155 protein-coding genes and 5 pseudogenes are annotated in these 162,308 nt (G+C 62.8%); 77 read left to right on the forward strand and 83 right to left on the reverse strand.

What is annotated here, in order from left to right; genetic code table 11:
- The 4 genes from XI04_RS18915 to XI04_RS38705 all read left to right on the forward strand — a co-directional run.
- Positions 1–196, forward strand: a 196-nt coding sequence (locus tag XI04_RS18915) for a hypothetical protein (RefSeq protein ID WP_271623738.1), incomplete at its 5' end; no start/stop codon positions are given.
- A gap of 120 nt (positions 197–316) precedes the next feature.
- On the forward strand, positions 317–1,213 hold the full coding sequence (locus tag XI04_RS18920; RefSeq protein ID WP_271623739.1) for an SMODS domain-containing nucleotidyltransferase: 897 nt from the start codon (positions 317–319) through the stop codon (positions 1,211–1,213).
- Complete coding sequence (locus tag XI04_RS18925; RefSeq protein ID WP_271596123.1) at positions 1,210–1,716, forward strand: hypothetical protein; 507 nt, start codon at positions 1,210–1,212, stop codon at positions 1,714–1,716. Before XI04_RS18920 ends, XI04_RS18925 begins: the two co-directional genes overlap by 4 nt.
- Before the next feature lie 329 nt (positions 1,717–2,045).
- Positions 2,046–2,471 carry a toll/interleukin-1 receptor domain-containing protein gene (locus tag XI04_RS38705; RefSeq protein WP_333913279.1) on the forward strand — a complete coding sequence of 142 codons (426 nt, stop codon included), beginning with the start codon at positions 2,046–2,048 and terminating at the stop codon, positions 2,469–2,471.
- A 637-nt stretch (positions 2,472–3,108) separates the two neighbouring features.
- Here XI04_RS38705 and XI04_RS18935 read toward each other — a convergent pair.
- The 3 genes from XI04_RS18935 to XI04_RS18945 form a co-directional block, all read right to left on the reverse strand.
- Positions 3,109–4,164: a DUF3883 domain-containing protein gene (locus XI04_RS18935; protein WP_271596125.1), complete on the reverse strand. Its 1,056-nt coding sequence runs from the start codon at positions 4,162–4,164 to the stop codon at positions 3,109–3,111.
- Positions 4,165–4,334: 170 nt separating this feature from the next.
- Positions 4,335–4,661 (reverse strand): hypothetical protein, encoded by a 327-nt coding sequence (locus XI04_RS18940; protein WP_271596126.1) that lies wholly within the window; start codon positions 4,659–4,661, stop codon positions 4,335–4,337.
- 34 nt (positions 4,662–4,695) lie between these two features.
- Entirely contained in the window at positions 4,696–4,962 is a 267-nt protein-coding gene (locus XI04_RS18945) for a hypothetical protein (RefSeq protein ID WP_271596127.1), read from the reverse strand.
- A gap of 343 nt (positions 4,963–5,305) precedes the next feature.
- Between XI04_RS18945 and XI04_RS18950 the strand changes: the two genes are divergently transcribed.
- From XI04_RS18950 to XI04_RS18975, 6 genes are all read left to right on the forward strand, one after another.
- On the forward strand, positions 5,306–6,862 hold the full coding sequence (locus tag XI04_RS18950) for a hypothetical protein (RefSeq protein ID WP_271608708.1): 1,557 nt from the start codon (positions 5,306–5,308) through the stop codon (positions 6,860–6,862).
- 74 nt (positions 6,863–6,936) lie between these two features.
- Entirely contained in the window at positions 6,937–7,635 is a 699-nt protein-coding gene (locus XI04_RS18955; protein WP_271623740.1) for a hypothetical protein, read from the forward strand.
- Positions 7,636–8,952: 1,317 nt separating this feature from the next.
- On the forward strand, positions 8,953–9,882 hold the full coding sequence (locus XI04_RS18960) for a hypothetical protein (protein ID WP_333913282.1): 930 nt from the start codon (positions 8,953–8,955) through the stop codon (positions 9,880–9,882).
- A 661-nt stretch (positions 9,883–10,543) separates the two neighbouring features.
- Positions 10,544–10,753 (forward strand): hypothetical protein, encoded by a 210-nt coding sequence (locus tag XI04_RS18965; RefSeq protein ID WP_271608710.1) that lies wholly within the window; start codon positions 10,544–10,546, stop codon positions 10,751–10,753.
- A gap of 19 nt (positions 10,754–10,772) precedes the next feature.
- The gene (locus XI04_RS18970; protein WP_271596131.1) at positions 10,773–11,123 is read left to right on the forward strand and encodes a response regulator; all 351 of its coding nucleotides are present in this window, start codon (positions 10,773–10,775) and stop codon (positions 11,121–11,123) included.
- Between the two features lie 61 nt (positions 11,124–11,184).
- Positions 11,185–11,358: a DUF6894 family protein gene (locus XI04_RS18975; RefSeq protein WP_442869410.1), complete on the forward strand. Its 174-nt coding sequence runs from the start codon at positions 11,185–11,187 to the stop codon at positions 11,356–11,358.
- Between the two features lie 106 nt (positions 11,359–11,464).
- Here XI04_RS18975 and XI04_RS18980 read toward each other — a convergent pair whose 3' ends face one another.
- Both XI04_RS18980 and XI04_RS18985 read right to left on the reverse strand, forming a co-directional pair.
- A complete protein-coding gene (locus XI04_RS18980) occupies positions 11,465–11,830 on the reverse strand; it encodes a response regulator (protein ID WP_271596132.1) in 366 nt (121 codons plus the stop codon).
- Complete coding sequence (locus tag XI04_RS18985) at positions 11,823–14,006, reverse strand: PAS domain-containing sensor histidine kinase (protein ID WP_271608711.1); 2,184 nt, start codon at positions 14,004–14,006, stop codon at positions 11,823–11,825. The genes XI04_RS18980 and XI04_RS18985 overlap by 8 nt, the downstream gene beginning before the upstream one ends.
- 319 nt (positions 14,007–14,325) lie before the next feature.
- Here XI04_RS18985 and XI04_RS18990 point away from each other — a divergent pair, with 319 nt between their 5' ends.
- Complete coding sequence (locus XI04_RS18990; RefSeq protein WP_271596134.1) at positions 14,326–14,484, forward strand: hypothetical protein; 159 nt, start codon at positions 14,326–14,328, stop codon at positions 14,482–14,484.
- Between the two features lie 75 nt (positions 14,485–14,559).
- Complete coding sequence (locus XI04_RS18995; RefSeq protein WP_271596135.1) at positions 14,560–14,742, forward strand: hypothetical protein; 183 nt, start codon at positions 14,560–14,562, stop codon at positions 14,740–14,742.
- A gap of 395 nt (positions 14,743–15,137) precedes the next feature.
- On the opposite strand, the gene XI04_RS19000 is transcribed toward XI04_RS18995, so the two are convergent.
- The 3 genes from XI04_RS19000 to XI04_RS19010 all read right to left on the reverse strand — a co-directional run bounded on the left by XI04_RS19000 (position 15,138) and on the right by XI04_RS19010 (position 19,605).
- Complete coding sequence (locus tag XI04_RS19000; RefSeq protein WP_271596136.1) at positions 15,138–17,108, reverse strand: hybrid sensor histidine kinase/response regulator; 1,971 nt, start codon at positions 17,106–17,108, stop codon at positions 15,138–15,140.
- Between the two features lie 382 nt (positions 17,109–17,490).
- Positions 17,491–17,742: a hypothetical protein gene (locus tag XI04_RS19005; RefSeq protein WP_271596137.1), complete on the reverse strand. Its 252-nt coding sequence runs from the start codon at positions 17,740–17,742 to the stop codon at positions 17,491–17,493.
- 1,089 nt (positions 17,743–18,831) lie between these two features.
- A complete protein-coding gene (locus XI04_RS19010; RefSeq protein WP_442868200.1) occupies positions 18,832–19,605 on the reverse strand; it encodes an MBL fold metallo-hydrolase in 774 nt (257 codons plus the stop codon).
- Between the two features lie 75 nt (positions 19,606–19,680).
- On the opposite strand from XI04_RS19010, the pseudogene XI04_RS19015 reads away from it, so the two are divergent.
- Positions 19,681–20,181, forward strand: a pseudogene (locus XI04_RS19015) (LysR family transcriptional regulator); the annotation flags it as partial.
- Positions 20,182–20,315: 134 nt separating this feature from the next.
- A complete protein-coding gene (locus XI04_RS19020; RefSeq protein WP_271623742.1) occupies positions 20,316–20,573 on the forward strand; it encodes a LysR substrate-binding domain-containing protein in 258 nt (85 codons plus the stop codon).
- 51 nt (positions 20,574–20,624) lie between these two features.
- Here XI04_RS19020 and XI04_RS19025 read toward each other — a convergent pair whose 3' ends face one another.
- A complete protein-coding gene (locus tag XI04_RS19025; protein WP_271596140.1) occupies positions 20,625–21,365 on the reverse strand; it encodes an SDR family oxidoreductase in 741 nt (246 codons plus the stop codon).
- Positions 21,366–21,744: 379 nt separating this feature from the next.
- Positions 21,745–22,200: a carboxymuconolactone decarboxylase family protein gene (locus XI04_RS19030; RefSeq protein ID WP_271596141.1), complete on the reverse strand. Its 456-nt coding sequence runs from the start codon at positions 22,198–22,200 to the stop codon at positions 21,745–21,747.
- A 209-nt stretch (positions 22,201–22,409) separates the two neighbouring features.
- Between XI04_RS19030 and sigJ the strand changes: the two genes are divergently transcribed.
- Positions 22,410–23,312 (forward strand): RNA polymerase sigma factor SigJ, encoded by a 903-nt coding sequence (gene sigJ, locus XI04_RS19035; protein WP_271596178.1) that lies wholly within the window; start codon positions 22,410–22,412, stop codon positions 23,310–23,312.
- 153 nt (positions 23,313–23,465) lie between these two features.
- Here sigJ and XI04_RS19040 read toward each other — a convergent pair.
- A pseudogene (locus XI04_RS19040) lies at positions 23,466–24,819 on the reverse strand (transposase).
- Positions 24,820–24,971: 152 nt separating this feature from the next.
- Here XI04_RS19040 and XI04_RS19045 point away from each other — a divergent pair.
- Complete coding sequence (locus XI04_RS19045) at positions 24,972–25,604, forward strand: tyrosine-type recombinase/integrase (RefSeq protein ID WP_271596142.1); 633 nt, start codon at positions 24,972–24,974, stop codon at positions 25,602–25,604.
- Between the two features lie 495 nt (positions 25,605–26,099).
- On the opposite strand, the gene XI04_RS19050 is transcribed toward XI04_RS19045, so the two are convergent.
- Both XI04_RS19050 and XI04_RS19055 read right to left on the reverse strand, forming a co-directional pair.
- Positions 26,100–27,305 (reverse strand): OpgC domain-containing protein, encoded by a 1,206-nt coding sequence (locus XI04_RS19050; protein ID WP_271596301.1) that lies wholly within the window; start codon positions 27,303–27,305, stop codon positions 26,100–26,102.
- A 74-nt stretch (positions 27,306–27,379) separates the two neighbouring features.
- Positions 27,380–27,697: a hypothetical protein gene (locus tag XI04_RS19055; protein WP_271596302.1), complete on the reverse strand. Its 318-nt coding sequence runs from the start codon at positions 27,695–27,697 to the stop codon at positions 27,380–27,382.
- Between the two features lie 373 nt (positions 27,698–28,070).
- Between XI04_RS19055 and XI04_RS19060 the strand changes: the two genes are divergently transcribed.
- The gene (locus XI04_RS19060; protein ID WP_271596303.1) at positions 28,071–28,727 is read left to right on the forward strand and encodes a response regulator; all 657 of its coding nucleotides are present in this window, start codon (positions 28,071–28,073) and stop codon (positions 28,725–28,727) included.
- 17 nt (positions 28,728–28,744) lie between these two features.
- On the opposite strand, the gene XI04_RS19065 is transcribed toward XI04_RS19060, so the two are convergent.
- From XI04_RS19065 to XI04_RS19075, 3 genes are all read right to left on the reverse strand, one after another.
- The gene (locus tag XI04_RS19065; protein ID WP_271623743.1) at positions 28,745–30,841 is read right to left on the reverse strand and encodes an MASE1 domain-containing protein; all 2,097 of its coding nucleotides are present in this window, start codon (positions 30,839–30,841) and stop codon (positions 28,745–28,747) included.
- A gap of 980 nt (positions 30,842–31,821) precedes the next feature.
- Positions 31,822–32,049 (reverse strand): hypothetical protein, encoded by a 228-nt coding sequence (locus XI04_RS19070; protein WP_271596144.1) that lies wholly within the window; start codon positions 32,047–32,049, stop codon positions 31,822–31,824.
- A gap of 535 nt (positions 32,050–32,584) precedes the next feature.
- The gene (locus XI04_RS19075) at positions 32,585–33,751 is read right to left on the reverse strand and encodes a hypothetical protein (RefSeq protein ID WP_271596145.1); all 1,167 of its coding nucleotides are present in this window, start codon (positions 33,749–33,751) and stop codon (positions 32,585–32,587) included.
- A gap of 564 nt (positions 33,752–34,315) precedes the next feature.
- On the opposite strand from XI04_RS19075, the gene XI04_RS19080 reads away from it, so the two are divergent.
- Positions 34,316–34,546, forward strand: a complete 231-nt coding sequence (locus XI04_RS19080; RefSeq protein WP_271596146.1) for a hypothetical protein — start codon at positions 34,316–34,318, stop codon at positions 34,544–34,546.
- 17 nt (positions 34,547–34,563) lie between these two features.
- Here the strand turns inward: XI04_RS19080 and XI04_RS19085 are convergent, their stop codons facing one another.
- The 4 genes and pseudogenes from XI04_RS19085 to XI04_RS19100 form a co-directional block, all read right to left on the reverse strand.
- Entirely contained in the window at positions 34,564–34,836 is a 273-nt protein-coding gene (locus XI04_RS19085) for a hypothetical protein (RefSeq protein WP_271596147.1), read from the reverse strand.
- Between the two features lie 121 nt (positions 34,837–34,957).
- The gene (locus XI04_RS19090; protein WP_271596148.1) at positions 34,958–35,686 is read right to left on the reverse strand and encodes an SOS response-associated peptidase; all 729 of its coding nucleotides are present in this window, start codon (positions 35,684–35,686) and stop codon (positions 34,958–34,960) included.
- A 2-nt stretch (positions 35,687–35,688) separates the two neighbouring features.
- A pseudogene (locus XI04_RS19095) lies at positions 35,689–36,137 on the reverse strand (hypothetical protein).
- An 8-nt stretch (positions 36,138–36,145) separates the two neighbouring features.
- A complete protein-coding gene (locus tag XI04_RS19100; protein ID WP_271596150.1) occupies positions 36,146–36,511 on the reverse strand; it encodes a hypothetical protein in 366 nt (121 codons plus the stop codon).
- Positions 36,512–36,677: 166 nt separating this feature from the next.
- Here XI04_RS19100 and ku point away from each other — a divergent pair, with 166 nt between their 5' ends.
- Together ku and XI04_RS19110 are read left to right on the forward strand one after the other, a co-directional pair.
- Positions 36,678–37,604, forward strand: coding sequence for a non-homologous end joining protein Ku (gene ku, locus XI04_RS19105; RefSeq protein WP_271608714.1), 927 nt, complete (start codon positions 36,678–36,680; stop codon positions 37,602–37,604).
- 191 nt (positions 37,605–37,795) lie between these two features.
- Positions 37,796–38,380 carry a tyrosine-type recombinase/integrase gene (locus tag XI04_RS19110; protein ID WP_271623744.1) on the forward strand — a complete coding sequence of 195 codons (585 nt, stop codon included), beginning with the start codon at positions 37,796–37,798 and terminating at the stop codon, positions 38,378–38,380.
- A gap of 52 nt (positions 38,381–38,432) precedes the next feature.
- On the opposite strand, the gene XI04_RS19115 is transcribed toward XI04_RS19110, so the two are convergent.
- Positions 38,433–40,115, reverse strand: coding sequence for a hypothetical protein (locus tag XI04_RS19115; protein WP_271596153.1), 1,683 nt, complete (start codon positions 40,113–40,115; stop codon positions 38,433–38,435).
- Positions 40,116–40,546: 431 nt separating this feature from the next.
- Between XI04_RS19115 and XI04_RS19120 the strand changes: the two genes are divergently transcribed.
- Complete coding sequence (locus XI04_RS19120) at positions 40,547–41,245, forward strand: hypothetical protein (RefSeq protein WP_271596154.1); 699 nt, start codon at positions 40,547–40,549, stop codon at positions 41,243–41,245.
- 96 nt (positions 41,246–41,341) lie between these two features.
- Here XI04_RS19120 and XI04_RS19125 read toward each other — a convergent pair whose 3' ends face one another.
- From XI04_RS19125 to XI04_RS19170, 10 genes are all read right to left on the reverse strand, one after another.
- Positions 41,342–41,743, reverse strand: coding sequence for a hypothetical protein (locus XI04_RS19125; protein WP_271596155.1), 402 nt, complete (start codon positions 41,741–41,743; stop codon positions 41,342–41,344).
- A gap of 248 nt (positions 41,744–41,991) precedes the next feature.
- Entirely contained in the window at positions 41,992–42,684 is a 693-nt protein-coding gene (locus XI04_RS19130) for a methyltransferase domain-containing protein (protein ID WP_271596156.1), read from the reverse strand.
- Positions 42,681–44,756, reverse strand: a complete 2,076-nt coding sequence (dcm, locus tag XI04_RS19135; protein WP_271596157.1) for a DNA (cytosine-5-)-methyltransferase — start codon at positions 44,754–44,756, stop codon at positions 42,681–42,683. Before dcm ends, XI04_RS19130 begins: the two co-directional genes overlap by 4 nt.
- Positions 44,753–45,778, reverse strand: coding sequence for a hypothetical protein (locus XI04_RS19140; protein WP_271623745.1), 1,026 nt, complete (start codon positions 45,776–45,778; stop codon positions 44,753–44,755). Before XI04_RS19140 ends, dcm begins: the two co-directional genes overlap by 4 nt.
- Positions 45,775–46,011: a helix-turn-helix transcriptional regulator gene (locus XI04_RS19145; RefSeq protein WP_271596159.1), complete on the reverse strand. Its 237-nt coding sequence runs from the start codon at positions 46,009–46,011 to the stop codon at positions 45,775–45,777. The genes XI04_RS19140 and XI04_RS19145 overlap by 4 nt, the downstream gene beginning before the upstream one ends.
- A gap of 141 nt (positions 46,012–46,152) precedes the next feature.
- Positions 46,153–46,917, reverse strand: a complete 765-nt coding sequence (locus XI04_RS19150; protein WP_271623746.1) for a hypothetical protein — start codon at positions 46,915–46,917, stop codon at positions 46,153–46,155.
- Positions 46,914–48,104, reverse strand: coding sequence for a tyrosine-type recombinase/integrase (locus XI04_RS19155; RefSeq protein ID WP_271596161.1), 1,191 nt, complete (start codon positions 48,102–48,104; stop codon positions 46,914–46,916). Before XI04_RS19155 ends, XI04_RS19150 begins: the two co-directional genes overlap by 4 nt.
- 351 nt (positions 48,105–48,455) lie before the next feature.
- Positions 48,456–49,571, reverse strand: a complete 1,116-nt coding sequence (locus XI04_RS19160; RefSeq protein WP_271608715.1) for a L,D-transpeptidase family protein — start codon at positions 49,569–49,571, stop codon at positions 48,456–48,458.
- A gap of 33 nt (positions 49,572–49,604) precedes the next feature.
- Positions 49,605–50,282 carry a nitroreductase gene (locus XI04_RS19165; RefSeq protein ID WP_038950243.1) on the reverse strand — a complete coding sequence of 226 codons (678 nt, stop codon included), beginning with the start codon at positions 50,280–50,282 and terminating at the stop codon, positions 49,605–49,607.
- 155 nt (positions 50,283–50,437) lie between these two features.
- The gene (locus XI04_RS19170; RefSeq protein WP_271608716.1) at positions 50,438–51,391 is read right to left on the reverse strand and encodes a LysR family transcriptional regulator; all 954 of its coding nucleotides are present in this window, start codon (positions 51,389–51,391) and stop codon (positions 50,438–50,440) included.
- Between the two features lie 97 nt (positions 51,392–51,488).
- Here XI04_RS19170 and XI04_RS19175 point away from each other — a divergent pair, with 97 nt between their 5' ends.
- From XI04_RS19175 to recQ, 6 genes are all read left to right on the forward strand, one after another.
- Positions 51,489–52,670, forward strand: coding sequence for an MFS transporter (locus XI04_RS19175; RefSeq protein WP_038950244.1), 1,182 nt, complete (start codon positions 51,489–51,491; stop codon positions 52,668–52,670).
- A 120-nt stretch (positions 52,671–52,790) separates the two neighbouring features.
- A complete protein-coding gene (locus XI04_RS19180) occupies positions 52,791–54,362 on the forward strand; it encodes an amidase family protein (RefSeq protein WP_038950245.1) in 1,572 nt (523 codons plus the stop codon).
- A 263-nt stretch (positions 54,363–54,625) separates the two neighbouring features.
- Positions 54,626–55,927 (forward strand): O-acetylhomoserine aminocarboxypropyltransferase/cysteine synthase family protein, encoded by a 1,302-nt coding sequence (locus XI04_RS19185; protein WP_038950247.1) that lies wholly within the window; start codon positions 54,626–54,628, stop codon positions 55,925–55,927.
- A 12-nt stretch (positions 55,928–55,939) separates the two neighbouring features.
- A complete protein-coding gene (metA, locus tag XI04_RS19190) occupies positions 55,940–56,938 on the forward strand; it encodes a homoserine O-succinyltransferase MetA (RefSeq protein ID WP_152102072.1) in 999 nt (332 codons plus the stop codon).
- Between the two features lie 104 nt (positions 56,939–57,042).
- On the forward strand, positions 57,043–57,786 hold the full coding sequence (locus XI04_RS19195; RefSeq protein WP_038950250.1) for a polysaccharide deacetylase family protein: 744 nt from the start codon (positions 57,043–57,045) through the stop codon (positions 57,784–57,786).
- A 138-nt stretch (positions 57,787–57,924) separates the two neighbouring features.
- The gene (gene recQ / locus XI04_RS19200; RefSeq protein WP_152102071.1) at positions 57,925–59,790 is read left to right on the forward strand and encodes a DNA helicase RecQ; all 1,866 of its coding nucleotides are present in this window, start codon (positions 57,925–57,927) and stop codon (positions 59,788–59,790) included.
- A gap of 179 nt (positions 59,791–59,969) precedes the next feature.
- Here recQ and XI04_RS19205 read toward each other — a convergent pair whose 3' ends face one another.
- Positions 59,970–60,986: a 1-aminocyclopropane-1-carboxylate deaminase gene (locus XI04_RS19205; RefSeq protein WP_038950252.1), complete on the reverse strand. Its 1,017-nt coding sequence runs from the start codon at positions 60,984–60,986 to the stop codon at positions 59,970–59,972.
- Positions 60,987–61,144: 158 nt separating this feature from the next.
- Here XI04_RS19205 and XI04_RS19210 point away from each other — a divergent pair, with 158 nt between their 5' ends.
- The 3 genes from XI04_RS19210 to XI04_RS19220 all read left to right on the forward strand — a co-directional run bounded on the left by XI04_RS19210 (position 61,145) and on the right by XI04_RS19220 (position 63,483).
- Complete coding sequence (locus XI04_RS19210) at positions 61,145–61,609, forward strand: Lrp/AsnC family transcriptional regulator (RefSeq protein WP_152102070.1); 465 nt, start codon at positions 61,145–61,147, stop codon at positions 61,607–61,609.
- 43 nt (positions 61,610–61,652) lie between these two features.
- Positions 61,653–62,816 carry a PLP-dependent cysteine synthase family protein gene (locus XI04_RS19215; RefSeq protein WP_271623747.1) on the forward strand — a complete coding sequence of 388 codons (1,164 nt, stop codon included), beginning with the start codon at positions 61,653–61,655 and terminating at the stop codon, positions 62,814–62,816.
- A 106-nt stretch (positions 62,817–62,922) separates the two neighbouring features.
- Positions 62,923–63,483 (forward strand): carboxymuconolactone decarboxylase family protein, encoded by a 561-nt coding sequence (locus tag XI04_RS19220; RefSeq protein WP_038950256.1) that lies wholly within the window; start codon positions 62,923–62,925, stop codon positions 63,481–63,483.
- 16 nt (positions 63,484–63,499) lie between these two features.
- On the opposite strand, the gene XI04_RS19225 is transcribed toward XI04_RS19220, so the two are convergent.
- Both XI04_RS19225 and XI04_RS19230 read right to left on the reverse strand, forming a co-directional pair.
- The gene (locus XI04_RS19225; RefSeq protein ID WP_271608745.1) at positions 63,500–63,745 is read right to left on the reverse strand and encodes a diguanylate cyclase; all 246 of its coding nucleotides are present in this window, start codon (positions 63,743–63,745) and stop codon (positions 63,500–63,502) included.
- A 47-nt stretch (positions 63,746–63,792) separates the two neighbouring features.
- Positions 63,793–64,665 carry a hypothetical protein gene (locus XI04_RS19230; protein ID WP_271623751.1) on the reverse strand — a complete coding sequence of 291 codons (873 nt, stop codon included), beginning with the start codon at positions 64,663–64,665 and terminating at the stop codon, positions 63,793–63,795.
- 218 nt (positions 64,666–64,883) lie between these two features.
- Here XI04_RS19230 and XI04_RS19235 point away from each other — a divergent pair, with 218 nt between their 5' ends.
- Complete coding sequence (locus XI04_RS19235) at positions 64,884–65,129, forward strand: hypothetical protein (protein ID WP_038974719.1); 246 nt, start codon at positions 64,884–64,886, stop codon at positions 65,127–65,129.
- Positions 65,130–65,138: 9 nt separating this feature from the next.
- On the opposite strand, the gene XI04_RS19240 is transcribed toward XI04_RS19235, so the two are convergent.
- Positions 65,139–66,074 carry an alpha/beta hydrolase gene (locus XI04_RS19240; RefSeq protein ID WP_152102069.1) on the reverse strand — a complete coding sequence of 312 codons (936 nt, stop codon included), beginning with the start codon at positions 66,072–66,074 and terminating at the stop codon, positions 65,139–65,141.
- Positions 66,075–66,193: 119 nt separating this feature from the next.
- Here XI04_RS19240 and XI04_RS19245 point away from each other — a divergent pair, with 119 nt between their 5' ends.
- Entirely contained in the window at positions 66,194–67,081 is an 888-nt protein-coding gene (locus tag XI04_RS19245) for a branched-chain amino acid aminotransferase (RefSeq protein WP_028141917.1), read from the forward strand.
- A gap of 106 nt (positions 67,082–67,187) precedes the next feature.
- Here XI04_RS19245 and XI04_RS19250 read toward each other — a convergent pair whose 3' ends face one another.
- Complete coding sequence (locus XI04_RS19250; RefSeq protein WP_028141916.1) at positions 67,188–67,805, reverse strand: class I SAM-dependent methyltransferase; 618 nt, start codon at positions 67,803–67,805, stop codon at positions 67,188–67,190.
- Between the two features lie 184 nt (positions 67,806–67,989).
- Positions 67,990–68,586: a polyhydroxyalkanoate synthesis repressor PhaR gene (gene phaR, locus XI04_RS19255; RefSeq protein WP_038950262.1), complete on the reverse strand. Its 597-nt coding sequence runs from the start codon at positions 68,584–68,586 to the stop codon at positions 67,990–67,992.
- A 316-nt stretch (positions 68,587–68,902) separates the two neighbouring features.
- Here phaR and XI04_RS19260 point away from each other — a divergent pair, with 316 nt between their 5' ends.
- From XI04_RS19260 to yddG, 3 genes are all read left to right on the forward strand, one after another.
- Entirely contained in the window at positions 68,903–70,081 is a 1,179-nt protein-coding gene (locus tag XI04_RS19260) for an acetyl-CoA C-acetyltransferase (protein ID WP_028141914.1), read from the forward strand.
- A 253-nt stretch (positions 70,082–70,334) separates the two neighbouring features.
- Positions 70,335–71,060 carry an acetoacetyl-CoA reductase gene (gene phbB, locus XI04_RS19265; protein ID WP_028141913.1) on the forward strand — a complete coding sequence of 242 codons (726 nt, stop codon included), beginning with the start codon at positions 70,335–70,337 and terminating at the stop codon, positions 71,058–71,060.
- 114 nt (positions 71,061–71,174) lie between these two features.
- The gene (gene yddG, locus XI04_RS19270; protein WP_271608719.1) at positions 71,175–72,044 is read left to right on the forward strand and encodes an aromatic amino acid exporter YddG; all 870 of its coding nucleotides are present in this window, start codon (positions 71,175–71,177) and stop codon (positions 72,042–72,044) included.
- 37 nt (positions 72,045–72,081) lie between these two features.
- Here yddG and XI04_RS19275 read toward each other — a convergent pair whose 3' ends face one another.
- The gene (locus XI04_RS19275; protein WP_018320528.1) at positions 72,082–72,504 is read right to left on the reverse strand and encodes a cupin domain-containing protein; all 423 of its coding nucleotides are present in this window, start codon (positions 72,502–72,504) and stop codon (positions 72,082–72,084) included.
- A 37-nt stretch (positions 72,505–72,541) separates the two neighbouring features.
- The gene (gloB, locus tag XI04_RS19280; RefSeq protein WP_028141911.1) at positions 72,542–73,309 is read right to left on the reverse strand and encodes a hydroxyacylglutathione hydrolase; all 768 of its coding nucleotides are present in this window, start codon (positions 73,307–73,309) and stop codon (positions 72,542–72,544) included.
- Between the two features lie 108 nt (positions 73,310–73,417).
- Between gloB and XI04_RS19285 the strand changes: the two genes are divergently transcribed.
- Entirely contained in the window at positions 73,418–74,164 is a 747-nt protein-coding gene (locus XI04_RS19285; protein ID WP_271608721.1) for a class I SAM-dependent methyltransferase, read from the forward strand.
- 94 nt (positions 74,165–74,258) lie between these two features.
- Here the strand turns inward: XI04_RS19285 and XI04_RS19290 are convergent, their stop codons facing one another.
- Both XI04_RS19290 and prmC read right to left on the reverse strand, forming a co-directional pair.
- The gene (locus tag XI04_RS19290; RefSeq protein WP_038972811.1) at positions 74,259–75,047 is read right to left on the reverse strand and encodes a DUF4167 domain-containing protein; all 789 of its coding nucleotides are present in this window, start codon (positions 75,045–75,047) and stop codon (positions 74,259–74,261) included.
- Positions 75,048–75,508: 461 nt separating this feature from the next.
- On the reverse strand, positions 75,509–76,405 hold the full coding sequence (gene prmC, locus XI04_RS19295; RefSeq protein ID WP_271623748.1) for a peptide chain release factor N(5)-glutamine methyltransferase: 897 nt from the start codon (positions 76,403–76,405) through the stop codon (positions 75,509–75,511).
- A gap of 90 nt (positions 76,406–76,495) precedes the next feature.
- Here prmC and XI04_RS19300 point away from each other — a divergent pair, with 90 nt between their 5' ends.
- Positions 76,496–76,921: an HIT family protein gene (locus tag XI04_RS19300; RefSeq protein ID WP_038950266.1), complete on the forward strand. Its 426-nt coding sequence runs from the start codon at positions 76,496–76,498 to the stop codon at positions 76,919–76,921.
- Positions 76,922–76,947: 26 nt separating this feature from the next.
- Here XI04_RS19300 and XI04_RS19305 read toward each other — a convergent pair whose 3' ends face one another.
- The 4 genes from XI04_RS19305 to XI04_RS19320 all read right to left on the reverse strand — a co-directional run bounded on the left by XI04_RS19305 (position 76,948) and on the right by XI04_RS19320 (position 81,803).
- Positions 76,948–77,646: an ABC transporter ATP-binding protein gene (locus tag XI04_RS19305; protein WP_038972809.1), complete on the reverse strand. Its 699-nt coding sequence runs from the start codon at positions 77,644–77,646 to the stop codon at positions 76,948–76,950.
- The gene (locus XI04_RS19310; protein ID WP_271623749.1) at positions 77,643–79,481 is read right to left on the reverse strand and encodes a branched-chain amino acid ABC transporter ATP-binding protein/permease; all 1,839 of its coding nucleotides are present in this window, start codon (positions 79,479–79,481) and stop codon (positions 77,643–77,645) included. The genes XI04_RS19305 and XI04_RS19310 overlap by 4 nt, the downstream gene beginning before the upstream one ends.
- Positions 79,482–79,492: 11 nt before the next feature.
- Positions 79,493–80,368: a branched-chain amino acid ABC transporter permease gene (locus tag XI04_RS19315; protein WP_026202378.1), complete on the reverse strand. Its 876-nt coding sequence runs from the start codon at positions 80,366–80,368 to the stop codon at positions 79,493–79,495.
- A gap of 100 nt (positions 80,369–80,468) precedes the next feature.
- Entirely contained in the window at positions 80,469–81,803 is a 1,335-nt protein-coding gene (locus XI04_RS19320; RefSeq protein WP_038950268.1) for a substrate-binding protein, read from the reverse strand.
- Between the two features lie 390 nt (positions 81,804–82,193).
- Here XI04_RS19320 and XI04_RS19325 point away from each other — a divergent pair, with 390 nt between their 5' ends.
- Together XI04_RS19325 and XI04_RS19330 are read left to right on the forward strand one after the other, a co-directional pair.
- The gene (locus tag XI04_RS19325; protein ID WP_049801891.1) at positions 82,194–82,673 is read left to right on the forward strand and encodes a hypothetical protein; all 480 of its coding nucleotides are present in this window, start codon (positions 82,194–82,196) and stop codon (positions 82,671–82,673) included.
- A gap of 121 nt (positions 82,674–82,794) precedes the next feature.
- A complete protein-coding gene (locus XI04_RS19330) occupies positions 82,795–83,265 on the forward strand; it encodes a MarR family winged helix-turn-helix transcriptional regulator (RefSeq protein WP_028141902.1) in 471 nt (156 codons plus the stop codon).
- Positions 83,266–83,272: 7 nt separating this feature from the next.
- Here XI04_RS19330 and prfA read toward each other — a convergent pair whose 3' ends face one another.
- The 3 genes from prfA to XI04_RS19345 form a co-directional block, all read right to left on the reverse strand.
- Positions 83,273–84,358 (reverse strand): peptide chain release factor 1, encoded by a 1,086-nt coding sequence (gene prfA / locus XI04_RS19335; protein ID WP_028141901.1) that lies wholly within the window; start codon positions 84,356–84,358, stop codon positions 83,273–83,275.
- A gap of 57 nt (positions 84,359–84,415) precedes the next feature.
- On the reverse strand, positions 84,416–86,683 hold the full coding sequence (gene ptsP, locus XI04_RS19340) for a phosphoenolpyruvate--protein phosphotransferase (RefSeq protein ID WP_028141900.1): 2,268 nt from the start codon (positions 86,681–86,683) through the stop codon (positions 84,416–84,418).
- Between the two features lie 372 nt (positions 86,684–87,055).
- Positions 87,056–88,312, reverse strand: a complete 1,257-nt coding sequence (locus XI04_RS19345; protein ID WP_028141899.1) for an aspartate kinase — start codon at positions 88,310–88,312, stop codon at positions 87,056–87,058.
- A 147-nt stretch (positions 88,313–88,459) separates the two neighbouring features.
- Between XI04_RS19345 and XI04_RS19350 the strand changes: the two genes are divergently transcribed.
- From XI04_RS19350 to XI04_RS19365, 4 genes and pseudogenes are all read left to right on the forward strand, one after another.
- Entirely contained in the window at positions 88,460–88,927 is a 468-nt protein-coding gene (locus XI04_RS19350) for a PH domain-containing protein (protein ID WP_028141898.1), read from the forward strand.
- 14 nt (positions 88,928–88,941) lie between these two features.
- The gene (gene ubiG, locus XI04_RS19355) at positions 88,942–89,715 is read left to right on the forward strand and encodes a bifunctional 2-polyprenyl-6-hydroxyphenol methylase/3-demethylubiquinol 3-O-methyltransferase UbiG (protein ID WP_161966326.1); all 774 of its coding nucleotides are present in this window, start codon (positions 88,942–88,944) and stop codon (positions 89,713–89,715) included.
- 100 nt (positions 89,716–89,815) lie between these two features.
- Positions 89,816–90,090: pseudogene (locus XI04_RS19360) on the forward strand (GIY-YIG nuclease family protein).
- A gap of 264 nt (positions 90,091–90,354) precedes the next feature.
- Complete coding sequence (locus XI04_RS19365; protein WP_028141896.1) at positions 90,355–91,254, forward strand: EamA family transporter; 900 nt, start codon at positions 90,355–90,357, stop codon at positions 91,252–91,254.
- On the opposite strand, the gene XI04_RS19370 is transcribed toward XI04_RS19365, so the two are convergent.
- From XI04_RS19370 to XI04_RS19385, 4 genes are read right to left on the reverse strand one after another with little or no spacing between them, the layout of a single operon-like run.
- Positions 91,251–91,733 (reverse strand): DUF1178 family protein, encoded by a 483-nt coding sequence (locus XI04_RS19370; RefSeq protein WP_038972803.1) that lies wholly within the window; start codon positions 91,731–91,733, stop codon positions 91,251–91,253. The genes XI04_RS19365 and XI04_RS19370 overlap by 4 nt on opposite strands.
- Positions 91,730–92,608: a carbon-nitrogen hydrolase family protein gene (locus tag XI04_RS19375; RefSeq protein ID WP_038972802.1), complete on the reverse strand. Its 879-nt coding sequence runs from the start codon at positions 92,606–92,608 to the stop codon at positions 91,730–91,732. Before XI04_RS19375 ends, XI04_RS19370 begins: the two co-directional genes overlap by 4 nt.
- On the reverse strand, positions 92,605–92,880 hold the full coding sequence (gene grxC, locus XI04_RS19380; RefSeq protein WP_028141893.1) for a glutaredoxin 3: 276 nt from the start codon (positions 92,878–92,880) through the stop codon (positions 92,605–92,607). Before grxC ends, XI04_RS19375 begins: the two co-directional genes overlap by 4 nt.
- A gap of 35 nt (positions 92,881–92,915) precedes the next feature.
- Positions 92,916–93,725 carry a ComF family protein gene (locus tag XI04_RS19385; protein WP_028141892.1) on the reverse strand — a complete coding sequence of 270 codons (810 nt, stop codon included), beginning with the start codon at positions 93,723–93,725 and terminating at the stop codon, positions 92,916–92,918.
- A 224-nt stretch (positions 93,726–93,949) separates the two neighbouring features.
- On the opposite strand from XI04_RS19385, the gene XI04_RS19390 reads away from it, so the two are divergent.
- On the forward strand, positions 93,950–94,819 hold the full coding sequence (locus XI04_RS19390) for a methyltransferase domain-containing protein (protein ID WP_028141891.1): 870 nt from the start codon (positions 93,950–93,952) through the stop codon (positions 94,817–94,819).
- A 133-nt stretch (positions 94,820–94,952) separates the two neighbouring features.
- Here the strand turns inward: XI04_RS19390 and mutT are convergent, their stop codons facing one another.
- Complete coding sequence (gene mutT / locus XI04_RS19395) at positions 94,953–95,363, reverse strand: 8-oxo-dGTP diphosphatase MutT (protein ID WP_028141890.1); 411 nt, start codon at positions 95,361–95,363, stop codon at positions 94,953–94,955.
- 136 nt (positions 95,364–95,499) lie between these two features.
- On the opposite strand from mutT, the gene XI04_RS19400 reads away from it, so the two are divergent.
- Positions 95,500–96,825, forward strand: coding sequence for a TadE/TadG family type IV pilus assembly protein (locus XI04_RS19400; RefSeq protein WP_028141889.1), 1,326 nt, complete (start codon positions 95,500–95,502; stop codon positions 96,823–96,825).
- A gap of 216 nt (positions 96,826–97,041) precedes the next feature.
- Here the strand turns inward: XI04_RS19400 and argJ are convergent, their stop codons facing one another.
- A complete protein-coding gene (gene argJ / locus XI04_RS19405) occupies positions 97,042–98,283 on the reverse strand; it encodes a bifunctional glutamate N-acetyltransferase/amino-acid acetyltransferase ArgJ (RefSeq protein WP_028141888.1) in 1,242 nt (413 codons plus the stop codon).
- Between the two features lie 104 nt (positions 98,284–98,387).
- The gene (locus XI04_RS19410; protein WP_028141887.1) at positions 98,388–99,296 is read right to left on the reverse strand and encodes a peptidylprolyl isomerase; all 909 of its coding nucleotides are present in this window, start codon (positions 99,294–99,296) and stop codon (positions 98,388–98,390) included.
- 354 nt (positions 99,297–99,650) lie between these two features.
- On the opposite strand from XI04_RS19410, the gene secA reads away from it, so the two are divergent.
- The gene (secA, locus tag XI04_RS19415; protein WP_028141886.1) at positions 99,651–102,491 is read left to right on the forward strand and encodes a preprotein translocase subunit SecA; all 2,841 of its coding nucleotides are present in this window, start codon (positions 99,651–99,653) and stop codon (positions 102,489–102,491) included.
- Between the two features lie 539 nt (positions 102,492–103,030).
- Complete coding sequence (locus XI04_RS38860) at positions 103,031–103,435, forward strand: DUF6006 family protein (protein ID WP_369426469.1); 405 nt, start codon at positions 103,031–103,033, stop codon at positions 103,433–103,435.
- A 202-nt stretch (positions 103,436–103,637) separates the two neighbouring features.
- Here XI04_RS38860 and XI04_RS19420 read toward each other — a convergent pair whose 3' ends face one another.
- Complete coding sequence (locus XI04_RS19420) at positions 103,638–104,081, reverse strand: MarR family winged helix-turn-helix transcriptional regulator (RefSeq protein WP_018320557.1); 444 nt, start codon at positions 104,079–104,081, stop codon at positions 103,638–103,640.
- 37 nt (positions 104,082–104,118) lie between these two features.
- Here XI04_RS19420 and XI04_RS19425 point away from each other — a divergent pair, with 37 nt between their 5' ends.
- The 8 genes from XI04_RS19425 (at position 104,119) to XI04_RS19460 (ending at position 111,768) form a co-directional block, all read left to right on the forward strand.
- The gene (locus tag XI04_RS19425) at positions 104,119–104,370 is read left to right on the forward strand and encodes a hypothetical protein (RefSeq protein WP_162130963.1); all 252 of its coding nucleotides are present in this window, start codon (positions 104,119–104,121) and stop codon (positions 104,368–104,370) included.
- Positions 104,261–105,445, forward strand: coding sequence for a substrate-binding domain-containing protein (locus tag XI04_RS19430; protein WP_271623750.1), 1,185 nt, complete (start codon positions 104,261–104,263; stop codon positions 105,443–105,445). The genes XI04_RS19425 and XI04_RS19430 overlap by 110 nt, the downstream gene beginning before the upstream one ends.
- Before the next feature lie 165 nt (positions 105,446–105,610).
- Positions 105,611–107,125: an amidase gene (locus tag XI04_RS19435; RefSeq protein WP_028141884.1), complete on the forward strand. Its 1,515-nt coding sequence runs from the start codon at positions 105,611–105,613 to the stop codon at positions 107,123–107,125.
- Positions 107,126–107,161: 36 nt separating this feature from the next.
- On the forward strand, positions 107,162–108,019 hold the full coding sequence (locus tag XI04_RS19440; protein ID WP_271608723.1) for a branched-chain amino acid ABC transporter permease: 858 nt from the start codon (positions 107,162–107,164) through the stop codon (positions 108,017–108,019).
- 2 nt (positions 108,020–108,021) lie between these two features.
- The gene (locus tag XI04_RS19445; RefSeq protein ID WP_028141882.1) at positions 108,022–109,239 is read left to right on the forward strand and encodes a substrate-binding protein; all 1,218 of its coding nucleotides are present in this window, start codon (positions 108,022–108,024) and stop codon (positions 109,237–109,239) included.
- Between the two features lie 19 nt (positions 109,240–109,258).
- Positions 109,259–110,359: a branched-chain amino acid ABC transporter permease gene (locus XI04_RS19450; RefSeq protein WP_038972795.1), complete on the forward strand. Its 1,101-nt coding sequence runs from the start codon at positions 109,259–109,261 to the stop codon at positions 110,357–110,359.
- On the forward strand, positions 110,349–111,080 hold the full coding sequence (locus tag XI04_RS19455) for an ABC transporter ATP-binding protein (RefSeq protein ID WP_028141880.1): 732 nt from the start codon (positions 110,349–110,351) through the stop codon (positions 111,078–111,080). Before XI04_RS19450 ends, XI04_RS19455 begins: the two co-directional genes overlap by 11 nt.
- The gene (locus XI04_RS19460) at positions 111,073–111,768 is read left to right on the forward strand and encodes a branched-chain amino acid ABC transporter ATP-binding protein (protein WP_152102064.1); all 696 of its coding nucleotides are present in this window, start codon (positions 111,073–111,075) and stop codon (positions 111,766–111,768) included. Before XI04_RS19455 ends, XI04_RS19460 begins: the two co-directional genes overlap by 8 nt.
- Before the next feature lie 154 nt (positions 111,769–111,922).
- On the opposite strand, the gene XI04_RS19465 is transcribed toward XI04_RS19460, so the two are convergent.
- The 10 genes from XI04_RS19465 to XI04_RS19510 form a co-directional block, all read right to left on the reverse strand.
- Positions 111,923–112,411 (reverse strand): hypothetical protein, encoded by a 489-nt coding sequence (locus XI04_RS19465; RefSeq protein ID WP_271608724.1) that lies wholly within the window; start codon positions 112,409–112,411, stop codon positions 111,923–111,925.
- 30 nt (positions 112,412–112,441) lie between these two features.
- The gene (locus tag XI04_RS19470) at positions 112,442–112,942 is read right to left on the reverse strand and encodes a hypothetical protein (RefSeq protein ID WP_271608725.1); all 501 of its coding nucleotides are present in this window, start codon (positions 112,940–112,942) and stop codon (positions 112,442–112,444) included.
- Between the two features lie 2 nt (positions 112,943–112,944).
- Complete coding sequence (locus XI04_RS19475; protein WP_097669145.1) at positions 112,945–113,673, reverse strand: hypothetical protein; 729 nt, start codon at positions 113,671–113,673, stop codon at positions 112,945–112,947.
- A gap of 11 nt (positions 113,674–113,684) precedes the next feature.
- Positions 113,685–114,797 (reverse strand): tetratricopeptide repeat protein, encoded by a 1,113-nt coding sequence (locus XI04_RS19480; protein ID WP_271608726.1) that lies wholly within the window; start codon positions 114,795–114,797, stop codon positions 113,685–113,687.
- Between the two features lie 26 nt (positions 114,798–114,823).
- A complete protein-coding gene (locus XI04_RS19485; RefSeq protein WP_271608727.1) occupies positions 114,824–115,270 on the reverse strand; it encodes a hypothetical protein in 447 nt (148 codons plus the stop codon).
- A gap of 1,036 nt (positions 115,271–116,306) precedes the next feature.
- The gene (locus tag XI04_RS19490) at positions 116,307–117,833 is read right to left on the reverse strand and encodes a L,D-transpeptidase family protein (protein WP_271608728.1); all 1,527 of its coding nucleotides are present in this window, start codon (positions 117,831–117,833) and stop codon (positions 116,307–116,309) included.
- Positions 117,834–118,337: 504 nt separating this feature from the next.
- Positions 118,338–119,300: an acetyl-CoA carboxylase carboxyltransferase subunit alpha gene (locus XI04_RS19495; RefSeq protein ID WP_018320570.1), complete on the reverse strand. Its 963-nt coding sequence runs from the start codon at positions 119,298–119,300 to the stop codon at positions 118,338–118,340.
- A gap of 330 nt (positions 119,301–119,630) precedes the next feature.
- Complete coding sequence (gene xerD, locus XI04_RS19500) at positions 119,631–120,590, reverse strand: site-specific tyrosine recombinase XerD (RefSeq protein ID WP_028141871.1); 960 nt, start codon at positions 120,588–120,590, stop codon at positions 119,631–119,633.
- A gap of 76 nt (positions 120,591–120,666) precedes the next feature.
- A complete protein-coding gene (locus XI04_RS19505) occupies positions 120,667–121,074 on the reverse strand; it encodes a nuclear transport factor 2 family protein (RefSeq protein ID WP_028141870.1) in 408 nt (135 codons plus the stop codon).
- Between the two features lie 46 nt (positions 121,075–121,120).
- Positions 121,121–122,158, reverse strand: a complete 1,038-nt coding sequence (locus tag XI04_RS19510; protein ID WP_271608729.1) for an SDR family oxidoreductase — start codon at positions 122,156–122,158, stop codon at positions 121,121–121,123.
- Between the two features lie 106 nt (positions 122,159–122,264).
- Here XI04_RS19510 and XI04_RS19515 point away from each other — a divergent pair, with 106 nt between their 5' ends.
- Positions 122,265–122,861 carry a TetR/AcrR family transcriptional regulator gene (locus XI04_RS19515; protein ID WP_038951268.1) on the forward strand — a complete coding sequence of 199 codons (597 nt, stop codon included), beginning with the start codon at positions 122,265–122,267 and terminating at the stop codon, positions 122,859–122,861.
- A gap of 16 nt (positions 122,862–122,877) precedes the next feature.
- Here XI04_RS19515 and XI04_RS19520 read toward each other — a convergent pair whose 3' ends face one another.
- Positions 122,878–123,024 (reverse strand): hypothetical protein, encoded by a 147-nt coding sequence (locus XI04_RS19520; RefSeq protein WP_014439243.1) that lies wholly within the window; start codon positions 123,022–123,024, stop codon positions 122,878–122,880.
- 182 nt (positions 123,025–123,206) lie between these two features.
- On the opposite strand from XI04_RS19520, the gene XI04_RS19525 reads away from it, so the two are divergent.
- From XI04_RS19525 to XI04_RS19535, 3 genes are read left to right on the forward strand one after another with little or no spacing between them, the layout of a single operon-like run.
- Positions 123,207–123,830, forward strand: coding sequence for a shikimate kinase (locus XI04_RS19525; RefSeq protein ID WP_028141867.1), 624 nt, complete (start codon positions 123,207–123,209; stop codon positions 123,828–123,830).
- On the forward strand, positions 123,827–124,975 hold the full coding sequence (gene aroB / locus XI04_RS19530; RefSeq protein ID WP_028141866.1) for a 3-dehydroquinate synthase: 1,149 nt from the start codon (positions 123,827–123,829) through the stop codon (positions 124,973–124,975). Before XI04_RS19525 ends, aroB begins: the two co-directional genes overlap by 4 nt.
- A gap of 20 nt (positions 124,976–124,995) precedes the next feature.
- Entirely contained in the window at positions 124,996–126,300 is a 1,305-nt protein-coding gene (locus XI04_RS19535) for an HlyC/CorC family transporter (RefSeq protein ID WP_028141865.1), read from the forward strand.
- A gap of 114 nt (positions 126,301–126,414) precedes the next feature.
- On the opposite strand, the gene XI04_RS19540 is transcribed toward XI04_RS19535, so the two are convergent.
- On the reverse strand, positions 126,415–126,684 hold the full coding sequence (locus XI04_RS19540) for a BolA family protein (RefSeq protein WP_028141864.1): 270 nt from the start codon (positions 126,682–126,684) through the stop codon (positions 126,415–126,417).
- Positions 126,685–126,790: 106 nt separating this feature from the next.
- Between XI04_RS19540 and XI04_RS19545 the strand changes: the two genes are divergently transcribed.
- Positions 126,791–127,423 (forward strand): J domain-containing protein, encoded by a 633-nt coding sequence (locus XI04_RS19545; RefSeq protein ID WP_028141863.1) that lies wholly within the window; start codon positions 126,791–126,793, stop codon positions 127,421–127,423.
- 265 nt (positions 127,424–127,688) lie between these two features.
- Here the strand turns inward: XI04_RS19545 and XI04_RS19550 are convergent, their stop codons facing one another.
- A complete protein-coding gene (locus XI04_RS19550; RefSeq protein WP_028141862.1) occupies positions 127,689–128,783 on the reverse strand; it encodes a citrate synthase/methylcitrate synthase in 1,095 nt (364 codons plus the stop codon).
- Between the two features lie 81 nt (positions 128,784–128,864).
- On the opposite strand from XI04_RS19550, the gene XI04_RS19555 reads away from it, so the two are divergent.
- Complete coding sequence (locus tag XI04_RS19555; protein WP_271608730.1) at positions 128,865–130,085, forward strand: citrate synthase family protein; 1,221 nt, start codon at positions 128,865–128,867, stop codon at positions 130,083–130,085.
- Positions 130,086–130,286: 201 nt separating this feature from the next.
- Here the strand turns inward: XI04_RS19555 and XI04_RS19560 are convergent, their stop codons facing one another.
- On the reverse strand, positions 130,287–130,946 hold the full coding sequence (locus XI04_RS19560) for a DedA family protein (protein ID WP_271608731.1): 660 nt from the start codon (positions 130,944–130,946) through the stop codon (positions 130,287–130,289).
- Positions 130,947–131,314: 368 nt separating this feature from the next.
- Between XI04_RS19560 and cobS the strand changes: the two genes are divergently transcribed.
- From cobS to XI04_RS19585, 5 genes are all read left to right on the forward strand, one after another.
- Positions 131,315–132,313 carry a cobaltochelatase subunit CobS gene (cobS, locus tag XI04_RS19565; RefSeq protein WP_028141859.1) on the forward strand — a complete coding sequence of 333 codons (999 nt, stop codon included), beginning with the start codon at positions 131,315–131,317 and terminating at the stop codon, positions 132,311–132,313.
- A 141-nt stretch (positions 132,314–132,454) separates the two neighbouring features.
- Complete coding sequence (gene cobT, locus XI04_RS19570) at positions 132,455–134,356, forward strand: cobaltochelatase subunit CobT (protein WP_028141858.1); 1,902 nt, start codon at positions 132,455–132,457, stop codon at positions 134,354–134,356.
- Positions 134,353–135,447, forward strand: coding sequence for an esterase-like activity of phytase family protein (locus tag XI04_RS19575; RefSeq protein ID WP_271608732.1), 1,095 nt, complete (start codon positions 134,353–134,355; stop codon positions 135,445–135,447). The genes cobT and XI04_RS19575 overlap by 4 nt, the downstream gene beginning before the upstream one ends.
- A gap of 298 nt (positions 135,448–135,745) precedes the next feature.
- Positions 135,746–136,858, forward strand: coding sequence for an NADH:flavin oxidoreductase/NADH oxidase (locus tag XI04_RS19580; RefSeq protein ID WP_271608733.1), 1,113 nt, complete (start codon positions 135,746–135,748; stop codon positions 136,856–136,858).
- A gap of 303 nt (positions 136,859–137,161) precedes the next feature.
- Positions 137,162–137,569, forward strand: coding sequence for a hypothetical protein (locus XI04_RS19585; protein WP_028141855.1), 408 nt, complete (start codon positions 137,162–137,164; stop codon positions 137,567–137,569).
- 47 nt (positions 137,570–137,616) lie between these two features.
- On the opposite strand, the gene XI04_RS19590 is transcribed toward XI04_RS19585, so the two are convergent.
- The 3 genes from XI04_RS19590 to XI04_RS19600 form a co-directional block, all read right to left on the reverse strand.
- Positions 137,617–137,862, reverse strand: a complete 246-nt coding sequence (locus tag XI04_RS19590) for a PilZ domain-containing protein (RefSeq protein ID WP_026201681.1) — start codon at positions 137,860–137,862, stop codon at positions 137,617–137,619.
- 344 nt (positions 137,863–138,206) lie between these two features.
- Entirely contained in the window at positions 138,207–139,520 is a 1,314-nt protein-coding gene (locus XI04_RS19595) for a DUF2235 domain-containing protein (RefSeq protein ID WP_038973644.1), read from the reverse strand.
- Between the two features lie 129 nt (positions 139,521–139,649).
- Entirely contained in the window at positions 139,650–140,006 is a 357-nt protein-coding gene (locus tag XI04_RS19600) for a hypothetical protein (protein WP_271596168.1), read from the reverse strand.
- 322 nt (positions 140,007–140,328) lie between these two features.
- Between XI04_RS19600 and XI04_RS19605 the strand changes: the two genes are divergently transcribed.
- From XI04_RS19605 to XI04_RS19620, 4 genes are all read left to right on the forward strand, one after another.
- Complete coding sequence (locus XI04_RS19605; protein ID WP_038951165.1) at positions 140,329–140,595, forward strand: hypothetical protein; 267 nt, start codon at positions 140,329–140,331, stop codon at positions 140,593–140,595.
- Entirely contained in the window at positions 140,588–140,884 is a 297-nt protein-coding gene (locus XI04_RS19610) for a hypothetical protein (RefSeq protein ID WP_038951164.1), read from the forward strand. The genes XI04_RS19605 and XI04_RS19610 overlap by 8 nt, the downstream gene beginning before the upstream one ends.
- 190 nt (positions 140,885–141,074) lie before the next feature.
- Positions 141,075–141,353, forward strand: a complete 279-nt coding sequence (locus XI04_RS19615) for a DUF1488 family protein (protein ID WP_028141851.1) — start codon at positions 141,075–141,077, stop codon at positions 141,351–141,353.
- 91 nt (positions 141,354–141,444) lie between these two features.
- Positions 141,445–142,125: a hypothetical protein gene (locus XI04_RS19620; protein WP_038951163.1), complete on the forward strand. Its 681-nt coding sequence runs from the start codon at positions 141,445–141,447 to the stop codon at positions 142,123–142,125.
- Positions 142,126–142,426: 301 nt separating this feature from the next.
- On the opposite strand, the gene ftsZ is transcribed toward XI04_RS19620, so the two are convergent.
- Complete coding sequence (gene ftsZ / locus XI04_RS19625) at positions 142,427–143,683, reverse strand: cell division protein FtsZ (protein ID WP_271608735.1); 1,257 nt, start codon at positions 143,681–143,683, stop codon at positions 142,427–142,429.
- Positions 143,684–143,736: 53 nt separating this feature from the next.
- Positions 143,737–144,231 (reverse strand): hypothetical protein, encoded by a 495-nt coding sequence (locus XI04_RS19630; RefSeq protein ID WP_271608736.1) that lies wholly within the window; start codon positions 144,229–144,231, stop codon positions 143,737–143,739.
- Between the two features lie 533 nt (positions 144,232–144,764).
- Here XI04_RS19630 and XI04_RS19635 point away from each other — a divergent pair.
- On the forward strand, positions 144,765–145,010 hold the full coding sequence (locus XI04_RS19635; protein WP_271608737.1) for a hypothetical protein: 246 nt from the start codon (positions 144,765–144,767) through the stop codon (positions 145,008–145,010).
- Between the two features lie 857 nt (positions 145,011–145,867).
- Here XI04_RS19635 and rpmB read toward each other — a convergent pair.
- Complete coding sequence (gene rpmB, locus XI04_RS19640; protein WP_028141842.1) at positions 145,868–146,179, reverse strand: 50S ribosomal protein L28; 312 nt, start codon at positions 146,177–146,179, stop codon at positions 145,868–145,870.
- Positions 146,180–146,737: 558 nt separating this feature from the next.
- Between rpmB and XI04_RS19645 the strand changes: the two genes are divergently transcribed.
- From XI04_RS19645 to XI04_RS19665, 5 genes and pseudogenes are all read left to right on the forward strand, one after another.
- Entirely contained in the window at positions 146,738–147,547 is an 810-nt protein-coding gene (locus XI04_RS19645; RefSeq protein ID WP_271608746.1) for a DUF3108 domain-containing protein, read from the forward strand.
- A gap of 728 nt (positions 147,548–148,275) precedes the next feature.
- A complete protein-coding gene (locus tag XI04_RS19650; RefSeq protein WP_271608738.1) occupies positions 148,276–151,683 on the forward strand; it encodes a helicase-related protein in 3,408 nt (1,135 codons plus the stop codon).
- 10 nt (positions 151,684–151,693) lie between these two features.
- Positions 151,694–151,963 (forward strand): annotated as a pseudogene (locus tag XI04_RS19655) (RNA-binding S4 domain-containing protein); the annotation flags it as partial.
- A gap of 132 nt (positions 151,964–152,095) precedes the next feature.
- On the forward strand, positions 152,096–152,434 hold the full coding sequence (gene fdxA, locus XI04_RS19660; RefSeq protein WP_011082989.1) for a ferredoxin FdxA: 339 nt from the start codon (positions 152,096–152,098) through the stop codon (positions 152,432–152,434).
- Positions 152,435–152,777: 343 nt separating this feature from the next.
- Positions 152,778–153,581 (forward strand): CarD family transcriptional regulator, encoded by an 804-nt coding sequence (locus XI04_RS19665; RefSeq protein ID WP_080670149.1) that lies wholly within the window; start codon positions 152,778–152,780, stop codon positions 153,579–153,581.
- Positions 153,582–153,774: 193 nt separating this feature from the next.
- On the opposite strand, the gene XI04_RS19670 is transcribed toward XI04_RS19665, so the two are convergent.
- From XI04_RS19670 to cyoA, 7 genes are read right to left on the reverse strand one after another with little or no spacing between them, the layout of a single operon-like run.
- Positions 153,775–154,308, reverse strand: coding sequence for a response regulator transcription factor (locus XI04_RS19670; RefSeq protein ID WP_271608739.1), 534 nt, complete (start codon positions 154,306–154,308; stop codon positions 153,775–153,777).
- Entirely contained in the window at positions 154,298–155,701 is a 1,404-nt protein-coding gene (locus XI04_RS19675; RefSeq protein WP_271611339.1) for an ATP-binding protein, read from the reverse strand. The genes XI04_RS19670 and XI04_RS19675 overlap by 11 nt, the downstream gene beginning before the upstream one ends.
- Positions 155,673–156,524 carry an SURF1 family protein gene (locus XI04_RS19680; RefSeq protein ID WP_271608741.1) on the reverse strand — a complete coding sequence of 284 codons (852 nt, stop codon included), beginning with the start codon at positions 156,522–156,524 and terminating at the stop codon, positions 155,673–155,675. Before XI04_RS19680 ends, XI04_RS19675 begins: the two co-directional genes overlap by 29 nt.
- Complete coding sequence (gene cyoD, locus XI04_RS19685; RefSeq protein ID WP_028141837.1) at positions 156,521–156,901, reverse strand: cytochrome o ubiquinol oxidase subunit IV; 381 nt, start codon at positions 156,899–156,901, stop codon at positions 156,521–156,523. The genes XI04_RS19680 and cyoD overlap by 4 nt, the downstream gene beginning before the upstream one ends.
- Complete coding sequence (cyoC, locus tag XI04_RS19690; RefSeq protein WP_271608742.1) at positions 156,898–157,527, reverse strand: cytochrome o ubiquinol oxidase subunit III; 630 nt, start codon at positions 157,525–157,527, stop codon at positions 156,898–156,900. The genes cyoD and cyoC overlap by 4 nt, the downstream gene beginning before the upstream one ends.
- Positions 157,528–159,525 (reverse strand): cytochrome o ubiquinol oxidase subunit I, encoded by a 1,998-nt coding sequence (gene cyoB / locus XI04_RS19695; protein WP_271608743.1) that lies wholly within the window; start codon positions 159,523–159,525, stop codon positions 157,528–157,530.
- Positions 159,526–159,537: 12 nt separating this feature from the next.
- Complete coding sequence (cyoA, locus tag XI04_RS19700) at positions 159,538–160,698, reverse strand: ubiquinol oxidase subunit II (protein WP_212429563.1); 1,161 nt, start codon at positions 160,696–160,698, stop codon at positions 159,538–159,540.
- Between the two features lie 180 nt (positions 160,699–160,878).
- Between cyoA and XI04_RS19705 the strand changes: the two genes are divergently transcribed.
- On the forward strand, positions 160,879–162,207 hold the full coding sequence (locus tag XI04_RS19705) for an MFS transporter (RefSeq protein ID WP_271608744.1): 1,329 nt from the start codon (positions 160,879–160,881) through the stop codon (positions 162,205–162,207).
- The last annotated feature ends 101 nt before the right edge of the window (positions 162,208–162,308 follow it).

The raw sequence follows: 162,308 nt of genomic DNA on the forward strand, positions 1-162,308 counted from the left end.
TCGGAACGCCGCGCGCCATCAACTCGGTACGGTGCGCGCGATGACCTCGGAATCGGCAGCCAGCACGATGCCATTGGCGTCCTTCGCGATGAACGAATCCTCGTGCGGCCGATCGACGGTCCACGGGGAGAAAACGTCGGTCTTGGGTCAGTCTGCATTGAGAACATATAAAGAACATAAATCAACCGGTGAATAACGGGTGTAAGTTAACGGCAGGAGAATCAGGGGTTGCGGCGACTCAAATGGAACCCCACATGATGGTGTCAGAGGGTGGGGGGGCACTGCATGTAGCCCACATCATGACTAGGAGGTCATAATGACTGTGGGAGTGTCTTCCTTGAGTGTTTCAGAACGGTTCAAGCAGTTCCTTGACAACATCACGCGGAGCACGGCGCAGATCGACGACGGCAAGACCAAGCGCGCCAGCGTCTGCAAGGTGCTCAACATCAAGTACTGGTCGTCCTCCTCCGAAACGGACAACAGTTTTTACGTCGGCTCTTGGGGAAAATACACCCGCATCCGACCGCCACGCGATGTCGATGTCTTATTCAAGCTCCCGAAGTCGGTCTATGACCGTTTCCAGTTGCGCACCGGCAACAAGCAGTCCCAGCTTCTCCAGGAAGTGAAGGACGCGCTGAAAGCCAGTTTTCCCAAAACCGACGTTCGCGGCGACGGTCCGGTGATCAAGGTGCCATTCGCATCATACGCCGTCGAGCTGGTGCCGGCGTTCCCTTTGACGACCGGCAAGTACTACATCCCGCTCACGACGAATGGCGGCAGCTACAAGGAATTCGATCCGGACGCTGAATACAAAGCTGTTGCGGACTCGAACAAGACGACGAACGAAAACACCCGCGAACTCATCCGCATGATGAAGTGCTGGCAGGGTTACTGCTCGGTGCCACTCAAGTCCTTCTGGATCGAAATAATGGCGGTCGATTTTCTCTCGTCGTGGGAGAATGCGGGCAAAAGCCGTACCTACTATGACTGGATGGTCCGAGATTTTCTGAAATACCTGGTCGGCAAAGTGAACAGCTATATCTGGGTGCCCGGTACATATGAACTGATCTGGATCGGCGATGCCTGGAAGTCACGTACTGACAGCGCGTATGCCCGCGCCGTGAAAGCTTGCGAATACGAGTCCAATAATGACTCGGTAATGGCAGGCATTGAGTGGCAGAAAATCTTCGGCAACGACATGCCCCTGATATGAGCGATGCAGCGGCGGCGGCTCTGAAAGCGCAGTGCAGGGAACAGTGGGAACGCTGCCTCTACACATCGAATACGCTTATGGTCTGGCTTCGCGCGTTGCGCGTGACGCGCATCGTGTTCGTGGTGTTGCCCATCATCTTCGGTGCGCTGGCGAGCTGGGAAATTCTGAAGGGCGACAATCGGTACGAATACCTCACGGCTACCATGGCGCTCGTCGCCGGGCTTATCCCGGCGGTTTACGCGGCGTTGAAGCTTGATGAGCACTTACCGACGGCAACTCGGCTAGCAGGCGAATACAAAAATCTGGAGATCGTTTTCGGCGACCTTGCCGCGATCGGTCCCCACAAGCCGTTCGATGCATTCGAGGCTGAATACAAAGAAGCCCGAACTCGTTTGGAAAACGCGAACAGCGACGCCTATACGCCGCCGGAATGGTGCTTTAAGCGAGCACGGAAGAAAATCCGTGCCGGGCACTACACCTTCGGCGAGGATCCGCCGAGATAATGCAACTCCCTTGAAGAGAGACCGACATGTCTAGATGCACGGCACCAGTAAGAGGGCATATACGGGGCGGCGGAGAGGACTGCCCAGTGTGCGGGCCGCGCTATCGCGGCTTTAGGTCGTCTTACACTCCGTCTTATACCCCGTCCTACCCTTCCCCGTCCCCATCCGCGTCGTGGAGCAGCGGTGGCAGCCGCAGCAGCAGTGGGGGCGGCAGGTCAAGTCGCAACACAAAGCCACGCTGGTCGGGAGCCGGCTCGTCTCAGCTTTACACGCCCGAAGAAGTGCGTGCGCTTACGCCAATCCGTGAGACCGTCGAAAAGCGGGCGGCAATGCCGGACCTTCGGCAGATTTTCTTGTGCCACGCGTGGGACGACCGGCTGGGGGCAGCGAAGGAGCTGTACGATCTGCTCGTAGCACGGGGCGTCTCGGTCTGGTTCAGCGAAAACGACATTGGCCTCGGTGAGCCGTTTCTCCGGGCTATCGACAAGGGCTTGGCGAAGTCGCGGATCGGGATCGTGCTGGTGACTCCTTCGATGCTGAAGCGCCTTCCAGCAGGGGGCGTCGCAGACAAAGAGCTTTCGGTACTTCTCCAGCGTGACCAAATCGTACCAATAATACACAACACGTCGTACGATGCTCTTCGCGACGTCAGCCCTATGCTCGCCTCGCGAAACGGCCTGGACACGGCAGAAATGCCGATGGCCGACGTCGCGGCTAAGCTCGCCGAGCTGGTCGCCGTCCCTATCGCTGCATGAAGCCGTTCGAGTTACTTGGATAATTGGGCTGAGCTCAAGCCTTGGCTTGAAGTACCTTGTCGTCGGCAAATTGACGAGAGAGAAATGGCGAACGCTGCTTGGCGCCTTTATATAGGCAACGGTGCTCGCTAATTGCAATCGCACCTGATCGAGGTGCAGAACGTCATCCCACTTTTGGGAAACGACTTCCCTAGTCTAGTCGCGAAGTCGTAAGATCATCTGTTCTTTAGCCCGCATATAACTGATGACACATTTATTCTTCTACCATCAGTCCTCCTAAGTGTCCCTGACCCCGGGTATTTCTGTACTCGGTAGGACGCGACCTCCTCTCCGACCCAATACGATTCGGCATCGTCCTCGCGTTTTATAGCGGGTCGAAGAACCGATAGTCGCCACGCCCCACCCTGTGATCAGCTGTGGCCTCTGGCTAGGGCCGGGGGGTTATCCGAAACAGGTCCCCGGGGGGTAGCTGAAATTGGGTCCTCGGAAAGGGTAGCACAGCAAGCAAGGATCGTTAGTTGCGGGACTCTTAAAGCCATTGATCTCGGCGCTTCTCGAAGTCCGCATGGGATCGATTTTCTGCCCCATGCACAGCGAGCGTACGGAAAAGCCTCGCTGGGACGTGTGGGCTAAAGCTTTATTTTCGCTGTGCGCGATAGGACGTCGGATTCAGCACAAGGCATTTCTCAAGCGCTCCTCGATAGACGGTAATCTCAGGAGAAGCCGGGAAATTGTACACCCGATAGAGCCGATACGACTCGTCCAGCCGAGACGATGTGCTAAGTTCATTGCTAGACACGAAAAACGGCGTGGCCTCGCCATGTGCTGTCGTCTTAACTTCGATGTGGATGGGCTTTCCATCGAGATCGAACGAGGATATGTCGTAGCCGTGGCCGTCCGCCTCGCTTGCCTCCCATTTCACCTTCGCGGCCAGATCGGCCCTGTTGGCCTCCTTCAGCGTTTGCCGCTCTCGCTCGAAGACGTAGCGTTCGCCGCCCTTGCCGAGTTCTCGATTTTCGGCATCTCTTAGCGCCCAGTCGATTCTGACGAGACGGGGCTTGCTCGCAGACTCAGTACGAATCGCCTCTGCTTCCGAGCTATCGAATTCTCGACCAATGCGATCCTCCAAGACGTACCGCAGAAGAGTTTGGAAGCCCGGCGCTGGTGCGTATCCTGGAAGCCATTCCCTCCCCATCTCTTGAAGCACCGCGCTTACGTTTTGTAACTTCCATTCGTAAGCCTTGGCAGTGCGAGAGGGTCCTTGCGAGTGTAATTTGCTATGGTAATCCTTCTTCTTGAAAGGCAAGCCAGCTTGATGAAGCGCGAGCATCTCAAGATAGGCGTCAACTGCGGCCTCTGCTTCTTCGATCCACCACCCCACGTGCCTGACGCCGGTGACGTGAAAGCCCAATCGATCTAAAGCCCAAGCAGCATTTCCCTTGACCTTTCCGCCACTACATTCATCCCAAGCAAGCGGCTCAGTTCCAAACTGATATCCAAACGCGACCGCCGCTATGGCTTTTGAATCATAAACGCCACCTGAGTAACGAAGGGCATACGCACGCGCGGGCTTAAAGTGATACAGGCGACGAAAAGCCTCCCGCCCTAATCGATCGCATTCGGCGATGGCAGCTTTCACCGCCGTTGGGCTTGTCAGCTTGTTTAAGGTGCGCGCTGGGCTGTCGTGAGCCATGAATTTCTCTAACGAAATCTTCCGAAAGGTTCGATCATCTCGTGCGCGCGCGGCTCTGTGTAGTTGCTGCCGCCATAGTGGAGGGCATGTCGGCAACGCCCTCGCGGTTCGGCGACGAAGCCCCCTGCGTTCGAACGCAGGGGGCTTCTTCAAAGTCCCGACTGGAAAATTCAGGTGGTGTGCCAACCATACATGGCACCTGTCTTCCAGCAATGGTCTCGCGCTACGCGAGCTCCGCTACCAATTTGACGCATGCCCAACGACAACAGCTCTTGTTTCAGCCAGCGTCCAATGATGCGGAGCGCTTGATGGTCGAGCATGCGATCCAATCCTTTACGGACAGCTTCGCGACCGACGGCTTGCAAGGCCGGGACGCCGTCACGAGAAAGCTGCTGGCATTCTTCAAGGACTTCGGGGCTCTCCAAGATCGGCTGCAACAACTTTCCAATCTTGGTTTCGCGAAAATCGGCTACAGTTTTTGAGTACTTTTTGGACATATCAATCTCGTCAATATCAGTATTGCTTTGACGTTCAGACTTTCTTTTTCTTCCAGTCGGCATGTCTAAGTGCCGTCGCTCGATACGAAATTTTCATTTCCTTGGCTGCGGCATAGATCGAAACGCCACGCTCAAAGAGAGAGAAAAGATGAGCAATGCCTGCGTCGGTCAGATGACCCGTATCCCGAAACCAGTTCGGGTTGCGCTCATCTTGATTATCTTTATCTGGTTGAAGGATGGCGAGAGCGGCTTGCAGATGCTCGACGACCTTCTCTAGCTCGGCAGGGCCTAAGCCTTTCATAGGTGACATCTCCTGTGTGATTGAGTAGGATACTAGTATCATTGAATTCATTGATACTCGATAAAAAAGGAGCCGCTTTGCTCACTATTTCGTGAATTGGGGTGAACTGCTAGAAGAACGCGGGTCCTCTCTGAAGTTCGATCACGCCGCTTACGCGAGAGAAAGCGCCTCCCTGAATCCCACTTGCGACATTTTCGGTGTGACAGGTGCTTTTTGGGTGATGATAAACATAACAATAAGGCATTGATATTGTTCAGGGATTTTTGATGCTCGTTCAATCCGAAAAAGACGGCCTCAGCATAGACAAGCTGTTATAAATAGAGCAGTATGACATACTGGGCCCATGCCCAGTCTTGAAGACGTTCTCCGGCGAATTGGCCCTGCGCTCACCACCGAGCTCATCGCCGAAATGGCGAAGGACGGCCTGTCGGCGGCTGCCGCGCGCCAACGCATCGCGCGTGCAGACGACTTCACAATCAAGCGGCTGGCTGGCCTTCGCTTCCCGCACAACGCGCGCTTCCTCTATCTCGATGATCAGTTCGGCGACAAGAAATATTGGAAAGCGTTGGAGCGCGTTTTCCGGAATCACGGCAAGTCATATTGGGGTGCAATCTCAGGCCTGAAGGCGCGCGGCGGCATCTTCCCGCGCCGGTTCTTCGAAGGAGTATGCGGCACCCCTGCTGCGCGGTCCCGGCAGCTTTCTCCGCAACGTGTTTTCGACCGCCTATCGGCGATCAACTTGCTTGAAGAGATTTATGACGACGCGACCAACGAAACTTACGTGAAGTTTCGGCCCTTGGAATATAGCGGCGACACCATAACGCGGATCAGAGCCCGGCTTGTTGCCGAGAATGTCGTGTTGCATGGCATGAAAGAATGGTTCCGACGCACAGGTTTCGGAAGTTTCGATAAGGTCAGGGTTCGCGGTGAAGGCGATGCCCCTATGGTATCGAGCATCACGTGGGATCTCAGCGCGCCGTCTTACGCTCGGCCGCTGGTGAGTTCCGCAGGCAATGGGCTTAAGCCAGGCTTCATCGTTTGCGATGTCAATTTGCGCGATGTGCTCAGCGAAGATGCGGTTGCGGCCTTCGTTCGCAAGCATGATCTTGCATCAGCACCGGCAAACGTTGCCCCGATCATGCCGTTCCTTGTTGCTGACGGCTTCGCCGGTAAGGCGTTCGGGCTCGCTCGTTCAAGAGGAATTCTTGCGACGACGACATCGCATTTGTTCGGCGAGGAAGTCGCGAAGGCGCTCCGTGACTTGATCGCGCTTCTCACCGATACAGGGGCAACAGCTTCGGTCAATCCGGATCACATCGAGCGTGTCCTGAAAAGCCTAACCCGTATCGAAGGGGCGGCGAACAATCTTCGTGGTGCGCTCTTCGAGATCATCGTGGGCTCCCTCGCCAAGGACGTCGAAGGCGGATATCTGAGGTCGGGCGAAAAGTGGAAAGACTACGAGACGGGCCGGACAGCAGAGACCGACGTGCTCCTCGACCGGCCGCACGACAAAGGTCCGCTTGTGATCGAATGCAAGGCGAAAATCCCCGGCGGGCGCGTAAACTTAGAGGAAGTGCAGAAGTGGCGCGAAGACCGGGTGCCGCTGCTGCACAAGATATTCAGGACGGACGGGCGCTTGTCCGGCAGGCACGTGACTTTCGAGCTGTGGACGAACGGCCCGATCGGAGCCGATGCCCTGGCGTGGCTCGAAGCTTATCCAGCAACAAAGGATTACAGCGTCGGATGGAAGGATGGCGACGCTTTGAAGCCATATGTTGAGCAGGCGTCTTCGGCTGCCATCCGCCGCGCCATGAGCGAGCACTATTTTCATCATCCGCTCGCCAAGATCGCGGCGCAGGTAGCGCGCGAAACAGGTGCCGTTCGACCAAGTCAGGTGTGATGGATGCACATCCACGGCCTGACCTTGTCAATATCTATGAGCAAATGGGGGCAAGCCTGGGCTTGCGACAAAACATGGCGAGAAAGAAATGTCGTTCCGGCTCGCCGCGCTTCTGGCAGCACGATTCACGTCGGTCTAGAAAAGGCGCGGCCCTCCCCGTTCGAGATGGTCAGCAGTTGGGATTTGCGAAGCTCGATAGTCAGGAGTACGAGTGGCTAGGGTACCATTTAGCGGTACTTGTGGGGGCTGCCGTGGCTCGAGTCGAATATGGTCTTATTCGCGTTGGTGCTAAGCGGGAGCGAGCAGCGATCTCCTATCGCATTAGTCCCGCGAGTTACGCTGTGCGCGAAAAAGAGCTTGTCGTTCATCGCGATCTTTCTGTCGAGGAGCAGGCCGCCCTTGAACGAGCAAGCAGCTTGCTGGCGTACTTGGCTTGGATTGGCGCAACGGATCATGCGGACGACACCAATTTGATCGTCAATCCTGCTCGGGATGGATTGAAGGTTGTCGCGATTGATTTTGAGAACGCCTTTGGCGGGGATCTGAGCAGCATTGGCATCGAAATCCCACCGTCGCCACTACTTCGATTGCACTCCAATCGCCGGCGCCTTGAAGGTGTTGTTCGCAGGATTGAGGGACTCAAAAGAAGCCAAATAGCTCGGCGCTGTAGAGCGTCCGGGATGAGTGCCGACGCAGCCCGAAGACTTGTCCGTTCGCTTTGTGATCGACGCAAAGGCCTAAGAAGCGCGTTGGAGACTGAGGGCCTCCTTTGAAGGAAGTGCTATCCCATCTGATTATACAATAACCCTTCTATCATCAGTCTCTACAAGTCCCTGACCGGCCGGCGTTTTGAAGACTGCGGGGAGGCGGCCCCTTCTCGGACCGGTTACAATCCAGCATTGACCGGGCGCTTCATAACAGGTCGCCGAGCTGGCGAGGTGCAAGGCTCGGTTCGTCACTTGAGCTATGGACCTAACGGGGGCCCGGGGGTAGCCGAAAATGGGTCCCCGGAAAGGGTAGCACAGCAACAAAGATCCTTCGTTGCGAGACCCTTCAAGCCATTTCCCGGCTGTCCAGCTTCTGCACTTGTAAGACGAACGTCTGCTTTCGACCAGGTAGCGGACGACGATGCCGTAGTCCGCCATGTCGCCTAAGGGCCCATTAGCGGAAGTGCAGTCTGACAGCTACAGCACCGGAAACTGTATCTGTGTGGATCAACTCAGTGGTTGCGTTCTGGTCCCTCTGAGAGCATCAAAACCGGCCGTACTTAAGCGCATTCTGATGGTTGTGACTGCATCCCTGGCGACGCTCGTTTGGGGCTCGTCCTCTATCAGATTGTTTGCGAGCAACCACCATAGTGTGCGTGGTGACACGCCGTCGCGCTCGCATATCCAGACTCTACCGTTCGGCCCATAAACGCGAAAGACTTTCTGGTCGTTGATCGCGATCATTGCGCGACGCATCGGTGGCGTGACAAAGGCTGTCTTCGCAGAGCGCATTACAAACCGAACGAATGGCGGATGTGGTACAGCATACGTAAGGTGGCGTCGGTATAGACTCCATACGCATAGTGCCGGTCAGCGGCTACAAGCCCGCAGATTCCAATCAGGATTGCAAAGAGAACCTTGGCCATAATGCCGAAAAGCATCTCGCCCGGTGGTTACGGAACCTTTAATGGCACGCCCCGGATTTTTTACGATCCGCCTTGGGTCAAAGGCGGCGGTCCGCGCCGGAGGCGATGACTTCCGCTATGCCCCCGACTACAGACCTACCGCTGCACTGCGCCAACGGATGCGATGGGCCAAGAGGCGACATCGCGAATAGGAAGTGACGATCCAGGTATTGCGTTTCGCAAACAAATCCCAAGAGCCGGGGCTACCCGCACCAGCTTCCGCAACTGAGATGACCCACCCCGCAAGTCCGGATGGGGCGGCGTCGTTCGTTCGTCAGCATCGAAGTCGTTCAGTCGCAACGACACTCAGCCTCTCATCTGTTCCGGGCGCTCGAAAAAGTCGGCTTCCTAATTGGGCGGCCTCGCCCTTCGACCTTGAAGGCATCCATATCTTATCATGCTTCCCCGCGGAACCTTGATGGAACTTTCGGGCGAGCTGCCCATTATCGCGCCACTGAAGGGGCATGCTGAGGAGACTTTAATGATCGATACTGTCGTGGTTGCTCCCACTCCGGGAGGAACGTCTACGTCAACGCTTGCGGGATTATCGTGGCCATCCATCGTGGCAGGCGCGGTAGTGGCTTGCGCGCTCACCCTCGTCTTGCTGGTCTTTGGGACCGGCCTCGGCCTTACCATGGTCTCTCCCTGGTCCGGCTCTGGCGTTTCAGCAACAACTTTCAAGATTACAACCGGGCTCTATCTCATTGTCATCGCTATGCTTGCGTCGTCGATCGGCGGCTATATTGCAGGTCGGCTACGTTCAAGCTGGACCGATGTACATCGCGATGAGGTTTATTTTCGGGACACCGCTCACGGCTTCATCGCCTGGGCTTTGGCCACCGTTCTCGGGGCCACCGCTCTCGCCATTCCGGCGACCAGTCTGATTGGAGGCAGCGCCGTCGGTGCATCCCAGGGCGCCGCTAACGCTGCGCAGACCAATGGCCCAATGGATGGTTATGTAGATACGCTTCTACGGTCGGACCCGGCAGCGACAGGCCCCACCGGGGCGGCCCCGGGCGGGACGACCAACGCAACCGACTCGCGCGGCGAGATGGTGCGCCTCTTCACGCGGAGCTTTCGCAATGGCGGTGACCTAAAGGGTTCTGATCGCGAATACGCAGCGAAAGTCGTCGCATCCCGCACAGGAATGAGCCAGGCCGATGCGGACAAGCGCGTCAATGACGTCGTAACGCAAGTGAAAGCCGATGCCGATGCCGCCCGCAAGGCAACTGCGTCCCTCGCCTTTTGGCTGACTGCAGCAATGCTCCTTGGAGCTTTCTGCGCCAGCCTCGCGGCCACTGAAGGCGGAGGCCTCCGCGATGGTACCTGGAATTCGCGGCGTCGATAGAAAAAGGAAGATACAAAGGAAGATACCATGCCCATTCTGCTTTGGCTGATAGGAATCCCCATCCCCCTAATCATCCTGATCATGTTGCTGCGCTAGGAGTTACATCGAGTTTCTCGATGAACGCACTTGAAAAGTAAAACTCCATCAGGGCGGATGTACCCCTGATGGCGTGCGAGGCTCCCGGTCCGCCGGGGGCCTCTTTAGTTCCTGAACCAAACCCAAGGTCCCGGCCTTGCCCTGAGCACGCTAAATGGCGAACGGTCAGCATGTCCGCTGCGAGTTAGGAGCACGTCACGGGACCATCGTAAAACATCCGGTTTCCCGCAAACTGCCAGCGTAGCCGCGGCCCCTTCGTTGTCAGCGAGGGCCACAAGCGGATAAGCGGCTGTGCAACGGGGTACTCACGGCGGTGAACTGTTAGGAAACCAAAATAAACAGCACAAGCTCGTGCCCAAGAGGAGCGGAAGCCGTGCAGTCCGCACGATAGCAGGCTCCCGCTCCATCCCGGTGGCGGCGATCCGGACAGTGGGCCGTTACCTTCCGAGGCGAGCATCCTAGGGCCAATTGGGAGGCCTAGCTAGAACCAATCGCCTCCGTTGACGGTGCCGGCTCGTCAGTTCCATATTTGGCGAAATCGCCCGCCGAGCCTTGAGAGAGATGAATGACCCTGTCCGATCGCGTGAAGTCGAATATGGAAATCGTACTGGAAGAGACGTGCCAGGAGCTTCCGAACGGCGGTGACCATCAGAGCCGAAAGCTCATTGCCGAACAGCTTCTTGCAGCTGCCGAAGCCGGGAACACCACCTTGGATGAGCTGCGGGCTGCTGCTCTGCGTGCATTCCCGAACGCAGCAAAGATGAAGCGGCAATAGAAGGCATCGGGGACGGCTTGTGGCTTCGGTGCTGCTTATAGAGGATGAAGCACTCATCCAGATGATGATAGCCGACATGCTGGCGGAGCTGGGCCACACCGTTGTGGCCGAAGCTAGTGATCTGGCCTCTGCCCTGCAGCACGCCAACCAAGCCGAATTTGATTTCGCGGTGGTGGACGTTTTGCTTGGCCACACCAGTAGTGAGCCGGTCGCGGTGGTCCTCGCAGAGCGCAACATCCCGTTCGCCTTTGCGAGTGGCTACGAGGCAGACGGAATACCGGACGGATTTCAGGATCGCCCGCTTCTCACCAAACCTTTTCAGATAGACCAGCTCGAACGCTGTATAGCCAAGCTGATGGATCGAAGGTGAATGCGGAACGGCTACCAAACCAGGACGTTACGAAGTACCTTTGAAGTTGAGGTCTTTCGTGATGCCGCGCTATTACTTCAATGTTACTCACGAACACACCGAGATTGATCGCGTCGGCGAGGAGTTGCCGGATAAGCACGCCGCCTGGAAAGAAGCGACTGTGATGGCGGGGCAGACGCTGCAGGGTATTGATGGAAAGCTGGTGCCCGGCCGGGAATGGCGGATGGAAAGTTAAAGACGAGTTTCAAAACACTCTCTTCATCCTGCACATTAATGCCGAGCGACCTGAATGACCGATTGATTGCCCACTGGAAGAACGGAGGTCCTGATCCGTGGCGAGCTTAGGAACGCGAAAGAAGCGTTCGCAATTTTTCTCTCAATTGGTCTACCGAAAAGGGCTTGCCGATCGCGGGCACTTCTCTGAACTCCTCCTCCAAGGGCTGTGCGCCGTAGCCTGTGCTGAACAGGAAGGGAATTCTTCGGTCACGTAAAACGCGTGCGACCGGGAAAACAAATTCTCCAGCCAAGTTGACATCCAGCAACGCCAGATCGAAGGAGCCGGTGGTCGCCAATTCGCATGCCGTTTTCAGATGGGCCGCAGAGGCGACAACCTTGAGGCCCAATTCCTCCAGCATGTCTTCGATCATAAGGGCGACCAGCCCTTCATCCTCAACGAGGAGGACCCTGGCGCCGGCTACCTCAAGCATCGGTGGGCGTGACCCTAATGGGAAACTCTATCCGGCAGCGAGTACCCTCCGGCTCGAACACCAGGTCGAATTCGCCGGCGAGATCATGCTCGACGCAACGCTCCATCAGCCGCGTGCCGAATCCTCGCCGCTTCGGTGGCGCCACGGGGGGACCACCTCGTTCGATCCATTCGCATATTAACGTGCTTTGAGTCCGTTCACCTTCGACGACCCTCCAGACGAACGACACGGATCCGCCCGGTACGAACAGTGAGCCGTATTTTGCCGCATTGGTCAGAAGCTCGTTGAGCACCATGGTGACACTCAGTGCAGTACGCGCGTCTAGGTTGACGTTCGGCCCGCCCGTGACAACCCGTCCGCCAGAGATCGGAGCGACGATATCGTGAACCAGCTGCTCGAAAGGGGCATCTTGCCAATTGCGCGTCGTGAGAAGGTCATGCGCACGGGCAAGGGCCAACAGCCGTCCTGTGAACGTGGGCAGAAACTCTTTCAGATCGGCAGCATGACGAGCGGTCTGACTCGCGAGTGACTGCACCGTGGCAAGCGTATTTTTCACACGATGATTCAGTTCGTCGATAAGCACCTTCTGAGCATTCTCTGCCTGCTTGCGCTCAGTGATGTCGACGAGCATGTTGATGGCGCCGACCAGGTTCCCCTCGGAATCGCGCAGCGGCGTCGGATAAGGAATGAACGGCACGCGTCTGCCATCTGGACGCTCGGCAACTGCCTCGGCACCGCGAACCGCGCGGTTTTCACGTAGCGCAACTGCCATCGGACATTCATTGTGGGGCAGAGGCGAACCGTCCGGCCAATAAAGTTTCCAGGTTACGCACCATTCATCGCCGGGCTGGGGGGTTCTGCCCGCCATCTCGACCGCGGCCCGATTGAAGAAATTGATACGGCCCTCGGCATCAGTGGTGTAGATCGCTGCGGGCAGAGCCTCAAGGAGATCGCGCATGCGTTGCTCGCCTTCCCGCAGACGATCCTCCAGCTGTTTGGTGGCGGTGACGTCCTGGGCCACACGCACGCCGTAGAGAAAGCGTCCATTCGAATCGCGCACCGACGAACTGGAGATGTCGAGATGGCGCACAGAGCCGTCGGGCCGAAGCGCACGCTTGCGGATCGTGTAGTTCTCGACCTCGCCGCGCACCTGAGCTGCATAGAGTTCGGCGTCCTTTGCCCGGTCATCCGGATCGGTGTAGTCGTAGAATGTCATTGCGAGCAGTTCGTCGCGCGAACGCCCAGTGATCCGACAAAGAGAATCATTCACTCGCAAGAAGCGGCCGCTCTCGTCCGCCTCGGATATCCCGACGATGGCAGCCTCGTACGTTGCCGCGAGTCGTGCGTCACTGGCCTGACGCGCCTCATTGGCGGCTCGCAAGTCCGTGACGTCGACGGTGAAACAGCGCGTGTTGACGAACTTGCCGTCCACAAATCGGCTGTTTGACGTAATCAGCACATGCTTCACCGAGCCGTCGCGCGCCCGCAACCGCGCGGGATAGCGTTCGAGCGGCTGGCCGCAGGACAGGCGCTGGAGGATGTCGCCGATTACCGGAGCGTCGGCATGAAACTCCGCGATGTGGCGGCCAATGTACTCCTCCGGGCTATACCCAAGCAGAGCCAACTCGGCTCTGTTGGCGCGAAGGATAATGCCTTCACCGCTGACGATATGAAGGCCGACCGCGCTGTTCTCGAAGAAGTCCTCCAGGTCCTGCGTCTTCTGTCGGACTTCCTCTTCGATCTGCTTGCGTTCAGTGATGTCTTGAAAGCAGTTGATGGCGCCTTGGATGGCCCCGGAGTGGTCGCGCAACGCTCGGATATTGACCAGGGCCGTAAAGCGAGTGCCGTCCGGCCGCGCCATGATGACTTCGGCATTGCGCGTGGGCGTTCCAGCCCTAACCGCCGTGGCCATGGGGCAGTCGTTATGGGCGAGCGGACTTCCGTCGAGGAGGTACAACTGGTGCGAACCGCAGAAACGTTCCTTCTGGGCGGGGTCGGGGGTCCGGCCCCATAATTTGACCGCCTCGGTATTATAAGCGACCAGCCAGCCCTCAGCATCGCAAAGGTAAACCGCCCCAGGAATGGCATCCAGCGCGGCTTGGCCGGCTGCCACCAGCGCCTCGAACTCCGTCGGCTGGCGACGGGCGGAGAGCGGAAATTCCTCGACGTTGGACATAAAAGGGTCTCTCGGGGCGAGAGGAGGCCCACGCCCGGGGCCATTCTGTTCGGGAAGAGATTGGCGGACTCCCCCCGTTGGGCCGCCCAACAAGCCAGAACGCCTCAGAAAGTCGATGGTTCCCTACACCGCACCGGCTCAGCCATTGATAGGCGCACAGACGCAAGTTTGGTCGTCAAACTATCTCTCAACGGGCTAGCCCAGTGCTGTTTTGGATGAAGTTCCCAACCCCGCTGCGACAACTGACATGTTCCTCGTACGGAACCTAAGTTGAACCTCCCGCGTGATGAGAGTGGGGCGCGTTCGGGGAGGTTCTGGTATGCGGCGCCGGATCAAGCAGTCCATCTCCTTCAGTCAGCGGCTCGCGGATGAAGCCGCAAAATTCCGCAAAGCCGCTGAAGAGTTGCCGCCCGGCACCGCGCGAGAGCTGCTGATGAAGCGGGTGAGGCAGGCTGAAGCCGCATGGCAAAATCAATGACTGGCTGGCCACGCCCGGCGCAGCGCCACCCTCTGCACTTGAGCAACTCACGGCGAAAACGACGCGCGAAATCCCATGAAGCTGCTGACAGAGTATCTCGAGCGTGCGGTGCAGCTTGAAGGGCTTGCGGCCAGTGAATTCGATTCCGCCTTTAAATCGCAATTGCTCGAGCAGGCGGCCTCATATCGAAAGCTTGCTGCAAAGCGGGCCAGGGAATACGGCCTGCCTCCTCCAAGTCCGCCTGAAATAGTTCGGTGATCAGTCTTTCCAGGCGAGCCGAGCACAATAGAGCACTGATAGACAGCAATCTGGCGGCCATCCCGGGGGTCGAGAATCATCGATCTTAGGTCAGTGGCAATCTGGCAGTCGTCGCACTTCGGACGCAAGTCAACAAACGTCGTCTGAAAGACAAGCTGCTGCTCTCGCATGTGATTCGCCCTCCCGTTAGATGGGATCAGAGCGAGTCGGACGGCAATATCGTGCGTATGTCGAGTGGCTGGACGGGAGCGACCGCCGCCTGCCTAAGCGCGTCCTAACCCAGATTTTCTGGCTGATCGGGAGGCCGGCATGGGCTACTCGCCGGGCTCCAAAAGAGGGGGCCGGCAAGTCGCCGTGAGCCATAAACAGAAGTTGCAATTCAGAGAAAGCGTCCGCTATTCAGCACCCTTACGATCTAGCATCTCTCGCACGCGAAGGGCTAGTTTTGCCAGGGAGATGGGCTTCTCCAGTAAGTCCACTCCCTCTTCCAAGCGGCCCTGGTGGACCACTGCGTTACGCGAGTAACCGGTCATATACAGGATTTTCAGCCCGGGACGGATCTGCTGAGCGCGTCTTCCAAGCTCGCGTCCATTGATCCCCGGCATCACTACATCGGTGAGAAGAAGATCGACCCTGGGAACGTCCTGCAACAAGGTAGTCAGCGCGGCCTGTGCACTAGGCGCAGAAATGACGCGGTAATTGAGATCCTTTAATGCGTCCGCCACATAGGCGCGGAGGTCTGCGTCATCCTCTACGACGAGAATAGTTTCAAGCTTCTCGGCTTCGGGCACTATCTCCTCGCCTTCGGCCTCGACCGGAACGCTGCTCCCGTAGTGCCGGGGAAAGTACATCCTGATGCTGGTGCCCTGACCGACTTCGCTATAGATCTTGACGTGCCCACCTGACTGCTTGACGAAGCCATAGACCTGGCTGAGGCCGAGGCCAGTCCCTTGTCCGGGCTCCTTGGTGGTAAAAAAGGGCTCAAACGCGTGCTCTAAGACGTCACTCGACATGCCGCTGCCAGTGTCCGTCACGCACAACACGACGTATTGGCCAGGCGAAAGCTCTGGATTCACTCGACAGTAGTCCTCATCAGCCGAGACGTTCACGGCTTCCACGGTCAGCTTGCCGCCGCTAGGCATCGCATCCCGAGCGTTGATGCAGAGGTTGATGATTGCCGACTCCAAGTGGTTTGTGTCGGCTTCGATCTGCCAGAGTCCCGCGCTTCCGACAGTCTGAACCTCGATGCCTTCTCCAAGTGTGCGTTGGAGGAAATCCTGCAAGCTACTCAGGAAAGTGTTGAGATTGATGGGCTTGGGATCGAGCGCCTGTCGTCTAGAGAAGGCCAGCAGGCGACTGGTCAGTGCCGCCGCTCTTTGTGCGCCTCGCTTGGCGTTTGTGAGTGCGCGTTGGATATTCACGCTGCCGGGAAGATGGCGAGTATGGCGCTCAGCTGTTTCGATGTTGCCAAGCACAATCATGAGAAGGTTGTTGAAGTCGTGCGCGATGCCGCCGCTCAACTGGCCAACGGCTTCGAGCTTCTGCGACGCAGCTAACTGGTCTTGGACGCTTCGCAGCTCGTCTTGAGCTTTCTTTCGTTCGGTCAGATCGCGGGTTACTTTCGCAAAACCCGCCAGCGCGCCGGCATCGTCTACGATGCGGTCGATGACCACCGATGCCCAAAAACGGGTGCCGTCCTTTCGCATTCGCCAGCCCTCGGCCTCGAAGCGGCCCGTCTCGGCGGCTTGTGCGAGAGCTCGTTTTGGAATTTCAAGCTCAAGATCCTCCGGCGTGTAGAACTGACTGAAGTGATGCCCGATGATCTCGGATGGGGCATAGCCTTTGATCCGCTCCGCACCGGGATTCCAGGTGCTTACATTGCCTGCCGGGTCGAGCTGGAAAATCGCATAGTCGACCACCGCCTCCACCAGCCGGCGATAGCGGCGCTCACTCTCCAAGAAATCGAGCTGAGCCTGATGACGTTCGGTGATGTCGCGGGTGACCTTCGCGAAGCCGATCAGTTCGCCCGATTCATCACGGATGGTGTCGATCACGACAAGCGCCCAGAATCTGGTGCCGTTCTTGCGTACTCGCCATCCTTCGGAATGGAAACGGCCAGTCTCGCGTGCAGCAGCTAATGCTGCTTGCGGCGCTTCTTTGTCCCGTTCCTCAGGCGTATAGAAGGTCGAGAAAGGCTTTCCGATAATCTCATCAGCGGAATAACCCTTGAGCCTCTCTGCGCCCGCGTTCCACGTTCGAACGAGGCCCTCCGTGTCCAGCATAAAGATGGCGTAATCGACAATAGCATTTACAAGCAGCTCGAACCGGCGCGCATCCCCCATGCGTTCGAATGATGATTTGCTCATTTTTCCTGAGGCGGCGGAACAGCGGGAATATAGAACGACGATTTAGCCAAATAGTTCCGTACCTTAATACCTTAAGGTCCGCCCCTGCCTTGCTGATACGAGCTGCCTCAAGGCTATGTGGTTGCTATAGAAGGCTCAATGCCGGCGGATCGGCTCGAACCGGGCGAGCTTGGTTGCACCATCCCAGAGCTCTACGGCATGCCCATCAACGAGCTGCCTCGCCCTAGCCCTTGCTGCGGATTCGTTCGAGACCTCAAGGTCCACTCGACGCTGGATATGCCCCTCAGCGTCGATGATGTAAACCCGAAAGTTCGGCATTGATCCCACCCAAACTGCTACGTTCCGAGGCTGGAACGAGTTTAGAGGCGATCTAAAATCCGAGTCAATTCGACGGACGGTTTCGCGCGGCCAAAAAACCGCGACCCTTCGCAGCCTTGTCGGCGAGCTTTTCCCAGTCCTCGGCAAGCCGAAGCCAAGCCTCGCGGTCAATGGGACTAACCGCTTGCGCAGCCAGAACTCTGCACTGCTCCGCTTCTTCGCGGAACCTATGGGCTTCCATCTCCATCATATGCACGCTCGCAACATACTCCAATATGCCGCCGCGAGCTGATCGTTCCGCCGCCTCGTCGAGCAACTTCCCCTTTCAGTGTTGCGAGTGTGGCAAATATTGTGTGGGCCCATACTTGGGCCAGCAGTTTGCATCGAGCTTAAGCCCACTGTCGACCAATTGCAGTGGGTGGACGCAGAAGAAAACGTTCAAGGCGCGCCGGCAAGCGTCATTGGCGACAACGACGAAGCTGCCATCGTCGAGGCGACGCGCCCGCGTTGACGGCCTTGACATCGAGATTTTCGACCGCGCACCCGGCAGCCGTGCTGCCCTCTGATGCAAGTCTCTCATCGAAATGATCAACGAAATGAGGCCACTGCAGGGACTGCCGCGGCCTCGTATTCTCACAAATAGTCCGGGTGAAAGAGATCTAAGTGAACTATGAGCCAGTCCCGGTATGGCTAACAAAGCATTGCTTTGTTTCAACTATATTTCGTCGCGGAGAGAAAATGCTGTTCCATTTTGAGGAACTTACGCACCCTGACTTGCAGCGACTTTGGTGAGGCCCGGCGGGGTTGGCGAGCTGGCGGGCCTTCAATCTCTCGGCGCACAAGCTGCGCTTTTTCGCCACTTGCCCGTAGCAGCACTCAAGCAGATAGCCGCCAGGACTGGAACTTGGACTATCATGTGCTAAGATTTTAGCAGGTCAACGGTCGGCGCATGCCATGCTCATTCTCGTCGACAGTGCAGAACATCGTGCGCGACTAATCGAGAGCATCCAGCGTCGCATGGATGAAGAGGTTGAAGAAATCGCTTTGACAATCTGCCAAGGTAGGACTGCCGAGCGCCCATTGCGCCGACTGCGTTTGCTTACGCAGCTGCTGGCCTCACTTGAGAGCAAGAACGAGGACACCCGGCGGGTGCGTGCGAGCTGGACAGATCCCATAGGAGGGGCCCTCAGTAAGGACGCCTGAAGCGATGGCAGCCTTAGTTTTGAGGTTGTCTTCACCGTCTACGCACCCACAAGAGACTAAGCGAGCCGAAGTCGGCTTTGAGTCAAAATCAGAGCTCCAGACCGCCCCAATCAGTTTCCGCTCCCCACCCGATAGCCGACGCCCCCACGATCATTCCACTCGGGCAGCCGTGGGCCAACAGCAGACCCGGGAAGGTGAAAACTTACCACGAAATCGTCAAGGGTTTGCCTTTCTCAAACCGGCTTAGCCGGTTGGACAGATTGAACGCAGCGAAAACGTCGGCGAGTTGATCCTGGCTTTCTCGCAAGTGGCCCCAACCCTCGTTGTGCACAGAAACCAGAGTTGCATCTGGAAAAGCGTGTGCAGCCTCCAACGCATCTTCGCTCCCCATAGTCATGTGAAACCGGCCCCGGGGTTCGGCCGCACCAGTATGCAGGATGACAACCCTCGGGGAAAACTTCCGCGCCACCTCAGCCGTGCCATCGAACCAGAGAGTATCACCCGTGATATAGACCAAGTCGCCGGATGTCTCTGTTCCGAGAGCGAAGCCCACGACATCTCCAACGTCGATGCCGATAGGGCCATGGCGTGCGGGGGTGGCAGTCACGATCAGCCGTTCGCGCCCCTCTCGTTCGAGATATCGAGTTTCGAAGGGATTGAGCCCAATTGCATTTTGACCAAGTCGCTGCGCTCCCGCCCTGGTCGTATAAACCGCCTCGACCGTCGGCAGCAGTGACCGACCCGAGTTGTCGAGATTGTCGAAATGATGATCGTGACTCAGCAAGACCGAATCCAGCTTGCCAATCTCGGCTATCGAGATGCTCGGCCCATCAGTTTTGATGTGCCTTACAGGGCTGTGCGAGCCTTGATATTGGCCCGGGGGATCGAAGGTGGGATCAGTGAGCAGGCGATAGCCGCCGTACTCGATGAGCACGGTTGGGCCACCTATCAAGGTGAGGGTGATCGAACGGGGCATAGCGTATTCTTTGTTGTTGATGCCGATCGTAAATAAGCTGCTGACGCTCTGAGAGAAATCCATTATCCTCTCTCAATGACTGATAAAAAACGCACAGCGCTGGATTGGGAGGATGTGCGGGTTTTTCTCGCGCTTGCTCGCCACGGCAGTTTGTCAGCCGCCGCGCGCGTGCTGTCGGTCAACCATGCGACCGTCGCCCGCCGCGTGCAATCACTGGAACGATCTTTAGGCGAGCGATTGGTCGAACGACGAGCGGATGGTTACGTGCTCACTCCAGCAGGCACGCGCTTGGTCGGTCCAGGAAACGAGATGGAGACGGCGGCGGCCAATCTGAGTCGTGGGGGCCGCGGCGATCAGCCTGTCGGGCTTGTGCGGGTGAATGCGCCACCGAGTATCTCGCAGCTTTTTCTCACTTCCCGTCTCGCGGGCCTTTGTGGAAAGTATCCGGGGATCGACATCAATCTGGCCACCGACTTTCGGGCGGTGAGCCTAGAGCGCCATGAAGCAGACATCGCCCTCCGCTTTGGGCGACCCCAGGATGGGGACGTTCTTGCCAAGCGGCTGCGATCGATCCCATTCGGGTTCTACGCTACTGCGGAATACAGGCGCCGCGTTAAGGCAGAGCCGATCCAACTTTCGTCGGATTTGACGAGGCGAACGCCCATTTGCCCGAAGCCCTTTGGCTGTCCAGACACTTCGCCGGTAACCGCATGTCATTTCGGACAAACAGTCAGTCCAATCAATCTGTCGCAGCCAGAGCGGGCGCAGGCATCGCGCTTCTCCCGCATTTCGTCGGCAAAATGGATGATAAACTCGTGGTCTGCGAGCTGGAGCCCGAACCGCCACCACGCGAGCTATGGCTGATCATCAGGCGACAGAACCGGGACAGTCTCCACATCAGAGCCGTTGCAGAGCATATTGCTTTCGTCTTCGCCAATGAACCTGTTTTCTTTGAGAAGAAGCGATAGGCAGCGTCGGCCAGCTGCAACTCTCGCTTCAGCTTCACTTGGCGCTGACGTTCAGATTGCTTGAGCTGTCGGACGGATGACTATCTCATTCACGTCGACATTGGGGGGCTGCTCCATTGCAAACGTGATGGCACGAGCCACGGCTTCAGCGGGTATCGCATTCTTGTAGATCGCGAGCATGCGGGCGCTGTCGGGGCCAGTCGTCTTGTATTGCATGCCGGTATCGACGGCACCTGGCGTGATCAGGCTGGACCGTATTGGCGTGTTCGCGAGTTCGGCTCTCACCCCTTCGCACAGCGCTCGAAGAGCAAACTTCGAGGCCGAATGCACAGCCCCGCCAGGCGAAAACACCTTCAGCCCGTGAACCGAACTCAAGTTGATGATATGCCCTCGCTGCTGTTCGAGGAATAGGGGAAGACTCGCGGCGATGGCCCATAGTGCTCCCTTGACATTCAGATCAATCGTCGTCTCCCATTCCTCCGTGTTGATCTCGCTCAAGGGACGGACGAACATTATTCCGGCGCAATTGATCAGCGCGTCCAGCGCGCCGTAATCGCGCACGACGTGCTCAACAAGAGCCTTCACTTGGTCTTTGTTCGTAATGTCGACTGGATAGGCGCGAGCAACCCCGCCCCGGTCTTGGATTCTTTTGGCGACAATGTCAGCCTGCGGCCGATTGATATCGGCGATCGCAACCTTTGCTCCTTTAGCCGCCAGGTCCTGAGCCGCTGCTGACCCGATGCCACCGGCTCCTCCAAGGATTAGGGCTACCTTGTCTTTAATCCCGCTCATTCGCTGTTCCTCTCACAACAAGCGAAACGTAGTCTGCGACGGAATGAACTTGAATGCGCATTTTTCAACTGCCGCTGCGAACAAATGCATCGATCAAAAAGCTGCGATCGTCGCAATGGGTCAAAAGCGATCGCTTGAATGACGCCGTATCACTTCCGGTGTGCTCCGATCAGCAGACCATATCTGAGCCAAAACCGAACTTCGCATCGGGCCAATGCGGCCTCGCAGCGGAAACTGGTGACGTCTGCGTAGCCGGAGCGCGTGTGGACTGAGGGATTGGACAATGTCTTGCAGCCCGACGCTCGCACCTAGGGGTTGGATTCTGATGGTGGAAGCGGAACGGCCCTGTGGCCATTCCGTGACGATGCGAAGAAGCGGATCAGGCCTTGGCCTTGACCGGGAGCCGAAAGGGCGCCCCCAGCCGGTTGAACGCGTTCATGGCCGCAATCGTGATCGTGAGGTCCACGAGATCCTTTGGCCCGAAAGCCGCGCTTGCAGCCGCATAGGCCTCGTCGGAGGCGTGCGTCTCGCTGACGAGCGTGACTTCCTCCGCCCACGCGAGGGCAGCGCGGTATTTATCGGGAAACAGTTGTGGCACCTCGGCCCAGACCGGAACGAGCGCGACCTTCTCAAACGGCATCGTGCCCAGAAGGTCCCGGGTGTGCAGGTCGATGCAATGTGCGCAGCCGTTGATCTGCGAAACCCGCAAAAAGACAAGATGGATCAATTCGTGGGGCAGATTGGTGGCCGTGGTGATGTAGTGGTGGATGCCAAAGAGGGCCTTTGCACCCTGCGGCGCCACCTCGCTCCAGACCAGCCGTTTGTTCTCGCTCATGACCTGCCTCTATGTTCGAAACGCCGGAAATTCGACGCTCGAAGCCATGACGGGCCAAGCGGACAGGGTGTGACATGCCCCTCAGCAGTTCCATTCGATGCGGCCGATGTCACATCCAGGCACGTTCGATCGTCTTATTCTTGGGAACGGGATGCGGGAGCGACGGTGACAGTGGAATGATCTGCGAGGAGACGGTGCGGATGGAGACGATGAACGAACAGCGGACCACCGAGTTCGAAGCGGAGCGCAGGCGGCTGACACGCCTGGCCTATCGGATGATGGGCTCGCTCACCGAGGCGGAGGACGTCGTCCAGGACGCATGGCTGCGGTGGGTCGGGGTGAAGGATGACGTCGATTCGCCTGCCGCCTATCTAACTCGCATCGTTACACGCCTGTGCCTCGACCGACGCCGCTCCGCGCGAGCGCGTCGGGAAACCTACGTTGGACCCTGGCTGCCAGAGCCTCTCGTGAGTTCCGTGGAGCCGGACGAGGCGGTCGCCGACGACGTCACGGTCACGTTGATGCTTGCTCTTGAGCGTCTGTCGCCTCTGGAGCGGGCCGCTTTCCTTCTCCACGACGTCTTTGACGTGCCGCTGACCGAAGTGGCCATCACCCTCAATCGCGAGCCGGCCGCGGTTCGTCAGCTTGCAGCGCGCGCCCGCAAGCACGTGCAGGCCGCCCGTCCCCGCTTTGAAGTCAAACCCGCCGATGCAGATCGGATCACCCGTGCCTTCTTCGTCGCGGCACGCGACGGGGACGTGGCGGCGCTTTCGGCGCTGCTGGCAAGGAATGTCGAGATCCATACCGATGGCGGCGGCAAGGTCCTTGCCTTCCGCAATGTCGTTCGCGGCGTCGAGCGGGCCCTGCGCCTTTTTGGGAGACAGCGGCGCAAGTATGGCGTGCCGCCGACGCTGCTACGTGTCGTCACCATTGACGGCCTGCCAGGCTACGTCAGCCTTGATGGAGGCGGCATGCTTCAGACAACCGCGCTCGACATTCGCGAGGACGGGATCACCGCGATCTACATTGTCAAAAACCCGGACAAGCTGTCTCACTTAGCGACAGAAATGGGCTTTCCATCACGCATCTCGCCGATGCCGCCAGCTTCGTGAACTGCCCGAGTGACTGCGGCAACGTGGAGAATCGTTCGACGGGCTGAATATGAGGCTCGCCCACGGTCGATGTCCGCTTCGGGTCGATTCTGTTGAAAAACGCCGGCAGTATTCCGTTTGTAATCGTTGAGCTGGGGATGAGATCGAGTGGTCCTATGCTGGCCTTGCGATAGGCATCGGGATCAGCTTGGCCATCTTGCGAAGGTTCTGCGCGGTGGCTGCGCGAGTGAACTCGTCACGTGCGCCATTTGGGCCTCGCAGTCGTAAACGGTCGAGCTTGAGAATGCGCTTGAGGTGCGCGAACAGCATCTCGATCTTCTTTCGCAAGCGACGTGAAGTACGCCCCTCCGATGATCGTGCTATCTCGCGCGCCATGTCGCGAGCGCCCTTCGTAGATCGAGCGAGACACTTTGCGGACCGAGTCCTTGGGGCAGCAGCGAGCCTTCAAACCGCAGTCGGTGCAATCGTGCTTGCTCGCCCGGTAGAGCATCGTTGCGCCATCGTTCACCAGTGTTCCGGTTGTGGTCAGCATCTTGCCACCGGGGCAGGTATAGACGTCGCTGGTTTGGTCGTAGGTGAAGTCCTCGCGCGAAAAGGTCCCGTCCGCGCGGGCTGACTTGTCGAACACGGTCACGTGCGGCTCGATCCCGCGCTCGTAAACCAGCCAGCCGAGCATCTCGGCCGAGCCATAGCCGCTGTCGCCGAGAAGCCGGGCGGGATAAAGGTCGAACTGTTCGAGCGAGCGCTCAATCATGCGCTTGGCAGCCAACACCTCCGCCTGCCGGATTGCCGTGGTTGCCTCGACGTCGACAATGACCGCGTTCTCGACGTCTACTAGGTAGTTTGTCGAGTAGGCGAAGAAGGCTTGGCCGCCATGCGCGCCCGTCCAGCGGGCCGCTGGATCGGCAGGCGACACGAACTTCGGGGTGACCTCGGTCGCTGCTCCGAAAGCGGCATCATCGAGGACGGCCAGGTACTCGTTTATCGCTCGGCTTGCGGCCTCCGGTGGGAGTCCCTTGTCGCCTTCAATCCCCTTTTGCCGATTGGCGTCGGCCTTGATTAGGCTCGCATCGACGGCAAATCCTTCACCGCCGACCAGCCGCTCCTCGATACAACGGTGCAAGACGTTCTCGAACACGCGACGGAAGAGATCGCTTTCTCGGAAGCGACCATGTCTATTCTTAGAGAACGTCGAGTGATCTGGCACCGCACCGTCCAAGCCGAGCCGGCAGAACCAACGGTAAGCCAAATTGAGGTGAACCTCATCGCACAGACGTCGCTCCGATCGGATACCGAAGCAATAGCCGATCAGGAGCATCCGTATCATCAGCTCGGGATCGATCGAAGGCCGGCCGATCGTACTGTAGAAGGGCGCCAGGTCCTGCCTAATCTGTTCAAGATCGACAAATCTATCGATCGAGCGAAGCAAGTGGTCCGAAGGCACGTGCCTCTCGAGCGAAAACTCGTAGAACAAAGCAGCCTGTTCGACTTGCCGATGTCCCATCATGATCTTCAGTCCTGCCGATTAGACAGACTGAATCACCGCTATCTCTGAGTCGCAACTGCTGCCCTTTTTCAACAGAATCGTCCATAAGCGGACGCCGGATTGGAAGGGCTCCGGGTGGAAAATGACCAGCCTCACTAGATGAGGAGGTCAACATGACCGCTACCCCAAGCACCACCGCCGCCGCCTCGAAGCAGGTTCCTTGGAACAAGGGCAAGATCGTCGGTGCAAAGCCGCCGCTCCGTCCCAAGCATGTCTGGTCAATCCGGACCAAGCTCCAGGTCGAAGGCCGAACGCGCGATCTGGCAATGTTCAACGTCGCCATCGATAGCAAGCTCCGCGGCTGCGACGTCGTAGCCTTGAAAGTTGATGACGTTGCGCCAGGAGGATATTCGGCCGACCGCGCGACCGTCCGACAAAAGAAGACCGGCCGGCCAGTCAAATTTGAACTGACAGAATCGACCCGGCAGGCAATCGACGAGTACCTACGGCTTACCGGCAAGAAGTCAGGAGAATATCTGTTCACCGGCCGACGCCTGAGTGGACCCATGACGACGCGCCAGTATGCTCGCCTCCTATCCCGCTGGCTCGCCGACATCGGACTGGACCCGCACCTGTTCGGGACGCATTCCCTTCGCCGGACCAAGGCGACCTTGATCTATCGCCGAACCGGCAACCTGCGAGCTGTGCAGCTCCTTCTGGGACATACTAAGATCGAGAGCACCGTTCGATATCTCGGCATCGAGGTCGACGACGCGCTCGCGATAGCAGAACAAGTTGACGTCTGACTTCGGGGGCAGAGCAGACGTACTCTGCGCTGCCCTCACAGACGGCTCCGGGCCACAACCGGAATTGCGATGATCGGCAGGTACTGGCGCAAAGCGGCCGCTAGGTTCAGCCTCTGCCACGCACAGACCTTAAAACGACGGGGATCAATGCAATGTACTGTATGCCATCGGCCGCGCCCCACCGCCCAAACAATCCGGCGCAGTTTGACACTGGTTATCATCGGCGCGCCCGGCTCGGACCGGCCGAATTGGAAAGCGGCATGTGTCGGACCTGTGGAATGACCTCACTGTGCAGTTCGACGTCTTTGCCGAAAAGTTCCGGGCCGACTCGTAAGAGACGCCAAGATATTCACGCCACGCGAAAAGGCTTCTTATGAGCCTCCTTCCGGACAGAGTCTCAGCTGGCTCGGCTGCTTGCCCCGCCGCAAACCGGAAAGGTGACGAGGTTCTCGCCGCCGGTCCATCCGAATTCGCGTAGCCATCGGCGAAACGACTTCAGGCGCGCCAGCCGACGGCGCCCCAGCCTTTCTCGGCGCGCGCACTCATAGGCGCTGCGACGGTCAGCTGCTGACTCGGCTTGTTTTTAATCAAGTTCAGCAGCGTCGCCGCCACGATCATCATCAGAACGCCAGCAACGCTGAGCGCGATCTGCATCGCGAGCCCTTCCGAGACATCGAGCAGCGCCAGGACGCTTGCGAGCGTAAGCAGAACGCCGAGGCAGTAGATCGGCAACGAGTTCTTACCACAGAGAATCGCACTGCACATCACCGGCGTCGTCAGCCATCGCGGATTGGGAGGCACGAACCGTACCGCCAAAACCGCAAGGGCTATAAAATGCAGCAGCCTGAGTGGGTCGAGATTTGATTTATCCACGGGATAAAACAGTTTCAGCAGCGCCTGCGGGACTATTCCGTCCAATAGTTGGATCCTCCAGCTCAATGCGATGATCAGGCTGAACACCAGATAGAGAGCGGCAGGTACAACTGCCGTGCGTGACGTCACCCATGGCCGCGCTCTCTCGCCTTCGACTATCCACCACGCGCCAAGGACAACAAGCAGCTGCCAGGCCAGGGGATTGAAGGCCCAGTGGCCGCTCGGCCACGCTGGTATCGTCCAACCGAGTACATGCACCAAGGCATAGAGCGCCAGCGCGGCGCCGAGCATCACGTTCGGCACTCGCAGCAGCAGCCAGAGCAGCGGCGCGAATAAGAGATGAAGAAGCACGAAGATGGGCAACACATCGGTATTTACCGGACAGTATTGCAGGATTGCCGCGTGCGCGAGCGCCGCGCCTGGCTGGTCCAAGAGAACGCGCGTATTGCTCTCGTCAGCAAGACGGTCCCCGCCTGCGAGGTAAACCAAGATCGCACAGGAGAGTGTGAGCATCAGAAATGCGGCATAAATGTCCCAGCTTCGCCGCAGCGTCCGCCTGATCAGGCCGGTCCAGCCCTCGCAGCGCCATACCTTGCCGTAGGCCAGTGCGCAGGTCACACCCGAGACGAACATGAACACTTCCGCGGCATCGCTGAAGCCGTAATTCCGCAGCGTCAGCCAACTGCCGATGTTGTTGGGAACGTGGTCGAGAAAGATGCACCAGAGCGCAATGCCGCGACAGGCATCAATTCGCAGATCGCGGCCGGAACCTTTCAGCTCCGGCAGCGCGCCTACCAATGGCTTCGGCGTAGCGGTTCGATCATGCATCTGGTTGCCTGTCCGGCGTGCGAGTAGTCTTCGAGAGGAACCATCAAGAGGGAAAGACGCCGAGCTCTCTACGGCTATGAAAAGCACGCAATAACCGCAAGAGCAAAATCGGCGCTGAAATCCGGTGCAAGCGTGACAAGAAACCCGCCAGCGGTAGCAGCGCCGACAATAGCAGCAGCAATTTGGGGCATCATCATCTGCAATCCCTCTGAACCTGTTGGGAATGCCAATGCCGAGAAAAACGTCCGACCACACGGCGCATCATAACAACGCCGCAGTCTAGATTGATTCGCGCCCAACCCAGCCACGACCGCAATTGCGATAACCATCGTAAGGTGGCGCTTGGCAGAAACTCTTGGCGGTAAGGCGGTTGGTAGTGGAGCATCGTTCATCCGGCACAGCCTTGTAAATCAGCCTGAGGTCTACATTGAGAGATCCCTTGGTCCTATGATCAAGGTATCGCACAGCTCGGCTTCCATCTGACGTCGCTCAGGTCACATCATAACATCATAGGCGTGTGACCATTGTGCACAGGCCAAGGGAGGCTGACTCGCGCGGACAACGATAAGTCCGCGCTCGCTTTTCTCGCTGTTGTATTGGGTGACAGAACGCCCTTCAGCTTCCTTGGGGTGCCTGACGGGACCGCTGGTCGGATCAGGAAGGGCGGTTCGGGAGCCATCCTCGGCCACCTTCGTGTCGCCAAAGATCGAAGGGGGGTGTATGATTTCTAAATTGGATCTCCGTGCAGGATGACGGAGAGCTTTTATGAAGGTCCTGATTGTCGACGATCACGCATTGATTCGCGAGGCCTTGCACTCAGTTCTGAAGCAGCTGAACCGAGAAGTAATCATTTTTGAAGCTTCGAACAGCCAGCAGGCAATGCGCCTCGTCGAGGAACATCCGGACATCAGCTTCATTCTGCTTGACATCAACTTGCCCGATCGAGATGGCTTTTCTGTTCTCCGCGAACTGCGTGAGCGCTATGCGACCATTGCTATCGTAATCCTCTCGTCATCGGATGATCAAGACACAGTCAAGCGCGCTTTCAAACTTGGCGCTCTGGGTTTCATTCCGAAAACTACCGAACGTGAGGTTATACTCAGCGCTATCAAGTTGGTGTTCTCCGGCGGAGTTTACATTCCCTCACAAATGCTGGAGGAAACGAGGAGTCCTCGGCTTACAGATAAGCCAGCGGCACGCGACTCTCTTAAGCGCATCGGGTTGACCGATCGGCAGATCGAGGTGCTTGCGCTCCTGATGAAAGGACGAAGCAACAAGGTCATTGCCAAGACACTCAATATGGCAGTACCGACAGTGAAGAACCACATCACGGTCGTCCTCAAGGCGCTCGGTGTAGCGAGTCGTACCGAGGCGATAATAAAGGTAGGAAAAATGGGCTGGGAGCCAAAATCTGAAACATAAGACTGCCCCGGCCTCTCCTATCCTCCATGATCCCTAAAGAGTTCGTGCAAAACAGCGCGGAGCCGCATTGGATCAACAGGCCTGTGCAGCAAGATGTATCCTGTCTCGTTAGCGTCCCGTAATGGTTCAGCTGCCGTATCGCCGCTGATCAGAATAGCTGGAATTGAGGAACCAAACGCCGCATTGATTTGTTCGATCGCGCAGATTCCAGTCTTTCCGCTCGCAAGATGATAGTTCGAGATTATAAGATCGGGGCGTTGTTTGCGCTGAGCAACTCGCACAAGTGCAGCATCTTCGGATTCGGCGCTAAGGACGGAGTATCCCCAATTGCTGAGCAATCCGCCCGTTCCCTCCGTCACCATTGGGGCGTCAGCAATAACAAGAATGAGCTTCCCTTCGGCCGAAAAAGCTCCGGTGTACGGGGAGTCAATGGGCGCGCTGGATGCGACACGTTCATCGACCATCGGAAGCTCGATCGCAAAGCGCGAACCTCGGCCCACACGCGAAGCTAAGTCGATTTGATGGTTGAGGAGACGGCTAAGCCTGTCAACAATGGCGAGGCCAAGCCCCAGGCCGCCGGACCGGCTCCGCTCTTGGGCGGGAACTTGAAAAAACTCGCCAAAGATGTTCTGCTTCTGATCCTCAGGGATACCGGGGCCGGTATCCCATACTTCGATACGCAAGGTTTCGCCGCGCCGACGGCATCCGACGATGATCCGGCCCCGCAACGTATAGCGGACGGCGTTGGACACCAGATTGAGCAGTATGCGCTCGAGCAGCATGGCGTCACTCCGCACCCAGGCGTTACTTCGCCTAATGCGTAGCTGGAGGCCTTTTTCCCGCGCTGCCTGATTAAAGGTCATCTCAAGTTTTTGCAGCAGGTGCGCGATTGGGAATTCGGTAATTTTCGGGGTAAGCATTCCAGCATCGAGCCTGGAGATATCCAGGAGCGAATTGAACATTTCATCCATTTCTTTGCGCGCTGCATCGACCCGTTCGATCGTCTTTGTCCTTTCCACCGAACTGAGCGGCGTGCGCAGTTGGGCAATGAACAAGCCCAGTGCATGTAATGGCTGCCGCAAATCATGGCTTGCCATGGCAAGAAAGCGTGATTTTGCGGCGTTGGCGAGTTCCAGTTCTTGCGTACGTTCTGCGACCCTGCGCTCGAGTTCAATCTGTGCGCGGCGCAGACCTTCCTCCGCTTTCTTGCGTACCTCCACGTCGGCGCTGAGCAACAAGCTAGGAACGGTAATACTGATCAAGAACATCAACACGAGGAGGAATGAAGAGTTGACATTTCCGTTCGTGAAGGGGCCGCCGCCCATGAGCGTCCCCCAAATCGTGGTGCCCGCAAGCACCAGCGCAACCGTTGCGGTGTCGCGCGGACCGCGCCGCAGTGCCGCCCATAACATTGGCAAGATCGCAAGGAAACCCAGTGGATCTCGGCCTGGCGTTTGCTCGATCAGGGGGCTGAAAGCAATGAGGCCAACTACGGCCGCAGTCGCGAGCACGCCGACTGTCTCCAAAAATTCATTGCGGCTGATAGCATAGTGGGGGCCTGCCGCCCAAAGCACAATAACGGGGACAATCACTAGCGCGCCGGTCGCATCTCCGAGCCACCATGTGATCCAGGCGTCAGCGAGATTCTTCGGTTCGATGTACCCGACGGTTGCCAGGCTGGTTAGTCCGATGCTTGCGCTGAGCGGTGTCGCGATCACCACGCAAATCAGAGCAAACCTTGCGACAGAATTTGGCGTTGAGAATGTGTTACAGCCGCCCGACCATCGATTGATGAGGTAAGCGCCGACAACCGCTTCGAGAGAATTGCCGGTTGCAATAGCAATTGAGGTGGCAACCGAGCCGGCCGTCGTGGCATTGGCGACCATCGCCGCTGCAAAAATTGCGGGCCAAATCCGATAACCCCGCAGCAGCGCCGCCGCCAGCGCGACACCCGTCGGCGGCCAAATTGGCGTTGCGCTGGGATGAATGGAGGCGAGGGCAAGGCCACCTTTTGCGAGGGCGAAATAGATCGCTCCAATTGCGACAAGATCCCCGGCATAGCTAATGTTTCGGCAGGAACTTGCCTTCGGAATAAATCGTGGGTCGGACATCATCAACACTTGGACTGGGCAATACGGTCGTCCCCCGTGACGGACTTTTTGATCTCTTGATAAAGGTCAATGATCGCTACTCCGCCGCAGAAGCTTACGTGATTGGATGTGCCTCGCGAACAAGCGAGCCTTTGCGATCGGACGCGTGCCGGAACTTCGATGATTGATGGTGGACGGCACCAGCAGCACGGCGATACCGCAGAGCGCGCTTTAAGATGTCAGTCTGGGGCTGACTAATATGTTGAGGACCGCGCCAGCTCGGTTCTAAAAATTTCTGAAGTCCAACAAGAGATGGCCCACTCGAAAACAAAGCATGAGCCGGTGAATAGCAAATGCAATTCACGACTTTGTAAGCGGAACTACGGTTAGCACAACCAGCATTCCCTGCTTCTCAACGATACAAGCTCCGCGCTTCGGCACTACCGATCTTCGATCTTATCTAGCTACCGTTCATTCCCGCGCCGCTGTCTTTTGACGTAGCAATCGTGTCACTCCGCATGAAGCGTGGGCAAGAAAACCGGCTTGTGACTCCGGTTGCGACAGCGACGCGGCAACTATTGCGTCCGCTGCGACGACGAGAGCCGGGGAGACATTTGGCTGCAATTGTGCGTCTTATCGGAGTGGCAGCGCTTGCTGCAACCGAACAGCCGGAGTAGGGGCGACTTCGTGTGGCCTGTGCGATAGCCCCACTACCACGCGTGATGTGCCGGACGAACTGCAGCAGTCCTGGGGGCAGTCCTTGCCCCATCGACGGGGGGCAACCTGATTTGCTGAGCTTCAGGACAATCATTTCAAGATAGGTCATCAAACGGCGACCTGATCAATTCGGCAGCTTTCGGCGCAAAAGCGGACCAACTCAGCACAGGCAACTTCAGCAACGGGTCACAAGCAGCACTTGAGCGATCGTCGCTTTATGTCCGCTCTGCCTGTCAAAGCAGACATCAGACCGTGCTCGGCTGAACGGCGGATCCGCAATTCCACGTTCAATATTGCGGCCGCTTCAGAAGCTCCGGCAGCCGAGAGATTGCGTTTGCAATCCGCCTCGCCTCCTCGCGCGAGAGAAAGTCGTTTGCGTATTGGTAGCTCCGCTGGTGCAGATCCTCGCGGTGCGGGACGGAGCAGATGAAGAAGCCGCTGGCGTCGAACACGCGGAAGCCGTCACCGTCCTCCTTCATCACCCAGGGAGCGGGAAAGCGCCGGAGGTTGTCCATCAAACGCGACGATGCGCTGGAGTGCCCTTCGTCGGTTTACCCGAGGCGTAGGTTGGCCGACTAGCCTTTTCCGTGCTGGCGAGCCGATCCCGCTCAGCGCAAAGACCTTCCACCTTTGACTGCATTCGGGAGAGGAGCGCTTCGGCCGAGGCAGTCGAGATACCGGCGCGCTGGAGCTGGAGGATCTCTTTGCGCTGCCTGCTGATCTGCGAGCGCATATGCTCGATCTCCGAGCGGAGGAATTCGAGAGTGGGCATGGTCCAACCTGGGATTTTTTCCACTAGAACGAAACAAGAACTCAGAGTCAAGCGCGACGGTGCAGTCTGGGAGGAGACTTGGACTGACGATCCGCGCAAACAAATCACAGGTGGCCGACTGGGTGGTAGCCCCCCTGGGGGTAGCTGAAATTGGGTCCCCGGAAGGGGTAGCACAGCAAGCAAGGATCCTTTGCTGCCAGGCCCTTGAACCTCTGCCCTTGTTCAAGGCTGTGAGGGAATGGGACCGCTCGATCTTCTTTTGATTACGCCCCAGCCAACTACTCATACGGCATCCAAACCGCATTAACGACTTTCACGGCTCCCATCACCGAACGAGCCGTTAGAATGAGTACATCCTTCGGGAGATGAGCAAAGCGCACCGGCACCGAATAACTTTCTTCATCTGATGCATACACGGGTCCGAAATTGCGTCCGTGACTGGATGCAACGGGGTGCCCGAAAACATAAGACGGCAGCCCCGCCGCCTGAACTGCAGGCAACATCTCGCTTAGGCTGGGGCCGTTTCGATTGCGCCTCAAATTACGAATAGCGCTTGAAGCGGCATCACACGAAATCTCTTCCAAGCCTGCCAAGGAGGCCTGATGGGCCGCAATACAAATTTCAATTGGTTGCGGAGGGAGCTTTCCTTGCATCACGTCCTGGCTGAGCATCAACTCACCCAACGCATCTAGTACTTGCGGACAACCGTTTCTAACTCGAGTCAATTTCGCTAACGCTACACGCGAGAGGGCATGATCCACCAGATCATTCTTTACGCTTGTAGACTGAGCTGCCAAGGCGGCGGCGAGTTCACGGAACGCCCGCGTATATGCTATGGGGATTGCCAACTGTCGTTTAATGCTAAGTTTCCACCCCGGGGGCTCCCGCTGAACGAGGTCATCTGAAGGCCTAAAGCTCGCGCGGACGGTGTCCGCCCACTTTTGTATCAATCGTTGAAAAGGGTAAGGACCAGGACACGAGGTGGTATCCGGACGGCAATCGGGCAAACTTATCTCTTGAAGGAAGTCCAGCTCACTCTCGTTGAAGCCTTGCTTGAGAAACCACGCGTGCTTTTCCCACTTGCTGCGGCCGTCCATGAAGTCGTGTAGCTGGGTGAGAATCTCATCCCAAGTTCGCGGCTTTCCCTTGGCCTGGGCTAAAAAGATCTCATAGGTCGCTTTTGCAGTTTCTCGAGCATCAGTATCGCGCCACATGTAGGTGAGATCAGCCAGATGGCACGGCCAACCACCACGCGAGAAAGAATGTCCCCACCCTAGTTTGCGATCGCATGGGGGATCTGGGAAGTCCGGAACGCCCTGATGGGACCAGCTGTCCTGCAAAGCATGAAGGTATTTTCCAAGATCGCGAAAGCTTGATTCGTCATCGGCAAGCGACGGCGCTGGGTGAAGGTTGCCGCCTCTTTGTACTTGGCCCGGCACAACCATTCGGATTTGCGGATCGCCAGGGACCCCCCTCAGAGATGGGAAATGATGATCGTGTACCTCGCTTGAGCCGGTGGGATCCGAGCCTGAGCACGCTGACAAGAAGGTGCTTTTAACGGGCTCCGTGGCTGAACTGTCGTCGACCCCTTGGTTTCCCTGGGCAATCCACAATGCTTGCGCACGCGAAAACCCAGCCTGTTTTGCGAGCCAAAGAGTGAGTCCGTAATGAACATCGCTTTCCCAAGCGGCAACCGGCCGAGCAAAAAGGAAGCTCCCAATCAGAATCACTAGAAGTCGTAGTTTTAGCTTGCAATTGGAGTGGGTCATTACGTTGAGTTGGGTCCGCACGGTTGTAGAACTGGCAGACTACTCGGCATCAACGCGAAATCGCAAGGTGGTTCTGACGTCCGGAGCGACGCTTAAAGGTCGACTTGGTGGTTAGGCTGGTTCGCTCGTCAGAACGCAGCCGACCATTTTTTGATGTTATGATAAACCGAAGTATCGCTTGCTCCGTCGGGCAAAACAGTGGTTGATAGGGTGCTGGTAGTCGACATGGGAGCCAGCATCGTGGCCGATGAACAGGAAACGTCTTCAGAGCTATCGAAGATAGCCAAGCTCAATGGAGACTTCAGGAGGAATTACGGAACACTGCTTGGAGCCTTCCTGTATCTGCGCTCGATCAGCGCCGCACGCGGACGTTCTTGGTTTTGGGCCGGTCTGGTTTCAATCGTTTTCTCGGCCGCGATGACCTGGCTGGGGAAAAATGGCTTGTCATGGCTATTCGGCGGAGTCCCGTGAATGGGCGACGCTCGGCTTCAGCCACCACCCTCGGGAGGACACTCGGGGCAAGTGTCGCCAATCGACTCCAGCACGTCCCGAACCGCGACCACGGCTTCATCCGGAGACAGTCCCGCCGGCGGATACTGCTCCGCGATTTCTAAGGCTTTGTCGCGAGCGTGCGGGTCGGCACGTTCCCGCATCCAGCCGTGCTCCTCGCACTCACGAATTGCCCCGGCGTCTTGCAGCACCGAGATTGCCCATCCACGCAGGCTCCGGATCGTTGGCCGTTTTTCTCGTGTCATCAGCATAAGAGATGGCTCCTGCGGACGAATCCCTTCATCCCTCGGTCGTTCCGCGCGCTTAGCACGGGTCAGGGATTCCGAATCGCTGAGACTCCGGCTTGTCCACCTGTTCCGCGGGCCTGCGGAACTACGCAGGGGCCGCTGGATCTTCTTTCTCGCCAGTGGCGACGATCTTGAGCGCGCCGCGCGGAAGAGGTCGCTGCAACGCCTTGGCCTCCTCCCAGGGGGCACATAGCCAGACGTCGTATTCTTCGGCTGTCGTCAGGATCACCGGCATCGCTTTTGGGTGGACGCGTTTCACCTCCGCATTCGGTTCGCAAGTGAGAAAACCGAATACATCGGCGGTCACTTCGCCTTCCTTTGCCTTTCGAACGGACGTCCAGTTCGTCCAGATGCCCGCGAAGGCGACGAGGGGCCGAGACTCCTCGAGGGCGAACCAGACCGGCACCTTCTTACCTTCGATCGTGTCGTATTCGGAAAACGACGTCAGCGGAACGAGGCAGCGATTGTCCGGACCGAGCCATCGCTTCCAGTGTGCGCTACTCACATTCCGAATGTTGGTTGTGCCGCTATCCGGCTCCATCCGGAGCAGCTCCTTGAAGTCGACCGTTTTGCCCTTGGCTTCCAGCTTTTCAGCTCGCTTCTTGGTCGCGTCCATGAGCGCCTTCTGCGACGATGGCATGCCCCAACGAGCCATGACGATCTCTCGTCCATCCGGTGCATTGCGCACTATCGGCGCTGGGTAGTCCGGAAAGATGCCCGGCATGCTGGGCAAGTTTCCGACGTTGTTGTTGAGCGCGCCGAACAGCTGACGGATCGCGTCCACGTTCTTTGTCATCGAATAGAGATTGCACACGTTCAGGTCTCCGGAGCTGCCCGGCGAGGACTGGGTCTCAGTTGCAGGAGTGTGGCAGCCGGACGTCGCCCGGCCATAGCACAGTTACTGCAGCGAAGCCGGCTCGCACGTCGTGGATTGATGTGGTTGGCGGATGCCGCAGAGCGGCAAGGTCGACATCCCGCTTGGTCTTGCAGCGCGAGCATTGAATCTCAAGCGATGAGTAGCCGCCGTTGATCGCTTGGTCGATCGTGGGGGACGGATCGATCGGCCCGCCATCAGCCCACATCTTCTCGTTCCAAGATTCGCACAGCAGCTTGTCAGCCTGGCGGATGAGCGCTTCGCCCTTAGCGCGGGCTTCAGCCGACTGCGACCCGAGGATCGTGGTCATCGCGCGGGCCTTGCTCAGCTCTTTGCCGAGTGCCTTTCGATCGCCGCCGGAGAGGGGTGTCGGATGATGCTTGGGCGCCATCGGCCGGCCTAGTCGAACGTTGGCCAGCAGCCATCCTCTTCGTAACGGCCCGTCCGCTGGGTGCAGGTGTTGTCCAATAGTCGTTGGCCGACCTCCTTCCAGAGCGCGTCCGCGCCGTAAAGGCGGGTGGCGTCGACCTTCTGGATCTCGACCAGCCTGCCGCATCGGCTGCAGCCAACCCGCAATACGTGGTGCGAGATCTGGCACAGCCGCAACGCCCCTGCGGAGTGTCCGGGCTTCGTCTCCACACGACCGTCATCCAGAAGAGCTTGCCAATATTCTGGCGGCAAATCGGCCTCTGGAGCCAATCCATGCTCCGCCGGCACGTTTCGGCGGACGGCGGCCATCTTTTCCATTTGCTTCATGGTCGGCATGCGCCAGCTCGCGGGTCGGTCAGTCATGTCCAATTAGAACATAACAAGAACATAAGAGTCGATCCCTCATCAGAAAAAATGATCCTACTGGGGGGCCCGGGCGCGTCGGAACTCGGTGCCTTGGTTCGTCTTGAATCTGAAGTCCCGCAACTGGAGTTCCGCGTACATGGCACCGCGCGCCAACTGGAAAGGCTTCCTGCGATTGTCTCTGGTGACCTGCCCGGTGGCGCTCTACCCGGCCACGTCCGAAAGCGAAAAAATCTCGTTCAATCAGCTCAACCGGCAGACCGGCCACCGCATCAAGTACCTGAAGGTGGATGCGGACACAGGCGACGAAGTGCCTAACGAGGACATCGTCAAGGGCTACCAGATCGAGAAGGACCAGTTCATCGAGGTCACCAAAGAAGAACTGGAGGAGGTCGCGCTGGAATCCACGCGCACGATTGAGATCGATGAGTTCGTGGACAAGTCCGACATCGATCCGCGTTACCTTATCCGGCCCTATTACCTTCGCCCCGACGGCAAGGTCGGTCACGACGCCTTTGCCGTGATTCGCGAGACCATCCGAGAGATGAATAAGGTCGCGATCGGGCGGGTCGTGCTGACCAGTCGCGAACACATCATCGCGCTTGAGCCGATGGACAAGGGTCTCGTCGGCACGCTGCTTCGGTATCCATACGAGGTGCGCAGCGAGCAGGAGTACTTTGACGAGATCCAGGACGTCAAAGTCACCAAAGACATGCTCGATCTCGCGCGGCATATCGTCAATCAAAAGGCCGGCCGCTTCGAACCGGAAAAGTTCGAAGATCAGTACGAAAGCGCGCTGATCGAACTCATCAATCAAAAGCGGGCCGGCAAGACGATCACACCAAAGGAGCGTCCCCGCGGTGAGAACGTCGTTGATCTGATGGACGCGCTGCGCAAGAGCGTTGGTGGCGCTGCGGCGGAAACCAGGGCTGAGAAGCCGGCCAAGAAAGCGAAGAAGAGGGCGGCCGGCCAGAAGGAAATGCTGATGCCGATCGAAGGCAAAAAGCCGGTGAAAGAAGCCACAGCGAAGAAGCCGACAGGAAGGTCACAACGTAAGTCCGCTTGAAGACTGCCCTCGGGGCCCGGGGGGTAGCCGAAATTGGGTCCCCTGAAAGGGTAGCACAGCTCGCGAAACAACGTTTCGAGACTGGACTTCTGCGTGGCAGTGGACCCGAAGCCATCAGCATGTACGAATGATCTGGACCGATTACAGTCCAGCGTCCTGTTAGCCGTCGATCCGGCGTCTGGAGGACGAAAATGGGTTTGGGGAAGCAAGCGAAGACGCTGAGTAAGGGGCAAGCCGAAGCCACGCTCGCTTATCTTTCGACCACCAGATACCCAGAGCGAAACAGGCTGATCTTCCTGCTCTCGGCAAAGGCCGGACTCAGGGCCAAGGAGATAGCTCGGCTGACTTGGCGGATGGTCTATGATGCTGCAGGCCAGGTCGGCCATGCCGTCCACCTGACCAATGATGCGAGCAAAGGTACGTCCGGCCGCGTGATTCCCATGCATCCGGAAGTTAGGGCGGCGCTCATTGCTTACCGACAGACCATGACCAGGACACCCGGTGACTACGTGATCGGCACCGAGCGAATGTCTTCGACGTCGCCGCAGACCATCGTGAACATGTTCCAACGATGGTATCAGCATCTGGGCTTCGTCGGCTGCTCCAGCCACAGCGGCCGAAGGACCTTCATCACCGGAGCGGCGCGAAAGATTTCCACTGTGGGCGGATCTCTCAGGGACGTCCAGGCTCTAGCTGGACACTCCAATCTGCGAACCACCCAGCAATATATTGAGCAGGATGTCGATGCCCAGCGGAAGGTAATCCAGCAGTTGTGAAGCCGCAGTCATGGACAGGCGATACAGTTTGAAGGCAAGCTCGATCGGCGGATCAACGCTCCGAGCATTCAAGCTGAACCTTTCCGATAGCTTCGTAGTCGAGAAGCAGACCGGGAAATGATACGTCTGTCCCGAAAACCGAGATGGTCTGCCGAGTCCAACCGCGAGACGTGCGAGCCACGATCTCGTCCAAACTCTTGGCCGCGAGCGAAGGCACATCCAACAAGTTCGCGTTGCTCTCTTGGATCATTCGCCTCGACACATGAGTCAGCAGTGGAGGGTTGAGTGCTGCGATACCTTGAAGAGCTGACCATGCCGAGGACGTTCCAAATGAAGAGCTGGCTAAAACGGCGGACGCCCACTTCGCGTTCGCGATGTCCAAACCAAATGTGTTGCAAAGTATGGCATCTTTTTCTGAAATTGTTTGACTGTCGAAAGCTGCTAGCTGCCTTATCGCGTGAAGCGAATTCGTCTCAACCTGTCGTGTCATCCGTGCGCCCTGAGGTGGTATAGGCGCTTTGGCCTGAACGTGAAGGGCGGTATTGGTCTTAGGACTATAAGCGAGCAAATCAATCTCGCCGTGTTTCCACACCACATTTTTCCGGACTACTAATCCTCCTATGCACGAGAGTGCCTTCCCAGCGCGATCAAGCAGCGCTACTTCAAGCGACGATGATACATACTCGTCGAAGTGTCGCTTGTTCGTCTTGTTCGCTACATAGACGATGTTGCGCTCGCCTAACATTATAAGCAGTCCGCGGGGGCTAAAAAGAAATGCATCTCCTATTTGGACGATAGGAGCGAGATATCCGTCGCCGGAGATGCATTGGCCGGTTCCAAAGGGGGTGTCTGTGAAGACACTTAGAATGCGATCTACCCTGCTATCGCTCACCCCAGCCAATTCGCCGATCAAGGACCGTACAAAACTCACTTTCAACAATGGCGACGCCCACTCCATACATTCCTTTTGCCAATGCTCGGCGTCATTCGCTGCCCCAATCGCCTTCGACTCCGCCGCTGCAGCCATACCAATGCACCAAGAAGCGAGCGACATAAGTGCTGCCCGGACTCTTAGGTAATCATCACGTTCAAAGTCAAAGGCTTTGAGGTAATCGGCCGAAGAAAGCAGCTCCCGTTCGTAAATGCTTGCGAAGTGATGGCGATAGCTATCCATGAGTAGTGGGAGAAAGTCCTCCGCGACGAGCCGCGGCCAATCGCTCGACATCTTTAGAAGTGTGGAAACGCGAAATGGAAATGGTCTCTCGAGAAACGGAAGAGCCATTTCAGACGCGATCACGTCGCATTGCTCGTGGTGAGAGAATTGGGGGCTCGGATGAACAAGTTCAAACCCTCGTTCCGCGTGTTCGACTCTTAGATATCCGTTGCGCACCATAGGCATAATCTCACAGAAATGAGCATAGCCGAGCGCGGATTGAATTTCGCTGATGCTCTGCTCGTCTAGCGCGCCCAAAGCGTCTGCCAGACTCTCGCCAATTTCCGAGCTGCTCGACCGCATGAACGGCATCAAGTACGACAGGCGGCTGAGAATCGTAGCCCCACGCTCTATGTTTGGCTGACCGTGTCCGCTAAATCGGCCCCCGCTGAAGTCTCGATCTGCTGCGAGAAATATCGCGGAGAGTATCGAACGCAAAGGCTGCTTCCATAGCCGCAGTTGACTGGCTTGCACGTCAGCCGTCGTTTCGAACTTAAACAGCAGGTCATCCGGAGTAGACATATCAGTGAGCCACGGGTGCTAGAAAGTGATTCGAAGCGTACCATCGCGATCAACGGATCCTCAATTAGTGCAGAGGCCTACGTTAGACCACGGCAAAGTATCTCCGCTAAGCATTGTTGCCGGCGTATACCTCAAACGCTCGTTGAGCTTCTATCGCATTTGCGCGCGATCCGAGGCTGTCCATCTTGAATGGGGCAACAAGATTTTAGCGTCCACCGAGACGCCTCCTGGACAATCCTTTCACAACCATTCTCCTAAGCGACGAGTTTGAAGCGTTGATCCGCGTAGATGAGTAGCTCTGTTGCTAATTGAGTTAGCAAAAAAGATAGCGCGGGCCTACGTTTTCGGGGCCTCGGGAAGATAAATACCTCGCAGGCATTTGCGTCTTGTTGGATGGCCACCTGAGCATACCTGCGACCCGGAGTGTACAGATGCCACCGATCACGGAGGGCATATGGTCTTCTATTACCAAATTACAGACCGAGCTCGAATATCCAATTCATCAAACGGAGCCTGAACGAGACATTGATCTCATCCAATCCCTTCATCCTTCTCCCGTCCCCTTCAAGCAACGTTTCCCCGCCCACCGATCCCTGCAATTGATGATCGGCGGGTACTCGTGGCTGGTATCCGACCGGATGAAAGACGGGTGGTCGGCATATCTCGTGACCTTCGTATTTGATCATCTCCGCGGTCCACGTGCATCCGTCCTTGGTCAAATGCTAGATGAAGTCCTACGAGTTTACTCGACATTTCTGACTAGGACACACCGCAAGCCGAAGACCGTCCCCACCCACCAGCTTCCCCTTATGATCGCGGTCGCGGACCTACCCGTTGCTAAGTCCGTCCGCTCAAATGAGCCGACCTCCTGCAATGGCGGCCTGCATTTCCATGCGGTCCTGTTGGTGCCACCGATCACCCGGTTGAAGGAGCCCGTAGCTCAGCACTTCAACGACCAGGCGGACTTGTATGCCGGGCTTAAGAAGCTGGTAGCTCGCATCCACGTCCGCCCGATAACCAGCACGCCGGAATACGTGGTCGACTACGTGTTCAAGACGGTTCTCCGCGGGCGAATTTCCTATGACAATGCCGTGCTGGTCCTGCCGCGTGCGAGCGGCGAGGTCCAATGAGCCAGCTGGCTCGCATGACCTCTCGCTCGTCTTGAACGGGCCGCATGTAAACGACCTTAAACTGCGCAGTATTCAGCGTTCTCCGGTGGTGCCCGTCTAGGCGGCCGATTTCAGGGCTTCAGAATCGACCTGCTCGAGCCGAAAGGTGCACCTTTTGGTGTCCAAGGCAACGACGCGCATGATGACATTCCGCGCCGGGTAGCAGTCGATCGTCCGGGAGGGGTTGGACGGATCGCGGACGACCATGACCACCCTGACGAGGCCCTCGCAGTGATCGACGGCATGCTGGAGATGAAGAAAGAAGAGCCGCTTGGCCCCGCCGTCGGCCCAATCGCTCGTGTCCGATTTCTCATAGACCATGCGTCCACCAGGTCCACGAAACCCGTCCCTCCACAGGCTGACGGCGACCATCTTGCGGTCGACCGACACGCCGGACCACTGAGTCATCGGGTTACTGAGCGGGGTGCCGTAGTAGCTGAATGCTGATTTCCGTTTCATCCGAGTCTCTCCTTCCTATCAAGACAGTCGTGTGAGCAAAAAATCCTAGGGCCGAGCGGAGTGGCTCGGAACGTTCGGAACTTTACGCACACCTTCAGGCGGAGCAACACCTCAGTGTGGGAATTAAGCAAGCAGAATCCCTCGATTAAAGCCCACGACTGCTTCGCTAACGGCTAATCATTCTTGCGGTGGTGACTGGCCCTCGACGAAGCGGTTTTACTCGGTAAAAACATTGACCCTGCGTGTTGCTATATGAGGGCCACGAGAGCCACGAACATATGCCCTCGCCAATACGGCTCCACGTCACGGAAGCCCGCCAACTCAAGAGACCTCCGCAGCTCGCGCTCGGTCATCCTAGTCATCTGGCCGCGGAGTCTGCTCTGCTTTGCCAGGATCTCGTCCGCGGTGAAGCCCTGCCTGCGCTTGAAGTCCATGTAAGCGGCCTCCGCGTCGCTTTCCTGACGCGACGTCTCGGCCAACGTCTTCTCCGCGATGAGGAGCGCGCCCCCTTCCACCATCGAACCCCGGATGCGCTTCAGCAGGGGCAGCTTGCAAGCGGGACGCAGGAACATCAGCGTCATGATGCAGCACGCGAGCGAGACGTTGTCGAACGGGTGCGTCAGCGCGTTGCCGACCTCGCAGCGGAAGTTCATGAACGAATGCTTCTCCCAGCAGGGACGGAACCGCGGCTCAACGTCGATGCCGAGGTAGTCCACGTCCGGACGCGCCGCGTGGTTCACCCGCCGGATCGCCGCCAGAGTCCGCCCTGTCGAGCAGCCGACGTCGACTACGGTAGTCCCCCGCTGGACGTACGTGACGGATCGGTCGACGGTGTAATCGACCAGCTGCTGGAAGCCGGGTATCGACGCGCGGATATGCGCATCGAAGGTTTCGGCGTAGTCTCCGAAGGAGAAGTCTTTCTTGGGCCGGCGCTTAGTCATTTCATGGTCTCTTTGTAGGGCTTCAAGATCTTTCGGTAGATGCTCTCGGCAATTGCTTCGGCCACGAAGGGAGTGACCATGCGGCATATTCTTTCCGCCGCTTGCCCAAGCGTGCCGGTGAGCGCGTAATCATCGGGAAGGCCGGTTAGGCGCTTCAGTTCGGGGATAGTGAACTTGCGGTCGTGCTCCGGATGGATCGCGCCGGCCAATCCGCTCGGTTGCTGCCCCGTGACCGTCAGCGTCGGCGCGGGCAAGTCGTAAGAGCACCGCGTGAGCGTGTAGTTGCCGGTGACCTCAAGGCCCACGTGGTTGGGCCGCAACAGCCGGGGCGGGTTCTTCGGCAGCCTGGCGGCGGCCGTCGCGATCGTGGTCGTCCGCGCAGAAACGATCCACGGGCGCACGTCTTCGCGTGACTGGTTCAGATCAGTGAACGCATCTCGAACGGTGGTGCCGGTATGTGTCGGGTTGGGAAACAGCAACGACGCCGCGAACTCGCTCGTGATCCCGACGGCTTCGGCGACGTCCTTGCGAATTGCCAGGACGAAAAGCCGGCGTCGGGTCTGCGGAACGCCGAAGTCGTTCGCGGACAAGACGCGCCATGTCACGACGTATTCTGCGGTCAGCATCTTGAGCAAGGCATTGAATATCGCTTCTCCGCGGGAGGCGAGCGCAGGCACGTTCTCCATCACGACGACCTTCGGGCGCGCGATCAGCGCGAACCTCGCGAACTCGAAGGGCAGCATCGAGATATCCTTTTGGGTCCGGTCCGAGTACGCTTTCAGCACGCCCGGCTCCGTTGGTCCGTTTCCGGCCGTGCTGAACTCGGAGCACGGCGGAGATCCGTCGAGCAGGTCCAGCTCACCCACCATTAGGCCGACCGTCATCAGGAAGGCGATGATGTTCGCCGGATCGCGAACGATGTCGCGGATGTCCCTCTTATCGATGAATGTCCCCGGAAAATTACGGAAGTAGGTGCGAGCAGCTTCCGCAACGAATTCGTTGATGGCCCGAACGTCTCCCCCGGCGAGCCTGTACCCCATCGAGGATCCGCCACCTCCCGCGAATAGCGACACGACCGTGAAGCGCTTGCGCAAGGACGCTTCGTGCACCTCGGCCATCGTCGGACGACGGACGCTTACACCCTGAGCTTCGATAACTATCGCTTTGCGAAGCGGTGAAGCCGCAGCGAGTTCTTCGAGGTATTGATCAGGGTTTGCCAGCACTTCCGCTGCCCATCGCTTGCAGAGCGCGCTCACGCTCGTGTACTTCGTCTCAAACCGATTGATGATGGGATCGTCCACCAATGTCTTAAACAACTCGTGGACACCTCCGCCCTTTTGCAACTTGACGCCTTTCGCGACCAGACCTGAGGGGAGGCGACGAAACACGTCGGCAAAGATCTTCCTGATGACGGGCTTGTCCATCGGTGACAGCTCGTCATGGGAGAACTGGCGAAGGAAGCGGCGTACCGATTCGGCGGCCGAAGGGTCGATCAGCCGTTTTCCGAGTGCCTCAGCGATCCGGGTAGCGAACCAAAATGTGTCGGGCGAGTCGGCCGCGTCCGACCTCGCATACTTTGCGTCACGCAAGCCGTCGAAGTGCACTTGCAGTTCGGCGCGCGAGAGCCCGGCCCGCTTGAGCCGGGCCATCTCCAGATTGTCTTCCCGCGTATTGCCTAAGTGATCGTCGAAGTTCCAGCCTGTCAAAACTTCGGCTTCTGCAATTTCGGGGATCACGTGAGCGATCGGGTATGTGACTTCGAACTGGGTCTTCTTCGAGCAACCGTGTTGGATCGCTAGCCGCAGGAAGGCCGCTCTCAATCCCGCGGTCGGCACTCGAACGATCCGAAGCGGCCAGCCCATGTGGCGGGCTATCGCTTCTGCCGCTGGCCGCTCAACCGAAGGAATACCGTCTAGTTCATAGGTGTAGGCGACTACTTCTTTGCCAACCTCCTCACAGCTATAGCCGACGATCAAGCTGTCAGCGCCGCCAGACAGCAGGAGGGCGACGCGACTGCAGGAACTCCGCGCAAGAATTTCGTGGCGGAAGATAAAGCGAAGATCTTCACTCATCGGACGGTCGGCCTTTCTGTCCAGTTCTCGTCTCCGATGAGGGTCGACCAGCCGTCCGCCCGCGTTTGCGCGAACAACTGAACCTTGACGGCACAGTTCGGAAAGAAGGATTCGGCGAGCACCAAGACGCTATTGCAGGGCGTAAAGCCTAACAGGGGGCGGGGCCGGAAACTCCCCCGCTTAGCGACCACAATAACTTCGCGGTTCGTGATTTCGGGCTGTTGCACCGGGCTCTCGAAGAAGAGCCCCTGAGGTGCGCCGAATCCCATCAAAGGCATCAGTGTCCGCTCGATGGTCCCCATCATGAGGATAGGGATGATCGCGACGAAGCCGGCATCGTCAGCCGGAGGCGGACGGCGCAGGCACTCGTCCAATGCGTCCGAGCGCGCATATTCGTTCGCGAAGAAACGCGCGTCCTGTGTCGTCAAACGAAGCGCGAACAGCTCAGCCGAGCCGTCGATCTGCGGGGCCGGCTGCGACTCATGTGCAGTACCCTGCGGCGGCTTTGCGGCAGCTCGCACCTTGATCACGTCATCTCGGGTCACTTCCGTCCGCTTCGCCAACTCGTCGACTGCTCGGTCGGAACCCACCTCTTCGATCAACAGGCAGATCTGATAGATGATAGAGTAGTGAGCTGGCAGGAGAGGCAGGAGCGACTGCTGCAGAAGTGTTTCGGCATGGCGGCCGATCTTAGCCAACATGGCCAACTTACCGTTGGTCTTGAGCCGCGCAAGGACGTCGTTGTCCGAGAGTACCCGCCTGGCAACGAGGCGTGTCAGAAACGCATTGAGCATTTCGGGCTGTTCGGCAAAAGAGTTCAGCCCGGCGTTCAAATGAAAGCAAGCGATTACGAGCGATTGGGCAGCGTCGGCCCAGTACTGGGCGACCGTGTCAGCGGCAACTTCTGCATCCATTCCGGCGAGAGCTGGCCCGTGAGGCGAAGCATTGTCGCTGGAGCTGGCGAGGACCCTTCCGGCAAGACGCCGCGCCCGGTCCTCTGAACCGCTTTCCGCGAGGCTCATGGCTTGTCCGAAGTCCGTGAGCCAGCGTTAGCTCGGGGAATGCCTTCCTCGATGAGCCTGCAAATATCTTGCTCCTTCCAGAGAACAAGCCTTCCGCCCAGCCGAACGGGAGGCGGAAAGCGGCCGGATTTTACACCGGCCCACCATGTCGAGCGGCTAATTTGGAGGGGGCCTAGAGGCTTGATGATCGATTTGAGCCGGCAAAGACCGCGCCCGGAGAATGAAGATTCCATTGCCGTTCCTTAAGGGGCTGAGCGCAGTGGCTCGGAACGGTTCGGAAATTTACGCACACCTTCGAGCGGAGCAACACCTCAGTGTGGGAATTAAGTTCGCATAATCCCTCGATTAAAGCCCACAACTCTTTCGGTAACGGGCTAGATCATCCTCTTAGGAAATGGACGATCGTGCTTGTCGCGATCCATGATGTAATCCCTTAAAACGGTATCTACCGTTGCTTCAGCAATCTGCCGATCCGCAATCTGCATCATCATCCAGACGTAATGCTTCGATGTGACCGTTGCAGGGTCGTCACGTATCATTCGCTTCTCTGACCGCGTAATCCTTTGGCCGTGCTGAGCGTAAAAGATATAATCGAGATGGTGGATCAGATCATATACGGGACCGTATGATGGTTGACCCCTTCCGCGAGTGTGGCGCTTCTCCAACGAAGCCAAAATGATGTCGGCTCCTGAAATGCGTTCACAGAAAGCTTCAAGCTCCTTTCGTTGTTCAAGGGGACTTATCTGGCAATGCGCGACTCGGCCTTTGAAGACGTCCTCTTGAATGATGAGCTTCAACAGTGACTGCCTTGCAGCTTCCAACTTGCTTCGGGATTCAGTGATCTCTTTCTTCGCGTTAGGCGCAGCCGATTTATCTAGCCTTTCGGTCCAATATCTCCTCAGCGCGATATTGAGTTCGAATCGAGCGCTTGTTCGAAACTTTGTCTTTGACTGAATCTCATTCCACTGGTGCTCGGTGAGGTATGCGTAGGGAATGCCTAGCGCTTGCTCGAGCCTAGCGTTCAGCTTCCGGCCAGAGGCGACGCCGCTCGTTATTTGAGCCTTGACTAAGTCGTCCTCCGACATCGCTTCAGGCTCACGGGGGGGAGCTTTTGGTTGCTTCGATCTCTTGATGTTCATCGACAATTGATCGCCTGAGCCTGAATGTATTCTTCCCAAGCGATCATCAGTTCAAGTCGCTTAGAGAATAGGTCACCTCGGCGATAGGCGGCTTCGGTCTTGTCTTTGATCGAGTGGGCCAGCGCCATCTCGCATACCTCTCTAGGGAAATTCGTGCATTCAGCTGCCCAGTCTCTAAAGGCTGAGCGAAAGCCGTGAGCGGTGAAGTTAGCCTCCATTCTTCGGAGCATCATCAAAAACACCATATTCGACATGGGTTTGCCAGGGGCGCGGCCCGGAAAGATCAATAATGAACCGTCGCTTATCTCGCGAGCGGATCGAAGTAGTGACGCAGCTCGCGGCCCCAGTGGCACACGATGTTCCCGGCCCGCTTTCATCCTCTCTGCCGGAATGGTCCATACTGTTGTCTCGGAGTCGACCTCGGACCATCCGGCACGCAAAACTTCATTCGTGCGAGCCGCCGTCAAGATCAAGAACTCGAAAGCGAGCCGAGCAATTTCGTTTGTGGGGACTTCCGGCAGTCCCCGCACGAATTGCGGTACTTCGGCGTAAGGGATTGCGCTGAAATGACCGCGCTTTTCATTCTGGCGAGGTAGGCCCTTGCCAACGCCTTCGACCGGGTTGTCACCACTTCGATGACCTGCAGCCTTGGCCCAATCCAAAACGACTGATATCCGCTGGCGGACGCGGCGGGCAGTCTCAGGTTTGGAGAGCCATATCGGCGAAAGGGCGCGAAGCACGTCTGAGGTCTCGATCCGGTCGACCCGCTTGTCACCCATGTCGGGGAAAGCATAGGTGGACAAGCTCTTCAGCCACTGCGAAGCGCTCTTCCCATCCTTCCAACCCGCTCGTCGCTGCTCCAGCGTGGTCCGAGCGGCTTCCGCAAACGTGGGTACGGTCGCTTGCGCTGAACGCTTGGCGGCGATCGGGTCACCGCCTTCACGCGCCAGCTTCCGATAATCGATCGCTTTGTTTCGAGCTTCTGCTAGCGTGACGAGCCGCAGGCTGCCGAGACCCATGTCCCTCCTCTTGCCATGGACGACCGTCCGCAGCACCCATCGTTTTGCGCCGGACTCATCGACGACGAGGTAAAGGCCGTTCCCGTCAGCATATCGGCCGGGTTGGGAAAGGCTATTGATCCGAACGGGGGTAAGGGCCTTTTGAGGATGCTTGCGCCGGGTTTCCATACCACAATCCATACCACAAAAAATTTCGGATTGGGACGGCTTTTCTTGGACCTTGCTGGACGTCAGGTTGACTTAAGAGATTGAGTCGATTGGCCTAGTTGAACTTCAATGGACGCTCATGGACACTAACAATAAGGACACTCTCTCCGCCAGCCTTCGCAAACAAAGTTTGCGCAAGGCTGTCGCGCCGAAGCCCGCGGGGCGGAGGCGGACTCGTTGCCGTTTGCTTTGGTTCAGCAAGCCGGGACGAACTTTTTTTCGAGGTCTCCGCTCCGACGCCGCCAGCATTCCCTGGACGGAATGCCGATGCCATCCTCTTCTGATGATCCACCGCGGACGCCGCACGAGCGTTCAGCACCGACCTGACGGGAAGCCGACACGCGTCGGATTACACTCCGGCAGCTTGTCCAACGAGCTGCCAAACCATCTACTCGCCAACGAGCCATCATTGTCGATCCAGGGGATCGGTGGCAATTGCGGCAGGTAGGATGCATACGGCATGACTTTCGCAAGCGTCACTCTGCCCGGAAATTGTGTGAGGAATGCCTTGTTCATTCCGCCGTCCAGTCCGCTGTATATCGGGGCAGCCGGAACGTTGTCTTCAAGCAATCGCGCGTATTCGAGCTCGTCGGAGCGCCTCTTCTCCAGCGCCCGCCGCGCGATTTCCGGATTGACGACGAAGGGGGGACATTTTTCGGTAGGGTTGAACACTGGAGGCGACGGCGAATTCAGGGGAGGTCGCGCATCGAACACATAGCGGCGGTCGCACACATCCACCCTTGGTTCGAGTCGCGTCGTCTCGAAATGATCGTTGCCGATCTTGAGCATTTTCCAGAAGGCCAGGTTGGGGCTATTTCGATGCCGCGCCAGGTTTGCCGGCGTCAGGCGGAACGGATAGGCCTGGACCTGGAACGACGGCCGGCCGCCGAGGAATGAGTCGCGTGCCAGCGAATAGATTTCGCTGATCTGTTCGTCGGTCATGGCATAGCAACCGCTCGACCAGCAGTCGCCGTGGATCATGAGGAAGCTGCCGTTGCGCTTGTTCGCCTTGTCGAACGTGTTGGGAAAGCCGAGGTTGATCGAAAGATGGAAGTTGGAGTTGGGATTCATCAGCTCGGGTGTAATCGTATAGAACCCTTCCGGAGCCTGTCGGTCGCCCTCGTACAATTTCGGCCCGAGATCGCCCGACCACCGACAGATCGGATAGGTTTTGAGGATCTGGAAATGGCCGGTCGCGTCCTGCTTCCAGACCTCGAGCTCGGCCTCCTCCTTGAACAGGCGCACGACGATAGGTGAATATTTCGGCATCTTCTTCTGTTCGAGCAGCGAGAGCAGCTCAGCGGGTAGTTCCCTCGTTGCCTTGGCTGGCAACGGCTTGCTGCTTTCGCCAAGACAAATGACCGGCGTCAAGGCAGTGGCAAAAGCCGCCGCCAGCACAAGTACACGTCGGACCATGGCGCGGATCAATGCTGTGCCTCCAGCCCTTCCGACCGCACGCCGCTACGTCTCGAAACCGACGAACACCGTCGCTTCCTCGACGGACTTCCGCTCCGACACCACGGCATTCGCCGGAAAAGTTTCATCCGGCCAGCCCAGCGCGATGCTTTTCATGATGACTTGATCGTCGGCTATGCCCGCGTGCTCGCGCACCACGGGGGACTGCATGATGCCCTGGCTGTTGATCACGGCGCCGAGCCCGCGCGACCACGCGGCATTGACCAGGGCGGTCGCCACGGCGCCGCAGTCGAAGGGCGTATCGTCGCTACCGTCAAGCACGCGATCATAGGTGATGATCACGCAGACGGGCGCGTCGAACTGGCGGAAGCCGCGCAGCACCCAGTCCTGGCGCTTTTCCGTGTTGTCGCGCTCGATTCCCATTGCGGAGAATAATTGCTTGGCGACGCCGACCTGCCTGTCACGGTGCTTGCCTGCAAAGGCCTGGCCCGTGCGGAACTCGCGCGACTGCGGGATGCCCGCCACCATCCGTTCGGTGTTGCCGGCGCGGATCCGATCCAGCGGTTCGCCGGTGATGACATAGAAATTCCAGGGCTGGGTGTTCATCGACGAGGGAGCGCGCATCGCCAAACCAATGATTTCCGCAATCAGCTCCTTGGGTACCGGATCGGGTTTGTAGCCGCGGATACTCCGGCGACCGAGGATGACGTCATCGAACTGCATTTGTGTGGAATTCCCCTGACAAGCTCTGAAACAGTTAGGACTTTCGCGGTTTCGGCACCCTCGCGCAAGCGTCGGCGGTGCGTCCTCAACGGTCCAGCCACGCGGAACACGATCGCATCAGTCTGGATTGACTGACGCTCTCTCCGCCATCAGCCTCATCCCGCCAGTTTCCACCTCCCATCCCCCGCCCGCTTCAGCGCGGGATCGCTCACTCGTACATGCTCGGCAAGGAAATCGATGAACGCACGGACGCGTGCGGGCAGGGAGGCGGTGTGGCCGACATAGACGGCGTGGATGTCTTCGCGGTCGCCGGGATTGTAGTTCTGCAGCACCGGCACGAGGCGGCCGGATTCGATGTCGGGGCCGATATGGAAGAGCGCGAGGCGGGCGAGGCCGACGCCGCCCAGCGCCAGCCGGCGGGCGACTTCGCCGTCGCTGGCGCGTGCGACCGGCGGCGGCACGGCTTCCTCGGTGCGATCGCCGCGCCGGAATGGCCACCCGCCGCGGATGCGCGGAAAGGTCCAGCCGATGCCGCGGTGCTCAGTGAGATCCGCCGGCGTCCTGGGCGTGCCAAAGCGCGCCAGATAGTTGGGGGTGCCGACGACCACCATGCGGCTGCTGCCGAGCTTGCGCGCGATCAGGCGGGACGCTTTCAGAGGCCCTACGCGGATCGCAACGTCGGCACGCTCCTGCATCAGGTCGACCAGCGTGTCGGTCAGCACGAGATCGAGCGTGACCTCGGGATGCTGTTCCAGGAAACGGGGGATCAACGGCATCATATGCAGCATGCCGAACGGGATGTTGCAGTTGACCGTGAGGCGGCCGCGCGGCGCCGCGCCTGACGCCGCCTCGCGCTCGGCTTCCTCCATCTCCGCGAGGATCCGCACGGCCCGCTGATAGAACGCCTGGCCTTCCTCGGTCAGGGTCAGCTTGCGCGTGGTGCGGTTGACGAGGCGCGAGCCGAGGCGGGCTTCCAGTCGCGACATCAGCTTGCTCACGCCCGACGGCGTCAGCCGCAGCTTTCGCGCGGCCTGGGTGAACCCGCCGAGATCGACGACGCGGACGAAGACCTCCATCTCGGCGGAGCGGTTGGTGTCGAAGCGGGCCATGTTGAATTCACGTCATAAATGATTGGATTGAGGACATTCTAATGGTTTTGCACGGGCACGGCTATCTGTGGCTCGTCTCATCCATCGGAGCCCACGCATGCCTCCCGCCGTCCTCGCGCTCACCGCCGGTGCCTTCGGCATCGGCACCACTGAATTCATCATCATGGGCCTCTTGCTCCAGGTCGCCGCCGACATGCATGTCTCGGTACCGGTCGCGGGCCTGCTCATCTCCGGTTATGCCCTCGGCGTGTTCGTCGGTGCGCCCGTCCTGACGCTGGCGACGCGGCGGATGCCGCGCAAAACCGTGCTGCTCGCGCTGATGGCGATCTTCACGCTCGGCAATGCGGCCTGTGCGCTGGCGCCGAACTACGAATTGCTGATGGCCGCGCGGGTGCTGACCTCGCTTGCCCACGGTACTTTCTTCGGTGTCGGGTCGGTGGTGGCGACGAGCCTCGTCGCCGAGGACAAGCGGGCCTCCGCGATTTCCACCATGTTCATCGGTCTCACCGTCGCGACGTTGCTGGGCGTGCCCTTCGGCGCCTGGTTCGGTCTGATGCTCGGCTGGCGCGCGGCGTTCTGGGCCGTGACGGTCATCGGCGTGATCGCCTTTGCCGTGGTTGCGGCCCTCGTGCCCGGCCATGTCGGCAACGGCGACAAGCCGGTCTCGCTTGCCGAGGAAGTATCGGTGCTCGGCCGCCCGCAAGTGTTGCTCGGCCTTGCCATGACCGTGTTCGGCTTTGCCGGCCTGTTCGTCGTCTTCACTTACATCCAGCCGATCCTGACGCGCTTCACCGGCTTTTCGGAAGGCGCGGTGTCGCCGATCCTGCTGGTGTTCGGCGTCGGCCTCGCGATCGGCAACGTTGCCGGCGGCAAGCTCGCCGACCGGGGCCTCGCCGGCGCGCTGATCGGAACGCTTGCCGCGCTCGCCATCGTGCTGCTTGGCCTTGCCGCCGTGCTGTCGGTCAAGATCCCGGCGATCGCGCTGATCCTGCTGCTGGGTATCGCCGCCTTTGCGACCGTCGCCCCGCTCCAGCTTCGCGTGCTGGAAGCGGCCGGCCCCAGCGGCCGGACGCTCGCCTCCAGCCTCAACATCGCCGCGTTCAATCTCGGCAACGCGCTTGGCGCCTGGGCCGGCGGCGTCACCATCGACCGCGGGCTCGGCCTCTCGGCGCTGCCTCTGGTCGCAGCCGGCATCACCGCTGTCGGTCTGGTGCTGGCGCTGTGGAGCCTGCGGCTCGACCGCGCGCCGGCGGCCGTCGCGGCCTGCCCCGCGGAATAGCGCAAGCGGCGCGATCGCGGACAATTCGCCGCGTCGCGCCGTTGGCCCATGCAGAAAACGCACCTGTACACATCCTTTCGCCATCCGTAACTTCCTCGGCGCAATTTCAGGAGGTGCGACGTGGCGAAGAAGACGGCCAAGAAGACTGCCGAGAAGAAGACAGCTTCGAAGAAACCGGCGAAAACCTCCAGCAAGACCAGCGCAAGCCGCAAGGCCGTCGTTGCAAAGAAGGCGAAGAAGGCCGCGCAGCTCAAGCCGGCTTCATCGCGCCGTCCCAAGGGACCGGCCTGGCAGTGGTCGGCGGTGGAGACCGCGGCTGCAATCCGCTCCGGCGCAATCTCCGCAGTCGAAACCGTCGAAGCGCATCTCGAACGGATGCGCGCCGTCAATCCGAAGCTGAACGCGATCGTCGTCGATCTCTCGGAAGAGGCGTTGAAGGCGGCGCATGCCGCGGACAAGCAGCGCGCCAAGGGCGGCGAGCTCGGCCTCCTGCACGGCGTGCCCATCACCATCAAGGAAAACGTCGATTACGAGGGGCGGCCGAATTTCAACGGCGTGCCCGCCAACAAGGACCTGGTCGCGCCGTCGGATGCGCCGGTCGTGCGCAACCTGAAGAAATCAGGCGCGATCGTCATTGGGCTCACCAACACACCGGAATTCTCCTTTCGCGGTTTTACCGACAATCCGCTGCACGGGCTGACGCTCAATCCCTGGGATCCCAATATCACCTGCGGCGGCTCCTCGGGCGGTGCGGGTTCGGCGGTCGCCGCCGGCATCGGCACCATCGCCCATGGCAATGACATCGGCGGCTCGCTGCGCTGGCCCGCGCATTGCAACGGTGTCGCCACCATCAAGCCGACGCAGGGGCGCATCCCCGCGTTCAACGCGAGCGCAACGGCCGAGCGGCCGATGCTGGCGCATCTGATGTCGGCGCAGGGGCCGCTCGCGCGCCATGTCGCGGACGTTCGCCTTGCACTCGAGGTGATGAGCCGGCGCGATCCGCGCGATCCCTGGTGGGTGCCGGCGCCGCTGGTCGGCGAGAGGCCGAAGGGGCCGATCAAGGTGGCGCTGGCCAAGATCCCCGAGGACATGGAGGTCGACCCCTCCGTACGCGCCGCACTGCGCCAGGCCGCCGATCATCTCGAACGTTCCGGCTATCGCGTCAGCGAGGTCGAGGTGCCCGACATCAACGGCGTCTGGCAGACCTGGTGCGACATCATCACCAACGAGACCGTGGTGATGCAGGAGGCCGGCATGCTGAAGGTCACCTCCGAGGACTTCCACAAGGCCTGGGGCGGCATGAAGGCCAAGGCCAATGTGCTCGATCTCAAGGCCTGGATGCAGGCGACCGCCGCGCGCAACGGCCACATCCGCGCCTGGCAATTGTTCTTCGAGGAGTACCCGGTCGTGCTGGCGCCGACCACGGTGAAGCCGACGCCGGGCCCGCGCGAGGATACCGTCAGCGCCGAGCGCGTGCGCGAGATCTTCTGGGGCGAGATCCGCTTCATCTCGGCGATCAACGTGCTGGGCCTGCCCGGCGCCGTGGTGCCGGTGGCCGTGCACGACGGCAAGCCGATCGGCGTGCAGCTCATTGCCGGGCGTTATCGCGAGGACCTCGCGCTCGACGCGGCGGCCGCGATCGAGAAGCGCGCCGGCGTGCTCGCGCATCGGCTGTGGGAGAGCATGGTTTAGTCCATGATTGTCGCCGCATTGGCGGCGCCATCTTTCTCCGCAAGGAGAAGGCATGGCGCCGCCACGGCCGTGCAGGTCGCACTTCGTTAATCCGCTTTAACCCGAATTCCGGCCAATTCGCCGACAAGCATTAGGGTTACTTCCTCGATCTCTAAGCGAATTATTGTCCGCTTTACCACCCGCCTCTAACACGGGGGCGGCGGACAACGCACATGCCTCATACAGGCCAATAAGTGCGGCCCGCCCCACGCGGAGGTGGCACGATGCGCAACGAGACGATCGCTATTCACGCCGGCTACGAGCCCGAAGCGACCACGCACGCGGTCGCCGTGCCGATCTACCAGACCGCGGCCTACGCTTTCGATAGCGCCGATCACGGCGCGGCGCTCTTCAATCTCGAGGCCGAAGGCTTTCGCTACAGCCGCATCGCCAATCCGACCAGCGCCGTGCTGGAGAAGCGCATCGCCCAGCTCGAAGGCGGCGTCGGTGCGCTTGCGGTTGCGACCGGACAGGCGGCGCTGCATTTCGCCTTCGTCAACGTCGCCGATCACGGCGGCAACATCGTTTCCGTGCCGCAGCTTTACGGCACCACGCACACGCTGCTCTCACACATCCTGCCGCGGCAGGGCATCACTGGCCGCTTCGCCGAGAGCGACAAGCCGGAGGCGGTCGCGAAGCTGATCGACGAGAACACCCGCGCGGTGTTCGCCGAGACCATCGGCAATCCCGCCGGCAATGTCTGCGATATCGAGGCGCTGGCCAAAATCGCGCATGCACATGGCGTGCCCCTGATCGTCGACAACACCGTCGCAACCCCGATTCTGCTCAAGCCGTTCGACTACGGCGCCGACATCGCCGTGCACTCACTGACAAAGTTTCTGGGAGGCCACGGCACCACGCTCGGCGGTGCCATCGTCGATTCCGGGAACTTCCCGTGGGCGAAATACGCCGATCGCTTCCCGGCCTACAACAAGCCCGACGCCTCCTATCACGGCCTCGTCTATGCCGAGCGCTTCGGCAAGACCGCCTATATCGAGCGCGCGCGCAGCGTCTATCAGCGCACCATGGGCTCGGTGCTGTCGCCGTTCAACGCTTTCCTGCTGCTGCAGGGCATCGAGACCGTGGCGCTGCGCATGGAGCGCCATGTCGAGAACGCGCGCAAGGTCGCCGAATTCCTCCGCAAGGATCCGCGCGTTGCCTGGGTCAATTACACCGGCTTTCCCGACAGCCCCTATTATCCGCTGGTGCAGAAATATCTCGATGGCAACGCCTCGTCACTGTTCACCTTCGGCATCAAGGGCGGGATGGAGGCCGGCAAGTCCTTCTATGACGCGCTGAAGCTGATCACGCGCCTCGTCAATATCGGCGATGCCAAGTCGCTGGCCTGCCATCCGGCCTCGACCACCCATCGGCAGATGTCGGCAGAGCAGCAGCGCGTCGCCGGCGTGCTGCCGGAAACGATCCGGCTCTCGATCGGCATCGAGCATGTCTCTGACATCATCGAGGACATCGACCAGGCGCTGGACAAGGCCTGCCTCTCGGCGCGCCTCGAGGCCGCGGAGTAGGCGGCGGCGTCAATGACGATCTTGATCGACAGGGATCAAGTCATATCGAGCCCGGCGCTGGTGCCGGCCGAGCGCGATCTCGCGCGCGATCACGGCGCTGAGCTCACGATCGGGCTCGTCAACAACATGCCGGATCCGGCGCTGAAGGCGACCGAGCGTCAGTTCTTGAAGCTGCTTCAGGCGGCGGCCGGTCCGCGCCGCATCCGCTTCCATTGCTTCTCGCTGCCCAGCGTGAAGCGCTCGCCGGAGGCGAAGTGGCATGTCGAGAGCGAATATTCCGACCTCTCCGATCTGAAGCGCCAGAAATTCGACGGGCTGATCGTGACAGGCGCCGAACCGGTTGCGCCCGAGCTCGACCGGGAGCCTTATTGGCGTGACCTCGCCGACCTCATTGACTGGGCCAAGGCCAACACGCGCTCGACGATCTGGTCGTGCCTTGCCGCGCATGCGGCGGTGCTGCATCTCGACGGCATCGAACGGCGGCGGCTGCCTGCCAAATGTCACGGCATCTTCGATTGCGACGCCGTGACGAGCGATGCCCTGACGCGTGCCGCGCCGGCGCCGCTGAAGGTGTCGCATTCGCGCCTCAACGAGCTCGCGGAGAGCGACCTGGTGCAGGCCGGTTATCAGGTGCTGACACGCTCGGCGGAGGCCGGCGTCGACGTTTTCGTTCGCCAATATGCCAGCCGGTTCGTGTTCTTCCAGGGGCATCCGGAATATGACGCGCTGTCGCTCCAGCGCGAATATCTGCGCGACATCGGCCGCTACCTTGCGCGGGAGCGCGAGAACTATCCGCGCCTGCCCGTGAGCTATTTTGACGCAGCGACGGAAGAGAAATTGGTCCGCTTCGAGAAGAAGGCGGCGCACCAACGCCATCCGGCGCTCACCAACGAACTGCCCGGTCTGAATTTGCGCGCCGATATCGGCGCCGGCAGTGCGGCCGCGGTGCTTTTCCGCAATTGGTTGCAATATCTCAGTGTGGAAACCGAAGCGCCGGCCCTTGCGCGTTAGCGAAGGATATTGGTTCCGCGTTAGGATTACCCAGGCGTTAGGCTTGCCTCGACCAGCGCGCGAATGTTTCAGTACAGATATACGGAATCACGGGAAACGCAGTCGTGTGGTCGGCACTCCAGGGACGCGTGAGCAATCGGCTGGCCCGGCATTTCCGCGCCGCGCCGCACCGGCTGCCCGCGCATGCGCCGATCGTGAGCTTCACCTTCGACGATGCCCCGGATAGCGCCGCAGGCGAGGGCGCCGCGCTACTGGAAGAGCATGGCGGCCGCGGTACGTTTTATCTCGCCGGCAGCCTGATCGGGCAGCCGTCGGACCATTGGCATGGCCTGTCGGACGATGCGATCGTGCGGCTTCACCGCGCCGGTCACGAGATTGCCTGCCACACCTTCTCGCACCAGAGCTCGGCCAATCTCGACGAGGCCGCGATGGCTCGGGAGATCGAGCGGAACCGCACCTATTTTCGCAGCATCGATTCCTCGATCAATCTGGAGAACTTCGCCTATCCCTATGGGATTGCCTCGGTCTGGCGCAAGCCGCAGCTCGCCAAGGCCTTCCGTTCTGCGCGCGGCATCCTTCCCGGCGTCAACAGCGACGTCATCGATCTCCAGTTCCTGCGTGCGTCGCCCTTGGTCAATTGTGAGATCGACAAGGCAGGCGTCGATCGCTATTTCGACGAGGCGGTGGCGAGCGGTGGATGGCTGATCTTCTACGGCCATGACGTCGCGGACGCGCCGAGCCCCTATGGCTGCACGCCGGACCTGATGCGTCATGCGCTGGAAGCCGCCGGACAGCGCAACATGCCGATCGTGACGGTCGCAGAAGCGCTGCGCAGGATCGGGGCGTAGGGCTTATTCACCTCTCCCCGTAGGAATGGGGAGAGGGAGGAAGCAGCCGCGCCTCGACCCTCAAACGCTCTTGCCACGCCGACGCCAGCATGCGACTGGCCTTGTGACGAATCTCTTGGCCTTGTTCCCCGAACGCCCATGAATGCCCCTTCCACCGCCCCGCGACCTGCGCCGGCCAACGGCCGCGATGCGCTGTCGGTGCTGCATTCGGTGTTCGGCCTGCCGGGCTTTCGCGGTTCGCAGGGCGAGATCATCCGGCACGTCACGGACGGCGGCAATTGCCTGGTGCTGATGCCCACCGGCGGCGGCAAGTCGTTGTGCTATCAGCTGCCGTCCCTGCTGCGCGAAGGCTGCGGCATCGTGGTGTCGCCGTTGATCGCCCTGATGCGCGACCAGGTTGCCGGCCTGCTCGAGGCCGGCGTCAACGCCGCCGCGCTGAATTCGTCGCTGACGCTGCAGGAGGCCTCCGACATCGAGCGGCGCCTGCTCGCGGGCGATCTCGATCTGCTCTATGTCGCGCCGGAACGCCTGGTGACGCCGCGGTGCCTGTCGCTGCTGGCGCAGGCCAAGGTGGCGCTGTTCGCGATCGACGAGGCGCATTGCGTCTCGCAATGGGGCCACGACTTCCGCCCCGAATATGTCGGCCTCTCCATCATCGCCGAACGGTTCCCCGACGTGCCGCGCATCGCGCTGACCGCGACCGCCGACGAGTTGACGCGCAAGGAGATCGTTGCGCGGCTTCAGCTCACGGACTCGCCGCAGTTCGTCTCCAGCTTCGACCGGCCCAACATCCGCTACGAGATCGTCGACAAGCGCAGTGCGGTGTCGCAGCTGAAGGAGTTCATCCGGGAGCGCCATGCCGGGGACGCCGGCGTGGTCTATTGCCTGTCCCGCAACCGTGTCGAGGAGGTCGCCGCCGCGCTCGACGAGGCCGGCATAGCCGCGCTGCCATATCACGCCGGGCTCGACAGCCAGGTGCGTTCGCGCAACCAGGACCGCTTCCTCAACGAGGACGGCATCGTCATCGTCGCGACCGTCGCGTTCGGCATGGGCATCGACAAGCCCGACGTGCGCTTCGTCGCCCATCTCGACCTGCCCAAGAGCATCGAGGCCTATTACCAGGAGACCGGGCGCGCCGGTCGCGACGGCAAGCCGTCGGCGGCCTGGATGGCCTACGGCCTCTCCGACATCGTGCAGCAGCGTCGCATGATCGACGAATCCAGCGCCTCCGACGAATTCAAGCGAGTCTCGATCGGCAAGCTCGATGCGCTGGTCGGCCTTGCCGAGACGCCGCACTGCCGGCGTCGGCGGCTGCTCGCCTATTTCGGCGAGATCGTGATGGGCGAGAGCTGCGGCAATTGCGACAACTGCCTGACGCCGCCGAAAATGCGCGACGGCAAGGTGCTGGCGCAGAAGCTGCTGTCGTGCGTCTATCGCACCGGGCAACGTTTCGGCGCGATGCATCTGATCGACGTGCTGGTCGGGCGCCTGACCGAGAAGGTGACGCAGTTCGGCCACGACAAATTGTCCGTGTTCGGCATCGGACGCGAGCTCAACGAAAAGCAGTGGCGCACCGTGCTGCGGCAACTCGTGGCGATGGGGCATTTGCAGAGCGACAGCGAAGCCTATGGCGCGCTGAAGTTGACCGAGACCGCGCGCGGCGTGTTGCGCGGTGAGACCGAGGTGTGGCTGCGCGAGGAAGCGCCCGGCACGCGCCTTCGCGCAAGCCGCGGCAAATCCCGCCGCGGCGACCTTGCGCCCGACGCCAACGCCCCGCAAGGCGATGTCGATCCCGAACTGCGCGCGCGGCTGCGCTCGTGGCGTTCGGACATTGCGCGCGAGCGCGGTGTGCCGGCCTATGTGGTGCTGCACGATGCCACCATCGACGGCATCGTCCGGGCCTGGCCGACGACACTCGACGAGCTGCGCAACGTGCCCGGCATCGGCGACAAGAAGCTCGAGCATTATGGCGACGAGCTGCTGCAGATCGTCAGGACGCGGTAGGGCTTCTCGTCATCCCGGACAAGCGGAAGCGCAGATCCGGGATCCATACCGCGTGATTTATCTTGGGGCACGCGGGGAGACGTTCTTCGCCAAACGTCTCCCTGGGGTTATGGGTCCCGGGTCTGCGCTTCCGCTTGCCCGGGACGACAGCGAGTGGAGGCGCGAGGTACGGCGCAGCCTCACCCATTCCTAAACGCGTAGGCATACCCGTTCAGCGCGGGCGCGCCGCCGAGATGCGCGTACAGAATCTTCGCGCCCTTCTCGAAATAGCCCTTCTGCGCGAGGTCGATCAGGCCCTGCATCGACTTGCCCTCGTAGACGGGGTCGGTGATCATGCCTTCGAGACGCGCGGTGAGGCGGATCGCTTCCTTGGTCTCTTCCGACGGCACGCCGTAGGCGGGATAGGCGTAGTCCTCGATCAGCACGACGTCCTCAGTGACGAGGTCCTTGCCGAGCTCGACCAGCTTTGCGGTGTTCTGCGCGATCTCGAGCACCTGCGATTTCGTCTGCGCCGGCGTGAAGGACGCATCGATGCCGATCACCTTGCGGGCGCGGCCGTCGGCGGCGAAGCCGACCAGCATGCCGGCATGGGTCGAGCCGGTGACGGTGCAGACGACGATGTAGTCGAACTTGAAGCCAAGCTCGGCTTCCTGCTTGCGCACCTCTTCGGCGAAGCCGACATAGCCGAGGCCGCCGAACTTGTGCACGGAGGCGCCGGCGGGAATCGCGTAGGGCTTGCCGCCCGCCGCCTTCACCTCGTCGATCGCCTGCTCCCAGCTCTTGCGGATGCCGATGTCGAAGCCGTCGTCGACGAGGCGCACGTCGGCGCCCATGATGCGCGAGAGCATGATGTTGCCGACACGGTCATAGACCGCGTCCTCGTGCGGCACCCAGGCTTCCTGCACCAGGCGGCACTTCATTCCGATCTTGGCGGCGACGGCGGCGATCATGCGGGTGTGGTTCGACTGCACGCCGCCGATCGAGACCAGCGTGTCGGCGTTGGACGCGATCGCGTCGGGGATGATGTATTCGAGCTTGCGCAGCTTGTTGCCGCCATAGGCGAGGCCGGAATTGCAGTCCTCGCGCTTGGCGTAGACCTCGACATTGCCGCCGAGATGTTTTGACAGCCGCTCCAGCTTCTCGATGGGCGTGGGGCCGAAGGTCAGCGGGTAGCGCGGAAATTTGTCCAGCTTCATGGGTCATCCCGATTGGCGTTGGCGTTGGCAGCTGCCTAGCATCGCGTCGGAAAAATGTGCTCTCGAATATTGCGCCAATGTTGCGCCATTTCTTGCGGAAATAGTGGCAAACGCTAATAATCCTTCCAGAAGATCACCTGTTTATGAGAGCTTCTTTCATGGCTGCGCGGCTCGATCGGACCGACCTTAAGATATTGAGATTGCTCCAAAACAACGGTCGGCTGAGCAATGCCGAGCTGGCCGAAACCGTCGCAATCAGCCCCGCCACCTGCCATCGCCGCACCCAGCGCCTGTTCGAGGACGGGTTCATCGCCACTGTGCGCGCCATGGTCGCGCCGAAGAAGGTGGCGAAGGGCACGTTGGTGATGGTCGGTGTCGTGCTCGACCGCTCGACGCCGGAGAGCTTTGCGATCTTCGAGCAGGCGATCGCCAAGCTGAAATTCGTGCTCGACTGCCACCTCGTCGCCGGCGACTTCGACTATTTCCTCAAGATCCGCGTCGGCGACATGGAGGATTTCAACCGCATCCATGGCGAGCAGCTCATCGCACTGCCCGGCGTGCGCCAGACCCGCACCTTCTTCGTGATGAAGGAAGTCGTCGACAACGCGCCGCTGGAATTTTGAGCGCGCCCTTGATGCGCAATGCGTGTCGTGAGAGATTCGCTCGATGCAGACATTTCCCTTCCGCCCGCACAATCCGGCCGGACCGGCCTATCGGCGCGGCTGGGTCGACGAGGCCGTGGCCGCGATCGAGGCCGACCAGTGCCGCACAGCGGACACGCATCTGATCCGGCTGATCGTGCCGGCGCTATCAGGCATCGACATCTATCTGAAGGATGAGTCGACCCATCCGACCGGCAGCCTGAAGCATCGCCTCGCGCGCTCGCTGTTCCTCTACGCGCTCTGCAACGGCCACATCCGTGAAGGCACGCCCGTCGTCGAGGCCTCGTCCGGGTCGACCGCGGTGTCGGAGGCCTATTTCGCGCAGATGATCGGCGTGCCCTTCTACGCCGTGATGCCGCGCACGACCTCGGCGGAGAAGATCGCCGCGATCGAGCATTATGGCGGCAATTGCCATCTGATCGACGACGGCCGCGCGCTGTATGCGGAGGCCGCCGCGCTCGCCGCGCGCCTGAACGGCCATTACATGGACCAGTTCACCTTCGCCGAGCGCGCGACGGACTGGCGCGGCAACAACAACATCGCTGAATCGATCTTCACGCAATTGCAGGGCGAGCCGCGGCCGTTGCCGGACTGGATCGTGATGGGCGCGGGCACCGGCGGCACCTCGGCCACCATCGGACGCTATCTGCGCTATCGCCAATATCCGACGCGGCTCTGCGTTGCCGATGTCGAGCATTCCGCCTTCTTCGATTGCTTCCGCTCGCAGGACCGGTCTCGTGTGTGCGACCGCCCGTCGCTGATCGAGGGCGTCGGCCGTCCGCGCTGCGAGCCGTCCTTCGTGCCTGGTGTGGTCGACCGCATGATGAAGATCCCGGATGCGGCCACGATCGCGGCGATGAACGTGTTGTCGCGCCGGCTGCGCCGCCCGGTGGGCGGCTCCACCGGCACAAATTTCCTGGCGCTGTGCCGGCTTGCCTCGGAGATGCGCCAGTCGAACGCGACGGGATCGCTGGTGACGCTGATCTGCGATTCCGGCGAGCGCTATCGGCAGACCTATTACGAGCCCGCTTGGCTGAAGGCGCGCGGGCTCGATCCGACGCCGTTCGAGGCCAATTTGTCGTCGTTTCTCGCGACAGGTGAGCCGCTGACGCTCGCCGTCGACGATTTCGCAAATCCCCAGAGCGCACGAGGCCCCGAGGCGATATAATCGAATTTGTCGGAACGCCCGCCTGGCGTGCGATGTCACGGCAACTTCACTTGCGTTGCGCGCACCTGCGGGCAAGCCTCGTATTCTCAACGAGGAGATCTCCACCGTGCGCCTTCCCATTCTCGATCCGAAGGATCTGACCGACGAACAGAAGCCGCTCTATGACGACATGCGAGCCGGCATCAAGGACCACTTCAAGGGCTTCGTGAACATGCGCGACGACGGGGCGCTGCTCGGGCCCTGGAATCCCTGGGTCCGCGAGCCGCGCTTCGGCAAGCCGGTGTGGGAGCTGGTCAAGGCGATCGCGTCGAACCCGCTGCTGCCGGCCCCGGTGCGCGAGGTCGCCATCCTCGTCACCGGCTCGCACTTCCGCTCCGGTTACGAGCTCTATGCCCATGTGCTGGTCGCCGAGCAGCGCGGCCTGTCTGACGAAAAGCTCGCGACCATCGTCGCCGGTCAGCGGCCGGTGGATCTCACCAGGCAGGAGGCCATCGCGTATGACGTGGCGTCCGCGCTGGTCAGTGGCGGCGTGCTGCCGGAATTGACCTGGCGCGCCGCCGTGAAGGAGTTCGGCGAGCACGGCGCGGCCGAACTGTCCTATCTCGTCGGCGTCTATTGCATGGTGTCGGTCACGCTCAACACGTTCGACGTGCCGGTGCCGGACTAAAAGCCGCGTCCTTCGATCACTCCGCCGCCTTGCTTGCAGGCGGCGGGGGCGCGAAGGCGATGCAGCGGTTGCGGCCCTCGGCCTTGGCCTGGTAGAGCGCATGATCGGCCGCGCCCATCAGCGCGTCGATGCCGGACATGCTGACTGCGGCCTCGGCGATCCCGACGCTCACGGTGAGGCCGAACTGAATTTCGCAGGCGACGATTTGCGCGCTCATCACACGTTTGCGGATGCGATCGGCCACGGTCCTTGCACGAGACAGGCTGGTCTCGGGAGATCCGGTTTACCACCTATCCACCATGATCCCAGTCAGTTGCGGATCGCATAGAGCGGCGTTCGCAAGGTCACCTGGTAGGACGGCTTCGGCATCCACGTGATCTGCGCGGTGATGCCGAACAGGCGGTTGTCGTTGTCGTCCATGCGATCGAGGTCGAGCCGCAGGATCGGCTGCGTGAAGGACTCCGCCAGCGTCCGGCCCGCGAGCTGCGCCCCGCCGAACGACTGCATGCCGAGGCGCCCGGTGAACTTCCAGTTGCTCGGCCATTGGTAATAGCCGCCGGCATAGAGGATCGTGTTGGGCCGGATGCTGGCGAACGGACTGGCGATGGTGGTGGTGGTGTACTGCACGCCGGCCAGCCCGCCGCGCGTCTCGTCCTCGTCGAGGGCGTAGTCGAATTCCAGGATGTTGTTGAACGAATTGGTCATGCCCTGATCGTTCGGCACCGATTGCGTCAGGGTCGATTGCAAAGTGATGGTCGGGATCGAGCCGCCATTCTGCCGATAGAGGTCGGCCTGCACGCCAATGTTCCAGCTTGTGACGTCGAACGTCGACCAGCCGCCGCCGATGTCGGTCGTCGAGCCCGACACGCCGCCATAGAGCGAGACGCGGTCGTTGACGTCGACGGTCAGCGGCAGGTCGACGGCAATCGATTTCGCGGCCGGCAAGCCGTTCGACGGCGCTGCGCCTCTGCGCACCGCCAAAGCCTCGAGCGCGGCCGACAGTGACGTGTTGCCGAAGCCGAGCCCGAGCGTGCCCGCCGGAATCGTCGCGTAGGTCGTGCGCAGATCGAGATAGATGTTCGGGACCGCCGGCTTTGCCGGTGCGTCCTCCTCGGCTTCGGCGGAGCAGGCGGCGCTGGTCGAAATCGCCAGACAGGCCAGTCCCATTGCGACAGTGCGCAGAGCCGGACGATGCGATAGGCAGTGACTGGGCACGTGACAATCCGACGCGCGGGGACTGTGTGGCGAAATCGTGTGCTAGATGGAACGTGATCGCTCCCGTGGTCAAGCGCTATCCGCAAACGATGGACGGCATCGACGGGCGCGGCTACCCTGTCGTGATTGCACCGATACGCTTTTCGCCGGCCAGAGTGCAGGCCGGGCAATGGAGGACGACAGTCATGACCACGTCACGCCGCATCCTGCTCGCCGGAATGGCGGGGCTCGCCGTCGCTCCGACCGCTGTCGCGGCCGCACCCGCGCCAGTGCGCGATGACGCGACGGTTGCCGAAGAACGCTTTGCGCGCCTGATCGCCGCGGCGCATGCGCCCGACGTCACCTGCGCCCGGCAGGCCGAACGTTATGCGGACGCGCATTGGCCTGACTATGTTGTGGCAGCGAGGGCCGTTATCGATGCGCGCGCCTGATACGCGCTCTTACCTCGCAACCGCTCGTCGCACCTGCTCGCCGATCTGCGACAGCACCAGCTGCGCCTGCGGCAGGATCGCGCCCATGGCGTGGAAATTGTGAACCATGCCGTCGTGGCAGACATGCTCGACGGCGACGCCCGCGGCGAGCAGCTTGCGGGCATAGGCATTGCCTTCATCGCGCATCGGATCGTACTCGGCCGTGTGGATGATCGCGGTCGGCAGACCCGTGAGCCGTGTTGCCCGCAAGGGAGAAACGCGGGGATCGGCGGTGTCGATACCGTCAGGCAGATAGTCGGAGAGATCGGCCTCGATCGTGACGCGGTCGATCAGATGGCCCTCGGCAAAGGCCTCTCGTGAGGGCGAGGTTTCCTCGAAATCCAGCACCGGGCAAATCAGGCATTGAGCGGCGATGGCGAGGCCGGCGGTCTGCGCTGCCTCCTGGCACACGATCGCAGCGAGCGTTGCACCCGCGGAATCGCCGCCGACCACCAGACGGTCCGCATCGATGCCGAGCGATTCGGCCTCGCGCGCGACCCATTCGGTGGCGGCAATCGCGTCATCGACGGCGGCAGGGAATTTGTGCTCCGGTGCGAGCCGGTAGTCGACCGAGACGAGGCGGCAGCCGGTGGCATGCGCCAGCGCCGCCGCGATGCGATCATGCGTGGCAATGCCGCCCGCGACCATGCCGCCGCCATGGAAGAACACGAAGCCCGGCGCACGCTGATCGGCATTTGCAGGCGTGTAGAGCCGATAGGGCAGTTCGCTGGCGCGGCCGGGCATCATACCGTCGCGCACCGTCACGTCCGGCGCATCGGTGCGCGCGAACTGCATCAGCTTCGCCAGCGATTGCCGCCGCGCCTCCACGCTCGGCCGGCCCCTCGCCCGCGGCCCAGCCGCAGCCATCATGGTCAACAGGCGCTTTGCGAGCGGATCGAGCGACATGCTGCTTCCTTTTTCCCCTGGCAGGAGAGGGTAAACCACCAATTCCGCGCAGGGAATCATTTAGATGTTGCGTCCAATAGTGGCGCTATATTGCGGCAGCATGCCAAGGGAGGCCTGATATGGCCGAGATCAGGAAGCCGATCGAATATTCGCCGAGCTGGACCTTCTTCGAGGGTAAATGGCACGACGGCAATGTGCCGATCATGGGCCCGCGCACGCATGCGGCCTGGCTCGGCTCGATCGTGTTCGACGGTGCACGCGCGTTCGAGGGTGTTGCGCCCGATCTCGATCGTCACGTCGCCCGCGCCAATCAATCCGCGATCAATTTTGGCCTGAAGCCGGTAGTCGATACCGGCACCTGGCTCACGCTCGCGACCGAAGGCATTGCCCGCTTTGCGGCCAATGCAGAGCTCTACGTCCGTCCGATGTATTGGGCGCAGAACGGCTCGGGCGGCGGCGTGCTGTTCGACCCCGAGACCACCAATTGGTGCCTGTGCATCTACGAGGCGCCGATGCCCAAACCCGTCGGCAACGCCATCACCCTGTCGCCATTCCGCAGGCCGACCGCCGAATGCGCCCCGGTCGAGGCCAAGGCGGCCTGCCTCTACCCGAACAATTCGCGTGCGCTCGCGGAAGCCGCCTCGCGCGGCTTCCAGAACGCGTTGATGCTCGACATGCTCGGCAACGTCGCCGAGTTCGGCAATTCCAACGTGTTCATGGCCAAGGACGGCGTGGTCTATACGCCGGTACCGAACGGCACCTTCCTCAACGGCATCACGCGCCAGCGCGTCATCACCCTGCTTCGCGGCGACGGCGTCACCGTGGTCGAGAAGACGCTGCGCTATGCCGACTTCCTGGCTGCCGACGAGATCTTCTCCACCGGCAATTTCGCCAAGGTCGCCCCGGTGATCCGCATCGACGAGCGTGAGCTGAAGCCGGGCCCGTTCTACACCCGTGCGCGCAAGCTCTATTGGGACTTCGCGCATGCGGTGAAGCTGGCGGCGTAGCTGCCATTTACTCCGCTGTCATCCAGTATTCCAGAGACGGCAGTGATTGAACCGATGGGCCTCGGCGTACTGGATGCCTCGCCTTCGCGGGGCATGACAGCTGATCTTAGTTGCGCTTTCGAAACCGGCTGAACTGAAACGCCTGCGTCGAGCCCCAAGGCGTATGATGCGTCTCGCGGCGCGTCTCGACCAGCTCGAAATCCGGCCCGAGCTCCGCAGCAAGGCTGGCGCTGTCATGGCGTTGCACCGGCAAGCCGCTGCATTTCTCCGGACCGTCGGGCGCAAAGGTCGCGATGATGATCTGGCCGCCAGGCGCAATCGCGGATCGCAGGCGCTGGACATAGGCGTCCCTGTCGTGCGGGTCGGTCAGGAAGTGAAACGCCGCGCGGTCGTGCCACACATCGTAAGTCCTGGCCGGCCGCCAAGCCGTGGCGTCGGCGACGATCCAGTCGACCGCGGAAGAGGCCCGACCGATTCGCGTCTTCGCCGCGTCGAGCGCGTTGGCGGAGAGGTCCAGCACGGTGAGATCGCGATATCCGTCTTGAAGAAGAGCATCGACCAGCCGCGAAGCGCCCCCGCCGATATCGATGATCGCCGCGTCGCGATCCGGATTGGCAGCGCGGATCATGTCGCGCGAGATCGTCGGGCTATCCTGAAACCAGCTGACCTCGGCCTCGCCCTTGGTGGCGTAGACGTTGTCCCAATGCATGGTGCGGTCGGGCATCGCGCGCTCCGTGCGTGTCAACCCGTCATCCTGAGGCGCCGGAGCGGAGGCCTCCAGCGACAACGGCTTCGCCGTTGCGCGAGGATGACTGGGTTAAAGCCGGTGAGGAAGAAATGGTAGGCGCGCGCGAAATTGCCAATCGCGCGCCCGCCGCGGGCGGACGCGCTGGTCGACGCGAAAGGTCCTACTCGTCCTTCTTCGACATGCGCTCGAGGCGCTCCTGCATGTCCTTCATCTGCTGGCGCAAATCGTCGATGTTGCTGTCCTTCGGCGTCTCGGCGTTCGCGTCGGACTCCGGCTCGGCGGCGGCCGCCGGACGGCCCGCATTGGGAGCAAACGGCTTGAACATCGAGAAGGTCTGCTGGAACAGCTCCATGTTCCGGCGGACTTGTTCTTCCAGAGGAGCAAAAGGAGTGCCGGACAGGGTGTTGGCGATCTGCTTGCGGAACTTCTCTTGCTCCTGGGTCAGGGTCGCAATCGACTGCTCCAGATATTTCGGCACCACCATCTGCATGCTGTCGCCGTAGAAGCGGATGAGCTGGCGCAGGAAGGTGGTCGGGAGCAGGTTCTGGCCGGCCTTGTTCTCCTGCTCGAAGATGATCTGGGCGAGCACGGAGCGGGTGATGTCGTCGCCGGTCTTGGCGTCATAGACCAGGAAATCTTCGCCATCCTTGACCATCGCGGCGAGGTCTTCCAGCGTCACATAGGTACTCGTTCCGGTGTTATAGAGCCGGCGGTTCGCGTATTTCTTGATGGTCGTGGGTTGGTCTGATTTCGCCATGGGCTCTCACTTGCAAGCGCGGAGAACGGGAACCGAGCGGGCTATGCCGCAGGGCGGGAAGAGTACGCAACGCAACAAAATAAGCATTTTCAAAGGGCTCACGCTACCGTTTTGTGCGGCACGGTTAATCGCAGAGCAAAATCTTGCTTGCGAAAGCGCCAAGAACGCTATTTTGAATGCGCTGCGGTATGAATTCGGTCGCCGGCCGATTGACATGCCTCAACGACGTTAACAGGATGGCTGACGAGACTGGCGAGCCGTTTTCTCAAAGCCCCGCCTGCCCCTTTCAAGAAACCTCAAGCCTCAGGAGATGCCCATGTCAGACGATGTCGTCATCGTCAGCGCCGCCCGCACCCCGGTCGGAAGCTTCAACGGAGCGTTCGCGACACTTCCCGCCCACGATCTCGGCGCCATTGCCATTAAGGCCGCGCTGGAGCGCGGTGGCATCGAGCCCGGTCGGGTCTCGGAAGTCATCATGGGTCAGATCCTGACCGCCGCCCAGGGCCAGAACCCGGCCCGTCAGGCCTCGATCGCCGCCGGTATTCCGGTGGAGAGCCCGGCCTGGGGCGTCAACCAGCTTTGCGGTTCGGGCCTGCGCACGGTCGCACTCGGTTACCAGGCGCTGCTTAACGGCGATTCCGAGATCGTGGTCGCCGGCGGCCAGGAATCCATGAGCATGGCCCCGCACGCCCAGTATCTGCGTGGCGGCGTCAAGATGGGTCCTGTCGAGTTCGTCGACACCATGATCAAGGACGGCCTGTGGGATGCCTTCAACGGCTACCACATGGGCAACACCGCCGAGAACGTCGCACGGCAGTGGCAGATCACCCGCGCCCAGCAGGACGAGTTCGCGGTCGCCTCGCAGCAGAAGGCCGAAGCGGCGCAGAAGGCCGGCAAGTTCACCGACGAGATCGTTCCCGTCACCATCAAGACCCGCAAGGGCGACATCGTCGTCAGCGCCGACGAATATCCGCGTCATGGCGCCACGCTCGACGGCATGGCCAAGCTCAAGCCCGCCTTCGAGAAGGACGGCACGGTCACCGCGGGCTCGGCATCCGGCATCAATGACGGCGCCGCCGCCGTGGTGCTGATGACCGCCAAGCAGGCCGCCAAGGAAGGCAAGAAGCCGCTCGCCCGGATCGTGTCCTGGGCGCAGGCCGGCGTCGATCCGAAGATCATGGGCTCCGGCCCCATCCCGGCCTCGCGCGCCGCGCTGAAGAAGGCCGGCTGGAATGTCGGCGATCTCGACCTGATCGAGGCCAACGAGGCCTTCGCGGCGCAAGCCTGCGCCGTCAACAAGGATCTCGGCTGGGATACCTCCAAGGTCAATGTCAACGGCGGCGCGATCGCGATCGGTCATCCGGTCGGAGCGTCCGGCGCACGCGTCCTGGTGACGCTGCTGCACGAGATGCAGAAGCGCGATTCGAAGAAGGGCCTCGCCACGCTGTGCATCGGCGGCGGCATGGGCATCGCGATGTGCATCGCGCGCGACTGAAGATGGCTGACACGTAGCTTACGCGCAGTTTGCGCGTGCGCTGCACACGTCAATGCGTGCGTTGCACGCGACTAAAAAGGCAGCGGTTGCAAATCAAATATTCTTCGCAATCTTGCAGGCCTCGACTAAATACAAACGCCCGGCTCAACGCCGGGCGTTTTGTTCTTGATGTCCGTCAAACCAACCGCATAATCCAACGTTAAAAAACAATCGCTTCAGAAACGTCCGAAGAGTCCAAGGGAAGGAATACGACATGGCACGTGTTGCATTGGTCACGGGTGGTACGCGGGGCATCGGTGCTGCGATCAGCAAGGCACTGAAGGCGGCGGGATACAAGGTTGCGGCGAGCTATGCCGGCAACGATACGGCGGCGGAGAAGTTCAAGGCCGAGACCGGCATCGCCGTCTACAAATGGGACGTCAGCAGTTTCGATGCCTGCGCCGAGGGCGTGAAGAAGGTCGAGGCCGAACTCGGACCGATCGAGGTGCTCGTCAACAATGCCGGCATCACTCGCGACACCGCCTTCCACAAGATGACGCTGGAGCAGTGGAACGCGGTCATCAACACCAATCTCGGCTCGCTCTTCAACATGACGCGCCAGGTCATCGAGGGCATGCGTTCGCGCAAGTTCGGCCGCATCATCTCGATCTCGTCGATCAACGGCCAGAAGGGGCAGTTCGGTCAGGTCAATTATTCCGCGGCGAAGGCCGGCGACATCGGCTTCACCAAGGCGCTCGCGCTGGAGAATGCCAAGGGCGGCATCACCGTCAATGCGATCTGCCCCGGCTACATCAACACCGAAATGGTGCAGGCGGTGCCGAAGGACGTCCTGGAGAAGAACGTGATCCCGCAGATCCCGGTCAGCCGGCTCGGCGAGCCCGAGGAGATCGCGCGGGCGGTCGTGTTCCTGGCGGCCGACGAAGCCGGTTTCATCACGGGCTCGACGATGACCATCAATGGCGGCCAGTATCAGGCCTGATATGGCGCCAAGCCTTCAGGTCAAAAGCCTGTAGCTTCAGGCGCGACAAGGCGTTAGTGAAGACGACAATGCCCGGCCTCGTGCCGGGCATCGTTGTCCTCAGAGCCTTCGTCAATGACCCCGCGCACAGCCACGCTGATCGGATTGACCGCGATCCTGATGTGGTCGCTGCTGTCGGTGATGACGGTGGCGACCGGAACGATCCCGGCGTTCCAGCTCGCCGCGATGACCTTCGCGATCGGCGGCCTGGTCGGCCTGCTCACCTGGATCGGCCGCGGCGAGGCGGCGAAGAGCCTGCGTCAGCCGCTGGTCGTCTGGGCTGTCGGCGTCGGCGGCCTGTTCGGCTATCACGCGCTGTATTTTCTCGCGCTGCGCTTTGCGCCGCCGGCCGAAGCCGGCCTGCTGAATTATCTGTGGCCGCTGCTGATCGTGCTGTTCTCGTCCTTCCTGCCGGGCGAGCGGCTCGCCCTCCATCACATCGTCGGCGCGATGCTCGGCCTTGTCGGCACCGTGCTGCTGTTCGCCGGCAACACCTCCGGCTTCGTGGCGGGGCAGGTGCCGGGATTGGCTGCGGCCTTCATCGCCGCGTTCGTCTGGGCGGCCTATTCGGTGCTGTCGCGCCGGCTCAAGGCCGTTCCGACCGATGCGGTCGCCGGATTCTGTCTGGCCACCGCCGTGCTTGCCACGCTGATGCATGGCCTGCTCGAGACCACCGTCTGGCCGGAGACCACGCTGCAATGGCTCTCGGTGATCGCGCTCGGCATCGGTCCCGTCGGTGCCGCGTTCTACGCCTGGGACATCGGCATGAAGCGCGGTGACATCCGCGTGCTCGGCGCTGCCTCCTACGCGACGCCGCTGCTCTCGACCGGCTTCCTCATCGCCGCCGGTTTCGCCAAGGCCAGCGCCAACATCGCGATTGCTGCGATCCTGATTGCCGGCGGCGGTTTGATTGCCGCGAAGGATATGGTGCTACGGAAGCGGTGATCGTCATTCCGGGCGAATCCGGAATGACGGTGCGGGACTACGGCTCCCAGCCCTGTGGTGCGAGCTCGAAGCCTGCGAATTCGAATGCCGGGGCCACGGTGCAGCCGACCAGCGTCCACTCGCCCGTCGTCTCCGCCGATTGCCAGGCCTGTGCCGGCACGATCGCCTGCGGCCGGTCTCCATTCGCAAGGTCAGTGCCGAGCCGCACCTGGTGCTGCGAGCAGCCGTCGTGGGCGATGCGCAGCATCAAGGGACTGCCGGCGTAATAGTGCCATGTCTCGACCGCGTCGACGCGATGCCAGTGCGAACGCTCGCCGCGTGCCAGCAGGAAGTAGATCAGGGTCGAGCGCGAACGCCCGTTGGCGTCCGTGGTCTGGTCGCGAAACGTCTCGCGATAGTGGCCGCCCTCGGGATGCGGACGGAGTTCGAGGCGCGCGATGATCTCGGCTGCAGTCGGCATCGATCCAGTCAGGACTTTCTTCTGCAGGACTTGTACTTCAGGACTTGTTTTTGCGCTCGCGCAGCTCGCCGAAGACTGCGGCGGCATCCGCGCCCTTCATGTGCAGCCTTGCCGCGACCTGCGGCTCATCGGCGCGCAGGAACACGTTGGCCCGCTTCTCGTCGCCAAGCAGCGTGGGAATGGTCGGCTTGTTCTCGGCCCGGAGCCTCGTCACCTCCGCTGCACGCGCCTGGAGCGCCGCATTGTCGGGATCGACGGTGAGCGCGAACTTGACGTTGGAGGCCGTGTATTCGTGGCCGCAATAGAGCTTGAAGTCGTCGGGCAGGGCACGCAGCTTCAGAAGCGAATCCCACATCATCGGATAGGTGCCCTCGAACACCCGGCCGCAGCCGATCGAGAACAGCGTGTCGGCGGCGAACACCGTCTTCTCGGTGTCGAACACGTAGGAGATGTGGTCGAGCGTGTGGCCGGGCGTCTCCAGGACGCGCGCCAGCAAATTGCCGATCTTGATCACGTCGGCATTGGCAACACGCAGATCGACGTCCGCAATTTTCGTGGTCTTGTCGTGCGGCGCGACGACGCGGCAGTTGTATTTCTGCTTGAGTTCGGCGACCCCGCCGACATGATCGCCGTGATGATGGGTGATCAGGATGTCTGTGAGCTGCCAGCCCTCGCGCTCCAGCGCTGCCAGGATGGGGCCGGCCTCGGGCGCGTCGATCGACGCCGTCGCCTTGGTTTCCACATCGTGGATCAGATAGCCGAAATTGTCGTTTAAACAGCTGAAAGTACGAATTTCGGCGGCCATGTCATCTCCATCGGGCTCAGCCCCGCCAGACAAATATGGCGTTAACGTTGCGCAGGCAATGCAATATTCCGCGCGCGGCGGCGGTCTCGCGCATGTTACATTGCCGTCATGACCATCGACGTCGTCGACCTCCGCGAGTTCTATTCCCGCCGCCTCGGGATCGTGGCGCGGCAAATGATCAATCGCGGCATCAGGGAACGCTGGCCGAGGGCGGAGGGCCACCGCGTGCTCGGCCTCGGCTATCCCACCCCCTATCTGGGGTTGTTCCGCGAAGACGCCGAGCGCTGCCTCGCCTTCATGCCGGCGGCCCAGGGCGTCCTGAAATGGCCGACGGGACGGCCGGCGCTGGCCTCTCTGGTCGACGAATTCTCGCTGCCGCTTTCCGACGCCGCGGTCGACCGCATCCTGCTGGTCCACGCGCTGGAGATGTCGGACGATCCGGCCGCGCTGCTGCGCGAGGTCTGGCGCGTACTGTCGCCGTCCGGGCGCGTGATCGCGGTGATCCCGAACCGGCGCGGGGTGTGGACCCGCACCGACAGCACGCCGTTCGGTCACGGCCGGCCCTATTCACGCTCGCAGATCACCGACCTGCTGCGCCAGACCTGGTTCACGCCGACCGCCTGGGGCGAGGCGCTGTTCATGCCGCCCTATGCCGGCGGCTGGGTGCTGAAATCGGCGCAGATGTGGGAGCGCGCCGGTGCGGCACTGTCGCTGCCCTTTGCCGGCGTCCATATCGTGGAGGCGACCAAGCAGGTCTACCGCGCGATCCCCGCCAAGCGCGAGCGGGCGCGGCTCATTCCCTCACTCGCGAAGCCCGTGCTGGTGCCATCCTCGACGACGGTGACGCGCAGCTAGGTCACAAGCGTTGCCGCGACCGGTGGTCGTCAAAAACAAAATCGTCCCGGCGAGGCCGGGACGATTCCAGATCAGTCGATCAGAAGAAGCTCACTTACTCGCTGGGCGCGAGATCATCGCCCGACGCGGCCGGAGCTGCTTCGCGCTCGGGGCGCGGGCCATGCGGCCGGCGCCGCCGGCGCGGGAAGCGTTCGCCACCGCCGGCACCGCCCTCGAAACCGGCCTGGCCGCCATTCGCGCCGCCGTTCACCTGCGGCTGCGCGCCGGTGATGAAGGAGGGCAGGCGATCGACGCTGCCGGTGTCGGTGACGACGGGCTGCGGCTGATTCTGCGGTTGCGGCTGGGGCTGATATTGCGGCTGCGGGCGATGGTCGCGCTCGCGGTGCTCGCGCGGTTGCTGCTGATCGCGCTGATAGGGCTGGTTTTCGCGCTGCTGATGGTCACGCTGGTGATGATCGCGCTGGCCGTCGCGGTCGCGCGCGAAGGGCTGCTGCTGTTGCGGCTGCGGGACGAAGCCCGGCTCCTGGCCGAAATTCGAGAAATTCTCGCCGTCGTCGTCGCCGTCGTCGCTGTTGCTGCTGATCGGCTCGTCGCCGCGCGGCTGCTGATTCTGGCGGAACTGTTCCTGGGCCGCGGCGATCAGACGGAAATAATGCTCGGCGTGCTGGTAGTAGTTCTCGGCTGCAACGGGGTCGCCGGAAGAGCGCGCGTCGCGCGCGAGCTGGAGATACTTTTCAGCGATGTGCGAGGCGGTGCCGCGGATCTTGATGTCGGGTCCGTTGGACTCGTAGACCCGGGTCATCGGGTTCTGGCTGCGCCGGTTGTTGTTGTTATTGTTATTGTTGCGGTTGCGCATCCGCTGCTTGTTCTGACCGTTTCTCATGTCCTGCCTTTAATTCCAGCCCTAAACGTTGCACGCATTACTTGATTGCTAGGAGTGACCTGGACAGCGGTTCACATCGCTCGCGCGCACCGCGCCCAAGAGCGGATCGAACCCTGCCGATGTTCGTCGACCGTCGCGTTCAAACAAGGACGCGTTCCCCACCCGCCAGCACTGATCGCCAGCGAACCCATTCATTTTGCCTGCCGAAACAAGCCCAGCTGTGTTGCGTAAGTCTTCAAGCGCAATATCAGGCTTTCGTTCACTTTGCGGTCGGAGAGCAGCGCAGCTCCAATGGCTATCGCGCTTCACAGGACCTGCGGCTTGGAACCTTTATCAGTAAAGCTCTCGCCCGAGAGCCCGGCTTTCGCCCGTAGGTCTACGGGGCCGGCACCGATGTGTTGATCGGAACGTAGTCGTTCCCAAGGGATATTCCAAGAGCTTTTTGCAAGCCAATCCGGCTTTTATGGGGGCATTTTTCGGGCCGAAACGGCCCGCAGAATGCCCCCCAGGTCGGCCTTGGGTGGCCTGTCCACCGTTAACGCGCCTGCTATCATCAAGGTTTCAATATTTCTGGCCTGCCCCTGTCCGGCCTCGACGATCAGCGCTCCGCCGGGGGCGAGACGCTCGGCGGCCTGCGGGATCAGGGCGCGATAGGCGTCATATCCGTCATTGCCGCCGTCGAGCGCTAGATGCGGATCGTGCTCGCGCACCTCGATGCTCAGTTTCGGAATTTCGGCGGAGGGAATATAGGGCGGGTTCGAGACGATGAGGTCAAACGGGCCGCGCAGCGCCGTCAGATAGGAGCAGGCGACGAAGCCGGCGCGATCGACGAGGCCGAGGGCGGCCGCATTGTCGCGCGCCGTATCGAGCGCCGTCGGGCTGACATCGGTGCCGACGCCAAACGCGTCGGGAATCTCCCGCAGCAATGCGAGCAGGATGGCGCCCGATCCGACGCCGATATCAGCGATTCGCGGGCGCCGCCCCGATATCGACAGGCCCCAGAAGATCTCGAGCGCCAGTTCGACGACGGTCTCGGTGTCCGGCCGCGGTACCAGCGTCGCCTCCGACAACCGCAACGGCATGCCCCAGAAGTCTCGCACGCCGAGAATGCGGGCGACCGGCTCATGCGCGAGCCGGCGTTGCGCGTATCGTTCGAGCCGCGTGGTCTCCTCAGGCGTGAGTTGTCGCGATGCCTGCGTCACCATACCGGTCAGATCGAGCTCCAACGCGGCCCCGACGAGCAGGCGCGCATCGAGGGCCGCCTGCTCGATGCCGGCCGCTTGCAGCCGTGCCCCGAGCGCGCGCCGCGCACTCTCGACATTATGTCCGGGATCGATATTTGTCGCCAATGGAGCCATCCTGCCTGCCATCGTGGATAGATCGGCCGGCTCGCTTGCGTCAACGGAAAGGAGCGCGTTTGATCGCGCCTCGCAAGCGTGGAGGGGTCCATGACGGCCTATGACGATCAGAACGTCTTCGCAAAGATCCTGCGCGGCGAGATTCCCTGCTTCGAGGTTTTCAGGGACGACCGCAGTCTGGCCTTCCTCGACATCATGCCGCGCGCGCCCGGACACACGCTGGTGATTCCGCGGGCGCCGGCGCGCGGCATCCTGGATATCGCGGAGGACGATCTGGCCGCCGTCGCCCGGACGGCCAAGCGAATCGCGATTGCGGCGATGAAGGCGTTTGACGCGGAGGGTATCATCCTCCAGCAGTTCAGCGAGCCGGCCAGCGGGCAGGTGGTGCTTCACCTGCACATGCACGTCATGCCTGTCAGGGCCGGCGTCGATCTCTTGCCGGCGCAGACGCGCAAGGAAGATATGGCCGTGCTCGCCGATCACGCCAAGCGGATGATCGCGGCGCTTGGCGGCTGAGCCTGACAGCCGAGATCGGCGGGTGGCTAGACGCCGAGATAGCGCTGCAGCAGCTCCGGCTGGGCCTTGAGCTCCTGCGCCGGACCCTCGTGCACGATGTGGCCGTTGTTGACGATGTAGATCCGGCTTGCCAGCGCCAGCGTCGCCGCCAAATTCTGCTCGACCAGCACGATGGTCTGGCCGGCCGCCGCCAGCTCGCGGCAGGCCTTGACGAGATCGTGGACGATGACGGGCGCGAGCCCCTCGAACGGCTCGTCCAGCAGCACGATCTTGGGATCGCGCACCAGCGCCCGCGCGATCGCGAGCATCTGCTGCTCGCCGCCGGAGAGCTCGGTGCCGCGGTTGCTCCGTCGCTCCTTCAGCCGCGGAAACATCTCGTAGACGCGGTCGAGCGGCCAGCGTTTCGGCGCGGTGATCCCGGCAAGGGTGATGTTCTCCTCCACCGACAGGCTGCCGAAGATACGGCGCTCCTCGTGCACGAGCTGCATGCCCGCCTGCGCGATCCTGTGGCTCCTGCGTCCGGCGATATTGATGCCGTCGAACTTCACGCTGCCGCTGCGCGGCGTCACGACGCCCATCAGGCTCTTCAGCGTCGTGCTCTTGCCGGCGCCGTTGCGGCCGAGCAGCGCCACCACCTCGTGACGTTCGACGTGCATGGCGACGTCGAACAGGATGTGGGAATCCCCGTAATAGCTGTTCAGGCCGTTGACCTCGATCAGGCTCATGCGGCGATCTCCCCGTGCACGCCGCCGAGATAGGCCTCCTGCACCGCGGCGTTGGTCCTGATTTCCTCCGGCGTGCCGTCGAGCAGCACCTTGCCCTCCTGAAGCACCGTCACGCGCTCGACCAGCTCGAACAGCGAATCCATGTCGTGGTCGATGATGATCGTGGTGCGGCCGCGCGCGATCGATTTGAGCAGCTTGACGGTCTCGACCCGCTCGCGCGGGCTCATGCCCGCGAGCGGCTCGTCGAGCAGCAGCAGGCGTGGCGAGGTCGCCAGCGCGAGCCCGATCTCGAGCCGGCGCTTCTCGCCATAAGCGAGTTCGGCGACCGGCGTGTCGGCGCGGCGGGTCAGATTGACCAAAGCGAGCGTATGCTCCACCTGCTCCGCCAGGCCCTTGACGCTGGAGAGCTTGCGGAAGAGATCGAGGCGGAACTTGCCGCGCAGCTCGGCGAGCGCGGCAATCGTCAGGTTCTGCCGTACCGTCAGCCCGGTGAAGAGCTGGTTGACCTGGTAGCTCTTGGTGAGCCCGAGCTGGCACACCTCGGTGACCTTCAATCCCGTGATGTCGCGTCCCTCGAACACGATCTGGCCCGATGTCGGCGCGATCTCGCAGGTCAGCATCTTGAAGAAGGTCGACTTGCCGGCGCCGTTGGGGCCGATGATGCCGCGCAGCTCGCCTTGATTGACGCTGAAATCGATGTCGCTGTTGGCGACGAGGCCGCCATAGCGCTTGGTGAGACCGGTGGCTTTCAGGATCGGCCCGGAATAGGCGGGGTGCGCGACCTCCTTGGCCTGCATCGGCGCGGGCGCAAGGTGCAGTGTCGTCTCAGTGTCCGGCTCGGCCTCCATATCGCTCCGCTTACGCCTGCCGGAGAGAAGGCGATAAAGGTCCGCAAGACCGCCGATGATACCGCCGCGCAGGAAGCAGACCAGCAGCACGAACACGACGCCGAGCACCAGCTTCCAGGCGGCACCCAGGCCCAGCGCGGACTGGAGGAAATCCTGGAGGAAGAGCCAGACGGTCGCGCCGACCAGCGGCCCGAACAGCGTGCCTCGGCCGCCAATGGCGGTCTGCATCACCAGCTGGCCGGACGTGTCGAAAGTGAAGGCGTCCGGCGGCATGAAGGCCTGGAGCACGCCGAGCAGGCCGCCGGCGAAACCGGCGTAGGCGGCTGCGATCACGAAAGCAGTCAATTTGTAGCCGTGGATGTTGTGGCCGACCGCGGTGGCGCGCAGCGGATTGTCGCGGATTGCGCTGAGGACGGCGCCGACCGGCGAGCGCACGATCCTCAGCGCGATGATGACGCCGATGAAATAGCACAGCGCGATGAACTGGTAGAGCGACCAGCCATTGGTGAAGTGGACGGTGGTGAAGCCGAGATTGAAGCTCGGCGTTGGCACGCCCGGCAGGCCGTTCTCGCCGCCGGTGAAGTCGGAGAGCGGATTGAACTCGACAAAGAAGAACACCTCTGCGATCGCCACGGTGATCATGGCGAAGTAGATGCCGGTGCGGCGGAGCGCGATCAGGCCGATCAGATAGCCGGTCGCAGCCGCCGCGATCATGCCGATGATCAGCGCGCCCAGCACGTTGCCGAAGCCGGCGCGGGTCAGGAGGTAGGCGGCGACGAAGCCGCCGGTGCCGTAGAAGGCGGCCTGGCCGAACGACAACAGGCCCGTGAAGCCGAACAGGATGTCGAAGCCGAGGCCGAACAGGCCCCAGACCAGGATCCGGTTCACGGTGTTGGGCGCGAAGCCGAGATGGGGCAGCACGAAGGGAGCCACGATCAGGCCGATGGCCGTCAGCGTCTCGATCAGGAAGGGGCGTTGCTTGAGCATCAGGAGATCACTCACTCGCGGCCCTGGACGCCGAGCAGGCCATGCGGTCGCACCACGAGCACGAGCGTCATCGCCGCAAACAGCATCACATAGGCGTAGCCGGGGTTGAACATGGAGGTGACGCTGATGATCTCGCCGGCGATCAGGCCGCCCAGGATCGCGCCTGGGAACGAGCCGACGCCGCCGATCACCACCACCACGAAGGTCTGGACCAGGATGTCGTCACCGATGCCCGGCGTCAGCGACACCACCGGCGCGTTGACGATGCCGGCAAAGCCGGCGGCCATCGCGCCGATGCCGAACACCACCATGAAGACCCGGTAGACATTGATGCCGAGCGAATCCACCATCACGGAATCCTCGATGCCGGCCCGCACGATCATGCCGAGACGGGTCCGGTAGAGGATGATGAACAGCGCGCCGAGTGCGATCGCGACGATGCCGACCACCGCGAGGCGGTAGGTCGGATAGAACATGAAGCCGAGATTGGTGATGCCCTGGAATATCGCCGGCGGCGGCACCAGCTGCGACTGGCTGGAGAAGATCAGCCGGATGATCTCGACGAAGCAGATGCCGAGCCCGAAGGTCACGAGCAACTGGTCCTCGTGCGGCCGATGATAGAAATGGCGAATGATGACGCGTTCCATCGCAACGCCCAGTAGCATCACGAACAGCGAGCCGGCGATCACCGCGAGGATGAACGATTCGGTGTACTGGTAGGCGACGAAGCCGGCATAGCCGCCGATCATGAACATCGCGCCATGCGCGAGGTTGAGCACGCCGAGCGTGCCGTAGATAATGGTCAGGCCGGAGCTGATCAGCGCGAGCAGCGCGCCGAGCGCGAGCCCGTTGAAGAGCTGCGAGACGAGGTTGGGCCAACTAATCATGCAATGGTCACGGTTGTGGCGCGTTCCGGCGGTGCGCAAAAATGGGTGACGCCGCAGGAGCCGGAAGCGACCTACGGCGTCACAGGGGGTTAGCGCGAGCTCAGCTGTAGTCGCCGGGATGGCAGCCAAAGGCGTCCGGCTTCTGCATCAAGCCTTCGCCGGGCACGATCTCGACCACATCGTACCAGTCTTCCTTGGTCTTCATGTCCTTCTGCTGCTTGCCCTTGACGATGATCACCGGGCGGACGCACTGATGGTCCTCGGGGCGGTAATGCACGTCGCCGACCAGGGACGGCAGCGTCTCGCCCTTCTCATAGGCCTTGATCACGTCGGGCGGGTTGAAGCTGCCGGCCTGCTCGCACATGCGGGCCCAGTGCGCGAAGCTGACATAGGCGTTCTCCGCGCCCCATTCCGGCTTGTAGCCGTACTTCTTCTCGAAGGCCTCGTTGAACATCTTGGCGAGCGGAAACTTGTCCTCGAGCGTCCACCAATAGTCGGTCGCGGCGTAGACGCCCTGCATCAGCCCGCCGGTCTCGCGCGCGATGAAGGGCACCTGGTAGGGGACGACCAGCTTCATCTTGTCGAGCACGCCGAACTGCTTGGCCTGCTGGGTCGACAGCACCGCGTCGTGGCCCCAGTTGACGTTGATCAGCACGTCGGCGCCGGAATTCGCGACGTTCAGCAGATAGGAGGAATAGTCGGGCGCGCCGAGCGGCGCGACCTGGTTGGTGACGGTGGTCCAGCCGGCAGTCGCAAGGAAGTCCTGCATCGACTTGGTGACGGTGTGACCGTAGGTGTAATCAGGCGTGAGATACGCAGCCTTTTTGCCCTTGCCGAACTCCTTGACCATGACGGGGCCGATCGCCGCCGCGGCGGTCTGGCCGAAGAAGTTCTGGCGGAAGCCGTAGCGGACGCAGTCCTTGCCGGTGGTGTCGTTCGAGCCGGAGATGCCGCAGACGAAGATCACCTTCTCGCGCTGGGCGAGCTTGTTCAGCGCGACCGCAACGGCGCTCGAGGTGCCGCCGGTGATCATGATCGCCTTGTTCTCGCTGATGAAGCGCTGCTGCGCCTGCACCGCCTCGTTCGGCTTGGCCGCGGAATCCGCGACGCCGAATTTAAGCTCCTTGCCGAGCACGCCCTTGCTGGTCTTCGGCGAGATCTTCTTGATCAGGTCGTGACCGCTGTTGATGTGCTCGATCGCGAGCTGATAGCCCTTGAGCTCGTCCTCGCCCTGCACGGCATAGGTGCCGGTGCGCGGCACCGAGATGCCGATGAAGGCGGTGGAGCCCGAAACGCCCGCGGGATAGGAGCCGACGGCCGGCTTGTCCTCGGCGAAGGCCGGCATCGCAGGCAGCACCGAGCCGCCGATGAGGCCTGCCGTGGTCTGGAGCAGGCCGCGGCGCGAGAGGCCACGGCGAATGAGATGGTCGGTCATGATCGTTTCCTCCGGATATCGTTCTTGTTTGCAGGCAAAACACGACCTGTCCGGCGGCAACCGGCCTCGAAAGGCCTGCCTGCACCGGGCGCGTCACATCCGCGTGTAGCTCCTGGACCTAAACATTGCTCGTGAGCACCATCTGTCAATTTCGCCTTTGGTCGAACGACGAAAATTATCGCGTGAAAACATATCGGATCACGATATATATTAGCCTTTGTGAGTACGAGATTGGCAGGTTCGGCGAGAGAGATGCCGCGGCAGACGACAGTAGCGGGTACCCGGAAGCGACGGTCCTGGCCGCAAGAGGCGGAGCGGCAGGAGGCGGCGTGGCCTGCCGGGGAGGGAAGCGACCAGCGCGCATCGCCGCAGTCCGGCGATGCCTCGCGCATGCCGGAGTCGCGCGGCCGGTCCGCCGGGCAGCGGGGGCCGGCCATCGGCTCCGTTCAGGCCAAACGCACGCCGGTGCCGATGCAGAGACTGAGCGTGCGGGCCCAGAATGTCCTGAAGGAGCTCGCGGTCGAGCTCACCGGCGAGCAGCCGCCGAAGGGGACCTGGTCGCCCTCGCGCGAGCTGCTGCTCGCACTGACGGCGGAGCGGCTTGCGACGACGCGCAATTGCGGTCCTCACACCATGCGGGAGATCGTGGACTGGGCGCAGGGCTGCGGCGTGACCATCAAGCCGGTGATCCCGCCCGGCGGCTCGCTGTCGCAGATGTGGGGCGAGTTGATCACGAATGCATCCGAAGGCGCCTTGACCAGCGCCGAGATCGCCAGTGCGCTCCAGCGCTCGATCAGGCGGAAGAGCGTTCGTATTCCGATCGCGTTTCAGGTCATCCTGGTGAAGATCCTGCTCTCCAACTTCGAATAGGAGGGCTGCAAAGCCCGCTATATTTGTGCATCTGCGAGGCCCATCGGTGGTTCCGCCCCGCCTTCCTTGCTAGTCTCGGCAGCGCCCGCTCCGCCGGCGGGCGGAGGTCGAAAGGCACGGAATGGCTGACTCGAAGCGGAAGACGGGACGCACGGCGCGTGCTGCGCCCTCGAGGGGCGGCGCGATGCGCGAGGCTGACTACGCCGCGCTCGCCCAATTCCGCTACCAGCTGCGCACCTTCCTCGCCTTCAGCGAAGCGGCGGCCCAGAACGCCGGATTGACGCCGCAGCAGCACCAGGCGCTGCTGGCGATCAAGGGATTGGCCGACCCCAACGGCGCCAGCGTCGGCGACATCGCCGGCTTCCTCCTGATCCGGCACCATACGGCGGTGGAGCTGGTGGACCGCATGGCGAAGTTGAAGCTGATCGGCCGGGAGGCCGATCCCGAGGATGCAAGGCGCGTCCTGGTCAAGCTGACGGCCAAGGGCGAGCAGAAGCTTCGCTCGCTCTCGCGCATTCACCTGGACGAGCTGAGCGCCGCTGCACCCGCATTGGGCAAGATCCTGCGATCGTTCCTGGCAAAGGTGCGCTGAGCAGGGATCAGGCTGCCGCGCCTTGTGCGGCGAGCTGCGCGGCCTGGTGTTCGGTGGTCAGCGCGTCGGTCAACTCGCCGAGCGCTTCGCCCGCGATCACCTGCGGCAGCTTGTAGAGCGTCAGGTTGATGCGGTGGTCGGTGACGCGGCCTTGCGGAAAATTGTAGGTGCGGATGCGCTCGGAGCGGTCGCCTGAGCCGACCTTCTCCTTGCGCTCGGCCGACCGTGCCGCATCGACGCGCTGGCGTTCGGCGTCGTAGATGCGCGAGCGCAGAATGTTCATGGCCGAGGCGCGATTCTTGTGCTGCGACCGGCTGTCCTGCATCATCACCACGATGCCGGTCGGGATGTGGGTGATGCGGATCGCCGATTCGGTCTTGTTGACGTGCTGGCCGCCGGCGCCTTGCGCGCGCATGGTCTCGATGCGCAAATCGTCGTTCTTGATGTCGACGTCGACGTCCTCGACCTCCGGCAGCACGGCCACCGTCGCGGCCGAAGTGTGGATGCGCCCCTGCGTCTCGGTGTCCGGCACGCGCTGCACGCGATGCACGCCGGACTCGAACTTCAGCTTGGAGAACGCGCCGCGGCCCTGCACCTCCGCGATGATTTCCTTGTAGCCGCCGACGGTGCCTTCGCTGGCCGAGATCACCTCGACCTTCCAGCCCTGCAAGGCAGCGAAGCGCTCGTACATCCGGAACAGGTCGCCGGCAAACAGCGAAGCCTCGTCGCCGCCGGTGCCGGCGCGGATTTCCAGCACCACGTTGCGGTCGTCCATGGCGTCCTTGGGCAGCAGCGCAACGCGAATCTTCTGGACCAGCTCCTCGATTTTCGGCGCGAGCTCGTCGCGCTCGGCTTCCGCCATGCCGCGCATCTCGGCATCGGTCGCGGGATCGGCGATCAGCGCCTCGGTGTCGGCGAGTTCTTTGACGGCAGACCGATATGCCTTCACCGCTTCGATCAGCGGGGTGATCTCGGCGAGCTCGCGCGTGATCTGCACGTAGCGCTCGGAGGCGAGCTGTCCCAACGATTCGGCCTCGAGAGAGGCATGATGTGCAAGGAGCACGTCCAGTTTGGCTTCGGGGAGTGACGACATCGGTTCAGTCTCAAATGGCGGAAGGAGGCGAGGCGGCAGGGAGCGGCGACAGGCCCGCTACAACGCCAGGCCTTCGGCCTCGGCGAATTCCGTCAGTTTCTGCCGGATCGAGACGCTGCCCGCCGGCGCGTCGAGGAGCGGACCGAGCACGGCTTCGGCCTTCTTTGCATCGAGATCGATGACCATGGCCTTCACCGGACCGAGCGCGGTTGCCGAAAGCGACAACGAGCGGTAGCCCAGCGCAATCAGCGCCAGCGCGCCAAGTGGCTTGGACGCCATCTCGCCGCAGAGCGAGAGCGACTTCTTCGCCGCCTGTGACTTGCGTGCGATCTCGCGCAGCGCGCGCAGGATCGGCGCCGACATGGTGTCGAAGCGCTCGGAGACCTTGGCATTGCCGCGGTCGACCGCGAACAGGAACTGGAACAGATCGTTGGAACCGACCGAGATGAAGTCGACCTTCTTCAAGAGCTCGTCGAGCTGATAGAGCAAAGCGGGGACCTCGACCATGGTGCCGATGTCGATACGCTCCGGCAGCGTGTGGCCGTGCTGGCGCAGATAAGTGAGCTCGCGTTCGACCAGCGCCTTCGCCGAATCGAATTCGGCGACTTCCGAGATCATCGGGAACATGATGCGCAGCGCGCGGCCGCCACCGGCGCGCAGCAGCGCGCGGATCTGGCCGCGCAGCAGGCCGGGACGATCGAGCCCGAGCCGGATCGCGCGCCAGCCGAGCGCGGGATTTTCCTCGATCACGGCTTCCATATAGGGCAGCGCCTTGTCGCCGCCGATGTCGAGGGTGCGGAAGGTGACGGGCTTGGTGCCGGCCGCATCCAGCACGGTGCGATACAGCGCCAGCTGGTCGCTGGTGCGCGGCAGGCTCTGGCCGACCATGAATTGCAGCTCGGTGCGAAACAGGCCGATGCCGGCGCTGCCGGTGTCCTCGATATGCGGCAGGTCGATGGCAAGACCCGCGTTGATCATCAGCTCGACCTTCTGGCCGTCCCTGGTGACGCAGGGCAGGTCGCGCAGCGCCAGATATTGCGCCTGGCGGCGGGCGCGGAAGCGCACGCGCTCGGCGAAGGCCGCCTCGACTTCCTGCGAGGGGCGCACATAGATCGAACCGGAGGTGCCGTCGACGATGATGGCATCGCCGGGATCGGCAATGCCGGGCGCGTTCGGCACCTCACCGACCGCGGGGATGCCGAGCGCGCGCGCCACGATCGAGACGTGGGAGTTGGCAGTGCCTTCCTCCAGCACGATGCCGCGCAGGCGCTTGCGGTCGTAGTCGAGCAGCGCCGCCGGGCCCATCGCGCGGGCGATGACGATGGCGTTGTCGGGCAGCTGCTCGCGCGAGGGCGCGTGGTCCTGGCCGACCAGCTGCCGCATCAGGCGGTAGCCGAGATCCTCGAGATCGTGCAGCCGGTCGCGCAAATAGGGGTCGGTCGAGCGCAGCATGCGCGCGCGGGTGTCGGATTGCACGCGCTCGACGGCGGCTTCCGCTGTGAGGCCGGTGGCGACCGCCTCGTGCAGCTTGTGCGACCAGCCCTGGTCGTTGGCGAACATGCGATAGGCTTCCAGCACCTCGCGATGCTCGCCGCCCTCGGCGACGTCGCCGCGCTCCAGCATGCGGTCGAGATCGGCGCGGAGCTTGGCCAGCGCGGTGTCGAGCCGCTTGACTTCCTTGGGCAGGTCCTCGGCGATGTAGTCCTTGATGACGACGCGCGGCTCGTGCAGCACGACATGGCCGAGCGCGATGCCCTCCGAGAGGATCGCGCCGACCTTCTGCGCGGAATGGCGCGCGGCAGGCTCCAGCCCCGGCTGGGCCAGCGCGGACAGCTCGCCCGAGGCGATCAGCTCGGCCAGCACCATCGCGGTGGTCTGCAGCGCCTCGAGCTCCTCCTCGACATAGTTGCGCTTGGCGCGGTTCTGCACCACCAGCACGCCAAGCGTGTTGCCGGCCCGCAGGATCGGCACGCCGAGGAAGGAGTGGTAGATTTCTTCGCCGGTCTCCGGGCGGAACGAGAAGGCCGGGTGGGTTTGCGCATCGCTCAGGTTGAGCGGCGTCGCCTCGCTGGCGACGAGGCCGACCAGGCCCTCATGGGCGCTCAGCACGGTGTGATGCACGGCCTCGCGGTTGAGGCCTTCGGTGGCGTAGAGCTCCAGCGTGTTGTCGATGCGCAGCACATAGACCGAGCACACCTCGGCCACCATGTTGGCGGCGATCAGCACCACGATCTTGTCCAGCCGCTCCTGGGCCGAGACCTGTTCCGCCATGGTTTCGCGGAGCCGTCTCAACAAGACGCGGGGACCTCCCGACGCGCTCCGCATGTCCCGTCAATCTCCTCCGTGTGCCCGGCCCGGCCGTATCGGCCGGCGGCTGGCCTAAAATTCCAGAAAAACAACCAATTTGTTTGTCCGGCGCCGGCACAAGCCCAAAATCCACTGGAGATTTAGCGCTTGCACCGAATCAGCGCCGCCTAACTGGGACACAGTCTGCGGCAGCCCACCCTGTTCGCCGTATAGCGAATTGAGGCTTGTTTTGCCAAGCAAAACGCCTGCCAAACGCGAAGGTGTGTACACCTTCGCGTTTGCTGCGACCGCTAAGAGAAAATTAGTCCAGGCATGGTCCGGAAAGTGCGAAACGGTTTTCCGGAAAGACCATGCTCAAACAACAACCTGAAGCGCGACGATGGTCGCGTTTCAGGCCTGATCGAGACCGTAGAGCGTGTGCAGGGTGCGCACCGCGAGCTCGGTATAGGCGGTATCGATCAAAACCGAGAATTTGATCTCGGAGGTTGTAATGGCCCGGATGTTGATATTCCGTCCGGCGAGGGCCGAGAACGCCTGGGCGGCGACGCCGGCATGGCTGCGCATGCCGCTGCCGATCACCGAGATCTTGGCGACGTCGGTGGCGGTATCGAGCCGCGCGTAGCCGATCTTGCCCTTGGCGGCGGTAATCGTGTCCTTGGCGCGGGTATAGTCGGCCGCCGGCACCGTGAAGGTGAGGTCGGTCGTCTTGCCGTCCTCGGAGACGTTCTGCACGATCATGTCGACGTTGATGTTTGCATCCGCCAGCGGGCCGAAGATCGAGGCCGCAACGCCCGGCTTGTCCTCGATCTGGCGCACCGAGATCTGGGCCTCGTCCTTGGAGAAGGCGATACCAGTGACGACGTGGCTTTCCATGATCTCCTCCTCGCTGCAGATCAGCGTGCCGGGCGGCTGGTTGGCATGCGGGTCGATATCCTCGGGCTTGTCGAAGCTCGAGCGGACGAAGATCGGCATGTTGTGGACCATGCCGAGTTCCACCGAGCGGACCTGGAGCACTTTTGCGCCCTGGGAGGCCAGTTCCAGCATGTCTTCGAATGCGATCTTGTCGAGCCTCTTGGCCTTCGGCACGATTCGCGGGTCGGTTGTGTAGACGCCGTCGACGTCGGTGTAGATGTCGCAGCGGTCGGCCTTGACGGCGGCGGCGATCGCCACGGCCGAGGTGTCGGAGCCGCCGCGGCCGAGCGTGGTGATGCGGTTGGTCTTCGGGTCGATGCCCTGGAAGCCGGCGATGACCGCGACTTCCTTGCGATCCTTGAAACGGCTGATGATCTCGCTGCCGTCGATGTCCTCGATCCGGGCCGAGGCGTGGGCGTCGCTGGTCTTGATCGGGATCTGCCAGCCCTGCCAGGAGCGGGCCTGGATGCCCATGCCCTGAAGCACGATGGCAAGCAGGCCGGATGTCACCTGTTCGCCGGAGGCGACGACGGCGTCGTATTCGCGCGCGTCGTGCATCGGCGAGGCCTCGGTGCACCAGGCCACCAGCTCGTTGGTTTTGCCGGACATCGCCGAGACGACCACGGCCACTTCGTGGCCGGCGTCGACCTCACGCTTCACATGGCGTGCGACGTTGCGGATACGTTCGATGTTGGCGACGGATGTGCCGCCGAATTTCATCACGAGGCGGCTCATGACGACGCGTGCATTCCCTCATAAGGATAAGTATGGTGACCCGCGCGAGGCGATGCCGCAGGCCCGACCGCGCGTATACAGAGGGGCGGGGCCGGGGGCAAGCGGGTTCCTGCTGCGGCCAATCCGGGCAATGGGTTATCAGAGGTTATGGCGCGCTATATTGACGAAATCCTGCAGCCCGGGGAGCGGGTGCTGTATTCGACCAATGCGCATTGGATCTTCTATTTTCCGGCGATTTTGGCCTGGATCGCGGCTTTGGGCCTGCTGATCCTGTCGCGGCAGGCGGCCGTCGACTGGCTCGTTTTGCTTTGCCTGGGAGCCGCAAGTGTCGCGGCGCTGGCGGCCGTGTATTGGACCCTCAAGGGCTGGTTCCACCGCTTCACCACCGAGACCGACGTCACCAATCTCAGGGTCGTGCACAAGACCGGCTTCATCAAGCGCCGCACCTTCGAGATGGCGCTCGACAAGGTCGAGAGCGTCGATGTCGATCAGACCATCCTTGGACGTATTCTCAACTACGGCGACGTGACGATTCGCGGCGTCGGCGAGGGGATCGAGACGATCAAGACCATCGCCTCGCCGCTCGCCTTCCGTAGTTCGATCACCACGCGGTAGGACCGCGCGTAACCATGAGCATGCAGCAAAATACTTCTCTCTCCGCCAGCCCGCAGCCGGGCTCGACCGTCGACGCCGCCGAGATCGCAAAATTCTCGAAGCTCTCGGCGGAGTGGTGGGACCCCAACGGCAAGATGGCGCCGCTGCACCGGATCAACCCGCTGCGGCTCGGCTACATCCGCGACGCCGCCTGCCGCAAGTTCGAGCGCAACGTGCGCAGCCTCAACTGCCTCGGCGGCCTGCGCGTGCTCGACATCGGCTGCGGCGCCGGCCTGTTGTGCGAGCCGCTGTCGCGGCTGGGAGCGCAGGTCATCGGCGTCGACCCTTCCCAGAGCAACATCGCCGCGGCCAAGCTGCACGCCGACAAGGGCCATCTTGCGATCGACTACCGCTGTACCACGGTGGAGGAGATCGACCCGCGCGAGCGCTTCGATATCGTGCTGGCGATGGAAGTGGTCGAGCACGTCGTCGATGTCGGCGTCTTCCTGAAGCGCTGCGCCGCGATGCTGAAGCCGAACGGCCTCATGGTGGTCTCGACGCTGAACCGCAACTGGAAGAGCTTCGCGCTCGCCATCGTCGGCGCCGAATACGTCCTGCGCTGGCTGCCGCGCGGCACCCACGAATGGAACAAGTTCGTCACCCCCGACGAGCTGACAAAATACCTGCTCGACAATCGCCTCGTCATCACCGAGCAGACCGGCGTGGTCTACAGCCCCTTCGCTGACAAATGGACGCTCTCGTCGGACATGGACGTGAACTACATGGTGGTGGCGGAAGGGATGGTGTGAGTGTGATGCGAGTTGCGACTCCTCTGCCGATGTCGTCCCTGCGAACGCAGGGACCCATAACCACAGGCCCGTCTAGTTAGCCCAATCAGGCGCCCCGAGCATGTACTACGTCTACATCCTCGCCAGCCGCCATCATGGGACGCTCTACATCGGCGTAACCAACTCTCTCCAGAAACGCCTGGAGCAGCACCGCGCCGGCAAGGGCTCGGAGTTCGTCAAGCGCTATGGCGTGCACCGCCTCGTCTACACCGAATCCTTCGAGCGAGCGGAATTGCCCGCGAAAAACAGCTCAAGCGCTGGAAGCGCGACTGGAAGATCGAGCTGATCGAGCGCGATAATCCCGAGTGGCGGGATCCAAGTGATCTGTTGGTTTGACGGTGTGACGCGGCCCAGAAAATGCTGTCGTCCCTGCGAACGCAGGGACCCATACCGCGTGATCTGTCGGTGGGGCGCGGTGTTGGATGCGCGGGCTGGCAGTCGTCGCAAAACTGCTCCCTGGGGTTATGGGTCCCTGCGTGCGCAGGGACGACACCGAGTTTGTGGCGAGAGCATCGCTCCCATGACGTCCGTGTGGTTGACCGCGCTGGCCTCAACTTGCAGGTTGGCCGCAGTTATTTCCCGCTAATGCCCGCCCACCCCATGCTCACCATCGCCAGCCTCTGGATTCCCTTCACCCTCGTTGCTGCGCTCGGCCAAGTCGCGCGCAATGCGATGCAGCGGTCGTTGACGAAGCCGCTGGGGACCTGGGGCGCGACCAATATCCGCTTCCTGTTCGGCTTCCCGTTTTCGGTGCTGTTCCTCGGCGTGGTGCTGGTCGCCACCGGCGATCGTCTGGGCATGCCGCCGACCGTGTTCTGGCCGTGGCTCTTGCTCGGCGCGCTCAGCCAGATCGTCGCCACCGGCCTGATGCTGCTCGCCATGAACGATCGCTCCTTCGTGGTGACGACGGCGTACCTGAAGACCGAGGCGATCCAGACCGCGATCTTCGGTTTCGTCTTCCTCGGCGATCACCTGACCTGGCTGAAGGTGCTGGCGATCGTGATCGCGACCGTCGGCGTCGTCATCACCGCGCTCAGGCCCGGCGGCGAGAAGAGTTTTGCCGAATTGAAGCCGACCATCACCGGCCTCGTTGCGGCTGCCGCGTTCGCGCTGTCTGCGGTTGGCTTTCGCGGTGCGATCATCAACGTTCCCGGCGTCTCATTCGTGACCTCGGCCTCGTTCACGCTGGTGCTCGGCCTGTTCGTGCAGACGCTGGTGCTGACGATCTATCTGCTCTGGCGCGCGCCAAAGGTGCTGCAGGCGATCCTCGGCCTGTGGAAGCCGTCGATGCTGGCCGGCTTCATGGGCGCCTTCGCGTCACAATTCTGGTTCCTGGCGTTCGCGCTGACGGCCGCCGCCAATGTCCGCACGCTCGCTCTGATCGAGGTGCTGTTCGCGCAAGCGGTGGCGTATTATTCGTTCAAGCAGCCGATCGCGCCGCGCGAGCTTGCAGGTATCGCGCTGATCATCATCGGTGTGGCGGTGCTGGTGGGGGCCTAATTCCGGTCTTCCGGCAATGTCGGCAGCGGCGACACCTCGATGCCCTCATCGATCAGCGACTTCGCCTCCTCCGGCGAGGCCTCGCCGTAGATCGGACGGTGCTCCTTGTCGCCGTAGTGCATCGCGCGGGCTTCATTGGCGAAGCGCTCGCCGACATTGTCGGCGTTCTTCACGATGTGATCGCGCAGCTCCTTCAGCTTGGTGCGCAGCTCTTTCTCCTGCGCCAGCATCAGCGAGGTCGGTCCTGATGGTGTTGCCTCGGGCGTGGGGGCAGCCGCCGGTTCCGGCGGTGGCGCCGCGCGCCCACGGCCCTTCTTGCCGACGATGCGCGGGGCCATGATCGCCTTGTCGACCTTGGCGGAGCCGCAGATCGGGCAGGTCACGAGCTTGCGCTTGACCTGCGAATCATAGGCCGACGAGCTCTGGAACCAGCTCTCGAAGCCGTGGTCGCGGTCGCAGCGAAGCGCGTAGCGGATCATGCCGATCCCCGCACGAGGTGCAAATGATCCGGCCCAGCCTTGGGATCGGACACGCCGAAGCGGCGGCCGTGCTGGAGCGAGGGAATCGCGCGGCGGGCAGTCTCGACCTTGGCCGGGTCGATCCTGGCCATGATGATGCCGGGCTCGACATCGCCCTCGGCGAGAATCTCGCCCCAGGGATCGACGATCAGCGAATGGCCATAGGTCTCGCGCTTGTTCTCGTGGGTGCCTGCCTGGGCAGCTGCGAAGATGAAGCAGCCGGTCTCGATCGCGCGCGCGCGCAGCAGCACGTGCCAGTGCGCTTCGCCAGTCTTGCGGGTGAAGGCCGAGGGCACGGTGATGAAGTATGCACCGCTCTCGGCGAGGGCGCGGTAAAGCGCGGGAAAGCGCAAATCGTAGCAGATCGTCAAGCCCACCCGGCCCCACGGCAGGTCGGAGATCACCGCGGTCTCGCCCGGCTGGTAATTGGCGGATTCGCGATAGCTCTCGCCGTCCGGCAGCTCGATATCGAACATGTGGATCTTGTCGTAGCTCGCGAGCACATTCCCCTCGGGCCCGATCAGGAAGGAGCGGTTGACCGCCTTTTCGGCCGAGAAGCGCAGCGCCAGCGAGCCGACATGGAGATGGATCTTCAGTTCCGCCGCGAGCGCCCGGTAGGCCTTCAGCGAAGTGTCGTCCTCCTCGCTCTGCAGATGCTCGAACAGCGCCTTGCGGTTCAGCTGCATCATGTTGCTGACTTCGGGCGTCTGCACGTAGTCGGCGCCGCCCGCCGCAGCCTGCCGGATCAGCTTCGTGGCCTGTTCGAGGCTGGGCCCGGGCATCAGGCCGGTGCGCATCTGCACCATGGCGGCCGTGAAGGTGCGGTTCTCGCTCATGACACCGCCTTCACGCTGTCCAGCATGCCGTCGAGCTTGCCTTCGCGATCGAGGGCGTAGAGATCGTCGCAGCCGCCGACATGGGTTCCGCCGATCCAGATCTGCGGGAAGGTCGAGCCTTCGCCGGCGCGGTCGTACATCTCGTCCCGCCAGGAGGGGTTCTTGGCGACGTCGAATTCAGTAAAGGTCGCCTTCTTGCGGGTCAGCAGGGACCTCGCCGCGGAACAATAGCCGCAGCCCGGCCTGGTGTAGATCTCGACAGCAGCAGTCATGGCGTCCGGCGCTCTCATCTCATGAAGTCATTGAATTATATGGGACGGGGGCCGCTCTCGACAACCCGGGCGAAGACCAGCACGTCGACCTGGGCGGCCTTGGCCCGGAGCAGGACCCGCGCGCAGGCATCCAGCGTCGCCCCCGACGTCAGGACGTCGTCGATCAGGACAATGCGGCGGCCCTGGATTTCGGCCTGACGGTCGGGAGATACCTGGAACGCGCCCTGCACATTGGTGGCGCGCTGGGCCCGCGACAGGCCGATCTGCTGCTCGGTGGCGCGCACCCGGCGCAGCACCTCAGCCCTCGCCCTGACACCGCTCTGCCGCCCGATGATCTGCGCCAGGGCTCCGGACTGGTTGTAGCGGCGGCGCCAGGCTCGCCGCCAATGCAGGGGCACCGGCACCAGCATGTCGGCCCCGGCCAGCAGCTCGCCGCCCGCGCGCGCCATCCAGCGGCCCATGGCGGGCGCCAAATCGGTGCGGTCCTGGTATTTCAACGCATGCACCAGCGTGCGCGCGACGTCGTCATAGCGCACGGCCGCGCGGGCGCGCTGGTAGGCCGGCGGGCTCGCGATCGCCTCCATCGACAGCATGTCGGGGCCGGGATCATAGACGAAGGGAATGCCGAGCCGCGGGCAGTAGGGACGTTCGATGAATGACAGCCGCGCCCAGCACGAAGCGCAAACGCCCTCGCCATCGACCGGTTCGCGGCAGGACACGCACTGCGTCGGCAGCGCGATGTCGAGCGCGAGCCGTGCCGCGCGCGACAGCGCGTGGCGGCCGGCCGTCCACGCCGCCCGGAAGGGGGCGGCGATGGAACGGGTGGGGGCGGCGTCGGCGTCCATGCGGGAAGGCTAGCGTTCTGAGGCTCCGGGCTCAAGCCACGCTCTCGTGCCCCGGACGCAGTGCAGCGCCCCGGCGATGCGAAGCATCGTCCGGTGCGGTGCGCTGCAGAGCCGGGGCCCATCTCACGGCATCGTCCGGTGTTGGTGTCTGGGTCCCGGCTCTGCGCAGCAGCGCAAGAGCGCTGCGGCGCGTCCGGGACACGGGAGCGATTGCCAGAACCAGCATGATCGGCGTAACCAGCGGCATGGTTCAGTCCCCGCAAACCCCGCCCGCTCTGTTCGATCGCGCTTTGCTGCAATCGCGGCAGCGGCGTGCGCAGACACAGGGCGAGGTGACCTTCCTGCTTGATCGCGTCGCCGAGGACATGTCCGACCGGTTGGCTGCGGTGATGCGGGAGTTTCACGCGGCGGTCGATCTCTGGACGCCTGGTGAGGGGCTGGCGGCGTTGCGCACGCGCCTGCCTTCCCTCCAACGGATCGCGCTCGATGCTGCGGGTTCAGAGACGCTGCCCTTCGCGCCCGAAAGCCTCGATCTCGTCGTCTCCGCGCTGGCGCTGCAATTCGTCAACGATCTGCCGGGCGTGCTCGCGCAAATCCGCCGCGCGCTCAAGCCCGACGGCCTGCTGCTCGCGGCGATGATCGGCGGCGACAGCCTGACCGAGCTGCGCCAGGCCTTTGCCGCCGCGGAAGCCGAATGCGAGGGCGGCGTTTCGCCGCGCGTCGCGCCATTTGCTGACCTGCGCGACATCGGCGCGCTGTTGCAGCGCGCGGGCTTTGCGCTGCCGGTGACCGACGTCGACCGCGTCGTGGTGCGCTATTCCAACGCATTCGCGCTGATGCAGGATCTCCGGCGCATGGGCGCTGCCAATGTGCTGATCGAGCGGCGGCGAACACCGAGCCGGCGCGCGACGCTGCTGCGGATGGCCGAGATCTACACTGAGCGCTTTGCCGATGCCGACGGCCGCATCCGTGCCACCTTCGACATCATCTGGCTCTCCGGCTGGGCCCCGCATGCGAGCCAGCAGCAGCCGCTGAAGCCGGGATCGGCGAAAGCGAGCCTGGCGGAGGCGGTGAAGAAGGCGGGGAAAGAGTGATGCGTGTCCCGGACGCGCTGCAGCGTGAAACGCTGCTGCGCAGAGCCGGGACCAGCTCCGCGGCAAGCGTGGGCCCCGGCTCTGCAGCGCATCGCTGAAGGAGCGCTGCGCTGCGTCCGGGGCACAGTGCATCTCACATCAATAGATCAATCAAATGCGGGATCAGCGGAATGTCCGCGGGCGGCATCGGGTAGTCGCGCAGCTTGTTGGCACGGACCCAGGCCAGGGTCTGGCCTTCGCGCGGCGTCACCTGTCCCTCCCAGCGCCGGCAGATATAGAGCGGCATCAGGAGGTGGAAGGTCTCGTAGCCGTAGCTCGCGAAGGTCAGTGGGGCCAGGCACGGCTCGGCGACGGTGATGCCGAGCTCCTCGTGCAGCTCGCGGATCAGGCTCTGCTCCGGCCGCTCGCCTGGCTCGAGCTTGCCGCCGGGAAACTCCCAGAGGCCGGCCAGCGTCTTGCCCGCGGGGCGCTGCGCGATCAGGACGCGCTTGTCGGGGTCGATCAGCGCGCAAGCCACAACCAGTGTCAGTTTCAGATCGGCCATACGCGATGTCGCTCGCTGAAGATCATCCGCAACGGTTTATTAACCCTATTGCGGCCCATGTTTTCGAGGTTCCCATAAGTCATATTTAATCGACGGTTCCTAGAGTGGAAACGCTTAAACCACTCGGGCCCAAGCCATGCGCGCAGCGAATTCCACCATCATCCGCCGGTTCGTCCAAGACCGGCGCGGCAATATCGCGGTGATCTTCGCGCTCGCCTGCGTCCCGTTGATCACGGCGGTCGGCTGCGCGGTCGACTACTCGCGCGCGACGCAGACCCGGGCCAAGCTTCAGGCCGCAGCCGATGCTGCCAGCGTCGGCTCGATCGCCAAGGCATCGCCGGCCTTCAAGGCCGCCGGCTCCATGACGTCGGATGGCTCGATCTCCGTGGGCGTCACCGACGCCCAGAACATCTTCGACGCCAATCGCGCCAATCAGACCGGCTACACTCTCAACAGCGTCACGCCGACCGTGGTCAAAACCGGATCGACCGTCACCTCGACCGTCGCGTTCAACGCCACCGTGAACACCATGTTTCTCGGCCTGATCGGCAAGACCGCGCTGACGCTGACCGGTACGTCGAAAGCGACGGCCAGCATGCCGCTCTATATCGATTTCTACCTGCTGCTGGACAATTCGCCGTCGATGGGTGTCGGCGCCACGCCGACCGACGTGCAGACGATGGTCAACAACACATCGGACAAGTGCGCTTTCGCCTGCCACGACCTCAAGGACAAGAACAATTACTACGACCTTGCCAAAAAGCTTGGCGTGACCACCCGGATCGACGTGCTGCGGACCGCAACGCAGTCGTTGATGGATACTGCGAGTGCGACTGAAACCTATTCAAACCAGTTCAGAATGGCGATCTACGATTTCGGCGGCTCCGCAAGCACGCTCGGCCTGCGCAATCTGTTTTCGTTGTCGGGCTCTCTCTCCAGCGCCAAATCGGCGGCGGGTAATATCGACCTGATGTCGGTGAACGGTCAGAACGAAAATAACGACCAGGACACGGCATTCACCGCGATATTCCCTGCGATCAACGGCGAGATCAGCTCCCCCGGAACCGGCACGTCGTCCAGCCCGCTCAAATATCTGTTCTTCGTCTCCGACGGGGTCGCTGACGAGAGCAACACCGGATGCCTGAAACCGCTCTCCGGCACCACGCGGTGCCAATCGCCGCTCAATGCTGCGCTCTGCAAGACGATGAAGGACCGGGGCGTCAAGATTGCCGTGCTGTACACAACGTACCTCGCGCTGCCCACCAACAGCTGGTACATGAAATGGGTCGCTCCGTTCAATACCGGCCCCTACGGGCCGTCGCCGAACAGCGAGATCGCGCAGAACATGCAGAGCTGCGCGTCGTCCGGGCTCTATTTCGAGGTGAGCCCGACGCAAGGCATCTCGGACGCCATGAACGCGCTGTTCAAGAAAGCGGTCGCGGACGCGCGGATTTCAGGGTGATTTGAAGCACGGCTCTCGCGCTCTCTTACCGTCACCCTTGGGGTGGCCGCTCCTTCGGCGGCCCTCGAAGGGCGACGGCCCGGCTCTCTCCACGCGGCTGTAGCGGTCGCCGTGCATCCTTCGAGGCTCCCGATGGGGCGCTTCGCGCCCCATCACTCGCACCTCCAGCGACAATGGCTTCGCCATTGCGCGGGGATGGGTCTGAGAGTAGCGAAACTACGACCTGTAATCGCCGTTGATCGCGACATATTCCTTGGTGAGGTCGCAGGTCAGCACGCGGTCGCGGCCCTTGCCGAGGCCGAGCGAGACCTTGATCGCGATCTCCGGGGCCTTCATCGCTTCCGAGACCTGCGCCTCGTCATAATCCGGATCGCGCGCGCCGCTCTTGGCGACGCGGATGCCGTTGAAGGAAATCGAAAGCTTGTCGCGATCGGCCGGCTCGCCGGCCTTGCCGACTGCCATCACGACGCGGCCCCAATTGGCGTCCTCGCCGGCGATCGCGGTCTTGACCAGCGGCGAGTTGGCGATCGACATCGCGATCTTGCGCGCGGAGGTCTTGGTCTTGGCGCCCTCGACGGTGATCTCGACCAGCTTGCGCGCGCCTTCGCCGTCCCGGGCCACTTGTTCAGAAAGATTGGCGAGCACCTGGTTGAAGGCTTTGACGAAGGCCTTCAGGCGCGGATCGCTGGCGCGGCTGATCTTCGGTGCGCCGTGCTCGGCGGCAGCGCCGGTGGCGAAGGCCAGCAGCGTGTCCGACGTGGACGTGTCGCCGTCGATCGTCACCGCGTTGAAGGTGTCCTCGACGCCGTTCTTGAGCAGCGCCTGCAAGGCCGCGGGCGCGATCGGTGCGTCGGTGAAGATGAAGGACAGCATCGTCGCCATGTCGGGGGCGATCATGCCGGCGCCCTTGGCCATGCCGTTGATGGTGACCTTGGCCTTGCCGAGCTTGACGGTCGCGGTCGCGACCTTCGGGAATGTGTCGGTGGTCATGATCGCCTTGGCCGCAGCGAGGTAGTCGCCGGGCTCGGCGGCTTCAGCCAATCGGCCCAGCACGCCGTCGAACTTGGTCGCGTCCAGCGGCTCACCGATCACGCCGGTCGAGGCCAGGAAGATTTCGCCCTCGCTGCATCCGACCGCCTTGGCCGCGATCTTCGCGGTCAGCGCGGTGGAGGCGCGGCCGGTCTTGCCGGTGAAGGCATTGGCGTTGCCGGAATTGACCACCAACGCGCGCGCCTTGCCGCCTTTCAGCTTGGCGCGGCACCATTCCACCGGTGCGGAGGGGCATTTCGACTTGGTGAAGACGCCGGCGACCGCGGTGCCCTTGTCCATCACCGCCAGCAACACGTCGGTTCGGTTCTTGTAGCGGATGCCGGCTTCGGCCGTCGCGAGACGGATGCCCGCAATGGTGGGCATGTCGGGAACTGTTTTCGGGGCGAGCGGGGAGACGGAGGAGGACATCGCGGGGCGCCTTGGTGGGATCTGAATATGCAGATGCCCGGCGCGGGGGCCGGGCATCACGAAGGCTTAGATACTCTTCACGTCACCGAAGTGACAGCGAATTCTTACTTCTTTGCAGGCGGCGCCATCTTGCTGTCGGAGGGCTTCGCCGCATCCGCCGGCTTGGCGTCCGCCGCCGGCTGGTCCAGCCGCTCGACCTTGGCTTCGGCGCGCAGCTTGGCGACGTAGTCGGCCTGGGCCTTGCGGGTGACGTACTGCTCGATCTGGGCCTTGACCTGCTCGAAGTCCGGCGCCTTGCGGTTGCGCTTTTCCTCGACCTTGATGACGTGCCAGCCGAACTGCGACTTGACGGGGTCGGAGATCTTGCCGGGCTCGAGCGCGAAGGCGATCGTCGAGAATTCCGGCACCATCTGCTCCTTGGTGAAGAAGCCGAGATCGCCGCCGTCGGCCGAACCCGGATCCTTGGACTTCTTCTTGGCGAGCTCGGCGAAATCGGCGCCCTTGTCGAGCTCGGCCTTCACCGCCTTGGCCTCGTCCTCGGTCTCGACCAGGATGTGGCGGGCGCGCACTTCCTGCTCGCCGGTGATCTGCTTGGAGGCCTCTTCATAGACCTTCTTCATGGCGTCGGGGGTGGTGGCGGCCTTGCCCTCACCCGCGAGCAGGCTGTCCATCAGAAGCCGGTTGCGGGCGAATGCCAGGCGCTTTTTGAATTCCTCGCTATCGGCAACCTTCTTGTCCTCGGCAGCCTTGCTGACGATTTTCATGTCGATCAGGAAGGACAGGACGTTCTCGTCCTTGGTCGCCGGGTCCATCTGGGCGAGGCTCGGCCCGAGCTCCTCCTCGGCCATGGCGACGTCGCTCTTCTTGATTTCAGCGCCATTGACCTTCGCCAGCACCGGATCGTCGGCGGCCCGGCCGGGACCCGCGATCAGCGCCAGCGCAAGGCAGCCCACGAGGGCGGTGGCGAGGCCGAAGCGCAGGCCGGTTTTGGTTACCGGGAACGAGGTGGTCATGGAAAATCCTTATGTTGAAGCAGGGGGCTGCTCGAGCGGGGCGGACACTCGCCCAATACAGGGGGGCTTGGCAACGCGAAAAGTCTGTCAAAATGATGAATTAGCCGCAATGCGCCCGCCGTTGACAAGGCCCTGACCGGGCCATATCTCTGCCCGGTCGCGACCATGGCGATGGCGTTTATTTTGCTGCGTTTTTGGCCGTTGAACCCAGACTTGCCCAATTCCCACCCATATGGCGGATGACCCCCCGCAGTCCGGGCTCTGACGCCATCAGGCGTCACGGTGAGTTGATAGGCAGGCGGGTGACAACTTCTTGGCTGCAACGCGTTTGAATCGCGAACACAGGAACTAGGCATGATCGGCGCGCTCGCCCGCAAGTTTTTCGGCTCCGCCAACGACCGGCGGGTGAAGGGATATCAGTCCCGCGTCAACGCGATCAACGCGCTGGAAGGAGAGGTCTCGCAGCTCTCCGACGAGGCGCTCAAGGCCCGCACCGCCGACTTCAAGAAGCAGCTCGCCGAGGGCAAGACGCTGGACGAGCTGCTGGTCCCCGCCTTCGCCACCGTGCGCGAGGCCGCCAAGCGTACGCTCGGCCAGCGCCATTTCGACGTCCAGCTGATCGGCGGCATGGTGCTGCACGAGGGCGATATCGCCGAGATGAAGACCGGCGAAGGCAAGACGCTGGTCGCGACCCTCGCGGTCTACCTCAACGCGCTCGCCGGCAAGGGCGTCCACGTCGTCACCGTCAACGACTACCTCGCCCGCCGCGACTCCGGCTGGATGGGCCAGATCTACGGCTTCCTCGGCATGACCACCGGCGTGATCGTGCACGGCCTCGACGATGCCGAGCGCAAGGCGGCCTATGCCTGCGACATCACCTACGGCACCAACAACGAATACGGCTTCGACTATCTGCGCGACAACATGAAGTACCGGCTCGAGGACATGGTCCAGCGCCCGCACTTCTTCGCCATCGTCGACGAGGTCGATTCCATCCTGATCGACGAAGCGCGCACGCCGCTGATCATCTCCGGTCCGCTCGACGACCGCTCCGATTTCTACAACACCATCGACGGCTTCCTGCCCAAGCTCGACAAGACCGACTACGAGGTCGACGAGAAGCAGCGCACGGTGACGCTGACCGAAGCCGGCATGGAGAAGATCGAGACCCTGCTGCGCGATGCCGGCCAGCTCAAGGGCGAGTCGCTCTACGACGTCGAGAACGTCTCCGTCGTGCACCACATCAACCAGGCGCTGCGCGCGCACACGCTGTTCACGCGCGACAAGGACTACATCGTCCGCGACGACGAGGTCGTCATCATCGACGAGTTCACCGGACGCATGATGCAGGGCCGCCGCTATTCCGAGGGTCTGCACCAGGCGCTGGAAGCCAAGGAGCACGTGCAGGTTCAGCCGGAAAACCAGACCCTGGCCTCGATCACTTTCCAGAACTATTTCCGGATGTACGAGAAGCTCGCCGGCATGACCGGCACGGCGTTGACCGAAGCCGACGAGCTCTTCGACATCTACAAGCTCGAAGTCGTTGAGATCCCGACCAACGTGCCGATCGGCCGCCTCGACGAGGACGACGAGGTTTATCGCACCCACAAGGAAAAATACGCGGCCATCCTCGCCGAGATCGAGCGGGCCAATTCGCGACTCCAGCCGGTGCTGGTCGGCACGGCGTCGATCGAGAAGTCGGAAGTGCTGGCCGAGTTTCTCAAGCAGAACGGCTACAAGCAGATCGATTTCGGCAAGGAGAACGCGCTCGACAAGCTCTACGCTGCCGCGCGCGCCGGCAAGCCGGCGAAACTGTTCGCGGTGCTGAATGCGCGCTTCCACGAGCAGGAAGCCTATATCGTCGCGGAAGCCGGCGTGCCCGGCGCGATCACGATCGCGACCAACATGGCCGGTCGCGGTACCGACATCAAGCTCGGCGGCTCGCTCGAGATGCGCATCCCGAAGGAGACCGCGGGCATCGAGGACGAGGCCGAGAAAGCCAGGAAGATCGAGCAGATCAAGGCCGACGTCGAGCGCTTCCGCGACATCGTGCTGAAGGCTGAAGAGATCGTCGAGATCGAGCCGGCGAAGGGCAACAAGCCCGCCAAGACCGTGACCAAGCCCGGCGGCCTCTACATCATGGGCTCCGAGCGCCACGAATCCCGCCGTATCGACAATCAGCTGCGCGGCCGTTCCGGCCGTCAGGGCGATCCCGGCCGCTCGAAATTCTTCCTGTCGCTGGAAGACGATCTGATGCGCATCTTCGGCTCGGATCGCCTCGACAGCATGCTCCAGCGTCTCGGCCTGCAAGAGGGCGAGGCCATCATCCATCCCTGGATCAACAAGGCGCTGGAGAAGGCGCAGCAGAAGGTCGAGGCGCGCAACTTCGACATCCGCAAGAACCTCCTGAAGTTCGACAACGTCCAGAACGACCAGCGCAAGGTGATCTTCGACCAGCGCGTCGACCTGATGAAGGACGAGAGCGTCGCCGAGACCGTCACCGACATGCGTCACGCCTTCATCGACGACCTCGTCGCCAAGCACGTGCCGGAGCATGCCTATGCCGAGCAGTGGGACGTCGCCGGCCTGAAGGACGAATTGAAGCGCGTGCTCGATCTCGACCTGCCGGTCGACGAATGGGCCAAGGAAGAAGGCATCGCCGACGAGGAGCTGCTCACGCGCATCGAGACCAAGGCCGACGAGCACATGGCGGCCAAGGTGGCGCAATGGGGTCCCGACGTGATGCGTTACGTCGAGAAGACCATTTTGCTTCAGACGCTCGACCATCTCTGGCGCGAGCATCTGATCATGCTCGACCATCTGCGCCAGGTCATCGGGCTGCGCGGTTACGGCCAGCGCGATCCCTTGCAGGAGTACAAGACCGAAGCCTTCAATCTCTTCCAGGAGATGAGCGCTCACTTGCGCGAGGCCGTCACGGCGCAGCTGATGCGGGTCGAGATCGTTCCGCCGGAGCAGGAAGCGCCCGTCCTGCCGCCGATGGAGGCGCACAAGTTCGACCCGAACACCGGCGAGGACGAAATGGCGCTCGCCAGCGTCACGCTCGGCGCTCAGGCCAGCGATGCAGCGTTGCGCGATCCGAAGAACCCGGCAAGCTGGGGCAAGGTCGGCCGCAACGAGGATTGCCCGTGCGGCTCAGGCAAGAAGTACAAGCACTGCCACGGGCGGTATGCCTGATCGATGATCTCAATACCCAGCGAACTCGCGGTGCTGTATTGGCCTTCGAGTTCGCGAGGGATTGAAATGCTTCCGATCCATATGGTGCCTGCTGATCTTCAGGTGCATCACGAATGGTAGGCACACGCCATTGAGGATGGCTGGCTCACATTTGTCAGGGGGGCTGGCTTCCGTCACGCGCGGCTGAGCACGCTTTGCCCACCTGGCAACCAGCCCCGATGTTGAGCGAACAGGTACTTGGCCCGTTCATCACCCTCGTGAGAAGCATCGCCCTGTTCCATGCGCGTGGCCTGCAGCGCCTGTTCCTTTGGTCACTCCCGGGTGCCGCTGCAGCAGATTGTCGGCGGCCACTCGCTCGTCCGGCTGCGCAGCTGAAGCCTGGAAAGCCGACGGTCAAAGCGCGGCATCGTGTCTCGGGGATCGCCTTGGGGTAGACCATCCAATATTTTGCCACTGCTCATTGTGATCTGGATCACCTCTAATGAGCTCAATCCGTGTTTTGATTGAATCGCACGGGGGCCGAAAATTGGGAGCCAGCAATGTCCAAACGCGCGCTGCCAACCACCTTGTGTGTTCTTGCCCTGAGTTTCTACGCTTGCGGTCCCGCCCCTGCGAGCCAAGTGGGCGGATGGTGGGGCGGAACATGGTCGTGCAACATAGACGGCCGGTCGGCCCGGATGAAATGGGCCGCCGTTGATGACAGTCAGACAAGCTGTAACGGCGACACTTGCACCACCAGCTCGGGAGCACGCTGGGCAGGCAGCTTCTCAGATAATGGCTCGCGATGGGTGAGGTTAACAAATCCACGCAGCGGAACGCAGGGCGGCGTGTACTTCAACCATGCCGACGGCAATAAATGGTATTTAGCCAAACCGGTCAGCAACAAGTCCGCGGGCTGGACGACATGGAACGGCCAACGCTATCCCCTCTCGTGCTGGCGATGATGCAGTTATGCGGCGCCTGCTCATTCTCCGCCTGGACGCGAGGGCGAGCCTTGAGAACTGAATAAGGCCTGCTGCGCTCTGTGAGCGCCACCAATGCCAGCGTGACCAACGCGCGTGCTTTCATGGAGGTCCTCTCTCCATGCATTGAATGGCAGATGAGTGTGTCGGCTTCGCAGGGCCCCCACGCTCCAATTCACGAGGTCTAATTCGAGCTGTCGATCAAGCTCTCCAGCAGCCGCTTGAGCTCGCTCGTCGACTTGTCACCGTAGCTCTCCAGGATGTGCTCCTCCTGGTCGACCGCGAGCGAGTTGAGCTTCTTGCACAACACTTTGCCGCGGTCGGAGATGAACATCAGCACCTTGCGGCGGTCGCCCGGGTCCTGCACGCGATAGACCAGCGTGTCGGAGACCATGCGGTCGATCATCTTGGTCAGCGTCGGATGGTTGAGCAGCACGGCGCCCGCAAGCTCGCCCATCGAATGGCCGTTGCCATCGGACAGCACCTTCAGGATGCGCCACTGCTCGACCGGCACGCCTTCCTTGCTCAACCGCAGCTCGAGCTGCCGGTTGATCTCCCGGTTGGCTTGCGCGAGCAAATAAGCGAGGTGTTCGGTGATCGGGGTGTTTTCTTTCGACGGTTTTGCCACGGCTAAGACTTTGTCTTGACCTAATTGAGTGAATGTCTTGCAATCGATGCTGCATCTATATGCACTTCAATTCTTGAATATTCAATATTTTCAAAATAGGATCATTGCACAACAAAAGGGCGGAAGCCGCGGCCGCCTGCTCAATGTGCTTTCAGGTCTGGTGCCAGACAGGAGTTGGCGTGCGCGCGACGGTAAACTTCCCGGCTCATGGCGGTCCGGCGTTGCCACCGTCTTTGCTGTTCAGGAATCTGTCGTCCGCGGCAGCGGATTTCGACCTGTCGCCGTTTGACACGCATGTCATGAAACGCCGCGGCGCGCGCAACAAGCTGCGCATCGGCAATTTCCTCACCTTCACCGGCTCGCCCGGAATCTGGGGCCCGACCTCCACCAACAGCGCCATGCTCGCGGTCGCCGAGATCAACAAGCGCGGCGGCATCCTGGGGCGCGAGCTCGAGCTCTCGATCTACGATTCCGGCGGCCCGATCGAAGACGTCGTGCAACGCGCCGAGCAGGCGATCGCCTTCGACGAGGTCGACCTGATCATGGGCTCGCATATCAGCGCCGTCCGTGTCGCTTTGCGCAAGGTCACCGGCAACCGCATCCCCTACATCTACACTCCCGTCTATGAAGGCGGCGAGCGCACGCCGGGCGTGATGGCGATCGGCGAGACGCCGCGCTGGCAGAGCCGGCCGTCGATCCACTGGCTGGCGGACGTCAAGAAGGCGGCGCGCTGGTATCTGATCGGCAGCGACTATGTCTGGCCCTGGCAGTCGCATCGCGCGGTGAAGCGCTACATCAAGGAGGCCGGCGGCCAGGTCGTCGGCGAGGAATTTGTCCCCGTCGGCGAGGACAATCACGAGCCGCATCTGGCGCGCATCCGCGCCGCCAAGCCCGATGTCGTGCTGATCTCGCTGATCGGCACCGACAGCATCACCTTCAATCGCGCCTTCGCGGAAGCCGGCCTTGCGACCTCGACGCTGCGGCTTGCCGGCGCGATGGACGAGACCGTGCTGCTCGGCATCGGCGCCGACAACACCGAGAATTTGTTCTGCGCCTCCGGCTATTTCAACTGTATGGCCTCGCGTGCCAATGACGAGTTCCTCGGTGGCTACCAGGCCATGTTCGGCCCGCACGCGCCGCCGGTCGGCTCGGTCGGCCAGTCGAATTATGAGGGGTTGCGGTTCCTGGAGTCGGTGGCCAATCGTGCCGGGTCGCTGGCCTTTCGTCCGCTGCTGAAGGCCGCACGCAACACCGTTTACTCGGCGGGCTGCGGTCCCGTGGTTCTTCGCGACGGGCGCGCCGAGATGCCGATGTACCTCGCTGAAGCCGACGGTCTCGACTTCAAGATCATCAAGACGCTTTGAGGGGCGGCTGTTGATACGTCGCAGCGGCTTCGCGAAATAATACTTGAAAAGGAAAATATTTCCGTCTGTAATATCGACGCGAAGCCGAACGGGCCGCGCTTGTGCAAGCGCGACCGCGAGACTCCGTCCAACGCCAGGGACCAAGAAGCCTCAGAGGAGAGCGCCGTGACAGTTGTCCTTCCCACCCCCGCCCAATTGCGCAGTGTCGCCGAGCAATGCGGCCTTTCGCTCACCGATGACGACGTCGCCTCGTTCCGCGGCCTGATGCAGGGCTCGATCGAGGCCTACAATCTCGTTGCCGCGATGCCGGACGAGGTGCCCGAGGTGAAATATCCGCGCACCCCGGGCTATCGCCCCTCGGCTGAGGAGAACCCCCGCAACGCCTGGTATCGCAAGTCGACCGTGAAGGGCGCCGCGAGCGGCAAGCTCAAGGGCAAGACCGTCGCGCTGAAAGACAACATCATGCTGGCCGGCGTTCCCATGACGAATGGCTCGTCGACGCTGGAAGGCTATGTCCCCGATTTCGACGCCACCATCGTCACGCGCATGCTGGATGCCGGCGCCGAGATCGCCGGCAAGGTGCATTGCGAGCACTTCTGCCTGTCCGGCGGCAGCCACACCGGGTCCTACGGGCCAGTGCACAATCCACACAAGATGGGCTACTCGGCCGGCGGATCGTCGTCGGGCTCGGGCGTCGTGGTCGCGCTCGGCGAGGTCGACATGGCGATCGGCGGCGATCAGGGCGGCTCGATCCGCATGCCGGCCTCGTTCTGCGGCATCTACGGCATGAAGCCGACCTGGGGTCTCGTGCCCTATACCGGCATCATGCCGATCGAGATCTATGTCGACCATACCGGGCCGATGACGGCGACGGTCGCCGACAACGCGCTGCTGCTCGAAGTGCTCGCCGGCGACGACGGCTATGATCCGCGCATCAAGTCGCCAAAGGTCGAGGAGTACACCAAGGCGCTCGGCCAGGGCGTCAAGGGCATGAAGATCGGCATCGTCAAGGAAGGTTTTGAACAGCCGGTTGCAGAAGCCGCCGTGAATGAAAGCGTGCGCGAGGCCGCAAAGCGCTTCAAGGATATCGGCGCCACCGTCGAGACGGTGTCGATCCCGATGCACCTCCTGGGCGGTGCGATCTGGACCCCGATCGGCACCGAAGGCCTGACCCAGACCATGATGTTCGGCGACGGCTACGGCCTCAGCCGCGGCGATCTCTATTCGACCTCGCTGATGGATTTCCATCGCGGCTGGCGCCGCCAGGCCGATTCGCTGTCCGAAACCACGAAATTGTTCATGATGCTCGGCACCTACATCAACAACAATTTCGGTCCACGCTTCTACGGCAAGGCGCTCAACATCTCGCGCCGGCTGACCGCGGCCTACGACAAGGCGTTCGGGGACTACGATCTGCTGCTGATGCCGACCACGCCGATGAAGGCGACCAAGCTGCCGGAGCCCAATGCCAGCCGCGAGGAGTACGTCGCCCGCGCCCTCGAGATGATCTCCAACACCGCGCCGTTCGACATCACCCATCATCCCGCGATGTCGCTGCCCTGCGGCATGGTCGATGGCCTGCCGGTCGGGCTGATGCTGGTCGGCCGCATGTTCGAGGAATCCACCATCTACCGCGCCGCGCACGCCTTCGAGCAGATCGGCGACTGGAAGAAGATGTGAGCGGGGCCTCAGTGAAGACGAGCGGAACAGCAAAGCATGGCTAACGCGTTCGTCGCGGCGTTCGAGATCCTGAGCTTCGGTGCGATCATCGTCCTGATCGTGCTGGGGCTCGGGATCATCGCCAGCATGATGGGCATCTTCAACTTCGCGCAGGGCGAGTTCGTCCTGCTCGGGGCCTACATCACCTATCTCGCCTACGCCAAGGGCCTGCCGATCTGGGCCGGCATGGTCGCGGCGCCCTTCGTCGTCGGCGCGCTCGGCTTCGTGCTGGAGGGGCTGATCATCCGGAGATTCTACGCCGCGCCGATCGTGGCGATGCTCGGCACCTATGCGCTCGGTCTGATCATCCGCGAATCCGTGCGCGGCCTGATCGGCGGCTTCTATCTCACCGTGCCCGAGCCGATCGGCGGCTCGATCGACATCGGCGCCATGCACATCTCGGCCTGGCGCTTCACCATCATCGTCATCACGCTTCTGGTGATGGCCGGCTGCTATCTGCTGCTGTCGCGCACCAACTTTGGTCTGCGCATGCGCGCCACGCTCGAGAATCCATCGCTGGCGCGGGCCTCGGGCATTTCCACGCCCCTGATGTACGGCGCCACCTTCGCGTTCGGCTCCGCGCTCGCCGGCCTTGCCGGTGCGCTGATCGTCCCGGTGTTCAGCCTCTACGCCGATCTCGGCCTGCGCTTCCTGATCCAGGGGTTCGTCGCGGTCATGGTCGGCGGCGTCGGCTCCTTCATCGGGCCGGTCGCGGGCGCCGGTGTCATCGGCACGCTCAGCGCCGCGCTGCCCTGGGTGATGGCGCCCGTCGTCGCCGACGTGCTCGTCTTCGTCCTTGCCATTGTCTTCATCAAATTCCGCCCGCAGGGCCTCATCGCTGGAAAAGGGGTTTAGTCATGTTCGATCGCACGCAGCTCTCACGTCGCCGCTTCCTCTCCAATTTCGCCTTTGCCTCCGGCGCGGTCGCAACCGGGGTCGGCAGCTGGGTGATTCCGGCGCCCTGGGCCAATGCCGCAGAGGCTCCGATCAAGGTCGGCATCGCGACCGACCTCACCGGCCCGATCGCCTATGCCGGCAATGCCGACGCCAACGTCGCCAAAATGGTGATCAAGGAGATCAATGCCGCCGGCGGTCTGCTCGGCCGTCCGGTCGAGCTCTACATCGAGGACACCGCCTCCAACGAATCCGTCGCCGTCGGCAATGTGCGCAAGCTGATCCAGCGCGATAAGGTCGACATGGTCTTGGGCGGCATCACCTCCTCGATGCGCAACGCGATCAAGGATCCCATCGTGGCGCGCGGCAAGACGCTCTACATCTATCCGCAGCTCTACGAGGGCAAGGAGTGCACGCCCTATCTGTTCTGCACCGGTCCGACGCCGGCGCAGCAATGTGACGAGTTCATTCCCTGGCTGATCAAAAACGGCGGCAAGAAGTTCGCGCTGCCGAGCGCCAACTACGTCTGGCCGCACACGCTCAACGTTTATGCCCGCAAGGTGATCGAGGCGAATGGCGGCGAGGTCGTGTTCGAGGAATACTACCCGCTCGACCAGGTGGATTTCTCCGCGACCGTCAACCGCATCATCTCCAACAAGGTCGACGTCGTCTTCAACACCGTCATCCCGCCGGGCGTCGGCCCGTTCTTCAAGCAGCTCTATGAAGCGGGCTTCCTCAAGAACGGCGGACGGCTCGCCTGCGTCTACTATGACGAGAACACGCTCAACATCAATCAGGCCGCGGAGATCGAGGGACTCGCCAGCTGCCTCGACTATTTCAAGGTGTTGACCAAGGAGAACCCGTTCGACGCCAAAATCCAGGCGGCCTACGAGAAGGATTTTCCCGGCAACTTCCTTTTCGCCGCCGGCAGTGCGGCGACCGGCACCTATCGCGGCCTGAAGCTGTGGGAAGCCGCGGTGAAGGAAGCCGGCAAGATCGATCGTGAGTCGGTCGCGGCGGCGCTCGACCACGCCAAGATCGCCGAAGGTCCGGGCGGGCCTGCCGAGATGGTGCCGGGCAAGCGGCACTGCAAGATGAAGATGTACACCGCGGTCGCCAAGGGCGGAAACTACGAGATCGTCGGGCGCAGCAACGGCCTCGTCGATCCCAAGGAATGCTGAAGTGGAATGCTGAAGTGGAATGCTGAAGTCGATGGGCGCAGTGAAACAGGCGATCCCCGCCGAGATCGGCGGGGAGGCGGACGTCGCCATGGATAGCGGTCGGACGGCGAAGCGAGCGTCGGCGCGGAAAGTGCTGCCGATCGTCGAGGGCGTCGTGCTGGTCGCGGCGCTGCTCGCGCCGCTGCTGCTGCAGGACTATCTCACGGTGTTCGCGACGCGCGTGATCATTCTGGCGCTGTTCGCGCTGTCGTTCGATCTGGTCTGGGGCTATGCCGGCATCATGAGCTTCGGCCAGGCCCTGTTCTTCGGCTCGGCCGGCTATGGCGTGGCGCTGCTCGCGCGCGACCTCGACATCACCAACATCTTCCTGGTGCTGCCGGCGGGCACCATCATCGGCCTCACCTTCGCGCTGCTGCTTGGCGGCTTCCTGCTGCTCGGACGGCATCCCTCCAGCGTGATCTTCGTCTCGCTCGGCACGCTGACCGGCTCCTACGCCGCCGATCGCCTGGCGCGCGGCTGGTATTATCTCGGCGGCCAGAACGGCATCCCCTCGATCGCGCCGATGTCGCTCGGGACTTACGAGTTCACGGAAGGACCGGCGTTCTATTATCTCGTGCTCGGCATCCTGGTCGTGGTCTACCTGCTCTGCCGTTTCCTGGTGCGTTCGCAATTCGGCCTCGCGCTCGCCGGCCTGCGCGAGAACGAGCAGCGCATCGCTTTCTTCGGCTACAAGGCGCAGCACCTCAAGGCGATCATCTTCACCATCGGCGGCGGCGTTGCCGGGCTTGCCGGCAGCCTCTACGCCTTCCACGAGGGTTTCGTCTGGCCCAACATGGTCGGCGTCGTCGTCTCGACCCAGGTCGTGCTCTACGTGCTGTTCGGCGGCTCCGGCACGCTGATCGGCGCCGTCATCGGGGCCGTCATCGTCGAGGGCGTCAGCTTCTGGCTCTCGGACAATTATCGCGACATCTGGCCGATCATTCTGGGCTTGCTGCTGCTGCTCGTCATCCTGTTCCGGCCGCTGGGCCTGATCAGCTTCGTGCTCGGGGAGCGCGAGCGAGTCGGCAGCTTCGGTGCCAAGGCCAAGGAAAACGTCGGGGAGCATCGCGATGCTCCTTGAGGCCGCCGGCATCACGAAAATCTTCGGCAAGCTCACCGCGCTCGACGGTGCCGCGCTCAGCGTCGGCGCCAACGAATTCCACGGCCTGATCGGTCCGAACGGCTCCGGCAAGAGCACGCTGATGAAGTGCATCGCCGGCGCCGAGGTGCCGACGCAGGGCAAGGTGTCGTTCGTCAATACCGACATCACCGCCTTCACGCCGACCGAGCGCGCCCGCGCCGGCATGAGCCTGAAATTCCAGATCACCAGCGTGCTGCCGTCGCTGACGCTGTACGACAACATCCTGCTCGCGCTGCAGGCGCAGTCCTCGCTGGTCGACCTCGTGTTCTCGCGCACGAGAGCCGCGCTGCACGACCAGGTCATGACCATGCTGACGCAGTTCCGCCTCGCGAATCGCGCCTTCGAGGCCGCAGCGGCGCTGTCGCACGGCCAGCAGCAATGGCTGGAGATCGCGATGGCGCTTGCCGGCAAGCCGAAATTGCTGCTGCTCGACGAGCCGACCGGCGGCATGAGCCTGGAGGAGCGCCGCGTCACCGGCGAACTGCTTCAGCCGATCAAGCAGCATTGCTCGCTCGTCATCGTCGAACACGACCTCGATTTCATCCGCGACATCTGCGATCGCCTCACCGTGCTCGACCAGGGCAAGGTGCTGGCGTCTGGTACCGTGTCCGAGATCCAGGCCAACAAAGCCGTCCAGGAGATTTATCTGCGCCGTGCCTGAATTTTTGGACATCAAACATCTCGATGCCGGCTATGGCCGCAGCCAGGTGCTGTTCGACGTCACCCTCGGCATTCCCTGGCGCGGCGGCGTCGCCGTGCTCGGGCGCAACGGCGCCGGCAAGACTACGCTGATGAAGACCATCGTCGGCGAATTGCCGGCCTGGAAGGGCGAGGTCGCCTTCGACGGCCGCGACATCAGTCGCCGCGCCACCCAGGAGCGGGTGCGCGCCGGCATCGGCTACGTGCCGCAGGAGCATTCGGTGTTCGCGCGCCTGTCGGTGCGCGACAATCTCGCCGTCGGCTCGCTCGCGAGCAAGAAGGCAGACGCGGTCGACCAGGTGCTAACCATCTTCCCGAAGCTCGGCCAGCGCCTCGACCAGCCCGCCGGCACGCTGTCCGGCGGCGAGCGCAAGATGCTCGCGATCGGCCGCGCCATGCTCGGCGATCCAAAACTGCTGCTGCTGGACGAGCCGACCGAAGGCGTCTGGATCGGCGTCATCGAGGAGATCACCGAACGCCTGATCGAGCTCGCCAAGAGCATCGCCGTCATCATCGTCGAGCAGCACCTCGACCTCGCGCTGCGCGTCGCCGACTACGCCTACGTGCTCGACCGCGGCCGCGTCGCGCTGCAGGGAGAGGCGGGCGAGGTGCGGGGCAATCCGGAGCTGATGCGGTATCTGGCGCCGTAGCTCGAGCTGCCGTAGCCCCCATGAGCGAAGCGACATGCGGGGGCATTCGCAGCATCCCCGGATATCGCTTCGCTCATCCGGTCTACGTGCCGCTGGTCCGGTCATCGTGCGGCGAGCCTCGAGGAATGGACGGCCGAAGAGCAAAGGTCCGGAGTCATCTGTTTGTGTTCTGAAGAGCCGCAATCCGTTTTTGCACCGCCGCCACCAACTCAGGAAAAGGCAGGCATGAATTCGGGTAGGGAGTCATCGAGCCCGACGTCTTGTCTTCATGCTCCCCGATGAGCTCCTTGAGCTGGTTGATATCGGTGGACTTGCGCCGATCCAAGCAGGCTGACGCTTTTATCGCGCGTTTGACGATCTCGATGTCGTCAGTCAGGCGAAGGATCTGATATTTGACGATCGACCGCTGGAATATCTCGATTGCCTTCTTGTAGTCTCCGGCTTCGTACACCTCGTTGCCTTCTCTCCATATGGCGGCTCCGTCATCGTGAATCTGCTTTTTCTTCGCGGGGTCGGTCACGGGTGCGTAATTCTTCGGCTCCCAGTAATCGCCCGCCCGAGCGGGCGAGACGATCGAAATCGCGGCGAGAAAGAGGGCGCTGACCGAAACCGAAAGGCGGGTCGCGCGAGAGTGCCCAATCACGGAAAGCTCCTTCTTGAAGGCGATTGTGGTCTAGCCGCCGCACCTTTCAATGGCGGCCCGCCAGCCGGCCGCATCGATCCTGGGAAGTTGGTAGCTCGTCGTCCTGCTCGAAATCGTCAGCGGCGACGCTCTCTCCATCAGGCCGAGCAGGCGCGCCTGGGCCCGCTTCCAGCGCTTGCCGAACAGCTCCGGGTCCGGCCTCGAGTAGCCCAGATCCCATTGGACAAAATTGGTCGCGTCGTCGTCGGCCGAAATCTCCTCGAATTCGCCAGCGAGCTTGATTGACTTGCGGCCGTTTCCGATCGTGATCGTTGCCTTTCCGGCGCGGCCGGCCTCGCCGGGATATCTTGCATGCAGGCCCAGAGCGCGTCCGCAGCCCAGCATGAACGTCACCTTGCCCTGATCCCTGTAGCTCAGCGAGGGAAGATCGCGATTGTCGAATTCCAGCTTCCAGCTTCCCGCAGCGAGAGAAGGAGCCGTCAGGAGAGCCAAGGCAGGTGCAACGGCAAAGGCAAGGCCGGCGGCCTTCATGGTCACGTCCTTCGCGGGTTCGGAACGATCTTGATGTGCCGTGCGATGGCTTTGAGCAGCTCCGGGTCCTCGACCGCGACCGGCGGCGGTGGCTTGCCCTCGAGCGCCTGGCCGATCGTATGTCGCTGGTCATCCCTGGCCGCGATCTTGTCGCGATGGAAGGCAACGATCTCGGCAAAGGGATAGTCCAGCTCTTCAGCCGTCAATTCGGCGGTCAGTGCCTCGGCGGCTTCCCAGCTCGATGCCCGTCGCAGCACGTCGAGCAGCAGCAGGCGGGTATCGATCGAGGTGATCCGGGGCCCCTCGAGATGACCGGCGGCTCTGAGGCGGAGTGCAGCCGCGTCGGAGGGCCGGTTGCTGTCGTCGGCCACCCATGCCGCCGACAGCGTGCTCAGGAATGCCGATCTGCGTTCTCCGTCATAGGCGTGCTGCGCGGCGCGCACCAGGAAGCGGCGCGATACCGGGTCGGGCGCAGGGTCGAGCGAGGCGGCGCGGAATTCGGCGGTATCGAGGAAGCTCCGCGCCTTCGCGTCGCCCTTGTCGATGCTCGGGGCGACGTAGCCGCAATAGGGGCATTCCTGCAGCCAGCTTGCGATGGTCCAGCGGTACATTTTCGGCGGCCGCTGGTCGAGGTCGCGAGAGCCGAACGAGTTCGAGCTCATCAGCACGGAATGCTCGGAGGTCTTGCCGCAGCAATGGCATTGCAGCTTCCAGGTGTCGTAATCTGTCATCCGAGGTCCACCTACGCTCCCCATCGCTTTCGCAGATTGTCGCGAAACGTCTCCGACGCCTGGACCAGCGTCTCGAGCACGCCTTTCTGACTGCCGCCGTAGAGCACCTTCCGGTTGCCGGCCATGTCCAGGATGCTGCGACGAAAGATCGGCTTGCCGGCATCGAGGAAAGTCCGCAGCACCGCGAAGCCCCGCTCCAGGACCGGCTCGGCATCTTCCACCCGTTCGCGCGCATAACCCGTGGCGAGCTCCGCCAGGATCCAGAGCAGGGCCGCAGCGTCGTCTCCATAAGTCCGCTCGCAGATATCAAGCAGCCGCTTCAGCAAAGGCTCGGCCTTCCAGAACTCTCCACAGTCGAGATAGGCCGATATCATGGCTTCGAGAGCCTTCTGAACCTCCAGGCTGTCCGGTCCAAATCGTTCCTCGATGATGTCGAGACCGGACGCGAAGGCGGTCACGGCCTTGCGCAGACCCTCGAATTTGGCCCCGTGTCGCTGCAGTTTGCAGGAATTGGCATGGACGATGGCGGAGGTGAGCAGCGTCCGGGCCGCTTCCTCGCTTCTCTTCCCGAATATCTTCTCTTTCAGATGCAGGCTGCGCTGCAGATTCGTCTCGGCGTCCTCCCATTTCGTCAGGCGCGCGCCGATCTCGGCGAGCGTGTCGACGGCGGCTGCCACTTCGATGCTGACGGCGCCGTGGACCTTCTCCAGGATCGAGATGCTTCGCTCCAGAAAAGCCCTGGCGCGGGAATAATCCCCGGCGGAGGCCCATTTCCGGGCGATCGCTTCGCATTCCTCGGCGGCCTGCCAACTGTGCTCGCCGGAAAGCCTGGTCCTGATAGCCAGCCGCCGCAGCTGAAACGGCTCGACCAATTTGAAGTCGACGCGGCCTGCCTGGCGGATCCATTCATCGAGGTCGCCCAGGATGGACTGCGGCCCATGCAGGCTCTCCTGGATCGAGATGCAGCGGTCGAGAAAGGGGATGGCCTCGACCGGGTCCTCGCTACGGCAGATCAGCTTGATCAGCGTGCGCAGGGCTGTGACGACCTCGTCGCTGATCGGACCGTGGCGCTTTTCCAGCCCGGCGATGTGTCGAAGGTGGTTCTCTGCGTAGAAGGATGCCATGGACCGCTCTGTTCAACCTCGGCCGCTCAAAGCCGCATCCTGGCCAATTTTTCGCCGGGAGCCCGGCTCGGTCGTGAGCCGAATGCCTTGCGGCACAGCGGCCCGAAGGCTTCGATGGATGCGAGGGCGCCGGCGCCGACATCCGCGGGCCTGGCCTCGAAGGTCTTGACCCGCCCGTTCTGTCCAACGATGGCGGTCACATCGCAGAAGAAATCCTCGCGCCGTTCGCCTTGGTCGGCTGCCTCGAAGGTGGCCGTCGTCTTCATTCGCCAGTGATAGGCCTGGTCCTGGTCCTGGTCCTTGCGGCCGAAAGGGACGATCTGGTCAGGGTGGCCGTATTTTCGCATCAGCTCGACGACGGCGGTGCCCCTGAAATCGTCGCGTGGTCTGCCCTGGGCGCGCTGGTTCGGAATTGCGACCGCCGACAGAACGAAAAGAAAAATCACGGTGCGAAGGAAAGTGCGTTGCAGCATGCCTTGGGCTCTATTGGAGGCAGTCGAAAGATATCTGATTACGTCCTGACAACGCGGTTTGCACGCGCAACTTTCGGCCGAGCGAGAGCCGTTGGCGAACGATGCGGGGGCCGCTCGCGAAATTGCCGGATAGCGCTTCCCGGCTTCGCTCTCCGAGCTACGGCTGACACCTCGCTCATCCCGGCTGCGCTCACCCGCTCCGGTTCTTCCAGTGTCAAACAGCCGACATGACATCGCGATCCCGCGGCGCCCAGCGCCCGGGTTTTACTTCGCTTCTGGCGCCCTTCGGAATCGGAAGGGCGCAGGGAAGGCCGGGTACCGGCTGGCACCCGAGAGCCCCTGTGCAATGATGCGTGGATAGACGCTCACAGGGGAGACACAGGTGCAGCCCGATAACCGGCCTTCCCTGCGCAGTGGGTTGACGGCTTATGTCGCGCTCTCCCCGGGGAGCGATGCACTCTTGCCCCCGTCGCCTCGCGAGATCGCTGATGTGCGCTACCCGGTCGGGCACGCACACCACCGCGGAGACTTGACGCCAGCCTGCGGGCGCCAGGACCACACGATTTTGCCGTACGCGGCCCCGCTTCACCCTTCGGGCTTCGCAGGGCATGGCCGCGCTGTCGTACCGCGCCCGCTGATCGCTCACGGGGACTACCCGCCCTGCGACCGCATCTGGCGCCAACACCGCCCGCGTCCACCGCAACTCACCCCACGAACCGTGACGATCGCGACCCGCCCCTTCCGGCAGGATGAGATGGCGAGGGAGTATAGGGTGTGTCGAGGTTCGGGTAAAGAGAAATTACTTTTATCCGAAGGGACGATTGAATGGATCATCGTTCGGGCTGCGAACCCTGCTGATGCCGTCATCCTGAGGTGCGAGCAGTGCGGTGCATGAGCACCGCGTAGCGAGCCTCGAAGGATGTACGGGCGAGCTGCCAGCCGGGCCGTCGCCCTTCGAGGGCCGCTGAAGAAGCGGCCACCTCAGGGTGACGGGGAGGCATGGTCGATCGCGAGAACAGGTGCGCGGTGTGCCCGCCTACTTCACCGCCCCAAAGCGGCTGTCGAACGAGTTCGACGAGATCACCGGCGCGGCGCCCATGATCTGCGTCGCTTCACCGGCACCATCGCTCACCGACGGCTTCAGCGCCGGGCGCGTTGCGGCGAGGCGGGTGTCGGGCTGCTTTGCCGGTTCGGCGGGCTTGGCGGCCACGGTCGCAGCCGGCTTCGGCGCGTCCTTCGCCGCTTCCTTTGTCGCGTCCTTGGACTTGTCATGCCCCGGCACGAACCGGGTCACTGCGGCCTTGAGCCGCGACGCCGCGGTCGGCGGCGTCGTGGTCGTGGTGGCCGGGGCCACGGATGCCGTGGCTTGCGGCGGCGGGGTGGTGGCCGTCGTGTCGGATGAGCCCATGCCCATCTTGCGGCCGAGGTTGGAGAAGAAGCCGCCGGACTTTTCAGCCGGCGCGGCGGTGGCGACGCGCGCGCTGGTCGCGGGGGCGCTGACGGCGACCACGGGCTCTTCCTGCGGCGCAGGCGCGGACGCCGCGCTGTCGAGGTTCGGCTTGGGCGGATTGACGTGGCCGGGGATCGTGCCCGGCGCCTTCGCCATCGCCAGCATCTGCAGCGTGGTGCCTTCGGCGCCCTCGGACAGGCCGGTCGAGCCTTCCGGGATCTTCGCCGCAAAGATCTTGTTCATGCCGCCGTCGATGCCGGTGTTCATGCGCGCCACCGGCGTGCCCTTGGCGACCAGCCTCGCGTATTCCGCCTCGTCCTTGGCTTGCTTGCCCCGCACGGCGGCGACGACGTCCTCGGGAATCACATAGGCCGGGCACTTTGCCGAGGCGTCGAACACCGGATCGCGCTTTGCGTCCGCGGGCTTCGCCGCGTCGAAGACGTACTTCTTCTCGCAGAAATCGACCTTCGGCTCCTGCCGCGTCACCTCGAAATGATCATAGCCTTCCTTGATCATCTTCCAGAACGGCATGTTCGGATTGTTCCGGTGCTTGGCCATGTTCACCGGCGTCATCTTGAACGGATAGGCCTGCAGCTGGAACGCCTTCTGGCCGCCGAAGAAGGATTCGCGGCCGAGCGAATAGATCTCCGCGATCTGCTCGTCCGTCATCGCGTAGCAGCCGCGCGAGGAGCAGTCGCCATGCACCATCAGCTGCGAGCCGGTGCGGCCGAGAGCCTTGTCGAACGCGTTCGGGTAACCCGTGTTGAACGACAGGTAGTAGGCCGATTGCGGATTCATCTGGCTCGGGTTGATCGAATAAAATCCCTCCGGCGCCTGGCGGTCGCCTTCGCGCACCTTCGGTCCGAGGTCGCCGGACCAGCGGCAGATCGGATAGGTCTTGAGCAGCGCGAACTGGCCGTTGCGGGCCTGCTTCCAGACCTCGAGCTCGGCCTCCTGCTTGAACAGGCGCACCAGGATCGGCGACTGCAGATCCATGTCCTTCTCGACCATCGCGGCGAGAAGCTTTGGCGGCACCGGCTGGTTGGCCTTGGCGTTGGTCGCGAGCGAGACCTGGTCGGTATCGCAGCCGGCCAGCAGGACGCTGGCCGTCATCAGCGCGACCGAAGCCAAAAGCGCGCGAGCAAGCGAACGAGAAATCAAGATGGACCCCACACCGTGCCGGGCAGAAAGCGCGAACCCCAATTCTGATGGAGCATGATCCGACCGGAGAACCGGACCCGTCGTGACGGGCTTTTTCAGCTCACGCCCCAGCGCTTATGCCCTGAAGCCATTGATTAAAATTCTAACCTCTGGGTCATGTGGTCGCAACCCGAGCGGGGATCACGAGCCCGTTGGCCCATCGGCATGGTCAACGAAGACTGAATGGACGCGACTTTGGGCCTTACTTTGGGACCGAACTTGGGCTTTGCGGCCCGACCCGGACTCAGATCGCTGATTTGGGCAAAAAAAGGGTTAATGCGGGGTTACCGGGGCGGCCCGACAGGTTTCGTAGGGTGGGCAAAGCGCAGCGTGCCCACGTTCTGCCCCATTGATGCGAAGACGTGGGCACGGCGCTTCGCGCCTTTGCCCACCCTACGGCACCGGAATCGGGACGAATCAGCCCAGTTTCCTGCCGATATCGAGGAATTTCTGCCGGCGCTGCTTGCGGATGGCGTCGCCGTCGAGGCCCCGGAGCTCGTCGAAGGCTTTGGCGATGGCGTCGCCGGTGGTGGCGATCATGGCGGCGGGGTCGCGGTGGGCGCCGCCGACCGGCTCCTTCAAAATGCTGTCGATCACCCCGAAGCGGAGCATGTCCTGGGCGGTGATCTTCATGTTGTTGGCGGCTTCCTGGGCCTTGGTGCCATCGCGCCAGAGGATCGAGGACGCCGCTTCCGGCGAGATCACGCTGTAGATGGCGTGCTCCAGCATCAGCACCTTGTTGGCGGTGGTGATGGCGATGGCGCCGCCCGACATGCCCTCGCCGGTGATGATGGCGACGTTCGGCACGGTCAGCGCCATGCAGGCATCGGTCGAGCGCGCGATCGCTTCGGCCTGGCCCCGCTCTTCGGCGCCGATGCCGGGATAGGCGCCGGCAGAATCGGCGAGCGACAGCACCGGCAGGCCGAACCGCTCGGCCATCTCCATCAGCCGCACGCATTTGCGGTAGCCCTCGGGGCGCGCCATGCCGAAATTGTGCTTGATGCGGCTTTCGGTGGAATCGCCTTTTTCCTGGCCCATCACGCAGATCGCCTCGCCGCGGAAACGGCCGAAGCCGGCGACCAGCGCCTCGTCCTCGCCGAACTTGCGGTCGCCGGCGAGCGGGGTGAATTCGGTGATCAGGCCCTTGATGAAATCGTTGAAATGCGGTCGCTGCGGATGCCGCGCGACCAGCGTCTTCTGCCACGGCGTCAGGTTTTGATAGAGGTCGGCCAGCGCCTGCGCCGCCTTGTCCTCGATCCGCCCGATCTCATCGGAGATGTCGGTGCCGGAGGCCGCCAGCGTCCTGAGCTCGTCGACCTTGGAGTCGAGCTCGGCGACGGGCTTTTCGAAGTCGAGATAGCTGCGCATCTGGTCTTGCATCAACTCAATATAGGGAGAACGGGGCGAGGCGGCGAAGCGGATTCGAACCTACGGAAAGAAGTGTAGCTTCTTCAATGAGTTGACCTGTGTGCTGCGGGCGGGCCCGTCAAATCATGCGAAGGCCCCGGCTCTTTCTGCGGAGATGTGGCCGAAGTCAAGGCGGTTTCGGCCTCCGCCGTCGTCCCCGCGCACGCGGGGACCCATAACCACAGGGAGAAGTTTGGCGAAGACTGGCAGTGAAGCGGCGTTCCCGAGGTACTCACACCACCCTCCGCGGATAGATCACGCGGTATGGGTCCCTGCGAACGCATGCGTTCGCAGGGACGACAGTTACTTCTCCGCCAGCGGGTGCAGGTCGCGCACGAGGCTCTTCAGCCGCTCCTCCACCACATGGGTGTAGATCTGCGTCGTCGAGATGTCGGTGTGGCCGAGCAGGGTCTGCACGATGCGCAAATCGGCACCATTGTGCAGGAGATGGCTGGCAAAGGCATGGCGCAGCACGTGCGGGGAGACCAGCCGCGCCTGCAGCCCCGAGGCGACCGCGAGCTCCTTGAGGTCGCGGGCAAAATGCTGGCGCGTCAGATGTCCGCTCTCGCCGAACGAGGGGAACAGCCACTTGGAAGCGGCGAGGCTGTCCTTCTTCTTCTCCGTCTTCGCAGCTTCCGTCGCCGCGAGATAATCCGCCATCGCCTGGCGCGAGGCCTCGTTGAGCGGCACCAGGCGCTCCTTGTTGCCCTTGCCGCGCACCACGATCATGCGGGCGTCGCGCTTGGCCGCCGAGCGCGGCAGCGCCACCAGCTCGGAGACGCGCAGGCCGGTGGCGTAGAGCACCTCGAGCAGGCAATACAGCCGCAAGGCGCGCAGCCGCTTCGACGGCGAGGCATCTTGCGCCTCGCTCAATTCCTTGGCGCGCCGGAGCATGCGATCGACATCGGCGATCGACAGCACCTTCGGCAGGCCGCGGCCGCGCTTGGGGCCGGACAGGATCGCGGCGGGATCCTCAGCTCGGATGCGTTCGTTCAGCAGGAAGCGATAGAGATGCCGCATCGCCGACAGCCGCCGCGCGACGCTGGTGGATTTGAAGCCGCGGGCATCGAGATCGGCGAGATAATCGCGCAAATTTTGCGTCTCGGCGTCGGCAAAGCTGTGCCCGACGCGGCCCAAAAATTCCGAGAAATCGGTGAGGTCGCGGCGATAGGCGTCGAGCGTGTTGGGTCCGGCGCCCTGTTCCGCCGCGAGCATGTCGAGGAACAGGCCGGTGAGCTTGGCATCTGAGGGCTTGGTGCGCATGCCCGGGAGGCTAGCTCCTATTTCTTGAGAAACTCACCAGCAATGTGGAGCGGGCCCGAACGCTCTCTTCGAAATTCTAGGCCATTTCGCTGATCGCCGTCGCCTGCGACCAGACCACCATCCAACGCCCCTCGCGGTGCTCGTAAGTGTCGGTGTGCCAATAGTCCGCAGGGGCAACGCGGTGGCCAGCAAAAACGATCTCCAGCCTGGCGCGATATCGGATCACGGCGTGATCGTTCTGCTGGCGGACTGCGATCGCGCCGGGTTCCCACATCAGGTACTGGATCTGCCCGCTCTGGATCGCACCCAGATATTCGCCCTTGGAGAGCGGCATGCCGATGGGCGTTATCAACTGAAACTCCGGTGCATGAAGCGGCTCCGCCTGCGCAATGTCTCCCTCGACCAGCGCGCGCAGCCGGGCCCGTTCGGTGTTGCGGATGTGCTCGGCTTGCGGTGAGTCCGTGTCGGTCGCGTGCGTCGTCATTGGTGGTTCTCCAGTTCTGCAAGAGTGGGCGAGGGGGTCCAGCCGTCTACGGCGTGGCGATCAAGCGATGGTCGATCAGGCTTTGGGCGCTGGCCCGGATGCAATCCTCATCAGGCCGTGGTTGCCAGTTCAGCACGCGGTGCGCCTTGGCGGCGCTGACGCTGAGGTCGCGGTCGAGCTCATGCACGATCATGCGGGAGCGCCCGCTGAACGGGGCCAGCGCCCTCACCATCCAGTTCGGCACGTCGCCGCGCGGCAAGCGGGCCGCATAAGCCGGAAACGATGTCGCCAGCACCGCGGCCAAGTCCCTCAACCAGAAAAAACCTCCGCCGACGATGAAGCGCTCTCCGGCGGCATCAGGACAGGTCATCGCGCGGATATGGGCGTCGGCCACATCGCGCACATCCGCGACCGCAAAGCCAAAGCGCGGCACACGCTTCAACTTGCCGCTCATCATTTGCTGGATCAGTCCGACGGACGTGCCGTATTGCGGGCCGAGCAGCGGTCCGAAGATCATGCCGGGATTGATCACGCACAGATCGAGCCCGCTGTTCCGCGCAAAGCTCCACGCGGCCTGCTCGGCCAGGGTTTTCGATTTGTAGTAGGGCGTCGCCCGCGCGCTGGTCGGATCGGTCCAATCGTTCTCGGTGTAGGGAGGCTGGCCGCTACCGTGATTGGTGGCGGCGATCGAGGATGTCAGCACCACGCGTGCCACGCCGGCGTCATGGGCCGCGCGCAACACGCGTAGTGCACCGTCGCGCGCGGTCTGGATCAGCTCGTCTGCGTTGTCAGGCAATCCCGCCGGAAATGGCGAGGCCGTGTGAATGACATAGCGACAGCCCCTCAGAGCGTCGTCCCATCCGTCGTCGGAGCAAAGATCCGCCCGGGCAAAACTGAGCGCACCGGCGGCAGGCGCGGTCGCGCAAATCTGGCTCCGGATCCGGTTGCAGGCGTGCAGACTGCGGACGGTCCCGCGCACGCGATAGCCGCTCGCCAGCAGCTGGCTGGCGACATGGCCGCCGAGAAATCCGCCGACGCCGGTCACCAGGACCGTGGCGGTCGGTTGAGGAAGTTGAGAATCCATTTGATTTTTCAAGATCTTGAACTCCGATCAAGTCGAATTGGACAATTAGACTGTAGTTGTCTAATCGTCTTTTGACGAATTGGACCCGAACTGTCAATATGTCTCGATGAAAGACAGCGATCACAAGGCCGGAGCAATTCTCGAGGCGGCATTGCCGGTGTTCGTCCGCCACGGCTTCCGCAAGACGTCGATGGCCGACATCGCGCGGGCGGCCGGCATCTCGCGCGCGGCGCTCTATTTGAGCTTTGGCAGCAAGGAGGAATTGTTTCGGGCCGGGTCGGAGCGGGCGCATGCCAAGACGATGCGCAGCGTCGAAGCCGCGCTCGCCGGCGACGGCGACGTGTTCAGCCGGATCGAGCTGGCGATTGCAGCGTTCCAGCGCGATTTGATCGTGCCGTTCGCCGGCAGCGCGGACGCGGCAGAGCTGTTCGACGCCAATATGACGCTGGCCAAGGACATCACGCTGGCCGCGCGCGCCCGGTTGGTGGCTTTGCTTGCTCGCGCACTGGCCGATGCGCAAGCGCGGAATGCGATCACCCTGGACGCTTTGAAGGCCTCGCCGACAGACCTCGCCGGCATCATCGTGGCGGCGATGGAAGGGATCAAGGAGGCGCAGGCCGCGGGCCAGAATCTTCTCGAAGATACGCAGCTATTCTTGCGCCTGCTGCGCCTCGCTTTGACGCGAAGTTCGCAGGGCGCCTGACGCGTGCAACCAGCGTCTATTTCTTGAGAAACTTGTCCGGCGGGATCGTCACCGTCATTTCCCGCGACTTGGGACTGACGAAATTGGCCAGTGCGAAGACCACGCCATAGACGATGCCGGCGATCACGGCGACGACCGTCAGGAAGCGGAACAGGCTGGGCATCGTTCTGAGGTCTCTGCAGGGGACTGGCGGGCAAATTAACCAATGAAATCATCCAACATGTTCGCCGTTTCGTGGCAAGAGTCCACTGGCGAGGCCCCCTGCGGGGTCGTATAGGTGGCCAAAGCATGCCGCCTTTGGCGGCAGATCGAGCGAGATCCAGAGCGAGATCCAGAGCAATATCCATGTCCGACGCCGCGTTGCCGATACCAGCTTCGCCCGAAGCCGACATCCTGTCGGCGCTCGGGGCGCGCTCGATCGTGCTCGTCGGCATGATGGGGGTGGGCAAATCCACCATCGGCCGCCGCATGGCGACCCGGCTGAAGCTTCCCTTCGTCGACGCCGACACCGAGATCGAGACCTCGGCCCAGATGACCATCCCGGAGATCTTCGAGCGCCACGGCGAGCAATATTTCCGCGACGGCGAGGCCAGGGTGATCGCGCGGCTGCTCGACAGCGGGCCGGTGGTGCTGGCGACCGGCGGCGGCGCATTCATGCGCGAGGAGACGCGCGCGCGCATCGCGGCGAAGGCGGTGTCGATCTGGCTCAAGGCGGACCACGACGTCATCATGCGCCGCGTGCGGCGCCGTGCCGACCGCCCGCTGCTCCAGACCGCCGACCCCGAGGGAACCGTGACGCGCCTGCTCACCGAGCGCGAGCCGGTCTACGGCCATGCCGATCTCACCATCGCCTCGCGCGACGTGCCGCACGACAGAATCGTCGAGGAGACCATCGAGGCGCTACGCGCGCATCTCTGTGGTGAGCAAGCCACCCAACCACCTGCCGACGTTGCGAGTGCCATACGATGACTGCGCCGTTGAAACATTCCGATCCCGTCAACGTCGAGGTCGCGCTCGGGAATCGCGCCTATGACATCGTCATCGGCCGCGGGGTGCTGGCCTCGCTCGGCGAACGGGTCGCGGCCTTGCGTCCCGGCGTGCGCACCGCGATCGTGACGGATCGAACCGTTGCAAAACACTGGCTCGAGCCCACCGAGGCTTCGCTTGCCGCCAGCGGCATCCCGACCTCGCGCGTCGTCGTCGAGGAAGGCGAGATCTCCAAGACCTATGCCGGCCTCGAAAAGGTCAGCGAGGCCCTGATCGCCGCCAAGATCGAGCGCAACGATCTCGTCATCGCGCTCGGCGGCGGCGTGGTCGGCGATCTCGCCGGCTTTGCCGCGGCGATCCTGCGCCGCGGCGTCGATTTCGTGCAGGTGCCGACCTCGCTGCTGGCGCAGGTCGATTCATCCGTCGGCGGCAAGACCGGCATCAACTCGCCGCAGGGCAAGAATTTGCTCGGCGCGTTCCACCAGCCGGTGCTGGTGGTCGCCGACACCGCCGTGCTCGACACGCTGTCGCCGCGGCAGTTCCGCGCCGGCTATGCCGAGGTCGCCAAATACGGCGTGCTCGGCGACGAAGCCTTCTTCACCTGGCTGGAGAAGAACCATTCCGACATCTTCAAGGGCGGCTCGGCGCGCGAGCATGCGATCGCGACCTCCTGCCGCGCCAAGGCCGGAATCGTCTCCCGCGACGAGCGCGAGACCGGCGAGCGCGCGCTGCTCAATCTCGGCCATACCTTCGGTCACGCGCTGGAAGCTGCGACCGGCTTCTCCGACCGCCTGTTCCACGGCGAAGGCGTTGCCATCGGCATGACGCTGGCGGCGCAGTTCTCGGCAAAGCTCGGCATGATCGGCGAAGCCGATGCGTCGCGCGTCGAGCGGCATCTGATCGAAGCCGGCCTGCCGACGCGCCTGCAGGACATCGCGGGCTTTGCGCAGGAAGGGCTTGCCGATGCCGACGCGCTGATGGCCTTGATGGCGCAGGACAAGAAGGTCACGCGCGGCAAGCTCACCTTCATCCTGCTGGAGGCCGTCGGGCGCGCGGTGATCGCGAAGGATGTCGAGCCGGCCCCGGTGCGGGACTTCCTGAAGGACAAGCTCGCCCTCAGGGCGTGATACTTGCTGTCGAGTGATGCATGGACTGGCTCGGATTCACCATCGTCGTCCTCTGCCTCCTGGTCTCGGCGTTCTTCGCCGCGAGCGAGACCGCGCTGACCGGCGCCTCGCGCGCCAGCATGCTCCGCCTCTCCAAGCAGGGTAATCACGACGCCGATGTCGTCTCCGATCTGCTCGACATGCGCGAGCGCCTGATCGGGGCGCTGCTGCTCGGCAACAACATCGCCAATATCGGCTCCTCGGCGATCGCCACCGCCATCTTCACGGCCTGGTTCGGCGATGTCGGCGTGCTCTATGCGACCGGCGTGATGACCGCGCTGGTCGTGATCTTCGCGGAGGTGCTGCCCAAGACCATCGCGATCAATGCGCCCGACCGCGTCGCGCTTGCGGTCGCGCGCCCGATGCGGCTGACGATGTACGTGCTGGGGCCGCTGCTGCGCATCGTCGAGGTCATCGTGCGCCTGCTCATGCGCCTGTTCGGCCTCGCCGGCGAGCACCAGGCGATCCTGTCGCCGACCGAGCGCCTGCGCGGCGCGGTCGACCTGTTGCACCACGAGGGCAAGTTCGAGAAGCAGGACCGCGACATGCTCGGCGGCCTCTTGGACCTGCGCGAGCTCCAGGTCTCCGACGTCATGATCCATCGCACCGAAATGATGATGATCAACGCCGATTTGCCGCCGGAGGAGCTGGTGCGCGAGGTGCTGGCGACCGAATACACCCGCATCCCGCTCTGGCGCGAGAAGCCGGAGAACATCATCGGCGTGCTCCATGCCAAGGACCTCCTGCGCGCGATCCGTGCTGCGGACGGCGACACCTCGCGCATCGACGTCTCCACCATCGCGCTGCCGCCCTGGTTCGTGCCGGAGATGCGGCCGCTCGCCGAGCAGCTCAAGGCCTTCCGCCGCCGCAAGACCCATTTCGCGCTCGTCGTCGACGAGTATGGCGAAGTCGAAGGTCTGGTGACGCTGGAAGACATTTTGGAGGAGATCGTCGGCGACATCTCCGACGAGCACGACGTCGTGGTCGCCGGCGTGCGCGCCCAGCCGGACGGCTCGGTCGTGGTCGACGGCTCGGTGCCGATCCGCGATCTCAACCGCGCCATGGACTGGCACCTGCCCGATGAAGAGGCAACCACCGTCGCCGGCCTCGTCATCCACGAGGCGCGCTCGATCCCCGACCGCGGCCAGAGTTTTACGTTCCACGGCTTCCGCTTCCGCGTGCTGCGCCGCGAGCGCAACCGCATCACCGCGCTCCGTATTTCACCGGTGCCGCGCGAGGCGGAGCTGGAAGAGGCGAAGCCGAGACGGGCGGGGACGTCGTTCTAAGCCCCCAGTCATTCCGGGGCGATGCGGAGCATCGAACTAGGGTGCGCGCCCTTGCGCACCCGAGAATCTCGAGATTCCGGGTTCGGCTCTTCGAGCCGCCCCGGAATGACGAAGCTAGTTTTCCCCCGGCGCCTTCGCCTGGATCGCCAGCGCGTGCACGCTGCCGGAGAGTTCCGCGGCCAGCGCCGAATTTATCATGCGGTGGCGCTCGACCCGGCTCTTCCCTTTGAAGGCATCAGACACGATATACACACGGAAGTGCGTCTCACCGCCTGGCCGATGGCCGGCGTGGCCTTCATGCAGATGTGACTCGTCGACGACATCGAGGCTTTCCGGCGTGAAAGCTTCCTGCAACTTGTTGCTGATAGTGTCGCGCATAGCCATGTTGTGCCATCCGGGTGCAGAGATCACACCCGTCAATTGCCGGGGTTCGCAGCTAATTGCAATGTCAAGACTTGAAGGTTTTTGCATTGCGTAGTCAAAGTCAGCCATGCCGATCGATTCATCAAAGTTCTTCGACTCCATCCGCGTCAAGCCGCGGGGCAAGCAGCCGGAAGTGAAGCCGCGCGACACCGCGGTCGGTTGCGAATGGGCCGGGTGCCAGAACAAGGGCGCGCATCGCGCGCCGAAGGGCCGCGAGAACCAGCGCGAGTACTGGCACTTCTGCCTGAACCATGTGCGCGAGTACAACCAGAACTACAATTTCTTCTCCGGCATGAATGCCGATGCCGTCGCGCGCTACCAGAAGGATGCGCTGACCGGCCACCGTCCGACCTGGAAGATGGGCGCCAATGGCGGCAAGAAGGGTGCGGAAGCCGAGATCGACATGGCGGCCGACCCGTTCAGTATGTTCAGCGAGATCAACGGCCGCGCGGGCTGGCGGAAGGGCCCCGAAGCCGCGCCCAAGGCCGAGACGCGCAAGGTGATGAACGCCGAGCGCAAGGCGCTCCAGGTCATGGGCCTCGGCCCCGATTCCACGCTCGCCGACGTCAAGACCAAGTACAAGGCGCTGGTGAAGCAGCACCACCCCGACGCCAACGGCGGCGACCGCTCGACGGAAGATCGCCTGATCGAGATCATCAAGGCGTATAATTATCTGAAGACCGTGGTGCGGGAGGCGTAGGGCCTCGCGGGCGCTGTGTAGGTGCGAGGCACCTCGGCGCCAAACCCTCGGTGTCGTCCCGGACAAGCGGAGCGCAGATCCGGGACCCATAACCCCAGGGAGACGTTTGGCGAAGACTCATAGTGAAATGGTCTTCCCGTGGTCCTCACACCTGTCTCTCACCGATAAATCACGCGGTATGGGTCCCCGCTTTCGCATTGCTTTCGCAGGGACGACAGCGGAGTGATTGACTCCGCTGTTGCGCCTCTTTCCGCGCGCTGGTCGCCTACGCCTCCGGCATCGCCCCCACATACGACGAGCTCGGCCGGATCAACCGCCCGGTCCGCCGCTGCTCGAGCGCATGCGCGGTCCAGCCTGCGGCGCGCGCGACCGCGAAGATCGGCGTGAACGCCTGCCTCGGGATCGCCAGCGCATCGAGCAGGATCGCGGTGAAGAACTCGACATTGGTTTCCAGCGGGCGCTCCGGATTCTTCTTGCGCAGCGCGCTGCGGATATAGGCCTCGACCTCGCCGGCAAAGGGCAAATCGGTGCCGTTGGACGCCAGCGCCTCGACCGCGGTCTTGAGCACGTCGGCGCGCGGATCGCGCACGCGATAGACGCGGTGACCGAAGCCCATCATCCGCTCGCCGCGGGCCAGCGCCGCATCGACCCAGGGCTGGATGCGTTCGCGCGAGCCGATCGCGTCCAGCATCTCCAGCACCGGCTCCGGCGCGCCGCCATGCAGCGGGCCCGTGAGCGCGCAATAGCCCGCAGTCACCGCGGCAAACAGATCGGCTTGCGTCGAGGCCACCACGCGTGCGGTGAAGGTCGAGGCATTCATGCCGTGGTCGCTGGCGGTGACGAGGTAGGCATCGAGCGCGGTGACCTCGCCGGTTTCAGGCGCGCGCCCGTGCAGCATGCGCAGCGTATCGGCGGCATGGCTGACATTGGGATCGGGTGCGACCGGGTCGAGTCCTTTTGCGCGCCGGACCAGCGCGCCTGCGATCACCGGAAACGCGCCGACGATCGTCGCTTCGTGCTCGAGCCCGTGCTCGGCGCGAAGTCCTGCGACCGCCGCGCGAAACCCGTCGATGACGCCCATGCCGCGCGTTGCCGGCAGCAGGTCCGGCAGCCGCGCGAAGGCGCGCTCGCGCGCAAGGCCGAGGCTCGCCCGCACATTGGCTTCGGTGAGGGTGGTCTTGCTGGCGCCGTTCCAGAGCCGGGCGGTGACGCCCTCGAAGCTCGACTGGCTCGCCAGTCGACCGACATGCTCGCCGGCGATGATCAGTTCGCCGCGCTCGCCGTCGACATGGCTCAGCACGGTCTCGGCCGCGGGAACGCCGTCCAGCCCGATCTGGCTTTTGGTGAGGTGGATGTTCATGGCCCAAATCTCCCTTTGCGTTGCACCAAGGGAAATTCGGGCCTCTCGACAGATTGATCAATCTTGATTATATAAATCAATATGAAAAATTCCGAGGGGCTCTATCTCTCCGCCCGGGAAGCCGCCGCCGAGCTCGCGATCTCGCCGGCCACGCTCTACGCCTATGTCAGCCGCGGCCTGATCCGCTCCGAGCCGACGCAGGACTCGCGCAAAAACCGCTACCGCGCCGAGGACGTCCGCGCGCTGAAGGAGCGCCGGGTGCCGTCCCCGGAGCCGCGCGGCCTGCGCAGCTTCGACGCCGACCTGCCTGTCATGGACACGGAGATCTCGACCATCACCGAAGAGGGTGCGATCTATCGGGGCGTCAATTGCGTCGATCTCGCCGAGAACGACACGCTGGAGCACACCGCGACGCTGCTGTGGGATGTCTCCGAGGTCGATCCGTTCGCTCCGGACAATCAGCCCGCGCTCTCCGAAGAGATGCGCACGATCGCAGAAGCTGCACGCCGGGCCGCGCCGATCGACCGCGCCATCGCCGTGCTCGCGCTGGCCGCGAGCGTCGATCCCCGTGCGTTCACCCGTGCGCCCGACGGCCGCGCCATGGTCGGCGGACGGATCGTCCGGCTGCTGGTCGCGACCATGCTCAATGCCGAACCCTCAGCCGAGCCGCTGCATCAGCAGATCGCAAGAGCCTGGGCGGCGGACAACAAGCACGCGCCCGATCTGATCCGCCGCGCCCTCGTTCTGCTCGCCGATCATGAGCTGAATGCTTCGACCTTCACGGCGCGCTGCGCGGCTTCGACCGGCCTCAACCTCTATGATGCCGTGATCGCCGGTCTCGCCTCGTTGAAGGGGCCGAAGCACGGCGGCGCGAGCGTGCTGGCCTCGCAGCTCGTCAAGACCCTGATCGATCGCGATGTCGCCCCGATGGTGCGCGAGCGCGTCGCGCTCGGCGAACGTTTTGCCGGCTTTGGCCATGGCGTCTACAAGCGCGGCGATCCCCGCGCGCAATCGCTGCTGAATGCGCTCTCCCGCGCCGGCGCGCCGCGAAAGTTCACGCGCGAGGTGCCGGAGCGGATCGCGGAGGCGACCGGCGAATTCGTCAATATCGACTATGCCCTCGCGGTGCTCGTGCACGCGCTGCGCCTGCCCGCCGGCGGCGAGCTCGCTCTGTTCGCGATGGCCCGCAGCGTCGGCTGGATCGCACACGCCAGCGAGCAATTGCAGTTCGGGAAGCTGATCAGGCCGAGGGCAAGGTATGTGGGACCTGCGCCGGGGCGGAGAGTGGGGGCTGCGGGTTAGCGGCACTGCGAGCGCGTCATATTCCGCTGTCGTCCCTGCGAACGCAATGCGAACGCAGGGACCCATAACCCCAGGAAGCAGTTTGGCGAAGACTGGTTGTGGAAGAGTCCTCCCGGGGTACAAGCACCGCCGTCTTATAGATAGATCACGCGGTATGGGTCCCTGCGTGCGCAGGGACGACACTTTTGGTGTGGCGACTTCCTACACCCGCGGCTTCGCCTCCGCGACACGGCCGCCGTTCCGCCTCCGATAGATCCACACGCCCACGCCGCCCACGATCGCCACCGCCACCACGGTCAGCATCCAGATGTGCTTGCCGACATGCCCGTGGTGATGCAGCCCGGCATATTCGTGCAGGGCCGACACCGCCAGCACGCCCGGCAGCACGTGCGCGGGGGCCCAGACCAGGATCGCCGGGATGTTCACCGCGTAGAATTTTGCCGGCGCCATGCCCAGCGCGCCCGCCGTGACCGGCACGAAGGCCCGGATCGGCGGCACGAAACGGGCGAAGAACACGGCCCAGGTGCCGAAGCGGTGGAAGAAGCTTTCGCTCTCGGCGACCACGCGGGGATAATTGGTCAGCGGCCAGGTGTTGAGGATCTCGCGCTGCTGCCGGTGCCCGATCCAGTAGGCCGAGCCGTCACCGAGCACGGCGCCGACCGCCGCCGCGAGCAGCACCCATTGCAGTTTCAGCTCGCCGCCCGGAACCAGGGCGCTCAGCGCCAGAATGATGGTCGAGCCGGGGATGACCGATCCCACCACCGGGACCGCTTCGAGCAGGGCGGCCAGGAACAGGGTCAGATAGGCCAGCCACGGATGGGCCGAGACGAACGAGATGAGGGGATCGAGGAAGGACGTCACGTCGTCTCCAGAGGCGCTGTCATTCCGGGGCGATGCGAAGCATCGAACCCGGAATCTCGAGATTCCGGGTTCGCGCTGTGCGCGCCCCGGAATGACGGCCGTTCGACCCTACATAAGTAAGGGCGTGCGGCGAAAGTGCCATTCGCGTCGACAGGACCGCCCGCCCCGGCGCGAAATTCGAGCGTGATTCGCAAGGCAGCCCTCCAAAAACTGCGTTCCTTGCCTATCTAAATGAAAAGACAATGGAACTTTGATTGTGGCACGGGCTTCTGCCGGCCACTGGTCTCTGATAGGTTGATTTTCAGCACCCAGCCGCAGCCAACGTGCAAATAACTGGTTTCGGGACCGCCCGGGACCTCGGAGGATTGATGACGACCGCCGCCCTGTCCAAAGTTGAGGAAGTTTCCGGTCTGCCCGACATGAAGGTGTCGGTGCGGCAGGTGTTCGGGATCGACAGCGATCTCGAAGTCCCTGCCTATTCCGAAGTCGATCCTCACGTGCCCGAAGTCGATTCCGACTATCGCTTCGACCGCGCCACCACGCTCGCCATTCTCGCCGGCTTCGCCCGCAACCGCCGCGTGATGGTGACCGGCTATCACGGCACCGGCAAATCCACCCATATCGAGCAGGTCGCGGCACGGCTGAACTGGCCCTGCGTCCGCGTCAACCTCGACAGCCACATCAGCCGTATCGACCTCGTCGGCAAGGACTCGATCGTGGTCCGTGACGGCAAGCAGGTCACCGAATTCCGCGATGGCATTTTGCCCTGGGCGCTGCAGAACAACGTCGCGCTGGTGTTCGACGAATACGACGCCGGCCGCCCCGACGTGATGTTCGTGATCCAGCGCGTGCTGGAAGTCTCGGGCCGCCTGACGCTGCTCGACCAGAACAAGGTGATCAAGCCGCATCCGGCGTTCCGGCTTTTCGCCACGGCGAATACGGTTGGCCTCGGCGACACCTCGGGCCTCTATCACGGCACCCAGCAGATCAACCAGGGCCAGATGGACCGCTGGTCGATCGTCACCACGCTGAACTATCTCAGCCATGACGAGGAAGTGGAGATCGTGCTGGCCAAGGCCAAGCATTATCGCACGCAGGAAGGCCGCGACATCGTCAACAAGATGGTGCGCCTCGCCGATCTCACCCGTAACGCCTTCGCCAATGGCGATCTGTCGACGGTGATGAGCCCGCGCACGGTGATCACCTGGGCGGAGAACGCCGACATCTTCGGCGATATCGGCTTCGCGTTCCGCGTCACCTTCCTCAACAAGTGCGACGAGCTCGAACGTCCCCTGGTCGCCGAGTTCTACCAGCGCTGCTTCAACGCAGAGCTGCCGGAATCGGCGGTGAATGTGGCGCTGAGCTGATCTCTAACGGTGTGGGTCCCGGCGAACGCCGGGACCCATACCGCGTGATGTTTCGATTGAAACGACGCTGATAGTTTCCTGACACGAGAGCGGCCGGTGGTTATGGGTCCCGGCGTTCGCCGGGACGACAGATAGGGTCAGATGACCACCTCCAACTCCAAATTCCGCAGCACCAAGGAAGCGCCGACCGAGCCGTTCAAGCGCTCGGTGGCCTCCTGCCTCAAGGCGATCGCCAAGACGCCGGAGCTGGACGTCAGTTTCGCGGCCGAGCGGCCGGGCCTCGCACCCGGCAAGGCGCGGCTGCCCGAGCCCGCGCGCAAAATGACCAAGCGTGATGCCGCCATCGTGCGCGGTCACGCCGATTCCATCGCGCTCAAGATCGCCTGTCACGATGCCAAACTGCATCGCAAGCTGATGCCCGGCAATCCGCAGGCGCGCGGCGTGTTCGAGGCGGTGGAGCAGGCGAGGGTGGAGGCGATCGGCGCGCGGCGCATGGCGGGCGTTGCGAAAAACCTCACCGCGATGCTCGACGACCATTTCCACCGCGGCAAGTTCGACGAGATCACCGACCGTGCCGACGCGCCGCTGGCCGACGCGCTGGCGATGCTGGTGCGCGAGCGCCTGACCGGCATGGCGCCGCCGACGGCCGCGAAGAAGATGGTCGATCTCTGGCGTCCCATTCTCGAAGACAAGATCGGCAAGCGGCTCGACCGGCTCGACACCCTGGTCGAGGACCAGACCCGGTTCGGCGACGCCGTGCACGATCTCCTGACCGCGCTCGATATCGGCGACGAGCGCAACGCCGACAGCGAAGACAATGACGAGAACGACGAGAACCAGGACGGCGACAACGACCAGTCCGGCGCCGAAGGCTCGCCCGATTCCGACGCCGCGCAGGAGATGAGCGCCGACCAGGCGCAGGCGAGCTCGGAAGAGATGAGCGAGAGCGCGATGGAAAGCGCGCAGGCCTCGACCTCGGACACGTTCGACGACGGCGAGCTCGGTGACGACGAGACGCCGGGCGAGGCGACGCGTCCGAATTCGCACGGCAAGAACGAGCCGCGCGGGCCGGAATATCACGCCTTCGCGCCGAAATTCGACGAGATCATCGCCGCCGAAGACCTCTGCGACCATGACGAGCTGGAGCGCCTGCGCGCCTATCTCGACAAGCAGCTCGCGCATCTTCAGGGCATCGTCGCCCGCCTCGCGAACCGCCTGCAGCGCCGCCTGATGGCGCAGCAGAACCGCGCCTGGGAGTTCGATCTCGAAGAGGGCATTCTGGACCCCGCGCGCCTGTCGCGCGTCGTCACCGATCCCTATCATCCGCTGTCCTTCATGCACGAGAAGGAGGCGACGTTCCGCGACACCGTGGTGACGCTGCTGCTCGACAATTCGGGCTCCATGCGCGGACGGCCCATTACGGTCGCGGCGACCTGCGCCGACATCCTCGCGCGCACGCTGGAGCGTTGCGGCGTCAAGGTCGAGATTTTGGGATTTACCACGCGCGCCTGGAAAGGTGGCCAGTCCCGCGAAGCGTGGCTTGCCGCCGGCAAGCCGGCCAATCCCGGCCGCCTCAACGATCTCCGCCACATCATCTACAAGTCGGCGGATGCTCCGTGGCGTCGTGCGCGAAAAAATCTCGGCCTGATGATGCGCGAGGGTCTCCTCAAGGAGAACATCGACGGCGAGGCTCTGGACTGGGCGCATAAGCGCCTCCTGGGCCGGCCCGAGCAGCGCAAGATCCTGATGATGATCTCGGACGGTGCGCCGGTCGACGATTCCACGCTGTCGGTCAATCCCGGCAATTATCTCGAGCGGCATCTGCGCCACATCATCGAGGAGATCGAGACCCGCTCGCCGGTCGAGCTGATCGCGATCGGCATCGGCCACGACGTGACGCGCTACTACCGCCGCGCGGTGACGATCGTGGATGCCGAGGAACTCGGCGGCGCCATCACCGAGAAGCTCGCTGAACTCTTCAGCGAGACCAACACCGCACCCACCCAGCCGGCCGGTCGCCCGCGACGCAAATTGCATTCGTGAGCACGCATCGATCCCGCCGCAGCTTTATCGGCTTTGCAGCGGCGGGATTTTCCACACTCGCAGTCTCTCGCTTCGCGCTGGCGCAAGCCGCGGCCGAGCCGCCGCCGCGCGCGCTTCAGGTCGAGAACGCCGTCGTCGAGCCGGTCACCGTCGAGGTCAACGCGCGCGCCATTCCCAATTTCGAGCCGCGCGACCGCACGCGCACGCGCTTCGGCTCGCTGGACTATCGCAGCGGCCTGGTGCTGACCTCGCGCTATCGCGGCTTTGGCGGCCTGTCCGGCATTCGGCTCGATGCCAAGGGCGAGGGCTTCCTCGCGGTCTCCGACCAGGGCGGCTGGTTCACCGGTCGCATCCGCTACGCCAATGGCAAGATGACCGGGCTCGACGACGTCGAGGCCGCGCCGCTGCTCGGCGCCGAGGGGCGGCCGATCACGGAAAAGCGCCTGTGGTGGGATTCGGAATCGATCGCGCGCGACGGCAATTTCGTCTATGTCGGGCTCGAGCGCGTCAACCAGATCCTGCGCTACGACTTCTCCAAGGGCGGCACGCGCGCGCGCGGCGAGGTGGTGCCGGTGCCGGCGGGGATCCGCAAGCTGCCCTCCAACAAGGGGCTGGAGGCGCTGGTCGTCGTGCCCAAAGAAAAGGACAAGGGCAAAGACCAGAACATGCCGCTGGCGGGCACCCTGATCGCCTTCTCCGAGCGCGGGCTGGATGCCGACGGCAACCTCACAGCCTTCCTGATCGGCGGTCCCTCGCCCGGCCAGTTCAGCGTGCGCCGCACCGAGAAATACGACATCAGCGATGCCGTGCTGCTGCCCTCCGGCGAGCTTCTGATCCTGGAGCGCAAATTCTCCTGGTTCACCGGCGTCAACATCCGCATCCGCTCGATCCCGCTGAAGTCGATCGCCCCTGGCGCGCTGGTCGACGGCCCCGCGCTGTTCGCCGCCGATCTCGGCCACGAGGTCGACAACATGGAAGGCATCGACGCCCACGTCACGGCCGAAGGCGAGACCGTGCTGACGCTGATCTCCGACGACAATTTCTCGATGCTGCAGCGGACCCTGCTGATGCAATTCACGCTGGCGGAGTAGGCCACTGCTGTCGTCCCGGGGCGCGACGAAGTCGCGAGCCCGGGACCCATACCCACAAGGCGTGATTTGACGATGACCCGGAGTGGCAGTTCGCTCGACGACTTTGTCCTGTGGCTATGGATCCCGGATCTGCGCTGACGCTTGTCCGGGATGACAGCGGAATTTGCCGCGTCATCTCGCGACCACATTGCGGGAATGCACGCCGAGGCGAGCCGCCATTCCCCAGCGCGCCTAGCAATCGTCTGTCCGCATACTACACTCTTTCCACTGCCCCTCTCATCCCCCGGAACTCCCCCGCATGAGCGTCCTGTTTTCCCCGATCAAGCTGCGCGGCCTGACGTTGAAGAACCGCATCGTGGTGTCGCCGATGTGCCAATATTCGGCCGACGACGGCGTCGCCAATGACTGGCACTTCACCCACATCAACAATCTCAGCCTGTCGGGCGCGGCGATGTTCTGCATCGAGGCGACCCATGTCGAGGCGATCGGCCGCATCACGCCGGGCTGCCTCGGGCTCTACAGCGATGCCGCCGAGGCCGCGCTGAAGCAGGTGCTCGCCTCGGTGCGCAAGCATTCCTCCACCGCGATCGCGATGCAGCTCGCCCATGCGGGCCGGAAAGCGTCGAGCGCGCGGCCCTGGGACGGCGGCCAGCTGATCCCGGTGGAGCAGGGCGGCTGGCAGACGGTGGCGCCATCGGCGCTGCCGCACAAGGAAGGCGAAGCCGCGCCGCTGGCGCTGGACGCAGCGGGCCTCAAGCGCATCCGCGAGGCCTTCGTCGATGCAGCTCGCCGCGCCGAGCGCATCGGCATCGACGCCATCGAGCTGCACGGCGCGCACGGCTATCTCTTGCATCAGTTCCTGTCGCCGATCTCCAACAGGCGCACCGACGAATATGGCGGGTCTTTGCAGAACCGCATGCGCTTTCCGCTCGAGATCTTCGATGCGGTGCGCGCCGTCTTCCCGCACGACAAGCCGGTCGGCATGCGGGTGTCGTCGACCGACTGGGTCGAGGGCGGCTGGGATCTGGCGCAGACGATCGAGTTCGCCAACGCGCTGAAGGCGCGCGGCGTCGACTGGATCGATGCCTCCTCCGGCGGCGTCTCGCCGCTGCAGAAGATCCCGCTCGGCCCCGGCTATCAAGTGCAGTTCGCGGAGGCGATCAGGCGCGAGACCGGACTGCCGACCATCGCCGTCGGCCTGATCACCGACGGCAGGCAGGCCGAAGAGATCGTCGCATCCGGCAAGGCCGACATGGTCGCGCTCGCCCGCGGCATGCTCTACGACCCGCGCTGGGCCTGGCACGCCGCAGCCGATGTCGGCGGCGAGGTCGAAGCCCCGCCGCAATACTGGCGCTCGCAGCCCTCGACGCAGAAGGCGCTGTTCGGCAAGACCACGTTCGGGGCGCGGTAGAGGCCGCGTGCGCGTGCTGCACGTGTGGCGCGATACCCGCGCCACAAACTCTGCTGTCGTCCCTGCGCATGCAGGGACCCATACCGCGTGATCCATCGATGGCGCGCGGTGCCGGTTGACAACTTAACTAAGAGTCTTCGCCTCACCACTTCCTGTGGTTATGGGTCCCTGCGTGCGCAGGGACGACAGCGGAGAATGTCGCGCGGCGCTTTCGCCCACCCCGCATCCGTAAATTCCCCCAGCTTCCACCCTCCGCAAAACTGGCCTAACCTTGCGCGACCCCACTCCTCGCGGAGGCCCGCCATGCGTTTTCGTGTTCGCCAAACCGCCCATGTGTTCGAGCGCGTGGGGCTTGCGATGGCCGGCGCGGCGTGCGGGCTGTTCGTCGGCGCCTATGTGGGATCGGCGATATCAGCGCTCACCACGCAGGGGTTTCTGATGGTGATGATGCTGCTGGGCTTCGTCGGCTTCTATCTCGGCATCGACACGCCGCAATTGCCGTTCGACGAGGCGCATAGCGCGATCGACGCCGCCGAATTCCTCAGCGCCGCCGGCACGCTCTGCGCCACGCTCACCGCGCTCGCCTCCGTCGCCGTCATCGTGCTCCGTCTCGACCCGCACATGGCCTGGACCTGGCTCGCTCTGCTCGGCTGGATCGCCGGCGTCGCCATGCAGATCGTCGGCGGCGCGAAAGCGAGGATGCGGAAGTAGCTTCCTCTTGACCCTCCCCCGCAAGGGGAGGGCAAGCAAGATGTCCCTCAGAACACCACGCCCACCCGCGTGCCGCGCTTCCAGGCGATGCGGCAGCGCTTCTTGGTGTTGACGTGCAGCAGCTCGAATCTGTCGGGGATGTTCACCTGGCCGCCGAGATCGACGCAGGCGCCGCCGGGCGAATAGTCGATCAGCGTGCAGTTGATCACAGGTGCGCGCGGGTCGGTGATGATCTTGGCCTGGCGCGACACCAGCCCGGCAGGCTTCACGCGGGCATATTTACGCGGATACATTGGCACTCTCCTCCAATTCCGCAGGTCTAGCGGTGGATCCTGTGCAGGATGATGCGGATGAGTTGATGCGATCCGGCTAAGGCGGGCGGGAGAATTTTAATGAAAAGTAGCGGCGAAGGAAGAAAGCGGCGGTAGCGGGGTGGGGCCGCCTCAAACTCCGTCGTCGTCCCTGCGAAAGCAGGGACCCATACCGCGTGATGTCTCGGTTGCGCCCGAAAGCAGTCCCGAACAACGAGTCTTCGCCAAACCACTTCCTGTGGTTATGGGTCCCTGCTTTCGCAGGGACGACCGCGGTGATGTTGGCGCACCTGCCTCCACACCCGTTAATGAGAGCGCCGCCCTCCTCACATCTCCGCCGTCTCCATCTCCGCATGCTGCGGCCCCACCGGCATCGGCACCGTCACGTACTCCTTCGGCAAATTCACCGGCCGATAGTCCGGCTCCACGGCCATCCGCTTCAACACGCTCTCATGCACATGCGCGCCTTCGGGGATGGGGCGCGGCTCGCAATCGGGGATGTAGAAGCCGAGAAACACTTTCCGCTCCGGCCACTCCCGGTACTTCGCGCTCTTCGGCAGATATTCCAGAACCCGCCAGCCCGGCGTCATCGAATCGTGCAGCACGCCCGTCTTCCCAGTGTAGGCCGGCTCGACGTATTGAAACGGTGAGTTCTTGCGCTGGATGCCCCAGGCGAGCTGCTTGATGGTCGCGGGGTTGAAGTTCAGCCCCGCCTTCTCCGCCTCCGCGATCATCCAGATCAGCGGATATTTCGAGTCCCCGCTTTGCGCCTCCGGATAGCCGCCGCCGACGTCACTGTGCACGCCGGCGAACCACACCTGCAGAATGTCCTGCGGCACCTTCTTCTCGTCGGGGACATACCGGTTGCTCCAGAACTCCTGCGGCTCCCAGTACTTCTTGAGGCGGAACATGCAGCGCCGCTCGTCGATCGCGATCGCCTGCCGGAAGATCTTGACGCTGGGGTTGCGCAACGTGAAGGCAAGCTCCTCCAGGCTCGGCCAGAACAGCCGGTCGGCGCGCGGCACGATCACGCTCGCCACGGTGTCCCACACGCCGATGAAGTGGATGGTCGGCCAGCGCGTCGAGGTGATGCGCGCGAACTGGGCGGCGAGATCGAACTCGTCCTTCGGCAGCGGCCCCTGGTCGTCGAAGGCGACGTCCGAGAGATCCTCGAGGTCGTTGCCACGCCCGGTGCCGGAATATTGCTTGTAGGCGACGAGGCCCGAGCCTGCGAGGTTCGCCTGCTCCGGCCTGATCAGCCCGACCTTGTGGATCAGCCCCGCCAGCACGCGAACCGTGTAGGCCCCGCGCGAAAAGCCGAACAGGTAGATGCGGTCGCCCGGCGCGTAATGCTCGACCAGGAAGCAATAGGCCGACAGCACGTTGTCGTCGAGCCCGTAGCCGGTGGCGAGCCCCAGCACCAGGTTGATATTGGCCTTGAGCCGGTGCCACGTCGTCGGCTCCGTCACCGTGCCGACGCCCGGATCGTAAAACACCATCTGCCGCGGCTGCGTCCTGTCGGTCTTGCGCAGGCAGCGATAGAGCTTCAGGACGTTGGAGATGTTCTCCGAGATCTCGTTGCCGGTGCCGTCACAGCAGATGACGAGGTTTTTCGGCGCGGTCGTGCGGTCGTGCTCCACGGGTCATCCCCTCCCGGTAATGCTACCGGGACGAGTATAGCAAAAAAGCGCGACGGCGAGGAGCCGGCGACGCTGCGCTCCCTCGCCCCGCTCGCGGGCCGCAGGCGGGGGGAGAGGCGAAGGAAGCCGCTACTTCTTCTTGCCCGGTCCGAAATCCGGCTGCCAGGCCACATCCTTGCGGCTCGGCGCTGCCGCGATCACCTTGGCCTTGTCCTTCTTCGGCTTCTTGGTCTCGCGATTGCCGCGTTGCTGTCCCTTGGCCATGTCGGTCTCCTTCTGAGATTTATCTGGGGGTGCGAGTTCGTCCAGTTCGTCCGATTGCAGCACGCGTCCGCGCGGCGTGCAGACCCTCACGTCGATGGCGCCGTCGCGCAGGAATTTTCGCGCCAGCCGCAGCGCAAGGCTGGCGCTGCCGCGGCCGAGATTGGCGCAGCCATATTCGTTGGTGGCGCTGACGAGATAGGGCACGCGAATGGCCCTAGCCATTGAAGATGGCCGCCGCGCACACCAGCAGCAGAAGGAACAGCGGAACCACCACCGGCGGCACGATCCATTCGGAAAGGCGAAACTGCGACATGCTTGCTCCTGCTCGAACTTGCGGCGGGAGCGCACGTGACCCTCAGTCACCGGTCGAAGCCGTTGCGAGATGTGCGGTGATGCGATGACTCTACGCCTGCACCGCGCCGATAGCGAGGGCTAAAACGCCGCGCGCGCCGCCGACAATAACGCTGGCTATTGCCGCGCAACGCGCGCATGCTCGCGCTCGCCAGCGTCCGGTGGGGCCCCTCTTTTTGAAAGGCAGGCGCGCATGACCATCCGCTCGCGGCACGAATTCGTGACGTTCAAGCATCCGTTTCACATCCGCGGCATTGCGCGCGAACTGCCGGCGGGCCGCTACGAGGTCGTCACCGACGAGGAGATGATCGAGGGCCTGTCGTTCGCCGCCTGGCGCCGCGTCGCCACCATGATCACGGTGCCCAAGGAGGGCGCGCGCGGCGACATCACGGAAGTGCATGCGATCGGCTCGGTCGACCTCGCGGACGCTCAACGCATCGATGCGACCGCCCATGACTGATGTTCCGGTCGAGCTCGACAAGCACCGCGGCATGGCCGCGCAAAAGGCCACCGATCTGCGCCGCGCGCTGTCCGAGGTCGAGAACAATGTCCGCGAGCTGCGCGAGCGCGAGGCCGATCTCGAAAGCCGCATGCTGACGGTGCCGGCGATGTCGTGGCCGGAAGCCGCGGTGAAGGCCCGCTATCTGCTCAACCTCTATGCCGCCGGCCTGCCCGCCGAGGACACCCGCCACCGCGCGCTGGTGGCCGCCCTGTTCGACGATTTCGCAAGGCTCAACGGCGACGGCTGAAGGCGGCCGCCCCACGGGTGTCGTCCCGGACAAGCGAAGCGCAGATCCAGGACCCATAGCCACGGAATTGAGTTGTTGCAGATGCTCGTGCCACGGCGTGCTTGAATCAAGCCGACCGGGTCACAGGTCCCGGCCCCCCGTTGCGCAATGGCGCACCAGGCCGGGACGCGCGCAGTACAGGAGTAACCCCATGACGCTCACCAGCGGCCGTTTCATCGGCCACGACCAGGACCGCGGCATCGTCCAGTTCTCGATGCAGGACGGCGCGAAGGAATTCGCCTGCGCGATCTCGACCTCCGCCATGGACGATCTCGAGCGCGGCCCGCGCGCCCGCCCCAATGAGCGCGAAGCCCAGTTCACCCGCCTGCGCGAGCGCATCGAAGCCTGCGCGGGACGGAAGTACCAGGCGACGGAGTTCGAAGGCACTCCGCCGGGGATCGTGCTGCGGAGCATTGATTTTCGGGGGTAGGGGACACGGACGGCCCCATTGCCCCTCATCTGTTGATATTAACCCCTTGTTAACCATGCGGTTGCCTAATGTTGACGATGGGGGGATCACCATGTCGGCCCATGTGACGCGACCGAGGTTGATGCCTGTTTCGGCCGATCCGGCCATCCGGTCGGTGGCGAGGCTGGCGGTTCGCGCCAGGGCCGTCCTACAGGGCAAAGCGCCTGTCCTACGGAGCAAAGCCATGTTCGGAAAGGACGACTTAGTGGACAATCTCAGCCGCGATCTCGATCGCGCGCGCGGACGACGCGATGCGCTCGCATCCGAAGCCACGACCCTGACGGCGCAGATCGCCGAAATCGAAGCCCGCCTTTCTGAAGAGAAGAAAAGGCGGGAGCGTGAGCGCGTCCTGAGCGAGATCGAATTGATCAAGACGCGAGTCAAGCAGGCCGCCGGCGCGTTTGCGCCCGTCGTCGACGGTCTCTCGAGCGCGATCGAGCAGGCTGCGGCCGTCGTGCCCGAGGCGCGCGAGCTCAATAGTTTCCTCGTGTCGGTGGCGACTGAGATCGACAGCGTGCTCGATCCCCTCTTGCGCGAACTGGATCAGCGTGCGGATGCGGTGCGATCCGGACAGGCAGCGCTGGACTTGCCGAGTTCGGCCGTTGAAGCGCCGCCCATCGAGCTGCCGAAAGACCCCAACGAACGCCTGCTTCGTTTTCCGGCCTGGCTGTCGCGCGACAAGGAGTCGGACAAGAAGGAAACCGCGGAGAGCCCGCGCAGCACGGCAGCGTGAAGCATCGGCGGCTGGTTTCGTTGCGGCGCATCCTTCGAGACGCCCGATCGAGGCGGGCTCCTCAGGATGAGGACTCGTTTCCGCGGCGAGATATCAAACATTCATGGTGAGGCGCCCGCCAAAGCGGGAGAGTTGTTGTTTACTCCGTCATTCCGGGGCGCGCCTCTTGGCGCGAGCCCGGAATCCATACTCACGATGGTGGTTATGGATCCCGGGCTCGCGACTTCGTCGCGCCCCGGGATGACGACCTGTTGTTGGACTCCGTAGTCGACATGCAAGGAACCGCGGCTCTCTCGACCCCTCAGTTGGCGGCGCGGCGCAGGAAGGCCGGGATATCGAGAACGGCCTCGTCGGGCGCATTGCGCGCAGGCGCGCGGCCGTAAGGATCGAGCGGCTGAAGCGCCGCCTGCCGCGCATGGTCCAGGCCCGGCCGTGCCGGTGGCCCCACGGGGTGGTGCGGCTGCGGGCGGAGCGGCGGGCTGCCCGCTTGCGGAATGGGTGCGCTGCGCTCGATGCGATCGGCGATGCGGCGGCTGTCGTTGCGCAGCCTGCCGGCGAGCTGCGTGAGGGCGGTTTCCACCGGCAGCGCCTGCGCCGGGTCGAGATTGTCGATACCGGTCGCCACCACCGAGACGCGGACGATGCCTTCGAGGCTTTCGTCAAAGGACGCGCCGACGATGATGTTGGCGTCCGGGTCGGCCTCGTCGCGAATGCGGCTGGCCGCTTCGTCGACCTCGTACAGCATGAGATCCTTGCCGCCGGTGATGGAGATGATGAGACCACTGGCGCGCTTGATCGAGGGGTTCTCGATCAACGGATTGGAGATCGCGGCGACGGCGGCGGCGAGCACGCGCTTCTCGCCGGAGGCCTCGCCTCGTCCCATCATGGCCTTGCCCTTCTCCTTCATGACGGAGAGGACGTCGGCAAAATCGAGATTGATCAGGCCTTCCTTGACGATGAGGTCGCTGATGCAGGCCACGCCCGAATAAAGCACCTGGTCGGCAAGGGCGAAGGCATCGGCGAATGTGGTCTTGTCGCTGGCCACCCGGAACAGGTTCTGGTTCGGGATGATCAGGAGGGTGTCGACCGTCTTCAGCAGCTCCTCGATGCCGGCCTCGGCAAAGCGCATGCGGCGCTGGCCCTCGAAGTAGAACGGCTTGGTAACCACGCCGATCGTGAGAATGCCGAGCTCGCGCGCGGTCCTGGCGACGACGGGGGCAGCTCCGGTGCCAGTGCCGCCGCCCATGCCTGAAGTCACGAACACCATGTGCGCGCCGCTCAACTGATTGCGGATCGCATCGATGGCCTCCTCGGCTGCGGCGCGGCCCAGTTCCGGCTGCGAGCCGGCGCCGAGGCCTGCGGTGACATGCGTGCCGAGCTGGATGAGGTGCTTCGCCTTCGACATGGCCAGCGCCTGCGCGTCGGTGTTGGCGACCACGAACTCGACCCCTTGCAGCCCGGCCGTGATCATGTTGTTGACGGCATTGCCGCCTGCGCCGCCGACACCGAACACGACGATGCGGGCCTTCATTTCATGAATATCGATATTGCCAGCCATTTTTCCCTCGCGATTGGTCCGGCAAGCCGGGGATTAGAGAAAGTCTTCGAGTGCTACCTGCTAGCCGCGCGGTCTGCTTTGACGATGGCGGCGGCCAGATGTCCCAATCGACGCGCGGCGTGTCCCGCGATCGAGCCGTCCCGGCGATCGCTCCGCAGCGCCGTCACTTCGTCTTCCAGTCGCGAAGCCCACGAATTGGCTGCCATGGTCTCGGCGGTCGCCTGCTGCAGCTCGACGGCGAGGCGATCGGCGCGCTCCCGCTCGCGTTCGAACACGGCCCTGTAGGCGGTTGCGACGTCTTCGAGCCGCGCGATCTCCGCCTTGAAGGACTCGGTCTTGACGGCCTCGATCTTGGCCATGGAAACATCGATGGGGTCTGCCGGGCGGGCACGTCGCGGGCGGGGTGTGTACCGGAGCTCGGCGAGATCAACGCTCACCAGGGCCTTGCCGTCATCCGAACGCGAGCGCGGCAGCCGGCGTCGTCGCGCCAGCGACCGCGCGGCCTCGCGCGAGATGTTGAGGCGGGCACTGAGATCGGCATACGTCAACAACGCAACGCACATCGGCGCTTCTCCTGGAGCGAACCGGGAAGGCATTTCGAGCTAATGATGGCTGGACGATTACAGCAGGCTAGGGTGCGTTGGTTAATGAACGGTTAACGCGCGCGGGAGGTGTTTACGGGTGCCGTCACGGCAGATGACGAGGTTATTCGGGGGCGGGTTTGGGATCGGTCTCCACGGTATGCCCCTCCCGGTAATGCTAAGCACGAGATGAGCCGACCGAAGGAAGCACCAAACGCAGGTCATAATCTTGCGAGATTGGCCTCCCGCAATAGTGCCTTCAATAGCTGCGCAACCTAGATATCGCGCTGCGCTAGCAGCCCCGAATCTATAGCTCCTGCTACGAGCCGACTCGGTCCTCTAGCCTTTTCTCCAAGGAGTTCGACTCGATAACGAGCTCGACTTACCGCGACGTACAACCGGTTATGGGACACATAGGATAGGAAGCTCTTGCTGCTCGAATCCTCATCGTTCGCGGTAGGTGGAACCCGTCCACCGTCAACGCCTACTATGATGACGCCATGAAATTCGAGGCCGCCGACAAAATCGGCGTGACCAAGAACCCACTGCGACGCCTCGCGCGCAGCACCAACTGCCGTAGCATCCCCTCGTCTCGTAAGGAGAATTGCAGGCTTGTTCCTGTTTCGGGCATATTCAGTCAGTTCTGTTACGATATTGCTGTTGAGGCTGACAATCAGTATGTCGCTACGCCGACATCCAAGGTCCTTCTGAAGTGCTTCTGCACGTTCAAATGCGCCTTCGATTAGTGCCTGCTCATTCGCTGCATGGTAGTAGATCGGTTCAGCGCAGAGCCGTTCCTCGGCTTCAGTGAAGCCCGAGGCTGCGGCCTCCATTGGGTTGTCAAAATTAGTAAAAAGAGTCGCTCCAGACGCCAGAATGGCGAATGCTAAGTTCACGATGTCGGGCGAAGATCTGAAGACCGTTCTGACGACCTCGCTTTGCTCCGCCGAATCCCCAGAATCTAACAGATTGCTTGCAATATCTTCGGTGCTCCACCCCTTGTCGCCGACGGCTTGTGATCTGTCGACCGAGTACGCGATCGGATATCCGCGTCGTCTGCTCGGATATACGTTTCAAGAATCGAGGCCGGAGTCTGTGAGGATAGTATGCTGAGGGGAAGATCGATCGTCTTCAGCGCGGACGCGATTCTAGACGCCGAATCAGCCGAGGCTCTCGATAAGACTAGCTCGTAACCATCGACTTTGAGCCAATCACGGAGTGGCACAGCCGGGGCGTAGTTGAGCACATTGTACTTGTCTTGCTCGAGGTCGCATCGCGCGGTCAGCACTAGACCATAGATTGGACAATCTGGATAACGTTCTGCTTTTGCGCACGAGAAAATGGAGCCCTGATTCAGTTGCCCCAATAGAGGTTCCTTGATTGTCATCCCATCCCACTCAGGAAATTTTGAAAATAGTAGTGACGCGTCAATGCAACCAAAATGAGCAATAAGGCTTAGCCGCCTCCATCCCAAGTGGCGATATGCACAGCCCAAAACAAAAACGGCCGGATCTTCCGATCCGGCCGTCACGCAAAACTCTACTGGCTAAGCCTACGCCACGCGACGCGACGCAACCTAGCCCCCGCCCAATTTCTGAAAAACTTAGCTGGCCTTCTTGGCCGGTGCAGCCGTCGGGCCGACCTTTTTCTGGATGGCGCGCTTCAGCTCGAGGGCGCGGGGCGACAGAAGGTCGGCCTTGGCCTTGAGCAGGAAGGCGTCGAGGCCGCCATTGTGGTCGACGCTCTTGACCGCGTTGGTCGAGACGCGCAGGCGCACGTTGCGCTCCAGGGCTTCGCTGATGAAGGTCACGTTGACCAGGTTCGGCAGGAAGCGGCGCTTGGTCTTGATGTTGGAGTGGCTGACCTTGTGGCCGACGAGGGGGCCCTTGGCCGTCAGTTCGCAGCGGCGAGACATGGTAGAAATCCTTAAGTTTCGAACCCCTAACGAGTGCGGCCGCCATTCTGGGCGCCACGGGGGCTAATTCTTCGTCCTTGCAGGGAGCGGGCGGACGTATAGGGGGGAAGGGGCGGGTAGTCAAGGATTTGGGCGGTCTTTTCGCCTCTCCCCGCCTGCGGGGAGAGGCCGGAATGCGCGCGAATAGCGCGGATTCCGGGTGAGGGGGCGTCTCCGCGGGTGAGGGAGCCGCCTATGACCTCAACTATCGCCGCCCTCGCGGAGAGCCCCCCTCACCCCGACCCTCTCCCCGCAAGCGGGGCGAGGGGGAAAAGGCAGCGGGAGAGGCGAAGCCGATCACCAAAACGGCAATGTTTGTCGCGCCTTACCATCACATAAAGGGCGTATTCGCGACCGAAGACTCCGGTGGAGTTCCCGGCCTCATGCGCCCGGACACATTGCTCGCCGCGGTTTTTGGCTTAAGTAACAACCGTCGCGCCCCGATTGGATTGTTTCGTGCTCACAACGTCCCCTTTTGCGCCAGAACAGCGCTCAGTCCGTCCGCGCTTTGCCGGCTGGCTGGCGGCGCTTTGCGGCCTGGCCGTGGCGTGGGGCGCGGTGCCCGCGGCGGCGCAGGGCAAGCTCGAGGCGCAATATGAGGCCTCGCTGGCCGGCATTCCCGTCGGCAAGGGCGCATGGAACATCGACATCCAGGACGACGTGTTCTCGGCGGCGGCCGCGGGCGGCACCTCGGGGCTGCTGAAGTCGTTCACGGGCGGCTCTGGCACCGGCGCCAGCCAAGGGCGCATCGTTGGCGGCGCGCTGGTGGCGACCGGCTACCAGGCCTCCACCACCACCTCGAAGAAGACCGAAGAGATCCGCATCACGCTCGACAAGGGCAATGTGAAGGATTTTGCGATCCTGCCGGAGCCGCCGGTCGATCCGGACCGCGTCGTCGTCACCGACGCGCATCGCCGCGGCGTCTGGGACCCCATGACGGCCTCGCTGCTGCGCGTGCCCGGCAATGGCGACCCAGTCTCGCCGGACGCCTGCCACAACTCGGCCCCGGTGTTCGACGGCCGCATGCGCTACGATCTCAAGCTCGATTTCAAGCGCATGGAGAATGTGAAGGCGGAGAAGGGCTATCACGGCCCGGTGGTGGTCTGTTCGCTCTATTTCGTGCCCGTCGCCGGCTACATCCCCGACCGCCCCGTGATCAAATATCTCGCCGCCCAGCGCAACATCGAGATTGCGTTTGCCCCCGTCGCCGGCACCCGCGTCCTGGTCCCGTTCTGGCTGAAAGTGCCGACGCCCCTGGGGCCGGCCATGCTGGAAGCGACCAGCTTCATCACCACGGCCCAGCCGCCAAGGGTGGCGAAGACGCAGTAAGCGGCGGCGGTGGTCCCGTTTACCCTCCCCTGGAGGGGGAGGGTCGATCGCGCGCAGCGCGAGCGGGGTGGGGTGATCTCTCCACACGAAGACTGCCCGTGGGGAGAGATCACCCCGCCCCGTCACGCATCTCGCTTCGCTCGCTCGCGTGCCGACCCTCCCCCTCCAGGGGAGGGTAAGGGATCTCGCAAAATCAACCACTTACCTACTGTGCATGGGGTTGTTTTCGCAAAAATTGGTCCCGGCGGCTCCGGTCCCGGAATCCATTTGACTCCTCCCCGATTCTGATTCGACTCCGCGCCGTCCCCAACTTAAGGCTTTGCGCCATCGAAACGTCACTTGTACGGCAGCCCAAAACTCCATCTAGTTGCAGCCAACAAGACTCCCGCGACATGTTGCGTGAACGGAACATGACTCCGGGGGGAGTCAGCGATTCGGCCGCGATTCGTTCTAGAGTCGTTCCGAAGCTTAAGACCAACGGGAAAAGCGTCGCAAAGTGAGACAGTTGCGCGAGGTTTTTCTCCCTCGCCCCGCTTGCGGGGAGAGGGTCGGGGTGAGGGGGAGTCTCCACAGATGCGGTGACAGATGGACTCGCGGAGAGTCCCCCTCACCCGGCGCTTTGCGCCGACCTCTCCCCGCAAGCGGGGCGAGGTGACTTCCAAGCGCTGCCCGCCCCCGCCCACAACAGCACTGACATTCGCCCAAATCGCCACTACCTAATCCCCCAGATGCCCTTTTCCTCCTCCCCCTTCGCTTCCGAGCGCGCGCCGTCCGATCGCGTGCCTGGCGCCGGCGTCACTGCGGTGCTCGGGCCGACCAACACCGGCAAGACCCATCTCGCCATCGAGCGGATGCTGGCGCACCCTTCCGGGATGATCGGGCTGCCGCTGCGCCTCTTGGCGCGCGAGGTCTACAACAAGATCGCCGCGCGGGTCGGAGCCGAGGCGGTCGCGCTCGTCACCGGCGAGGAGAAGATCAAGCCGAAGAGCCCGCGCTATTGGGTGTCGACCGTCGAGGCGATGCCGCGCGACCTCGACGTCTCCTTCCTTGCCGTCGACGAGGTCCAGATCGCCAGCGATCTCGAACGCGGCCACGTCTTCACCGATCGCATCCTCAACCGCCGCGGCCGCGACGAGACGCTGCTCTTGGGCGCCGCCACCATGCGCCCGATCATCGAGCGGCTGTTGCCGGGCGTGTCCATGATCACGCGGCCGCGCCTGTCGCAGCTGGAATTCGCTGGCGATCGCAAGATCACGCGCCAGCCGCGCCGCACCGCGATCGTCGCGTTCTCGGCCGATGAAGTCTACGCCATCGCCGAGCTGATCCGCCGCCAGCATGGCGGCGCCGCGGTGGTGCTGGGCTCGCTCAGCCCACGCACGCGCAATGCGCAGGTGGCGATGTTCCAGAACGGCGATGTCGATTATCTCGTCGCCACCGACGCCGTCGGCATGGGCCTCAATCTCGACGTCGACCACGTCGCCTTCGCCTCCGACCGCAAGTTCGACGGCTACCAGTTCCGCCGGCTGACGCCGTCCGAATTCGCGCAGATCGCGGGGCGCGCCGGCCGCGCCACGCGCAACGGCACTTTCGGCACCACCGGCCGCTGCGCACCGTTCGAGCCCGAGCTCGTCAACGCGCTGCAGAACCACACCTTCGATCCCGTGAAGATGCTGCAATGGCGCAACGCCAGGCTGGATTTCTCCTCGCTCGGCGCGCTCCAGGTGTCCCTGAACCTCGCCCCCGGCCACGAGGCGCTGACGCGCGCCCCTGTCGCCGAGGACATGCGCGTGCTCGACCATGCCGCCCGCGACGTCGAGGTGCGCGATATCGCGCATGGCAAGGCGGCGGTGGAGCGGCTTTGGGAGGCCTGCCAGGTCCCCGATTACCGGAAATTGTCGCCGGCCGCCCATGCCGAGCTGGTGACCACGCTGTACGGCTTCCTGATGCGGAAGAGCTGCATCCCCGACGCCTGGTTCGAGGCCCAGATCACCCAGGCCGACCGCGTCGACGGCGACATCGACACGCTGTCGGCCCGGATCGCGCAGATCCGCACCTGGACCTTCGTCGCCAACCGCCCGGACTGGCTGAAAGACCCCGAACGCTGGCAGGGGATCGCCCGCGAGGTCGAAAATAAATTATCGGATGCGCTCCATGAACGCTTGACTGAGCGTTTCGTTGATCGCCGGACCAGTGTATTGATGCGCCGCCTGCGGGAGAACACGAGCTTGAATACTGAAATCGGCAAGACCGGCGAAGTCATCGTCGAAGGCCATGTCATCGGCCGCCTCGACGGCTTCACCTTTGCACCGGATGCGGCGGAAGCTGGTTCGGATGCGAAAGCCTTGCAGGCTGCAGCGCAAGCAGTGCTCGCCGGCGAGATCAACACGCGCGCCGAAAAGCTCGGCAACGCGCCGGACGATCAGTTCGTGCTGACCTCGGAAGGCACCATCCGCTGGACCGGCGACGCCGTGGCGCGGCTGTCTGCCGCAGAGGAGGCGCTGCATCCGCGCATCCGCATCATCTCGGACGAGCGTCTCACCGGGGCGCCGCGCGAAAAAGTGCAGGCCCGGCTCGAGCTCTGGCTCAAGACCCATGTCGAGAAGCTGCTCGGGCCGATGTTCGAGCTCTCCAAGGCCGAGGACGTCACCGGCATCGCCCGCGGCATCGCCTATCAGCTGGTCGAGGCGCTCGGCGTGCTGGAGCGGCCCAAGATCGCGAACGAGCTGAAGGATCTCGACCAGCCCTCGCGCGCGGTGCTGCGCAAATACGGCGTCCGGTTCGGCGCCTACCACATCTATTTCCCCGGCCTTTTGAAGCCTGCCGCGCGTGCGCTCGCAGCGCTGTTGTGGGCGCTGAAGCAGGACAATGTCGATCTGTCCTCGCTGTCGGGCGCGCAGCATCTGGCGAGCTCGGGCCGTACCTCGTTCCCGGTCGACAAGGCGCTGCCGCGCGATGCCTATCGCGTGCTCGGCTACAAGCAGGCCGGCGAACGCGCCGTGCGCGTCGACATCCTGGAGCGTCTTGCCGATCTGATCCGCCCGGCGCTGGCCTGGCGCGAGAACGCGTCCGGCGAAAAGCCGGCCGGCGCCTTCGACGGCCGCAGTTTCGTGGTGACGCAGGCGATGACCTCGCTCACCGGATCTGCCGGCGAGGATTTCGCCTCGGTGCTGCGTGCGCTCGGCTACCGCATGGAGAAGCGTCCGCCGCTGCCGCAAAAGCCGGCCGTGGTGGAAACGGTCGCGGCCGAGACGCCGCCGGCTGAAGGAAGCGCCGACTCCTCGACCGAGACCGCGGCGGAGGCCGTTGCCGGCTTGCCGGCGGAGGCCTCCACCGAAGCGGTCGCCGAGCCGGTCACCGTCGAAGATGCGCCCGGCATGGAGGTGCAGGACGAGCCGGCCCAGGAGGCCGAGCCCGTGCTGGAAGCCTCTCCGGAGGCCCCCGTCACGCCCGAAGACGCCCCCGGCATTGCGCCGCCGGCGGAAGAGCCCGCTGCGCCCGTCGAGGCTGCCGGCCTCGAAGCCGCTCCGGCCGAGACCGCCGCAACCGAAGCTGCCGCGTCACCCGACGCCGCCGCGCCTGAAGCTGCGGCGACGCCCGCCGAGCCCGAACTGATCGAGGTCTGGCGTCCCGGCGGCCGTCACGAGGACCGCAAGCCACGCCACGAGCGCCATCGCCATCAGCGTCATCACCATCAGCCGCGTCCGCAAGGAGGCGCCGAGGCAGGTGCCGCGCCCGCGGAAGGCGGGGCCGCGCAAGCCGCCGACGGCGCGAAGCCGGGCCAGCGTCATGGCGGCCATCGCAGGGACGGCGGCAGAGACTTCCGCAAGCCGCGCGAAGGTGGCGAAGGCGCGCCGCGTCCCGAGGGGCGCGACGACAGGAATCGCCGCTTCGAGGGCAAGGATCGCGACAACAAGGGACGCGATCGCGACAAGGGCAAGTTCGGCGGAGATCGCGACAAGGGCCGTGACAATCGCGGCCGTGACCGCGACAAGGGCCGCGACCGCCAGGGCGGACCGTCGCTGCGTCCCTACGCCTCGAGCGCAAACCCACGCGAGCGCGATCGTCCGGCCGATCCGAACTCGCCCTTCGCCAAGCTCGCCGCGCTGAAAGAGCAGCTGTCCGGCCGGAAGGAGTAATCCCACGACCGAGCGGCAGCGCCTCGACAAATGGTTGTGGCACGCGCGGGTGGTGAAGGCGCGCACCTCCGCGGCCGAGCTCGTCGGGTCGGGCCACGTTCGCGTCAACGGTGAGCGTGAAAAGTCGCCGGGGCATGCGATCAAGATCGGCGACGTCATCACCGTCGCGCTCGATCGCACCGTGCGGGTGTTGAAGGTCACCGGCTTCAGCGAGCGCCGTGGCGATGCTGCCGCGGCGCGGGTGCTCTTCGAGGAGCTAAGCGAAGCGAAACGCAATTAATTGCGTTTCGAATTCACTTCTTGGTCGATCAAACACACAAAGCGGTCATGATCGGGCCTTCCCGACCTTGCGGCGCCCGGCCATCCGCGCTACGCAAGCCGCGACTTTTAAAAGAGCTTTTCGGAGCGTTGGATGACTTACGTCGTCACTGAAAACTGCATCAAGTGCAAGTACACCGACTGCGTCGAGGTCTGCCCGGTCGATTGCTTCTACGAGGGTGACAACATGCTCGTCATCCACCCCGACGAGTGCATCGATTGCGGCGTGTGCGAGCCGGAATGCCCCGCCGACGCCATCAAGCCGGACACGGAACCGGGCCTGGAAAAGTGGCTTTCGGTCAACGCCGACTACGCCAAGAGCTGGCCGAACATCACCCAGAAGAAAGAATCACCTGCCGACGCCAAGGAATTCGACGGCATGGAAGGCAAGTTCGAGAAATATTTTTCTCCGAACCCCGGCTCCGGCGACTGAATCGGGCTCAAACTTAACCCTAATAGCGGCGCTGCCGCCGAAAACCAGCCCTCAAGACCCCTAAATCATTGATTTTTGCGGGAAATGTGCTATATTGGGCACATTAAGCCGAACCCGTCAGCCCCGTTGGCCCCGCTGGGTTCCCGTGAAACCAAATGTCGAACAGGGGCGTGGCAGTTTCCGCGCGCAGGCTGTGTCACAGAAAACGCGTAAAAAGAGTACTTCAGCGAGGGCTTCCCATAAGGAGGCCAAAAAAGTCGCCGCGGCCAGCCGTAGCGCATCCAAGGGTCGGACCGCGACGAAGGCACCGGCTGCAAAGTCCTCGAAGAACAAAAGAAGCGCAATGCCTAACAAGACTGCCAAACCGGCCGCGAAAGCGACCGCTGCCAAGCCTGCTGTCAAGCCCGTTGCTGCCAAGGCTCCCGCTGCCAAGCCCGCCGCGTCGAAGGCTCCCGTTGCCGCTCCTGCCAAGGCTCCGGTTGCTGCCGCCAAGCCCGCTGTGAAGCCGGCGGCTGCTGCGCCGAAGGTCGAGGAAAAGAAGGTCGTGACCCAGCGTCAGGGCTTCAAGGCCAATGAATTCGTCGTCTATCCCGCTCACGGCGTCGGCCAGATCCTGGCCATCGAGGAGCAGGAGATCGCCGGCGCGAAGCTCGAGCTGTTCGTCATCAACTTCATCAAGGACAAGATGACGCTGCGCGTGCCGACCGCCAAGGTCGCCAATGTCGGCATGCGCAAGCTGTCCGAGCCGGCGCTGGTGAAGAAGGCGCTGGAGACGCTCAAGGGCCGCGCCCGCGTCAAGCGCACCATGTGGTCGCGCCGTGCCCAGGAATACGAAGCGAAGATCAATTCGGGCGACATCGTCGCGATCGCGGAAGTCGTGCGCGACCTCTATCGCTCGGAGTCGCAGCCGGAGCAGTCCTACAGCGAACGCCAGCTCTATGAAGCGGCGCTCGATCGTCTGTCCCGCGAGATCGCGGTGGTGCAGCACTCGACCGAGACCGAAGCGGTCAAGGAGATCGAGGCCCAGCTCGCCAAGAGCCCGCGCCGCAACGCCAAGGCGGAAGCCGCCGAGGGCGAGGCGGATGCCGAGGGCGATGCCGACGATACCGATGGCGACGACACCACGGTCGCCGACGAGGCCGCGTAAGCAGCTTCGTTCTGCGCAAGCAATCAAAAGCCCGGCCTCGCGCCGGGCTTTTTGTTTGGGGTCGTAGCCGTCATTCCGGGGCTCGCGAAGCGAGAGCCCGGAATCCATTCAACCACCGTCTTTGCCGCCTGATGGATTCCGGGCTCGTGCTCCGCACGCCCCGGAATGACGGCGGTGAGACCTTGGTGAAGGCCTACTTCACCGGCCGCTTCTCGAGCTTGCGCGCCAGCGTGCGCCGGTGCATGCCGAGCCTTCGCGCCGCTTCCGAGATGTTGAAATTCGTCTCGATCAGGGTCTGGTGGATGCGCTCCCATTCCAGCGTCTTGATCGAGGTCGGCCGTGCATCGAGCGCGACCTCGGCGTTGCCTTCGGCCTTGTTGAAGGCGGCTTCGATGTCGTCAGTGTTCGAGGGCTTTGCGAGATAGTGGCAGGCGCCCAGCTTGATCGCCTCGACGGCGGTCGAAATGCTGGCAAAGCCTGTGAGCACCACGATCAGCATGTCAGGATCATGCGTGTGCAGGAGCTCGACGCAGGCGAGGCCCGAGGCGCCGCCGAGCTTGAGGTCGACAACGGCGTGGCCGAAGGAGCGCTCCTCCAGCACGTTCCGCACGTCCTCGATCGAGGCGGCGAGCACGACATCATAGCCGCGGCGCTCGAACGAGCGCTTCAGCGTGCGCGCAAAGCCGGCATCGTCCTCGACGACGATGAGCGAACGGTCAGGCGTCAAAATTCCCTCCGATCGCCAACGTTGCGAGCGGCAGCGTGAGGCGGACCGTGGCGCCGCGCTTCCTGTGGTTCTCGGCGGTCACGCTGCCTCCGAGCTTGCGCACGACGTTCACCACCAGGAACAGCCCGAGCCCGCCGCCAGCGCGGCCCTTGCTCGAGTGATACGGCTTTCCGAGCTGCGCCAGCATCTCTGGCGCAAAGCCCGGGCCGCGATCGCTGATCGACAGCGCGAGATTGTCGCCCTCGCGCTCGGCGACGAGCTCGACCCATTCCCGCGAGACCTCGTAGGCGTTGTCGAGCACGTTGAAGATGACCTGCTTCAACGCGATGTCGGAGACGATGGCGACGTCCGCGCCGAACGTATTGACGAAGTAGAGCGTCCGCGCCGAGCGCGCGTCGCGCCATTCGTCGACCAGGGCGGTGACGAAGGCCGTCACCGTCGTCGGCGATGAGCCTTCGCCGCGTGCTTCGCCCGCCGAGACCAGGATCCCCGTCACGATCGACTTGCAGCGTTGCAGCGAGGTCTCCATCTCCGCGAGGTCCTCGGCGAGCTCCTGATCGGCGGCAAGATCGGGCATGCGGCGCCAATCGCTGAGGATCACCGAGAGCGAGGCGAGCGGCGTGCCGAGCTCATGGGCCGCGCCGGAGGCGAGCAGGCCCATGCGGACGATGTGATCCTGCTCGGCGGCATGCTGGCGCAAGGCTGCCAGATGCGCGTCGCGCTCCCTCAGGTTTCGATTGATGCGCGTGACGAACACGACCAGCAGCACGGCGTTGAGCACGAAGCCCAGCAGCATGCCGGCGACCGTGAGCGTGTAGGTCTCGCTCAATGGGTTGGGCGGCAGGTCCAGCGGGCGGTATGCCAGCGTCAGCCAGACAAAACTCGCGCAGGTCAGCGCGACCAGCGACCAGGTTGAGCGGGCATCGAGCAGCACCGCGCCGAGCGTCACCTGGAGCAGGAACAGCGAGGTGAAGGGATTGGTGGCGCCGCCGGAGAGGTAGAGCTGCGCGGTCAGCGCGGCGACGTCCAGCATCAAGGCGACCAGCAGCTCGTTGTTGGTGACCGCGGCGCGATGGCGCACCCAGACCAGACTGGAAACGTTGAGCAGCACCAGCGCGCCGATCACCGCGCCCATCCGCTCCAGCGGCAGGGGAATGCCGAGCCCAAAATGCACGCCGCCGATGGTCACGATCTGGCCGACCACCGCGGTCCAGCGCAGCTGGATCAACAGCGCCATGTTCTTGCGGTTGGTCTCGTCGTCGGTCGGAGTCGTGCCGATCAGCTCGCTGCGCGCGTCGGCCTGCGATTGCAGCGTGACGGCCAGCCCGTCATGCGCAAATGGTTGGGAAAGCGTCTTCCCGTCGTCAGGCCTGTTCGACGATCGTTCCAGCATCTGATCCCGTCCTGCGGGCGACGGCATCGGAGCCGCCGGCCGGTTCGTGGACGAAGCGTTTGCGGCGGAACAGCCCGCCGCCGAATGTGACGAAGAGTTTACCCGCCAGCATGAAAGCCAGGGCGAACCACGTCAGCGCGTAGATCAGGTGGTTATTGGGAAAGCTGACCACGGTCAATCCGCCGATCGGCCCGCTGCCGGATTGTGATCCGGCATCGGCATCGACGAAGAACGGCGCGACATCGTGCAGACCGCGGGCCGTCGCAATCGCGGCGACATCGCGCGAATACCAGCGGTTGTGCTGGGGCACGTTGTTCCGGAGGAATCCGCCTTTCGGCTCTGTGATGCGGAGCAGGCCGGTGATCTCGACCTGGCCGTCCGGATTGCCGTCCCGGCGCGTCGATGCGTCGCGCCGCTCGGACGGCACGAAGCCGCGGTTGACCAGGACCTGTGTGCCGTCGTTGCGCTGGAGCGGTGTCAGCACCCAATAGCCCGGGCCTTCCTCGGTGACCGCCTGGACCAGCGTCTCGCGGTCATGCAGGAAGCGGCCGGTGACGCTGACATGCCTGTATTCGTCATTTGCCGTGGAAACCGCAGGCCATGAATCGGGCGAGGGGACCGGCTGGGCCGGGGCATGGACGCGCTGCTCGACGCGGTCGATCAGCGCCAGCTTCCAGGCGCGGCGCTCGATCTGCCAGACGCCAAGTGCGATCAGAAGAACAAAGGCCGTCAGCGAGAGGACCGTGAGCCACAGGGACGGGGACCGCGCAGCCTCGCTGCGCGCTCCGTTCGCCCGGCTTGTCTCGGTCCCTGACTCGCTCACTTCATTCCGCTCATCTGGTGCATCGGCATCATGTTGCTGTTGAGGTGGCTCATCACCCACAGCGAACCCGACAGCGCGATCACCACCATCACGATGGTGAAGATCAACGCCATCATGCTCCAGCCGTTCTCGGACGTCGTGTTCATGTGCAGGAAGTAGATCATGTGCACGACGATCTGCACGACTGCGAAGGCCATGATCACGAGCGCGGTGATCTGCTTGCTCGGCAGTGCGCCGCTCATCACCAGCCAGAACGGGATCGCGGTCAGCACGACCGAGAGCACGAAACCGAGCATATAGGTCGAGAACGAGCCGTGGGCGTGGCCGCCTTCGTGGTGATGATCGCCCGCATGGGCGGCATGGGTATCGGTGTTCATCGCAGAACTCCCAGGAGATAGACGAAGGTGAAGACGCCGATCCAGACCACGTCGAGGAAGTGCCAGAACATCGAGAGGCACATCAGACGGCGGCGGTTGGCTTCGATCAGGCCGAACTTCTGGACCTGCACCATCAGCGTCACCAGCCAGATCAGGCCGCAGGAAACGTGCAGGCCGTGGGTGCCGACCAGGGTGAAGAACGCCGAAAGGAAAGCGCTGCGCTGGGGCGTGGCGCCTTCATGGATCATGTGAGCGAACTCGGTGAGTTCGATGCCGATGAAGGCGAGGCCGAACAAGCCGGTGATCGCCAGCCAGACCTGCGTCTGTGCGACCCGGTTCTGCTGCATCGTCAGCATGGCAAAACCATACGTGATCGATGACAGCAGCAGCATCGAGGTGTTCACCGCGACCAGGTTCAGGTCGAACAGGTCCTTCGGCGCGGGACCTGCGGCGTAGTTGCCGCCGAGCACGCCGAAGGTGGCGAACAGGATCGCGAAGATGAGACAGTCGCTCATCAGATAGATCCAGAAGCCGAGCGAGGTGCTCCAGCCTTCCGGATGCGGATGCTCGTCGACGAGATAGAAGACCGGCTCGCCGGTTTGGGAGGGATTGACAGCGACAGTCATTTACTTGGCTCCGGCGAGCAGTTTGGTGCGCGCGTCCTCGGTCCGGATGACGTCTTCAGCCGGAATGTCGAAGTCGCGGTGATAGTTGAAGGTGTGGCCTATGCCGACGACGAGCAGCGCGGCGAAGCTCACGGCGGCCAACCACCAGATGTACCAGATCAAGCCGAATCCCATCGCGGTGGCGAGGCCGGCGAGGATGATGCCGGTGCCGGTGCTGCTGGGCATGTGGATCGGCTTGAACCCGGTGAGCGGACGCTGGTAGCCGCGCTTCTTCATGTCCCACCACGCGTCATTGTCGTGAACGACGGGGGTGAAGGCGAAGTTGTAGTCGGGAGGGGGCGAGGAGGTCGCCCATTCCAGCGTGCGCGCGTCCCAGGGATCGCCGGTGACGTCCTTGAGCTGCTCGCGCCTGAGGAAGCTGACCGCGAACTGCATCAGCATGCTGAGGATACCGAGGAGGACGAGGAAGGCCCCGATCGCGGCGATGACGAACCAGATCTGCAAGGACGGATCGTCGAACACGCGCAGGCGACGGGTCACGCCCATCAGGCCGAGCACGTAGAGCGGCATGAAGGCGAGGTAGAACCCGGTGACCCAGAACCAGAACGACATCTTGCCCCAGAAAGGATCGAGCTTGAAGCCGAACGCTTTCGGGAACCAGTAGGAGATGCCGGCGAAGGCGCCGAACACCACGCCGCCGATGATCACGTTGTGGAAGTGTGCGATCAGGAACAGGCTGTTGTGCAGGACGAAGTCGGCCGGCGGCACCGCCAGCAGCACGCCGGTCATGCCGCCGATCACGAAGGTCAGCATGAAGGCGATCGTCCACATCATAGGCAGCTCGTAGCGGATACGGCCGCGATACATCGTGAACAGCCAGTTGAACATCTTCGCGCCCGTCGGGATCGAGATGATCATCGTGGTGATGCCGAAGAAAGAGTTGACGCTGGCGCCCGAGCCCATCGTGAAGAAGTGGTGCAGCCAGACCAGGTACGACAGGATGGTGATGACGACCGTGGCGTAGACCATCGAGGTGTAGCCGAACAGCCGCTTGCCGGAGAAGGTCGAGGTCACCTCCGAGAAGATGCCGAACGCCGGGAGAACCAGGATGTAGACCTCGGGATGGCCCCAGATCCAGATCAGGTTCACGTACATCATCGGGCTGCCGCCGAAATCGTTCGTGAAGAAGTTGGTGCCGACGTAGCGGTCGAGCGAGAGCAGCGCGAGCACGACGGTCAGGACGGGGAAGGAGGCGACGATCAGGACGTTGGTGCAGAGCGAGGTCCAGGTGAAGACCGGCATCTTCATCATGGTCATGCCGGGACAGCGCAGCTTGACGATGGTGCAGATCAGGTTGATGCCTGACAACGTCGTGCCGACGCCCGCGACCTGCAGCGCCCAGATGTAATAGTCGACGCCGACATCGGGACTGTAGCCGATGTTCGACAGTGGTGGATAAGCCAGCCAGCCGGTGCGGGCGAATTCGCCGATGAACAGCGAAGCCATCACCAGCACTGCGCCGCCGACCGTCATCCAGAAGCTGAAATTGTTCAGGAACGGGAACGACACGTCGCGCGCGCCGATCTGGAGCGGCACGACGTAGTTCATCAGGCCGGTCACCAGCGGCATCGCCACGAAGAAGATCATGATCACCCCGTGGGCGGTGAAGACCTGATCGTAGTGATGGGCGTTGAGATAGCCTTCGGAGCCGCCAAAGGCGAGCATCTGCTGGCCGCGCATCATCAGCGCATCGGCGAAGCCCCGCAGCAGCATCACGATGCCGAGGATCATGTACATGATGCCGATGCGCTTGTGGTCGACGGTGGTGAACCATTCGCGCCAGAGATAACCCCAGAGGCGGAAATAGGTGAGACCGCCGAGCAGTGCGGCGCCGCCGAGCGCGACCACCGCGAAGGTGCCGACGACGATCGGCTCGTGCAGCGGTAGCGATTCGAAGCCGAGCCGGCCGAAGATGAGCTTGAGAAGATCAGGAGACATGCGGGGATCTCTTTAGGAGTCTGACTTCGGACGCAGTCCGAGGAAGAAGGACGAGGACTTGAGCGGCGCGAAGCTCGGCCGCTTCAGGCCGGCGCCGAGCAACGGCGCCGTGTCGACGGGAGCCGTGATGGACGCCGTGGTCTTGCCCTGCGGCGCATCGGGCGTGCAGGTGCCGGCCACGAAAGTCGGCTCCGGCCCAAGCGGGGTGCCGCGGCGGGCGTACTTGTCGTAAGTGAGCGGCAGGGTGTTGTTCAGGCCCTGATGACCGTTGCCGCCCTTGGCGTCGATCGCCATCATCTCGCTCTGGCACATCTTGCCGGTCTCGACGCACATGTTGAGGATCAGACGGTAGAGATCGGAGTCGATCGTGCCGTAGCGGCGCACTGGCTCGTTCTGGCTGGGCTTTTCAAGCTGGAGATATTCGGCGCGGCCGAGCGAGCCGCCGGCGGATTTGGCGCTGGCGATCCAGGCGTCAAAACCCTTGTCGTCGAGTCCCCTAAAGTTGAAGTGCATGCCGGAGAAGCCGGCGCCGCTGTAGTTCGCCGAGAAGCCCTTATACGTGCCGGCGTGGTTGACGACGGCGTGGAGCTTCGTCTCCATGCCCGGCATCGCGTAGATCTGGCCGGCGAGCGCGGGGATGTAGAACGAGTTCATCACCGAGGACGCGGTGATGCGGAATTTGATCGGACGGTCGACCGGAGCTGCGAGCTCGTTGACGGTGGCGATGCCGTAGTCGGGGTAGATAAAGAGCCACTTCCAATCGAGCGCGACGACGTCGACCTCGAGCGGAGCCCTGGACTGGTCCACGGCGCGGTCGGCATGGATGCGGCCGAGCGTGCGATAGGGGTCGAGCAGATGCGTGCCCATCCAGGTCAGCGCGCCCAGGCAGACGATGATCAGCAGCGGTGCGGACCAGATCACCAACTCGAGCTTGGTCGAGTGGTCCCATTCCGGCTCGTAGCGAGCGGCCGTGTTGGACTGGCGATAGCGCCAGGCGAACAGCACCGTCAGCGCCATCACGGGGACGACGATCAGGAGCATCAGGATGGTGGAGATGATGACGAGGTCGCGCTGCTGGGCAGCGATATCGCCGGCTGGCGCCAGCACGACGTAGTCGCAGCCGCTGAGCGCAGCAGCCAGAGGTAGTAGCGCCAGGATCTTGAGACGAGACACGGGCCGAGCCTTTGAGAATGAGTTTCTTTTGTGGGGCCAACGGGTAGCTGCGGCGCAACAATCCGGACATTGGACAATTTGTCCAATGTTGCAGTGCGGAATGTTGGGCCAGAGAAGGCCAGATTGCCCGGCGCCCGCCGGGCGGTCGGCTTTGGTTTTCAGGACGTTAAGGGCGCACGAATGGCGACGGCACAGACCCCCGCAATGGCAGACCTCCACACGGGCGAGCACGGCCACGACCAGGCCAGTCCCGGCGAGATCGCCATCGGCGTCATCATCGGCCGCACCTCGGAATTCTTCGACTTCTTCGTCTTCGCGATCGCCTCGGTGATCGTGTTCCCGCGCCTGGTGTTCCCGTTCGCGAGCGAACTGACCGGCACGCTCTATTCTTTCATGATCTTCGCGCTGGCCTTCATGGCCCGGCCGATCGGCACCGTCATTTTCATGACGGTTGACCGTGCCTACGGCAAGACCGCCAAGCTGATCTCGGCGCTGTTCCTGCTCGGCACCGCCACGGTCGCGCTGGCGTTCCTGCCCGGCTATCACGACATCGGCGTTGCCGCGATCTGGCTGCTGGCACTGGCGCGCATCGCGCAGGGTCTGGCCTGGGGCGGCGCCTGGGATGGCATGGCTTCGCTGCTGGCGCTGAACGCGCCGCCCTCCAAGCGCGGCTGGTACGCGATGGTGCCGCAGCTCGGCGCTCCGCTCGGGCTGATCGTGGCGAGCGCGCTGTTCGCCTATTTCGCCGGCAACCTCTCGGCCGACGATTTCTTCGACTGGGGCTGGCGCTATCCGTTCTTCGTCGCGTTTGCCATCAACGTCGTGGCGCTGTTCGCGCGCCTGCGCATGGTGACGACGGAGGAATATGCCTCGCTGTTCGAGACCCGCGAATTGCAGCCCGCGCGCATCGCCGACACCGTCGCAAGCGAAGGTCAGAACATCATGTTGGGGGCGTTCGCGCCGCTGGCGAGCTTCGCGCTGTTCCACATGGTCACGGTGTTTCCGCTGTCCTGGGTGTTCCTGTTCACCCGCGAAAGCCCGGTGCGCTTCCTGATCATCGAGATCGTCGCCGCCGTGTTCGGTGTCGGTGCGATCGTGCTGTCCGGCGTCATCGCCGACCGCGTCGGCCGCAAGTCGCTGCTGATGGGATCGGCGATCGCGATCGCGATCTACAGCGGTTTTGCCCCGCAGCTGCTCGATGCCGGCGCGTTCGGCGAGACCATCTACATGGTGATCGGCTTCATCCTGCTCGGCCTGTCCTTCGGCCAGTCCTCCGGCGCGATCGCCTCGAACTTCAAGCAGGCGTACCGCTACACGGCGTCCGCGCTGACCTCGGACTTGGCCTGGCTGTTCGGTGCCGGCTTCGCGCCGCTGGTCGCATTGCTGCTTGCCACCAATCTCGGTGTCATCGCCTCGGGTGCGTATCTGCTGTCCGGTGCGTTCTGGACCCTGCTTGCGCTCTGGCTCAGCGGCCAGCGCGAGGCGGGCGACATGGACGCGGGGCGCTGAGGCTCAAGCGGTCGCCACACAACAGCTGTCGTAGGGTGGGCAAAGGCGCGCAAGCGCCGTGCCCACCATCTCTCTCGATCGCAAAAGATGCGTGGGCACGC

Origin of the sequence: Bradyrhizobium sp. CCBAU 11430 (assembly GCF_028128855.1) — a bacterium.
GTDB lineage: Bacteria > Pseudomonadota > Alphaproteobacteria > Rhizobiales > Xanthobacteraceae > Bradyrhizobium > Bradyrhizobium ottawaense.

Excerpts from the sequence above, each read along its gene's own strand:
- XI04_RS18920 (WP_271623739.1), top strand. The coding sequence starts at position 317 with ATGACTGTGGGAGTGTCTTCCTTGAGTGTTTCAGAACGGTTCAAGCAG.
- XI04_RS18925 (WP_271596123.1), top strand. The coding sequence starts at position 1,210 with ATGAGCGATGCAGCGGCGGCGGCTCTGAAAGCGCAGTGCAGGGAACAG.
- XI04_RS38705 (WP_333913279.1), top strand. The coding sequence starts at position 2,046 with ATGCCGGACCTTCGGCAGATTTTCTTGTGCCACGCGTGGGACGACCGG.
- XI04_RS18935 (WP_271596125.1), bottom strand. The coding sequence starts at position 4,164 with ATGGCTCACGACAGCCCAGCGCGCACCTTAAACAAGCTGACAAGCCCA.
- XI04_RS18940 (WP_271596126.1), bottom strand. The coding sequence starts at position 4,661 with ATGTCCAAAAAGTACTCAAAAACTGTAGCCGATTTTCGCGAAACCAAG.
- XI04_RS18945 (WP_271596127.1), bottom strand. The coding sequence starts at position 4,962 with ATGAAAGGCTTAGGCCCTGCCGAGCTAGAGAAGGTCGTCGAGCATCTG.
- XI04_RS18950 (WP_271608708.1), top strand. The coding sequence starts at position 5,306 with ATGCCCAGTCTTGAAGACGTTCTCCGGCGAATTGGCCCTGCGCTCACC.
- XI04_RS18955 (WP_271623740.1), top strand. The coding sequence starts at position 6,937 with ATGGCGAGAAAGAAATGTCGTTCCGGCTCGCCGCGCTTCTGGCAGCAC.
- XI04_RS18960 (WP_333913282.1), top strand. The coding sequence starts at position 8,953 with ATGGAACTTTCGGGCGAGCTGCCCATTATCGCGCCACTGAAGGGGCAT.
- XI04_RS18965 (WP_271608710.1), top strand. The coding sequence starts at position 10,544 with ATGACCCTGTCCGATCGCGTGAAGTCGAATATGGAAATCGTACTGGAA.
- XI04_RS18975 (WP_442869410.1), top strand. The coding sequence starts at position 11,185 with ATGCCGCGCTATTACTTCAATGTTACTCACGAACACACCGAGATTGAT.
- XI04_RS18980 (WP_271596132.1), bottom strand. The coding sequence starts at position 11,830 with ATGCTTGAGGTAGCCGGCGCCAGGGTCCTCCTCGTTGAGGATGAAGGG.
- XI04_RS18985 (WP_271608711.1), bottom strand. The coding sequence starts at position 14,006 with ATGTCCAACGTCGAGGAATTTCCGCTCTCCGCCCGTCGCCAGCCGACG.
- XI04_RS18990 (WP_271596134.1), top strand. The coding sequence starts at position 14,326 with ATGCGGCGCCGGATCAAGCAGTCCATCTCCTTCAGTCAGCGGCTCGCG.
- XI04_RS18995 (WP_271596135.1), top strand. The coding sequence starts at position 14,560 with ATGAAGCTGCTGACAGAGTATCTCGAGCGTGCGGTGCAGCTTGAAGGG.
- XI04_RS19000 (WP_271596136.1), bottom strand. The coding sequence starts at position 17,108 with ATGAGCAAATCATCATTCGAACGCATGGGGGATGCGCGCCGGTTCGAG.
- XI04_RS19010 (WP_442868200.1), bottom strand. The coding sequence starts at position 19,605 with ATGCCCCGTTCGATCACCCTCACCTTGATAGGTGGCCCAACCGTGCTC.
- XI04_RS19020 (WP_271623742.1), top strand. The coding sequence starts at position 20,316 with ATGTCATTTCGGACAAACAGTCAGTCCAATCAATCTGTCGCAGCCAGA.
- XI04_RS19025 (WP_271596140.1), bottom strand. The coding sequence starts at position 21,365 with ATGAGCGGGATTAAAGACAAGGTAGCCCTAATCCTTGGAGGAGCCGGT.
- XI04_RS19030 (WP_271596141.1), bottom strand. The coding sequence starts at position 22,200 with ATGAGCGAGAACAAACGGCTGGTCTGGAGCGAGGTGGCGCCGCAGGGT.
- sigJ (WP_271596178.1), top strand. The coding sequence starts at position 22,410 with ATGAACGAACAGCGGACCACCGAGTTCGAAGCGGAGCGCAGGCGGCTG.
- XI04_RS19045 (WP_271596142.1), top strand. The coding sequence starts at position 24,972 with ATGACCGCTACCCCAAGCACCACCGCCGCCGCCTCGAAGCAGGTTCCT.
- XI04_RS19050 (WP_271596301.1), bottom strand. The coding sequence starts at position 27,305 with ATGCATGATCGAACCGCTACGCCGAAGCCATTGGTAGGCGCGCTGCCG.
- XI04_RS19055 (WP_271596302.1), bottom strand. The coding sequence starts at position 27,697 with ATGAACGATGCTCCACTACCAACCGCCTTACCGCCAAGAGTTTCTGCC.
- XI04_RS19060 (WP_271596303.1), top strand. The coding sequence starts at position 28,071 with ATGAAGGTCCTGATTGTCGACGATCACGCATTGATTCGCGAGGCCTTG.
- XI04_RS19065 (WP_271623743.1), bottom strand. The coding sequence starts at position 30,841 with ATGATGTCCGACCCACGATTTATTCCGAAGGCAAGTTCCTGCCGAAAC.
- XI04_RS19070 (WP_271596144.1), bottom strand. The coding sequence starts at position 32,049 with ATGGACAACCTCCGGCGCTTTCCCGCTCCCTGGGTGATGAAGGAGGAC.
- XI04_RS19075 (WP_271596145.1), bottom strand. The coding sequence starts at position 33,751 with ATGGTTGTGCCGGGCCAAGTACAAAGAGGCGGCAACCTTCACCCAGCG.
- XI04_RS19085 (WP_271596147.1), bottom strand. The coding sequence starts at position 34,836 with ATGCTGATGACACGAGAAAAACGGCCAACGATCCGGAGCCTGCGTGGA.
- XI04_RS19100 (WP_271596150.1), bottom strand. The coding sequence starts at position 36,511 with ATGCCGACCATGAAGCAAATGGAAAAGATGGCCGCCGTCCGCCGAAAC.
- ku (WP_271608714.1), top strand. The coding sequence starts at position 36,678 with ATGGCACCGCGCGCCAACTGGAAAGGCTTCCTGCGATTGTCTCTGGTG.
- XI04_RS19110 (WP_271623744.1), top strand. The coding sequence starts at position 37,796 with ATGGGTTTGGGGAAGCAAGCGAAGACGCTGAGTAAGGGGCAAGCCGAA.
- XI04_RS19115 (WP_271596153.1), bottom strand. The coding sequence starts at position 40,115 with ATGTCTACTCCGGATGACCTGCTGTTTAAGTTCGAAACGACGGCTGAC.
- XI04_RS19120 (WP_271596154.1), top strand. The coding sequence starts at position 40,547 with ATGCCACCGATCACGGAGGGCATATGGTCTTCTATTACCAAATTACAG.
- XI04_RS19125 (WP_271596155.1), bottom strand. The coding sequence starts at position 41,743 with ATGAAACGGAAATCAGCATTCAGCTACTACGGCACCCCGCTCAGTAAC.
- XI04_RS19130 (WP_271596156.1), bottom strand. The coding sequence starts at position 42,684 with ATGACTAAGCGCCGGCCCAAGAAAGACTTCTCCTTCGGAGACTACGCC.
- dcm (WP_271596157.1), bottom strand. The coding sequence starts at position 44,756 with ATGAGTGAAGATCTTCGCTTTATCTTCCGCCACGAAATTCTTGCGCGG.
- XI04_RS19140 (WP_271623745.1), bottom strand. The coding sequence starts at position 45,778 with ATGAGCCTCGCGGAAAGCGGTTCAGAGGACCGGGCGCGGCGTCTTGCC.
- XI04_RS19145 (WP_271596159.1), bottom strand. The coding sequence starts at position 46,011 with ATGGAATCTTCATTCTCCGGGCGCGGTCTTTGCCGGCTCAAATCGATC.
- XI04_RS19150 (WP_271623746.1), bottom strand. The coding sequence starts at position 46,917 with ATGAACATCAAGAGATCGAAGCAACCAAAAGCTCCCCCCCGTGAGCCT.
- XI04_RS19155 (WP_271596161.1), bottom strand. The coding sequence starts at position 48,104 with ATGGAAACCCGGCGCAAGCATCCTCAAAAGGCCCTTACCCCCGTTCGG.
- XI04_RS19165 (WP_038950243.1), bottom strand. The coding sequence starts at position 50,282 with ATGCAGTTCGATGACGTCATCCTCGGTCGCCGGAGTATCCGCGGCTAC.
- XI04_RS19170 (WP_271608716.1), bottom strand. The coding sequence starts at position 51,391 with ATGGCCCGCTTCGACACCAACCGCTCCGCCGAGATGGAGGTCTTCGTC.
- XI04_RS19175 (WP_038950244.1), top strand. The coding sequence starts at position 51,489 with ATGCCTCCCGCCGTCCTCGCGCTCACCGCCGGTGCCTTCGGCATCGGC.
- XI04_RS19185 (WP_038950247.1), top strand. The coding sequence starts at position 54,626 with ATGCGCAACGAGACGATCGCTATTCACGCCGGCTACGAGCCCGAAGCG.
- metA (WP_152102072.1), top strand. The coding sequence starts at position 55,940 with ATGACGATCTTGATCGACAGGGATCAAGTCATATCGAGCCCGGCGCTG.
- recQ (WP_152102071.1), top strand. The coding sequence starts at position 57,925 with ATGAATGCCCCTTCCACCGCCCCGCGACCTGCGCCGGCCAACGGCCGC.
- XI04_RS19205 (WP_038950252.1), bottom strand. The coding sequence starts at position 60,986 with ATGAAGCTGGACAAATTTCCGCGCTACCCGCTGACCTTCGGCCCCACG.
- XI04_RS19210 (WP_152102070.1), top strand. The coding sequence starts at position 61,145 with ATGGCTGCGCGGCTCGATCGGACCGACCTTAAGATATTGAGATTGCTC.
- XI04_RS19215 (WP_271623747.1), top strand. The coding sequence starts at position 61,653 with ATGCAGACATTTCCCTTCCGCCCGCACAATCCGGCCGGACCGGCCTAT.
- XI04_RS19235 (WP_038974719.1), top strand. The coding sequence starts at position 64,884 with ATGACCACGTCACGCCGCATCCTGCTCGCCGGAATGGCGGGGCTCGCC.
- XI04_RS19240 (WP_152102069.1), bottom strand. The coding sequence starts at position 66,074 with ATGTCGCTCGATCCGCTCGCAAAGCGCCTGTTGACCATGATGGCTGCG.
- XI04_RS19245 (WP_028141917.1), top strand. The coding sequence starts at position 66,194 with ATGGCCGAGATCAGGAAGCCGATCGAATATTCGCCGAGCTGGACCTTC.
- XI04_RS19250 (WP_028141916.1), bottom strand. The coding sequence starts at position 67,805 with ATGCCCGACCGCACCATGCATTGGGACAACGTCTACGCCACCAAGGGC.
- phaR (WP_038950262.1), bottom strand. The coding sequence starts at position 68,586 with ATGGCGAAATCAGACCAACCCACGACCATCAAGAAATACGCGAACCGC.
- XI04_RS19260 (WP_028141914.1), top strand. The coding sequence starts at position 68,903 with ATGTCAGACGATGTCGTCATCGTCAGCGCCGCCCGCACCCCGGTCGGA.
- phbB (WP_028141913.1), top strand. The coding sequence starts at position 70,335 with ATGGCACGTGTTGCATTGGTCACGGGTGGTACGCGGGGCATCGGTGCT.
- yddG (WP_271608719.1), top strand. The coding sequence starts at position 71,175 with ATGACCCCGCGCACAGCCACGCTGATCGGATTGACCGCGATCCTGATG.
- XI04_RS19275 (WP_018320528.1), bottom strand. The coding sequence starts at position 72,504 with ATGCCGACTGCAGCCGAGATCATCGCGCGCCTCGAACTCCGTCCGCAT.
- gloB (WP_028141911.1), bottom strand. The coding sequence starts at position 73,309 with ATGGCCGCCGAAATTCGTACTTTCAGCTGTTTAAACGACAATTTCGGC.
- XI04_RS19285 (WP_271608721.1), top strand. The coding sequence starts at position 73,418 with ATGACCATCGACGTCGTCGACCTCCGCGAGTTCTATTCCCGCCGCCTC.
- XI04_RS19290 (WP_038972811.1), bottom strand. The coding sequence starts at position 75,047 with ATGAGAAACGGTCAGAACAAGCAGCGGATGCGCAACCGCAACAATAAC.
- prmC (WP_271623748.1), bottom strand. The coding sequence starts at position 76,405 with ATGGCTCCATTGGCGACAAATATCGATCCCGGACATAATGTCGAGAGT.
- XI04_RS19300 (WP_038950266.1), top strand. The coding sequence starts at position 76,496 with ATGACGGCCTATGACGATCAGAACGTCTTCGCAAAGATCCTGCGCGGC.
- XI04_RS19305 (WP_038972809.1), bottom strand. The coding sequence starts at position 77,646 with ATGAGCCTGATCGAGGTCAACGGCCTGAACAGCTATTACGGGGATTCC.
- XI04_RS19310 (WP_271623749.1), bottom strand. The coding sequence starts at position 79,481 with ATGCTCAAGCAACGCCCCTTCCTGATCGAGACGCTGACGGCCATCGGC.
- XI04_RS19315 (WP_026202378.1), bottom strand. The coding sequence starts at position 80,368 with ATGATTAGTTGGCCCAACCTCGTCTCGCAGCTCTTCAACGGGCTCGCG.
- XI04_RS19320 (WP_038950268.1), bottom strand. The coding sequence starts at position 81,803 with ATGACCGACCATCTCATTCGCCGTGGCCTCTCGCGCCGCGGCCTGCTC.
- XI04_RS19325 (WP_049801891.1), top strand. The coding sequence starts at position 82,194 with ATGCCGGAGTCGCGCGGCCGGTCCGCCGGGCAGCGGGGGCCGGCCATC.
- XI04_RS19330 (WP_028141902.1), top strand. The coding sequence starts at position 82,795 with ATGGCTGACTCGAAGCGGAAGACGGGACGCACGGCGCGTGCTGCGCCC.
- prfA (WP_028141901.1), bottom strand. The coding sequence starts at position 84,358 with ATGTCGTCACTCCCCGAAGCCAAACTGGACGTGCTCCTTGCACATCAT.
- ptsP (WP_028141900.1), bottom strand. The coding sequence starts at position 86,683 with ATGCGGAGCGCGTCGGGAGGTCCCCGCGTCTTGTTGAGACGGCTCCGC.
- XI04_RS19345 (WP_028141899.1), bottom strand. The coding sequence starts at position 88,312 with ATGAGCCGCCTCGTGATGAAATTCGGCGGCACATCCGTCGCCAACATC.
- XI04_RS19350 (WP_028141898.1), top strand. The coding sequence starts at position 88,460 with ATGGCGCGCTATATTGACGAAATCCTGCAGCCCGGGGAGCGGGTGCTG.
- ubiG (WP_161966326.1), top strand. The coding sequence starts at position 88,942 with ATGAGCATGCAGCAAAATACTTCTCTCTCCGCCAGCCCGCAGCCGGGC.
- XI04_RS19365 (WP_028141896.1), top strand. The coding sequence starts at position 90,355 with ATGCTCACCATCGCCAGCCTCTGGATTCCCTTCACCCTCGTTGCTGCG.
- XI04_RS19370 (WP_038972803.1), bottom strand. The coding sequence starts at position 91,733 with ATGATCCGCTACGCGCTTCGCTGCGACCGCGACCACGGCTTCGAGAGC.
- XI04_RS19375 (WP_038972802.1), bottom strand. The coding sequence starts at position 92,608 with ATGAGCGAGAACCGCACCTTCACGGCCGCCATGGTGCAGATGCGCACC.
- grxC (WP_028141893.1), bottom strand. The coding sequence starts at position 92,880 with ATGACTGCTGCTGTCGAGATCTACACCAGGCCGGGCTGCGGCTATTGT.
- XI04_RS19385 (WP_028141892.1), bottom strand. The coding sequence starts at position 93,725 with ATGGACGCCGACGCCGCCCCCACCCGTTCCATCGCCGCCCCCTTCCGG.
- XI04_RS19390 (WP_028141891.1), top strand. The coding sequence starts at position 93,950 with ATGATCGGCGTAACCAGCGGCATGGTTCAGTCCCCGCAAACCCCGCCC.
- mutT (WP_028141890.1), bottom strand. The coding sequence starts at position 95,363 with ATGGCCGATCTGAAACTGACACTGGTTGTGGCTTGCGCGCTGATCGAC.
- XI04_RS19400 (WP_028141889.1), top strand. The coding sequence starts at position 95,500 with ATGCGCGCAGCGAATTCCACCATCATCCGCCGGTTCGTCCAAGACCGG.
- argJ (WP_028141888.1), bottom strand. The coding sequence starts at position 98,283 with ATGTCCTCCTCCGTCTCCCCGCTCGCCCCGAAAACAGTTCCCGACATG.
- XI04_RS19410 (WP_028141887.1), bottom strand. The coding sequence starts at position 99,296 with ATGACCACCTCGTTCCCGGTAACCAAAACCGGCCTGCGCTTCGGCCTC.
- secA (WP_028141886.1), top strand. The coding sequence starts at position 99,651 with ATGATCGGCGCGCTCGCCCGCAAGTTTTTCGGCTCCGCCAACGACCGG.
- XI04_RS38860 (WP_369426469.1), top strand. The coding sequence starts at position 103,031 with ATGTCCAAACGCGCGCTGCCAACCACCTTGTGTGTTCTTGCCCTGAGT.
- XI04_RS19440 (WP_271608723.1), top strand. The coding sequence starts at position 107,162 with ATGGCTAACGCGTTCGTCGCGGCGTTCGAGATCCTGAGCTTCGGTGCG.
- XI04_RS19445 (WP_028141882.1), top strand. The coding sequence starts at position 108,022 with ATGTTCGATCGCACGCAGCTCTCACGTCGCCGCTTCCTCTCCAATTTC.
- XI04_RS19450 (WP_038972795.1), top strand. The coding sequence starts at position 109,259 with ATGCTGAAGTCGATGGGCGCAGTGAAACAGGCGATCCCCGCCGAGATC.
- XI04_RS19455 (WP_028141880.1), top strand. The coding sequence starts at position 110,349 with ATGCTCCTTGAGGCCGCCGGCATCACGAAAATCTTCGGCAAGCTCACC.
- XI04_RS19470 (WP_271608725.1), bottom strand. The coding sequence starts at position 112,942 with ATGAAGGCCGCCGGCCTTGCCTTTGCCGTTGCACCTGCCTTGGCTCTC.
- XI04_RS19475 (WP_097669145.1), bottom strand. The coding sequence starts at position 113,673 with ATGACAGATTACGACACCTGGAAGCTGCAATGCCATTGCTGCGGCAAG.
- XI04_RS19480 (WP_271608726.1), bottom strand. The coding sequence starts at position 114,797 with ATGGCATCCTTCTACGCAGAGAACCACCTTCGACACATCGCCGGGCTG.
- XI04_RS19485 (WP_271608727.1), bottom strand. The coding sequence starts at position 115,270 with ATGCTGCAACGCACTTTCCTTCGCACCGTGATTTTTCTTTTCGTTCTG.
- XI04_RS19490 (WP_271608728.1), bottom strand. The coding sequence starts at position 117,833 with ATGACGGCCAGCGTCCTGCTGGCCGGCTGCGATACCGACCAGGTCTCG.
- XI04_RS19495 (WP_018320570.1), bottom strand. The coding sequence starts at position 119,300 with ATGCAAGACCAGATGCGCAGCTATCTCGACTTCGAAAAGCCCGTCGCC.
- xerD (WP_028141871.1), bottom strand. The coding sequence starts at position 120,590 with ATGCGCACCAAGCCCTCAGATGCCAAGCTCACCGGCCTGTTCCTCGAC.
- XI04_RS19505 (WP_028141870.1), bottom strand. The coding sequence starts at position 121,074 with ATGACGACGCACGCGACCGACACGGACTCACCGCAAGCCGAGCACATC.
- XI04_RS19510 (WP_271608729.1), bottom strand. The coding sequence starts at position 122,158 with ATGGATTCTCAACTTCCTCAACCGACCGCCACGGTCCTGGTGACCGGC.
- XI04_RS19515 (WP_038951268.1), top strand. The coding sequence starts at position 122,265 with ATGAAAGACAGCGATCACAAGGCCGGAGCAATTCTCGAGGCGGCATTG.
- XI04_RS19520 (WP_014439243.1), bottom strand. The coding sequence starts at position 123,024 with ATGCCCAGCCTGTTCCGCTTCCTGACGGTCGTCGCCGTGATCGCCGGC.
- XI04_RS19525 (WP_028141867.1), top strand. The coding sequence starts at position 123,207 with ATGTCCGACGCCGCGTTGCCGATACCAGCTTCGCCCGAAGCCGACATC.
- aroB (WP_028141866.1), top strand. The coding sequence starts at position 123,827 with ATGACTGCGCCGTTGAAACATTCCGATCCCGTCAACGTCGAGGTCGCG.
- XI04_RS19535 (WP_028141865.1), top strand. The coding sequence starts at position 124,996 with ATGGACTGGCTCGGATTCACCATCGTCGTCCTCTGCCTCCTGGTCTCG.
- XI04_RS19540 (WP_028141864.1), bottom strand. The coding sequence starts at position 126,684 with ATGGCTATGCGCGACACTATCAGCAACAAGTTGCAGGAAGCTTTCACG.
- XI04_RS19545 (WP_028141863.1), top strand. The coding sequence starts at position 126,791 with ATGCCGATCGATTCATCAAAGTTCTTCGACTCCATCCGCGTCAAGCCG.
- XI04_RS19550 (WP_028141862.1), bottom strand. The coding sequence starts at position 128,783 with ATGAACATCCACCTCACCAAAAGCCAGATCGGGCTGGACGGCGTTCCC.
- XI04_RS19555 (WP_271608730.1), top strand. The coding sequence starts at position 128,865 with ATGAAAAATTCCGAGGGGCTCTATCTCTCCGCCCGGGAAGCCGCCGCC.
- cobS (WP_028141859.1), top strand. The coding sequence starts at position 131,315 with ATGACGACCGCCGCCCTGTCCAAAGTTGAGGAAGTTTCCGGTCTGCCC.
- cobT (WP_028141858.1), top strand. The coding sequence starts at position 132,455 with ATGACCACCTCCAACTCCAAATTCCGCAGCACCAAGGAAGCGCCGACC.
- XI04_RS19580 (WP_271608733.1), top strand. The coding sequence starts at position 135,746 with ATGAGCGTCCTGTTTTCCCCGATCAAGCTGCGCGGCCTGACGTTGAAG.
- XI04_RS19585 (WP_028141855.1), top strand. The coding sequence starts at position 137,162 with ATGCGTTTTCGTGTTCGCCAAACCGCCCATGTGTTCGAGCGCGTGGGG.
- XI04_RS19590 (WP_026201681.1), bottom strand. The coding sequence starts at position 137,862 with ATGTATCCGCGTAAATATGCCCGCGTGAAGCCTGCCGGGCTGGTGTCG.
- XI04_RS19600 (WP_271596168.1), bottom strand. The coding sequence starts at position 140,006 with ATGGCTAGGGCCATTCGCGTGCCCTATCTCGTCAGCGCCACCAACGAA.
- XI04_RS19605 (WP_038951165.1), top strand. The coding sequence starts at position 140,329 with ATGACCATCCGCTCGCGGCACGAATTCGTGACGTTCAAGCATCCGTTT.
- XI04_RS19610 (WP_038951164.1), top strand. The coding sequence starts at position 140,588 with ATGACTGATGTTCCGGTCGAGCTCGACAAGCACCGCGGCATGGCCGCG.
- XI04_RS19615 (WP_028141851.1), top strand. The coding sequence starts at position 141,075 with ATGACGCTCACCAGCGGCCGTTTCATCGGCCACGACCAGGACCGCGGC.
- XI04_RS19620 (WP_038951163.1), top strand. The coding sequence starts at position 141,445 with ATGTCGGCCCATGTGACGCGACCGAGGTTGATGCCTGTTTCGGCCGAT.
- ftsZ (WP_271608735.1), bottom strand. The coding sequence starts at position 143,683 with ATGGCTGGCAATATCGATATTCATGAAATGAAGGCCCGCATCGTCGTG.
- XI04_RS19635 (WP_271608737.1), top strand. The coding sequence starts at position 144,765 with ATGAAATTCGAGGCCGCCGACAAAATCGGCGTGACCAAGAACCCACTG.
- rpmB (WP_028141842.1), bottom strand. The coding sequence starts at position 146,179 with ATGTCTCGCCGCTGCGAACTGACGGCCAAGGGCCCCCTCGTCGGCCAC.
- XI04_RS19650 (WP_271608738.1), top strand. The coding sequence starts at position 148,276 with ATGCCCTTTTCCTCCTCCCCCTTCGCTTCCGAGCGCGCGCCGTCCGAT.
- fdxA (WP_011082989.1), top strand. The coding sequence starts at position 152,096 with ATGACTTACGTCGTCACTGAAAACTGCATCAAGTGCAAGTACACCGAC.
- XI04_RS19665 (WP_080670149.1), top strand. The coding sequence starts at position 152,778 with ATGCCTAACAAGACTGCCAAACCGGCCGCGAAAGCGACCGCTGCCAAG.
- XI04_RS19675 (WP_271611339.1), bottom strand. The coding sequence starts at position 155,701 with ATGCTGGAACGATCGTCGAACAGGCCTGACGACGGGAAGACGCTTTCC.
- cyoD (WP_028141837.1), bottom strand. The coding sequence starts at position 156,901 with ATGAACACCGATACCCATGCCGCCCATGCGGGCGATCATCACCACGAA.
- cyoC (WP_271608742.1), bottom strand. The coding sequence starts at position 157,527 with ATGACTGTCGCTGTCAATCCCTCCCAAACCGGCGAGCCGGTCTTCTAT.
- cyoB (WP_271608743.1), bottom strand. The coding sequence starts at position 159,525 with ATGTCTCCTGATCTTCTCAAGCTCATCTTCGGCCGGCTCGGCTTCGAA.
- XI04_RS19705 (WP_271608744.1), top strand. The coding sequence starts at position 160,879 with ATGGCGACGGCACAGACCCCCGCAATGGCAGACCTCCACACGGGCGAG.